201 protein-coding genes, 4 tRNA genes and 2 pseudogenes are annotated in these 220,645 nt (G+C 58.6%); 132 read left to right on the top strand and 75 right to left on the bottom strand.

Annotated features, from left to right (window positions below):
• From IOD40_RS09050 to IOD40_RS09015, 8 genes are all read left to right on the top strand, one after another.
• A partial coding sequence (locus tag IOD40_RS09050; RefSeq protein WP_198476195.1) for a hypothetical protein occupies positions 1 to 268 on the top strand: 268 nt, incomplete at its 5' end.
• A gap of 472 nt (positions 269 to 740) precedes the next feature.
• Positions 741 to 1,316: a hypothetical protein gene (locus IOD40_RS09045; RefSeq protein ID WP_198476194.1), complete on the top strand. Its 576-nt coding sequence runs from the start codon at positions 741 to 743 to the stop codon at positions 1,314 to 1,316.
• Positions 1,300 to 1,893, top strand: a complete 594-nt coding sequence (locus tag IOD40_RS09040; protein WP_198476193.1) for a hypothetical protein — start codon at positions 1,300 to 1,302, stop codon at positions 1,891 to 1,893. Before IOD40_RS09045 ends, IOD40_RS09040 begins: the two co-directional genes overlap by 17 nt.
• Before the next feature lie 177 nt (positions 1,894 to 2,070).
• Positions 2,071 to 2,241, top strand: a complete 171-nt coding sequence (locus IOD40_RS09035) for a hypothetical protein (protein ID WP_198476192.1) — start codon at positions 2,071 to 2,073, stop codon at positions 2,239 to 2,241.
• 6 nt (positions 2,242 to 2,247) lie between these two features.
• Positions 2,248 to 2,523, top strand: coding sequence for a phage tail assembly protein (locus IOD40_RS09030; protein WP_198476191.1), 276 nt, complete (start codon positions 2,248 to 2,250; stop codon positions 2,521 to 2,523).
• A gap of 141 nt (positions 2,524 to 2,664) precedes the next feature.
• A complete protein-coding gene (locus tag IOD40_RS09025) occupies positions 2,665 to 4,899 on the top strand; it encodes a phage tail tape measure protein (protein ID WP_198476190.1) in 2,235 nt (744 codons plus the stop codon).
• A gap of 12 nt (positions 4,900 to 4,911) precedes the next feature.
• Positions 4,912 to 6,075 carry a phage late control D family protein gene (locus tag IOD40_RS09020; RefSeq protein ID WP_198476189.1) on the top strand — a complete coding sequence of 388 codons (1,164 nt, stop codon included), beginning with the start codon at positions 4,912 to 4,914 and terminating at the stop codon, positions 6,073 to 6,075.
• Positions 6,076 to 6,581: 506 nt separating this feature from the next.
• A complete protein-coding gene (locus IOD40_RS09015) occupies positions 6,582 to 6,950 on the top strand; it encodes a hypothetical protein (protein ID WP_198476188.1) in 369 nt (122 codons plus the stop codon).
• 387 nt (positions 6,951 to 7,337) lie between these two features.
• On the opposite strand, the gene IOD40_RS09010 is transcribed toward IOD40_RS09015, so the two are convergent.
• Together IOD40_RS09010 and IOD40_RS09005 are read right to left on the bottom strand one after the other, a co-directional pair.
• A complete protein-coding gene (locus tag IOD40_RS09010) occupies positions 7,338 to 7,790 on the bottom strand; it encodes a hypothetical protein (protein ID WP_198476187.1) in 453 nt (150 codons plus the stop codon).
• 10 nt (positions 7,791 to 7,800) lie between these two features.
• Positions 7,801 to 8,379, bottom strand: coding sequence for a hypothetical protein (locus IOD40_RS09005; protein WP_198476186.1), 579 nt, complete (start codon positions 8,377 to 8,379; stop codon positions 7,801 to 7,803).
• 195 nt (positions 8,380 to 8,574) lie between these two features.
• Between IOD40_RS09005 and IOD40_RS09000 the strand changes: the two genes are divergently transcribed.
• The 6 genes from IOD40_RS09000 (at position 8,575) to IOD40_RS08975 (ending at position 11,204) form a co-directional block, all read left to right on the top strand.
• Positions 8,575 to 8,994, top strand: coding sequence for a hypothetical protein (locus IOD40_RS09000; RefSeq protein WP_198476185.1), 420 nt, complete (start codon positions 8,575 to 8,577; stop codon positions 8,992 to 8,994).
• 54 nt (positions 8,995 to 9,048) lie between these two features.
• Positions 9,049 to 9,423 carry a hypothetical protein gene (locus IOD40_RS08995; protein ID WP_198476184.1) on the top strand — a complete coding sequence of 125 codons (375 nt, stop codon included), beginning with the start codon at positions 9,049 to 9,051 and terminating at the stop codon, positions 9,421 to 9,423.
• Positions 9,420 to 9,695 carry a hypothetical protein gene (locus IOD40_RS08990; protein ID WP_198476183.1) on the top strand — a complete coding sequence of 92 codons (276 nt, stop codon included), beginning with the start codon at positions 9,420 to 9,422 and terminating at the stop codon, positions 9,693 to 9,695. The genes IOD40_RS08995 and IOD40_RS08990 overlap by 4 nt, the downstream gene beginning before the upstream one ends.
• A 7-nt stretch (positions 9,696 to 9,702) precedes the next feature.
• A tRNA-OTHER gene (locus IOD40_RS08985) sits at positions 9,703 to 9,780 on the top strand.
• A 117-nt stretch (positions 9,781 to 9,897) separates the two neighbouring features.
• Entirely contained in the window at positions 9,898 to 10,275 is a 378-nt protein-coding gene (locus tag IOD40_RS08980; protein WP_198476182.1) for an excisionase, read from the top strand.
• A 335-nt stretch (positions 10,276 to 10,610) separates the two neighbouring features.
• Positions 10,611 to 11,204 (top strand): site-specific integrase, encoded by a 594-nt coding sequence (locus IOD40_RS08975; RefSeq protein WP_233713906.1) that lies wholly within the window; start codon positions 10,611 to 10,613, stop codon positions 11,202 to 11,204.
• A gap of 65 nt (positions 11,205 to 11,269) precedes the next feature.
• Here the strand turns inward: IOD40_RS08975 and IOD40_RS08970 are convergent.
• The 5 genes from IOD40_RS08970 to betI form a co-directional block, all read right to left on the bottom strand.
• Positions 11,270 to 11,346, bottom strand: a tRNA-Pro gene (locus IOD40_RS08970).
• Between the two features lie 71 nt (positions 11,347 to 11,417).
• Positions 11,418 to 12,881 (bottom strand): betaine-aldehyde dehydrogenase, encoded by a 1,464-nt coding sequence (gene betB / locus IOD40_RS08965; protein ID WP_198476181.1) that lies wholly within the window; start codon positions 12,879 to 12,881, stop codon positions 11,418 to 11,420.
• A 60-nt stretch (positions 12,882 to 12,941) separates the two neighbouring features.
• The gene (gene betA / locus IOD40_RS08960) at positions 12,942 to 14,594 is read right to left on the bottom strand and encodes a choline dehydrogenase (RefSeq protein WP_198476221.1); all 1,653 of its coding nucleotides are present in this window, start codon (positions 14,592 to 14,594) and stop codon (positions 12,942 to 12,944) included.
• The gene (gene betC / locus IOD40_RS08955; protein WP_198476222.1) at positions 14,594 to 16,117 is read right to left on the bottom strand and encodes a choline-sulfatase; all 1,524 of its coding nucleotides are present in this window, start codon (positions 16,115 to 16,117) and stop codon (positions 14,594 to 14,596) included. Before betC ends, betA begins: the two co-directional genes overlap by 1 nt.
• Positions 16,118 to 16,119: 2 nt before the next feature.
• A complete protein-coding gene (gene betI, locus IOD40_RS08950) occupies positions 16,120 to 16,707 on the bottom strand; it encodes a transcriptional regulator BetI (protein ID WP_198476180.1) in 588 nt (195 codons plus the stop codon).
• A 174-nt stretch (positions 16,708 to 16,881) separates the two neighbouring features.
• On the opposite strand from betI, the gene IOD40_RS08945 reads away from it, so the two are divergent.
• Complete coding sequence (locus IOD40_RS08945; protein WP_198476179.1) at positions 16,882 to 18,048, top strand: acetyl-CoA acetyltransferase; 1,167 nt, start codon at positions 16,882 to 16,884, stop codon at positions 18,046 to 18,048.
• Complete coding sequence (locus IOD40_RS08940) at positions 18,045 to 18,788, top strand: SDR family NAD(P)-dependent oxidoreductase (protein ID WP_198476178.1); 744 nt, start codon at positions 18,045 to 18,047, stop codon at positions 18,786 to 18,788. Before IOD40_RS08945 ends, IOD40_RS08940 begins: the two co-directional genes overlap by 4 nt.
• An 8-nt stretch (positions 18,789 to 18,796) precedes the next feature.
• Here IOD40_RS08940 and IOD40_RS08935 read toward each other — a convergent pair whose 3' ends face one another.
• Entirely contained in the window at positions 18,797 to 19,600 is an 804-nt protein-coding gene (locus IOD40_RS08935; protein WP_198476177.1) for a DUF3750 domain-containing protein, read from the bottom strand.
• Positions 19,601 to 19,614: 14 nt separating this feature from the next.
• Here IOD40_RS08935 and IOD40_RS08930 point away from each other — a divergent pair, with 14 nt between their 5' ends.
• Positions 19,615 to 20,619: an asparaginase gene (locus IOD40_RS08930; protein WP_198476176.1), complete on the top strand. Its 1,005-nt coding sequence runs from the start codon at positions 19,615 to 19,617 to the stop codon at positions 20,617 to 20,619.
• Between the two features lie 10 nt (positions 20,620 to 20,629).
• Here the strand turns inward: IOD40_RS08930 and IOD40_RS08925 are convergent, their stop codons facing one another.
• Positions 20,630 to 22,057, bottom strand: coding sequence for a methylmalonyl-CoA mutase family protein (locus IOD40_RS08925; protein ID WP_198476175.1), 1,428 nt, complete (start codon positions 22,055 to 22,057; stop codon positions 20,630 to 20,632).
• Positions 22,058 to 22,279: 222 nt separating this feature from the next.
• Between IOD40_RS08925 and IOD40_RS08920 the strand changes: the two genes are divergently transcribed.
• On the top strand, positions 22,280 to 23,854 hold the full coding sequence (locus IOD40_RS08920; RefSeq protein ID WP_198476174.1) for a helicase HerA-like C-terminal domain-containing protein: 1,575 nt from the start codon (positions 22,280 to 22,282) through the stop codon (positions 23,852 to 23,854).
• A 67-nt stretch (positions 23,855 to 23,921) separates the two neighbouring features.
• Here the strand turns inward: IOD40_RS08920 and IOD40_RS08915 are convergent, their stop codons facing one another.
• Together IOD40_RS08915 and IOD40_RS08910 are read right to left on the bottom strand one after the other, a co-directional pair.
• Positions 23,922 to 24,497: a L,D-transpeptidase gene (locus IOD40_RS08915; RefSeq protein WP_325099693.1), complete on the bottom strand. Its 576-nt coding sequence runs from the start codon at positions 24,495 to 24,497 to the stop codon at positions 23,922 to 23,924.
• A 314-nt stretch (positions 24,498 to 24,811) separates the two neighbouring features.
• Positions 24,812 to 25,474 (bottom strand): haloacid dehalogenase type II, encoded by a 663-nt coding sequence (locus tag IOD40_RS08910; RefSeq protein ID WP_198476173.1) that lies wholly within the window; start codon positions 25,472 to 25,474, stop codon positions 24,812 to 24,814.
• Between the two features lie 139 nt (positions 25,475 to 25,613).
• Between IOD40_RS08910 and IOD40_RS08905 the strand changes: the two genes are divergently transcribed.
• The 4 genes from IOD40_RS08905 to IOD40_RS08890 all read left to right on the top strand — a co-directional run bounded on the left by IOD40_RS08905 (position 25,614) and on the right by IOD40_RS08890 (position 28,739).
• A complete protein-coding gene (locus tag IOD40_RS08905) occupies positions 25,614 to 26,489 on the top strand; it encodes a branched-chain amino acid aminotransferase (protein WP_198476172.1) in 876 nt (291 codons plus the stop codon).
• 108 nt (positions 26,490 to 26,597) lie between these two features.
• The gene (locus IOD40_RS08900) at positions 26,598 to 27,200 is read left to right on the top strand and encodes a superoxide dismutase (protein ID WP_198476171.1); all 603 of its coding nucleotides are present in this window, start codon (positions 26,598 to 26,600) and stop codon (positions 27,198 to 27,200) included.
• A 172-nt stretch (positions 27,201 to 27,372) separates the two neighbouring features.
• Positions 27,373 to 27,804 carry a c-type cytochrome gene (locus IOD40_RS08895; protein ID WP_198476170.1) on the top strand — a complete coding sequence of 144 codons (432 nt, stop codon included), beginning with the start codon at positions 27,373 to 27,375 and terminating at the stop codon, positions 27,802 to 27,804.
• 11 nt (positions 27,805 to 27,815) lie between these two features.
• Complete coding sequence (locus IOD40_RS08890) at positions 27,816 to 28,739, top strand: cytochrome c (RefSeq protein ID WP_198476169.1); 924 nt, start codon at positions 27,816 to 27,818, stop codon at positions 28,737 to 28,739.
• Between the two features lie 60 nt (positions 28,740 to 28,799).
• Here IOD40_RS08890 and IOD40_RS08885 read toward each other — a convergent pair whose 3' ends face one another.
• Positions 28,800 to 30,902 (bottom strand): S9 family peptidase, encoded by a 2,103-nt coding sequence (locus IOD40_RS08885; RefSeq protein ID WP_198476168.1) that lies wholly within the window; start codon positions 30,900 to 30,902, stop codon positions 28,800 to 28,802.
• A gap of 348 nt (positions 30,903 to 31,250) precedes the next feature.
• On the opposite strand from IOD40_RS08885, the gene IOD40_RS08880 reads away from it, so the two are divergent.
• From IOD40_RS08880 to IOD40_RS08870, 3 genes are all read left to right on the top strand, one after another.
• The gene (locus IOD40_RS08880; RefSeq protein ID WP_198476167.1) at positions 31,251 to 31,670 is read left to right on the top strand and encodes a MucR family transcriptional regulator; all 420 of its coding nucleotides are present in this window, start codon (positions 31,251 to 31,253) and stop codon (positions 31,668 to 31,670) included.
• 705 nt (positions 31,671 to 32,375) lie between these two features.
• Positions 32,376 to 32,723: a helix-turn-helix domain-containing protein gene (locus IOD40_RS08875; RefSeq protein WP_198476166.1), complete on the top strand. Its 348-nt coding sequence runs from the start codon at positions 32,376 to 32,378 to the stop codon at positions 32,721 to 32,723.
• Complete coding sequence (locus tag IOD40_RS08870) at positions 32,720 to 33,529, top strand: DUF6456 domain-containing protein (RefSeq protein WP_198476165.1); 810 nt, start codon at positions 32,720 to 32,722, stop codon at positions 33,527 to 33,529. Before IOD40_RS08875 ends, IOD40_RS08870 begins: the two co-directional genes overlap by 4 nt.
• 9 nt (positions 33,530 to 33,538) lie before the next feature.
• Here IOD40_RS08870 and IOD40_RS08865 read toward each other — a convergent pair whose 3' ends face one another.
• Together IOD40_RS08865 and IOD40_RS08860 are read right to left on the bottom strand one after the other, a co-directional pair.
• A complete protein-coding gene (locus IOD40_RS08865) occupies positions 33,539 to 33,970 on the bottom strand; it encodes a SufE family protein (RefSeq protein WP_198476164.1) in 432 nt (143 codons plus the stop codon).
• 52 nt (positions 33,971 to 34,022) lie between these two features.
• Positions 34,023 to 34,355, bottom strand: a complete 333-nt coding sequence (locus tag IOD40_RS08860; RefSeq protein ID WP_198476163.1) for a DUF5330 domain-containing protein — start codon at positions 34,353 to 34,355, stop codon at positions 34,023 to 34,025.
• A 436-nt stretch (positions 34,356 to 34,791) separates the two neighbouring features.
• Here IOD40_RS08860 and IOD40_RS08855 point away from each other — a divergent pair, with 436 nt between their 5' ends.
• From IOD40_RS08855 to IOD40_RS08845, 3 genes are read left to right on the top strand one after another with little or no spacing between them, the layout of a single operon-like run.
• Positions 34,792 to 36,531: a sensor histidine kinase gene (locus tag IOD40_RS08855; RefSeq protein ID WP_198476162.1), complete on the top strand. Its 1,740-nt coding sequence runs from the start codon at positions 34,792 to 34,794 to the stop codon at positions 36,529 to 36,531.
• Positions 36,503 to 37,351, top strand: coding sequence for a peptidoglycan-binding domain-containing protein (locus IOD40_RS08850; RefSeq protein ID WP_198476161.1), 849 nt, complete (start codon positions 36,503 to 36,505; stop codon positions 37,349 to 37,351). The genes IOD40_RS08855 and IOD40_RS08850 overlap by 29 nt, the downstream gene beginning before the upstream one ends.
• Positions 37,352 to 37,364: 13 nt before the next feature.
• The gene (locus tag IOD40_RS08845; RefSeq protein ID WP_198476160.1) at positions 37,365 to 37,712 is read left to right on the top strand and encodes a DUF1491 family protein; all 348 of its coding nucleotides are present in this window, start codon (positions 37,365 to 37,367) and stop codon (positions 37,710 to 37,712) included.
• Here the strand turns inward: IOD40_RS08845 and IOD40_RS08840 are convergent.
• From IOD40_RS08840 to IOD40_RS08825, 4 genes are all read right to left on the bottom strand, one after another.
• A complete protein-coding gene (locus tag IOD40_RS08840; protein WP_198476159.1) occupies positions 37,699 to 38,334 on the bottom strand; it encodes a DUF2336 domain-containing protein in 636 nt (211 codons plus the stop codon). The two genes, IOD40_RS08845 and IOD40_RS08840, sit on opposite strands and share 14 nt — an antisense overlap.
• Positions 38,335 to 38,943: 609 nt before the next feature.
• Positions 38,944 to 39,483 carry a DUF1254 domain-containing protein gene (locus IOD40_RS08835; RefSeq protein WP_198476158.1) on the bottom strand — a complete coding sequence of 180 codons (540 nt, stop codon included), beginning with the start codon at positions 39,481 to 39,483 and terminating at the stop codon, positions 38,944 to 38,946.
• On the bottom strand, positions 39,476 to 40,057 hold the full coding sequence (locus tag IOD40_RS08830) for a DUF1214 domain-containing protein (protein WP_198476157.1): 582 nt from the start codon (positions 40,055 to 40,057) through the stop codon (positions 39,476 to 39,478). Before IOD40_RS08830 ends, IOD40_RS08835 begins: the two co-directional genes overlap by 8 nt.
• Before the next feature lie 107 nt (positions 40,058 to 40,164).
• Entirely contained in the window at positions 40,165 to 42,306 is a 2,142-nt protein-coding gene (locus tag IOD40_RS08825) for a transglycosylase domain-containing protein (protein ID WP_198476156.1), read from the bottom strand.
• 238 nt (positions 42,307 to 42,544) lie between these two features.
• Here IOD40_RS08825 and IOD40_RS20035 point away from each other — a divergent pair, with 238 nt between their 5' ends.
• From IOD40_RS20035 to IOD40_RS08685, 29 genes and pseudogenes are all read left to right on the top strand, one after another.
• A complete protein-coding gene (locus IOD40_RS20035) occupies positions 42,545 to 43,066 on the top strand; it encodes a hypothetical protein (protein WP_233713905.1) in 522 nt (173 codons plus the stop codon).
• Positions 42,993 to 44,288, top strand: coding sequence for a DNA-packaging protein (locus tag IOD40_RS08820; RefSeq protein WP_233713904.1), 1,296 nt, complete (start codon positions 42,993 to 42,995; stop codon positions 44,286 to 44,288). The genes IOD40_RS20035 and IOD40_RS08820 overlap by 74 nt, the downstream gene beginning before the upstream one ends.
• 12 nt (positions 44,289 to 44,300) lie before the next feature.
• Positions 44,301 to 45,455 carry a phage portal protein gene (locus IOD40_RS08815; RefSeq protein ID WP_198476219.1) on the top strand — a complete coding sequence of 385 codons (1,155 nt, stop codon included), beginning with the start codon at positions 44,301 to 44,303 and terminating at the stop codon, positions 45,453 to 45,455.
• An 11-nt stretch (positions 45,456 to 45,466) separates the two neighbouring features.
• Complete coding sequence (locus IOD40_RS08810) at positions 45,467 to 45,790, top strand: DUF6107 family protein (protein WP_198476154.1); 324 nt, start codon at positions 45,467 to 45,469, stop codon at positions 45,788 to 45,790.
• Positions 45,783 to 46,457: pseudogene (locus IOD40_RS08805) on the top strand (HK97 family phage prohead protease). Before IOD40_RS08810 ends, IOD40_RS08805 begins: the two are co-directional and overlap by 8 nt.
• A gap of 1 nt (position 46,458) precedes the next feature.
• On the top strand, positions 46,459 to 47,718 hold the full coding sequence (locus tag IOD40_RS08800) for a phage major capsid protein (protein WP_198476153.1): 1,260 nt from the start codon (positions 46,459 to 46,461) through the stop codon (positions 47,716 to 47,718).
• Positions 47,719 to 47,808: 90 nt separating this feature from the next.
• The gene (locus IOD40_RS08795; protein WP_198476152.1) at positions 47,809 to 48,378 is read left to right on the top strand and encodes a head-tail connector protein; all 570 of its coding nucleotides are present in this window, start codon (positions 47,809 to 47,811) and stop codon (positions 48,376 to 48,378) included.
• Positions 48,379 to 48,714, top strand: a complete 336-nt coding sequence (locus IOD40_RS08790; RefSeq protein WP_198476151.1) for a phage head closure protein — start codon at positions 48,379 to 48,381, stop codon at positions 48,712 to 48,714.
• A 150-nt stretch (positions 48,715 to 48,864) separates the two neighbouring features.
• Positions 48,865 to 49,275 carry a DUF3168 domain-containing protein gene (locus IOD40_RS08785; RefSeq protein WP_198476150.1) on the top strand — a complete coding sequence of 137 codons (411 nt, stop codon included), beginning with the start codon at positions 48,865 to 48,867 and terminating at the stop codon, positions 49,273 to 49,275.
• A 45-nt stretch (positions 49,276 to 49,320) separates the two neighbouring features.
• A complete protein-coding gene (locus IOD40_RS08780) occupies positions 49,321 to 49,731 on the top strand; it encodes a phage major tail protein, TP901-1 family (RefSeq protein WP_198476149.1) in 411 nt (136 codons plus the stop codon).
• Entirely contained in the window at positions 49,728 to 50,066 is a 339-nt protein-coding gene (locus IOD40_RS08775) for a gene transfer agent family protein (protein WP_198476148.1), read from the top strand. Before IOD40_RS08780 ends, IOD40_RS08775 begins: the two co-directional genes overlap by 4 nt.
• Positions 50,063 to 50,278: a rcc01693 family protein gene (locus IOD40_RS08770; protein ID WP_198476218.1), complete on the top strand. Its 216-nt coding sequence runs from the start codon at positions 50,063 to 50,065 to the stop codon at positions 50,276 to 50,278. The genes IOD40_RS08775 and IOD40_RS08770 overlap by 4 nt, the downstream gene beginning before the upstream one ends.
• 66 nt (positions 50,279 to 50,344) lie before the next feature.
• Positions 50,345 to 50,851 (top strand): phage tail tape measure protein, encoded by a 507-nt coding sequence (locus tag IOD40_RS08765; protein WP_198476217.1) that lies wholly within the window; start codon positions 50,345 to 50,347, stop codon positions 50,849 to 50,851.
• A gap of 21 nt (positions 50,852 to 50,872) precedes the next feature.
• Complete coding sequence (locus tag IOD40_RS08760; RefSeq protein WP_198476147.1) at positions 50,873 to 51,514, top strand: DUF2460 domain-containing protein; 642 nt, start codon at positions 50,873 to 50,875, stop codon at positions 51,512 to 51,514.
• On the top strand, positions 51,511 to 52,398 hold the full coding sequence (locus IOD40_RS08755) for a DUF2163 domain-containing protein (RefSeq protein WP_198476146.1): 888 nt from the start codon (positions 51,511 to 51,513) through the stop codon (positions 52,396 to 52,398). Before IOD40_RS08760 ends, IOD40_RS08755 begins: the two co-directional genes overlap by 4 nt.
• A complete protein-coding gene (locus IOD40_RS08750) occupies positions 52,395 to 52,835 on the top strand; it encodes an NlpC/P60 family protein (protein WP_198476145.1) in 441 nt (146 codons plus the stop codon). The genes IOD40_RS08755 and IOD40_RS08750 overlap by 4 nt, the downstream gene beginning before the upstream one ends.
• 12 nt (positions 52,836 to 52,847) lie before the next feature.
• Entirely contained in the window at positions 52,848 to 56,747 is a 3,900-nt protein-coding gene (locus IOD40_RS08745) for a baseplate multidomain protein megatron (RefSeq protein WP_198476144.1), read from the top strand.
• 19 nt (positions 56,748 to 56,766) lie between these two features.
• Positions 56,767 to 56,973: a hypothetical protein gene (locus IOD40_RS08740; RefSeq protein ID WP_198476143.1), complete on the top strand. Its 207-nt coding sequence runs from the start codon at positions 56,767 to 56,769 to the stop codon at positions 56,971 to 56,973.
• Positions 56,974 to 57,026: 53 nt separating this feature from the next.
• A complete protein-coding gene (locus IOD40_RS08735; protein ID WP_198476142.1) occupies positions 57,027 to 57,311 on the top strand; it encodes a hypothetical protein in 285 nt (94 codons plus the stop codon).
• A 59-nt stretch (positions 57,312 to 57,370) separates the two neighbouring features.
• Positions 57,371 to 58,036 (top strand): response regulator transcription factor, encoded by a 666-nt coding sequence (locus IOD40_RS08730; protein ID WP_198476141.1) that lies wholly within the window; start codon positions 57,371 to 57,373, stop codon positions 58,034 to 58,036.
• A gap of 26 nt (positions 58,037 to 58,062) precedes the next feature.
• On the top strand, positions 58,063 to 59,475 hold the full coding sequence (locus IOD40_RS08725) for an ATP-binding protein (protein WP_407649124.1): 1,413 nt from the start codon (positions 58,063 to 58,065) through the stop codon (positions 59,473 to 59,475).
• A gap of 592 nt (positions 59,476 to 60,067) precedes the next feature.
• Positions 60,068 to 61,144 (top strand): c-type cytochrome biogenesis protein CcmI, encoded by a 1,077-nt coding sequence (gene ccmI / locus IOD40_RS08720; RefSeq protein ID WP_198476140.1) that lies wholly within the window; start codon positions 60,068 to 60,070, stop codon positions 61,142 to 61,144.
• Between the two features lie 9 nt (positions 61,145 to 61,153).
• A complete protein-coding gene (gene ccmE / locus IOD40_RS08715) occupies positions 61,154 to 61,612 on the top strand; it encodes a cytochrome c maturation protein CcmE (RefSeq protein WP_198476215.1) in 459 nt (152 codons plus the stop codon).
• Positions 61,612 to 63,600 carry a heme lyase CcmF/NrfE family subunit gene (locus IOD40_RS08710; protein WP_198476214.1) on the top strand — a complete coding sequence of 663 codons (1,989 nt, stop codon included), beginning with the start codon at positions 61,612 to 61,614 and terminating at the stop codon, positions 63,598 to 63,600. Before ccmE ends, IOD40_RS08710 begins: the two co-directional genes overlap by 1 nt.
• Positions 63,597 to 64,067, top strand: coding sequence for a cytochrome c-type biogenesis protein (locus IOD40_RS08705; protein WP_198476139.1), 471 nt, complete (start codon positions 63,597 to 63,599; stop codon positions 64,065 to 64,067). The genes IOD40_RS08710 and IOD40_RS08705 overlap by 4 nt, the downstream gene beginning before the upstream one ends.
• Before the next feature lie 105 nt (positions 64,068 to 64,172).
• The gene (locus IOD40_RS08700; protein ID WP_198476138.1) at positions 64,173 to 65,693 is read left to right on the top strand and encodes a Do family serine endopeptidase; all 1,521 of its coding nucleotides are present in this window, start codon (positions 64,173 to 64,175) and stop codon (positions 65,691 to 65,693) included.
• 73 nt (positions 65,694 to 65,766) lie between these two features.
• Complete coding sequence (locus IOD40_RS08695; RefSeq protein ID WP_198476137.1) at positions 65,767 to 66,441, top strand: response regulator transcription factor; 675 nt, start codon at positions 65,767 to 65,769, stop codon at positions 66,439 to 66,441.
• A 2-nt stretch (positions 66,442 to 66,443) separates the two neighbouring features.
• Positions 66,444 to 67,886, top strand: a complete 1,443-nt coding sequence (locus IOD40_RS08690) for a sensor histidine kinase (protein ID WP_198476136.1) — start codon at positions 66,444 to 66,446, stop codon at positions 67,884 to 67,886.
• Complete coding sequence (locus IOD40_RS08685) at positions 67,873 to 70,824, top strand: bifunctional [glutamine synthetase] adenylyltransferase/[glutamine synthetase]-adenylyl-L-tyrosine phosphorylase (RefSeq protein ID WP_198476135.1); 2,952 nt, start codon at positions 67,873 to 67,875, stop codon at positions 70,822 to 70,824. Before IOD40_RS08690 ends, IOD40_RS08685 begins: the two co-directional genes overlap by 14 nt.
• 11 nt (positions 70,825 to 70,835) lie before the next feature.
• Here IOD40_RS08685 and IOD40_RS08680 read toward each other — a convergent pair whose 3' ends face one another.
• A complete protein-coding gene (locus IOD40_RS08680) occupies positions 70,836 to 73,175 on the bottom strand; it encodes a PAS domain-containing sensor histidine kinase (protein ID WP_198476134.1) in 2,340 nt (779 codons plus the stop codon).
• A gap of 144 nt (positions 73,176 to 73,319) precedes the next feature.
• On the bottom strand, positions 73,320 to 75,965 hold the full coding sequence (gene pepN, locus IOD40_RS08675) for an aminopeptidase N (RefSeq protein ID WP_198476133.1): 2,646 nt from the start codon (positions 75,963 to 75,965) through the stop codon (positions 73,320 to 73,322).
• 149 nt (positions 75,966 to 76,114) lie between these two features.
• Between pepN and IOD40_RS08670 the strand changes: the two genes are divergently transcribed.
• On the top strand, positions 76,115 to 78,388 hold the full coding sequence (locus tag IOD40_RS08670) for a xanthine dehydrogenase family protein molybdopterin-binding subunit (RefSeq protein ID WP_198476132.1): 2,274 nt from the start codon (positions 76,115 to 76,117) through the stop codon (positions 78,386 to 78,388).
• A gap of 11 nt (positions 78,389 to 78,399) precedes the next feature.
• A complete protein-coding gene (locus IOD40_RS08665) occupies positions 78,400 to 79,347 on the top strand; it encodes a DMT family transporter (protein WP_198476131.1) in 948 nt (315 codons plus the stop codon).
• Here the strand turns inward: IOD40_RS08665 and IOD40_RS08660 are convergent, their stop codons facing one another.
• The gene (locus IOD40_RS08660) at positions 79,348 to 80,199 is read right to left on the bottom strand and encodes a uracil-DNA glycosylase (RefSeq protein WP_198476130.1); all 852 of its coding nucleotides are present in this window, start codon (positions 80,197 to 80,199) and stop codon (positions 79,348 to 79,350) included.
• A gap of 195 nt (positions 80,200 to 80,394) precedes the next feature.
• Here IOD40_RS08660 and IOD40_RS08655 point away from each other — a divergent pair, with 195 nt between their 5' ends.
• Entirely contained in the window at positions 80,395 to 82,074 is a 1,680-nt protein-coding gene (locus IOD40_RS08655; RefSeq protein WP_198476129.1) for an electron transfer flavoprotein-ubiquinone oxidoreductase, read from the top strand.
• A gap of 35 nt (positions 82,075 to 82,109) precedes the next feature.
• Here the strand turns inward: IOD40_RS08655 and IOD40_RS08650 are convergent, their stop codons facing one another.
• The 7 genes from IOD40_RS08650 to IOD40_RS08620 form a co-directional block, all read right to left on the bottom strand.
• Positions 82,110 to 83,099 (bottom strand): endonuclease/exonuclease/phosphatase family protein, encoded by a 990-nt coding sequence (locus IOD40_RS08650; RefSeq protein ID WP_198476128.1) that lies wholly within the window; start codon positions 83,097 to 83,099, stop codon positions 82,110 to 82,112.
• Positions 83,100 to 83,110: 11 nt separating this feature from the next.
• Positions 83,111 to 84,613, bottom strand: coding sequence for an AMP nucleosidase (locus IOD40_RS08645; protein ID WP_198476127.1), 1,503 nt, complete (start codon positions 84,611 to 84,613; stop codon positions 83,111 to 83,113).
• 80 nt (positions 84,614 to 84,693) lie between these two features.
• Positions 84,694 to 85,077: a DUF6481 family protein gene (locus tag IOD40_RS08640; protein ID WP_198476126.1), complete on the bottom strand. Its 384-nt coding sequence runs from the start codon at positions 85,075 to 85,077 to the stop codon at positions 84,694 to 84,696.
• Between the two features lie 171 nt (positions 85,078 to 85,248).
• Positions 85,249 to 85,734 carry a Kazal-type serine protease inhibitor domain-containing protein gene (locus tag IOD40_RS08635; RefSeq protein WP_198476125.1) on the bottom strand — a complete coding sequence of 162 codons (486 nt, stop codon included), beginning with the start codon at positions 85,732 to 85,734 and terminating at the stop codon, positions 85,249 to 85,251.
• Positions 85,735 to 85,815: 81 nt separating this feature from the next.
• Positions 85,816 to 87,054, bottom strand: a complete 1,239-nt coding sequence (locus tag IOD40_RS08630; RefSeq protein WP_210336833.1) for a lytic murein transglycosylase — start codon at positions 87,052 to 87,054, stop codon at positions 85,816 to 85,818.
• Positions 87,055 to 87,079: 25 nt separating this feature from the next.
• The gene (gene recR / locus IOD40_RS08625; RefSeq protein ID WP_198476124.1) at positions 87,080 to 87,685 is read right to left on the bottom strand and encodes a recombination mediator RecR; all 606 of its coding nucleotides are present in this window, start codon (positions 87,683 to 87,685) and stop codon (positions 87,080 to 87,082) included.
• A gap of 79 nt (positions 87,686 to 87,764) precedes the next feature.
• Positions 87,765 to 87,932, bottom strand: a complete 168-nt coding sequence (locus IOD40_RS08620) for a hypothetical protein (RefSeq protein ID WP_198476123.1) — start codon at positions 87,930 to 87,932, stop codon at positions 87,765 to 87,767.
• 166 nt (positions 87,933 to 88,098) lie between these two features.
• Between IOD40_RS08620 and IOD40_RS08615 the strand changes: the two genes are divergently transcribed.
• Both IOD40_RS08615 and IOD40_RS08610 read left to right on the top strand, forming a co-directional pair.
• Positions 88,099 to 88,800 (top strand): glutathione S-transferase family protein, encoded by a 702-nt coding sequence (locus IOD40_RS08615; RefSeq protein ID WP_198476122.1) that lies wholly within the window; start codon positions 88,099 to 88,101, stop codon positions 88,798 to 88,800.
• Between the two features lie 428 nt (positions 88,801 to 89,228).
• On the top strand, positions 89,229 to 89,486 hold the full coding sequence (locus IOD40_RS08610; protein ID WP_198476121.1) for an SEL1-like repeat protein: 258 nt from the start codon (positions 89,229 to 89,231) through the stop codon (positions 89,484 to 89,486).
• A gap of 76 nt (positions 89,487 to 89,562) precedes the next feature.
• Here IOD40_RS08610 and IOD40_RS08605 read toward each other — a convergent pair whose 3' ends face one another.
• Positions 89,563 to 91,497: an acetyl/propionyl/methylcrotonyl-CoA carboxylase subunit alpha gene (locus tag IOD40_RS08605; RefSeq protein ID WP_198476120.1), complete on the bottom strand. Its 1,935-nt coding sequence runs from the start codon at positions 91,495 to 91,497 to the stop codon at positions 89,563 to 89,565.
• 118 nt (positions 91,498 to 91,615) lie between these two features.
• On the opposite strand from IOD40_RS08605, the gene IOD40_RS08600 reads away from it, so the two are divergent.
• A complete protein-coding gene (locus IOD40_RS08600) occupies positions 91,616 to 92,218 on the top strand; it encodes a DUF922 domain-containing Zn-dependent protease (RefSeq protein WP_198476119.1) in 603 nt (200 codons plus the stop codon).
• Positions 92,219 to 92,331: 113 nt separating this feature from the next.
• Here IOD40_RS08600 and IOD40_RS08595 read toward each other — a convergent pair whose 3' ends face one another.
• Positions 92,332 to 93,534 (bottom strand): BaiN/RdsA family NAD(P)/FAD-dependent oxidoreductase, encoded by a 1,203-nt coding sequence (locus IOD40_RS08595; RefSeq protein WP_198476212.1) that lies wholly within the window; start codon positions 93,532 to 93,534, stop codon positions 92,332 to 92,334.
• A 374-nt stretch (positions 93,535 to 93,908) separates the two neighbouring features.
• On the opposite strand from IOD40_RS08595, the gene minC reads away from it, so the two are divergent.
• Genes minC through IOD40_RS08575 form a run of 4 tightly spaced genes read left to right on the top strand, consistent with a single transcriptional unit; the run spans position 93,909 to position 96,024 of the window.
• Positions 93,909 to 94,664: a septum site-determining protein MinC gene (minC, locus tag IOD40_RS08590; protein ID WP_198476118.1), complete on the top strand. Its 756-nt coding sequence runs from the start codon at positions 93,909 to 93,911 to the stop codon at positions 94,662 to 94,664.
• 31 nt (positions 94,665 to 94,695) lie between these two features.
• Complete coding sequence (minD, locus tag IOD40_RS08585; RefSeq protein WP_198476117.1) at positions 94,696 to 95,514, top strand: septum site-determining protein MinD; 819 nt, start codon at positions 94,696 to 94,698, stop codon at positions 95,512 to 95,514.
• The gene (minE, locus tag IOD40_RS08580) at positions 95,511 to 95,780 is read left to right on the top strand and encodes a cell division topological specificity factor MinE (protein ID WP_198476116.1); all 270 of its coding nucleotides are present in this window, start codon (positions 95,511 to 95,513) and stop codon (positions 95,778 to 95,780) included. Before minD ends, minE begins: the two co-directional genes overlap by 4 nt.
• 43 nt (positions 95,781 to 95,823) lie before the next feature.
• Positions 95,824 to 96,024, top strand: coding sequence for a hypothetical protein (locus tag IOD40_RS08575; protein ID WP_198476115.1), 201 nt, complete (start codon positions 95,824 to 95,826; stop codon positions 96,022 to 96,024).
• Between the two features lie 57 nt (positions 96,025 to 96,081).
• Here the strand turns inward: IOD40_RS08575 and IOD40_RS08570 are convergent, their stop codons facing one another.
• From IOD40_RS08570 to IOD40_RS08545, 6 genes and pseudogenes are all read right to left on the bottom strand, one after another.
• The gene (locus IOD40_RS08570; RefSeq protein WP_198476211.1) at positions 96,082 to 97,689 is read right to left on the bottom strand and encodes a carboxyl transferase domain-containing protein; all 1,608 of its coding nucleotides are present in this window, start codon (positions 97,687 to 97,689) and stop codon (positions 96,082 to 96,084) included.
• Between the two features lie 56 nt (positions 97,690 to 97,745).
• Entirely contained in the window at positions 97,746 to 98,909 is a 1,164-nt protein-coding gene (locus IOD40_RS08565) for an isovaleryl-CoA dehydrogenase (RefSeq protein ID WP_198476114.1), read from the bottom strand.
• Positions 98,875 to 99,520, bottom strand: a pseudogene (locus IOD40_RS08560) (TetR/AcrR family transcriptional regulator). The gene IOD40_RS08565 and the pseudogene IOD40_RS08560 overlap by 35 nt, the downstream one beginning before the upstream one ends.
• Positions 99,521 to 99,581: 61 nt before the next feature.
• Positions 99,582 to 100,694: a pyridoxal phosphate-dependent aminotransferase gene (locus IOD40_RS08555; RefSeq protein ID WP_198476113.1), complete on the bottom strand. Its 1,113-nt coding sequence runs from the start codon at positions 100,692 to 100,694 to the stop codon at positions 99,582 to 99,584.
• A 14-nt stretch (positions 100,695 to 100,708) separates the two neighbouring features.
• A complete protein-coding gene (locus tag IOD40_RS08550) occupies positions 100,709 to 101,875 on the bottom strand; it encodes a serine hydrolase domain-containing protein (protein ID WP_198476112.1) in 1,167 nt (388 codons plus the stop codon).
• Positions 101,876 to 102,036: 161 nt separating this feature from the next.
• Positions 102,037 to 103,071 carry a porin gene (locus tag IOD40_RS08545; RefSeq protein WP_198476111.1) on the bottom strand — a complete coding sequence of 345 codons (1,035 nt, stop codon included), beginning with the start codon at positions 103,069 to 103,071 and terminating at the stop codon, positions 102,037 to 102,039.
• 335 nt (positions 103,072 to 103,406) lie between these two features.
• Here IOD40_RS08545 and ku (IOD40_RS08540) point away from each other — a divergent pair, with 335 nt between their 5' ends.
• Complete coding sequence (gene ku, locus IOD40_RS08540; RefSeq protein WP_198476210.1) at positions 103,407 to 104,222, top strand: non-homologous end joining protein Ku; 816 nt, start codon at positions 103,407 to 103,409, stop codon at positions 104,220 to 104,222.
• Positions 104,223 to 104,224: 2 nt separating this feature from the next.
• On the opposite strand, the gene ligD is transcribed toward ku (IOD40_RS08540), so the two are convergent.
• Positions 104,225 to 106,720: a DNA ligase D gene (gene ligD, locus IOD40_RS08535; protein ID WP_198476110.1), complete on the bottom strand. Its 2,496-nt coding sequence runs from the start codon at positions 106,718 to 106,720 to the stop codon at positions 104,225 to 104,227.
• A gap of 3 nt (positions 106,721 to 106,723) precedes the next feature.
• Complete coding sequence (ku, locus tag IOD40_RS08530; RefSeq protein ID WP_198476109.1) at positions 106,724 to 107,566, bottom strand: non-homologous end joining protein Ku; 843 nt, start codon at positions 107,564 to 107,566, stop codon at positions 106,724 to 106,726.
• Positions 107,567 to 107,747: 181 nt separating this feature from the next.
• On the opposite strand from ku (IOD40_RS08530), the gene glpD reads away from it, so the two are divergent.
• From glpD to IOD40_RS08495, 7 genes are all read left to right on the top strand, one after another.
• Positions 107,748 to 109,271 (top strand): glycerol-3-phosphate dehydrogenase, encoded by a 1,524-nt coding sequence (gene glpD, locus IOD40_RS08525; protein ID WP_407649128.1) that lies wholly within the window; start codon positions 107,748 to 107,750, stop codon positions 109,269 to 109,271.
• Positions 109,272 to 109,306: 35 nt separating this feature from the next.
• Entirely contained in the window at positions 109,307 to 110,389 is a 1,083-nt protein-coding gene (locus tag IOD40_RS08520) for an ABC transporter ATP-binding protein (RefSeq protein ID WP_198476107.1), read from the top strand.
• Positions 110,390 to 110,399: 10 nt separating this feature from the next.
• A complete protein-coding gene (locus IOD40_RS08515) occupies positions 110,400 to 111,488 on the top strand; it encodes an ABC transporter ATP-binding protein (RefSeq protein WP_198476106.1) in 1,089 nt (362 codons plus the stop codon).
• On the top strand, positions 111,485 to 112,351 hold the full coding sequence (locus IOD40_RS08510) for a carbohydrate ABC transporter permease (RefSeq protein ID WP_198476105.1): 867 nt from the start codon (positions 111,485 to 111,487) through the stop codon (positions 112,349 to 112,351). The genes IOD40_RS08515 and IOD40_RS08510 overlap by 4 nt, the downstream gene beginning before the upstream one ends.
• 94 nt (positions 112,352 to 112,445) lie before the next feature.
• Positions 112,446 to 113,264 carry a carbohydrate ABC transporter permease gene (locus IOD40_RS08505; protein WP_407649127.1) on the top strand — a complete coding sequence of 273 codons (819 nt, stop codon included), beginning with the start codon at positions 112,446 to 112,448 and terminating at the stop codon, positions 113,262 to 113,264.
• Between the two features lie 178 nt (positions 113,265 to 113,442).
• Complete coding sequence (locus IOD40_RS08500) at positions 113,443 to 113,724, top strand: DUF2160 domain-containing protein (protein ID WP_198476103.1); 282 nt, start codon at positions 113,443 to 113,445, stop codon at positions 113,722 to 113,724.
• Positions 113,725 to 113,795: 71 nt separating this feature from the next.
• The gene (locus tag IOD40_RS08495; protein ID WP_198476102.1) at positions 113,796 to 115,517 is read left to right on the top strand and encodes an ABC transporter substrate-binding protein; all 1,722 of its coding nucleotides are present in this window, start codon (positions 113,796 to 113,798) and stop codon (positions 115,515 to 115,517) included.
• Between the two features lie 48 nt (positions 115,518 to 115,565).
• On the opposite strand, the gene IOD40_RS08490 is transcribed toward IOD40_RS08495, so the two are convergent.
• Together IOD40_RS08490 and IOD40_RS08485 are read right to left on the bottom strand one after the other, a co-directional pair.
• Positions 115,566 to 116,636 carry a DNA topoisomerase IB gene (locus IOD40_RS08490; RefSeq protein WP_198476209.1) on the bottom strand — a complete coding sequence of 357 codons (1,071 nt, stop codon included), beginning with the start codon at positions 116,634 to 116,636 and terminating at the stop codon, positions 115,566 to 115,568.
• A 1-nt stretch (position 116,637) separates the two neighbouring features.
• Positions 116,638 to 117,624: an SDR family oxidoreductase gene (locus IOD40_RS08485; RefSeq protein ID WP_198476101.1), complete on the bottom strand. Its 987-nt coding sequence runs from the start codon at positions 117,622 to 117,624 to the stop codon at positions 116,638 to 116,640.
• A 324-nt stretch (positions 117,625 to 117,948) separates the two neighbouring features.
• Here IOD40_RS08485 and IOD40_RS08480 point away from each other — a divergent pair, with 324 nt between their 5' ends.
• The 3 genes from IOD40_RS08480 to IOD40_RS08470 are packed head-to-tail and all read left to right on the top strand — an operon-like array spanning position 117,949 to position 121,422.
• Positions 117,949 to 119,688: a hypothetical protein gene (locus tag IOD40_RS08480; protein ID WP_198476100.1), complete on the top strand. Its 1,740-nt coding sequence runs from the start codon at positions 117,949 to 117,951 to the stop codon at positions 119,686 to 119,688.
• 3 nt (positions 119,689 to 119,691) lie between these two features.
• Positions 119,692 to 120,603 carry a glycosyltransferase family 2 protein gene (locus tag IOD40_RS08475; protein WP_233713903.1) on the top strand — a complete coding sequence of 304 codons (912 nt, stop codon included), beginning with the start codon at positions 119,692 to 119,694 and terminating at the stop codon, positions 120,601 to 120,603.
• The gene (locus tag IOD40_RS08470) at positions 120,604 to 121,422 is read left to right on the top strand and encodes a glycosyltransferase family 2 protein (RefSeq protein ID WP_198476099.1); all 819 of its coding nucleotides are present in this window, start codon (positions 120,604 to 120,606) and stop codon (positions 121,420 to 121,422) included.
• Between the two features lie 101 nt (positions 121,423 to 121,523).
• Here the strand turns inward: IOD40_RS08470 and rfbB are convergent, their stop codons facing one another.
• From rfbB to rfbC, 4 genes are read right to left on the bottom strand one after another with little or no spacing between them, the layout of a single operon-like run.
• Positions 121,524 to 122,588, bottom strand: a complete 1,065-nt coding sequence (gene rfbB / locus IOD40_RS08465) for a dTDP-glucose 4,6-dehydratase (protein ID WP_198476098.1) — start codon at positions 122,586 to 122,588, stop codon at positions 121,524 to 121,526.
• Positions 122,589 to 122,629: 41 nt separating this feature from the next.
• Positions 122,630 to 123,511 carry a glucose-1-phosphate thymidylyltransferase RfbA gene (rfbA, locus tag IOD40_RS08460; protein ID WP_198476097.1) on the bottom strand — a complete coding sequence of 294 codons (882 nt, stop codon included), beginning with the start codon at positions 123,509 to 123,511 and terminating at the stop codon, positions 122,630 to 122,632.
• Positions 123,508 to 124,407 (bottom strand): dTDP-4-dehydrorhamnose reductase, encoded by a 900-nt coding sequence (rfbD, locus tag IOD40_RS08455; protein ID WP_198476096.1) that lies wholly within the window; start codon positions 124,405 to 124,407, stop codon positions 123,508 to 123,510. Before rfbD ends, rfbA begins: the two co-directional genes overlap by 4 nt.
• A 6-nt stretch (positions 124,408 to 124,413) precedes the next feature.
• The gene (gene rfbC, locus IOD40_RS08450) at positions 124,414 to 124,986 is read right to left on the bottom strand and encodes a dTDP-4-dehydrorhamnose 3,5-epimerase (RefSeq protein ID WP_198476095.1); all 573 of its coding nucleotides are present in this window, start codon (positions 124,984 to 124,986) and stop codon (positions 124,414 to 124,416) included.
• Positions 124,987 to 125,425: 439 nt separating this feature from the next.
• Here rfbC and IOD40_RS08445 point away from each other — a divergent pair, with 439 nt between their 5' ends.
• The 11 genes from IOD40_RS08445 to IOD40_RS08395 all read left to right on the top strand — a co-directional run bounded on the left by IOD40_RS08445 (position 125,426) and on the right by IOD40_RS08395 (position 140,800).
• Positions 125,426 to 127,144: a type I secretion system permease/ATPase gene (locus tag IOD40_RS08445; protein ID WP_198476094.1), complete on the top strand. Its 1,719-nt coding sequence runs from the start codon at positions 125,426 to 125,428 to the stop codon at positions 127,142 to 127,144.
• Positions 127,145 to 127,164: 20 nt separating this feature from the next.
• A complete protein-coding gene (locus IOD40_RS08440) occupies positions 127,165 to 128,466 on the top strand; it encodes an HlyD family type I secretion periplasmic adaptor subunit (RefSeq protein ID WP_198476093.1) in 1,302 nt (433 codons plus the stop codon).
• A gap of 219 nt (positions 128,467 to 128,685) precedes the next feature.
• A complete protein-coding gene (locus IOD40_RS08435; protein ID WP_198476092.1) occupies positions 128,686 to 129,552 on the top strand; it encodes an ABC transporter permease in 867 nt (288 codons plus the stop codon).
• Positions 129,542 to 130,876 (top strand): ABC transporter ATP-binding protein, encoded by a 1,335-nt coding sequence (locus IOD40_RS08430; protein ID WP_210336832.1) that lies wholly within the window; start codon positions 129,542 to 129,544, stop codon positions 130,874 to 130,876. The genes IOD40_RS08435 and IOD40_RS08430 overlap by 11 nt, the downstream gene beginning before the upstream one ends.
• Positions 130,877 to 130,971: 95 nt before the next feature.
• Positions 130,972 to 135,063 carry a rhamnan synthesis F family protein gene (locus IOD40_RS08425; RefSeq protein WP_198476091.1) on the top strand — a complete coding sequence of 1,364 codons (4,092 nt, stop codon included), beginning with the start codon at positions 130,972 to 130,974 and terminating at the stop codon, positions 135,061 to 135,063.
• 63 nt (positions 135,064 to 135,126) lie between these two features.
• Positions 135,127 to 136,539: a phosphohexomutase domain-containing protein gene (locus IOD40_RS08420; RefSeq protein ID WP_325099689.1), complete on the top strand. Its 1,413-nt coding sequence runs from the start codon at positions 135,127 to 135,129 to the stop codon at positions 136,537 to 136,539.
• A gap of 102 nt (positions 136,540 to 136,641) precedes the next feature.
• On the top strand, positions 136,642 to 138,063 hold the full coding sequence (locus IOD40_RS08415) for a mannose-1-phosphate guanylyltransferase/mannose-6-phosphate isomerase (protein ID WP_198476090.1): 1,422 nt from the start codon (positions 136,642 to 136,644) through the stop codon (positions 138,061 to 138,063).
• A gap of 97 nt (positions 138,064 to 138,160) precedes the next feature.
• Complete coding sequence (locus tag IOD40_RS08410) at positions 138,161 to 138,691, top strand: sigma-70 family RNA polymerase sigma factor (RefSeq protein ID WP_198476089.1); 531 nt, start codon at positions 138,161 to 138,163, stop codon at positions 138,689 to 138,691.
• Positions 138,681 to 139,454, top strand: coding sequence for an anti-sigma factor family protein (locus tag IOD40_RS08405; protein ID WP_198476088.1), 774 nt, complete (start codon positions 138,681 to 138,683; stop codon positions 139,452 to 139,454). Before IOD40_RS08410 ends, IOD40_RS08405 begins: the two co-directional genes overlap by 11 nt.
• A gap of 22 nt (positions 139,455 to 139,476) precedes the next feature.
• The gene (locus IOD40_RS08400; protein ID WP_198476087.1) at positions 139,477 to 140,196 is read left to right on the top strand and encodes a Bax inhibitor-1/YccA family protein; all 720 of its coding nucleotides are present in this window, start codon (positions 139,477 to 139,479) and stop codon (positions 140,194 to 140,196) included.
• Between the two features lie 22 nt (positions 140,197 to 140,218).
• Entirely contained in the window at positions 140,219 to 140,800 is a 582-nt protein-coding gene (locus IOD40_RS08395; protein ID WP_198476086.1) for a DUF2076 domain-containing protein, read from the top strand.
• Positions 140,801 to 141,219: 419 nt separating this feature from the next.
• Here the strand turns inward: IOD40_RS08395 and IOD40_RS08390 are convergent, their stop codons facing one another.
• The 12 genes from IOD40_RS08390 to IOD40_RS08335 form a co-directional block, all read right to left on the bottom strand.
• Positions 141,220 to 142,194, bottom strand: a complete 975-nt coding sequence (locus tag IOD40_RS08390; protein ID WP_233713902.1) for an HrgA protein — start codon at positions 142,192 to 142,194, stop codon at positions 141,220 to 141,222.
• A gap of 150 nt (positions 142,195 to 142,344) precedes the next feature.
• Entirely contained in the window at positions 142,345 to 146,163 is a 3,819-nt protein-coding gene (locus tag IOD40_RS08385) for a vitamin B12-dependent ribonucleotide reductase (protein ID WP_198476085.1), read from the bottom strand.
• Between the two features lie 650 nt (positions 146,164 to 146,813).
• Entirely contained in the window at positions 146,814 to 148,373 is a 1,560-nt protein-coding gene (locus tag IOD40_RS08380) for an inorganic phosphate transporter (protein WP_198476084.1), read from the bottom strand.
• A gap of 98 nt (positions 148,374 to 148,471) precedes the next feature.
• Positions 148,472 to 148,966 (bottom strand): NUDIX hydrolase, encoded by a 495-nt coding sequence (locus IOD40_RS08375; RefSeq protein ID WP_198476083.1) that lies wholly within the window; start codon positions 148,964 to 148,966, stop codon positions 148,472 to 148,474.
• Positions 148,967 to 149,116: 150 nt separating this feature from the next.
• The gene (gene gpt, locus IOD40_RS08370) at positions 149,117 to 149,614 is read right to left on the bottom strand and encodes a xanthine phosphoribosyltransferase (RefSeq protein ID WP_198476082.1); all 498 of its coding nucleotides are present in this window, start codon (positions 149,612 to 149,614) and stop codon (positions 149,117 to 149,119) included.
• Between the two features lie 133 nt (positions 149,615 to 149,747).
• Positions 149,748 to 150,587 (bottom strand): universal stress protein, encoded by an 840-nt coding sequence (locus IOD40_RS08365; protein ID WP_198476081.1) that lies wholly within the window; start codon positions 150,585 to 150,587, stop codon positions 149,748 to 149,750.
• Between the two features lie 129 nt (positions 150,588 to 150,716).
• Positions 150,717 to 151,460 (bottom strand): competence/damage-inducible protein A, encoded by a 744-nt coding sequence (locus tag IOD40_RS08360; protein WP_198476080.1) that lies wholly within the window; start codon positions 151,458 to 151,460, stop codon positions 150,717 to 150,719.
• A gap of 64 nt (positions 151,461 to 151,524) precedes the next feature.
• Positions 151,525 to 152,010, bottom strand: a complete 486-nt coding sequence (locus tag IOD40_RS08355) for a hypothetical protein (protein ID WP_198476079.1) — start codon at positions 152,008 to 152,010, stop codon at positions 151,525 to 151,527.
• Between the two features lie 90 nt (positions 152,011 to 152,100).
• On the bottom strand, positions 152,101 to 152,349 hold the full coding sequence (locus tag IOD40_RS08350; protein WP_198476078.1) for a hypothetical protein: 249 nt from the start codon (positions 152,347 to 152,349) through the stop codon (positions 152,101 to 152,103).
• A 141-nt stretch (positions 152,350 to 152,490) separates the two neighbouring features.
• Positions 152,491 to 152,910, bottom strand: a complete 420-nt coding sequence (locus IOD40_RS08345) for a hypothetical protein (RefSeq protein WP_198476224.1) — start codon at positions 152,908 to 152,910, stop codon at positions 152,491 to 152,493.
• Between the two features lie 58 nt (positions 152,911 to 152,968).
• The gene (locus tag IOD40_RS08340) at positions 152,969 to 154,576 is read right to left on the bottom strand and encodes an FAD/NAD(P)-binding protein (protein WP_233713901.1); all 1,608 of its coding nucleotides are present in this window, start codon (positions 154,574 to 154,576) and stop codon (positions 152,969 to 152,971) included.
• An 85-nt stretch (positions 154,577 to 154,661) separates the two neighbouring features.
• Positions 154,662 to 154,751: transfer RNA gene (locus IOD40_RS08335), tRNA-Ser, on the bottom strand.
• A gap of 241 nt (positions 154,752 to 154,992) precedes the next feature.
• Here IOD40_RS08335 and IOD40_RS08330 point away from each other — a divergent pair.
• Both IOD40_RS08330 and IOD40_RS08325 read left to right on the top strand, forming a co-directional pair.
• Positions 154,993 to 155,079, top strand: a tRNA-Leu gene (locus IOD40_RS08330).
• Positions 155,080 to 155,410: 331 nt separating this feature from the next.
• A complete protein-coding gene (locus IOD40_RS08325; protein ID WP_233713900.1) occupies positions 155,411 to 156,415 on the top strand; it encodes a Tim44 domain-containing protein in 1,005 nt (334 codons plus the stop codon).
• Positions 156,416 to 156,512: 97 nt separating this feature from the next.
• On the opposite strand, the gene IOD40_RS08320 is transcribed toward IOD40_RS08325, so the two are convergent.
• Positions 156,513 to 157,685: an alpha/beta hydrolase gene (locus tag IOD40_RS08320; RefSeq protein ID WP_198476077.1), complete on the bottom strand. Its 1,173-nt coding sequence runs from the start codon at positions 157,683 to 157,685 to the stop codon at positions 156,513 to 156,515.
• Positions 157,686 to 157,811: 126 nt separating this feature from the next.
• On the opposite strand from IOD40_RS08320, the gene ilvA reads away from it, so the two are divergent.
• The 3 genes from ilvA to IOD40_RS08305 all read left to right on the top strand — a co-directional run bounded on the left by ilvA (position 157,812) and on the right by IOD40_RS08305 (position 162,118).
• The gene (ilvA, locus tag IOD40_RS08315; protein WP_198476076.1) at positions 157,812 to 159,068 is read left to right on the top strand and encodes a threonine ammonia-lyase IlvA; all 1,257 of its coding nucleotides are present in this window, start codon (positions 157,812 to 157,814) and stop codon (positions 159,066 to 159,068) included.
• A 334-nt stretch (positions 159,069 to 159,402) separates the two neighbouring features.
• Positions 159,403 to 160,812 (top strand): DEAD/DEAH box helicase, encoded by a 1,410-nt coding sequence (locus tag IOD40_RS08310; RefSeq protein WP_198476075.1) that lies wholly within the window; start codon positions 159,403 to 159,405, stop codon positions 160,810 to 160,812.
• Positions 160,813 to 160,915: 103 nt separating this feature from the next.
• Positions 160,916 to 162,118 carry an MFS transporter gene (locus tag IOD40_RS08305; RefSeq protein ID WP_198476074.1) on the top strand — a complete coding sequence of 401 codons (1,203 nt, stop codon included), beginning with the start codon at positions 160,916 to 160,918 and terminating at the stop codon, positions 162,116 to 162,118.
• Here the strand turns inward: IOD40_RS08305 and IOD40_RS08300 are convergent.
• Positions 162,108 to 162,923: an SDR family NAD(P)-dependent oxidoreductase gene (locus IOD40_RS08300; RefSeq protein ID WP_198476073.1), complete on the bottom strand. Its 816-nt coding sequence runs from the start codon at positions 162,921 to 162,923 to the stop codon at positions 162,108 to 162,110. The genes IOD40_RS08305 and IOD40_RS08300 overlap by 11 nt on opposite strands.
• A 150-nt stretch (positions 162,924 to 163,073) precedes the next feature.
• Between IOD40_RS08300 and IOD40_RS08295 the strand changes: the two genes are divergently transcribed.
• The 5 genes from IOD40_RS08295 to IOD40_RS08275 all read left to right on the top strand — a co-directional run bounded on the left by IOD40_RS08295 (position 163,074) and on the right by IOD40_RS08275 (position 167,006).
• Positions 163,074 to 164,108 carry a cysteine synthase A gene (locus IOD40_RS08295; RefSeq protein ID WP_198476072.1) on the top strand — a complete coding sequence of 345 codons (1,035 nt, stop codon included), beginning with the start codon at positions 163,074 to 163,076 and terminating at the stop codon, positions 164,106 to 164,108.
• Positions 164,108 to 164,851 carry an alanyl-tRNA editing protein gene (locus tag IOD40_RS08290; protein WP_198476071.1) on the top strand — a complete coding sequence of 248 codons (744 nt, stop codon included), beginning with the start codon at positions 164,108 to 164,110 and terminating at the stop codon, positions 164,849 to 164,851. Before IOD40_RS08295 ends, IOD40_RS08290 begins: the two co-directional genes overlap by 1 nt.
• A 92-nt stretch (positions 164,852 to 164,943) precedes the next feature.
• Entirely contained in the window at positions 164,944 to 165,795 is an 852-nt protein-coding gene (sseA, locus tag IOD40_RS08285; protein WP_198476070.1) for a 3-mercaptopyruvate sulfurtransferase, read from the top strand.
• Positions 165,796 to 166,338, top strand: a complete 543-nt coding sequence (locus IOD40_RS08280) for a GNAT family N-acetyltransferase (RefSeq protein WP_198476069.1) — start codon at positions 165,796 to 165,798, stop codon at positions 166,336 to 166,338.
• 110 nt (positions 166,339 to 166,448) lie between these two features.
• Positions 166,449 to 167,006, top strand: coding sequence for an OmpA family protein (locus IOD40_RS08275; RefSeq protein ID WP_198476068.1), 558 nt, complete (start codon positions 166,449 to 166,451; stop codon positions 167,004 to 167,006).
• 59 nt (positions 167,007 to 167,065) lie between these two features.
• Here the strand turns inward: IOD40_RS08275 and IOD40_RS08270 are convergent, their stop codons facing one another.
• The gene (locus IOD40_RS08270) at positions 167,066 to 168,319 is read right to left on the bottom strand and encodes an SAM-dependent methyltransferase (protein WP_198476067.1); all 1,254 of its coding nucleotides are present in this window, start codon (positions 168,317 to 168,319) and stop codon (positions 167,066 to 167,068) included.
• A gap of 157 nt (positions 168,320 to 168,476) precedes the next feature.
• Between IOD40_RS08270 and IOD40_RS08265 the strand changes: the two genes are divergently transcribed.
• Entirely contained in the window at positions 168,477 to 169,424 is a 948-nt protein-coding gene (locus tag IOD40_RS08265; protein WP_198476066.1) for a nicotinate-nucleotide--dimethylbenzimidazole phosphoribosyltransferase, read from the top strand.
• Positions 169,425 to 169,431: 7 nt separating this feature from the next.
• On the opposite strand, the gene IOD40_RS08260 is transcribed toward IOD40_RS08265, so the two are convergent.
• Positions 169,432 to 170,973 (bottom strand): sensor histidine kinase, encoded by a 1,542-nt coding sequence (locus IOD40_RS08260; protein ID WP_198476065.1) that lies wholly within the window; start codon positions 170,971 to 170,973, stop codon positions 169,432 to 169,434.
• A 153-nt stretch (positions 170,974 to 171,126) separates the two neighbouring features.
• Between IOD40_RS08260 and IOD40_RS08255 the strand changes: the two genes are divergently transcribed.
• The 4 genes from IOD40_RS08255 (at position 171,127) to IOD40_RS08240 (ending at position 174,370) form a co-directional block, all read left to right on the top strand.
• Positions 171,127 to 171,738, top strand: coding sequence for a glutathione S-transferase (locus IOD40_RS08255; protein WP_198476064.1), 612 nt, complete (start codon positions 171,127 to 171,129; stop codon positions 171,736 to 171,738).
• Positions 171,735 to 172,370, top strand: a complete 636-nt coding sequence (locus IOD40_RS08250) for a uracil-DNA glycosylase family protein (RefSeq protein WP_198476063.1) — start codon at positions 171,735 to 171,737, stop codon at positions 172,368 to 172,370. The genes IOD40_RS08255 and IOD40_RS08250 overlap by 4 nt, the downstream gene beginning before the upstream one ends.
• A gap of 99 nt (positions 172,371 to 172,469) precedes the next feature.
• The gene (locus IOD40_RS08245) at positions 172,470 to 172,961 is read left to right on the top strand and encodes an Lrp/AsnC family transcriptional regulator (protein WP_198476062.1); all 492 of its coding nucleotides are present in this window, start codon (positions 172,470 to 172,472) and stop codon (positions 172,959 to 172,961) included.
• 368 nt (positions 172,962 to 173,329) lie between these two features.
• Positions 173,330 to 174,370, top strand: a complete 1,041-nt coding sequence (locus IOD40_RS08240) for a glutamine synthetase beta-grasp domain-containing protein (protein ID WP_198476061.1) — start codon at positions 173,330 to 173,332, stop codon at positions 174,368 to 174,370.
• A gap of 175 nt (positions 174,371 to 174,545) precedes the next feature.
• Here the strand turns inward: IOD40_RS08240 and glnA are convergent, their stop codons facing one another.
• Positions 174,546 to 175,955, bottom strand: a complete 1,410-nt coding sequence (gene glnA / locus IOD40_RS08235) for a type I glutamate--ammonia ligase (RefSeq protein ID WP_198476060.1) — start codon at positions 175,953 to 175,955, stop codon at positions 174,546 to 174,548.
• Between the two features lie 43 nt (positions 175,956 to 175,998).
• Positions 175,999 to 176,337 carry a P-II family nitrogen regulator gene (locus IOD40_RS08230; protein WP_198476059.1) on the bottom strand — a complete coding sequence of 113 codons (339 nt, stop codon included), beginning with the start codon at positions 176,335 to 176,337 and terminating at the stop codon, positions 175,999 to 176,001.
• Positions 176,338 to 176,568: 231 nt separating this feature from the next.
• Here IOD40_RS08230 and IOD40_RS08225 point away from each other — a divergent pair, with 231 nt between their 5' ends.
• The gene (locus IOD40_RS08225; protein ID WP_198476058.1) at positions 176,569 to 178,071 is read left to right on the top strand and encodes an NAD(P)H-hydrate dehydratase; all 1,503 of its coding nucleotides are present in this window, start codon (positions 176,569 to 176,571) and stop codon (positions 178,069 to 178,071) included.
• On the opposite strand, the gene IOD40_RS08220 is transcribed toward IOD40_RS08225, so the two are convergent.
• A complete protein-coding gene (locus IOD40_RS08220; RefSeq protein ID WP_198476057.1) occupies positions 178,048 to 178,848 on the bottom strand; it encodes a DUF72 domain-containing protein in 801 nt (266 codons plus the stop codon). The two genes, IOD40_RS08225 and IOD40_RS08220, sit on opposite strands and share 24 nt — an antisense overlap.
• A gap of 10 nt (positions 178,849 to 178,858) precedes the next feature.
• A complete protein-coding gene (gene uvrA / locus IOD40_RS08215) occupies positions 178,859 to 181,783 on the bottom strand; it encodes an excinuclease ABC subunit UvrA (RefSeq protein WP_198476056.1) in 2,925 nt (974 codons plus the stop codon).
• 804 nt (positions 181,784 to 182,587) lie between these two features.
• Between uvrA and ssb the strand changes: the two genes are divergently transcribed.
• Positions 182,588 to 183,103: a single-stranded DNA-binding protein gene (gene ssb, locus IOD40_RS08210; protein WP_198476055.1), complete on the top strand. Its 516-nt coding sequence runs from the start codon at positions 182,588 to 182,590 to the stop codon at positions 183,101 to 183,103.
• A 106-nt stretch (positions 183,104 to 183,209) separates the two neighbouring features.
• On the opposite strand, the gene IOD40_RS08205 is transcribed toward ssb, so the two are convergent.
• The 8 genes from IOD40_RS08205 to IOD40_RS08170 all read right to left on the bottom strand — a co-directional run bounded on the left by IOD40_RS08205 (position 183,210) and on the right by IOD40_RS08170 (position 193,781).
• On the bottom strand, positions 183,210 to 184,235 hold the full coding sequence (locus tag IOD40_RS08205; RefSeq protein ID WP_198476054.1) for a glycosyltransferase family 2 protein: 1,026 nt from the start codon (positions 184,233 to 184,235) through the stop codon (positions 183,210 to 183,212).
• Positions 184,236 to 184,239: 4 nt separating this feature from the next.
• Positions 184,240 to 185,673 carry a lipopolysaccharide biosynthesis protein gene (locus IOD40_RS08200; RefSeq protein WP_210336831.1) on the bottom strand — a complete coding sequence of 478 codons (1,434 nt, stop codon included), beginning with the start codon at positions 185,671 to 185,673 and terminating at the stop codon, positions 184,240 to 184,242.
• A gap of 53 nt (positions 185,674 to 185,726) precedes the next feature.
• Complete coding sequence (locus IOD40_RS08195) at positions 185,727 to 186,977, bottom strand: glycosyltransferase (protein WP_198476052.1); 1,251 nt, start codon at positions 186,975 to 186,977, stop codon at positions 185,727 to 185,729.
• A 186-nt stretch (positions 186,978 to 187,163) separates the two neighbouring features.
• Positions 187,164 to 188,663, bottom strand: coding sequence for a tripartite tricarboxylate transporter permease (locus IOD40_RS08190; RefSeq protein WP_198476051.1), 1,500 nt, complete (start codon positions 188,661 to 188,663; stop codon positions 187,164 to 187,166).
• Positions 188,664 to 188,672: 9 nt separating this feature from the next.
• Positions 188,673 to 189,143, bottom strand: a complete 471-nt coding sequence (locus IOD40_RS08185; RefSeq protein WP_198476050.1) for a tripartite tricarboxylate transporter TctB family protein — start codon at positions 189,141 to 189,143, stop codon at positions 188,673 to 188,675.
• 56 nt (positions 189,144 to 189,199) lie between these two features.
• On the bottom strand, positions 189,200 to 190,168 hold the full coding sequence (locus IOD40_RS08180) for a Bug family tripartite tricarboxylate transporter substrate binding protein (RefSeq protein ID WP_198476049.1): 969 nt from the start codon (positions 190,166 to 190,168) through the stop codon (positions 189,200 to 189,202).
• A gap of 30 nt (positions 190,169 to 190,198) precedes the next feature.
• On the bottom strand, positions 190,199 to 192,817 hold the full coding sequence (gene acnA, locus IOD40_RS08175) for an aconitate hydratase AcnA (RefSeq protein WP_198476048.1): 2,619 nt from the start codon (positions 192,815 to 192,817) through the stop codon (positions 190,199 to 190,201).
• Positions 192,818 to 192,878: 61 nt separating this feature from the next.
• Positions 192,879 to 193,781 carry a GntR family transcriptional regulator gene (locus IOD40_RS08170; protein ID WP_198476047.1) on the bottom strand — a complete coding sequence of 301 codons (903 nt, stop codon included), beginning with the start codon at positions 193,779 to 193,781 and terminating at the stop codon, positions 192,879 to 192,881.
• A gap of 168 nt (positions 193,782 to 193,949) precedes the next feature.
• Between IOD40_RS08170 and IOD40_RS08165 the strand changes: the two genes are divergently transcribed.
• The gene (locus IOD40_RS08165; protein WP_198476046.1) at positions 193,950 to 194,495 is read left to right on the top strand and encodes a GyrI-like domain-containing protein; all 546 of its coding nucleotides are present in this window, start codon (positions 193,950 to 193,952) and stop codon (positions 194,493 to 194,495) included.
• Positions 194,496 to 194,503: 8 nt separating this feature from the next.
• On the opposite strand, the gene IOD40_RS08160 is transcribed toward IOD40_RS08165, so the two are convergent.
• Complete coding sequence (locus tag IOD40_RS08160) at positions 194,504 to 194,980, bottom strand: methyltransferase family protein (RefSeq protein ID WP_198476045.1); 477 nt, start codon at positions 194,978 to 194,980, stop codon at positions 194,504 to 194,506.
• On the bottom strand, positions 194,973 to 195,953 hold the full coding sequence (locus IOD40_RS08155) for a heparan-alpha-glucosaminide N-acetyltransferase (protein WP_325099686.1): 981 nt from the start codon (positions 195,951 to 195,953) through the stop codon (positions 194,973 to 194,975). The genes IOD40_RS08160 and IOD40_RS08155 overlap by 8 nt, the downstream gene beginning before the upstream one ends.
• Before the next feature lie 85 nt (positions 195,954 to 196,038).
• Here IOD40_RS08155 and IOD40_RS08150 point away from each other — a divergent pair, with 85 nt between their 5' ends.
• Positions 196,039 to 196,866 (top strand): aldo/keto reductase, encoded by an 828-nt coding sequence (locus IOD40_RS08150; protein ID WP_198476201.1) that lies wholly within the window; start codon positions 196,039 to 196,041, stop codon positions 196,864 to 196,866.
• Positions 196,867 to 196,879: 13 nt separating this feature from the next.
• On the opposite strand, the gene pncB is transcribed toward IOD40_RS08150, so the two are convergent.
• Positions 196,880 to 198,184, bottom strand: coding sequence for a nicotinate phosphoribosyltransferase (gene pncB, locus IOD40_RS08145; RefSeq protein WP_198476044.1), 1,305 nt, complete (start codon positions 198,182 to 198,184; stop codon positions 196,880 to 196,882).
• Between pncB and IOD40_RS08140 the strand changes: the two genes are divergently transcribed.
• The 24 genes from IOD40_RS08140 to IOD40_RS08025 all read left to right on the top strand — a co-directional run bounded on the left by IOD40_RS08140 (position 198,183) and on the right by IOD40_RS08025 (position 220,594).
• Positions 198,183 to 198,902, top strand: a complete 720-nt coding sequence (locus IOD40_RS08140) for a TadE/TadG family type IV pilus assembly protein (protein ID WP_198476043.1) — start codon at positions 198,183 to 198,185, stop codon at positions 198,900 to 198,902. The two genes, pncB and IOD40_RS08140, sit on opposite strands and share 2 nt — an antisense overlap.
• A 35-nt stretch (positions 198,903 to 198,937) precedes the next feature.
• Positions 198,938 to 199,648, top strand: a complete 711-nt coding sequence (locus IOD40_RS08135) for a hypothetical protein (protein ID WP_210336830.1) — start codon at positions 198,938 to 198,940, stop codon at positions 199,646 to 199,648.
• 77 nt (positions 199,649 to 199,725) lie between these two features.
• The gene (locus tag IOD40_RS08130; protein WP_198476041.1) at positions 199,726 to 200,778 is read left to right on the top strand and encodes an aldo/keto reductase; all 1,053 of its coding nucleotides are present in this window, start codon (positions 199,726 to 199,728) and stop codon (positions 200,776 to 200,778) included.
• Between the two features lie 206 nt (positions 200,779 to 200,984).
• Positions 200,985 to 201,371, top strand: coding sequence for a tyrosine phosphatase family protein (locus IOD40_RS08125; protein WP_325099684.1), 387 nt, complete (start codon positions 200,985 to 200,987; stop codon positions 201,369 to 201,371).
• A gap of 210 nt (positions 201,372 to 201,581) precedes the next feature.
• Entirely contained in the window at positions 201,582 to 201,947 is a 366-nt protein-coding gene (locus IOD40_RS08120) for an NADH-quinone oxidoreductase subunit A (protein WP_198476039.1), read from the top strand.
• Positions 201,938 to 202,519 (top strand): NuoB/complex I 20 kDa subunit family protein, encoded by a 582-nt coding sequence (locus IOD40_RS08115; RefSeq protein ID WP_198476038.1) that lies wholly within the window; start codon positions 201,938 to 201,940, stop codon positions 202,517 to 202,519. Before IOD40_RS08120 ends, IOD40_RS08115 begins: the two co-directional genes overlap by 10 nt.
• A 9-nt stretch (positions 202,520 to 202,528) precedes the next feature.
• Positions 202,529 to 203,134: an NADH-quinone oxidoreductase subunit C gene (locus tag IOD40_RS08110; protein ID WP_198476037.1), complete on the top strand. Its 606-nt coding sequence runs from the start codon at positions 202,529 to 202,531 to the stop codon at positions 203,132 to 203,134.
• Positions 203,135 to 203,142: 8 nt separating this feature from the next.
• Positions 203,143 to 204,333, top strand: a complete 1,191-nt coding sequence (locus tag IOD40_RS08105; protein WP_198476036.1) for an NADH-quinone oxidoreductase subunit D — start codon at positions 203,143 to 203,145, stop codon at positions 204,331 to 204,333.
• Positions 204,334 to 205,542, top strand: a complete 1,209-nt coding sequence (locus IOD40_RS08100) for an NADH-quinone oxidoreductase subunit E (RefSeq protein ID WP_198476035.1) — start codon at positions 204,334 to 204,336, stop codon at positions 205,540 to 205,542.
• 10 nt (positions 205,543 to 205,552) lie between these two features.
• Entirely contained in the window at positions 205,553 to 206,857 is a 1,305-nt protein-coding gene (gene nuoF / locus IOD40_RS08095; RefSeq protein ID WP_198476034.1) for an NADH-quinone oxidoreductase subunit NuoF, read from the top strand.
• Between the two features lie 62 nt (positions 206,858 to 206,919).
• A complete protein-coding gene (locus tag IOD40_RS08090) occupies positions 206,920 to 207,369 on the top strand; it encodes a hypothetical protein (protein ID WP_198476033.1) in 450 nt (149 codons plus the stop codon).
• A gap of 114 nt (positions 207,370 to 207,483) precedes the next feature.
• Positions 207,484 to 209,565 (top strand): NADH-quinone oxidoreductase subunit NuoG, encoded by a 2,082-nt coding sequence (gene nuoG / locus IOD40_RS08085; RefSeq protein WP_198476032.1) that lies wholly within the window; start codon positions 207,484 to 207,486, stop codon positions 209,563 to 209,565.
• A 9-nt stretch (positions 209,566 to 209,574) separates the two neighbouring features.
• Complete coding sequence (gene nuoH / locus IOD40_RS08080; protein ID WP_198476031.1) at positions 209,575 to 210,624, top strand: NADH-quinone oxidoreductase subunit NuoH; 1,050 nt, start codon at positions 209,575 to 209,577, stop codon at positions 210,622 to 210,624.
• Positions 210,621 to 210,812 (top strand): hypothetical protein, encoded by a 192-nt coding sequence (locus IOD40_RS08075; RefSeq protein WP_198476030.1) that lies wholly within the window; start codon positions 210,621 to 210,623, stop codon positions 210,810 to 210,812. The genes nuoH and IOD40_RS08075 overlap by 4 nt, the downstream gene beginning before the upstream one ends.
• A 1-nt stretch (position 210,813) precedes the next feature.
• Complete coding sequence (gene nuoI / locus IOD40_RS08070) at positions 210,814 to 211,305, top strand: NADH-quinone oxidoreductase subunit NuoI (protein ID WP_198476029.1); 492 nt, start codon at positions 210,814 to 210,816, stop codon at positions 211,303 to 211,305.
• 130 nt (positions 211,306 to 211,435) lie between these two features.
• A complete protein-coding gene (locus IOD40_RS08065; protein WP_198476028.1) occupies positions 211,436 to 212,056 on the top strand; it encodes an NADH-quinone oxidoreductase subunit J in 621 nt (206 codons plus the stop codon).
• A gap of 4 nt (positions 212,057 to 212,060) precedes the next feature.
• On the top strand, positions 212,061 to 212,369 hold the full coding sequence (nuoK, locus tag IOD40_RS08060) for an NADH-quinone oxidoreductase subunit NuoK (protein ID WP_198476027.1): 309 nt from the start codon (positions 212,061 to 212,063) through the stop codon (positions 212,367 to 212,369).
• 7 nt (positions 212,370 to 212,376) lie between these two features.
• Positions 212,377 to 214,359: an NADH-quinone oxidoreductase subunit L gene (gene nuoL / locus IOD40_RS08055; RefSeq protein ID WP_198476026.1), complete on the top strand. Its 1,983-nt coding sequence runs from the start codon at positions 212,377 to 212,379 to the stop codon at positions 214,357 to 214,359.
• Positions 214,359 to 215,867, top strand: a complete 1,509-nt coding sequence (locus tag IOD40_RS08050; RefSeq protein ID WP_198476025.1) for an NADH-quinone oxidoreductase subunit M — start codon at positions 214,359 to 214,361, stop codon at positions 215,865 to 215,867. Before nuoL ends, IOD40_RS08050 begins: the two co-directional genes overlap by 1 nt.
• A 9-nt stretch (positions 215,868 to 215,876) precedes the next feature.
• Positions 215,877 to 217,313, top strand: a complete 1,437-nt coding sequence (gene nuoN / locus IOD40_RS08045) for an NADH-quinone oxidoreductase subunit NuoN (RefSeq protein ID WP_198476024.1) — start codon at positions 215,877 to 215,879, stop codon at positions 217,311 to 217,313.
• Between the two features lie 4 nt (positions 217,314 to 217,317).
• On the top strand, positions 217,318 to 218,148 hold the full coding sequence (locus IOD40_RS08040) for a biotin--[acetyl-CoA-carboxylase] ligase (RefSeq protein ID WP_198476023.1): 831 nt from the start codon (positions 217,318 to 217,320) through the stop codon (positions 218,146 to 218,148).
• 17 nt (positions 218,149 to 218,165) lie between these two features.
• Positions 218,166 to 219,833 (top strand): ribonuclease J, encoded by a 1,668-nt coding sequence (locus tag IOD40_RS08035; protein ID WP_198476022.1) that lies wholly within the window; start codon positions 218,166 to 218,168, stop codon positions 219,831 to 219,833.
• Positions 219,834 to 219,909: 76 nt separating this feature from the next.
• Positions 219,910 to 220,314 carry a methylmalonyl-CoA epimerase gene (mce, locus tag IOD40_RS08030; RefSeq protein WP_198476200.1) on the top strand — a complete coding sequence of 135 codons (405 nt, stop codon included), beginning with the start codon at positions 219,910 to 219,912 and terminating at the stop codon, positions 220,312 to 220,314.
• A 10-nt stretch (positions 220,315 to 220,324) separates the two neighbouring features.
• Positions 220,325 to 220,594 carry a DUF1467 family protein gene (locus IOD40_RS08025; RefSeq protein ID WP_198476021.1) on the top strand — a complete coding sequence of 90 codons (270 nt, stop codon included), beginning with the start codon at positions 220,325 to 220,327 and terminating at the stop codon, positions 220,592 to 220,594.
• Positions 220,595 to 220,645 lie beyond the last annotated feature (51 nt).

Genomic DNA, 220,645 nt, shown 5'->3' with positions numbered 1-220,645 from the left:
CCTGATCAACGTCCGATTCCCAGTTCCGCTGGCGGCGAAAATCGGACGCATTCTCACATGGCGCATTCCGCCCGACCACGCGACCATCAGCGGCACGCCCGAAGAACTCGCCATGCTCGCTCCCGAATCGGGCAGCGGCATCATGCAGGATCGGATGGCATGGCGGATACCAGGGTCGACGCGGTCGACCATCTCTATCCCTGTTGGCTCTATTTGGGCCGACGTGACCGAGAAGGCGACCCACCTTCGCCACGCGCGGTCCCACTGACCGCCCCTCCGATGGGTCCCAATCAGCATCCCCTACCTAGAGCGGGTTTAGGCGGCGGCGGGATTTCTGGCTGTGCAAGAAAATTCATGGGCGATTTCCTTCCGCGGAAAACGCCACACCCCTTGGATTGTTTACTATTGGTGAACAATGAAAAGGAAATCGTCAACAAATCAACAGTTGCACCCCCCTTCGTTGCCGAACGGCAACCCCCTTGAACCCTTGCTGCGCAAGGCATGGGAGGTGACGTCAACGGGTTGCCCAGCTTTTAGACCCACTATCTAGGCGAAGTCCGGGCCCTCCCACCCGCATGAGGGGTAGAGGGGCCGAGAAGTACCTTGACCGGGGGGGGCATAACAAAGGAGAAGCAATGACACCAGCATCGCCGCCCAGCGCGGCCACTAAACTAGTTCGCCGTCAATGTTGTCGAAGCGGAACCTACAGCTTCATCGAGCCACCAAACATTGAGCGGTCGATGTCGGCAAAATTCGGTCGCGAGCCATTGCCTGTAATTGAGGAACTGGACGAACCGCCGCCCGACGAGCGCACCGCCTGGCATGAGGCTGGCCACGCCGTGATAGGCCATGCACTCGGTTTTGCTATCGATATGGTGACCGTACGTGAGCCGGCGCGCGTTGTTTACTCTCCTAGCTACAACGCTTCCGCTCTCCACGAGATCGCCCGCAGCCACGCAGGTTCGGTCGGGGAGATGGCCCGACTCCGATGCTGGTCGAGTGGATGGCCGGAAGACGCAGACGAATATCTAGAACGTGTTCACGCTTTTCAATTTGGCGGCTGCGATGGCTGCCAGCAGGCCTTTGCCGCTTGGGCTGCGGTCGGCATCAATTCACCTATAGAAGAAGCCAGGAAAATATTGCGCGAAGGACAAGCCCTCGCGCTTCGTCTTGGCCAGTCGCGGCCTGTCTGGCTGGCCATTCGTGCGCTCGCAGCTGAGTTGATGCGCGAACACACGCTCAGCGGTAAACGCGCGCATTCGATCGCCGAACCTTTCGTAAAATTTGGAGAATTCAAGAATGTTGAAGCGCATTAAAAAGCTCCTCCTGACCGGCCATCTACCTACCATTGAGCAAATCGACCAGACCACCGCTTCGATCGACGTTCCTTCCCTCGAGGCCGCGCTTGCCGCTGCGCAAGAAAAGCGAGCGGCGCTCTTACTCGACGGCACGACTGACCAAATCCTCGCAGCAGAACGCGAGATCGATGAAGCGCGGATTGCACTGGAGCGCGCGCAGGTCGCTCTTGCGGAGTTAGATCGCCGGCGATCTGAAGCAGAAATTCGGGACCGAGAGGATGCGTTTCTCGCCCGCCGTGACGCCTGCGAAGCACGACGTGTCGCGCTGATTGAACGGTTGAACGGTGAGGTCGCGAAGGCGGCCCAGGCGGTCGAAGAGGCGTTTGAAGAAATGGCCGCGGTGGAAGCTGAAATTACAGAAATATCGCAGGCAGTTAGCAAAGAAGTCCTTGAAGGCAACCGCATCGAAACCGCGACAATTCCTGAAACGTTCCAGACGTGGTTGAGTGAGAATGAAGATTATCCAGGCTGGATGCGCTCTCATATTGAGCGGGTCATCCACCATAACCGGCGACATCTCCGGTTCTGGGAATAGTTACCGCCTGACACCACACCACAATCATTGCAGCCCGCCGCGTGCGGGTTTTTTTCATGGAGAAAACATGACATTTGTTCACGCCGCATTTTATGCGGCTGGTTTCACCGTGCGCATGCTCTGGCTTTGCGTCCTTCCGGTCATTGGCATTGCGGCCCTTTTGGGGGTGACGCTCGCATGACCCCGCTCACAATTTTCCAGCAGGCGGCGTCAATCATGGCGCCGACGACCGCAATGTGTGAGCGCGCGGAGTCGATTGTCGCGGCGCTCACACCTCCTGCCGCACTGACTGACTTCAACCGCCGCGTCGCCGAGATGGCTGACGCGCTGACATCCAAGAAGGATTGAACCCTTATGACCACTATCAAGCTTTCAAAGCCCGTAGAACACGCCGGCACGACCTACAGTGAGATCAGCGTTCGCGAGCCTGAAATGGGCGACTTCATGGCTGCGGACTTGGTTACTGGCGACCAGACAAAAGAAGCCGCAATATATGCTTCCATTGCGGGAATTCCGCTCCCGGCGATGAAGAAGTTGCGACCGCTGGACTACAAGGCCATCGTCGTTGCTGCGGATAAACTGGCGGGAAACGCCCTAGCGCCGGAGAGTGGCGACACCTCGCCGGCGTAATCGCCCACACTTTCTCGACCCCGATTTCTGAAGTGAAGCGCATGCACCCGGACGAGGCGCTGCGATGGTTTCATGAGGCGGTCGAGATCATCAAACTGACTCGGGGGGGCTGACGGCTCCCCATTTTTCTTGGGAGGGCGCATGGCGACCCTACAGTCACAACTCGTACTGTCTTTACGGGATCAGGTGTCGGGCCGTCTTGGCGCGATGTCAAAGCAACTCGGTATGTTCCAAAACCGGATGGGAGCCATGGTGCTCCCATTCCGCGGGATGATCGGGCAATTGGCGTTGCTGGGCGGCGGCTATCTTGGTGCAACGGCTGGGCTCAGCAGTACAATAGGTGCTGCCATCAAGTTCGAAGCGGCATTCAAGGACATAGTCAAGGTCGTCGATGCTAGCGATGAGCAGTTCGAAAACATGGCACGGACCATCAAGAAGATGTCCACTGAGTTGCCACTGACTGCTGTCGAAATTTCGCAGTTGTTCGCGGCAGCGGGCGAATCAGGGGTCGCTTTGGAGGAACTGAAATCCTTCTCCGAAATGGCTGCGCGCGTCGGCATCGCCTTCGATATGTCAGCGGGTGAGGCTGGCGATAGCCTTGCGAAATTGAAAGCGCAGCTGGGCCTCAGTGTTGAAGAGACTGGGCTGATGGCAGACGCCATCAACCATCTCAGCAACAGCATGGCTGCGAGAGCCCCGCAGATCACGCAGTACATGCTCCGCGTCGGCAAGTTCGCAGAGATGGGCGGCTTCCATCGCGACCAGGTTGCGGGCATCGGTGCCGCGATGATCGCGTCTGGTGCGCAGGCCGAGACCGCCGGCACCGCGATGATGAACGTCGTCAGAAAAATGACGACTGGTGATTTTGCGAAGAAGGACCAGCGAGAAGCGGCTGCGGCACTGGGGCTGCATTTGCCCACGCTCGCAAAGCAGATGAAAAAGGACGCCCCGAAGGCCCTTAAAACGGTCCTGAAGGCGATTGCGAAAGCTCCAGAGGAAAAGCAGATTGCGCTGCTGTCCAAGTTCTTTGGCGATGAAGCCCGCGCCTTTGCACCCTTGGTTGGCAACCTCGATCTGCTCGACAAGGCGCTCGATAGCGTTGCCGACCGCACGAAATACGCCGGATCAGCCTTCAGGGAATTCGTCGCACGAGCCGACACGGTCGAGAACGCGCTGAAGCTCCTGCGGAACCGTATTGCCTATCAGTTCGAGGGCATCGGCGCGAGGTGGCTACCAAGCATCAAGGAAGCCACGAGCGCGATCGGCGAAGTGTTGGATTCGCTCGGCGACCGCGTTTCGATCTTCGACAAGTTGGAGGTCGGCGCCAAAGGCTTCATGCAGGGCCTTGGCTACGACGGCTCCATCAAGAGTATGATTGCCGATCTTGGCGATCTGCTGTTTGGCAAGGTTGACCCGTCCGAAGGTGCTGATCGGCTCGGTCAGCTTTTCGTCAAGATGGAGCGATGGGGCAAGACGGTTCGCGAGTTCAACGATGCGGTCCGGGATAGTTCCGTTGCGCAGTTCCTAGGCGAGATTGCAGGGCAAGGGTTCAAACTATTTCTCGCGGCGGCAGGTTTTACAATGCTCGCCGGCGCACTGAGGAAGGTCGCGAAGGCGATGCTACTCCTATCAGGGGCGTCCGCTGCAATTGCCATCATCAAATCCCTCGCTGGCATCGGCGGGGCGATGCTAAAAATGCCCAGCCTGCCTGGCGGGGGTAAGGCGGGTAAGACTGGCAGCAATGCTCCAACCGGCAAAGGTGGGGCACCCGGCACGGGTGGTGTATTCGCGCTCTTACGACAGTTCGCAGCCCGTATTCCGCATCTTCTCGTAGCAGGTGGCACTGCCTACGGAGCGCATCGTTTCGTCAAGGAGACGACGCGGGACAACGCAGCCGGAGATGCGCAATCGGCAACTCATCGTCGTGCGGAGCGCGACAGCATGTCGGCATACGACCGCCAGCGTTCGGAAATCGAAGACATGCACGAGGACCGCAGAGGGGCGAAAGCCTTGCGGACCGGACAGGCGCAGCCGGCTGTAGGCTTCTGGAATGCGCCTGCGGGACAAGCGCTTAAAGGCGTTTGGGATAGCATAAAGGCGTGGGAATCAGGACTGGCAGACCGAACTGGTCTCAAGGTGAACACAGGACAGCCCGAAGACCTGCGCTCGGATCTCCATTCGCTTCGCGATGCCATCCACCAACCGTCCGGCACTCAAAAAGTTGAGGTGGTGAACCAACAGCCGCCAAACATCCATCTTGGCGGCATCACAGTCTACGCGACCACGAATGCGTCACCTCAGGACATCGCTACAGCGACCGCAGCGCGAGTTAGCGCAGCCCTAGAGTCGCAGTTCAGCAACGCGCACCTCGCTTAAAAAGGAAACAACATGCACCCAATCGTTGAAATGACGGTTGATGGTCAGCCAGTGGCCGGCGCGTTCTATGAGCGGCTGGTCAGCTTGACTGTCACCGATAAGGAGGGCGTGTCTTCTGACACGTTCTCGGCAGAGTTGAATGACGGCCCGCCTGACTTTCTGGCGTTGCCGCGCACTGGTGCCAGTGTCGAAATCCGGCTTGGCTACCGCGAGACTGGTGTTTCGTCGGTCGGCACCTTCACCGTCGATAAGGTGGATGCCAAGTGCCTGCCTTACGGCCTGACGATCTCCGGCAAAGCCGCCGACCTGCGCAACAGCAAGCTCAAGGAAACCCAAGAGCGGCATTGGGACAACAAAACATTAGGCGACATCGTCAAAGAAATCGCCGGTGACGTTGGCCTATCCGCGGTTGTCGATAGTGAAGTCGGATCTCACTTCTATGAGTGGATCGCACAGCAGGACGAGCCGCCAATCCAATTCTTGGAGCGGATGGCGAGCCGTCACGACGCGCTTTTCTCCATCAAGAACGGCAAGCTGATCTTCGCAAAAAAGCATGCAGGGAAGTCAGCCAGCGGTGCTTCGACGGGGGCTGTTGTTGTGACGCCTGACCGCATCATCCAGGGCACCTGCCAGTTCGAAGCTGCCGACCGGAGCAAATACAAGAAGGTGGTGGCCTACTACCATGATCGAGAGAAGGGCGAGCGTGTCGAGGTTGAGGCGGATGCAGATAGCGAGGGTGAGGCCGTCTTGCGGCTCACGGATCCACTGACAGATGAGGCTGAGGCAAAGAAGGCCGCCGAGTCGAAGGCGAATGATCTGGAGCGCGGCAAGGGTTCGGCATCCGTAACAGTCGTCGGCGACACTGGCATCATCGCTGGTGCGCCATTGTTGTTCGAAGGCGTGCGGCCTGGCCTCGATGGTGTTCCGTACGTCATCGACAGCGTGGAGCACAGCTACAGCAAGACGACTGGGTTCACGACCCACATTTCCGCCAAGCTGTACGACGGTAAGTCCGCGAGTAAGGGCAAAAACAAGGGCAGCGCTAGTGATCCTGCCTCCGGCGACGCTAGTGGTGCTAACGCTGACAAGAAGGCGCCCGACGCACCGGCTGGCACGCCGGCCACACCCAAAGAGTGGATCGGCAATCGTCGCACGTGGATGATCGACCACTCGTAGTGCAACTGCGTCGGAACAATCACAGACATTCAGTGTTCGAAGGCCGTTGGTAGTGCCCCCTCATCGCTGCTGACAGCGTCACCTGACGGGCGGCTCTGCCTTATGGGCAGGGCCGCTTCTGTTAGTGAACTACTTTTAATCTACCCACTAACGTCGAACTCAACCGCATGACCTTGCTTGACAGCATTGGTTGCAGCGATACGGATAAGTTCTTCATCGCACCATCCGCATTCTGGTATTCTAGCTCGAATGGATCGGAGCGCTTGGTGCATCGATACTGGCCGAAACCTCGCATGGGACCGCGCGTAGGCTTGAGCGGCTAGCTCCACAGCGCGCGTTTGGGAATGGGAAATAGGCATTTTAGGCCTCCTTTCCTGACAGGCAGCATCCCGCGCCTTAAAGGGATGACGCTACGGAAGTCTCGCACTGATTAGGGACAATTGCGAGTCGATTTGTCGAAATGGCCTACAGGTCACTCTTCCTTTTCAGGAACCGAAAGGATGAAAATGATCGAAGAAAAGAGACGGCCAACGCCGTTTGATCCCAATGAAGAAATTTGGATCAAGAACATGCAGATCGTGAATCACGTGCGCTCGGACGGCTGGCAAATTCACGCCATCTTTAACACGGAGCGGTGGGGCGGCTGGCCGTGCCAGCTGACCTCCCACGTGGATGGCGGCGGATACATCGTGAAGGCCATGTGGTGCCCGAACGAACGCGGCATCTGCTCCTTCACCGATCTTAACGAACAAATCACAGAAGCGGCTGCTTCAGCTTATGATGATGCCATGATCGAGGTATTCGGCGAGGATTGGTTCAAGATCGAGGACGGCAGGACCCGCGTTATGGAGTGGAAGAGCCGGAAGGCCGAGTAGGGAGTGGCGGGCGCAAAGCCGATACTATCGGATCGATGTCATGGGCCCCTATAGTCCGATGTAGCGACTGGACCGCCGCAAGAACCCTTTCCTGTTCGGTTCTATCCTCAGATGCGCTGTCCAAAAAAGCCAAGCTCAGATCGAGCGCAGTGTCGATAGCAGTCCTTGCTTCCGTAGAACTGGCTCGAAGAAGGCGCTTAATTTTATCGGCACTTTCTTTGACGGTCGAGATCGGTTCAAAACCAGCACGAAGCGTCCCGTCTATTGCATTGCGCCAATAAGCCAAGTGTAATTCGATATCGTGATCTTTTATCATCTGGTCCCCTTCCATGTTCCCCGCGCCGATGATCGCAGGGATGGTAGGGGAGTCAATCTCTCGCCGCCGTTCTACGCATCCACCAGCATCAGCACCTGCCAGCCCGCAGGCGTGATCCGCATCCATCGCGGACCCGTCTCGTCGCCCTGCCATTCAGCCCAGCCTCGAATGCCGAGGCGGCGGCATACGTCGACCATATGCCCCGGCATGTCGTTGTAACCACGAGGCCCGCCCGCCAGGAACCGTAGCGCGGCGATCTGCGGCTGGGTCAAGCGCAGGACAGGCTTCTTGGAGAAGTAGCCGTTGGCTCGGACCTGCTCGCCGAGTTCAGTCAGCATGACGGCAAGCTTTCGGCGCCGGGGATTTGTGCGCACGATGCCGAGCTTGTCGAGTTCCTGCCAAACCACGACCTCGCGATACTCCATGTCGTCCAGCAGTACGCCGTTCTCGGCCCCGTCGAGTCGGTCGACGAGCGAGATCTGGCTGGGCGTCAGTTTGTATATGAGGATGGGCTTGGCGGGCATGGGTGGTGCTTTAGCCAGGCTTCGATTTATCTGCCACAAGCTCGCCGACGTGCCCAATTGTAACCTGCGAAAACCGGGCAATGAACTGCAGATCAGCGAACGGCCGAGGCGTTGGATCGCGGCGACCTACCTCACGATAGTCCAATGTGTCGGAACGATCGCCGACCTTCCACTCAATGCGTGCAACCGGGCGTGGACCATAGATTGATACATCGACCGACCCATGTTCAGGATTTGCGTAGGAGTCTCTATCTGCGGGCAGCGCCTCCAAAAGCGCAGCCAGGGCATCCCCGAATGTTCTGCCCCGGATGACATCCCTGCCGTCGTCATCGAACACCATCGGGTCACGGGCTTTAAGCTCCGCATATTCCTGGACGGTCTTCACGCTGTCCTTCACGTTGCGGCTGCCCGCGACAGCAATCAGCAGATTGGCCGCGTCCTGATAGGTGACCTGCGCAGCAGCGCGCCCTCTACCTCCCACGGTTCTTAGGCCGGCGACGGATAGATTGCGGTCATGCTGAACTACTGTCCCTTCTGGGACGCCGGTCAGCTCCGCAACTTTTGCGACTAGTTCCTTAGGTGTGGCCATTGGTAGCTCTGATCGTTCGTACTGCTTGCGATTATGCAGTCACGGTTAGCGCCGTTCGAAAGACTGCCTCTGTCGTATAGGTCATATTTTCTTTTGCGTAAAACGCAAATGAAGGTTGACACTAAGAAAAGTGCGCCTATATTCCGTATTGTGCAAAACGCAATTGAATGCACCGCCAACAAGAGGAGACCCAAAATGACCGATATCGACAGCATGAAAGAGGACGACTACATCGCGGGGCTAGCGCTTGTTTACGCCATTGCCCAGACACAGAGTTTGCCTCTTTCGACTGAGGAGCACTACAGAATGATGCGCATGTGCTCACTCGCGCGAAGCACATTCGAGCCTGCCGACCTTGCCGGGGTTGTGGCGCAGGTAGAGTATCACACCAGTCTGGCCGTAGACATGAACTTTCCGGAAGGGGAGGATGCGACGGCTGAGGACGAGATATACGAGAATGACTATGAGTGCGAGGCGGTTCTGATCCGCTCCCGTCGGGCGGCGTATATCAAGGACGCAGTTGCCAAATTCACGAAACCCGGCATCAAGAAGCGCGCATCATCCAAGGACATCACCGATGCTGCGATCACACGGGCCAGAGTAGCTCAGCAATAACAACCGGCGCGCACAATCCGCCGACCACCATTCATCAGATTGAGGAGAGCCCCCATGACCGCAGCATCGCTTGCGGCAGCCGCCGAAGGTTTGCCTAGATTGACGGACGTGCAGAAGATCAACCGCGCCGTTGGAGGGATTTATGAACTGATCAATCGCCACGGACTTCCAGACGCCTCTTGCGACGTTCTGATGGATGCTGTGACGCGGCTAGAAGACGAGTTGATTGAAGCACCAATCGTCGACCCTGAAGACATTTCGGAAAAGTTCCGTTTCTTTGCCGACAAGATCGACCGGGCGTGCGGTGGTGTCGACTACGACGAGCGAGATTGTCTCGGAGTCTTCATCCAGCAGCTTGAGGCATTCCGTCGCGCAGAGGCCCGCCAGCATATCGGTTGCGACTGCCCGGTCTGGGGAGCAGCGGCATGACCATCCAAGCAATGGCCGCACAGCGGCAGGCAATCTACGAGCTTTTCGATACCGATATTACGGACGATGACGGCGACGTGGCGACGATGGAACTAGCCCGTCTCAATCGAGCCATCCTTGTGACACCGGCTGCATGTGCCGAGGACGTCACTACAAAGATGCGCGTATGGGGCGACATCATGCAGGATTACGGCGACGGGATCGTCGACGGGCAGGCCGAGCTATGGGCCAGCCTTACGGCTGACGTCGCGTCCTTTGCGAAAGCCGCCTAACGAATACGGGGCTGTATCGGTCCGGTCTTCTAAGCCGGAAACCGTAACTGGACAGATGTGCGTTCGAGCCGCACCAGCCTCACCAAATCAAACCGGCCACTACCAGCGCTTAACAAGCGATGGCCGCAGTAGCGCCGAGGCGCTCACCTGCTCGCCGTTGTCTCCTCTCCGGCGGGCGGGTTCTCTTACAACGGGAGGAACAATGAAAGCAGATAATGACAATATTGACCCACATGCACCGCTTCGCCTGAAGGATGCTGTAGCTATTGCCTTCCCTTATGGTGGCATGTCTGTTTCGGGATTACGTCGCGAAGCCTTCCGTGGTCGTCTGGTTATGATGCGGATTGCGGGGAAAGACTTCACTACCCTAGCGTACATAGAGGAGATGAAATCGCGATGTCTCGTGCTAGAAAGCCTGCCCGCCTCTGGTTGCGGCCAGCCAGTAAAGACAGAGAAGCGGTCTGGATCATCCTCGACGGTGGAAAGCAATTCGGCACTGGCTGCAGCGAACATGATCGTGGAGCGGCTGAGCAAAAGCTCGCGGAGCACATCGCCAAGCGCTTCCTTGAGAAGCCACTAGAGAAGCATAGGCCCGCATCAGAAGTCAGCGTGGCCGAGGTGATAGCTCACTATCTCCTCGTGAAGGAGGACGTAGCCAGAAGGCCAAAAGAACTGGCGGCGCGAGCTAAACAGCTGCTGGCGTTTTGGGGCGACAAGACCCTGGACGACATAACAACGCGAACCTGCACAGAGTATGTGAGGGAACGCGGTGCACAATTCGCGGCACGCCGTGAGTTGGAAGATTTGCGTGCTGCCTGTCGAATGGCGATCGCGGATAACATTACCAGGCACGCCGTAACCGTGACGCTACCACCCAAGCCAAAAGGCCGAACGAAGCATCTAGAGCGTGATGCTATGGCCAAGTTGATTTGGGCAGCTTACCGCAAGAAGGAGGTCCAACGGGGCGTGCCAACGAAGAAGAAGGCGACGCTTCACGTTGCCCGCTTTCTTATTGCGGCGCTGTACACCGGAAGTCGATCTAGCCGAATTTGGCAAGCGTCTTTCGTAAAGGAGAAAGACAGGCCGTTCATTGATCTAGAGAACGGTGTCTTCTACCGCCTTCCAGAGATCGAAAAGGAGGCTGCCAATAAGAAATCGCCACCGATCCGCTTGCCGGATCGGCTTCTAGCTCACATGAGGCGCTGGCATCGAAATGGCGCGAGGTACGTGGTCGAATATCAGGGCAGGGCGGCTGACCCCAAGAAGGCTTTTCGCAAGCTTGCTAACGATGTTCTAGGCGATGAGGCAACCGAGGTTGTACGCCACACGATGAGGCACACGGCAGCGACATGGCTGATGCAGGGTGGTGTCGATCCTTGGGAGGCTTCCGGTTACCTCGGTATGACCAGGGAGATGCTGGAAAAGACGTATGGCCATCACCATCCGAACTTTCAACGCCAGGTGGGAGCTGCGTTTACATCAGGAAAGGCAGGGCGAAATCAGCCATGATGCTCAATCATTGCCGTATTCGTTGCCGTAGATTTCGGGAGGCGCTGCTAAGCCTTTGTTTTTACTGGTCGGAGTGGCAGGATTTGAACCTGCGACCCCCTCGTCCCGAACGAGGTGCGCTACCAGGCTGCGCTACACTCCGTGGCCAGTGGCCGGGCTTATAGCGCCCCCCTTCGTGCGCTGCAAGCCCGGCCGGAAGAGTTTTTGCAATTTTTAGTAAGGGCTCTCCACATCGCCGGTTTCAACGTAAACCGACTTGATCTGGGAGTAGTGATCGAGTGCCGCCAGGGAATTTTCGCGGCCGATGCCAGATTGCTTGAAGCCGCCGAAGGGAAGCTCTGCCGGAGCAAGATTGTAATGGTTGATCCAGCAGCTGCCCGCCTTGATATCGGCAATCACGCGGTGGGCACGCGGCAGATCACGTGTAAACACGCCAGCGGAGAGGCCGAATTCGGTGTCGTTTGCGCGCTCGATTACTTCGTCTTCTTTGGAGAAGGTCAGTACGCTCATGACCGGGCCGAATATTTCTTCACGCGCGATCCGCATGTCATCTTTGACACCCGTAAAGATTGTCGGCTCGACGAAGAAGCCGTTTTCGAAGCCTTGGAGGCGTGGGATGCCGCCGCCGTGGTGAAGGGTCGCGCCTTCGGCCTTGCCGATCTCGATGTAGCCGGTGACCTTCTCATGCTGCGCCTTGTTGATGAGGGGGCCCATCTGCGTCTGCGGATCGAGCGGATCGCCGATTCGGATCTTCGCGGTGCGAGCGGTGAGGCGCTCGATGAAACGCTCATAGATGCCGTTCTGGACAAAGACGCGGGTTCCGTTCGAGCAGACCTGGCCGGTCGAGTAGAAATTCGCGAGCATGGCGCCGCCAACTGCGTTCTCGACATCCGCGTCGTCGAAGATGATCAGCGGCGACTTGCCTCCGAGCTCCATCGTCGCGTGCTTCATCAGGGAGCCGGCTATGCCAAGCACCTTGCGGCCGGTGGGCACGGAGCCAGTCAGAGAGACCTTGGCGACCGTCGGATGGCTGATGAGCGCGCCGCCGACATCGCCGTACCCTTGCACGACGTTGAACAAGCCATTCGGCAGGCCGGCCTCAATGTACAGTTCGGCTAGGGCCAGCGCGGTAAGGGGAGTGTTCTCCGACGGCTTAAACACCATGGCATTGCCCATGGCGAGGGCAGGGGCTGATTTCCACGCTGCGCCCTGGATCGGGTAGTTCCATGCGCCGATGCCAACGCAGACGCCCAGTGGTTCACGACGCGTATAGGCAAACGGCCCGCCAAAATCGACGTAATGGCCGTGGTGGCCAGCGACCACGCCGCCGAGAAACTCCAATGCCTCGGCTGCGGAAGCAGGGTCGGCGACGGTGGTCTCCTGGATGGGCTTGCCGGTGTCGAGCGTCTCGAGGTGGGAAATTTCCTCATTGCGCTCGCGCAGGAGGTCAGCAGCGCGTCGCAAGATGCGGCCACGATCTGCAGGGCGCATGCGGGCCCATTCGAGTTGTGCCTCTGCGGCGGCGGAGATGGCCTGTTCGATGATATGCGGCGTCGCGGCGTGGAGACGGGCGATCACCTCGCCTGTAGCCGGATAGATGACGTCAAGCGGCGTGCCCTGATCATCCTCAACGTAGCGGCCATTAATGTAATGCGATGCTTTGGGCTGGGCGCGCATGAACGTGTTCCTCTTCAATTGGCTGATCCTAGCCGAAAATGAGATGCAAGGTGCGAAGCATCATCGATCAGACTCGCGCCAGCGCGGATTGATCCATGGCTCCTGATTTGACGGGGCGAGGGGCTGGATGCCGAGGATGTGGTCGGAAGCCTTCTCTCCCACCATGATCGACGGCGCGTTCAGGTTGCCGTTGGTGACACGCGGGAAGATCGACGAGTCCGCGACCCTCAGCCCGTCAACGCCGATGACGCGGCATTCCGGATCGACAACTGCGTGCGGATCATCGGCGCGGCCCATGCGGCAGGTGCCGCACGGGTGGTACGCGCTCTCGGCGTGATCGCGAATGAAGCCATCAAGCTGCTCGTCACTCTGAATATGGGCGCCAGGCGAGATTTCACGGCCGCGGTAAAGGTCGAATGCCTGCTGCCCGAAGATCTCGCGCGTGAGGCGGATGCAATGGCGAAAGTCTGCCCAATCGTCAGGATGGGACATATAATTGAAGCGGATGGCCGGCGTTTCCCACGGATCCGAAGATCGAAGCGCGACGTTACCGCGCGATTTCGATCGCATGGGCCCCACATGAGCCTGGAAGCCATGTGCCTCGGCGGCAGACTTGCCATCATATCGGATTGCAACCGGGATGAAGTGGTACTGGATATCCGGATAGTCGACGCCGGCTGCCGAGCGTAGGAACGCCGCAGCTTCAAAGTGATTGGTGGCGCCTAGCCCTGTCTTGAAGAACAGCCACTCAGCACCGATCAGAGCCTTGGAGAACAGGTTGAGCTTGGAATAGAGCGTGATCGGCTGGAGCGATTCCTGCTGGATGTAGAGCTCCATATGATCCTGGAGATTCTGGCCAACGCCCGGTCGGTCGGCAATGACATCGATCCCGTGCTCTCGCAGGTGCGCGGCTGGCCCGATGCCTGACAGCATCAGCAATTTCGGCGAATTGACCGTTGACGCCGCGATGATCACCTCGCGGTTTGCACGAACGGTCTCGACGCCGCGGCGGTTTTCGATCTCGACTCCCGTCGCGCGACCATTCTCGATCACGATCTTTCTGGCGAAGCCGTTAACCACGCGCACATTCTTGCGCCTGAGAGCCGGACGCAGATAGGCATTGGCGACGGACCAGCGCCGTCCCTGGTGGATGGTCTGCTCCATTGGGCCGAAGCCTTCCTGCTTGGAGCCGTTATAGTCTTTGGTCGTCTCGAAACCTGCCTGGCGACCGGCTTCGACAAATGCCTTGTAGAGCGGGTTCTTCCGGGGGCCTCGCTGGACATGAAGAGGTCCGCTGGTTCCACGCCAGCCAGCCTCGCCCCCATCCGAGTTTTCCATGCGCTTGAAGTAGGGCAATACGTCCGCATAGGACCAGCCGTTCGCGCCCTGATCGGCCCAATGGTCAAAGTCGTGAGCGTGGCCGCGCACATAGACCATGCCGTTGATAGACGAAGAGCCGCCGATCACCTTGCCACGGGGGGTAGCAAGTACCCGCCCGCCAAGATGTGGTTCGGGCTCAGTCTTGTAGCCCCAATCATAGCGGCGCATGTTCATGGGGTAGGACAGGGCCGCAGGCATCTGGATGAACGGTCCAAAATCGGTTCCGCCATATTCGATGACGATGACCGAGTGCTTGCCATCCTCAGACAGCCGATAGGCCATTGCAGCCCCGGCAGAGCCGGAGCCGACAATCACGAAGTCAGCCTGTAACATCATTCACCTCTCGGAAACCGTTGGTGCTCTTCGAGGACGTTGAGGTCCATGTGGTTGCGCATGTAGCGTTCGGACGCCTTCTGAAGCGGCTGATAGTCCCAGGGGTAATATGCGCCGTTTCGCAGGGACTGGTAGATCGCGAGGCGGCGTGCCTGGCTCTCGCGAACAGCCTGGTCGAATGCATCCAGATCCCAGCGGGCTGCGACCATTCCCTGGAATTCTGCCAGCAGTTGGGAGTGCGCCGGATCAGAGGCGAGGTTTGTCTTCTCAAGCGGGTCTGCTTTAAGATCGAACAGCTGTGCGGGATCCACCGGGCAGTATATGAATTTGAACCGTCCGGATCTGATCGCGACCATCGGGGCTATGGAACCCTCGGCTGCGTATTCCATGTAGACGGGAGTAGGGCGCTCACCGCCCCCGATGACGGGCTTGAGGCTTTCCCCGTCTGACCATGCGCGAATGGAGCCCAAATCGATATCCGCGAGATCACAAAGTGTGGCGGCGATATCCAGGTTGGAGGTCGGAGCAGAGTGCGAGACGCCTTCGATACCAGGGCCGGCTATCATCAAGGGTACTCGCGATGAGCCCTCGAGGAAGTTCATCTTGAACCAGAGCCCGCGCTCCCCGAGCATGTCGCCGTGATCCGAGCAGAAGACGATGAATGTGTTGTCGATCATGCGCGTCCGTTCAAGGACGTCGATCAGCGAACCTACGTGGTCATCGATGTAGGAAATATTGGCGAAGTAACCGCGCCGGGAACGACGAATGTTCTCATCGCTCAGAGAGAACGAACCATAATCGCTGGCGTCATACAGACGTTGTGAATGGGGATCTTGATCCTCATACGGGATGAAGCCGACCTCCGGATCGAGATGCGCGCAGTCTTCGTAGAGGTCCCAATAGCGGCGACGGGCGACGTAAGGGTCGTGAGGGTGGGTGAACGAAACAGTCAGGCACCATGGCTGGCGGCTGTCGTCCTGCGACTGGCGGGACAGCTGGTAGAGCTTCTGTACAGCGTGGTGTGCGACTTCATCGTCGTATTCCAGCTGGTTGGTAATCTCCGCTACACCTGCGCCCGTAACGGAACCGAGGTTGTGGTACCACCAGTCAATGCGCTGGCCGGGCTTCGTCCAATCCGGCGTCCATCCGAAATCAGCAGGATAGATGTCGGTCGTCAGGCGCTCCTCAAATCCGTGGAGTTGATCCGGGCCTATGAAGTGCATCTTGCCGGACAGGCAGGTGTAATAGCCAGCTGCGCGCAGATGATGGGAAAAGGTCGGTACGGAGGAAGGGAACTCGGCCGCATTGTCATAGACCTGCGTACGCGAAGGCAGCATCCCGCTCATGAAAGATGCGCGGGCCGGGGCACAAAGCGGTGATGCCGTGTAGTTGCTATTGAAGCGTGCTGAACGGGCAGCGAGCCTCTTGAGGTGAGGGGTGTGCAGAAATTCTGCGGGACCATCCGGAAACAGCGTTCCATTGAGCTGGTCCACCATGATGATGAGTATGTTCGGCTTCACGATCCCTAATTCCTCCTCCGGGATAGTTTGTGATCCAGATAGTCTTCGACGAGCGCGATGGCGTTTACGGCGTCTGGTGCGGCGCTGCGGAGTGCGCAGCGGATGTAAAGACCATCGATAAGAGCAGCGACGCCTTCAGCGGTCTGTCGCGCCTCTTCGGCGATGAGAAGTTGGCACAGGGCGTCCATCAAGTTCGAATGCAGGCGGCGGGCATAAATCCGCAGTAGCCGGCGCATCGGTTCGGATCGTTGCGCCTCGACGTAAAACGCCAGCCAGGCTGCAATAGTCCCGGCGCTGAACTGATTATGGGCGAAGTTGACGGCAATAAGGGCCGTAAGACGCGCTCGTGGCTCAGTCACTCCGTGCAAGGCCGCAGCTACATCCCGCCCCAGTTCGCGCAGAATATGGCGCATGGTCTCCTGAAGAAGCTCATCCTTTGCGCCGAAATAGTGATGGGCAAGCGCGGCTGATACGCCTGCTCTCCCGGCTATTTCAGACATCGTGACGTCCAGGGAGCCGCGCTCCCCGATCGCGGCAATCGCTGCATCAATCAGCGCCTTGCGGCGCACCGGCTCCATTCCAACCTTGGGCATCGATAACTCCTAAGCAGCCGAAGGTTATTATTGATTGATTGATCAATCAATAAAGATTCCGCATCTCCGCCGATCGGCTTTACCCCGAGAAAAGAACGGTTCATTGTCTCCCGCGATATTGCAGAATGACGCTTATGGCCGCTGTGTTATGCTGCGCTTTCGGGAGTGAGATCTATGGCAGCAAGTATTGTTGGCTGGGCACATTCGCCCTTTGGAAAGCTTGAGGGCGAGACGGTTGAAAGCCTGATTGTTCAGGTGGCGCGCGAAGCGCTTGAGCACACGGGCATCGGTGCCGACGACGTCGATGAGATTGTCCTGGGGCACTTCAATGGTGGCTTTTCGGCTCAGGACTTCACTGCAAGCCTGGTGCTTCAAGCTGATGAACGTCTTCGCTTCAAGCCTGCGACACGGGTCGAGAATGCGTGCGCGACCGGGTCCGCTGCGGTCCGCCAAGGCATCCGCGCGATCGAGTCCGGCGCAGCCCGCATCGTGCTTGTCGTTGGCGTCGAACAGATGACGACCACTCCCGGGCCAGAGATCGGTCGGAATTTGCTGAAAGCGTCCTATCTGCCAGAAGATGCTGACACGCCATCAGGCTTTGCCGGGGTGTTCGGCAAGATCGCCGCTGCCTATTTCCAGCGCCACGGCGATCAATCGGATGCGCTCGCCTACATCGCAGCAAAGAACCACAAGAACGGCGTCGAGAACCCGTATGCGCAGATGCGTCGCGATTTTGGCTTCGATTTCTGTCGTAACGAGAGCGACAAGAACCCTTATGTAGCAGGGCCATTGAAGCGCACCGACTGCTCGTTGGTTTCAGACGGAGCTGCGGCGCTTGTTCTGGCCAACGAGGAGACGGCGCTGCAGATGCGACGCGCCGTGGCTTTTAGAGCCAACCAGCATGTGCAGGATTTCCTGCCGATGTCGAAACGCGACATCCTGCTTTTTGAAGGCTGTTCGGAAGCCTGGGCTCGGTCGCTCAAGCAGGCGGGCGTGAACCTTAAAGACCTGTCCTTTGTGGAGACGCATGACTGCTTCACCATCGCCGAGCTCATCGAGTACGAGGCGATGGGGCTGGCGAAGCCGGGCCAAGGTGCGAAAGTTGCTCTTGAAGGGCTGACACAGAAGGATGGGATTTTGCCGGTTAATCCCTCTGGCGGGTTGAAAGCCAAGGGTCATCCAATCGGGGCTACCGGGGTCTCCATGCATGCGCTATCGGCCATGCAGCTAAAAGGCGAAGCCGGTGGCATTCAGATAAAGGACGCGACGCTCGGAGGTATATTCAATATGGGCGGCGCGGCAGTGGCAAATTACGTCTCTATTCTCGAACGAGTGAAATGAAGCCTTCAGCAATTGTGACGGGTGGTGCGTCAGGCATCGGGCTGGCAACGGTGGAATGGCTTCTTGATGATGGCTGGCCGGTCGCGGTGATCGACGTTAACGGCGAGGCGCTGGCTTTGGCCGAGGATATGCTCGCCGGTGAGAATGCAATCTTCATCACTGCGGACGTGACCGATGAAGAGTTGATCGCGGAAGCTTTCGATCAGGTTGCGGATGCGCTGGGGCCGATTGGCGGGTTGGTTAACTGCGCTGGCGTCGCTCATGTGGCCCCGTGCCTGGAGACAAGCGCAGAAGCCTTGCGGGAAATGCTCGACGTTCATGTGGTCGGTTCATACATCACGTCCCGCGCGGCAGTGGAGCGCATGGGCGAGACCCTGTCGATCGTCAATTTAGGCTCGGTGTCGGGGATGCGAGGCAACGAAGGGCGGATGGCTTTCGGTGCGTCAAAAGCGGGCGTGGCGCTGATGACCCAAGTCATGGCGGTGGAACTTGCCCATATGGACGTGCGGGTAAATTGCGTCGCACCCGGTGTCATCGAGACACCGCTCTCAGCAAGAACGCATGACGATGGAGTGCGAAGCGTTTGGTTGCAGCACGTGCCGCAACGACGTCATGGTGAGCCAGACGAAGTCGCTGCGGCGATTGCGTTTCTTCTCTCGCCGGAGGCCGCGTACATTACGGGCCAGACGTTGGCCGTCGATGGTGGGTTTTCGGCAAGTGGATTTCGGGCGCTTACATAGACGCGCCTTTATGTAGAATTGTCGAAGCCGATGCGGCCGAGCGCGGGTATCTTTAGCGCAGGCCGCATCAGATCTACCCCAGCAACGGCACCCATGAAGTGAATTTCGATCCCGCTGCGCTGTCCAATGGCGAAGCCGAAGAGGCCGCGGATCGTGAAATGCAGATCCCGCCAATCGCTCGCCACTCGCAGGGAGACCGGCCCTTCAGCGAAATCACGTCCGGCAGCATTTGGCGGAAGCACCGTTCCCAGCGCCGGAACCTCGTTCAGGACATGCGCGACAAAGGTGTTGGAGTTCGGACCAGGCCAGATCTTGTAGGCACCGCGTTCGGAAAATGGGTAGGAGGCGATGGCGGGATCGATTTGCGGGATGAGCCGTTCAGCATCCTTACCGATGACAGCGCGCACGATCATAGGCGGGTTGGAGTACCAATAGGCGTCCGCGGGATAGCCGTTGGTGCGAATAGGGCTGCCCCAGCCGACCTTGTCGTAGCGCTCATAAGTGGTGGCGTTCGGTCTCTTGATCACGATCCAGCTGTGAACCGCTAGAGCACCCTTCATCCCACCGGTGCGCGCGGCCATAATGTAGATTGCCGCGTCGGGAGAGGCGGAAGCGGGAGCCAGCGTGCCGCTCGAACCCCAATTGGCTGAACTCCAGGAGGAGGGGCGATCCGACAGCGCCCACCATGCCGCTGTCGCAGCAACTGGCACGACGAAGACGATAAGGGTAAACAGGAACAAACCTCTGAGGAGCCTGAGGGGGCGCAGACGCTTGGTTGCAGTCTCTGGCGGGGAAAGAGGAAGTGAACTCATGTCTGAGCGAGATAATGGCAAATCCGGTTCTAGTTGAAGTCACGCGCGGTAACATAGTCGAGAGCACGCATCGCGGCTCAGTAATTGTCGCGGATGCCGACGGGCGTTCTGTGCTCGAGATCGGCGATGTCGACCGGATCATCTTTCCGCGCTCGGCGGTGAAAGCAATTCAGGCACTTCCTTTTGTTGAGTCGGGCGCAGCCGATGCTTTCGGATTTGGTCAGCGCGAGATCGCCTTCACGGGAGCCTCGCATTCCGGCGAGCCCAAGCACGCCACTCTGGCTGCCGAGATGCTGGATCGGGCAGGACTGTCACCGGGCGCACTGGAGTGCGGTGCTCATTGGCCGATGGGGCAGCAGGCCGCGCTGGATCTTGCGCGACAGGGCAAGGTGCCCATGGCTTTGCACAACAATTGTTCTGGGAAGCACGCGGGTTTCCTGTGCACCTGCCAGCATTTGCGGATCGACTACAAGGGCTACGTGAGCGCGGGTCACCCTCTCCAGGAAATGGTGCGCGACACGATGGAATCGGTAACGGGCGCGCCTCATTCCATTGAAAGCTGTGGCATCGACGGCTGCTCGATCCCGACCTATTCGGTCCAACAGCGCAAGCTCGCGCAAGGGTTTGCACGGATGGCGACCGGCGTCGGCCTTGGTCCGAAACGCGCTGAAGCGGCAAAGGGGGTCCTCGAGGCGTGCATGGCCGAGCCCTATTATGTCGCGGGTACGGGTATGCTGGACACCAAGCTGATGGAGGCTGCCGCCGGGCGCATCATGATCAAGATGGGCGCCGAGTCTGTTTATTGCGGAGCGATACCGGAGCTCGGTCTCGGCATTGCGATCAAGTGCGACGATGGCACTGTCCGCGCTTCGGAAGTGATGGTGGCCGCTGTTCTTGCCAAGCTGATGGCAGATGACGCTGAACTGGCCGGCAAGATGACTGAGTTCGCCAATCCGGTAATGCGGAACTGGAACGGTATCGAAGTGGGCAGGCTCAGGCCAACGCAAGCGCTGGCCTGAGGCAACAAAATCAGGGCTGCGGCAGGAGTTCATCCAGACGAATCGGAGCGAGGCGATCGCAGCGTGCGACACCTTCCGAGACTGCCGGGCGCGGTGTGGCTTCAAGTATGGCGGGGGCCGGCTCGTCCTTGCTCGGGTCAATCGTGGTGCCGATGATGGAGAAGCTGCCCTTGCGTAGCGCCAGCATGCGCTGCTCTCTTGCCTGGAACACACGCTGCTGTACGAACCCCGCAGCAAGGCTCGTCAGGAGGCCACCCTCTTCCTGAATGCGGCGGAACTCTTCCCATCCAGCATCGCACAGCGATGCGACAAGGATGTCGAGATCCTCTGTGGACGCAGCCGGGTCTGCAAGCGAAGACAGGTGGGTCTCGTCAGCGATGACAAGTTGGAGGTCGCGCGCAACCCGGCGTGCATGCGAATCCGGCAAGCCGTGCGGCAGCGTGTGCGGCAGAACAGAGACAGTATCAGCACCGCTGCCTGCTGCGGCGGACGCGGCCAGAGTAGCGCGCACGATGTTGGTCTCGACCGAGCGGGAAGACATCATCCGGTAGGATGTTTCCGCATGGATCTTGGGTGCCATCTGCGGAATGTTGCAGATTTCCTGCACCTTTGCCCACAGGCGGCGTAGCGCCTTGATCTTGGCGACTGAAATGAACTGGTCATGGTCGACGCTGAGCGAAAAGCCGATGTGAGGCGCGGCATAAACGAGTGGCTGGCGCGCCTCGATGAACATTCGCAGATAGGAAACGGCAGCAGAAAGCATCACGCCGAGTTCCTGTGCCTCGCTGCCGCCAGCATTATGAATGACGCGCCCGTCTGCCTCGAGTAGGACGGCGGGGATACCCAGGCCGAAGAAGTGGCCGAGAGACGGCGGCATCGACGCTTGCAAGGCAGCAACCGACATTCGAAGATGTCCGCTGCCCGCGAACAGGGCTGCCGGATCAATGCCGAACGAGACGCTTAGCCGGGCGGGATCAACGCGCTTGCGCTTCGCGAGCTCGATCAGCCAGTCGACCGACGCGCGGCTTGCCGGGTGCATATCGATCCGAAGGTGAATGCGGTTTAACTGGATATTATGCAGGACCGCCGCGAGCGATTCCGGACGGGCGGGCAGGCCATAGCCGAAGGCATTTGGTGCACCCTCGAAGACAATTGCCAGACCGGCCGCGCCGCCAGCGAGATCTTCCTGAGCCTGATGATTGGCGCGCCGTGGATCCACATCATCGATGCGCTGCAGGATCGTCCAGCCAGCCGCAGCGTGTCCCTCCATGCCAGAGCCGGCTACGTCGAGACGCGGTTGCTGAAAACGCAGATCCGCGCTGCGTGGAGGCTGGGGTGCGTCAGGTCGATACTGGATTCCAGCCTGTCGCACGATCTCCAACCAATCCGACCGGTTCATCGGCGGGAAACTACCTGCGCTGATGATCGCCGCTTCCATCTGCCCATTCCTTCCGCATTTCCCTTTACTTTAGGGAGGGTAACCCGTTCCCGCAATGCGCCAATGTTCAGGCGCGACCTTCGTGTCCAGTCTCAGACATTTCCGCCCGGCCTGTGATCATTCAGCCACGCGATCCTCGACATATCTTCATTGGCAGCAAGTAAAGCGCTGGATATACGGGAAGGAGGCCCTGAGCCGGTTTGGTACGCACGGAGACACCTGATGTGGCAAGATGAGCAGAAAAGCATTTTCCTTGGCGGTAGCCGGCACAATGATGACAGCTACCAGAAAGCGGAAGAGCTTCTGCTGCGATATGCAAATCGGCACGGCATCATCACCGGAGCGACCGGAACCGGCAAAACCGTGACATTGCAGATCCTTGCTGAAGGCTTCTCGAACGCCGGCGTTCCAGTGTTCTGTGCGGACATCAAGGGGGATTTGGCCGGCCTTTCCCAGATGGGCGTCTCGCAGGATTTTCTGCACAAGCGCGCCGCCGCGATCAAGCTTGAACCATATGAGTTCGGCGAATTCCCGGTCATCTTCTGGGACCTATTCGGGGAGCAGGGCCACCCCATCCGCACCACCATTTCCGAGATGGGCCCGCTGCTTCTGTCAAGGTTGATGAACCTTTCGGAAGCGCAGGAAGGCGTCATGAACATCGCTTTCCGTCTTGCAGACGAAGAGGGAATGCTCCTTCTCGACATGAAGGATCTGCAGGCCATGCTGGCCAATATGGCTGAACGTGCGCAAGAGATCGGGGCGCGCTACGGCAACGTCTCGCGCCAGTCGGTCGGTGCGATCCAGCGCCAGCTCCTGGTTCTCGAGCAACAGGGCGGCAATTATTTCTTCGGCGAACCGGCCCTGACAATTGCAGATCTGATGCGCACGACACGCGACGGACGCGGTGCGATCAACGTGCTTGCCGCCGACAAGCTCATGAATAATCCAAGGCTCTATTCGACCTTCCTGATGTGGCTGTTGTCGGAATTGTTTGAGGAACTGCCAGAGGTCGGTGACCCGGACAAGCCGAAGCTGGTCTTCTTCTTCGACGAGGCGCACCTCCTATTCAATGACGCGCCACGGGCTTTTGTTGAGCGTATCGAACAGGTTGTACGGTTGATCCGGTCAAAGGGCGTCGGCGTCTACTTTGTCACCCAAAATCCGCTCGACGTTCCTGAAACTGTCCTGGCGCAGCTTGGGAACCGTATCCAGCATGCACTGCGAGCATACACGCCGCGCGAGCAGAAGGCGGTGAGAACGGCTGCCGACACATTCCGCCCCAATCCAGAGTTCGATTGCGCCACTGCCATCACCCAGCTCGGGACGGGTGAGGCGCTTGTTTCGGTGCTGGAAGAAAAGGGCATTCCGTCGATGGTGCAGCGAACGCTGATCCGGCCGCCGGCGGCCCGGATTGGGCCGATCTCGCCGGAAGAGCGGCGCAGGGTGATGGAGCTCAGCCCGGTGCACGGGCTTTACGATCAGGCGATTGACCGCGAGTCTGCTTACGAGATTCTGCAGAAGCGGGCGGAGCAGGCAGCGCAGGCGAAGGAAGAAGATGATCGTCGCGCCGAACAGGAGCGCCTGCGGAATGATGATCGCGGCGGGGGCGGCGGTGGGTGGACGCTGCCCGATTTTGGTGGAGGGCGGAGCCAGCCGCAGCGAGAACGCCGCACGCGCAGCACCGGGAACCGCCAGACGGTGGCAGAGGCTGCAATCAAGTCCGTGGTTCGGACGGTGGGCTCAACGCTCGGTCGCGAACTGGTTCGTGGCATCCTCGGCAGCTTGCGCAAGCGGTAGGCTTTAAAGAAAACGCCGCGCCAACGATGGTCAGCGCGGCGTTTTCTAATTCATGTTCACCCGCGGGTCAGGTGATCCTCAGGCCCGATGTCACGATGATCGGCGACTTCGGTGCTACGCGCTCATAGAGATCGATGGCATCCTGATTGATCAGGCGTACGCAGCCTGAAGAGACTGACTTCCCGATCGTCCACCACTCCGGCGAACCGTGCAGGCGGTACAAAGTATCTTTGCCATTCTGGTAGATGTAGAGCGCGCGCGCGCCGAGCGGGTTGCTGATGCCTGGCTCCATTCCACCCAGCCATTGCTTGGTCACCGGATCATAGGTGGTCGCGTACTTCTTCAGGTTCGGCTGCCGCTCGATCATCTCTGCCGGCGGATGCCATTTAGGCCAGGGCTGCTTCCACTCGATCACGCCTTCGCCTGACCACTCGAAACCTTGACGCCCAAGGCCAACGCCGTAGCGCATCGCACGGCGCCCCGGTAGGACGAGGTGGAGAAAGTGGCTGCCCGTGTCGACGATTACGGTACCCGGCCGCTCTCCAGACGGATCTGCAACCACCTGACGGTGGAAGCGCTTGTCGATCTTCTCGAACGGAACTGCCGGAATCTGGTGTCCGCCATCCTTAACTGCGGCGTACATCAAAGCAGGAGGTGGCAGTTCGGGGAGCGGAGTCCGGACCGGTTCCGGCCTGAGCTCACGCGAAGTGGTGGTTGTTTCTGAACAGGCAGCGAGCGCGGTGGCAGCGAGTGATACAGAGGCTGCCGTAAGAAGGGAACGCCGGGAAATCATGGGGGTCTTGAGCTCGGACACGTCGGTTCCAATCCAAAGTTGTAGCGGCTGTATAGGGACACTGCCGCGCGTCAAGCAATGGCGAAGTGGACGCCCGCGACGCTTAGCTGCAAGTGATTCAGCGGATGTTGTTCTTTAGCCACGCACCCCGGTGCGGCCAAGGGCTAAAGGGCCGCGAGAAGCCCCTCCAGAGACAGTAAAATCAGTTCCGGTGGATGGTCCGGATACTCATCCGGCTGGGACGATCGATTGAGCCAGACGGTGCGGAAGCCGAAATTCTGCGCGCCAGCAATGTCCCAGCGATTCGAGGACTGGAAGGAGACGGCGTTGGGATAGAGGCGCCAACGCGTGGCTACGATATCGTAGACATCAGGAACGGGCTTGAAGCGCCGGATTTCATCGACGGAGAAGATCTCATCGATGATGCTGTCCAATGCAGACGACCTGACCGCGGCCTCCAGCATGGCCGGAGATCCGTTCGAGAGGATGGCTATGCGGCCGCCCGCCGATTTGATCTCGCGCAGCACACGGGGAACCTCGGGATAGCAGTCGAGCTGCCAGTAGGCGTCGAGAAGCTGCTGCTTCATCCTGGGGTCGGCCGAAGGAACAAGCTTGAAGGCGGTGTCGAGCGCATCCTGGGTCAGTTGCCAGAAATCCCGGTAGCTCCCCATGAGAGTGCGTATCCAGGAATACTCCAATTGTTTGGCTCGCCAGATTTCGGACAGACGTTGCCCCTCCGAGCCTAGTTCAGCCGCGTGGCGGCGAACGGCAGCATGGACATCGAAGAGGGTTCCATAGGCGTCGAATACGTAAGCTGAGTGTTGCATGGCTGCGGGAGACTTGAACGCACCATTGCTGCGGGGTCAAGCAAAAGGCGGCAACGGGTTTGATAAAGCTCCGGGCTGTCGGTTGACGTAACCGACCAAACGCCTTTCGATGGACGCTACAGGCAAAAGGAGATCTGCGATGAACCTTGCAAGTGCAGCCGAGAGCAGGACGTGGAGCTTTATCGACGGCGATTGGTACGAGGGGAACGTTCCGGTTGTCGGACCTCGCAGCCACGTGATGTGGCTCGGCTCCAGTGTGTTTGACGGAGCACGCTGGTTCGAGGCAGTGGCTCCGGACCTCGATCGTCACTGCGCCAGGGTCAATGCTTCGGCCGTCGCGCTGGGGCTCAAGCCAACGCACTGCGTGGAAGAAATCGTTGAACTAACGCTGGACGGGCTGAGAAAGTTTGACGGCAGGACAGCGGTCTATATCCGACCGATGTATTGGGCTGAGTACGGCGGGTACATGGGGGTGCCGGCTGATCCACAATCTACACGCTTCTGCCTGTGCCTCTATGAATCGCCGATGCTGCCGGTTTCGGGCTTCTCCGTCACTGTGTCGCCTTTCCGTCGCCCCACGATCGAGACGATGCCGACAAACGCGAAGGCCGGCTGCCTCTATCCTAATAATGCGCGTGCGATTATGGAGGCGAGAGCGCGTGGCTTTGACAACGCGCTGGTCCTCGACATGCTGGGGAATGTCGCGGAAACGGCCGCATCGAACGTGTTCATGGTCAAGGACGGCGTTGTGATGACGCCCGTGGCGAACGGAACCTTTCTGTCTGGCATCACCCGCTCGCGAACAATCTCGCTTCTTTCCGAGGCCGGATACAAGATTGAGGAAAAAACGCTGACCGTGAAGGACTTCATGGACGCGGACGAGATATTCTCGACAGGTAACCACTCCAAGGTTGTTCCCATCGTGAAAATTGAAGACCGGGAACTGCAAGCTGGCCCCGTCGCGAAGAGGGCGCGGGAGCTCTATTGGCAGTGGGCCCATTCGACAGCGACGTAAAGAGAAGCTAAACAATCGCTGGTTATCACGCGCCGGGGGTTGTGAAGCTCCGGTCGGCGCCTATGTAGAAATCACGCCCAACCCGTTTTTAGTGAGGGAGATATTGTCATGGCCTTTGAACTTCCGGAACTGCCGTACGATTACGAGGCTCTCCAGCCGTTCATGTCGAAGGAGACTCTCGAGTACCACCACGACAAGCACCACAAGGCTTATGTCGACAACGGTAACAAGCTCGCTGCAGAAGCTGGCATGGACAATTTGTCGCTTGAGGAAGTTGTGAAGCAGTCGTTCGGCAAGAACGCTGGCCTCTTCAACAACGCTGCTCAGCACTACAACCACGTCCACTTCTGGAAGTGGATGAAGAAGGACGGCGGCGGCAAGAGCCTGCCGGGCGCGTTGCAGAAGGCAATCGATTCCGACCTCGGCGGCTACGACAAGTTCCGCGCCGACTTCATCAACGCCGGCACGACGCAGTTCGGCTCGGGCTGGGCATGGCTGTCGGTCAAGGACGGCAAGCTTGAGATTTCGAAGACCCCGAACGGCGAAAACCCGCTGGTTCATGGCGCATCGCCGATCCTCGGCGTCGACGTCTGGGAGCACTCCTACTACATCGACTACCGCAACGCGCGCCCGAAGTACCTTGAGGCATTCGTCGACAGCCTGATCAACTGGGACTACGTCCTGGAGATGTACGAGGCCGCGGCGAAATAATTCATCCGTTTGTGGATGTGGAAAGCCCTGGTTCGCCGGGGCTTTCTTTTGCCTGAATCTTCACACAAGCGTGAGGAACGACGGGCCGGATGTGACTTTTCCCATCGAGCGAATTCGTCAATATCGCGTGGCAATTCTGCTTTTGGCCGTCGCAGTTTATCGGAGTTATTTCATGAGACTTTTCATTTTCGCCACTGCCGCACTGACCGCCCTAACCATGGGGGCGCATGCGGACCCGTTGGCGGATCGCAAAGCTAACATGAAGGAGCGCGGATCGCTCCTGCGGGTTCTCGGCCCGGTCGCGCAGGGCCGCGCCGATTTCGAAACGGCCACAGTGCTCGATGCGTTGGAGAAGCTGAACGCCAATGCGCAGGCTGCTATCGATGTGGACGCGCTTTATCCTGAAGGAACCGAGAGCGGCGATACCAAGGTCAAGGCGACGGTCTGGAGCGACCGCGATGGCTTCAAGAAAGCCAATGACGACTATACTGCTAAGGTCGCAGCGGCCGTAGAAGCTCAGCCTCAGGATCTCGAATCATTCAAGGCCGCTTTTGCGCCGATTGCCGCAAGCTGCGGCGGGTGCCACGAGGTTTATCGTAACTAAGGCGGCCACCCATGTCTGTTCTAGCTAGAATATCCGGTGGCGTTCTGCTCGTCGCAGCGATTGGCGGGGCAGCTGCCTGGTATCTGGCAGCACCGTCGCGGCTGGATGCTGCGACGGTTGCCTCGTTGGGCAATGGGGATGCTACCCGGGGGGAGCAGGTCTTCTGGGCAAGCGGCTGCGCATCCTGTCACGCGGCTCCGGGTGCCGACGCAGATGCCGCTCTGTCTCTCGGAGGGGGCGAGCGGTTCGTCACTGAGTTCGGCGTGTTCGTCGCGCCGAACATCTCGCAGCATCCGACTGACGGCATCGGCAGCTGGAGTGCCGAGGATCTTGCGAATGCAGTGATGCGCGGGGTGTCTCCCTCGGGCCAGCACTATTATCCGGCTTTCCCGTACGCATCCTACGCGCGGATGAAGCCGCAAGACGTTGCGGATCTATACGCGTTCATGAAGACGCTGCCTGAGGTAGAGGGGAAAGCACCTTCCAATGAGCTGAGTTTCCCGTTCAACCAGCGCTGGGCGCTGGGATTCTGGAAGATGCTTTACCTCGATGATGCGCCGCGCGTGGAACTGGCAAATGCGAGCGACGAAGTGTTGCGCGGACGCTATCTGGTCGAGGGTCCCGGTCATTGTGGCGAGTGCCATACTCCTCGCGGCGCGCTGGGCGGTATGGACAGCTCCAAATGGCTGGCTGGGGCAAAGGCCGCTGAAGGTGAGGGGAATGTTCCCAACATCACGACCGGCGAAGGCGGAATAGGTGACTGGTCGAAAATTGAGATCGTCGATCTTCTTGAAACCGGCTTTACCCCTGAGTTTGACTCGGTAGGCGGTTCGATGGCGCCAGTCATTCGCAACATGGCCAAGCTCTCACCAGAGGATCGCGAGGCGATCGCGGCCTACCTCATGGCGATACCTGGCCATGCGAGCGCGAACTAACCGTCAGAGCTAAAACCGAAAAAGCACAAAGGCCCGGAGCAGGTGCTCCGGGCCTTTGTTTCATGCGTTGCCCACGACCTTGAGCGCAAATGCGTAGGTGAAGGCAATCTCTTCCAGCCTGGAGAAGCGTCCTGAAGCGCCAGCATGGCCAGCGTCCATGTTGATCTTGAACAGGACCGGGTTGTCGTCCGTTTTCAGTTCGCGCAGTCGCGCGACCCACTTTGCCGGCTCCCAATAGGTGACGCGGGGGTCGGTCAGGCCAGCGACCGCAAGGATTGGTGGGTATGCCTGCGCCTTCACCTTGTCATAAGGCGAGTATGCCGCGATTGTCTGGTAATCATCAAAGGACGCAATCGGGTTGCCCCACTCTGGCCATTCAGGCGGGGTCAGGGGAAGCGTGGCATCGAGCATCGTTGTCAGGACGTCAACAAATGGCACCTCAGCAATAATACCGGCGAACGCTTCGGGAGCCATGTTTGCGACCGCACCCATGAGCATGCCGCCAGCTGATCCGCCCTGGGCGACGATGCGGTCGGGAGAGGTAAAGCCCTTTGCCACAAGGTGATGCGCCGCGGAGATGAAATCGTGGAAGGTATTTTCCTTCTTCTCGCGCTTGCCTTCCTCATACCAGGCATAGCCCTTGTCCTTGCCGCCGCGAATATGTGCGATGGCGTAGACAAAACCGCGATCAACAAGCGACAGGCAGTTGGTGTTGAACGAGGCCGGGATCGTGATGCCATACGAGCCATAGCCGTAAAGAAGGCAGGGGGCTGAGCCGTCGAGCGGAGTGTCCTTGCGATAAAGAAGCGAAACGGGAACCTGCTCGCCGTCATGTGCCGGCGCCATGATCCGCCGCGTTACATAGTTAGAAGCGTCGTGACCGGACGGCACTTCCTGCGTCTTCAGAAGCTCCCGCTCGCGCGTGCGCATGTCGTAATCGAACACCTGGGCCGGGGTCGTCATTGACGAGTAGGAGAACCGGATGACATCCGTATCGTACTCGTAGGATCCGGACAGGCCGAGCGAGTATGCTTCCTCGTCAAAGGCCACGATGTGCTCACTTCCGGTTGAGCGCTCGCGAACGACAAGACGGGGCAGGCCATCCTTGCGCTCCAGACGGACCAGCCAGTCGCGAAAACCGATGATGGAAAGGATAAGCCGCCCGGGTTCGTGCCCCACAAGCTCGGTCCAATTTTCTTCACGGGGATCCGAGGCAGGTGCGGTCATGATGCGAAAATCTTTCGCGCCACCCGAATTGGTGAGGATGAAGAAAATGTCTCCGCCTTCTTCGAGGTCATATTGAATGCCGACTTCACGCGGCTTCACGACCTTTGGTGCGGCAAAGGGAACGTTGGCGGGGATCAAACGATACTCGGAGGTTTCGTGATCTCCGATCGAAATCATGATCCAGTCGCCAAGCCTTGTGCCGCCGACATCCATGAAGAACCCCGGGTCCTGCTCTTCATAGATCAGCCGGTCTTCCGACTGGGCTGTGCCGAGGCGGTGGTGGAAAATCTGCGACGGACGGTGATTCTCATCAAGGCGGGTATAGAAGAAGCCAGTGTTAGAAGCGTCCCATTCGCCAGAGCCGCCAGTATTCTCGATCAGATCGTCCAGATCCCGCGCCCCAGCAATGCCGCGAACCTTCAGCGTGTAGAACTCCGAACCCTTGTCATCATAGCCCCACAAGAGGCGCTGGTGATCGCTTGAGTGATCGACACTGCCAATCCGGAAATATGCATGCCCTTCAGCCTCTGCATCGCCATCGATCAGGACCGTTGGATCCGATCCATCCCGAGCAACCCTGAAATAGCGCGGGTGCTGTCCGCCGGTGACGTAGGATGTGCCGTACGCATATAGACCATCCTTCATAGGGACACTGGAGTCATCCTCTTTGATGCGGCCTTTCATCTCAAGGTACAGGACACTCTGTAGTTCAGCGGTGTCACTCATCAATAATTTTTGATACGCGTTCTCCGCGTCGAGATGCCGCCGGATTTCGGGATCCAGCTTTTCAGGAGCGGTGAAGACTTCCTGCCAGTTATCAGCCCGCAGCCATGCGTATTCATCTGGCCTCGAGATGTCGTGCGCGACATGCGCATAATCCCTACGGTGCGGCAAAGGGGCCTCTATTCGTGGGAAACGAGCTGAATTATTGGGCATTCTGGCTTCCTAAGGTTGGTCGTACAGCGAATATCGATTCAACCAATAGCCGCACAAGGGCGAAAGATCGTCCTCTGAGTCATTCACGTAAATGTCGGATAGCGGGGTCACTTGTCTAAAAGCGCTCGTCCTTCGTAAGCCTTAGTAAGTGGGCGCGGAATATACTGAATTTCAACTTCCAAGACGAGGAAATTAAGAACAGTGAATTGACTTACTTTCTACGTAGTACCATTTATGCGCTGACGTTGCGAATCGGAAGGTGAGGGATAACCCACCCATTACAACGTCTTTCGCCCGGCCCGTTGGGCCGAGAGCGGAATTCGCAATACTTGAAATTTTGGGGCCAAAATGGAAACCAACGAGACAGCCGCCAGAAATGGCGAAATGCTCATCGAACTCACCGCAGACGTCGTGTCTGCATATGTCAGCAACAATCCTGTACCGGTTGGCGAGCTGTCAAATCTGATTGCTGACGTCTATGCTGCCTTGGGCCGCGTTGACGGTGCCGCAGAGCAAGCACCTGCCGATAAGCAGAAGCCGGCGGTGAACCCGAAGAAATCGATCACCGACGACTATTTGATCTGTCTCGAGGACGGCAAGAAGTTCAAGTCGCTGAAGCGTCACCTGATGACGCATTACGGCCTGACGCCTGACCAGTATCGCGAGAAGTGGGGCCTGGACCCGAGCTACCCGATGGTCGCGCCGAACTACGCCCGCGCGCGCTCGGAGCTTGCGAAGAAGATGGGCCTCGGTCGCAAGGCGAGGTAAGTTTCTGCCGGATTTTCCGGTCGACCAAGAGCGGTAGTCGAGAGGCTGCCGCTCTTTTAGTTTCTGCGCTTGCGTCGCGCAGTACATCCAGTGCCTGCTTCAATGATATGTGACGGTTGAGATCATAGGCCCAGTGGCGGCGAACTCCCCTGAGGCGCTCACGTTCAATCATGCGTTCGAGACGAAGGAGCAGGCGGCGCCGCTCCGACGGTTCAGCCTCAAGTGCCGTCTTCATGTCGATGCCTGCGCATAAAGACAACGCAACCAGCTGGCGTGCATATGCGTGCTCGTGCTGTTTGCGTTGCCGAAAGCTGCGGATGTCCATCTCCAGCGAGTGCATGAGAAATCCTCTTGGTTCTTTGAAGAGGATGTTTGCGCCCGTTGCGCCGAGAGTGGATAAGTTCCTGCCGCAACGGTTTCGCTGTCCCAGATTCTCCAACCAAAACAAGGCTCAAAAACATCATCGGCGATATTTGTTCCGGTTTTGTTCACACATCTCGCGCAATCGCCTATAAGAATGCATTCCTAGTCTACGGGGTGCTGAAAGTGCGATCGACGACAGCGAGACAGGCAAGGGCAATTGAGGGCGAACGCTGCCCCAGTTGCCAGTGTTCAGTTCACCAGACCGGGCATGGCATAGAGCGGAGATCACGACCGGCACGAACGCTGTCGGTACCAGATGCGCGGGCCTGTGGATTGAGCAAGATGCCCCGGGAGGAACGGGTCTTTTCAATCTGCGATGCAGTCATCGACATTATTGCCGCGCTGTTCAGCATCAGCAGCAAGGAATTACGCAACCCCAGTCGCTCCACCGCGGATATTGCGCGCGTGCGTCAAATCGCGATGTACGTCGCGCATGTGACGCTCGCTCTGAGCATGCGGGACGTTGGTGCGGGGTTCGGCCGGGACAGGACAACGGTGCTCTATGCCTGTCATCAGATCGAAGACATGCGCGATGATCTGGAGTTTGACCGGATCGTGCAGACTGCAGAACGGGTGATCTCTGCCGCATTCGGAATTTCAGACGAGGATGCAAACGAGGCCGGAAGATGATCGACAAGAAGCGGCAGAAGCGCGTCCTGTCTTTCCTTGCCAAAGGCGCGGCAAATGTAAGGGCAGGGGCATCGAACGGACGCATCCTGCTGGATGCCGGAGATAGAGGGGTGATCGGGGAAGAGGCGGAAGTCGTCTCTTCGATGGCGAAGGAGGAGCTGCTGGCAATTAAAGGCGGCGTCGCCTGCCTCACGGATGTTGGCAAAAAGGCTGTTCGCCGACTGGAAATGCCAGGTGACGCTGCGCATGCCGCTCAGCATCAGGAACGCGAATTCGTAACGCGGGTGACCAAGCTCGGCACAGAGAGGGGCATCAGCAATGAGGGCGAATCGCCATTGGCATTGCTGTGGCGGCGTCGTGATCGCAGCGGCCGGCGTTTCCTGGACGAGCGGGAGTATTGCGCAGGCGAGAGGCTGCGAATGGACTACACCTACGGCCAGATCATGCCGCGGCTTGGAATCAATTGGAGTTCGCTCGGCGGCGCGGTCGGGAAGTCCGGATGGGGTGAAAACGGAAGCGAGGACCTTTCAACCAGCGCTCTTGCCGCACGGCAACGTGTCGAACTTGCGTTGTCGGAAGTTGGTCCTGAGTTTTCTGGTATCCTTGTTGACGTCTGTTGCTTCCTGAAAGGACTTGAGACTGTCGAAAGGGAAAGGAACTGGCCCGTTCGCTCAACAAAGGTGATGCTGAAGTCGGCATTATCAGCCCTGGCTCGCCATTATGAGCCAGAAGCAAGGGCCAGAGATGCTGGAGGGCAAATTCTGCACTGGGGTACGACGGACTATCGCCCCAGTGTCAGCAGATAGACCGGGCGGTCAGGAGACGGCTTCGGCGAGGGCTGCTTCGGCCTCCCGCCGGATACGCTGGATCATCGAGCGGAGACCATTGGCACGTTGAGGCGTCAAATGCTCGTCCAAGCCGAGTGTACGCAGCGTCCCTTCTGCGTCGGCCTTCAAGATAGCGGACGCGCGCTGGCCCGAGTAAAGCGCAAGCACGATGGCCACGAGACCACGAACAATGTGGGCGTCGGAATCGCCGAGGAAGGTGAGTACCGGATCAGCACCTTGGCCGCGTGTGGTGTGCAGCCAGACTTGGCTGACGCAGCCCGGAACCTTGTGTTTGTCATCGCGCGCTTCTTCAGGGTAGGGTGCAAGGTCCCCGCCAAGCTCGATGACATAACGATAGCGCTCCTCCCAATCATCAAGGAAGGAGAAATCGTCGCGGATGGAGTCAATAGCACTGGTCATGACCGCGATATAGTGCTCCCAAGCGCCTGCGTCACCCCATAAGGCGGGGTACCTACTCGGATGACACGCCTGAACCAGGTTGTTGAGGGATTGATCCCGTCACCAACGGCTCTGCAGTGGTCTCGTCCTCATCATCAACCAGTGCATTGGAGACGATCCGCACGGCTTCTTGAGCGCGTACGCCGATGACGTGCATTGCGGCCCGGCCCGTCTCGCATACATCCGGACGGCGCTCGCATAAGCCCGCCATGTCCGCAACAAGGCCACGTGCAGCCAGAAATGTCTCTACCGCACCTACCGAAGGCTCGCCATTTGATCCGTTGCCGAAAGGAATCAACAACAGGACGAGCGAGAGCCAGAACGCGGATCTGATGATGAAACCCATGACTTACCTCGACGCCGCCAAAGCGTGATCCCGGACTACTACACTCCCAATGCACGACGAACCAGAACGGCCGCTTGCGAGGTTGACGGGTTTTTGAGTCAACATTGATTCAAATTTTAGAAAATCGGCAGATACGGCATTTCGGCAAGCCGGGTGCTTTATGATGCAGGAAAAGGTCTTCCGTCGTAGGTTCTTGATCACCAAGGATTTTTCCCGTCGTTCTACCTGGAGTGGCGGTCCAGCCCGTCGGTATCTGCGCCATTACCCTCTGTTTACCATGCCGCAAGTTCATGACCCGAAAATGAGGCTACGGGGCGCATTTGGGCTATTTCCGACCCCTTCAGGCGGCCGCGCTTATTCTTTCCTTAAACCGCTGATGCGAGGTTCCAGTCAAAGAGTTCGATCCGCCTAGCGGACGTTGTACGGGTGCGTTGAGTTGAGTTCAGAAGCAACCAGATCAGGTCGCTGGTTCGAGGGGTTGCAGGCAGGCTGCGAACGCCTGCTTCATCCGAAAGCCGACGACGGGAAGAAGGCAGAACATTGCCGGCTTCTCGCTGTTCTGCTGGCGGGGCCTTTTGTCGTCGCGCCATTGCTGACCCAGGCTGTCGCTTCATCGTTTGGTCTGCTCACGGCAGTGTCGGCGCTCTGCGTTGCGGTCGGCTTGACCTGGTTTTGCGCGCTTCTTCTTTCTATTCGGGGACGTCTGGTTGAAGCCGGCAGCATTGCGCTGTTGATCGGAACGCTGGTTCTGGCTGTCGCAGTCGGGTTTGCGGGCGGACTGGCCACCCCCGCTGCTATGCTTGCTGTAGCTCTTCCGGTTGAAGCGTATTGGGTCACGCGCTCGCGCAATGCGGGCTATCTCGGCGGTCTTGCTGCAATCGCGGCTGTCCTTGGCGCTTCGTGGTTGACGAATGAAGCATCGGCGGGAGCACAGATCTGGCTTTGGCTTTCGCCCGCCCTCTACGCTGCAACAATCGCGTTGCGGACGATGGCGAGCGCTGAGGGCGAGGCTGCAACCGAGCACGCTGCAGACATGCTGCCGGAAGCTTGCTTTGACGCGGTTGTCGTCCGTCTGGCGAAAAACGGCGAGGCGGTGAATGCCTCTGCAAAGGCCGCGGATCTGTTCGAGCTTGATCCGGACCTGCTTCTGGGCACGGGTCTTTTCGACCGCATCCACGTCGCTGACCGTGTTGGCTTCATGTGTGCTGTGGCTGCGGCACGCGACAGCGGCGAAGCTTCGCGCTGCACGGCCCGCGTCCGCATGCCATCGGTGACCGGCGGTGTGTATTACCGGGCGTTTGAGATCGAGATTGTTCGTCCGCACGAGTACACGGAAACGGTGAGCGTTTTGATCCGCGACGGAACCGAAAACGCCGTTCTGCGGGAAGAACTGGATCAGGCGCGGGAGAAGGCAGGCACGATAGAAGTTGCCAAGAGCCGTTTCCTTGCTGCCGTCAGCCACGAATTGCGTACGCCGCTCAACGCGATCATTGGCTTCTCGGACATGCTCTTGCATCCGCAGATCTCGGGCGAGATGAGCACGAAGCAGTCGGAGCAGGTCGCGCTTATCCGCGAGGCAGGCAACCATCTTCTTTCGGTCGTCAACGCGATCCTCGACGTGTCGAAGATTGAGTCGGGCTCGTACGAGATCGTTGTCGAGCCGTTCGACCTGCGTCCGACCGCTCAGCTTTGCTGCGCCATGCTGAACCCGCAGGCGCAGGACAAGGGCGTCAACCTTTCGGTGAAGATTCCGGATAACCTCGGCTCGGTTATGGGCGATCAGCGCGCGGTGCAACAGATTCTGATCAATCTGGTGTCGAACGCGATCAAGTTCACACCGGAAGGCGGCAACGTCAGCGTCACGGCGGTCTCGACTGAAGAACTGGTTCGGATTTTCGTCAACGACACCGGAATCGGCATCTCAGCCGAGGATCTTTCCAGCCTCGGCCAGCCTTTCCGGCAAGTTCAGAATGACTATACAAGGCAGTTTCAGGGGACAGGTCTGGGCCTTTCCCTTGTAAAGGGCCTGGTGAAGCTGCATGGCGGCACAATGAGCATCGAGAGTGCTCCTGGACTGGGCACGACGGTGATGGTTGGGCTTCCCGCTGCAGGCGGGGAGACCCTGGAAGGCAAGACAGGGGATTGTGATGGCAACGCGCTCCGCAAAACCGCGTAGCGGGCGACGTCCGGCGGACTATTTCGAGGATGAGGAAACAGGTGGCGTTGGCAGCTTCCTGATACGCCATCGCTTTGCCTTGGGTGGACTGACGGCGTTTGCGGTTGCCTTCTCCTATGTGACAGCCAACGCGATTTGGTACCAGCCGCATGCGCATGGTGGCGCGTTCTTTGCCACACGTCCGTTATCACCCGATGCGCAGCAGCCGTTGCGGCCGGAGACCATTATCCGTCTTGAGCGGCCCTCGGCCTCGCGACAGGAACCATCTCAAGCCGTACATGAAGCTGCCCGGCTTCCAGATGCGGTGCCGCTACCACCGCAGGCGCCCGACGCTGCACCACACGAGGCAGTTGCCCGTGCCGGCGATCCCGTGGTCGAGGAGGTCCAGCGCATACTCAGCGGGCTCAACCTTTACTCCGGGACGGTAGACGGTCTGACGGGACCGCAGACGCGGGCAGCAATCGAGAATTATCGGCGTATTGTCGGGCTCGGCGGTGGGGCCGAAATCGATGACCAGTTGCTGACCCAGCTGGGAGCCGCGCCGAGAGCAACGATTTCGGCACCACCACTACCCGCAGGTTCACCCGGCACCGATCTCATCGAAACATCCTCTGCCTCGCCGCGTAGCGACGTGATAGTCAGACGGATCCAGGCCGGGCTGAAAGCCTTCGGAAATGACGGCATCGAGGAAGACGGCGTGGTGGGCGCGCGCACGCGCTCCGCTATCCTCGAATTCCAGTCACTTTTCGGCCTTCCGCAGACCGGCGAACCCGATGAAGCGCTCTACACAAAAATGCGCGACATCGGCCTGACGGATTGAGTCGGGCGGGGCTGTGAGAGTAACCACCGATCTATGGGTCTCGGCGCTGACGCGCCGCGCATTCTCAAGCGGCGGCTATGCTGCGATTGTGCGACGTGGGGCGACCGAGGCAGGCGCTGTCATGATCCTCGTTCGGGATCGGCTCGGTGACACGACGCTCTACACTCCGGCACCGCAGTCAAACTATGAAGAGGAAAAGCCGCAGGACAGGCTGTTTTCCGAAAGCGTCAAATCGCCTGATCCGGACGAGATTGATAGACGGCTCGAACGAGAGGTTCGCTTCGATCCCGACGTCTGGATTGTGGAATTGGAGGTGGATCAGGCTACCTTCAACGATCTGGTGATCGTCAAGACGCCTTGAGCTCCGGCTTCTCGCCGCCAGCCCTGACCGCTCGATCGAGCTTACGCCATTCATTGATGATGCGCTCTGCCATCGAGCCGCGGATCTGTACGTAAGTGTGTATAAAATCCGAAATTGCTGAGGCGGTGACGAGGCCTTGTGGGCGGACGCATTTCCAGATCAGGAAGGCCTGTTCTTCGCTAAGCGACAGTACGCTCAGTGCTGCCAGAAGATGGGCGCGTTCATTGGCTTCAACGATGTGACGCGTATGGAACGAGCTGATCTGCAGCAACTCGGACAGCGCCTGATAGAATTCATGTGCCCGTCCGCTTAACGCAGCGGCTTTCAGGGTCTCGTATGGCGCTGGCTGTTCAAGGATGGGCTCAGCAGCCGTCTCGTCGTCGCTCACGGCAGGCTGCATCATGGCACGCAGGCGATTGCGGGTCTCTTCTGCCTTGTCAGGAGAGCTTTGCTCAAGGGTGCTGATCGAAGCGACCAGTTTTGCGATACGCTCGTCCAGGTCTTTTCGAGCGCCAATTGCACGCGCATGAGGCAGGCCGTGGCGGCCGATGAGGGCTACGAGGTCGATATCTGTCAGGACCGGTGAGCGCATGAGCACCGGAGCGGAAATCTCTACAGGCATGCCGGCGAGCCGCCTGATCAGCCGGGGCGGGGCGTAGGGAAGATCAGAGAGCGCTGCCGATACATAGCGAAGGCATTCGTCTGATACGCAATCCAGGAGAGGATCTGAGAGGTCATCGAGCTGGATGATTTCGCGGCGCGTGGGCCGAGGAATGGAGCAGAAGGCGCTGACCGCAGACCTCAGTAGACGTTCGGGTCGTCCGGCTGCGCGATAGGAACTGGGCAGGGAAGAACTCGAAGGGTTCACGAGGACAGGCCAATACGCAAAACAACTGACACAACCCGACTGGCCGACATAGCCAATCCGGTTCGATCAAATTACGCCATATGTGTTAGCGGTGCGTTAACTGTCTTCTGCGCGATATTGAATTTGGAGGCGTGGCGTCTGCTCCTGTGAAACTTCAGTGAGAGCATTGCAATGGCTACCATTCTTCAGTTTGACAGACGATTGCGTAACCGTCGAAAGGCTTCTCCCCCACAGGAGGGAGCGATGATCGTTATATTTCCGGGCGTGCGTTACGAGCGCTGGTCACAGCCCGAAGAGACCCCGCCGATCAAGCGGCGCCGCGGACAAAAGCGCAAAAGCCTGAACTCGAACTAATCCAAGCGGCTATTTAGACAAGCATTTCATGCTTTGCAGAAACGCTGACACGGTCGGGTGCCAGCTTTCGTCCGGTGCAAAAGCACGTACCACGACAATGCCTTCACCCACATCAGCTTCAATAAAGACAGAGCGGTCCATCTCAGGGGGAAGAGCGTTACGAATTGCGATCATCTGGTCGCTCGTGGCGATGACAAAGTCAGGATGCCCGCTTGAAGAGGAGCGGTCGTTCAGGCTGAACACATTCTGGCCTGTACGGTCGTGGACCGAGATGGACCAGTAGGGGACTTTGCCTTCACCTGTCAGATGGACGATGCCTTCATTCAGGTCAAAGCGGCACGCGCTCGCGAGGAAAAGCGGGTCGATCGTCTCGATCAACGGCGGTCCGGCCGCCTGATCAAGACGGGTCATCGTGTAATAATTACTGCGCTGGGACAGGCTGGACCAGGCATCTCGGACTGAAAATGCCGGCACCATCAGCAGGATCGCGATGTGGACGATCGCGGCACCGATGACACCTACAATGACCGCATGGAACAGCTTACCCATCACATGCCTCGCGCACGATCCGAGGCAGGACTACTTCGCCGATGCGCGAAGACGATGAGATTGCGGTGTCGTAAAGCGACAGAACGAGGAGAAACTCTCCCGTTTTCACGGGGAGCCAATTTCCAGGCTGCGGGTGAGCCGAGACGCGTGTGATGATTGTCTGATCTTCCTGGCGAAGCACCGCGTAGGAGTGGAGCGCCGCAGCTCGGTTTCCAGGCATGTCGATGACACGACCATCCTCATCGCGCGCATAAAGGGTCCAGAAGCGAGCCGGCGGCGTGGGGCCCTCAAGTCGGTAGCTGCAAGCCCCACTTAGGGGAAAGCCATTCGAGTCGCGCTTGGCCGTGAAGGTTAACCCTTCGCCTCGTCCAAGCAGCAAGTCTGCGGTCCGGGAGAAACGCGCTTTAGAATATGGGTCGGCATCTGGAGTGCCACGGGTAGGGAAGGCGGTCCAGTCGCCAACCTCAATGGTGTCAAATTCGAAGTCGGAGTCCAACGCCAGCCAGACGCTGCCAGCACCACCGCCAAGCGCAATCACAAGAGCCAGTGCTGTCAGGAAAAGCGACTTCAGCATTAACGGATCGACGGCTCGCGTCTTCTTGGAGGTTGGACAGGCTTGGGCTCAAGCGGTCGCCATCCGGGGCTAAAATGTCAAGGTGTTCTGGAGGCAAAGCCTGCTTTTCACAATGATGAAAGGGTTTCAGGGCCCTGGGGAACCGAAAGCGGAACGGCATCGCGAAAGGCATCGGACAGCTCGAAAAGAACCTTCGTCGTCCGCGCGGAAAGCACTGACGGGCGGTCGGGTTCTACGCTGCCATTCTCCTCTGACGAAGCGACGGCTTGATCCGGCGGGTCATCCAAGAACGGCTTTTCTATGCCTGGTATCGGCTTTAGCTCGATGCCCTGATGCGCGTAGGACATCAGCCGCTGCCAGACCATCGCCGGCACAGAGCCGCCCGTCATGTTCAGGGTCGGAGAATAGTCGTCATTGCCCAGCCAGACCGCGGCTGTGTAGTTGCCGGTATAACCAACATACCATGCGTCGCGATAGGCTTGGGCAGTGCCCGTCTTGCCAGCCGAGCGGATGCCGGGAAGGGCAGCGCGGCGTGCGGTGCCGGTCTCCGGGATCTGCACCATGATCGAGTTCATCGCGGCCACAGCTTCCTCGGTAACTGTCCGGCGGGGCGGTGCAGCATCGCGCTTCTGGTCGTAGATCACCTTGCCGGAGTGGGTGACGAGCTGGGTGATGGCGTGCCGGACACCTGTGAAGCCGCCTGACGCCAAGGTCAGGTAACCGGTTGCCTGATCCATTACCGTCATTCCGGAGGTACCAAGGACCATAGTGCGGTGGCCGTTGAGCTCGCTTTCGACACCCATGTCCTTCACTTTTTGCATGATGACAGGGATGGTCAGATGATCCTTCGCAAGGCGAACGGGTACCGTGTTGAATGAGCGGATGAGGGAGGTAGAAAGGGGGACACGACCAGCGTAGCCGCGGCTGTAGTTTCGCGGCGACCACCCGGCCCATGTGATAGGGGCATCCGGTACAACCGATTGCGGCGTGAAGCCCGCTTCCATAGCTGCGGTGAAGACGTAGGGCTTGAACGCAGAGCCAGTCTGGCGAAGCGCCTTCGTCGCACGGTTGAACTGGCTGCGGGCATAGTCGCTGCCGCCAACCAGGGCTCTTACTGCGCCGGTGTTCTCAATCGCCACAATTGCTCCTTCGGAAAAGCGATAAGACTTTCCATGTTGGCGCAGATGGAATTCCAGAGATTCCTCAGCCGCCTTTTGGACGCCCATGTCGATCGTCGTTCTCGCGACCAGTGAGCGTGGGCTGTCTTTGGGCGCAACGCGCTTGACCTCCTCGAAAGCCCAGTCGAGGAAATAATCGGGGCTGTCGCGTCCTGCCCTGTCGACGGCCGTAGCGGGGTGCAGTCGTGCATGCAGGACCTGCCCCTCGGTCATGAAGCCCGAATCGACCATGTTGGACAAGACGACGTTCGCCCGACCGCGGGCCGCAGGCAGATTGATGTGGGGGGCGTAATTGCCGGGTGCCTTGAACAAGCCGGCAATCATCGCCGACTCAGCCAAGTTCAGTTCCTTGATATTTTTGTTGAAGTAAAAGTCAGCAGCGGCCGCGATGCCGAAAGTGCCGCCGCCGAGATAGGCGCGATCCAGGTAAAGCTGCAGGATTTCCTTCTTGCTGAGGTTCCACTCCAGCCAAAGTGCGAGATACGCTTCCTTTATCTTGCGCTCCATGGAGCGCTCATTGGTCAGGAACAGGTTCTTCGCCAATTGCTGCGTGAGCGTGGAGCCACCCTGCACAACCGAATTGGCGCGGACGTTCTCGGTTAGCGCGCGAGCAAGACCTATAAAGTCGATGCCGAAATGGTCGAAAAAGCGCCGGTCCTCGGTCGCAAGGACAGCTTTGATAAGATGATCAGGAAGTTCGTCCACCGGCACGGAGTCGCGTTGGATGATGCCGCGCTGGCCAATCTCGTTTCCGTGACGATCAAGAAAGGTGACAGCAAAATCGCCCTGGCTGCGCCAGTCCTTCTGAGTTTCCTCGAAAGCGGGAAGGGCGAGCGCGAGCATCAGGATCGCGCCGACCGTGCCGATGGTGAAGGCTTCGCTTCCCAATTCGAAGAAACCGCGCTTCCAGCCGGCAACGCGGAAGCGACGGAAGAAGATAGTGACGTTTTCCCAAGTTTCGCGCGCCTTGAATCCGGCTTCATAGAGCGAGGAATCCAGCCAAGCGTCGAATGCGAGCAGCTTGTTGGCCAATCGCGAGGCAGGCTTTTTATCCTTTCGAGGATTTTTCATCCAATTCACGCCCACGCAACGCATCCAAGGAGATAGAGCCAGAAGGCAGAATTCATCCGAGGATCAACCACCGATTGTTGTTGCTCATTTCCGGGCGGTCGGCAAGCGCGACGAGACTACTGTCAGAAAATGTGAGAATATATAGGAATATATTCTTGACACCGTAACGGTGCTTCGATAGGCTTCATGCAAGGTCGGAAAATTGCGTCCAGAGCGACGCATCACAGCGATGAGTTCGTTGGTCGACCAGATCTCCAGAAATTCGGGAGGGTGCATGACCGACGGGGCAGAAGCCGTGTGGGCGGCTCGGCGTGCCTTGATGGAGGGCGCCCCGTTAACTTTCGAACGGCTTGCGCAGGCCTGTCGGCTCAATGCCTCTGCCCTGGAGCGCACGGCCCGCAGGGGCGGATGGAAAGTCTCAGGGGTAGCCCAAGGGCTCAGCCGCGGCGAACGCATCGGTCGATTGAAGGACCGGCTGCTGGAAAAGGCGGAGCGTATTCAGCTCGATCCTGATGAGGACCAACCCGGAGCGGACAAGGCGGTATCAGAGCTTTCGAGCAGCGTTAGCACCCTACTCAAAATATTCGAGACGACGCGTGACGAAGACGAAGCGCGCGAAAGGCAGATATCAAGCGATGCCAACATCGCCGATTTACTCGACAAGCTCGATCGAAAGATTGTTGAGCTTGCCAGGCATCTCGCAGAGAGAATGGCTGGAGAGGGCGTTTTCCCAGGAGGAGATAGCGATCATCTCACGTGAGTGGGTCGGCACCGCCCGCGGCAAACAATATCGGCCGGGGGCGGAGAAGACTAACTGGCTGGTGATGGGCGGTCGCGGATCCGGCAAGACCCGGTTGGGTGCAGAATGGGTGAATGGGCTGGCGCGTGGCTTCTCGCCATTCACCCGGAAACTTCGATATCTCCGAATTGCATTGGTTGCCGAAACGCTCGGGGACGTGCGTGAAGTCATGGTGGATGGCCCGTCCGGGATAGCAGCGATCTCTCGCAATGGCCGCCCCAGATATGAACCAACCCGCCGGCGGCTGTTGTGGGATAGCGGAGCGGTGGCGCAGGCTTTTTCTTCCGAGGACCCCGAAAGCCTTCGCGGGCCGCAATTCGACGCTGCCTGGTGCGATGAGGTGGCGAAGTGGAAGAATGCCGTTGAGTGCTTCGACATGCTGCAATTCGGGCTGCGTCTAGGCGAGCAGCCAAGGCAGATTGTAACCACGACGCCCAAGCCGGTGCCGCTGGTGAAGCGTTTGCTGTCCGATCCGAGCTTTTATTTCACGCGTATGCCGACGCGTGAGAATGAGGCGAATTTGGCAGCGGGCTTCATAGCAGCGATCGAGGCTCAGTATGCCGGCTCGCGGCTTGGGAGGCAGGAACTCGATGGAGAGCTCATCGAGGATCGGCAAGACGCGCTGTGGACCCGTCAAGGACTTGAAGCAGCCTGGGGAGCGCCGCTCGGACCGTTGCGGAGAATTGTTGTCGCGATAGATCCCCCAGCCTCATCACGCAAGAGCTCTGACGCATGCGGCATCATCGTTGCCGCAATCGACAGCGAGGGAACTGGCGTTGTGCTGGAGGATGCGACGATGCAGGCAGCACGCCCGCAGGATTGGGCGGCACGCAGTGTCGCCCTTTTCCATGAGCACCAGGCTGACACCATTGTCGCCGAGATCAATCAGGGTGGCGAGATGGTTACCGCGGTGTTGCGCACCGTCGATCCAAACGTGCCGGTGAAGGAGGTGCGGGCAAGCCGAGGAAAGTGGGTGCGGGCAGAGCCTGTAGCCGCGCTTTATGCGCAAAAACGTGTCGTTCATCCCAGCCGATTTCGCGAACTGGAGGACGAGATGTGCGATTTCGGGCCAGACGGTCTTTCCGGTGGTCGTTCACCTGATCGGGTGGATGCGCTGGTCTGGGCGCTGAGCGAATTGATGCTGGGCAGCGCTGGCGCCCCGCGTGTGCGAAACCTTAGCTAACGGATTTCAATGATGGGTTGGAACTGGCCGTGGGCTCGACAGAACGTCGAGCGCAAGGGGGGCAGTCTTCATGGATTTGTCGCTCTTCATGCACAGGGAGAAGCCGCCTGGACACGGCGCGATTATGCGACGCTGGCACGCGAAGGCTTCATGCGAAATCCAACGGTACATCGCTGCGTACGGCTGATCGCCGAGGCAGCCGCGTCGGTACCGTGGCTCCTTTATGAGGAAAAAAGCGAGTTGGTCGACCATCCGCTGCTCGACCTCTTGATGCGCCCCAATGCGAGAGCCACTGGCGCGAGCTTTCTTGAGATCCTGTACGGACATCTCCTGATGTCGGGCAATGCCTATGTTGAGCTGGTCGAGGCGGCAAATACCCGCGAGCTGCATCTGCTTCGTCCGGATCAGGTCATGGTCGTCACAGACGCAGATGGCTGGCCGACTGCACTTGAGCAGAGGCAGCAGGAGCGACGGCGGCGCATACCGATGGACGGCGAGGAGGGCGCGCTCGCGATGCATCTTCGCCTCTTCCATCCGCTGGATGATCTTTATGGGTTTCCGCCATTGCAGGCAGCACTCATGGCGCTCGACATCCACAATGCGGCAGTACGCTGGAACAAGGCATTGCTGGACAATTCTGCCCGCCCGTCCGGAGCTCTCGTCTACGCCCCCAAGGAGGGAGGCAATCTGACGGAGGAGCAATATGAGCGCCTCAAGGGCGAACTTGAGGACGGTTATGCGGGTGCAGCCCGCGCCGGACGGCCCATGCTGCTCGAGGGAGGACTGGAATGGAAGGCCATGGGGCTAACCCCCAAGGACATGGATTTCGTCGAGGCCAAGAATGGTGCCAGTCGCGAGATTGCTCTCGCCTTTGGCGTTCCGCCCATGATCCTCGGAATTCCGGGCGACAACACCTACGCCAATTATCAGGAAGCCAACCGCGCTTTCTATCGGATGACGGTATTGCCCCTTGTCTCCAAGACAGCGGCTGAACTTTCTGCATTCCTTGGGCCGAAGTTCGGCGAGGGACTGCGCCTGTCCTTTGACCATGACCAAATCGATGGCCTCGCGGTCGAGCGCGAGGCGCTCTGGTCCCGGATCGGGGCCGCAGACTTCCTGACCGACGAAGAGAAACGGGAAGCGGTGGGCTACGGCCCGCGCAACTAAGGACACTCAACATGTCAGACACATTCTGGCTCTGGTCGGCCAGAGCCGGCGGCGCGGCTGCGGGATCGGCGATCTCGCTGGCCTATCTGCTGCCGCACAGCCGTCGAGAAGCTGCGGTGCGGCTAGGTATCGGCGTCGCCAGCGGCCTCGTCTTCGGCGGCACCGTTGGCCTCAAGATCGCTGCGGAACTCGGAATTGCAGAAAAACTAGGTCCTTACGAACTGGTCTTGATGGGGTCGGCGGCGGCAAGCCTGTGCGCCTGGTGGACGCTCGGCCTGCTGGTTCGCTTCTTCCGCGCAAAAGGCGCCATAAGCAAGGAAACCGGCGATGAATGAGACCCTTCGCTATGAAAAGAAGGTCGCGGATGCGCAGGTCGGGCTGGACAGAGATGGCACATTTTCCGGTTATGCGAGCCTTTTCGAGCGACCCGATCTTGCACGCGACGTGGTCGAAAAGGGGGCGTTCGCACGTTCGCTGATGAAGCGTGGAACAGGTGGCGTGCGGATGCTGTTTCAGCATGATCCGAACGAGCCGATCGGTACTTGGATCGATATCCGCGAAGATGAGCGAGGATTGTTCGTTCGCGGCCGCCTGGCGAAAGGAGTGGGCCGCGCGCGGGAAGTGCGCGAACTCATGCGAGGCGGGGCTCTTGATGGGCTCTCTATCGGTTTTCGAACCGTGCGGTCGAGAAAAGATGCCCAAAAAGGTGTCCGCCGGATTCTTTAGGCCGATCTTTGGGAAATCTCGATCGTGACGTTTCCGATGCTGCCGGAGGCGCGGGTCGAAAACGTCAAACTTGCGGCGGGACGGTTGCCGTCGGTCCGCGAGTTCGAGCGTTGGCTGACGCGGGATGCGAAGCTGACACGAGGCGAGGCGCGCGCGGTGGTTACGCGCGGCTTCGCTTCCCTGGTGCGTGAGCGGGATGCCACGCCGCAGATACACGCAGCCCTTGCCGAGCGTATCCGCAAGGCGACACGCATCATCTCACAAAAGGAAAGCTGACATGACCAATCTGGGCCCAGTTGCGCCAGAGATGAAATCCGGCTCGGCTGATCTTGCCGCGCTGGCTGATGGCTTTGACGAGTTCATGGCGACCTTCGCTGCGTTTCGGGACGAAAATGACCAGCGTCTGCGAGACATCGAGCAGCGCAAAAGCGCGGATGTGGTCACGACGGAAAAAGTCGACCGGATCTCGGAAGCGCTCGATCGACAAAAGCGCGCTATCGACGAGTTTGTCCTGAAACGGGCTCGACCGGCCCTGGGGCGCGATGGCCAAAAAGGTGTCGCGGATCTGGAGCATAAGGAAGCCTTCGAAAGCTACATGCGCTCCGGCGAGGAGCAAAAGCTTCGAACGATCGAAACAAAGGACATGTCCTACGGTTCGAACGTGGATGGCGGCTACGTTGTCCCGCAAACGATCGAAGCGGAGATCGGCCGACGTCTGGCGGAAATTTCGCCTATCCGAGCGATCGCATCTGTTCGACAAGTATCAGGTCCCACGTTGCGCAAGCCATTCACAGTGACAGGACCTGTGGCTAGCTGGGCCGCGGAAACAGGATCGCGGACGAAAACGGACTCTCCGGTCCTCGACCAACTCCAGTTCCCGACGGCAGAACTTTATGCCATGCCTGCAGCAACCCCATCACTGCTTGAGGACGCGGTGGTCGATCTCGACCAGTGGATTGTGAGCGAGGTTGAAACCGCGTTCGCCGAGAAGGAGGGGGATGCTTTCATCAACGGAAGCGGGACCAATCAGCCGAAGGGATTTCTGGCCTACGACCAGGAGGATGACAGCACGCGCAGCTGGGGCGAAATTGGCACTCTCGACACCGGAGAGGATGGCGCATTTGCGGCGACGAGCCCGGCGGACAAGCTGCTCGATCTCATCTACGCTCTCAAGGCGGGATACCGGCAAAATGCGCACTGGGTGATGAACCGCAAAACCCAGGCGATGATCCGCAAGATGAAGGATTCCGAGGGCAATTACCTTTGGCAGCCGCCCACATCGGCGGGAGCACGAGCAATGCTGCTTGGCTTCCCTCTGGTAGAGGCAGAAGACATGCCAGACGTTGCCGCTGGTGCCACCCCCATCGCTTTCGGTGACTTCAAACGCGGCTACCTCATCGTTGACCGCGCTGGAGTGCGGGTGCTTCGTGACCCGTATTCCGCAAAGCCTTACGTCCTCTTCTACACGACGAAGAGGGTTGGCGGAGGTATCCAGGATTTCGACGCCATCAAGCTGCTGAAGTTCGGCTCCGAGTAAGACGAAAATCTGGGCGCTTGCCTGAGATTTCGTCGACGGCCCCGGTCCCCTTGCCGGGGCCGTTTTCTTTTCAGCTGACATGAGGTGCTCATGGTCCTCTTTCGAACGATAGCGCCGGAAGCCGAGCCGGTGTCGTTGGCAGAAGCCAAGCAGACATTGCGAGTAAGCCACGACAGCGAGGATGCTTTGATCGCGTCACTGATCAGCGCCGCGCGAGAAGAGGTGGAGGCGGCCTGCGGTCTGGCACTTCTCGATCAAAGCTGGCGGCTTACGCTCGACGTGCTGCCCCCGCTGGGAAGAGTTTTGCTGCGCCGGCACCCCGTGCGCGAGATCGTGTCAGTTACGGCATTCGGCGAGGATGGCGAGGGTGAAACGCTTGATCCGGCCACCTATCGGCTCATGGCTCAGTCGCGTCCGGCCGCACTTTATTTCACCACGCAGGCCGACCGGGCCAAGACCGGAAATGGTTATGAAATAGACTTCAAGGCGGGCTTCGGCGAGGCTGGAGCTGACGTGCCGGATCTTCTCAAGCGTGCGATCCTTTTGCTGACGGCGCATTGGTATGAATTCCGCGCGCATCTAGCGCCGAGGAGCCAGCCGCATTCATTTCCTGCCGGATATGAAAGGCTGATTGCGCCATGGCGCTCAAGGAGATTGTAGATGCGCACGGAGTTCATAGACCCAGGCGCATTTCGCCATGAGGTTGCCATGGAAGCCGCAAGTATCGTTTCGGACGGTGGCGGAGGGCGCAGCGAGATCTGGTCGGAGGTGGCAACCTTCTTCGCGCTTATAGAACCAGTGACTGCCAGAAGCCGCTTTGGAGGCGATCAGACGCTTGAAACGCTGAGCCATCGCGTGACGATACGATACCGCGCGGATGTCACGAGTGGGCTCCGGTTGAAACATGGTCGCCGGATACTGGAAATCCTGACTGTGCACGATCCTGATGAAACGGCCCGCTATCTAGTCTGTCATACCCGAGAGATCGGCCGATGAAGGTCTCTGTCAAAGTGACATTGGAGGGTCTTATCCGTGCGCTACGATCCCACATGCACCAGTTGGCGGATAGTGCCGAGACGATCTACGTTGGTAGGAAGGCGGATCCGGACTTTTCGGACCGAAGACCAAGGGCGGGGAAAGCGCTAAATGATGTCGGCGACCTTTGAGCTGCAAAAGGCGATATTCGCCACGCTGAAAGCTTCGGCGCCGCTGGCAGAGATGCTCGGGGAGGTGCGACTTTACGATCACGCGCCGGCGAACGTGGTTTTTCCCTATTTCACCTTTGGCCGAACCACGGGCTTTGACTGGAGCACCAGCACGGAAGATGGCTCTGAGCATCTCTTCACCGTACACGCCTGGTCCAAAGAAAAGGGCAAGAAACAGACCCTCCTGATGCTCGAACACGTCAAAGCTGCGCTACACGACACGGAACTAGCTTTGGATGGGTTTCGTCTCGTTAACCTGCGACGTGAATTCGAGGAAGTACGCTACATAGATGATCTAGCGATCTATCACGGGATCCTGCGCTTCAGAGCGGTGACCGAGCCCACTGACTGACCTTCAAGGTCACCCACCAAATCGAGAGACGGAAGGAGAACCCCTGTGGCGGCACAGAAGGGCAAGGATCTTCTATTGAAACTCGCCGACGGCGGCAGCTTTGTCACCGTTGCGGGGCTGCGCAGCAAGCGGTTGGCGTTCAATAGCGAGACAGTCGATATCACGGATGCCGATTCTGCCGGGAGGTGGCGAGAGCTGCTTGGGGGCGCAGGTGTCCAGCGTGCATCGCTCAGCGCTTCCGGAATTTTCAAGGACGCCGCGTCGGACGAGGCTATGCGCAGCCGCTTTTTCGGCGGGACGATCTCGTCGTGGCAGCTGCTGATCCCCGGTTTCGGTACGGTCGCAGGGCCGTTCCAGATTACGGCGCTTGAATATACCGGCACCCACGATGGTGAGGTGAGCTTCGACGTTGCGCTGGAGTCCGCCGGGGCGATTACCTTTGAGGCTCTGCCATGAGCGCTAACCGGAGGCGCGGAGAGATCTCCGCGGTGATCAACGGACGCGAGTGCACACTTTGCCTGACCCTCGGGTCACTCGCTGAACTGGAGCACGCATTCTCAGCAAGTGATCTCACTGCGCTCGCCGAACGGTTTTCGAGTGGCCGGCTTTCAGCGCGCGACCTGATGGAAGTCATTGCTGCCGGATTGCGCGGGGCGGGAACCGAGGTGGAAGCAACCGATGTCGGTTCAATGGCGATCGAGGGCGGCGTGACGGGTGCGGCTGCAATCGTAGCGGAACTGCTGAAGGTAACTTTCGGCGCTGCCGAAGCGAGTACGACGCCGCGCACCTGAGTGCCGCGACAGGAAACGCGCACCAGTTCCCCTGGGATGCGATCATCGCGCTGGGACTGGGCCTGTTGCGGCTGCCTCCACGCGCTTTCTGGGCGATGACGCCAAAGGAATTGTCTCATGCACTGCGGTTTATCGGAGGCAATAGTTTTCCTCCGACACGATCGGCAATGGCCGAACTGATGCGCATCTTTCCCGATGACCAAGGAGCATGAAGCATGACGGAACGGGAACGGCTCCAAATCAGCATCGAAGCAGACACGTAGCCATTTGCTGACGCGATCGGCAATCTGAGCAAGCTCTCGGAAAGCTTCGGCCGTCAGCTGTCTGGCGCGCTCAAGGATGCGGTACTGAGCGGGAAATCCCTCGACGATACGCTGCGCCGGATCGGTCTCAACCTGGCCGGGATGGCATTAAGCCAAGGGCTACAGCCGCTGACCAACCTCGCATCCGGGTTGTTCTCATCCATGTTCGGGGGTTTAGGAAAGGTGCTGCCCTTCGCGAATGGCGGTGTGGTTCCGTTTGCCAGCGGCGGAATTGTCTCTGCGCCGACCTATTTCCCGATGGGGAAGACGACCGGCCTTATGGGGGAAGCGGGTCCGGAGGCAATATTACCGCTGGCGCGGGGAGCCGATGGAAGGCTGGGTGTAGCGGGCCCCGGCTCGGGCGGGGCCGTCAACATCGTCTTTAACGTCACGACGCCGGATGTGTCCTCCTTCCGCAAGTCAGAAGCGCAGGTCACCGGCATGCTTGCGCGGGCCGTGACCAGAGGCACCCGTACCCTTTGACGGATCGTGCGCGGAGGAACCATGCAAAGCTTTCACGAAGTCCGCTTTCCGATCGATATATCCTTTGGCGCGACCGGAGGGCCGGAGCGGCGCACTGAGATCGTGGCGCTGACGTCAGGTCGCGAAAAACGAAACCTGCGACATGCACATTCGCGGCGTCGGTTTGATGCGGGAACGGGCGTTCGGTCAATGACTGAACTTTATGAGATCGTCGAGTTCTTTGAAGCGAGGCGTGGCCCGTTCCACGGCTTCCGTTTTCGCGATCCTTTCGACATGAAATCTTGCTCGCCTGAGGCACAACCGACGGCTCTCGACCAGTTGCTCGGCATAGGTGATGGTGAGAAGTCGCGATTTCAGCTCATCAAGTGGTACGGCGAAGGTGACGACGCTTATGCGAGGCCGATCCGCAAGCCGGTTGACGAGAGCGTTCTGATCTCGGTGGGGGGCGTGGCTTCGGAACCCGAGAGCTTCCAAGTCGATATCGAGTCTGGCGTTGTCACTTTTGTCGACGGTTCGACCCCCGGCGTCGGCCAAGAGGTCCGTGCCGGTTACGAGTTCGACGTGCCCGCACGGTTCGATACCGAGCGCATCGAGATCAACCTGACGGCCTTCAATGCCGGGCAGATCCCATCCATCCCCATAGTGGAGCTGATCTTGCCATGAGCGATTACCCTCCGGAACTTCGGGCACATCTGGAACAGGTCTGTACCACCTTGTGTCATTGCTGGCTGATGACTTGCCGGGATGGAAAGACCCTCGGGTTTACGGATTACGACCGCCCGCTCGAAATTGAGGGTCAACAATTTCAACCGCAATCGGGGTTTACCCAGTCGGAGGTCCGCACGTCGCTGGGGATGGCAGTTGATACGGCCGAAGTTGAGGGCGCGCTGTCGTCGGATGTTCTCACAGACGCGGACATCCTGTCAGGCACTTATGACGGGGCACGGATCGACACCCTCCTGGTCAACTGGACGGACGCACGGCAGTTCGTGAGGCTCAGAACGGCAACGATAGGAAGGATCGAACGCAGGGACGGCCAGTTCGTCGCCGAACTCGAGAGCCTTATGACCAGCCTCGACAAGCCAAACGGACGCATCCTGCGCCGCCAATGCGATGCGCAGCTCGGTGACGCACGTTGCAAAGTCGCGACGGACGACCCGATGCTGAAAGGCAGCGGGATCGTCGAGGCAGTCATCGGATCTGGCACATTCGAGGTTCGCGGCCTTGATGGCTTTCCCGCCGGGTGGTTCAGCTATGGCGAGATCAGCTGGACCAGCGGAGGTGTCACCGGTCGAAAGGCTTTCGTGGAAGCGGATACTGCAAGAGCAGGAAAGCGTGTGTTCACCCTTTCTGCGGCCGGCTCGCAGCCAGTGGTAGGCACCACCTTTGTCATCATAGCCGGTTGCGACAAGAGCTTTCAGGCGTGTCGGGAAAAGTTCGGAAATGGTCTGAACTTTCGCGGGTTCCCGCACTTGCCGGGAAATGATGCGGCCTATCGATATGTCTCCGACGAAATGCTCCATGACGGCGGGGCGCTGGTTGAATGACTGGCGATATCCGCGGCGCTGTAATGACCGAGGCGCTCACATGGGTCGGCACGCCTTACCGGCATCAGGCATCGAGCAAAGGCATAGGATGCGATTGTCTGGGCTTGGTCCGCGGGGTTTGGCGAAGTCTGTACGGTACGGAGCCAGAAGAGCCAGGGCCGTACTCTCCTGACTGGGCCGAAGTCGGGTCCAAGGACCGCATGCTTGATGCCGCGAGGCGTCACGCAGTTGAAAAGAATATCTCTGAGGCTCTCCCCAGTGACCTTCTCATATTTCGCTGGCGGGCTCACCACGCGGCCAAGCACGTCGGCATCCTCATCAACTCGGACGGTTTTCTTCATGCCTATGAAGGGCATGCCGTGATGATTTCGCCACTCATCCCTCAGTGGCGGCGCCGCATAGCTGGTGTCTTCGCTTTCCCTGAAAAGACTACCTGATCGGGTCATTCCATGGCGACAATCGTCTTACAGGCAGCCGGGGCGTTCCTTGGCGGCATCTTTGGTCCTATTGGCAGCGCGATAGGGTCCGCAGCAGGCGCCATGGCAGGTTACGCCATCGACCAGACATTGCTGCAGGGACACCGGCGGATCGAAGGCCCGCGTCTCGGCGCACCGAAGCCGTTCCTGGCAGAGGAGGGACAGCCTATCCCGCGCGTATACGGCACCATGCGTATCGGCGGGAATTTGATCTGGGCCACCCGGTTCCACGAGACCAAGACCGTCGAACGCCAAGGGGCAAAAGCAGGCCCCAAGGTCACCACGACAACCTACGCCTATTCCGGAAATTTTGCTTTCGCCTTATGCGAGGGGCCAATCGCGGGAGTGCGCCGGATCTGGGCAGACGGGCGTGAACTGGATCTGGAGGAGATCAATCTCCGGATCTACACGGGCTTCGAAGATCAGCAGGCGGATCCGCTTATCGATGCGAAGCAGGTTCACGGCACACCAGCGTATCGAGGTACCGCCTATGCCGTGTTCGACCATTTCGCGCTGGGTGACTTCGGCAACCGCATTCCTCAGTTTCAGTTCGAGGTCCTGAGGCCGGTAGGCGAGTTGCATCGTCACATACGTTCGGTAGCCCTCCTGCCAGGAGCGACGGAGTACGGCCTGGATCCGGAGCAAGTCACGTTCACTCCCAGCCCTGGGGTGACCATACACGTCAACCGCAACGTCCTGCATGGCTCGTCTGATCTGCTGGCGTCACTGGATGAATTACAGGCGCTGTGTCCGAACCTTGAGGAAGTGGCTGTTGTCGTTTCTTGGTTTGGAGACGATCTGCGTGCGGCGCAATGCCAGATCCGTCCGATGGTCACGCAAAACGCCTCGCTTGAGTTCTCCGAAGAATGGCGGGTTTCCGGAGTGGTGCGCGAGGAAGCGCAGACCGTCAGCTATGTGGAGGGGGTTGCCGCCTATGGCGGGACGCCTTCCGACCTTTCCGTCGTGCGGTGCATCCAGGAGATCAGGCGACGAGGCTTGCGGGTCGCGCTCTATCCATTCCTGATGATGGATGTGCCGCCATCTAACGGCTTGCCTGATCCATATGGCGAAGACGAGCAATCGGCGTTTCCATGGCGGGGCCGCATCAGTTGTTTTCCAGCTCCAAATGCTCCGGGATCGCCGGACAAGAGCTCAGCTATCCGCACGGATGTCAGCTCCTATTGCGGCAGCGCCAACTCAGCCAGTTTTGCGCTCGATGAAAGCGGAGTGACTTATCTCGGCGATCCTGAGGATTGGGGATATCGCAGGCTGGTACTTCACTATGCATGGTTGGCGTCGCAAGCGGGAGGGGTGGACACCTTCCTGATTGGATCGGAATTGAGGGGCCTGACCAGCTTGCGCGATGGGAGCAGCCACTTCCCGTTTGTCGAAGCCCTTTGTCAGTTGGCATCAGAAGTCCGGAGCATCCTCGGTAGCGAGACGAAAATAACCTACGGCGCAGACTGGTCGGAATATTTCGGGCATCAACCCGCGGATGGATCCGGTGACGTTTTCTTCCATCTTGATGAATTGTGGGCGCATCCCGCCATCGACGCTGTCGGCATCGACAATTACATGCCGCTCGCCGATTGGCGTGACGAGGACATCGATGGAAGAAATCCTGATGGCTTCCTGCTGCCCTATGACATCAATGGATTACGCAGCCAGATTTGTGCCGGCGAAGGCTTTGACTGGTTCTATGCCAGCTCCGAAGCCCGCCAAATACGCTCGCGAACCCCGATCACCGATGGGGCTTACGGCAAGCCATGGGTGTTCCGCTACAAGGATCTGGTTTCCTGGTGGGAGAACGAGCACTTCAACCGAATCGGCGGCGTCGAGATGGCCGAACCGACTGCATGGCGGCCGCAGTCGAAGCCGATATGGTTTACGGAGATCGGCTGTCCTGCGGTCGACAAAGGACCGAACCAGCCCAACGTGTTTCCAGACAGTAAGTCGTCTGAAAATGCGGTGCCGTATTTTTCGTCGGGGGCACGGGCAGATGATGCGCCTGCACGGTTTCTGGCGGCACATTTCCAGCATTGGGATCCAGCCAGTGCATATTTCGATGAAGCGAATAATCCCGTTTCGACCATCTATGGCGGGCGAATGCTCGATATCAGCCGTAGCTGCGTTTGGGCGTGGGACGCTCGGCCCTTTCCGGCGTTTCCGCTGCACACCAAGATCTGGGCCGACGGAGAGAACTGGAGTGCGGGCCATTGGCTGAATGGACGCCTTTGTGGCGTCAGAAGGTCGGACCTTATTTCAGCGATCCTGTCGGATCACAGCCTTCCAGCGGCCGAAACCAGAGACGTGGCTGGTAGCCTCAACGGCTATCTGACCGACGCGCCGGACACCGCGCGAGCGGCACTGGAGCCGTTAGCGCAGCTCTTTGGCATTTTCGCAGCCGAGCGCGACGGAACACTTCATTTCTCCGCGGAAAATCTCGCACGCTCGATCCTGACTATCGACGACATCGTTTTGGATGAGGAGATCACCTTCGAACGCAGCCGCACGCAATTGCGGGACCTGCCGGAGGCGGCGGAAGTGACGTTCGTCGATTCATTTTCCGAGTACCAGACGGCTGTAGCTCGCGTGGTTCGACCGGGGGCCCATGCCGCTGAAATAGAGCGATTGTCCCTTCCCGGAAGCATCCATCGTGAAGGTGCCGAAACGCAAATTCGTGAGTGGCTTGAGCGACGGCACGTTGCGCGGGACACGATCGGGTTTGCACTGCCAGCGGATGCTCTTGGCATCGAAGTCGGTGCTGTTATCAGCCTTTCCAGCGACAGTGCTGGTTATGACTATCTGGTTACCGAAGTAGAACAGGGGCTGAGTCGCAAGCTCGCCGCAAGACGCATATCCCGACGTGCAGCGACTGCGAAACCTGCTGAGTTGGGCGAGCCTTCGTTCAGGCCTCCTGTGATTGCGGGAGCACCGCACGTTGTGATGCTGGATTTGCCATTGATGCCCGGCAGCAATGGCGTCGAAAACAGTTACCGGATTGCGGCGTTTGCCGAGCCGTGGCGGCGGCAGGCAGTTTATGCGTCGCCGGAGCAAACCGGCTTCGAATTGACTGCAGTGATAGAGTCACGAGGGACTATCGGTTCTCTCGTGGAGCCGCTGACCCCCGGTCCGGAAGGCAGAGTGGATCTTTCCGGTCGGGCCAACGTCAGGCTCTTCGGAGGTGAACTGGCCAGCGCAAGCACGGTCAGCCTTCTAAATGGTGCGAACCTAGCAGCGATCGGGTCCCCCGATGGCGGATGGGAGTTGCTGCAATTTTCCCACGCCCAGGAAGTTGAAGCCAATGTCTGGCAGTTGAGCAGCTTATTGCGTGCACAGCTTGGCACCAACGATGTGATGATGCGCGGTCATCCCGCCGGAGCTACTTTCGTTCTTGTCAACGGCAGCGTCGTCAGCTCGGGTTTACCTGCCGCTCTTAGCGGGCTTTCGTTGAACTGGCGGGTCGGTCCCGCGGGCCTGGCGTTCGGAACGCGAAAGTTTCATCAGGCGCAGGCTACGGGTGGGGTGCGAGCACGCCTTCCGTTCTCTCCGGTCCATCTTAGAGCAAAGCGGCAATCCAACGGGGATGTTCTCTTCAGCTGGGTTAGGCGAGGGCGGATCGATGCGGATAGCTGGATTGGCGAGGACATTCCGCTCGGCGAGGAGTTCGAAAAATACCGGATCGAGTTCACTGACATGGGAGACAATATTCGGCGTGTGGCCGAGACATCGTCTCCATCATGGACGTACTCAAACGGAATGCAGTTGGAAGATTTTCCGCTTCAGCCAAGCGAGATCAAAGTCACGGTTCGCCAGATCAGCGCGACCGTAGGTGCAGGTGTGGCGGCGCGTTGCAGCACGATCCTTCCATAAAAAACTCAGGGAGTTGCACATGGATAGTTTGAAGCCGTGGTATTTGTCGCGGACTGTTTGGGCTTCGTTGGTGGCGATTACCGCCTCACTCGCGGGGCTTTTAGGCTTCCCGATCGAGGATGGCGAGACGGATGCACTGGTCGATGGATTTGTGCAGGCCGTCGTCGCGCTGGCCTCCCTGTTTGCGCTGTTCGGACGGCTGGTCGCGAGGGCCAGGATCGGCTAGCGTTGTGTGGATTGTTCATTAAGCGTTCAGCCAAGTTGCGATAGAAGCGAGGCATGAAAACGTTCCGCTCCCTTTCTCACGTCATCGCCGCCGGGGTAGTGGCATTTGCTTTGACGGTGCCCCACGTGCCCGCTCAGGCGTCGGATGCGACCTACGTGGTGGCGCAGGCAGATTGCCATGGGATCGGCCAGCGTTACGCTGCGCAGATGGGCGGACAATTGGCACGAGCAACGCCGGACGTGAGAGGCGGACAGCAAGTCTGCGTTATCGTCGTTCTGGTGCCTGCAAAGGATGGCCAGCGGCCACGTCGGGAAGAAATCGTTGTTCCCGCAGGCTAAGCTGCCAGCCTCACTCAGGAACTGATGATAATCAGCAAAGGCAATTGATAGGGGCCGCAATGCGCATACTCGTGGTCGAGGACGACAAGGATCTCAATCGTCAGGTTGCCGACGCTCTCGTGGATGCCGGATACGTCGTGGATCGTGCATTCGATGGAGAAGAGGGGCATTTTCTCGGCGATACCGAACCCTATGACGCGGTCGTTCTCGACATAGGCCTCCCACAGATGGACGGGATCAGTGTTCTCGAACGCTGGCGTAGAGACGGCCGAAAGATGCCGGTGCTGATCCTGACTGCGCGAGATCGCTGGAGTGACAAGGTTGCCGGTATTGACGCTGGTGCTGATGATTACGTCACCAAGCCCTTTCATATCGAGGAGGTTCTTGCGCGCGTTCGCGCTCTGATCCGTCGCGCGGCTGGCCATGCGTCATCGGAATTGATCTGCGGTCCTTTGCGCCTTGACACAAAGTCGTCCAAGGCTGACGTCAACGGCGTGCCGCTGAAGCTCACTTCACACGAGTTTCGACTGCTGGCCTACCTGATGCATCACATGGACCACGTCGTGTCGCGCACGGAGCTGGTGGAACATTTATACGATCAGGATTTCGACCGCGACTCCAACACGATTGAGGTGTTCGTAGGCCGGCTGCGTAAAAAGATGGGCGTCGACCTGATCGAGACGGTGCGTGGGCTTGGCTATCGAATGCGGGAGAGTGCGGAGTGATCTGTCTCTCCGGTACCAAGTTATAAGTGGACCATCCGGTCTTGTCCCTTGGCCTGTCCACCCTCAAAAAGCCATTTCGCTACCTCGCTTTTCGCGTCGTCGCCTTCTCGACATTGTGGGCAGTGCTGGCGCTTGTTGTTATCGCGACAATCATCTCCGCCCTCTTCAGGCAGGCCAGCGAGCGCGGCTTTGAGAGCCTTCTGACAGCGCATCTGTTCAATCTGATCAGCTCGGTTGGCGTCGATGAAAGTGGGCGTCTTTCGGGAGCTCCAAATCTCGGCGATTTGCGTTTCACCATCCCGCAATCGGGTTGGTACTGGGCAGTCGAGCCTGTTTCAGATGACGTCAACGGACGTCTGATGTCGCTCTCGCTGTTGGGGAATCTTCCTTCGCCGTCGACGGATGAGATTCCTTTCAACAGCGAATTTCAGCGCAGCTACATGGCGAACGGACTTGCTGGAGAAACAATTGAGGTTTTCGAGAGCGAGTTCGTTCTAGCTGGGGACAGCAGCATCGCGCGCTTCAGGGTTATGGGAAACCGATCTGAGCTCGAAGCGGACATCGCGGCGTTCGAGCGTCAGCTATACATCGCGCTGACGGTGTTCGGACTGGGCATGATCGCAATTAATGCTATCGCCATCCTGGCGGGGCTGACGCCGCTTCGGCGCGTTCGCGAGGCCCTTGCGGAAATCAGGGGAGGGGCCGCTCAGCGATTGGACGGGGCCTTCCCTGCCGAGATAGCTCCTCTGGCCGACGAGACCAACGCTCTCATCGAAAACAACCGGCGTATCGTTGAGCGATCACGTACACAGGTCGGGAATCTCGCGCATTCGCTCAAAACACCGCTTGCTGTTCTAACCAACGAGGCACGGGCGATTGGCGGCAGGAAAGGTGATCTGATTGCGGAGCAGGCGGGAGCCATGCAGCAACAGGTCGAACATTATCTTCAGCGCGCGCGTATGGCTGCGCAGCGAGACACCATTGTTTTCAGGACACCGGTCCAGCAGGTGTTGGAGCGCATGGTCAGGGTGATCGCCAAGCTCAATCCCCGCGTAGATCTCTCGTTGCAGATGCCGGATCAGGAGATCACGTTTGCCGGGGAGCAAGAAGATCTGGAGGAAATTGCCGGCAATTTGCTTGAAAATGCCATGAAGTGGGCGCGTGAACAGGTATCCGTGACTGTTCATGGGGATGCGACAGATGACGCGCGTCGATCGTTCACGCTGTTCGTGGACGATGATGGACCGGGAATTGCCGAAGAAGATCGACGCGATGCCCTCGTACGTGGGCGCCGGCTGGACGAAACCAAGCCCGGCACAGGCCTTGGACTTTCAATCGTCGCCGACCTTGTAAAGGAGTATGGGGGTGACATCGCACTATCCAGATCCCCACTCGGAGGATTGCGTGCGGCGGTTACTCTCAAGAGAGCCCAACAATGACGTGCGTTGCCGTTTTGCCATGGATGCGCCAAACTCTCGCTTAAGAAGCATCGGTCAGGCGGGGAAGGGCATGACCGATCAGAAAGGCATTTGAGAATGAACCATTCAATTGCGGCGGTGGTTCTCGTTGCGCTGCTCTCGGCCTGCTCGACCGTTACAGGGCCTGCAGCAGGATTGACCGAGAGAGCTTTCGCCGGAAGCACGAGACCGGTTTCTAACGCGATTGTTGAAGCTATGGCCGGCGGTTTGGTGTCACGAACTCCGGGAGTGCAGCTTGACTGGAGCGAGCGCCGTCGCGCGCTGGAAGCTGAATATCGGGCACTTGAATATATGGGCGTGGGCGAGCCGGTGATATGGGGGCGCTCGGGTCAAAGCCGCGGCGAGGTTGTTGCAGGATCCCCATATCGAGTCGGCTCCCAGGACTGCCGCCAGTACAAACATACCGTTTACTCAGGCGCTTTGACCCGTACGAGCCGGGGCACTGCTTGCCGGAACTCAGACGGAAGCTGGACCCTTCTAGCCTGACAGAATCGCCAAAAAGCCGCACTGGGCCGTCATTGGCATTGAGGAAATCAACGGCTATCTGACGGCCATGGCTTTCTGGATTATCGCAGCACTTTTGACTTTCGCTGGGTGCCTCGCCGTGCTGTTGCCGGTTGTTGGCAATCGCAGCGCTGTCACACGAGACGCAGATCATGATCTTTCGGTCTATCAGGACCAGCTTTCGGAGCTCGATCGCGATCTCGACCGAGGAACAATTGATGAGCGCGAGGCAGCTGAGGCCCGCGCTGAAATAGGTCGCAGGATCTTAAAGCTCTCGGCTGAAGAGCAGCGCTCCGTCTCCGCCGGACGTTTTGGTAAAGTGGCAGCGACTATCGCAGTACTTCTCGTGCCGTTAGCGAGTTGGGGCGTCTATTCTATGACTGGCTCGCCGGAACTGTCAGGGCAGCCTTTACAGGCCCGACTTTCTAAAAATCCGGCTGAAAGCACGATAGACGAACTTGTTGCCCGGGCTGAAGCGCATCTTGCTGCAAACCCGCAGGATGGTCGCGGTTGGGAAGTTCTGGCACCGATTTATTATCGCGTGGGCCGTTTTTCGGAATCGGTTACCGCATGGCGCAACGCCATCACTCTAAACGGGCAGGATGCCGATCGGGAGCTGGGTCTCGCGGATTCTCTTACAGCCGCTTCTGGCGGCGTTATCATTGCTGATGCGCGTGAGGCGTATGAACGAGCGCTGGAACTCGATCCTGCCAATCTAAAGGCGCAATTTGCGCTGGCGGCGGCGCTGAGCCAGGAAGGGCGTGACGATGACGCGGCAGTTGCGTTGCGGACAATGCTGGAGCAGTTGCCGAACGATTCGCCTTGGCAGGACGTCGTGCGCCGGGCGCTCGCTACGATTTCGGGCGATGACAGCAATTTGATCGCGGGTGATGATCAGTCGGCGATGATCGAGAATATGGTCGCGGGACTGGATCAAAGGCTGCGTGAACAACCGCAGGATCCGGCCGGGTGGCAAAGGCTCGTGCACTCCTACACTGTTCTCGGTCGTATTGCTGACGCCAGTGATGCTCTTGCGCGTGGCATTGATGCACTTGGGGCTGACAGTGAAGCCGGCAAAGAGTTGGCAGCCTTCGCCGCCGAACGAGGCGTGGGCGTTAAGGAATAGAAGATGGCAATGACGCGAAAGCAGAAGAGGCTCTCCATCATCGGGGGAGCGATGCTTTTTCTAGGTCTGGCATCAGGCCTGACACTCTATGCGTTGGGGCAAAAGACCTCCTATTTCTACATGCCGGTTGATTTGAAAGCAGCAGCGCCGGACCCGGGCCAGCGGATCCGCCTCGGCGGACTGGTTGAGAAAGGCTCCATCGTGCGCGGTGACAATACCGAGATCCATTTCTCGGTGACCGATCAGGCGCATTCCGTGACAGTCGCGTATAATGGCATCCTTCCCGATCTCTTCCGCGAAGAGCAAGGCGTGGTGACCGAGGGTGTTTTGCGTAGCGACGGGATCTTCGTGGCGGATAGCGTCCTGGCCAAGCACGACGAAACATACATGCCGCCGGAAGTGGCAGATCGCCTCAAGGAAACCGGCATGTGGCAGCATGCTGACGGCACGGACGAGGCCGCACAGTGATTATTGAACTCGGACATTTCGCGCTGGTGCTGGCATTCGCGCTGGCGTTGGTCCAGTTCGTCTTGCCCCTGATGGGAACGAGGCTCGGCGATCCGCGGCTAATGGCAGTAGCGAACCCAGTGACATTGGTGGGGTTCGCGCTGGTAGCGGTTTCGTTTGCAGCGCTGACGTCCGCCTACATCCAATCCGACTTTTCGGTTGTGAATGTCTGGGAGAACTCCCATTCGGCCAAGCCGATGCTTTACAAGGTGACCGGCGTCTGGGGAAACCATGAGGGCTCGATGCTGCTCTGGGTGCTGATCCTCAGCCTGTTTGGTGCGATGGTCGCTCTCTTCGGTCGCAATCTGCCGGATACGTTGCGTTCCAACGTCCTTTCGATCCAAGGGTTGGTCGGCGCAGCATTTTTGCTCTTCATCCTGGTGACTTCAAACCCGTTTACACGGCTGTCGCCAGCGCCGCTTGAAGGACGCGACCTTAATCCCGTCCTCCAGGATATCGGTCTCGCGATCCATCCGCCGCTGCTCTATCTCGGATATGTCGGGTTCTCAGTCTGCTTCTCATTCGCAGTCGCTGCGCTCATCGAAGGGCGGATCGATGCTGCGTGGGCTCGTTGGGTTCGCCCGTGGACACTTGCAGCCTGGCTGTTCCTGACTGGTGGCATCGCGATGGGCTCATATTGGGCCTATTACGAACTTGGCTGGGGTGGCTGGTGGTTCTGGGATCCGGTCGAGAATGCGTCGTTCCTTCCGTGGCTTTCGGGCACAGCTTTGCTCCATTCCGCGATTGTGATGGAGAAGCGGTCCGCGCTCAAGATCTGGACGCTGCTGCTTGCAATTCTGACCTTCTCGCTTTCGCTGCTCGGAACATTCCTGGTGCGTTCCGGCGTCCTGACGTCCGTTCATGCTTTTGCTACCGATCCGTCGCGCGGTGTCTTCATCTTGATGCTGCTGATCCTGTTCATAGGTGGATCGCTGGCGCTGTTTGCTCTGCGGGCTTCATCTCTGACCCAGGGCGGGTTGTTCCATCCGGTTTCACGGGAAGGATCGCTCGTCCTGAACAATCTTTTCCTGACCACCGCCACCGCTACGGTTCTTCTGGGCACGCTCTACCCACTTCTGGTGGAAGCGGTGACGGGAGAGAAGATCTCCGTCGGCGCACCCTTCTTCAACCTGACCTTCATCCCGCTGATCGTCCCGCTATTGATTGCGGTTCCCTTCGGCCCGCTGCTGGCGTGGAAGCGCGGTGACGTATACGCCGTCTCTCAGCGCCTGTTTGCCGCCTTCGGGGGCGCGCTTCTGGTCGCTTTGCTCGGCTATTTCCTGATCGACGGAACGGGAGTACTGGCTGCCTTCGGCATGGGGCTTGCTGCTTGGCTGATGCTCGGTGCCCTGACCGACCTCGCACTCAAGGCCGGCATTGGTAATGTCAGTCTCTCTGTTGCCTGGCGCCGTTTCCGCGGACTGCCGCGCTCCGTCTTTGGCACCGCGCTGGCCCATTTCGGCCTCGGCGTTACCGTTCTTGGAATTGCGGCGGTCACGTCGCTCGACATTGAACGGGTGATGGTGATGCGGCCAGGCGATACGATGTCTGTTGCCGGCTACACGCTGAAGTTCGATACCATCGCACCGCAACGGGGACCCAACTTCACGGAAGACCGCGCACACTTCACCTATATGGACGCGGCAGCACGGGTTCAGGGTGAGATCATCTCGTCCAAGCGCCTCTACACCGCTAGGCAGATGCCAACCACGGAAGCTGGCATTTCAACGATCTGGTTCAGCCAGCTTTATGTTTCTATCGGCGATGCGACGAGTGATGGTGGCATTGTCGTTCGGGTGTGGTGGAAGCCGATGGTGCTTTTGATCTGGCTTGGCGGCGTAGTGATGATGGGTGGCGGCGTGGTTTCTCTGCTGGATCGCCGCCTACGGGTTGGTGCGCCAGCTCGCCGGAAGGAGAAGGCCGCACCTGCCGGAGTTGCGGCACGATGAAGAAGCTGGCAGCAATTTCAGCTCTATGGTTGGCGCTTGCTGTGCCAGCACTCGCCGTCCAACCGTCGGAGATCCTCGCTGATCCCGCACTGGAGCAGCGCGCGAGAAACTTGTCTGCCGGGCTTCGGTGCATGGTCTGTCAGAACCAGTCGATCGATGATTCGGACGCGGAGCTTGCTCGCGATTTGCGCGTTCTCGTGCGCGAACGGCTGGTCGCCGGCGAGACCGATGAGGAAGTGCTTGATTACGTGGTGTCGAGATACGGCGAATTCGTGCTGCTGAAGCCGCGTTTCAGCATTCAGAATGCTGCTCTCTGGGGAGCGCCGGTAGCGTTGCTTCTTCTTGGTGGCGTCTTCCTTTTCTCACGGGCCGGTCGCCCGCAGAAGGCGAATTCCTTACGCCTCTCCGAAGAAGAGGAGCAGCGCCTCAAGGAGATCCTCGGAAGAGCGGATAAGGATCCTTCCTGAAGATTACAAAAGTTTCATGCTCTGGAAATGGCGCCGTAAGGTTCACGCGCCTATCTCTGTGATCAACGATGCAAATGCATCAACGAACTCACCAGGGACAAAGAGATGAACCAGAACAAGACTGTTTCGAAGATGCGCGGTCGTTGGCTCACGGCGGCAGCGTCGGTAGCGCTCGCCAGCGTGATCGGCTTCGGCGCGGTGACGTCCGGGTCACTGCCTTCCTATGCCGACGCGGTCAGGGTTGAGGGTGTTCAGAGCGTTGGCTTTGCGGACGTGGTCGAGAAGGTCACGCCTGCCGTGGTCAGCGTCAGGGTTCAGGCCAAGGTCAACCCGGCAAGCGAGCGTGGCAACAACTTCTCATTCGGAATGCCGGGCTTTGAAGATCTACCCCGTGATCATCCCCTTTACCGCTTTTTCCGCGAGTTCCGTGGTGACCGAGATTTCCGTGGTGATCGCCCGCGTGAACGTCGCGAGCGCGAGCGTGCGCGGCCTGTTGCCCAAGGCTCGGGCTTCTTCATTTCCGGTGACGGCTATCTTGTGACCAACAACCATGTGGTCGAAGGCGGTTCTGAGTTTGTTATCGTGACGCAGGATGGCGATGAGTTCGACGCCAAGCTCGTTGGCACAGATCCACGTACCGATCTCGCCGTGCTGAAAGTCGATGCTGACGAGGAATTCACCTACGTAGCTTTTGCTGACGATTCAAAGGTTCGCGTTGGCGATTGGGTCGTCGCGGTCGGTAACCCGTTTGGTCTCGGTGGCACGGTGACTGCAGGTATCGTGTCAGCTCGTGGTCGCGACATCGGCGCCACGCTTTACGATGACTTCATCCAGATTGATGCTGCAGTGAACCGTGGCAATTCGGGTGGTCCTGCCTTCAACCTCAACGGTGAGGTGGTGGGCGTGAACACGGCCATCTTCTCTCCGTCCGGCGGCAATGTCGGTATCGCGTTCGCAATTCCGGCCTCAACGGCAAATCAGGTCGTGACCAATCTGATGGAGAACGGTGCCGTTATGCGTGGCTGGCTGGGCGTTCAAATCCAGCCTATTACAGACGAGATCGCCGAATCGATTGGCCTTGAGAATGCGAAAGGCGCGCTTGTTACCGATGCACAGGCGGATGGTCCCGGCCGGGAAGCCGGCATTAAGGCAGGCGACGTCGTAACAGCGGTGAACGACCGTGCGGTTTCAAGCCCGCGTGAACTTGCTCGCACCATCGGCGGTTTCGCACCTGGCGAGCAGGTCGAGGTGACTTTGTGGCGCGCGGGCAAGGAAGAAAAACTCCAGGTCAAGCTTGGAGAGTTGCCGAACCAGACTGCGAAGGCGACCACCTCGTCGGATGACAGCTCGACGGCGGCGACGGCGCTGGAGGACCTCGGCATCACCGTTACTCCGGCTGAAGACGGCAAAGGCGTCGTGGTGACCGCAGTTGAACCAGATAGCCCCGCTGGCGAACGCGATATCCGCGCTGGCGATGTGATCGTTGCTATCAACTCGAACCTTGTGACGAGTGGTGACGATATCGGCAAGGCTGTCGAGGATGCATCAAAGGCGGGCCGCAAGGCGGTTCTGCTTCAGGTCAACCGTAACGACAGCAACCACTTCGTACCGCTGCCGATCAGCTGATCTGTTAACCGAAACTCAGGCGACGGTCTCCTCGAGGCCGTCGCCTTTTCCTGTTTTCGCGTATAGTCCCGCTATGAAGATTCTCTTGATCGAAGATGACCGCGAAGCTGCGGAGTACCTGCAGAAAGCGCTGAGCGAAGCCGGGCACAACGCGCATGTCGCCCATGACGGGGACACAGGATATCAGCTTGCGCTTGAGGGCAGCTATGATGTTCTCGTTGTCGATCGGATGCTGCCCCAACGGGATGGGCTGTCGGTCATCTCAGGGCTGCGCGCAAGGGACATCAAAACCCCGGTCCTCATCCTGTCAGCGCTGGGCGAGGTGGATGATCGCGTGACCGGTCTTCGCGCCGGAGGCGATGATTATCTGACGAAGCCATACGCATTCACGGAACTTCTCGCGCGTGTTGAAGTGCTCGAACGGCGAGGCAGTCCACGAGAAGTGGAAACCGTATATCGCGTTGGCGACCTAGAGTTGGATCGCTTGTCACATACGGTGAAGCGGGCGGGGAACGAGATACCGCTGCAGCCACGCGAATTCCGCCTTCTGGAATATCTGATGCGCCACGCGGGCCAAGTCGTCACGCGCACGATGCTGCTCGAGAATGTGTGGGACTATCACTTCGACCCACAGACCAATGTGATCGACGTCCACGTCTCGCGGCTGCGCTCCAAGATCGAGAAGGGGTATGAGACCCCGGTGCTGCACACCGTCAGGGGCGCCGGTTACATGCTCAAGGCGGGCTGATCATGCTGCCCGCAGTTCTCCGCACCACGGCCGCCCGGCTGACGGCCATGTTCATGGTCCTGTTCGCTCTCTGCGCCGGAGTGCTCGTCTTCTACATGTCGACTTTGTCAGTCAGCATGCTGACAGCTCAGACCCAAGAGACGATCGCGGAGGAAATGCAAAGCCTCGCGCGCGCCTACCAGCGGGGGAGCCTCCCAGCTCTGGTGCGTTTTGTCGAAACGAGGTCCCGCCAGCCTGGAGCCAATCTCTATCTTCTTGCGGACGTCAATGGCCGCATTCTGTCTGGCAACGTCGACAGCATCGAGCCAGGGGTTCTTGAGGCAGATGGCTGGACTCCGCGCCCCTTCGCTTACCGCCGGTACGGTGACCGTGGATCCGCCGTAAGCCCTCCACCAGTAGAGGGGGCGGAAATCCAAGCCACCGGGCATCAGGCGGTTGCGCTGGTGCTTCGCCTTCCCAACCAGATGATCCTCCTGGTAGGACGCGATCTTGGCGAACCACAGATCGTTCGCGACATCGTCAATCGCTCCCTCATTCTCGCTTTTGGCATGATGGGCATCGGGGCTGCGGTCATCTGGTTTTTCGTTGGACGCCGTGCCTTGCGCCGGATTGATACTGTCTCCGAAGCCAGCAGGCGTATCATGGGCGGCGATCTGACCGGCCGCTTGCCGGTAAACGGTTCCGGAGACGAATTCGACCGCCTGTCGGAAAACCTGAATGTGATGTTGGCGCGTATCGCTCGGCTGAATGACGGCTTGAAACAGGTCTCGGACAACATTGCGCATGATTTGAAGACACCGCTGACGCGGCTGCGAAATCGCGCTGAAGTCGCGCTGGCGGGCGATCTGGAGGAAAAGGACTACCGTGAGGCGCTGGAGGCGACGATCAGCGAGTCGGACCAGTTGATCCGTACTTTCAATGCGATTTTGATGATCTCGCGACTGGAAGCTGGATATTCTTCTGAGCAGACTGTTCCGGTGGACCTCGCGCGGACTGTCGCTGACGTTGTCGAGCTTTACGAACCGGTCGCAGAGGAGCTGGGCGTCCTTATCGAGGCATCGGTCCAGGGGGATGCAACGATCACCGCCAATCGCGAGCTGGTAGCGCAGGCGCTGTCCAATATCGTTGACAACGCCATCAAATATTCCGCCGGCTCCGGCGAAGCGCCGCGCGTGCTGGTCAGCCTGCGTCGAAGCGATGACGGTGTCGCGGTCGAGGTCGCAGATAACGGGCCCGGTATCCCTGAGGATGATCATGATCGGGCCACAGAGCGCTTCGTTCGACTTGAGCGTAGTCGCTCCCAGCCCGGCTCGGGGTTGGGTCTCAGTCTCGCCAAGGCGGTGATGGAATTTCATCGCGGACGACTTGAATTATCCGGTCGAAACCCCGGACTATCAGTCAAGATGATTTTCCGAGAGGATTCGCGGATCAATGAGCAACGGTGACGACGGCGAGATCTGGTTCGGAGCACCCGCAAGTTCCCTCACACCTCTAGATGCTGATATTGCTGCCCAAGAGATCGCTGATCTCGCCGAGCGTGCACGTGAAGCTGGGTTCGTTCAGACCGCGAATTTGCTTGAGGGATCATCGCCATTAGCGAATTTCCTCGCTGCTGCCTTCAACCTGTCACCTTTCCTGCGCGACTGCGCGCGTCGTTGGCCCGGTTCGCTCGAAAGGCTCTATTCGGTGCGGCTGGACGATCGGCTTACCGAACTGAACATCCTCATCCGCGGGCTCGGCATCCTGGAGGGGCAGACCGAGACGGGGCTCATGAAGGCGTTGCGCGAGGCCAAGGGCGAAGCACATTTTCTGATCGCCCTTGCAGAACTCGCTGCCGTCGCGGACGCCGAGATTACTGTCAAACGGCTCAGCGACCTTGCGGACGCGTGCGTAAACGCGGCGATAGATTTCCTGCTTTTGGATGCGCATCGATCTGGAAAGCTGAACGTTGCCGATCCAGCCAAGCCAGCCGATAAGTCTGGCTGGATCATCCTCGGCATGGGAAAGCTGGGCGCGCGCGAACTCAACTTTTCCTCCGACATTGATCTCATCGTCTTCTTTGATCCAGCCGCTCCGGCGATCCCGGACCCTTATGAGTCAACGGAGACCTTCGTTCGCCTTACGCGCCGCCTGGTTCGCATCCTTCAGGACAGGACCGAGCACGGCTACGTGTTCCGCACGGATCTGCGCTTGCGCCCCGATCCCGGTTCAACGCCGCTCGCCATCCCGGTCGAGGCAGCGCTGATCTATTATGAAGGGCGCGGTCAGAACTGGGAGCGTGCCGCAATCATCAAGGCACGACCCGTCGCAGGTGACATCGGAGCCGGAAAGGCGTTCCTCAAAGAGCTGACGCCTTACGTATGGCGCAAGTACATGGACTACGCAGCCATCGCTGACGTCCACTCCATCAAGCGCCAGATTCATGCCCACAAGGGTCACGGGGAAGTGGCGGTCAAAGGGCACAACGTCAAGCTTGGCCGCGGTGGCATCCGAGAGATCGAGTTTTTCGTCCAGACGCAGCAGCTCATCGCCGGTGGCCGGTTCCCCGAACTGAGAGGGCGTGAAACTGTGCCGATGCTGAAGGTACTGGCTCAGCGTGGGTGGATTACACCGGAAGCCTGCAATGCTTTGGCGACCCAGTACTGGTTCCTTCGCGATGTTGAGCATGCCATCCAGATGGTGGCCGACGAACAAACCCACAATCTTCCGGAAGACGACGCCGGGCTCGAACGGATTGCGCGTATGGTGGGTTTTGTTGGTGCAGAAGAGTTTTCGACTGCCTTCCGCAAGTCATTGCATCTGGTTGAGAGCCATTACGCTGCACTGTTCGAAACTGCGCCGCAACTGACACGCGGCGTGGGGAACCTCGTCTTTACCGGTGACGTCGATGATCCCTCGACACTCCAGACGCTGTCGGAACTGGGTTTTTCGAGGCCGAGCGACATCTGCCGTGTCATCCGCACCTGGCACTTCGGGCGCTACCGCGCGACCCAGTCTTCCGACGCGCGTGAACGCCTGACCGAGTTGACCCCCGCACTTCTGGAAACGTTTGGCCGCACAAAGCGTGCAGACGAAGCCATTCTGCGCTTTGATGAGTTCCTCTCGGGCCTTCCAGCGGGGATACAGCTCTTTTCATTGCTGCAGTCCAACCCGGCCTTGCTTGATCTTCTGGCGACGATCATGGGCGCCGCGCCACGACTTGCGGCCATCATCACGCGTCGTGCGCATGTGTTCGATGGGCTGCTTGACCCTGCAATCTTGTCAGAACTTCCAAACAAGGCCTATCTGGCAATCCGGCTTGAGGCCTTTCTGCAAGGCGCAGAACTGCATGAAGAAAAACTCGACCGTCTGAGGATATTCGCTGCCGAGCAACAATTTCTGATCGGTGTTCGCCTCATGAAGGGGGCGATTGATGCGGAGCGGGCGGGGAAGGCCTTTTCCGATCTGGCGGACCTGACCATTGGTGCTGCGCTTGAGGCAGTCGAGGCGGAGTTTGCAGCCCGCCATGGCCGCGTGCCTGGGGGCGAAGTCGCGATACTTGGGATGGGAAAACTCGGTAGCCGCGAACTGACTGCAGGCTCGGATGTCGATCTCATCCTTCTCTATCGTCACGATCCAGATGCCGAGGAATCGGATGGTGAGAAGCCGCTCGCACCGTCCCATTATTACAGTCGCCTTACACAGCGCTTGATTGCAGCGGTTTCGGCACCGACGGCGGAGGGGGTGCTGTACGAACTCGACCTGCGCCTTCGCCCATCGGGGAACAAGGGGCCCGTCGCAACTCATATTGACGCGTTCCGCAAATACCAACGCTCCGAAGCGTGGACTTGGGAGCATATGGCGCTGACGCGCGGGCGTGCAATTGCTGGTGACGAAGCGCTGCGCCGCGTTGTCGATGAGGAGGTTGCACAGATCATTGCGTTACCGCGCGACGAGCAGGCAATCTTCAAGGATGCGCGGGAAATGCGGGACACCATCGCCCGTGAAAAGCCGGCCCGCAACATCTGGGATCTGAAGCTTATCGAGGGGGGGCAGATCGACCTCGAATTCATCGCTCAGTGTGCTCGGCTTACAGGGCACATTGAACCCGGCGAATGGCCGCCAACTTCTACCGGAGATGCACTCAGCAGGTTGACGGCAGGGCTCTGTACTCCGCAGACGCGAGATGATCTCGTTCGCGCTTATGAGCTCTATCTGGCGCTGACCCAGATGGTCAGGCTTTGCCTGACCGGGCCGTTGGATCCAGACGACGTGCCACCGGGCCTTGCCGATCTTCTTCTTCGAAGCACCGACCTGCCAAGTCTTGGCGTCCTCGAAGCTCACATCAGGGAGACGGCAGAGAAGGTGAAAACCGCCTTTGATGAACTTCTCGGCCGGAGCTGATCAGGAACTGATCAAGCCGCTTTCTTGGCGACAGTTTTTTTGTTCCTGATGGGGATGCGGACCGAAACGATTGTGCCAACATTCTCGGTGGAGCGGATCTTCAACGCGCCCCCGTGAAGCTCAGCCAGCGATCGCGAGATTGCAAGGCCAAGGCCGGAACCGGTGTGGTTCTTCGAGAATTGGTTCTGGACCTGCTCGAACGGACGACCGAGCTTTTTGAGTGCATCCTTTGGAATGCCGCATCCGGTGTCCTCTATGCTCAGCATGATCGCGCCGGATACCTTTCGGGCTCGCATGGTGATCTTGCCACCCACGCCAGTGAACTTAACGGCATTCGACAGCAGATTGATGACGATCTGCTTGATGGCGCGCCTGTCAGCGTGAAGCATGAGACCTTCGCTGATCTGCGTGGTCAGCATGATCGATTTCTCCGCTGCCTGCAGAGAGACGACGCGCACAGTCTCAAGAATGAGCGGGTGGAGGTCGATGCGCTCGCGCTCGATCGAGAATTGCCCCGCCTCGATCTTCGACATGTCGAGAATGTCGTTGATCACCCCCAGCAGGTAGAGCCCAGATGAGTGGATGTCGGCGACGTACTCTTCGTACTTCTCTGATCCGAGCGGCCCGAAATAAGCTTGCTGCATCATTTCAGAGAAGCCGATAATCGCGTTGAGTGGCGTGCGCAGCTCATGGCTCATATTGGCGAGGAATTCCGATTTCGCGCGGTTGGCAGCTTCGGCCCGCTCGGTTTCCTTCATGTATTTGCGGTTCAGTTCAACGAGCTCTGCCGTTCGCTCGCCTTCGGCGCGTCTGGCTAACGAAAGATCATGGATCGTCGCCATGAGACGCCGCTCGCTGTCAGTCAGCTTTTCCTGATGCTGCTTGAGTTGGGTGATGTCGGCACCGATGGAGACCATGCCACCGTCGCGGGTGCGAAGTTCGTTGACCTGCAGCCATCTGCCATCCGCCAGCTGCCGCTCATAGGTCGCGCCGCTGTTAGGACCATTCGGGCTGGCGAGGCGCCGCTCATGCGCGCGCGCCATCATTTTCTGCTCGATCCTCTCGCGAGGCGTTCCGGGAATGACGTCCTGATCGCTGAGCCCGTAATCCTGCTTGTACTTGGAGTTGCACATCACCAGGCAGTCGAAGGCATCCCAGAGGACGAAAGATTCCGATATGCTCTCGATCGCGGTACGCAACCGAAGGTCAGCGGTTTCGGATCGTTGCGCCAGACGGCGCTGTTCGGAAATATCAACCGCGATACCGATGAGGTGCATTTCCGGTGCCTCAGGATCGTTCACCTGCGCCTTGGCACGGATCCACATCCACTGGCCGTCCGCATGGCGCATCCGGAATACCTGATCGATCTGGTCGATCTCGCCAGCGACAATGCGGTTGGCGAGGCCGAAAAGATTAACGTCATCCGGATGAATGATCTCGGCCACGACGCCGAAGGAAAGCATGGCCTCGGTGGGCTCGTAACCCAACATCTCATACATGGAACGCGACCAATACATCTTGCCGCGGACCATGTCCCAGTCCCACAGGCCGCAGCGGCCGCGCACAAGTGCGAGGTCGACGCGCTCATGCGCTTCGAGATAGAGCCGGTCAGCTGCCTGGGCGCGGGCTGCCTGGCCGAAATAGGCGTAGAGGACGATCAGCAGGACGAGAGCCGTGATCGCATAAAGGGTTACATTAAGCGTCGCTGTACGCCGCCAGTCTGCAAAGACATCGGCCTGCGAGATCAGGGCGACCGTTGCCCATTTGCGGTCGGCGCTGATCCCCATGGCCGCGAACCATGGCTGCCCGTCGACGTGAACTTGCATCACCCCGGCACGGATGCCAAACAGGAAGAGCGGCTGCCCGCCATGGATGATGCGGTCGAGTGGCTTGCCGATCCAAGGTGTGCCGGAAGGCGAGGCTGCCCGCACGGAGAACGTGGCGTCGGTGATCAGGAGCACATGACTGGTGCTTAACGCGCCCTGGGCCGCGATCTCCTCAATAACCGGTTGGGTATCAGGAGTGCTATCGGCAGCGCGTAGCTGAGCCAACTCCATCGAGCGGGTCATCTGCGCGGCGGCAAGGGTGAGCGTTCCGTTGGCCAGGCGTTCAACGTCGTCGCGCTGAGCGAGAAGGGCAAGGCAGCGGGTTCCCGCGACCATGATGAGAAAGGCGATGATCAGGACCGGGACGACACGGCGCAGATATGGCTCGAGCGCCAAGAGGCGCTGATAGACAGGGGCTGCAAGTATGCGCGCACGACCGGACATCGTCCGGCTCGCCGTCTGAGCGGCTGAGTGACGCGCATGATACTCCCCATCGGGCGCGCTCCACGCGTCCGCGTTTGCCATTATAATGGCTCCCCGTTTTTACCTGATGACCCGGCAACGCCGCACATCCGAATCGTCCCTAAAGAATCAGACGCGATTCCTTGTGTCCAGTGGGCCCGAGACAAAAAGTTACGATTCGTTAACCATAAGGCGACGAGGCGCGGCTCAGGCCAAAGTGCGTTCGATGATATCGCGCAGATCGGTGGAAACGTTCTTGCTGGTGGCGATGATCGTGAGTGCTTCGCGTGCCGCTTCCCGTCGAACCGGCTCCAGCGAGCGCCAGGAACGCATCGCTGTGGCCAGGCGTGCTGCCAACTGCGGATTGCCCTTGTCGATTTGGAGGATCGTTTCCGCAAAGAAGCGATATCCGGAACCATCCTCCTGGTGGAAACCTGTCTGGTTCATCGAGGAGTAGGAGCCGATCAGCGCGCGCACCCGGTTCGGGTTGGACAGTGAAAATCCCTTGTGCTGGGTCAGCGCCTTCACCCGATCAACAGCAGCTGTGCCGGGAATGGTCGCCTGGATCTGGTACCATTTGTCCATGACCAGCGGATCGGAACCAAACTTCCTCTCGAAATCCGCAAGCGCGTCAGCGGACCGCTGATCCTCGGCAAAACGGTGGGCAAGGATGGCAAGCGCCGCTGACTTGTCGGTCATGTTGCTGGCCGTCCGGTATTGGGTGGCAGCGCGATCGGCATTCCCGTCAGCAACCGACAGATAGTCGAGAAGCGTGTTGCGCAGCGCGCGCTGTCCGGCGCTGTCGGCATCCGGCCTGAAAGGCCCTTCCAAATTCATGGCGTCAAAGATTTCGGCAAAGCCCTCTGCATTCGAAGCCGCGATGGCCTTCAGAAGGGCTTCGCGCGCTATATGGATTGCAGCGGGATCGATGTTGGCGCCGATGTCCCTTGCGATGTCAGCTTCGCTCGGAAGGGTAAGCGCCAGGGCGCGAAAGGCAGGCTCAAGCGCCGTGTCGGCAGCGATTTCGCCAGCCGCGCGGATGAGCCCTTCATCAAAGACAGGTGTCTTCTGTCCACGAACAGCACGGAAGGCCTGCACCAGAGCTTCGGTGAACAGGAGGCTGAGTGCCTGCCAGCGGCCAAACAGGTCGCTGTCCTTGCGGGCAAGGAACAACAGATCTTCGGCGCTCTGCTCCATGGCAATGGTGACCGGTGCAGAAAAGCCGCGATTGATCGACAGCACAGGGCGAGACGCGATGCCGTGAAAATGCACCGTATGTTTGCGTTTCTTGATGTGAATGACGCCATTCGCCACCGTCGCTCCGTCTGTCGCGGACGGCTTTATATCGCCGCCGTCGGGACCGATCAGACCAAACGCCAACGGTATGTGCATCGGGCGCTTGCGGGTTTCGGAAGGTGTCGGTGGAACGGATTGCTCGATATCCAGCGTGAATGTCTGCTTCGCAGGATCATAGGAAGCCGAAATTGCGACATTGGGCGTGCCTGCCTGATGATACCACAGCGAGAACTGCGACAGGTCCGTGCCCGAGACTTCCTCGAAAACCTTGATGAAGTCTTCGATTGTCGCTGCGTCTCCGTCGTGCCTCTGAATGTAGAGATCCATTCCCTCCCGAAACTTGTCCGGGCCGAGAATGGTGCGGATCATCCGCACGACTTCAGAGCCTTTCTCGTAAACGGTCGACGTATAGAAGTTGTTGATCTCGCGGTAGCGACGCGGGCGGACGGGATGTGCCAGCGGACCCTGATCCTCCGGAAACTGGTGCGCGCGCAGGGTTCGGACCTCCGCGATACGCTTCACTGCCCGCGAACGCTGATCGGCAGAGAACTCGTGATCGCGGAAAACGGTCAACCCTTCCTTGAGGCAGAGCTGGAACCAGTCGCGGCAGGTGATGCGGTTTCCGGTCCAGTTGTGAAAATATTCGTGGGCGATGATCGCTTCGATGTTCGCGAAATCAGCGTCGGTGGCGGTGGTTTCGTCTGCGAGGACATATTTGTCGTTGAAGATGTTGAGGCCTTTGTTCTCCATCGCCCCCATGTTGAAATCGCTGACTGCAACGATGTTGAAGACGTCGAGATCATATTCGAGGCCGTACACCTCCTCGTCCCACTTCATCGAACGCTTCAGAGCGTCCATCGCGTAGGTGGCACGGCTTTCCTTGCCATGCTCAACGTAAATGCCGAGGTCGACCTTGTGACCGGAGGACGTGACAAACTCGTCGCGCAGCATGCCGAGATCGCCGGCGACAAGCGCGAACAGATAGGATGGCTTGGGGAACGGGTCGTGCCAGACGGCATAGTGCTTGCCGCCGTCCAGCTTGCCGCTTTCGATCATGTTGCCGTTGGCAAGAAGGACGGGAGCTGTCTGCTCCGGAGCTTCCACCCGCACTGTGTAGATGGACAGAACGTCTGGACGATCAAGGAAGTAGGTTATGCGACGAAAGCCCTCGGGCTCGCATTGGGTGCAGTACACTCCGCTCGAGAGGTAAAGCCCCATCAGCGTGCTATTGCTTGACGGATCCAACCTGGTGACAATGCGCAGCGTGAACTTAGCCTTAGAGGGCGGTTCGTGGAGGGTCAGCTTCTGAGGCGTAGCTTCAAACGCGGCCTCGGGAAGGCTCTCGCCATCAATCTCGACGCTTACGCATTCGAGTTCATCGCCATCAAGCACAAGTGGGGTTCCGGCGGGCGTGCTGGCGCGGCGCTGAATGTCCAGCTCTGCCGTGACGACGGTTTCATGCGGCGAGAGGATGAAATCGAGCCTCGTATGCGAAATGATGTAGTCCGTCGGACGGTAGTCTTCGATCCGAAAAACCTGGCCTGTATCCTGACGCATAGGCTGAACTTCCTGTCGTACCGCAGCTTTCGTTAAGCCGCATCAATTCCCACATGTCGGTCTTTACATGATCTGGTCCCTCGGCAAAACTGAGGCAAAGTGTATACAATTGTGCCGGGTGGGAGAATCGGCCCGGTGGGAGGAAGAACATGACCGTTATTACGCCGAAGTTCGGAGTGGGAGCCTCTGTGCTGCGTCTGGAAGACACGGCATTCATCACGGGCAGGGGGCGTTACACCGATGATCTGACCCGCGAGGGGATGCTGCACGGCTATGTTCTGCGGTCACCCGTTGCCAAGGGTACCTTCACGATAAACTCGACTGAGGCCGCACGAGAGGCGGAAGGTGTGCATCTCGTGCTGACCGGTGCGGACGTTGCTCATCTTGGCGACATCAAGTCGACGCTGATGATGCCGCAACCCGACGGAACCAAAGCACCTACCCGTGACATTCCGATCCTTTGCCGGGACCGTGTCGAGCATGTGGGTGACGCTGTTGCATTCATCGTCGCCGAGACGCGCGCGCAGGCTCAGGACGCCGCGGAACTGATTGAGATCGACTTTGAAGCCGAAGAGGCCATTGCTGATACGGCCACCTCGACCGACAGGGCATTCGAATACAAGCTGGGAGACGAAGAGCGCACCAATGCTGCGTTCGAAAAGGCAGATCACGTTACTTCGATCCGGTTTACCAATAACCGCCTTGTGTCCAACTACATGGAGCCACGCGCTGCGATTGGCGAGTGGTTGGCAGACGAAGAGCGATTTGTTCTGACGACAGGTTCACAGGGCGTCTTTTCGATGAGACGCATACTGGCGGAACAGGTCTTCAATCTGCCGCAGGAAAAATTCCGCGTCGTCACCCCGGATGTAGGGGGCGGCTTTGGTCCCAAGGCGTGCACATATCGCGAATATCCGCTGGTGCTTGAGGCTGCTCGCCAATTGGGCCGCCCGGTGAAGTGGACGGGCGACCGGACCGAACATTTCCTGGTTGATGCGCATGGTCGCGATAATGTCGCCGAGGCGGAGATGGCAATGGACAGCGAGGGTCGCTTCCTCGGCCTTCGCGTGAAGCTGATTGCCAACCTTGGTGCCTATGCGCACCAGGTGGGGCCGCTCATCCCCTTCGTCGGGGCGACCATGTCGACAGGCGTTTACGACATCCAGGCGCTCGATGTTTCGATCCTTGGTGTTTACACCAACACGGTGCCGCTGGATGCCTATCGTGGCGCTGGCCGCCCCGAGGCTGCCTACCTGATTGAGAAGCTCGTTGATGCCTGCGCACGCGAGATGAAGTTGACGCCGCACGAGATCCGTCGCCGCAATTTCATCAAGCCTGAACAGTTCCCGTACCACACTCAGACCGGACGCCTGTACGATGTCGGCGAGTTTGCGGGACATATGGAAAAGGCGATGGAACGAGCCGGGTGGGACAGCTTTGAAGAGCGCCTCAACGAAGCAAGATCCCGCGGCAAAATTCGCGGTATCGGCATGGCGACTTACGTCGAGGCTTGCTCCTTCGCAGGCTCTGAGGCGGTTCATGTGCGGCTTGAAGACGATGGCTCGGTCACGCTTGACGTTGGCACACAATCAAACGGGCAAGGCCATGCCACGGCGTACGCGCAGTTTGTCGCTGATACGCTTGGTCTTGAAATAGATCGCATCAAGGTGATCCAGGGCGACAGCGACAGGCTGCCGAAGGGCGGCGGAACCGGCGGCTCCCGCTCGATCCCGCTGGGCGGTGTGTCGGCGGCCAAAGCGGGTGAGAACCTCGCGGAAAAGATCCGCAAGATCGCGGCTGATGAGCTCGAGGCGTCGGCGGGTGACATTGAACTCGTCAGCGGCGAGGCGCGGATCGTCGGCACAGACCGCCGCATCGACTTCTCAGCCATCGCCAAGGCGGCGAAGGCCCCTGACGACCTTAAGGGCTTCGGTGAATTCTTTCAGGACGAGGCAACCTATCCGAACGGAACCCACATCTGCGAGGTTGAGATCGATCCTGAGACCGGCAAGATCGACGTGGTCGGATATGTCAGCGTGGATGATTTCGGCATCACGGTGAACCCGATCCTTCTTGCTGGCCAGGTGCATGGTGGCATCGCGCAGGGCATTGGACAGGCACTGCTGGAAGACACGGTCTATGGCGAGGATGGTCAGCTCATCACTGCGACCTTCATGGACTATTGCATGCCGCGCGCTGACGATTTCCCTCACTTCGACTTTTCGACCCGCCATGTTCCATCCACGACCAATGAGATGGGCATCAAGGGGGCGGGAGAAGCGGGGACGATCGGAGCGGCACCGGCGGTGATGAACGCGGTGACAGATGCTCTTCACAGAGCATACGGAATATCCCATATCGAGATGCCTGCGGTGCCGAATCGCGTCTGGACTGCGATCCAGGAGGCCACTGCGCGGAATTGAGGGGGAACCGATTGCCGGATCTGAATGCGATAAACGCGGAAAACCCTCTCCGTGGCATTCTTTTGAAGATCGCATCGGTCGCCGTTTTTGTCATGATGAGCGGCCTCATCAAAGTGGCCGGCGACGTTCCCGCCGGTCAGATTGTCTTCTACCGTTCGTTCTTTGCCATACCGCCAGTTCTTCTGATCCTGTGGTGGCAGGGGAATTTGGCCGGCTCATTCCGGACCAAAAATCCGGTGGGCCACATCACGCGCGGCCTCGTGGGGGTCGCGTCCATGACTCTCGGATTTTTCGCGCTCACGCGGCTGCCCCTTCCGGATGCGGTGACGTTGAACTACGCACAACCTTTGTTTGTGGTCGTGTTCAGCGCGATGTTCATGGGCGAGACCATACGCATCTATCGCTGGGCCGCGGTTGTCGTGGGACTGTGCGGCGTCATCGTTGTGTCCTGGCCCAAGCTGACGCTGTTTTCCGGAGAAGCGGTAATGGACTCCCGGCAAACCATCGGCGTTTTTGCAGCTTTTGCTGCAGCGGCGATGTCCGCGACGGCGATGCTGCTGGTTCGCAGGCTCGTTCACACAGAGCGAACTTCAACGATTGTGGTCTGGTTTTCCGCGAGCGCTTCTGTGGTTGCGCTTTGCACCTATCCGCTGGGCTGGCTTAGTTTGTCACCGTACCAGATCGCCGCCTTGATCGGTGCCGGCATTTGCGGCGGTGTCGCACAGATGATGATGACGGAGGCTTATCGCTTTGCCGAAGCGTCCGTGGTGGCACCGTTCGAGTACACATCGCTGATGCTGGCGATCATCTTTGCCTATCTGGTGTTCGGGGAACTGCCGACGATCTATACCCTGGTAGGCGGCGCCATCGTGATTGGCTCTGGAATATTCATTGTGCTGCGCGAGCGTCAGCTCGGGCTTCAACGGGCGAAGGTTCGCAAGGTTCTGCCGCCGCAATAATTATTCGTTTGCTCCGGCCTTTAACTCATCCAGCTTGTTGGCCACGTCCAGAAGGTCGCGCCAGGCGAGCTTCTTGTGCGCCGGATTGCGCAGAAGATATGCGGGATGGAGTGTCGGCATGGCAGGGATGTCGATGCCGGACGCGGTCTTGTGCACCTTCCAATTGCCCCTCAGGCGCAAGATACCTTCATTCGCGTTGAGGAGAACCTTGGCCGAGGGGCCGCCAAGCGCGATAAGGATTTTCGGACGGGCAAGTTCGATCTGTCGCTCGATGAAGGGGCGGCAGATCTCTGTCTCGAGGGGGGTGGGGTTGCGGTTCCCTGGAGGACGCCAAGGAACGACGTTGGCGATGTAGGCATTGGTGGTTCGCGATGCGCCAATTGCGGCAAGCATTGCGTCCAACAAGCGGCCAGATTTTCCAGCGAAGGGAAGACCCTCAATGTCCTCGTCGCGACCAGGCGCTTCACCGACCAGCATGATATCCGGCTGCGGATTTCCGTCTGCGAAAACGAGGCTCTTTGCAGTAAGCTTCAGATTGCAGCCGTCGAAGCTTGCGAGCAGATTGCGCAACTCTTCAAGAGATTGAGCGCTGGCAGCGAGTTCGCGTGCACGGGCAACCTGTTCTTCATCCGGGAGAACAGGTGCGGATGTGGTGCGAGCGGCTGCTGCAGTCGGGGTTGCGTTTGAAGCTGGCTTTGTGAAAGCTGCAACCGCAGCGCTTCGAGCCGCCGCCTGCTCTGCGAAGCGGTCAACGGCCTCTTCCAGCAACGGTTCATCGACGCCCGCTTCGGCGTAGAAGCGCAACAGGTCGGCGAGATCGGGGAGGGGCTCAGTCGGGTCTGCAGTAAGCATGCCCCATTGTCGCCTGCGGCACGGTTTCCTTCAAGCACCTGCGAATACTTCTCCGCTCTTATGATGGGCACCGCAAAAGCCGGCTTGGAAGAACACCTTGCGATAGATCCAGTAATATCGAGTGTTTCCCGCGGGGAAGCTATAGGCTATGAGCGCTACACAGGTTGCCGACGGGCATACGCAAGGGAGCGATTGATGAGCGAGATCGAACGGGAGAGCATGGAATTCGACGTTGTGATTGTGGGGGCAGGACCGGCTGGTCTGTCTGCTGCGATCCGACTGAAGCAGTTGAATCCCGATCTGTCTGTCGTCGTGCTTGAAAAGGGCGGCGAAGTTGGCGCTCACATTCTCTCGGGTGCGGTCGTCGACCCGATCGGTATTGATCGTCTGCTGCCAGAGTGGCGCGAGGAGAGCGATCACCCCTTCAAGACGCCCGTCACGGCTGACCACTTCATGCTACTCGGGCCGGCAGGATCGCTGCGACTGCCGAATTTCCTGATGCCGCCGCTGATGAACAATCACGGCAATTACATCGTCTCGCTGGGCAATGTCTGCCGCTGGCTGGCGGGCCATGCCGAGGCGCTGGGCGTTGAAATCTATCCGGGATTTGCAGCAGCCGACCTCATGTATAACGAGGAGGGCGCGGTTACCGGTGTGATCACCGGCGACATGGGCGTGGAGCGCGACGGCTCACAAGGCCCAAATTTCGCCCCCGGGATGGCGCTGCTCGGCAAATATGTGCTGATCGGTGAAGGCGTACGGGGCTCGCTCGCCAAGCAGCTTATCCACCGCTACGGGCTTGCAGAAGAACGCGAGCCGCAGAAGTACGGCATCGGCCTCAAGGAGCTCTGGCAGGTCAAACCGGAAAATCACAAGCAGGGCCTGGTGCAGCACTCGTTTGGCTGGCCACTTGGTGGTGAGACCGGTGGCGGCTCGTTTCTCTATCATCTTGAAGACAACATGGTTGCGGTCGGCTTCGTCGTCCACCTCAACTACAAGAACCCGTATCTCTCGCCTTTCGAGGAATTCCAGCGCTTCAAGACGCATCCCGCGATTTCGCCAACCTTCGAAGGCGCAAAGCGCATCTCCTACGGTGCACGCGCGATCACTGAGGGTGGCTACCAGTCGGTGCCGAAGCTGACTTTCCCGGGCGGCGCGCTGATCGGTTGCTCGGCTGGTCTCGTCAACGTGCCGCGCATCAAGGGTTCGCACAACGCAGTGCTGTCGGGCATGCTCGCGGCGGAGCATGTGGCAGAAGCGATTGCGGCTGGGCGCGCCTATGATGAGCTTGCGGGCTACGAGGAAGCCTGGCGCGGCAGCGATATCGGCAAGGATCTGAAGAAGGTCCGCAACGTGAAGCCGCTCTGGTCGAAGTTCGGCCTGTGGCTTGGGGTGGGGCTTGGCGGCCTCGACATGTGGCTGAATTCCCTGCTGGGCTTCTCGCCATTCGGCACGATGAAGCACGGCAAGACGGACGCTGAATCGCTTGAGCCGGCATCGAAGCACAAGAAGATCGATTATCCGAAGCCAGATGGCGTTCTGACCTTCGATCGTCTGTCGTCCGTATTCTTGTCGAACACCAACCATGAAGAGGATCAGCCGATCCACCTTCAGGTCAAGGATATGGAACTGCAGAAGCGTTCGGAGCACGACGTCTTTGCTGGTCCCTCGACCCGCTACTGCCCGGCGGGCGTTTATGAGTGGGTCGATGCTGACGGCAATGCGGCGGCGGACAAGATCGGTATTGACGTTCGTTTCGTGATCAACGCGCAGAACTGCGTCCACTGCAAGACGTGTGACATCAAGGACCCGAACCAGAACATCAACTGGGTCCCGCCACAGGGCGGCGAGGGGCCTGTCTACCCGAACATGTAGGGGAGGTTAGCGGCAAAGCCGAAGCCTTCCTCCGTCTAGCGATTTACGAAAGCCTGCAGGATCTCGGCGGGCTTTTCTTCTGGGAGCAGGGAGAACTCGAAAAGCAGGGGAAGGTGATCTGAGTTACCGCCATACGTGCTTTCGAGTTTTCGCGGAATGACCGCGCCTTTCGTCATCACATGGTCGATCGGCAGCCCGATGGAGCTACGCATCCAGTCCGGCGCGAATTCGTGCAGGTAGGTGGAGCCGGCTCCGCGCAGGATCGTGGATCCCGCAGCACCTGCCAGGGCGCGGGCGGAATAGCTCCAGGGGGCTGAATTGAGATCACCTGCAATGATCGCGGTTGGGCCTACATCATTCATGAGCGGTAGGATCCGTGGCAGTTGGTGCTGCTGATGGAAGGGCCACGGCCATCCAAGGTGGACAGCAAGAATGTCTACGGACTGGCCGGAGAAATCGTAGCGCAGATGCGCGACGTCACCCTTGGCTGCGCATTTCGGGTGGAATCCCTGCGCGAATGGACGGCGTGACAGAACAGCGGTGCCACCTACGTCGCGCGGCTTGGGGCAGAACATCGAATAGGGATACGTGTGCTCCAACAGGGAGAGCTTTTCGTGCCATGCCCGCGTGACTTCGTTAAGCGTGACGATGTCCGGCTTGAGTTCTCCAATCAGGGAGAGCACCGCTTCAGGCTGCTGGTTCCGATAGTAAACATTCAGGTGGAGCAGCCGGTACACGGGCCCCGATTGATTGCTGCTGACACCTGAGGGCGTAGCAGCCGCGCCTTCCCAAAGCGTTGTGCCCAGTGACAGTCCGCCCAGCGCGATGGCGAACAATGCCTCCATCCGAAAGCGCATGAGCAGCAGGATCGGAACAAGGAAAAGCATCAAGACCGCAAGATGCACACGGAAGTGAGAAAACGAGTCCAGCGCCAGGTGGATGCGTCCCAGATAGCCGAAGCTGAGTGCTGCGGCGATAGCGGTCAGGACGGCAAGCACGATCAGCCGTAGCGCGGTCGATTTCATATGGCGGTGCTCTAGAGAAATGCGGTTTCGGAAAAACTGCGGAGCTTTCGGGAATGAAGTCGCTCGGATGGCATTTGCCCGAGTTTCTCCAATGCACGCAGACCAATTGTCAGATGTTGCGCGACCTGCCGCTTGTAGAACTCGGTCGCCATTCCTGGCAGCTTCAACTCGCCATGCAGCGGCTTGTCGGACACGCATAACAGGGTGCCATAGGGCACGCGGAAGCGGAACCCGTTTGCCGCGATCGTCGCCGACTCCATATCAAGCGCGATGGCTCTCGACTGGGAAAGCCGCTGAACGGGGCCGCGCTGATCGCGCAATTCCCAGTTGCGGTTGTCGATCGTCGCGACGGTCCCCGTGCGCATGATGCGCTTGAGGTCATAACCGGAGAGGCCAGTAACCTCTGCGACCGCTTCCTCCAGCGCGACCTGCACCTCGGCCAGCGCCGGGATTGGCACCCAGACCGGCAGATCGTCATCCAGAACGTGGTCTTCACGGACATAGGCGTGTGCCAGAACATAGTCGCCAAGCGCCTGGCTGGTACGAAGCCCCGCACAATGGCCGAGCATCAGCCAGACATGTGGACGCAGGACCGCAATGTGGTCGGTGATTGTCTTGGCGTTAGATGGACCCACGCCGATATTCACCATGGTAATCCCGTTGTTGCCGGGCTTTTTGAGGTGATAGGCCGGCATCTGCGGCATGCGGATGGGGGTCGCGCCCCCCTCGGGATGGCTTGAGCCAGCCGGCGTGATGATGTTGCCCGGTTCGACGAACGCTTCGTAGCCACCGCCACCATCAGCCATCAGGTTGCGCGCAACGGAGCAGAACTCGTCGATGTAGAACTGGTAATTGGTAAAGAGAACGAAGTTCTGGAAGTGGTTTGGTGTGGTCGCCGTATAGTGGGCCAGCCGGTGCAGCGAATAGTCAATGCGCTGGGCCGTGAAAGGCCCGAGGGGTAGCGGCTCCCCCGGGACGGGCTCATAGGTCCCGTTCGAGATGTGATCGTCGGTGGTGTTGAGATCCGGCACGTCAAACAGATCGCGCAACGGCCGCTGGATAACCTCTGCAATGTCGCCATCGACATAGGTGCCTTCGAGAAAGGCAAAGTGCAGAGGGATTGGCGTTTCGGAGTCACCAATGGTGATCGGAACGCCATGATTGCGCATCAGCAGACCAAGCTGTTCGATGAGATAATTCTCGAACAGATCGGGCCGCGTGATCGTGGTGGAATATTCACCTGGACCCGCGACGTGGCCATAGGCCAGGCGCGAATCTATATGCGCGTAGGAGGAAGTCGTCATCCGCACTTCCGGGTAATATGCCCGGAAACGCCGGTGCTGATCATCTCCGGACGCAAGCGAATTGAAGGAGTCGCGCAGGAAAGCGGTGCGGTTTTCGTAGAGCGTCTTAAGCTGGCGAACCGCTTCCACCGGGTCGGTAAAACTGCGACGGGAGAATGCGTCCGGTGTCGAGACGACGGGTATAGGGTCAGGGTAAATTCGCTTTTCCATGGCCCATTATATGTCGTTCGACATGGTTTTCGAGTGTCAACGCTCTCTAATACTTCGAGCGCCGGAGCGACAGGCGTGAATTACCTGCCGGCTCGTGCCTTGCGGGCCGCGTAGCGCGCATCGCGCTTGGCCTTGCGCTCGGCTTCATCTGCAAGGAGCTTTGCAACCAGGTCCTGTTCGGAGTTGGCGCGGGCTTCGGCGTCTGCGCGGGCTTCTGCTTCTGCCGCGGCGGCACGTTCTGCCTTCTCGCGAGCTTCCTGCTCAGCTTTCTCCTGCTTCAGGCGCTTACGCTCTGCTTCGCGTTGTGCACGAGCTTCGGCAATCGCCTGACGCTCTGCCTTGCGAGCCTGTACTTCCGGGTCATCTTCGCTCGGACGCGACTTGAACCGCTCAAGAAGGGCCTTCTTTGCTTCATCGGCAGCCTGCCGACGTTCGTTGAAACCCTTTTCTTTATAAATTGCCAATTTGAACCTGCTTTGGTGGGTAGATTACTGATCGCGCCTTAATGGTGGTCCCTTGCGGCCAATTCAAGGTGTGAAACGCCTTTTGGCCGAGAAAACGGTGCGAATTGGACCAAACACGGGCGACGGACCGAAACGATGCGCTGGTTTCGGCCCGAAGTTCACGATCTGCCTTTAAAAGCGAGTCGGTCGTCCCGCTGGGCGGCACTCGCCATCACGGACGATCCGGAAGCCTTCAGCCTGTGCCGAACATGCATTGCCGAACGTCCGTTGCTGGCGGCCGCGCTCTGCACAGACCGGACGGTAATCCATGGTGCAGGCCTGCTGAGGACGACCGGCACCCGGCCGGCCACCAGGGCGGTTCCAGTCGCTGCCCGGGCGTTCGGGGCGCGATGGCCGTTCAGCGCGACATTCGCCGTCGTTCAGGATGCGATAGCCATCCGCCCGCGCCATGCAGGCGTTTCCGAAGCTGCGGCGCTCTCCGCCGCGTTGCGCGCATACCGGAGCGTATTCGCGAGTGCAGGCCATCTGCGGCGGGGCAGGGCGCGGGGGAAGAGGGCGGTAGCCAGGGCCGTCGTCAACGGCGACAGTGCAGGCCGCGAGGAGGGTGGTGGATACCGCTATCCCGGCTGCCAATTTCGCGATCGAAAACAGGTTCATGTATTCCTCCTCGTGGACGATCTGCGTTTTCTCCCCATCGATCAGGGAAGCGGAAGAAAATTGCAAGTCGCAGCGTGATTTTCAGCCTTTGACAAGCGATGAGACGATGGACCGGTCGGGAAAGCAGGTTGCCGGCATTCCCGCCTTTTCCTGCCATTCGCCAATTGAGCGTCGGGTGCGGAAGCCAGGCAAGCCGTCGGCGCCGCCAACGTCATAGCCGAGCTTTTCCAGCGCCCTTTGCATGGCTGCGACATCCGATCGATAGAGACCGCCGACCTTGCCCCACTCGGTAGCAAAGCGTCTGTCGCCGTAGGAGATCCGATCCGCTGCATGTCCGACGAACAGCGCGTAATTGTCCGAGAAATTATACTCTTTGAGAACGTAGAAATTTGGCGTGACGATAAAGGCGGGGCCCGAACGCCCGGCAGGCATCAGCAGGTAGCCTTCCTGTCGCGCTTCATGCTCGGGAAATGGTCTTCCGCTCACACGGGTCACGCCTTTTGCTGCCCAGTCCGAGATTTTCAGGCCTCGGTCAGGGCCTTCCAGCGCGCAGGACAGGTTCGCAGGCACATTGACCTCGAAGCCCCAGTCCCGTCCCTTCACCCAGCCCCTCTGAGCCAGATAATTGGCGATTGATGCGAGTGTGTCGGCTGCGGAGCCCCAGATGTCGGCGCGCCCATCGCCATCGCCGTCGACAGCGTATTGGAGATAGGAGGTCGGCATGAATTGGGGCTGGCCGAGGGCACCGGCCCAGGAAGACTTCATGGCGGAAATGGATGTATGGCGATTCTCGATCATCTCGAGCGCAGCCAGAACCTCGCTGCGGAACATCTCTTTGCGCGTGGCGAGAAATGCCTTTGTGCCCAGCACCTCGAAGGCATTGTAGGGAATTTTCGCATTGCCGAAGCCGGATTCGCGGCCCCAGATCGCCAGCAATATCCCTCGCGGAACGCCGTAACGCTGCTCGATCCGGTCGAGCGCGGCCTTGAGCTGACCCGCTCTCGCACGTCCGCCGGACGTCACACCCGAAACGGTTTTTTCCGCGAAATACGCGGCGGGAGAACCGAATTCCGCCTGATGCTGTTGTTTCGGGGTTTCCGGCTTTTGCCCCGGCAATACGAGGTCAGGCAGCTTGAGGTTGGGCGTTACACCCTTGAAAGCGGCATTGAAGGTTTCAGCAGAAACGCCGCGGGCTTTAGCTTGAGGCCACAGATCGTTCTGGAGCCAGGACTGAAACTGGGCGTTGATGCTGGATTGGGCGTAGGCAGGTGCTGATGCACCGATGATGCAGGAAAGGATGAGGGCGAGATGTCGCTTCAAGGCATCGTCCTCCGAAGTTTGATGCTCAGAACACCGTACGTGATTTGAGCGCCGCTGTGAGCGTCCCTTCGTCGAGATAGTCGAGTTCGCCACCAACTGGGACGCCGTGGGCAAGTCGTGTCACCTTGACCTCGAGGCCTGAAAGCTGGTCGGTGATGTAGTGCGCTGTCGTCTGTCCCTCGACCGTCGCGTTCACAGCAAGGATGACTTCAGAAATGCCGCCTTCCGCCACACGCGAGACCAGAGAAGTAATGTTGAGATCTTCCGGGCGAATACCATCCAGCGGGGACAAGGTGCCGCCAAGGACGTGGTAGCGCACGTTAAGTGCCGCAGCGCGTTCTAGTGCCCAAAGGTCTGAAACGTCTTCAACAACGATGAGGGTTGCCGGATCGCGGCGCGGATCCGTGCAGATCGTGCAGGGATCGCTTGTGTCCACGTTGCCGCAGCAGGAGCACACCCGCACCTTGGCTACAGCCTCACCCATCGCCAGAGCGAGCGGAGAAAGGAGCTGGTCCTTCTTCTTGATCAGATGCAGCGCTGCTCTGCGCGCCGAACGAGGGCCAAGCCCCGGCACCTTGGCCAGAAGCTGGATCAGACGTTCGATTTCGGGACCGGCGATTCTTTTCGACATGCGATGCGTTTAGCGAGGAATGCGCAAGATGGGTAGCATTACCATGCGTTCAAGCCTCACCCATCCTGACAACAAATCGTCACTTCGCGAATGGCAGAGCGCAGGTTACCGGATTGGTGATATCGCATGCGCTCATCAAACCGCGCTGGACGGTGCCGAGGCGGCTCTTCTCAGCGACGAGCACGGACAGGCCCATGCCGAACAGCATGATCATCAGGCACACGATGGTGAAGCGGCGAGCGAGCATGGGACATCTCCTTCTTTGTGGCGAGAAGATGCCCAATTGTGGCTGAACCGGCGCTGAGAGTGCCGTTCATCTGCGGTTCAAGGATCTTAACAAACCCTTTAGACCAATTGGCTGGCAGCTGTTGTCCGCCTGTGCTTTGCTCCGGCTTTAAGTTCGGAGAGTTTTGATGACGACACAAACATCGCCCATCCAGCTTCACTACTGGCCGACACCCAATGGCTGGAAGATCACGATCATGCTTGAGGAACTCGGCGTTCCCTATGAAGTGAAATACGTGAACATCGGCAAGGGCGAGCAGTTCGAGCCAGACTTCCTGGAAATCGCGCCCAATAACCGGATGCCGGCGATAGTGGACCCGGAAGGCCCCGGAGGTGAACCGATTTCGGTCTTTGAGTCCGGAGCAATCCTGCAATATCTTGGCCGGAAGTTCGGACGCTTCTATCCGACCGACGAACGTCAGCGCGTCGAGGTGGACCAGTGGTTGTTCTGGCAGATGGGCGGACTCGGGCCGATGGCCGGGCAGGCACATCATTTCCGCCAATATGCGCCGGAGCAGGTTCCCTACGCGATCAAGCGTTACACTGACGAGTGCAACCGCCTATACGGCGTCATGAACCGTCGCCTTGCTGAGCGCGAATTTCTTGCGGGTGAGTACTCGATCGCGGACATGGCCTGCGTAGGCTGGATCCGTCCTTATCAAAACCAGGGCCAGGATCTGAACGACTTTCCCAATCTCAAGCGCTGGTTCGAGACATTGTCCGCCCGCCCCGCTGTCGAGAAAGGCTGGTCAGTCGGGCAAGAATTCCGAAACAACCTCGGCGATGACAAAGAGGCGCAGAAGATCCTCTTCGGTCAGCGCGCACAATAAGCGGTTGAGGCGCATCGAAAAGTGCGCCTCTTTCGCGAGCGCCGCAGCTCATTGGCGCTTCCAATCCTGCGTCCTGCAGAAGATCGCTGCCTGGAAGCGCCATCCGTAGACGTCAGATGTCCCGACAAAAGGCACGCTTGGGCGAAAAATCTTGCCGAGCTTCTCGCCGCGTTCGATTTTCGTGGTTAGCAGAGTGTTGCTTTTTAGTGGCGAAATTTTCTGAGCATTTTCATCAAATCGCGCAGAATTCCTGCGTTCCTATCCTTAACGAATTACGAGGTTTACCTCTTGTTTTGATTTCGTTTTCCGCTCGTTAAGCAACCCGTTTAACGGCGGATTCAAGGCTCCGGTTCATCCTCAAAGCATCAAAGACAACGGCGAAAACGCCGGAACTTACAGGCTCTCAGGATCACACAGGGGACTTGAAAATGGCTCGTTACGAAGTGATGCAGGCAGATATCGGCTCCACCGCTCAGTCGGATGTCCTGTTCGAATTGGGCATGATGTATGCGACGGGTCGCGACTGCGACGTTGACCTGGTTGCGGCCCACAAATGGTTCAACATTGCCGCCATCAAGGGGTCGGATCGTGCCGCTGCAATGCGGGCCGAACTCGCGGCAACCATGTCGAAGCTCGACATCGCCAAGGCGCTGCGTGAAGCGCGTGAATGGATGACCATCCACTAAAAGAACGATCGCCTTCTCGGGCGTCATCGGAAAAGCCGCGACTGGCAAGATGTCAGCGCGGCTTTTATTTTTGCTGCTACTCGCGGAAGCGCACGAGGACTGTGCCTTCCGTTACCTGGCTGCCCTGTTCGGTAATCTCTTCGATTACCCCATCATGCGGAGCGGTGATCGTGTGTTCCATCTTCATCGCCTCCAGCATCAAGAGCGATTGTCCTTTGATTACTGTGTCGCCAGCTGCGGCTCTGACGATCTTCACAAGTCCCGGCATCGGAGCGCGGAGTGCATCGCCGCCTGCAGCGTGTGCCTCGGCCTGCTCGAACGGGTCTGGAACCACGAAATTATGAGTCGATGGCCCCGCGAAAACGGTTACATGGCCCGGCCACCGGACAGCTTCTCCCGACCCAGCATCTTGCGCGATCGTCGTCGTCATCGGGCCGACCGCCACGCGGGCGCTGCCATTTCGATTAACTGAGACACGCGCGGCGACCTCTTCTTCGCCGAATAAAAGCTGGACCGACCTCTCAATCGGGTGAAAGTGCGCATAGCCGCCCAACGCGTCCCAAGGATCCTGACCGGAAGGGGTGACCGCGATCCTGTTTGCTCCAACGGCGGCCAAAGCGACATCACGAAAGTTTGGCAAAGCCATTTTCGTCAGTTCCGCATGTTTGCGCTCGATCATGCCGGTATCCACTTCGCCAGCCGCGAAGTCGCTATCGCCGGCCAATGCAGCGAGGAAAGCCGTATTGACGACCGAGCCTGCGATGCGGGTGTGTGTGAGCGCTTTGTAGAGGCGGGAAAGCGCCTGTTCCCGGTCGTGTCCGTGGCAGACGAGCTTGGCGATCATCGGGTCATAGAATGGCGAGATGGCATCGCCCGGTCGGACGCCAGTCTCAACACGCACGCCGGGACCTTGGGGAAATTCAAGGTGATGGAGGGTGCCGATCGCCGGAAGAAAACCTTTCGCCGCGTCTTCCGCGTAAAGTCTCGCCTCGAAAGCGTGTCCGTCGAGCGGGATCTCTTCCTGGCGCAAGGGCAGGGGTTGGCCGGATGCAATCCGAAATTGCCATTCGACCAGATCGACGCCGGTTATCATCTCCGTGACGGGATGCTCGACCTGCAATCTGGTGTTCATTTCCATGAACCAGAAGCGATCCGGTCGAAGGCCCTCGCTGGCATCGACAATGAATTCGATGGTTCCAGCGCCGGTGTAGGCGATTGCCCTCGCTGCCGTCACGGCGGCCTCTGTCATCGCCGCCCGCATCTCGTCGCTCATGCCGGGCGCAGGCGCTTCTTCAATGACTTTCTGGTGACGGCGCTGGGCGGAGCAATCGCGCTCGTACAGGTGGACGACATTGCCATGCATGTCTCCGAAGACCTGAACTTCTATGTGGCGCGGCTTTTCAATGTACTTTTCGACCAGGACACGCTCATCGCCGAATGCAGCCTTGGCCTCGCGCTTGGCCGCGGCCAGCGCTTCGTGAAAGGCATCCGGATCATCGACCCGGCGCATGCCCCTGCCTCCGCCGCCAGCCCGCGCCTTGATGAGGACGGGATATCCGATCTCTCGTGCTTTGGTCGCGAGGACCACCAGTTCCTGTGCCTCTCCATGATAGCCCGGCACGACCGGGACGCCTGCCCTGTCCATCAGGCGCTTGGCGGCATCTTTGAGCCCCATAGCTCGAATGGCTCTGGATGAGGGGCCGATGAAAATCAGGCCGGACGCCTCGACAGCTTCAACGAATTCCGGATTTTCAGACAGAAAGCCATATCCGGGATGGATCGCCTGCGCGCCGGAATCGAGCGCGGCTTGGATGATGCGATTACCGACAAGGTAGCTATCGCTTACGGGGGAGCCGCCGATGTGATGGGCCTCATCCGCCATCTCCACATGCAGCGCATGTGCATCTGCATCCGAGTAGACGGCGACAGTCGCGATGCCCATCCTTCGCGTCGTTCTAATGATGCGGCAAGCGATTTCACCGCGATTGGCGATCAGGATCTTGTCGAACATCGCGTGCTCCATTTGCCCCGGAGCAGAGTAGGGAAGCGATTAACGCTCGTCCAGCGTGGCTGAAGCTTGTATTTGCGGAAAAATGCGGCCCATCTTGTACGCAATATTTGGAGGCCAGATGCTCAACCCGTTTCGAGTCTTGATCTATTCCGCCTGCCTTTCGGCAGCGACTACCGCCGCGCATGCCGACTGGAGGCCGCAGGAGCGTATCGAGCACTATCAGGTGCGTGGAACAACCGGGATTGAGCTCTACCAATCGATTGGCGCGAATGGCCCGCGCATCGGAGCAGGTAATGTCATTGCTTATACGGACTTCAGGCTGCTCTGGTCCCGAGATTATCGACCTCAGCCGGATGGCTCGTGCAAGCTGGTCACGGCGCGGCCAAACCTCACCATTACCTACCGCCTGCCCAAGGCGAGCGGGAGCATGCCTGCGGCGACAAAGGAATTGTGGGACCGCTTCATCAAGGGCGTTACAGTGCACGAAAGGGTGCATGGCGACATCATCGTCGATATGGTCCGTGAGATCGAGAAGGTATCCGTCGGCCTCAGCGCGCCAAATGATCCCGACTGCAAGAAAGTGCGGGCGGCGCTTCAAGCAAAGCTTGGCCCGATATCCGAGCGTCAGCGTGCTCGCAGTCGCGACTTCGACCGGGTCGAGATGAGTAATGGCGGCAACGTCCATCGGCTGGTGCTGGACCTGGTCAACGGCGACGGCTGACTTGAACGTAATGCCTCGATGACTTCTGTGAGCATTAAACGGTAGGCATTGAACCGCTCTACCGCTTCTGCAAGGCCAGAGAGGCTGGCAAAAGACGCGCTCGGCAGGTGCCGCTAGGCTGAGTGTTCGGCGATCGCCTTGCCTGCCGCCCATCCAGACGACCATGCCCACTGGAAATTGTACCCGCCCAGCCAGCCTGTCACGTCTACGACCTCCCCAATGAAGAACAGGCCGGGTACGTTTCGCGCTTCCATGGACTTCGAGTTCAGGTCGCTAGTCTCGACACCACCGAGAGTAACTTCGGCAGTGCGATAGCCTTCCGAGCCGATTGGAAGGACTTCCCAACCCTGAATGGTCGCGGCGACATCGGCGAGTTTCTTGTCGCTTGCATCGGCGAGATTGCCTTTCCATCCATGGGCCTGCGTCAGATAGGCCGCCAGCCGCTTGGGCAGCAAATCCGCGATTGCGGTGGCAATTTGCTGGCGCGGGTTCTGACGTTTGGCGTTCATCAGCTGCCCCGCGACGTCGTCCCTCGGCAGGAACGCAACGCGGATCGGCTGCTTCTCGCGCCAGTAGGACGAAATCTGCAAGATGGCGGGGCCGGAAAGGCCGCGATGCGTGAAGAGGACGGCTTCCTCAAAAGATGTCTTGCCGCAGGAAACGCGTGCGTCGGCGGCGACGCCTGCCATTTCCCTGAAATGCGGAAGAATGTCTTCGCCGAAAGTGAGCGGTACGAGCCCGGCCCGTGTTTCCGTGACCTTTAGGCCGAACTGTTCCGCTATTTGATACCCAAGCCCGGATGCGCCCATCTTGGGAATCGACTTGCCGCCGCAAGCCACAACAAAATTGGTGCATTGGATGCGCGCGCTTCCGTCACCACCCAGCGCGACGGTGAACCCGCTCTCATTTTTCGTGACAGTCTCAAGGGTCGTGCGCAGTCTCAGCTCGCAGCCGTTCTGCTCCATCTCTCGCGCGAGCATCTCGATAATGTCCTTGGCGGAGTTGTCGCAGAAGAGCTGCCCAAGCGTTTTCTCGTGCCAGGCGATCCGGTGCCTGTCCACCATTGCGATGAAGTCGTGTTGCGTGAAGCGGCTGATGGCCGACTTTGCGAAATGGGGATTTGCCGACAGGAAGTTCTTGGCAGTGGTCCCAAGGTTGGTGAAGTTGCAGCGCCCACCGCCAGAAATGCGGATCTTTTCTCCTGGTGCCTTTGCGTGGTCGACGACGAGAACGCGTCCTCCCTTGGAGGCAGCGTGGATCGCGCACATCATTCCTGCAGCACCCGCCCCAAGAATGACTGTATCGAAGGTTTGAATATGCGCCATGCGTTGCCACTCACCGATTCGCTCTTCGTGCTGTCCGGCTCTTGTATCGGGCACGAGGCGCTGGGCCATAGCAGGACATCAGGGAGCTAGAAAGTGCTGCGCGTCTTAACACGCCGTCCGGTTCCGCACCGCTCTTGCCGATCATCGGCGCAAGCCTCGGGCAATGAGGAGGTGGTAACATTTAATTTCAATACTCGCTGCGAGGTCAAGTGGATGAAATCGTTAAATAAATACGCCACGCGCCCAGATGCCGCGAAGATGAAAAAGAGGCCGAATTGGGTATGTTGGCGTAGCGGAAGAGGTGCCAATTTAACCTTTTGTTAACCAATTTCTCGATACACCGAACAAACCGAAAATTTACCAAGATGAACGACGTGTTAACTCAACCTAGGCCTATCCGCCTCAAGGGGCGCTCTTTCCTTGCCCTCGCGCTGACGCCTGATCTTCCGTTCGAAGACTGGCTGGTCAGGCTGGATGATCTGGCGGCGCGCTCGGCCGGGTTCTTCTTGCGCCGCCCCGTCGTTCTCGACGTCACGGACCTCGCGATCGATCGTGAGCAGCTGCGTGAGCTGGTCAATCAGCTGAGCTCCCGCAATGTCCGGGTGATGGGTGTGGAGGGTGCGCGGCCTTCGATGCTGGCGCCGGATCTCCCGCCGGCCATGACTGATGGCCGGCCGGCAGGGGATATCGAGCCGCCTGCGGCCGCTTCTAAGGAAGAAGCTGTCGTCGCGCTGAAGGGCAAGGAAGACGCGGACACGGTCGTGCCGGTGGAGTTGCCATCGGTAAAGGCTGCTCCCTCGCTCATGGTTTCCGAGCCGGTTCGCTCTGGTCAGTCGATTTTCTATCCGGACGGGGACGTCACGATCGTCGGCTCTGTTGCTTCCGGCGCCGAGATCATCGCCGGCGGATCGATCCACGTTTACGGCACACTGCGCGGACGCGCGCTGGCCGGCACAATGGGGCACTCCAGTGCGCGCATTTTCTGCCGCAAGCTGGAGGCCGAGCTCATCGCCATCGATGGCTACTACAAAACAGCCGAGGACCTTGAGCAGGACCTGCACGGGCAGTCAGTGCAAATCTGGCTGGAAGGCGAGACAATCAGGACTGACACACTTGGCTGAGCAGCAGGCAGCCCAACAACAGGAGAGTTTTATGGGCAAGGTAATCGTTGTTACTTCGGGCAAAGGCGGCGTTGGCAAGACGACGTCGTCTGCTGCGCTCGGCGCCGCACTCGCACAGGGTGGCGAGAAGGTTGTCGTCGTGGATTTTGACGTTGGTCTGCGGAACCTTGACCTTGTCATGGGCGCAGAGCGCCGGGTGGTGTACGATATCGTCAACGTCATTCAGGGCGACGCCAAGCTCACCCAGGCGCTGATCCGCGACAAGCGTCTTGAGACGCTCTACCTGTTGCCCGCCTCACAAACTCGCGACAAGGACAATCTGACTCCGGAAGGCGTCGAGAAGGTCATCGCCGCGCTCAAGAAGAGCTTCGACTGGGTCATCTGCGACAGTCCTGCTGGCATTGAGCGTGGTGCAACGCTGGCCATGCGCCATGCCGACGTTGCCATCGTCGTCACCAACCCGGAAGTCTCCTCGGTCCGTGACTCTGACCGTATTATCGGCCTGCTGGATTCCAAAACTCTCAAGGCAGAAACTGGCGAGCGCATGGATAAGCACCTGTTGCTGACCCGCTACGATCCAGTTCGGGCGCAGCGCGGCGACATGCTTAAAGTCGATGATGTCCTTGAGATACTTTCGATCCCGCTTCTGGGCATCATCCCCGAGAGCATGGATGTTCTTCGCGCCTCGAACGTCGGTGCGCCGGTGACCATCGCTGACGGCAACAGCGCGCCGTCCAAGGCATATTTCGACGCCGCGCGCAGGCTCAAGGGCGAGACCCTGGAAGTTACAGTGCCCAGCAACGAGAAGCGGGGCTTCTTCGGCAAGATCTTCGGAAGGAAAGCGGCATGAACCTGTTCCGCATATTCTCCCGTCCACCCTCATCGGCACCCGCAGCCCGCGAAAGGCTACAGGTCCTGCTGGCGCATGAGCGCGCAGCCGTCGGCGGCGATTCCGATCTGGTTGCGAAGCTGCGGGATGAGATTCTCCGCGTGATCCAGAAGCACATGAAGATTGACCAGGAAAAGGTCAGTGTGACGATGGAGCGTGGCGACCAGATGTCGACCCTGGCGGTCGATATCGAGATTCCGTTCAAGGGCAGCAAAAAGGCAGCCTGATCCGGAATTCACTGAAACACCTGCAGTCAAGGAAGGGATTACCATGACCCGACTCGCACTTCTCGAACGGCTGAAGGAAGTCCAGCAGCTGCCCCGCTACCAGGGGCGCGACATTACGACGATCAGCGCGGTGCTGAACAATCAGGCACTATTGCGACATGTCGAACAGTGCGAGGAAGCTGCCGGTGTTGCGCCAAACGCTGGCGCGTCCACCGCAGCAGTTCATGCTCACGGCAACGCCTGACCACAGCGGAAAATCCAAGTGCCCATCGCGAGACGGGCACTTGTTTCGTTCGGATCGCTACATGCGGAACACGCCGAACCTTGTGTCCTCCACGGGCGCATTAAGCGCCGCAGACAGGCTAAGCGCCAGAACATCCCGTGTTTTTGCCGGGTCGATGATGCCATCATCCCACAGTCGCGCGGATGAGTAGAGCGGATGCCCCTCGCGCTCGTATTTTTCGAGGATCGGTGCGCGAAATTTGGCTTCCTCTTCGGCTGACCAGCTGCCGCCACGCCGCTCGATCCCTTCGCGCCTCACCAAGGCCAGCACAGTAGCCGCCTGTTCCCCGCCCATCACCGAGATGCGCGCGTTCGGCCACATCCACAGGAAGCGTGGTGAATAAGCACGCCCGCACATGCCGTAATTGCCGGCCCCAAACGAACCGCCGATGATGACTGTCACCTTCGGAACCTGCGCGGTCGCGACTGCCGTGACGAGTTTTGCACCGTCCTTGGCGATGCCACCGGCCTCGTATTTGCGGCCGACCATGAACCCGGTGATGTTCTGCAAGAAGATCAGCGGGATTTTTCGCTGGCAGCATAGCTCGATGAAGTGAGCGCCTTTGAGTGCGCTCTCCGAAAAAAGCACTCCATTGTTGCCGATGATCCCGACGGGTATTCCATAAAGATGCGCAAAGCCGGTGACGAGCGTCGTGCCATAGTTCTGCTTGAACTCGTCGAACTCCGAACCGTCCACCAGCCGGGCGATAACCTCGCGTACATCATACGGCTTTCGAAGATCTGTTGGAACGACGCCGTAAATTTCGGACGGATCATAAAACGGAGCTTTGGGAGGGAGCAGTTTGGTTGCGATTGTCTTTTCGCGGTTCAGATTGCGTACGATCCGCCGGACGATCTCGAGCGCATGTCGATCGTCTACCGCATAATGATCGGCGACGCCGGATTCGCGCGTGTGCAGATCGGCACCACCAAGCGCCTCGGCGGTGACTTCTTCGCCGGTTGCCGCTTTTACAAGTGGCGGGCCGCCCAGGAAGATCGTCGCCTGATTCTTCACCATGATCGTTTCGTCGGACATTGCGGGCACATACGCGCCTCCGGCGGTACAAGATCCCATCACGCAGGCAATCTGCGGAATTCCCGCTGCCGACATGTTGGCCTGATTGTAAAAGATTCGGCCGAAATGTTCGCGGTCGGGAAAAACCTCATCCTGGTTCGGCAGATTCGCGCCGCCTGAATCTACCAGGTAAATGCAGGGCAGCTTGTTCTGCATGGCGATTTCCTGCGCCCGCAGATGCTTTTTGACCGTGACCGGGTAGTAGGTCCCGCCTTTGACGGTGGCGTCGTTGATGACGATCACGCATTCGACGCCTTCGACGCGCCCAATTCCAGCAATCAGTCCTGCCGACCGGATCTGGTCATCGTACATACCCCACGCTGCGAACTGGCCGATCTCGAGAAACGGTGAGCCCACGTCGATCAATTGTGCAAGTCGCTCGCGAGGAAGGAGCTTTCCGCGCGCAACGTGCCGCTCGCGTGCCTCGTCCGTCCCGCCACGTTCGACGATCATGGCCTTCTCTGCAATGTCAGCAACAAGCGCCTTCATCGCCTCGGCATTTGCCTTGAACGCATCTGAAGAGGTGGACAGCTGCGAGTGAAATTTCGGCATCATATCCTCTCGAAGTTGCGTCGAGTGTGGCCTCTAAAGAAGTGTTGGGGAAGGGGTCAAACGGCTTCGGCCATCATCTCCCGGCCGATAAGCCAGCGCCGGATCTCGCTGGTGCCTGCGCCAATCTCGTAGAGTTTGGCGTCCCGTAGCAATCGTCCGGTCGGGTATTCGTTGATGTAGCCATTGCCGCCGAGAAGCTGGATTGCGTCGAGTGCGATCTGTGTAGCCTTCTCTGCGGCGTAGAGGATGCACCCGGCGGCGTCCTTGCGGGTCGTTTCCTTCCGGTCGCAGGCGGACGCGACGGCATAGACATAAGCACGGCAGGCGTTCATCGTGGTGTACATGTCGGCAAGCTTACCCTGTACCAGCTGAAATGCACCGATTGGCTGCCCGAATTGCTGGCGTTCCTGAGCGTAAGGGACAGCAGCGTCCAGTGCAGCGGCCATGATCCCGAGTGGCCCTCCGGAAAGCACTACGCGCTCATAATCCAGTCCTGACATGAGGACCTCAACTCCACGTCCTTCCTCGTGCAGGACATTCTCAAACGGGACCTCCACGTCCTGGAAAACCAGCTCACCGGTGTTGGAGCCGCGCATCCCGAGCTTGTCGAGTTTCTGTGCTACGGAAAATCCCGGCATGGATTTCCCGATGATGAAGGCGGTGATCCCGCGCGAACTGTTTTCTGGATCCGTCTTTGCATAGACCACCATGGTCTGAGCATCTGGCCCGTTGGTGATCCACATTTTCGATCCGTTGAGGACGAAGCGATCGTTCTTCTTGTCGGCACGCAAGCGCATGGAGACGACGTCGGAACCGGAGCCAGCTTCAGACATGGCAAGCGCACCGACGGCATGCCCGGTGCACAGCTCGGGAAGATACCTTTCTTTCTGTGCTTCCGTGCCCCACCGGTTAATCTGGTTGACGCATAGGTTGGAGTGAGCGCCGTAAGAAAGCCCCACGGAGGCAGAGGCTCGCGAAATCTCCTCCATCGCGACGACGTGGGCGAGATAGCCCATTCCGGTCCCGCCATAATGAGGATCCGCCGTCATGCCGAGAAGACCAAGTTCTCCCATCTCAGGCCAAAGAGCAGGGGGGAATTCGTTTTCGGCGTCTATTCTGGCGGCTTGTGGTGCGATCCGCTCTTGCGCAAAGCGGCGAACGACGTCGCGCAGGGCGTCGACATCGTCACCCAGCCCGAAGTTCATGACGTGGTCGTACATCGGCTAGCTCCCTCGCCTCCCCGACGCCAAGCAGGCGTAGGGTCATCCGGTGATAAGTAGCAGTCACTTCTTCCACGGAAAGACGCTCGTTCGGCCGAAACCAAACGATGACACCGGTGATCATCTGAATGATCGCCATCGCCGTCAGTTTAACGTCTTCGACAATGAACGTGCCTTCGGCGCTTCCGTCTCGCAAGATCGGGCGCAACTGCTTTTCATTGGCATTGCGCACCTTGAGGATCGCGCTCAAGCGTTCCGGAGACAGGGAACGAAGCTTCCATGTTGCTTATATGAGTGGAGTGGCGTCGCGCGATGTGGAATTCAATGTGATTCGCTAAGAACGCAGTCAGGCGGCGGGCCGGGGCTCCACTTGCAATCGGCGTTTGGGTCGACCTCGCCGAAAGTTCTTCCAGATGCTCCCTCAACAAGGAGAAGAGCAGATCCTCTTTGGTCGGAAAGTAGCGGTAGAGCGCGGCAACCTGAACGCCGACCTCTGCCGCTAGCTGGCGCATGGACATGGCGTCAAACCCATGCCGAGCAATCAAGGCAGCAGCTGCCTCTCGGATCAGCCTCTGGGTACGCTTGCCACTGGACCCGACCGTTCGCGCCATTCTGTCCTCCACGGACAAAATGGAACGAACGTTCAATTAAGCGCAAGCAAAAAGTCAGGCGCTAAGCTTCAGATGCCGCTGCAAGCGCAGCTGGCAACTCAGCCTCGAAGACATCAAGTTCTTCGGCTGGGCCGACACTGATGCGGATGCATCGATCCTGGATCGGCGACATGGGCTTTCTGGCAAAAACATCGCGTGCGATGAGCTCTTTCATCACCTGCATCGCGAAGGCGCCATCCCGGCCGCAATCAATCGCAACGAAGTTCGTTGCAGAGGGGAGCACGCTGAGGCCGTTATCCGCAGCAATGCGACCAATCCTTTCGCGTGCTTCCGCCACCTGCTCGATGATGCCGCTCAGATAGTCCTGATCCTCAAGCGCCGCATGCGCAGCCGCCATCGCCAGGCGGTTCATGCCGAAATGGTTGCGGATTTTGTCAAAGGCGTTGATGAGGCCTTCTTCGCCAATTGCATAGCCAACGCGCATGCCTGCGAGGCCGTAGGCCTTCGAGAAAGTGCGCATACGAATGACGTTGGGGCGGCTGACATCAATAGCGGGCACGGACGAAGCGGGCGCAGTTTCACAATAGGCTTCGTCGAGCACCAGGAGAGTGGTCTCGGGCAGCGCTTCGATCATCTGGTTGATCGCGTTCGCTTCCCACCAGGTACCCATCGGGTTGTCCGGGTTGGCAAGATAAACCAGAGGAGCGTTCTCACGGCGTACCGCGTCGAGCAGGCTCTGGATGTCCTCCTTGTCGTTCACGTAGGGAACCGTGACCAACCGCCCGCCAAAACCTGCAACATGATAGTTGAAAGTGGGGTAGGCGCCGAGGGAAGTGACCACGGGAACGCCTTCTGACACGATCAGGCGCACCACCAGTCCAAGGAGGCCGTCTATACCGCTGTCGATGACGATATTGTTCGTTCCTACACCGAGGTGCTGAGCCAGAGCGCCCTTCAGTTCGTGATGTTCAGGATCGGCGTATTTCCAGGCGTCACCGGCCGCGGCACGAATGGCGTCCTTCACTCTGGGCGAGGGACCGAAGCCGTTTTCATTCGCGCCAAGACGTGCACGGAAATTGCGGCCTCGTGCTCTTTCCTGTGCTTCCGGACCAACAAATGGAACGGAAGCGGGGAGGGATTGAACGAGAGGCGTGAAAGGTGGGCGAGCCGTCATAACGAACCTGCAGGCTAAAATGATCTCGCGATTTGCGAGAGGGAGTGAATTTCCAGAGCGGTTTCGTCGTCATCGCTGGGAGCGGGACGCGAAGACGTCTTGGCGATTATGGCGCGGTTTGTCGGATCGACCCACAGCCACTGTCCATGGATGCCCACCGCGGCGAAACTTCGGCGACCATCACCGACGTCATACCAGCATGAGCGGTATCGTCCATTCTCGAACATGTCCATGAAGTTGCCATCGACCCAGGCCTGACGATCCCCATTGTTGCGAAGATCTTGGACCCAGTCTTCCGGTACGACCTGCTCACCTTGGGAGTTGCGTCCAAAATCGAGGACGAGCTGTCCCATGCGAGCAAGATCGCGCGTCGTCATGCTGATACCGCCAGCGGCGCGTGCCGTTCCAACGCGGTCAACCGTAACATTGGCTGCGCCCTTCGCGCCCATCGGATGCCACAGGCGATCAGCAAGGTATTGGTGCAGACGGACTCCAGTTGCACGCTCGATGACCAGCCCAAGAAGATCCGTGTTGGGCGAGGCATAGTAGAAGCGTTTGCCGTGGTCGTTCTTGGGAGTTCCGACACTGGCAAGGAACTCTTCCATCGTCTCGGGCGTGATCTCCGGGCGCTCTGGGTTCCATAGCATGGCCCTGCGGTAGCGGTCGAATGCGCCGCCATCATCGAGATACTCCTCGTCGAAATCGATGTCGGCAGTCATGTCGAGGAGATCGCGCACGCGCGCGCTGGCATAGCCGGAGCCCTGCATCGAAGGCACATAGGCGGGGATCAGTGCCTCAGGGTCAAGTTTGCCGTCAGCAACCGCGATCCCGGCAAGAAGCCCGGTCACCGATTTCGAGATCGAGAAGACAAGATGTGGTCGCGAGGCGTCAGCGCCTTCTTCAAGCCATTCGGCGATGACTTCACCGTCGCGCATCACGACAAGATGGTCGGTGTGAGACCGGCGCATATGGTCAAGCGCCGAAATGGCGGTCCCGTCCGGATCGGAGAGCTGAATGTCATTGAGCTTTCCTTCAGCAGCCGGCGGCTGGCTCTCTCCCTTGCCATAGGAGATCATGGCGACCGGCACGAATTCGGCGACATGTTGGAAGCTGTAACGGCTGGCTGGATTGACCCGCCAGTTCGAGAGGTTGATCTGCGCGCGTGCTGGAATCTCGGTCATGGTCCTCATCATCCCCAATCCAGCTAGTGATAGGCGAGGGAGTAGAAGGGAAGTCAAGTGGCAACAAGGGATGACCGAATACGGCACCGGGCCTCAATTTCGCACGCAGCAAAAAACCCGGCAGTCTCCTGCCGGGTTTTTCGAACGATGTAAGAGATCGATTAGAAATTACGCTGGAAGCGCAGGAGACCCATGGTGTTACGGGTAACCGACTCGTAAGCGATTTCCGGGGTGATGGTCAGGCCATTAACCGGGGTCCAAGCAACGTTAGCTGCTGCGGTCCACTCTTCGGTGTCGAAGTACTGGACATGACCGTTCAGGCTGACCTTGTCGGTCAGACCAGCGCTCAGGCCAGCAAGAACAGACCACTCAGCCTGGTTGGCGACCGAAGCAAACCAGGCGTCGTACAGGTCGTACATGCCGGTGCGGGAGTCATCAGCATACATGAAGTGAAGGCTTGCGGAGATGCTCGGGGTGAAGTTCACACCAACGCCAGCACGTGCAGCGAACTGCTCTGCATCGGTGTCATAGGCAACCGCACCAGCGATCCAGCCCCAGTTCTGATCGAACTTGACGCCAGCTTCGATGCCCGGATCGAACTGCGAGGTGTTGTTGTTCTCAACAGCTGCCACCACGAAGCCCAGGCCGTTGCCCGCGTCGTAGGAAAGGCGAACCTGTGCGCGGTTACCACCGCTGTAGGTGCCTTCGTGAAGGGTCGGGCCAGCCCAGTAGCCGAGGAACTCGTAGAACGGAGTGTCGGTCCTACCAACAAGGAAGCTGGTGGTGCCATTGTCGAGCGAGATGTAGACATGCTCGAGATTGGTGTTCTGGCCAGGGCCGCTAGCAAACCACTCGCCATTGCTGGCCCAGTCGAAATTGACCTGAGCGAAGCTGGTCAGGGTTCCCCACTCAGTCGCGTTCTTGGCGGTGAACTGAGGAGCAAAGCGAGCAAGCTTGCCAAAGCGGTAATCTGCACCGCGCTCCTTCTGGTATTCCATCTGATAGCGGAGGTAGCCGCCGATCTTCAGGCAGGTCTCGGTGCCCGGAATGTAGAAATAACCCGTGCCATAGGTGTCGCAGATGCGAACATATTCCATTGGCTCCGGCTCAGCGATAATGATAGCGTCGGCAGCGTGTGCGCCGGAAACAGCTACGACCGCAGCAGCAGAGCTGACGAGAAGCCCCTTGATGTTCATATGAGTCTCTCCACACGTTTAAATTTAGACGCCTGTCGATCAGGCTGAAATCTTGTGGACCGAGAGGTCCCCCTGTCCTGACGATAGGTGTGGAAGATTTGATTGCCGGATGCAACGGATTTGGAACTTCGAATTCGCCGCTTTGCGCTCGGTCAGTAGGAACTGTGTCCAAAATGCTACGTTTTGATGTCAGCCAACCGTCAGGAGCGACATTTCTGGCGTATCTGAAGCATTTACCGGCGGTTAATAAGTGTTGATAAGTCATTAATTCCTCATTCGAGGAACTGAAGATGGCGCAGCCCGTTCATTACCGGATTAACCGGGATCCTGATCATATGGCGCCGCGAAGCTTCTGGAAGGGGTATCTACGCCTCTCTCTCGTAACCTGTCGAGTTGCCATGGCTCCGGCGACAACGACACGAGAGAAGGTGTCTTTTCGCACCATCAATCGCGCTACAGGAAACCCGATCGAAAGCAGATATGTTGACGATACAACCCGCAAGCCGGTGAAAGACCAGGATTTGCGCAAAGGGTATCCGCTTTCTGAAGACAATTTCATTATCCTTGAAGATGAGGAGCTTGAGGCCGTCGCCCTGGAGAGCACACGGACGATCGATATCGACATGTTCGTGCCGCGCGACGACATTGCCTGGATCTACCTCGACACCGCGCACTACCTGACCCCCGACGACAAGATTGCTGAAGAGGCCTTCTCGGTGATTCGTGACGCCATGGCCGCAAGCGACATGGTGGGCATCGCGCGGCTCATCCTTTATCGACGCGAGCGGGCCGTTATGCTCGAGCCGAGAGGGAAGGGCATAGTCGTCTGGACCCTCCGATACGGCGATGAAGTGCGCGATGCGGAGGATTATTTTTCGGATATCGATAGCGCAAAGCCTGACGCGAAGGCGCTCAAGCTTATTGGCACGCTGATCGAGGAACGGAAGCGCGAATGGGATCCTACCCTCGTACAAGATCCCGTACAGAAAAGCCTCAAATCACTCATTGCCGCGAAAAAGCGGAAGCAGAGCAAGGCCGCGCCTAAGAAAACGAAAGAAACCGCGCCGCAGACAGCGACCAACGTCGTCTCGATCATGGACGCGCTCCGCAAAAGCATCGAAGCTGAAAAGAAGAGCGGCAAGACAAAGTAGGGTTACTTTTCGCGGCGGGAGCCTTTTCGCGCGGTCTGCAATGGGACCTCCGATTTGCGGAAGTCTGCCCAAGGATCACTCCTTAAGTTGGCCACCCTTGCGACTGCATTTGTCACGGTAAAATGTGAGGACTTGATCGACGGCGAAACCTCGTCCCATTCGAGTGGCATCGACACGGTAGCGCCATCTCGTGCGCGGCTGGAATAGGGCGCGATCGCGGTGGCACCACGCGAGTTCCGCAAATAGTCGACGAATATCTTGCCCTTGCGTTTAGCTTTGCTCGACTTGGCGATGAAGCGATCGGGTGTATCGCTCTCCATGCCATCAGCGATCGATCGGGCGAAGTCTTTCATTTCGTCCCACCCGGCCCTGGGCGTCAGGGGGGCGACGATGTGCAAGCCCTTGCCCCCGGTTGTCTTGATGAACGCGTTTAGCCCGGCTGCCTCGAGCCGCTGCCTCACCTCATGCGCGGCTTCGATCATGACATCCCATGTGACAGCTTCATCAGGATCGAGATCCATCACGATCTGGTCAGGCTTTTCCAGTGCCGTTAGAGTTGCCTGCCAGGTGTGGATCTCCAAGGCACCGCCTTGGACCAGACCGGTCAGTCCATCCAGGCTGTCGATCGCTATTAATGTGTTGTCGTCGCTGTCATCCTGCGGATCGAACGCTTTCAGAATTTCCCCGCTCATTCCTCTCCAGCCATGCTTTTGAAAGAAACACTGCTGAGCGGTGCCGCCAGGACAGCGAAGCAAGGCGAGCGGACGCGTAACAAGATGCGGGCTCATGAACCGCCACACCTCGGCGTAATAGGCGGCAAGACCCTCCTTGGTGACGCCGACGTCTTTCCAATAGACGCGGTCCGGATGGGTCAGCGAAACTCTTGATTTCGCTCGCGCGGAAGACGAGCCCGGCTGTGTGATTTCTCCTTCAAGGACGACCTCCGTCGCTGGCTTGTCTTCGCGGATTCCACGAAAGGCGGCGTGTCGCAAATTGCCATCTGCGGTCCAGGCGCGGAACTCTACTTCCGCCACCAGTTCCGGCTTGACGAAGATCACGCCCCTACGCGCGGTTGCGTCGAGCTTGTCCTTGAAAGGAGATTCTCGTTGCTCCAGCTTTGAGAGCTGCTTGAACAGGTCCTCTGCAACGGTGCGACTGAACCCGGTGCCGACACGGCCAACATGACGCAAATTACCATCATCGAAAACGCCCAGAACGAGGGAGCCGATGGCTTTTTGCGAAGTGGAGGAGGGCACGTAACCAGCGACCACCATCTCCTGACGCTTTGCGCATTTGGACTTGATCCAGTCCTTGTTTCGTCCTGACTGATACTTGGCGTTCGCTCGTTTGGAGATGACGCCTTCTAGGCTCAGCCTGCAGGCGTGACGCAGGATCATCTCGCCGTCTTCTTCAAAGTGTTCGCTGTAGCGCAGACAGGAGGGTGCTCCTTTTAACAGCGCTTCCAGTTCCGCCTTGCGCTCCAGCAATGGCACGCCTTGCAAGTCCCTCCCGTCGCGATGCAGGAGGTCGAAAGCAAAGAAGATGAACCGGTCGCTGCGGCCTTCGCTGAGATCGGCCTGCAGCGCTGAGAAGTCCGACGCACCACCGGCACCCTCCACAACGAGTTCGCCGTCGAGGATGACTTGTTCGCAGGGCAGGGCAGCAAGCGAATGTGGAACTTCCTTGCCAAACTTGTCAGTCCAGTCGAGGCCGCTTCTGGTCAACAATTTGACGGTGCCGTTATCGATCCGCGCCTGGAGCCGATAGCCGTCGAACTTGATCTCGTGGATCCAGCCCTTGCCCGATGGTGCCTGAGGCTTGAGGGTTGCCAGCTGCGGCGAAACGAAATCCGGCAGCGCTGCCTGCTGCCCCTTCGTTTCGGGAGCTGACTTCTTCGCGATCTTGCCTGTCTTGGATGACCAGCCGGGTGCTTCGTTTTCGACATCCGCGATTGTGCGACCGGTGATTATTGATTCTGGCCGCTCTTCGAGAATGTCGCCATCTTCTTCTCCACGCGCGAACTCGTCATCAGCCTTGATAAGCAGCCAGTTGTCGCGCTTCTCGCGAGCCCTGCGCGGCATTCGCACAAGGTGCCAACGACCATTGAGCTTCTCGCCCTGAAGTTCGAACTCCAGATGCCCCTTGGCCATGCCCTTTTTCATGTCGAAAACGGGTGACCATGTTCCTCGATCCCAGACGATGACGGTGCCGCCGCCATACTCACCTTTCGGGATTGTCCCCTCGAAGGTGCCATATTCGAGCGGGTGGTCTTCGACATGCACCGCCAGGCGCTTTTCGGAAGGAACGAAGCTTGGGCCGCGTGTAACCGCCCAGCTGACGAGGACGCCGTCCATCTCCAGTCGTAAATCGTAATGTAGCCTGCGGGCATCGTGCTTCTGCATGACGAAGCTGTTGCCCTTGGCCCGCTTGGCAGGTTTGCCCTTCGGCTCGGGAGTCTTCTTGAAGTCCCGTTTCTGCTGATAGGTTTCGAGCGCCATGACTTAGCTTGCCTTGCGCTTCTTCTCGCCAGTTGTCTTCGCGGCAGACTTGCCGGCTTTTGCTGCCGGCTTGGCAAGTTTCGCGCTTTCACGCAGCGCCGCCATCAGATCGATGACCTTGCCTTCCGGCTCCTTCTTCGCAAGCTTGATCTCGCGACCTTCAGCCTTGGCCTTTACCAGTTCTGCAAGGGCCGCATCGTAGCGGTCATCAAAGGTTGAAGGATCGAATTCACTCTTCTTTGTTGTGATGATGTGCTTGGCAAGATCCAGCATCTCGCCTTTGATCTTAAGATCCGGCAGGTCTTCAAAGGCCTTTTCCGCAGGCAGAACCTCGTAGTCGAAGTTCAGGGTGTTCGCGAGTAATCCTCGGCCGCGGGGACGGATCATCACGGTTCGCACCCGACGGAACAAGACGGCACGTGCAATAGCGGCGACCTTCTTCGCACGCAGGCCCTCACGTATCAGGACGAATGCTTCCTCGGACTCATCATCGGCAGGCGTCAGGAAGTACGGCTTGTCGAAATAGGCCGTGTCGACGTCCGAGCAGGGGATGAAATCCTCAATGGAGAGCGTTTTGTCTCCCTGCGGCGTGGCGGATGCGATCTCCTCGGGCTCGAGGATGATGTAATTGTTCTTCGCGGTTTCGTATCCTTTCACCTGGTCTTCGCGCGGCACGGGTTTACCAGTCTGCTCATCTACATATTCCCGGCGAACCCGATTGCCGGTCTTCTTGTTGACCATGTGAAACGAAACACGCTCGGAAGTTGTGGCCGCTGAATAAAGCGCGACGGCACATGAGAGCTCATCGATGCTGAGGTGCCCTTTCCAGATCGCGCGCGGCGCCATTCTGAACTCCCTTGCTGTTGCCCCAATGAACTCGCGGCTGCGAGCAAGGTTCCTCCAAGTGTTGCGCGGGAGTTGGCTGGATTCGGATATTTTCGTTTGACATTCGCCTGTATTCGTTTCCAATGTGCAGACGAAAGAAATGACAGCAAGTTTGCTGCATTGCGAAACTTCGGAGGGCAGCGTGGACGGCCAGGTCATCCACGACATCTTCGTGATAGGTGGCGGCATTAACGGCTGCGGTGTCGCTCGTGACGCTGCCGGTCGCGGCTACTCTGTCTTTCTGGCCGAGATGAACGATCTGGCCAGTGGTACGTCCTCCGGATCGACGAAGCTCATCCATGGTGGGCTACGCTATCTGGAATATTACGAGTTCCGTCTCGTCCGCGAAGCTCTTAAAGAGCGTGAAGTTATCTGGAAGAACGCGCCGCACATTGTCTGGCCGATGCGCTTTGTTCTGCCTGTGGCCGATGGGATCCGCCCGCCATGGCTCGTGAGACTAGGGCTGTTTCTTTACGATTACATCGGCGGCAGAAAGCTGCTTCCGGCTACGCGGACGCTCGACATGCGCCGCGATCCATCCGGCAAGCCCTTGAAGGGCCTTTTCAAGAAGGCGTTCGAGTACTCCGATTGCTGGGTGAATGACGCGCGTCTGGTCGTGCTTAACGCACGCGACGCCGTTAAGCGTGGCGCGATCGTGCGCACCCGCACAAAAGTCGTCTCGGCGGAGCGCCGCGGCGGACTCTGGCACCTGACCATGGAAGATATGCGCACCGGCGTTCGCTCGCAGGCACGTGCGCGCCTCCTCGTCAACGCCAGTGGCCCCTGGATCGACGAGGTTCTTTCCTCAGCGGTTGGTCAGAACGATGCCCACAATGTGCGCCTGGTACAGGGCAGCCACATCGTCATTCGCAAGAAGTTCGACGATCCGCGCGCCTATTTCTTCCAGAATCGCGATGGGCGGATCATTTTCGCGATCCCCTATGAGACGGATTACACGCTGATCGGCACGACTGATCGCGACTACAGCGGCGATCCGGCCAAGATCCATATCAGCGAGGAAGAGACGGACTACCTCTGCCACGCAGCCAGCGAGTACTTCGCCCAACCGGTGCGCCGCGAAGACATCGTCTGGACCTATTCGGCGGTCCGTCCGCTTTACGACGATGGCGCCTCCAAGGCACAGGAAGCAACACGAGACTATGTGCTGCGGCCCGATGCGCCAGAAGGTATGGCACCCCGCATCGATGCTTTTGGCGGAAAGATCACGACCTATCGTCGCCTCGCGGAGCATGCGCTTGAAAAGATCGAAGGTTTCCTTGGTAAGCGAGGGGACCCGTGGACCGCAAACGGACCGCTTCCTGGCGGCGACTTCCCTCACGATGGATATCACGAGCAGGTTCGGCGACTTCGCGAGGACTACCCTTTCGTGAGGCCGGTTCATGCTGCGCGTCTGGTCCGCTTGTATGGAACGGACGCCCGCATCATACTTGGAAGCGCAAGGTCTCTTGAAGATTTGGGAAGGTTGTTCGGATCTGATCTTTATCAGGCGGAAATTGACTTCCTAGTCGAACATGAGTGGGCGACAACAGCTGAAGACGTTCTTTGGAGGCGAACCAAGATGGGACTTCGCTTGACCGTTGAGGAGGCGTCGATTCTGGATGAATACATGCAAGGGGTGGAGAGGATACGTAGCGCAGCAGGGTAACGCCGCGAGACGCAGCACCCTTTGGGAGGAGGAGCATGCTGGAACTTCGGAATGTGACGAAGAAGGTTGGCGCTGCGGAGCATATCCGCGATGTCTCGCTGGCGCTTCACCATGGCACGCTGAACGTGCTGCTGGGGCCGACGCTCTCCGGCAAGACATCGTTGATGCGGCTGCTTGCCGGTCTTGACCAGCCGACGTCCGGCAAAGTCTTTTTTGATGGCAAGGATGTCACCGGCATTGCGGTTCAGAAGCGCAATGTCGCGATGGTCTACCAGCAATTCATCAACTATCCGACGCTCACGGTCTACGAGAACATTGCCTCTCCGCTCCGCGTTGCGGGCATGGATCGGCAGACGATCAAGCAAGAGGTCATGCGCGCAGCTGAACTCTTGCGCCTCACCCCATACCTGGATCGCATGCCGCTTCAATTGTCCGGTGGGCAGCAGCAGCGTACGGCGCTTGCGCGCGCCATTGTGAAGAAGGCGGGACTTGTTCTTCTCGACGAGCCGCTAGCAAATCTTGACTACAAGCTTCGTGAAGAACTTCGGGCGGAACTTCCCAGGATTTTCGCCGAATCCGGAGCGATTTTCGTTTACGCGACCACGGAGCCATCTGAGGCGCTGCTTCTGGGGGGCAACACCGCGACCCTTTCGGAAGGGCGTGTGACGCAGTTCGGGCCAACTGTCGACGTATTCCGTCGCCCTGACGACCTCGTCACCGCAAGAACTTTTGCCGATCCGCCGTTGAACACCATCGAGCTTATCAAGCGTGGCAGCGGCTTCGAGTTAGATGGTGGGGTGCTCCTCCCGGCGCCGGCCGGCCTCTCCGGCGTTGAAGACGGCACGTATACAGTCGCCTTTCAGCCCCACCATCTTTCCCTGGACGCTGCCTCGCCGACCGCAGTTGCGATCAACGCGACGGTAGCGATTACGGAGATCACCGGCTCGGAAAGCTATGTCCATCTGCATTTCGCCAATGCCGCGTGGGTCATGCTTGCTCCGGGAATCCATCGCCTGGAGCCGGACGAGCGGGTTACCGTTTTCATCGACCCACGTCACCTGATGGTGTTCGATCAATCCGGCCGGGCGGTACGTCCGCCCCATGATCTGGCAGCGTGAGGAGACGGCCATGGCACGCATAGAGCTCGACCATATCCGCCACGCCTACGGAGAACGGCCCAAGAGCGAAGCTGATTACGCGCTGAAGGAAGTTCATCATACTTTCGTGGATGGAAGCGCCTACGCTCTTCTCGGCCCGTCCGGTTGTGGAAAGACGACGCTTCTCAATATCATTTCCGGCCTGCTGCGCGCGTCGGAAGGCCGGCTTCGTTTCAACGGCGTGGACGTCACTGAGCTTTCGACGCAGGAGCGGAACATCGCTCAGGTATTCCAGTTCCCGGTCGTCTACGACACGATGACCGTGTACGACAATCTGGCCTTTCCGTTGCGAAACCGGGGAGTTGCCGAGTCTGAGGTGGACCGCAAAGTTCGCGAAACGCTGGAAATAATCGATCTCGCCTCATTGGCAGATCGGCGGGCAGCAGGTCTCGGTGCTGATCAGAAGCAGAAAATCTCGTTGGGCCGTGGCCTCGTCCGTTCTGACGTCAACGCGATATTATTTGATGAGCCCCTTACGGTCATCGACCCGCAGATGAAGTGGGTTCTACGCTCGCAGCTCAAGCAACTGCACCGCCGATACGGCTTCACCATGGTCTATGTCACCCACGACCAGACCGAGGCGCTGACCTTCGCGGAGAAAGTCGTCGTCATGTACGATGGCCAGATCGTCCAGATCGGCACTCCAGATGAGCTTTTCGAGCGGCCGAGCCACACCTTCGTCGGCTACTTCATCGGATCGCCAGGCATGAACGTGCTGCCTGTGGGAGTTGAGGGCTCACGTGCCAGGCTCGGCAATCAGATCATTGAGCTACCAAGTGCACCGACGGCAGCCCGCCAGGATTTCGAACTCGGCATCCGTCCCGAATTTGTAAGGCTCGGGCGCGAAGGCATGCCGGTACGGATCGAAAAGATCGAGGATACCGGGCGGCGCAAGATTGTTCGTGCTGAGCTTGAGGGGCGCGAGATCGCGCTGATCGCGGCCGAGGAGGAAGAAATACCCGCTGAGCCACATGTCACGTTCGCACCAGAGGGTATCAACCTCTACGCGGATTCCTGGCGGGTCGACCTTGGTGACGGGGCGGGGAGGCCGGTTCGATGAACAAGACATGGAATAACAAAGCCTGGTTCCTTGTCCTGCCGGTGATGCTGCTGGTGATGTTCTCGGCGGTGATCCCGCTAATGACCGTCGTCAACTATTCGGTGCAGGACACGTTCGGCAACAACGTCTTCTTCTGGGCTGGCACCGAGTGGTTCGAGCAGATGCTCAACTCGCGCCGCTTCTGGGACGCGATGGGCCGCAATCTTGCCTTCTCCTTCATCGTGCTCGCGATCCAGATCCCGCTCGGCGTGTTCATCGCGCTCAACATGCCGCGCAAGGGCTGGGGCGTGCCCGTCTGCCTCGTCCTGATGGCGCTGCCGCTCCTTATTCCTTGGAACGTTGTCGGCACGATCTGGCAGGTATTCGGCCGTATCGACATTGGTCTTCTCGGTCACACGCTGGCGGCGCTCGGCATCGACTACAACTATGTGCGCGATCCGGTTGACGCGTGGATCACGGTCGTCCTGATGGATGTCTGGCACTGGACGAGCCTTGTCGTGCTGCTCTGCTACGCTGGTCTCGTCTCGATCCCCGACGCCTACTATCAGGCCGCGCGTATCGATGGCGCGTCGCGCTGGGCGATCTTCCGCTACATCCAGCTGCCAAAGATGAAGCGTGTCCTGACTATCGCGATCCTGCTGCGCTTCATGGACTCCTTCATGATCTACACCGAGCCCTTCGTCGTCACCGGCGGTGGCCCGGGCAACTCGACCACCTTCCTGTCGATCGACCTCGTCAAGATGGCCGTCGGTCAGTTCGACCTTGGTCCGGCAGCTGCGATGTCGATCATCTACTTCCTCATCATCCTCCTCATGTCGTGGGTCTTCTACACGGTCATGACCAACTATGATTCGGAGCGCTGAGATGGCCGGCGCAAAGGACACGACCATGACGCTTCGTGATGGGGCAGCCACTACACCTGCAGCGCGCGAAGGGCAGGGCACAATCGACCGGACCATGCGCCGGCGCGGCGCGGAGTCCCGCTTCTGGTGGCTTGTGCCGACGATCTACATCATCTTCCTGATGCTGCCGATCTACTGGCTCATTAACATGAGCTTCAAGACGAATATCGAGATCACTGGCACCTTCTCGCTGTGGCCACAGAACCCGACATTGCGAAACTATATGGTGATCTTCACCGACGCCTCCTGGTATTCGGGCTACATCAACTCGATCCTCTACGTCGCGATCAACACGGTTCTTTCTGTCGCCGTGGCGCTGCCGGCAGCCTATGCCTTCTCGCGCTATCGCTTCCTTGGCGACAAGCACCTGTTCTTCTGGCTGCTGACCAACCGCATGGCACCGCCAGCCGTCTTCGCGCTGCCCTTCTTCCAGCTCTACTCGGCGTTCGGACTCATCGACACACACATTGCAGTCGCACTGGCGCACTGCCTGTTCAACGTGCCGCTGGCTGTCTGGATCCTGGAAGGCTTCATGTCAGGGGTGCCGAAGGAGATAGACGAAACGGCCTACATCGACGGCTACTCGTTTCCGCGTTTCTTCGTGAAGATCTTCATGCCGCTGATCGCATCCGGCATCGGTGTTGCCGCCTTCTTCTGCTTCATGTTCTCGTGGGTGGAACTTCTGCTGGCGCGCACGCTGACGACGACTGCCGCAAAGCCTATCGCTGCAACGATGACGCGAACCGTTTCTGCCTCTGGCCTTGACTGGGGGGTACTTGCGGCAGCCGGCGTGCTGACGCTGATCCCCGGTGCGCTCGTGATCTACTTCGTTCGCAACTACATCGCCAAGGGCTTCGCCCTGGGGAGGGTGTGATGCGCGCTGTCGTTACACGAATAGCAGCCCCTCATCGGCCCTTCGGGCACATTCTCCCCATCAACGGGGAAAAGAAAGGCGCGGCAATCATTCAGCCTTGCTCGCCCCATTCACGGGAAGAGGATGCCGGCAGGCAGGAGAGGGGCTCTGCTCCCCGATCAACGATAGGAGCACACCCATGACCCTTACATGGATGGCCTGGACGTGGCCAACGGCGGTGTTTTTCGCGACGATCTTCCTGCTACTCGCCGCCATGTGTGTCTGGGAATATGTCTCGCCGGGCGGCAATCCGCGCTTTGGCATCCTGCGCTTTGAAACGACGCGCGGTGATCGCCTCTTCGTGTCGCTGCTTGGCAGCGCCTTCATTCATCTCGCCTGGCTGGGTCTTGTCGGACCCAACCTCTGGTGGGCCCTTGCCCTGTCGGTCGTCTACGCGATTGGCGTGTTTCGATACGTCTAGGGAGAAGAAATGGGCCACGCATAGCGCTGGCCCGCAATTGCAACATGGTTGCATCAATGGGAGGAAGTGAAATGCGAAGACATTTGCTTGCGTCAACCACTGCGGTGGCGCTTCTCTTCGGAATGGCGAGCGCGCATGCCGACATGGAGGCAGCCAAAGCGTTCCTCGACGCTGAAATCGGCGACATGTCGTCTCTCGACCGCGCCGCTCAGGAAGCCGAGATGGAGTGGTTCATCAAGGCAGCCGAGCCGTTCAAGGGCATGGACATCAAGGTCGTGTCTGAAACGATCACGACGCACGAATATGAAGCGCGTGTGCTCGCCAAGGCGTTCAGCGACATCACCGGCATCAAGATCACTCACGACCTGATCGGCGAAGGTGACGTCGTCGAAAAGCTGCAAACGCAAATGCAGTCGGGCGAAAACATCTATGACGCCTACATCAACGACTCCGACCTGATCGGAACGCACTGGCGGTACCAGCAAGTGCGAAACCTGACTGACTGGATGGAGAACGAAGGCAAGGACGCCACCAACCCTAATCTCGATATCGATGACTTCATCGGCAAGTCCTTTACGACCGCTCCGGATGGCAAGCTTTATCAGCTTCCCACCCAGCAGTTCGCGAACCTTTACTGGTTCCGGTACGATTGGTTCAACGACGAGAAGAACAAGGCCGAATTTAAGGAGAAGTACGGCTACGATCTCGGTGTGCCGGTCAACTGGTCGGCGTACGAAGACATCGCCGAATTCTTCACCGGCCGCGAACTCGACGGCAAGAAGGTCTTCGGCCACATGGACTACGGCAAGAAGGACCCGTCGCTCGGTTGGCGCTTCACCGACGCCTGGCTTTCCATGGCCGGCAATGGTGACAAGGGCATCCCTAACGGCCTTCCGGTTGATGAGTGGGGCATCAAGGTCGACGAGAATTCGCGTCCAGTCGGCTCATGTGTGGCACGTGGTGGCGACACCAACGGCCCGGCGGCTGTCTATGCAATCGAGAAGTATCTCGAATGGATGGAAAAATACGCACCGCCGGCAGCTCAAGGCATGAACTTCTCCGAATCCGGACCGGTCCCGGCGCAGGGTGAAGTTGCCCAGCAGATGTTCACCTATACCGGTTTCACCGCCGACTTCGTCAAGGACGGCCTGCCGATCGTCAATGAAGACGGCACGCCGAAGTGGCGCTTTGCTCCGTCGCCGCATGGTGTCTACTGGAAGGACGGCATGAAGCTCGGCTATCAGGACGCAGGTTCCTGGACGCTGATGAAGTCGACGCCGGAAGACCGCGCCAAGGCTGCATGGCTCTACGCCCAGTTCGTGACCTCGAAGACTGTTGACGTGAAGAAGAGCCATGTTGGCCTCACCTTCATCCGTCAGTCGACGCTCGATCACGCAAGCTTCAGCGAGCGTGCTCCGAAGCTTGGCGGTCTCGTCGAGTTCTACCGCTCGCCGGCCCGTCTGCAGTGGTCGCCGACCGGCACGAACGTGCCTGACTATCCGAAGCTGGCTCAGCTCTGGTGGCAGGCAATCGGCGATGCGTCGTCGGGTGCCAAGACCGCACAGGAAGCCATGGACTCGCTCTGCGCAGAGCAGGAGCAGGTCATGGCTCGTCTCGAGCGCGCTGGCGTTCAGGGCGACATCGGTCCGAAGCTCGCCGAAGAACACGATCTCGAATACTGGAACAAGGATGCCGTTGCGAAGGGTAACATCGCACCGCAGCTGAAGATCGAGAACGAGAAGGAAAAGCCGGAAACCGTCAACTACGACGAACTGGTGAAGAGCTGGCAGTAATCACTTCGAACCTTCATGGCCTGGCGGGAGAGAAATCTCCCGCCTTTTTTATGCGTCTACAAGTTCCCTTGGCGTCTGGACCATTTGCCGGTCCAGCCAGCGCAGAAAGAGCGACTCCTCATCATCGAGGCCCTTGAGCGGTTTGCGAGCGCGTCTGCGAATATCACCAATTTCCTGTTGAAGCCGTCCTTCCAGCCAACCGTCGATGATGAGCGGGTGAATGTAGCAGCGGCGGCAAACTGCGCGCGTGTTGCGTATCCTTGCAGCGACCTTGTCGATTAGCGCGTTGAGTTCAACTGCCTGCGCGCGCTTCGTGTCGGGCAGTGGCACTTCGGCAAACTCCCCCCCGGCCATTACCGAGGCGCCCCAGGTTCGAAAGTGCTTCGCGGTAAACTCGTCTCCAATAGCCTCTCGGATATAAGCATTGACATTTTGCGAACGGATTTCGCGGCGGGCGCCGTCTTCGTCCAGATATTGAAATAGATGCTGGCCCGGCACGTCCTGTACCGCGCGAACGATCCGCGCAATCCGGCGGTCCTGCAGCTTCAGCTTCCATTCCTGACCGGACTTGCCACGGAATGAGAACCGAAGATTTGAGCCTTCGACCTGGACATGACGATCGTGAAGGGTGGTGAGGCCGAAGCTTTTGTTTTCGCGCCGGTATGCATCGTTGCCTATGCGGATCATGGTTTTGTCGAGGAGCCAGATGACCGACGCGATTACTTTCTCGCGTGGGAGACCGCGAAGCGAAAGATCTGCTTCAACGCGATCACGCAGGCTCGGAAGTGCGTGGGCAAAAGCGGCGAGGCTGGAGAATTTCGCCTCGTCGCGGCACGCCGTCCAGGCGGCATGATAGCGATATTGCTTGCGACCGCGCTGGTCGCGGCCGGTCGCCTGGATATGTCCTGAAGCATCCGCGCAAATCCAGACGTCGGTCCATGCCGGAGGGATTGCCAAGGCACGTATTCTCGCAAGGTCTTCCTTGTTGTAAACTTTTTCACCGCCGTATCTGACGTAGGAGAATCCCTTGCCGGCGCGCCGACGCTTGATACCTACTTCGCCGTCATTGACGTAAACGAGCTCGGCGCGCTCTGCCGAAGCCAGCCATGGTTCGCGCAGGTCAGTATCCTCCGACTATCGGCAAGATTTCGCCTGTGATGTAGCTCGAGCATTGCGGCGAGGCGAAGAACACATAGGCGGGTGCAATCTCCTCGGGCTGCGCGGGCCGTCCCATCGGCGTTTGCGAGCCGAACTTTGCCACTTCTTCAGGTGGGCGCTCCGATGGATTAAGCGGAGTCCAGACAGGGCCGGGCGCGACAGCGTTTACACGGATCCCTTTCGGTATGAGGTTGGATGACAGCGCCTTTGTAAACGCGTGGATGCCGCCCTTCGTCATCGAATAGTCGATCAACCCGCCGCTGCCCTCAATTCCGGTGACCGAGCCGGTATTGATGATAGCGGAGCCGGGCTGCATATGCCGGACTGCCTCTCGCGTCATGAAGAAGTAGCCGTACAGGTTGGTCTTGACCGTGGTGTCGAAGTGTTCCGTCGTAATGCTCTCAATGTCCTCCGCGTGATACTGGAATGCAGCGTTGTTAACGAGGATGTCTAGGCCACCAAATTCCGCGACGATCTTTTCAACTGCGTCACGACAAAAATCTTCGCTGGTCACGTCGCCCGGCAGAAGCAGGCATCTTCCACCCTCGTCTGCAATCGCAAGCCGTGTCTCTTCCGCATCCTCGCTTTCACTGAGATAGGCGATCGCCACATCTGCGCCCTCGCGTGCGAAGAGGACCGCCACCGCCCGACCGATTCCCGAATCGCCACCGGTTATGAGTGCTACCTTGCCCTCAAGTTTCCCTGAACCCCGCCAAAACGGGGCGTCATACATTGGCGCGGGTTCGAGAGATGCCTCGTCTCCAGGTTTGGGCTGGTGCTGTTCAGGAAATGGCGGCACTGGATATTGGCGGGCTCCAGCTTGCATGGAAATCGGTTCACTGCTGTCGCTGTTACTACTTTCCTGATCCTGCTGATCAATCTGCTGCTGAATGCGGTGCTGCTTTTCGAGTTCTTCAGAAATGTCGGCCGCGTGCTTGTTCTCGTTCATGTCCGGCTCCGATTGATCCGTTCCGAAGGCCGAACCGTTCAGGGCGGGGCAACGTTCCATCAAAGCCACGAATTGATCGAGCGCGCGTGGCCGGCCGATCAAAATCGCAATCGGTTCGTTCTGAAATTCTAGTGCCTGCGAAGTAAGGTTGTGAAGACACCGCTCGGATTGTGTACAGTTGATACTGTTGTTGAGGTTTCAGTGGTCCATCCGGCATACAAAATGGTTGTTGCTTCGAGTAAAAAAGTGCACAACGTGCAGTGGTTCACAATGATGTTCGGAGCGCGTGGCCCAGGGTCGCGCTAAAATTTGACGAGTGTCTGCATGGGCAAGGTCCTGGCATTTCCATCGGCGCGGTTCGCAAAAAGGGGCAGCTATGCTGGCCACGATTCCGCGCATGGACATCAGGTAGGGTCTACCGCGACTGGCAATGTGGTCGTCTCCACGTTCAATCATGACGCGCATAGACAGGGCGATTGGTCGAACCAGGAAATTGCAGACCTTTACCGTGTCGAAAGTCTGCTCATTCAGGCCAGCATCAGCATCACATCCGCGCGTGGCCTAGCCGAAGACGGGGCTCCCTGGTTCGTTTTTCTCCGAGATGATGGCGAAGTCTTCGTCCATCTCGCGCGCATTGATGGTCGCTATATTCTCGACAGCCCTGGACTGCCGGAAATTCTGGAGGGCTCTGATTTTGCGGAGCTGATCCGCAAGTTCGTGAGCAGCGTGGCAGCAAAGGGCACACCCGCGACCGGGAATGTGATTTCACTGCGGCCGCGGATGCTGCACGACCAGACGATCCGTCTTCATCCGGCTGTGATGCTGGGAGCGCTGATCTGGTCCCTGTACGTTGCATCAGATGATTTCGTCGGAATGGCCCACGCAATGGAGGAGGCCGAAGGCCGCACCGATCCGTTCTCGGCTCTCGATGCATCCACATCCGCTCTGGTTCTTTCGCCGGAACTGGCGGTGAGCCAGTTGGATGCGGCGCTTGATGAGCAAGCTCATTCCTATGGCGCCGGAGAGTTCACTGCGCCGACCACGACCGATTCTGCGAAGGCGGGCGTGTCGTCCGACGCACGCGGAGGAGCGACTTCGACAAGCGGAACCGTTGCCTGGGCGCAAAGCCTTGCCGCCAGCCTTGCTGCGATCGCCATCGGTTATGGGTTCGTCCACATCTCGGATGTTCCAGAAACAACTGAGGCAGGCTGGGATTTTCTCGCGCTGGCGAATGTCAGCGAAACGGACGGCGGAGTTCAATACGTCGAGGGAGAGGGCACTCCGACGGATGCGTACGACGGAGCATCCTCGGTGGCATCGGACGGGCTTGTTGCCGACGTCGCCCAGCATCTTCAGAACTCCGACCTGAAAGTCGACGTTCCATTCTTGCTGGATGGTCTTGCTGCAGAGGCGCATTTGGCCGGTCAGCAAGCGGACATCGCGGATGAAGCCAATTCGGATGCGAAGGTGGCAGACGACGCTGCTCCGGTGAAGATGGCTAAGGGAGGATCCAAGGGCGCTGATGCGCAGCCTGCGGCAGCGCCAACGCCGGACCCGGCACCAGCTGCGCAAACTGCTGCGGTCGAAGTGGCCCGTGCCAGTGAATCGCAGATTTTGCTCGCGATGGTCGATGGCTTCGTCGGAGGGCTTGCGGAGCACAAATATGGTGACCTGATGGTCTCCACATCGCTGGATCAACGCGAACTGCAAGTGCTGCTAGACCGGTTCCAGGACGGCCAGAAGGATGGCGATGCTGCCAGCGGCTCGGTTATTGACGATCCTGAGACACCGGTCGCTGCCGTCGTTGAGCCGGTACGCCCGGTTGGAAATCAGATTTCCTATCTGGAGTATGATGACCGGGCAAAAGACTTCGTAGCCAAGTTCATCGAGCGTGCGGGCAAAATTGAACTGGTCCAGTTCGACGCGCATATCGTCCTCGTAGACATGACTGCGATAGACGAGGCAACGGATGTGACGTATACGCTGCGTTGGGTGACCGAGGATGGCAGCGTGATTTCCACCATCGGGCATCTGCAGTATTTTCTGGATTACGGCATCGCCTGACACATGAAATTGCCCGAAATGCCGCAGGACGCAGTCAAGGTCTGCGGCGTGATCGTAACCTATCAGCCATGTTCTGAAAGGTTGGCGGAACTGGTGCGCGCGGTTCGTCCTCAACTGACAGCGCTGCTCATCGTCGACAATGGGTCCGATTTCGACTTCACGGATCTGCGTGCGTTGCACCAATGCGAAGTCATTGAGCTTGGCGATAATCTCGGCATCGCCAAGGCCCAAAATGACGGGATCATGCGTGCCCGCACTTTGGGAGCGGATTACGTTCTCCTGCTTGATCAGGACAGCATTCCGGCGCCGGATATGGTCGCCACGCTCGTTCGGGCGCACGTAGATCTCGCCAGTTCGGAGCAACAAATCGCGGCGGTGGGACCCTCTTATGTGGATCCACGCCAAGGCGAGGCCGCCGTATTCGTTGATCTTGACGGACTGAAGCTTCGCAGGCGCGAGCGGAAGGCGGAAGACAAGGTAGCCGAAGCAGATTTCCTGATTGCTTCCGGATGCCTGATCGCGATGTCGACGCTCGACCGCGTCGGTTTGATGGTTGAGGAACTCTTCATCGACTACGTCGATGTAGAATGGGGGCTACGGGCACGTAGCGATGGCTATCTCTCGTTCGGCGTGTACGCTGCAAAGATGGAACATGCTCTTGGCGATGAATGGATCAGCTTCCGGAACAGGCGGGTGCCGCTGCGTAGTCCGCTCCGCCACTACTATCACATTCGCAACGCGGTTTGGCTGAGCCGCCAAAGCTGGATCTCATCCTCGTGGCGGATTGTCCTTCTGGTCCGCTCTTTGAAGCAACTGATCTTCTTCTTCGCCTTCGCGCCACGTCGCTTCGAGCATTTGCGCATGATGGCGTTAGGATTATGGCATGGCGTTCGCGGGCGAATGGGCAGGATCTAGATGGCGGATGATGTCATCAAATCCCGAAAGAGCCTGACGGTCTCGATCGTAACCTATCGGTCGAATTGCGAAGAGTTCCGGCGCACTCTCTCCACGCTGCGGGAAGCGGTGGCGGCGTATTCTTCCGAGAAGGTCCGCATCTTCATCATCGACAACTCTCCCCGCAATGAAGTTGCCGAAATCGCCGGCAGCGAGTTGGGTGGCTCGTCGGTGCAGATCTTGCACGGGCATGGGAATATTGGCTTTGGCCGGGCACACAATCTCATCCTCGATCAGATCGGCGACTATCATCTGATCCTGAACCCAGACATCGAGATGAGCGCTGATGCATTATTTGCCGCACACGATTTTCTGGAATGCAATCCAGATTGCGGATTGGTGACGCCTCAGGCGCACTGGCCGGATGGGGAGCGACAATATTTGTGCAAGCGCTACCCGGCGCTGTTCGACCTCATCCTGCGTGGTTTCGCGTCCCGGAGCGTCACCAAACATTTCGATCACCGGCTCGCCCGATACGAGATGCGCGCGGAGACGCAGGGTCAGATCTATTGGGAGCCACCAATCGTCAGTGGCTGCTTCATGTTCTTTCGCGGAAATGTTCTGCGGGAGCTTGGAGGCTTCGATCCAGGATACTTCCTCTATTTCGAAGATTTTGACTTGTCGTTGCGTGCGGGCAAGAAAACCAGCGTCGCATATCTGCCCGCGGTGAAGATCGTGCATGCCGGTGGGCACGCGGGCAAGAAGGGCTGGTGGCACATTCGCCAGTTCGCGCGTTCCGCCGTGCGTTTTTACAGGACGCACGGCGTGAAACTGCTCTGACGAGTCTGGAGCAATACCCCCGAAGCGTGAACCGGTTTCGGGAGGCATGCGGGTAAAATAAGAACGGTGTGGGAGCGCGATCCGAACGATCGCGACACGCTTTAGTCCTCGTCGGTCGTTTCTAGGGTTCCGAGGCGCTGGCCGCTGTAGACACCATCCCGTAGCGGACGCCACCACCACTCGTTTTCCAGATACCACTGCACGGTCTTTTCGATGCCGGTGTCGAAATTCTCTTCGGCACGCCAGTCCAACTCCGTTTCGAGCTTGGTCGCGTCGATGGCATAGCGTGCGTCGTGGCCCGGGCGATCCGTAACGTATTGGATCAGTTGCTCGTGCGGCGTGCCATCTGGCCTCAACTGATCGAGAATCTGGCAAATGCGTTTGACGACATCAACGTTGCGCCGCTCATTGCGCCCGCCGACATTGTATTTCTCGCCGACGCGCCCGCGCGAGGCGATGAGATGGAGCGCCTTTGCGTGGTCATCAACATAGAGCCAGTCGCGCACATTCGCCCCCGTGCCGTAAATGGGCAGAGGCTTCCTATCCAGAGCGTTGAGGATAATGAGAGGGATCAACTTCTCCGGGAAATGGTATGGGCCATAATTGTTGGAGCAGTTCGAGATGACGACCGGAAGCCCGTAGGTGCGCTGCCAGGCAGTTGCGAGATGGTCGCTGGCAGCCTTCGAGGCAGAATAAGGCGAGGACGGGTCGTAAGGCGTGACCTCTTCGAACAAGCCGTCATCACCGAGCGAGCCATAGACTTCGTCGGTTGAGACATGGAGGAAGCGGAACGCGTCCTTCTGCTCCGAGGGAAGCGCAGACCAGTAACGTCGCGCCGCTTCCAGCAGGGTGAATGTGCCTATGACGTTTGTCTCGATAAAGTCGGCGGCGCCGGTGATCGAACGGTCAACATGGCTTTCAGCTGCCAGGTGCATCACGCGGTCTGGACGGAAGCTTTCGAACGCTTCATTCATCGCTGCGGCGTCGCAGATGTCGGCCTGCAGGAACCGATGGTTCGAGGCGCTCTCAACCGCCCGCAGCGAATTGAGATTTCCAGCGTAGGTCAGCTTGTCGACGGTCAGAACCTCAGCGCCGACGTCGGTGACAAGGTAACGGACCAGTGCGGATCCGATGAACCCGGCTCCTCCGGTGACGAGAATACGCATTTAGGCTCCCTGGGATTGGTATATGGGTAACTAAGGCAGGATCATTGCTGTGGCAGGTGCGTCTCAGCCAGTTTCAGCAGATATTTGCCGTAGGCGGTCTTGGAATAATAATTGCCATATTCAACGAGCGTGTCTTGCGAGATCCAGCCGTGAAGATAGGCGATTTCCTCAATGCAGGCGATGTGCGTGCCCTGGCGGTGCTGGATGGTCCGCACGAATTCGCTGGCCTCCAGCAGACTGTCATGGGTGCCCGTATCCAGCCAGGCGTAACCGCGAGACATCCGCTCGACGAAGAGATTGCCTTGTTCCATGTAGATGCGGTTCAGATCGGTGATTTCGTACTCGCCGCGCTTTGAAGGCTTCAGACCTCGAGCGAACTCAACGACCTGATTGTCGTAGAAGTAGAGACCAGTCACCGCGAAGCGCGACTTTGGTTCGGCCGGCTTCTCTTCAAGGCTTAGAGCGCGCCCGGCGGCATCAAGCTCGACGACACCATACCGCTCGGGATCATCAACTTCATAGGCGAACACCGTCGCGCCGTCGGTGCGGCTGCTGGCCTTCTGCATGAGGCCGCTCAGTCCGGCGCCAAAGAAGATATTGTCGCCAAGCACGAGTGCCACGGGATCCGACCCGATAAAGTCGGCACCAATCGTGAATGCCTGGGCAAGGCCGTCGGGGCTTGGCTGCTCGGCAAAGGAGATGCTGAGGCCCCACTTGCTGCCATCGCCAAAAAGACGCTTGTAGTTGTCGAGGTACTCCGGCGACGAGATGATCAAAATCTCGCGGATTTTAGCCAGCATCAGAACCGATAGCGGATAGTAGATCATCGGCTTGTCGTAGATCGGGATGAGCTGCTTGTTGACAGCAAGCGTCGCAGGATGAAGCCTTGTGCCCGAACCTCCCGCCAGAATTATTCCCTTCATCCGTGGCTCCCTGCTGAATTCGTCTCACGTAACCTGGCCAGCGTGTCAGCCAATGCCTCACGCCAGTGCCTCGGCTTGATACCATAGTCGTCCTGCAAACGCGCGGTCGAAAGGACCGAATTGGTAGGGCGGCGTGCTGGGGTTGGATACTCGCTGGTCTCGATAGGATGAACAACGGGAACCGCCGCGCCATGCTGGTGGTGCTGGCGAAAGATCTCACTGGCAAAGTTGAACCAGGTAGTCGGCCCATCATTTACGAAATGATAGGTGCCGCAAGGGGCATCTGGGTCATCAAGCTGGCGTAGTGCGATTGTCGCCAATGTCGCGGCGATATCTGCAGCGGATGTCGGGCACCCTTTTTGATCGTTCACGACCCGCAGCTCAGAGCGGTCTGAAAGGCGCAGCATTGTCTTCACGAAGTTGCCGCCATGGGGCGAAAACACCCACGCGGTTCGCAAGATTACGTGACGAGGGTTGCCCGTCCTGACTGCCAACTCCCCCGCGGCCTTGGATGCACCATAGACGTTGATCGGGCAGATGGGATCATCGACCTCGTATGCGGCGTTTTTGCTGCCATCGAATACGTAATCGGTCGAGACATGAATAAGGGGGATGCCACGTTCGCGTGTGGCGTCCGCTAGCGCGGCAGGCCCAACAGCGTTGATGGAAAACGCCGATGAGCTTTCTGTTTCCGCCTTGTCGACTGCGGTATAGGCGGCCGGATTGATCACAGCCGCGATTTCTCGCTCGCCGACATAGGCTCTGATCGAGGCTGGATCAGCCAGGTTCAGCTCGTCGCGGCCTGGAAAGAGTGGCGTGACATCTTCCGGCCAGTCGATAGCTGCCAGCTCGGTGCCCACTTGTCCGGTGCCGCCGGTGATCAGGATCTGACGCATCTCCTGTTACACCTCGATCAGACGCATCGGGGTGCCGTCACAGGAAAAGGGGCTTTCGAACTCGGCCAGTCGCGGTTGCCGCTGATCCTTGTCGCTGAGTACAGGTTCGACGCCGTCGGGCAGGTTCCAATTGACGCCGATGTCCTCGTCATTCCACAACAGCCCGGCGTCATTGGCGGGCGCGTAAGGCGCTGAAACCTTGTAGACGACTTCCGTATTGGGCTCCAACGTCACGAAGCCATGCGCAAACCCGGCTGGAACAAAGAGCTGGTCGCCATTCTCTGCTGACAATATCGCGCCGACCCACTGGCCATTAGTTGGCGATCCAGCCCGGATGTCGACCGCCACATCGAAGATGCTGCCCCGTACGCAGCGCACGAGCTTGGCTTGCGCGAAGGGCGGGGTTTGAAAATGAAGCCCCCGGATAGTGCCGACGGGAGCAGACATGGAGTGGTTGTCCTGAACGAAGCGGCAGCTGATGCCGATCTCAGCAAAACGCTCTTCATTATAGACCTCGGTAAACCAACCGCGGCTGTCGCCGAAGCGCTTGGGATGAACCAGATAGACGTTACCGTTCATGGTCGGCTTCCACTCCTCGATTGGCACGGAGCTGTTGAAAACTGCTCCGGCATCGTTCTCATATGATGGCCCGATTTGCTGGAGTGCAAACCAGACTTTGGGCGATGTGGTGCTAGCCGATTTAGGCGATGTTTTGAACCGAGATTCCCCACCATGCGCATTAGGGGCTGTATGAGGCATGGAAAACTGCGGCGGCGGCGGTTCCATCCCTCGCAGATTTCGATGCTTCTCCGAGTTTGGCAAGAGAAGGTCTAGCAGAAGCTGGGAAGCGAAAAGATTTAGCGAGGTCTAATATGTGCGATTAGGAGGCGTCGGAATTCGATTCCAGTGCTTCACTATACTTAGAGTGCAGTTATTGCATTTATTGCCATGGGGGGCTACCTACATTAGCGATCGGGGTAAGCAGATTCAGAGCGCTTGGGAAAATTGAGATAGGTTCATGCAAAAAAGGACTCCTCTTCATGAAGCCTATGACAGGTTCCGTGCGGTCGTAATAACTACTTTTGTTTTTAGTTTCGCGATCAACCTGCTTCTGTTCGCTGCGCCACTATACATGCTACAGATCTATGATCGTGTGCTGGGGACCCGTAACGAATACACCTTGGTGATGATCTCTCTCATCACACTCTTTTTGATGATGGTGTACGGTATCCTGGAATACGTGCGGTCGCGAATGCTTGTCCGCGCAGGCATGCAGTTCGACGAGGTGCTCTCGCGGAGTCTTTTCAGTCGAGCTGTGAGGCTGCGCATCTCGAACCCCAACGGCGGTGCCGAGCAGATCCTGTCCGACGGCAACAAGGTTCGTGAATTCCTGACCGGCTCTGGCATTCTGGCGTTCTTCGACGCCCCATGGGTGCCGATCTTCATCATCGTCTGTTTCCTGTTCCATCCCTGGTTGGGCTACCTCGCCCTGTTTGGTGCGGTCGTCATTTTCGCGCTCGCCCTGATCAACGAGTACTCGACCCGTACCCAGCTTAAGGCCGCAAATAATGCGGCCCAGGGTGCAAGCCAGTTCGCCGGTACCGTTCTGCAGAACGCTGAAGTCATTCGCTCTATGGGAATGGAAAAGGCGCTGGGTGAACGCTGGAAGGAGCGTCACGGCGAGATGCTGGATGCTCAGGCAGACGCGAGCGACAAGGCTGGCACAATCCTCACCTTCCAGAAGTTTTTCCGGATGGTCATCCAGTCGGCCATTCTAGGGCTAGGTGCCTACCTCGCTCTGCACCAGGAGATTAGTCCCGGTATCATGATTGCCGCGTCGATCATGATGGGCCGGGCACTTCAGCCGGTCGAGCAGGGTGTCGCGCAGTGGAAGCAGTTTGTAACTGCACGTCAGGCGCATGATCGCTTGAAGCGCCTCTTCGAGATGATCCCGGGCGATGAAGAGCGCACCGAATTGCCGGTTCCTATCGGCCATCTCCAGGTGGAAAATCTGACGTCGGTTCTTCCCGGCACTCGCACACCGTTCCTGAAGAATATCAACTTCGTCCTCGAGCCAGGGAAGACCCTGTCAGTCATCGGCCCCTCTGGTTCAGGAAAGTCGAGCCTGATCCGTCACCTTGTCGGCGTTTGGCCGGCAGTGAACGGAACCGTCAGAATCGATGGCGCCGAAATCGCCCATTGGGATGCAGAGCAGATCGGTCGTTATGTAGGTTATCTGCCGCAGGAAGTTCGACTGTTTGCGGGTACCATCGCGGAAAACATTTCGCGCTTCCAGTCGGGTGAGTCCGAGGATGTGGTGAAGGCCGCCATGATGGCAGGTGTTCATGACATGGTCCTGCGGTTGCCGGGCGGATACGAGACCCAGGTTGGCGACAATGGTGCGCAGCTTTCCGGCGGCCAGCGACAGCGTATCGGTCTGGCCCGCGCCATCTACAGCATGCCGAAGCTGGTGATCCTCGATGAGCCAAACTCGAACCTCGACAGCGAGGGTGAAACGGCGCTATTCGAGGCCATCAAGGCGATGAAGGCTGCAGGTATCACGATCGTACTTGTCACCCACAAGACGAACCTCCTCGCAATCAGCGATCAGGTGTTGATCATGCGTGACGGCATTATGCAGGCGTTCACGACGCCGCAGGAGCTGTTCAAACCCACCACAGCAAATGTACAGCGCGTAGGCCAGCAGCAAGTGCAGCCGGCTGCGCAGAGTGCCTGAACCAGCGACGGATCACTGACGTGAAGCAGAAGAAGAATCGGACGAATCCGAAGCCGTTCATAATTGCGGGATACTCGGTGATCGCGCTGACATTCGGCGTTGTCGGTGTGTGGGCGGCCACCGCGAAGCTGGATCGTGCCGTCATCGCGCCCGGCCTGATCGATGTTGCGACGAACCGCAAGGAGATCCAGCATCTCGAAGGCGGGATCATCGATGAGATCAACGTTCAGGAAGGGCAGGAGGTCAAGGCGGGGGAAGTTCTCGTCCGTCTGAATGACGTACAGGCCCAGGCCAATTTGCAGGTTCTGACGATCCGTCAGTATATCGCTGAAGCGACTGCAGCGCGGCTGCAGGCCGAGCGGCGGATGGATGACGATTTCCATCTCTCAGACTATCTGCTGCAAGACCCTTCGCCAGAGGTCCAGCTCGCGGTTGCCGACCAGCGGGAGATATTCAACGACCGCAAGTCGATCCTGTCCTCGCAGATAAGCATCCTGACCAGCCGTATCGAACAGCTTGAGCGTGAGATGGAGGGGCTGGAGGGGCAAAAGGTGGCATTTGCCAGGCGTGCGGACATCCTCTCCGAGCGGCTCGAGCGTCTGCGTCCGGCCGTAAAAAGGGGTGCCGTGCAGACAAACCTTTTCTCGACCTATGAGGAAGAGTTTGTCGAGGTGCAGCAAAACGTTGCCCGCATGGATACGGAAATCGCCAAGGTTGAAAAGTCGATTGGCGAGACGGAATTCCAGATTCTGCAGGCCCAGCAGCAGTACAAGGAGCGTGCCAGCACCGAGTACAAGGAGATCAGCGGTCAGCTGCAAGAGCTGATCGAACAGCGCAAGGTTGCGGCCAACGTCCTCGAGCGCACGCGTATCGTCGCGCCGGTGGACGGCTATGTTCAGAACATACGGTTTCACACCACCGGCGGCGTGATTCGTCCTGGAGAGATCATGATGCAGGTGGTGCCGGCTGATGATCAGATGGTCATCAATGCCCAAGTCGCACCAATCGACATCGACAGTGTTCGTGAAGGCCTCAAGGCTGAGGTGAAATTCTCCGCGTTCCCGGGCCGGTTCATGCCTATCGTTATTGGAGAAGTGGCGACTGTTTCGCGCGCGAGCATCACGCCGCCCGATGGGCGTACCCCGCCTTATTTCCTTGCGCGCATCAACGTGAGCAAGGGAATGGTCCCAGACGATATCGAGGAGCGTTTGAGTGCCGGCATGCCGGCGGAAGTGATGATTTCAACGGGAGAGCGGACGGTAATCGACTACCTCGTCTCTCCGCTGACTGATGCCATGCGACGCAGCATGCGCGAGGAATGATAAGCTGACTGGATGAGGCACGGCCGAATTTCTATCACTCAAGCCCCGGCACCTTTGCCGGGGCATTCGTTTGCGGCGCGTTAGAAAAAGTGTGCGATGCAGCATGATCACCGGCTGCGCAGGGCTGGACCTTCGATTGACCTGCACTTACCTCGTCCATAATAAGATCACACCTTGCCGCTCTAAGGGTGCACGCATCGGCAAAATCAAGGACGGATAATGGAAAGTAAGACGCCACGAGTTCTGCGCCAGGCGAATGCGGAAGGCGGCTGGGCAGGGGTGACACCCCACGCGATGTTGTCGACCATCTGGACCCATCGACGTGTCATTCTGCGCATGGCCGGTCGCGAGCTGGAGAGCAGGTTCAAGGGTTCGCGCCTCGGGTTTTTGTGGGTGGTCCTGCAGCCCCTGCTGATGCTGGGCGTCTACACTTTCGCCTTCGGCGTCGTCTTCCAGGCCAGATGGGGGCAGGAATCGAGCGGCTCACCTTGGGAGTATGCGCTCTTTCTCTTTACCGGGCTTCTGATCTTCAATGTGTTTGCGGAAGTCGTAAGCAGGGCGCCGTCATTGATGCTGGAGAACACCAGCTACATCAAGAACATGGTGTTCCCGATTGAAATCCTGCCAGTCGTCAGTCTGTTGGTCGCGCTGTTTAACTTTGCTGTTGGGGCAGTCGTCCTGATGATCCTCTTTGTCGTACAACGGGGATTGCCACCATTAACCGTCGTACTTTTCTGGATTCCGTTGGTGCCGCTGAGCCTGTTCTCGTTAGGCTTGGCATGGTTTTTCTCGGCGCTCGGCGTATATCTGCGCGACTTGCGGCAATTGATAGCGATCATCATTCCGGCGTTGATGTTCTTGAGTCCTCTTTTCTATCCAATCTCCATTTTGCCGGAGACAATCCGCCCATACATTATGCTCAATCCGCTGGCAGCGATCATCGAGACGATGCGGGAGCTGGTCTTTTACGGGCGGCTGCCGGATCCAGCCCTGTACCTGATCGGACTGGCGGGCAGCGCCGTCATCGCCTGGATGGGGTTCATCTGGTTCATGAAGACCCGCAAGGGGTTTGCAGATGTCATCTGAAGTCGTGATCAAAGCAGAGGGCCTCGGGAAGGCCTATACAATTTTCAAGCGTCCTGAAGATCGGCTGAAGCAGATGCTCAGCTTCGGTCGCAAGAAATATTACGATCATTACTGGGCCCTGCAGGATGTGAATCTTGAAGTCCGCAAGGGCCAGGCAGTGGCTTTCATCGGCCACAATGGCGCCGGGAAATCGACCTTCCTCAAGCTCCTGTGTGGCACTGTGGCGCCGACCAGCGGCACGATCAGCGTTGCGGGCCGTATCGGTGCCTTGCTTGAGCTTGGAGCAGGGTTCAATCCGGAGTTCACCGGACGAGAAAATCTGCGCCTCGCTGCCTCCGTCCTGGGGTTTTCGGAGGCCGAGATCCGACAGAAGGAACCGGAGATCATCGACTTTGCCGAAATCGGTGACTTTCTCGATCAGCCTGTCCGGCTTTATTCCAGCGGCATGTATGCGCGCCTCGCTTTCGCGGTGATGGCGCATGTGGATCCCGATATCCTGATCGTCGACGAAATCCTTTCAGTTGGCGACGCCGCGTTCCAGCAAAAGTGCATGCGTTTCGTCCGGAAATTCCGTGAACATGGAACGTTGCTGTTCGTGTCGCACGATTCTGCAGCAGTGCTAAATCTGTGTGAACACGCCGTCTGGATGGATGCAGGCACGGTCCGCATGGCCGGTGCGGCGAAAGATGTGTGTCTCGCTTACCAGGCCTCGATCGAGGAAGGTAAGGTCAATTCCAACGCATTTCACATCGGCGGAAGCCGGCGGCGAATTGAGACATCGGAACCCGTTGAGGACAAGACCGAAGAGCTTTTGCGCGAAACCGGTTCGGCACCCAAGGTCAAGATTTTCTCGTTCGATCCCGATGCACCATCCTACGGACATGGCGGGGCTACGATCCAGCACGTCGCTTTCCTGGATAGCAACGGGGAGCCCCTGACCTTGCTTACCGCAGGTGACGAGGTGACGCTTCAGGTGGATCTGGTGGCGAACAAGGATCTGGTCAGCCCCATTATCGGGTTTTATGTGAAGGACCGCTTGGGACAGAACTTGTTCGGCAATAACACCTTCGCGACCTACGCGGAAAATTCGCCGCGCGCGCCCAAGGGGGCGGCCTTGACCGCATCATTCCGTTTCCGTCTACCATTCATGCCGAATGGCGATTATTCGGTTACGGCAGCAGTTGCTGAAGGGACGCAACATGATCACGTCCAACACCACTGGATCGATGATGCGTTGATCTTCAAGGTCGTGAACGAGATTGAAATTCAGGGGCTCCTGGGCGTCCCCATGTCTTCTATCGAATTGTCAGTGGAAGCTGTGTAACGGCGCTCCATTGGTTATGTTGACCGCAGCAAGCGTGGTTGAGACTATTTTTTGACGGAGACCTTTGCGGCACGCGAAGGTTTGGAGTTCTACGTATGGCGCATGCAAAATCATCCTTCCTGCTCGAGAAGATCAATCTCGGAGAGGAGCTTGACTGGGAGCCCGCCCGCCTGATGGTCCCCGGTCCCTGGGCAGGCCACATTCCGTTCGCGCACTGGCTCATGAAGGCTGCGCAGCCAAAGGTGCTTGTCGAACTCGGCACCCATACCGGCAATTCCTTCAGCGCATTCTGCAACTCAATTAAACAGCACAAGCTGGACACCCGCGCCTATGCCGTAGACACTTGGCAAGGTGACGAGCACGCCGGATATTACGGCAATGAGATCTATGAGGAGTTGCGGGAGTATGTCGGTGGCAACTTCGGTCCGTTCGCTACTCTGATCCGTTCCACTTTCGATGAAGCTCTCTCTCAGTTTTCACCGGGAACGGTCGATGTTCTACATATCGACGGTATGCACACATATGAGGCCGTGAGGCACGACTTTGAGACTTGGGCGGATAGGCTGTCCGCTCGGGGAATCGCGATTTTCCATGATACCAATGTCCATGAAAGGGGCTTTGGTGTCTGGAAGCTTTGGGATGAAATCTGCGAAGATTATCCGTCCTTCGAGTTCAAGCATTCGAATGGGTTGGGTGTTCTGGGTGTTGGCCAAGAACTGCCAGAAGCGGTCCAGGCATTTTTCGACGCTGGCAAGCAAAAAGGCCCGCGCGATCAGGTTCGGACGGCATTTGCTGTGCGTGGACGTCGCTTCGAACTCAGTACCGAACTCGAAGCAGTGCAAGGCGCTCTTGGCGAGGCTCACAGAGCTATTGAGGATGCACGCGAACATATACAGCAATTGAATGCTGACAAGGACGAGCTCGAAACGGCAATAACCTCGCTCCATGGTGCGCTGGGTAGCGTGGAGGCCACTCTCTCGGACACCAAGAGGCACAACACCGAGTTATCAAAGACAATTCATGATCTTCACAACTCTACTTCGTGGCGTCTCACGAGGCCGTTGCGTCTGGCAAGCAAGGCTTACAGCCGTTATCTGCGCCGCTATGTGCACGCAATTGCGCGGCGAGCACGTGGTGGTGTGGTTGGGGCGGCCGGAGGGGAGCCCGCACTTCATGATGTAGGGCTGCGCGACGCAGTACGTTCGATGATGTCTAGCCGTCTTGACGCGTTTCTGAATTCTGAAACGCGGATGCGCCTCCCAAGCTCGACGACACCGGACGTTACGATCATTCTGATCCTCTATAACCAGGCAGAGATGACCTATGCATGTCTCGCGGCCATCAAGGAGTGCCTCGAGGACAGCGACGTCAAGATCGAGACGATCCTGTTCGATAACGGTTCCTCGGATCAGACGCACGCTTTGCTTGAGCGCGTGGATGGTGCAACAATCATCCGAAATCCTGAGAATCTGCACTTCTTGCGAGGCGTGAACGCGGCGAGCCAAGGGGCGAAAGGCCGTCATATTCTGCTTCTCAACAACGATGCTCAGCTTACGTCTGGCTCATTGGAAAGTGCTGTCAGAACGCTCGATAACGATCCGTCAATTGGAGCGGTAGGAGCGCGCATCATTCTGCCTGACGGCCGTTTGCAGGAAGCCGGCTCAATCATTTGGGCGGATGGAACTTGCCTTGGCTATGGGCGAGGGCGAAAGCCGGACGATGACGAGGTTATGTTTCAGCGGGATGTCGACTATTGCTCTGGCGCATTCCTTCTGACGCCACGCAGCTTGTTCGAGCGTCTCGGCCGTCTCGATGAGGTTTACGCACCCGCTTATTACGAAGAGACGGACTACTGCGTTCGCGTGTGGAAAGAAAATTTGAGGGTTGTCTACAACCCGAAAGTGACGATTCACCACTTCGAGTTCGCAAGTTCAAGCAAGGTCTCAGAAGCGTTGCAGCTTCAGCAACGAAATCTGGAGACCTTCCGCGCCCGACATTCGGATTGGCTTGCCCTGCAACACCAACCCGATCCGTCGAACGTCGTCCTGGCACGCTTTCATGCGCCGAGCGCTCCGCGCGTGCTTTTCCTGGAAGATCGTGTTCCGAAGCCGTGGCTGGGCGCCGGACTGCCAAGAGCGCAGGATATTGTCGCCGCGCTTAGCAGCGCGGGAGCACAGGTGACCATATTCCCTATGCTGAAAGAGGCAGAGAATTGGCGCGAGATCTGGAAAACACAGCCGATCAACGTCGAAGTAGTTCTGCCTTTAGTCCGCGAGCAAGACCTAGCTGAGTTCCTTCGGAGCCGTCGCAACTATTATGATGCAATCTTCGTATCTCGGCCGCACAACATGGCTGATCTTCAGGTAGTTCTTTCCAAGGAGCCAGAACTCCGGGGTCGAGCCAGTCTGATCTATGATGCCGAAGCGTTGTTCGCCAATCGGGAAATCCTGAAAAAGGAGCTTCATGGCGCGCCGCTATCGAAACAAGCCCAGGAAAAGCTTGTTCAGGACGAACTGGCGCTGACGAAGGGCAGCGACCTCATTCTTTCGGTAACCGACGCGGAAAGGAAGATCATGGAGCGAAACGGCATGAGCAATGTTGCCGTTTTGGGCCATCAAGTACATCCGGACCTGACCGTAGCATCGTTTGAGAAGCGCAAGGATATTGTCTTTCTTGGCGCTATTCATGGAGACAATTCGCCAAACGCGGATTCGATTCGCTGGTTCGCTTCAGAAGTTTTGCCGGCATTACGCGATCTTCTGAAGATGCCGGATCTTCGTTTGCAGGTTGTAGGCGTGGTAAAAAACGCGCCGTCGTTGATGGAACTTGACGGTAACATGATCGATCTTCTGGGGCGGATCGACAATCTGAAGTCATTCTTCGAGAATACACGTCTGGTGGTGGTTCCAACGCGCTTTGCTGCGGGCATCCCTCACAAGGCCCACCATGTTGCCTCGCTTGGTGTGCCAATGGTGGCTACCAAACTCATTGCCGAGCAATTGGGTTGGGAATCGGGTCGCGATATTTTGGCTAGCTCGGAGCCCGCTCAGTTTGCGCGTCATTGCCGCGCTCTCTATACCGAACCGTCCTTGTGGGAAACCCTCCGTTCCAATGCGGTAGAAAGGATCAGCGAGGAATGCTCATCGGAAGCGTTTTCCTCGACGATCCAACTTGTCGTAGATCTTGCGAATAAAACCGCTGCGGCGGCGAGGGTGCAGAGCGCAGGAAGCAATGTTGGAACTATAGCCGGAGGAGCCTCGCGTTCTCAGGTCGTTTCGGCGACTGCAATGGACACTGCCTTAGCGGTGCCCTTCACTTATCGATCGCAGCTGGACGAAAGCCACCGTGCGATAGCCGCGGTGTTTCACATCTTCTACGATGAGGTTGCGGAAGAGATTCTGCGCTACTCGCACAATTTGCCGGCCGGAACTGACATTTTTATCTCCACCGATAGCGAAGCAAAGGCTGACCGCATCACCTCTGTCTTCTCTGCGTACAGTGGCGGCATTGTCACAGTGCGTATCGCGCCCAACAGGGGAAGGGACATCGCGCCGAAGCTGATCAGTTTCCGCGATGTCTATGACAAATATGAACTAGTGCTGCATCTTCATTCGAAGAAGTCGGTGCACAACAGCAAGCTCGGTCCTTGGCGCGGTTACCTTTACGAGACGCTTCTAGGGACTTCCGAGCAGGTGCAAAATATTCTTGAGGTGTTCGACCGCTCACCGGATGTTGGAATGATTTTCCCACAGCACTTCGAGTACATTCGCCAGTGGGTCTCGTGGGATAATAATTTCACGCAGTGCCGCGCGTTGGCTGATCGCCTCGGGTATCAGCTCAATGATGGCCAGCCGCTCGATTTCCCTTCAGGGTCGATGTTTTGGGCGCGTTCGGCCGCTTTGCGCCCGCTCCTCGACTTAAACCTGTCGTTTGAGGATTTCCCAGCGGAGGGAGGTCAGGAGGACAGTACCTTGGCCCATGCCGTAGAACGTCTGTACGCGATTATCTGCGAAATTTCCGGGCATGGTTGGGTGAAGGTCGCAAGAACAGATCTACTGAAGAACCGTGCGGGTGTGGTCAGAATTAATGATCCGCAGGATCTCGATGACTTTCTTACAACGAAATCGGTGAGATTAACCGCAATTTCCAAGGTTTCGGCCATATCTGGCGAGATGGCTGATGCGTAACAAGATCAAAGGGCGGCGGGGGATTGTCTGCCGCCACGTTAGTGTGAGAAAACGGTCCCACACGTGCAAAGCAGTCTGAAATTTGGAACGAGCGGTCTTCGCGGGCTGGCGGAGGAGCTAAATGGTGAGGAAGCGCGGCGGTATACGTCGGCTTTTCTCAGCTATCTGGCAACGCTCGGTGAAACGGTTTCGGAATTGTATCTCGCACGCGATTTTCGCGACAGCAGTGCGGGTATTCTTCGTGATTGCGCCGCAGCCGCCAGCGCGTTGGGCATAGAGGCGGTGGACTGTGGCGCTGTGCCGACACCTGCTCTTGCGTTGCACGCCATGGCGGCCGGCGCGCCCAGCATAATGGTGACGGGAAGCCATATCCCGGAAGACCGGAACGGCCTGAAATTTTATCTGAAGTCGGGCGAGATCTCCAAACAGGATGAGGCCGGTATTCTGGGTGAGCTACAGCCGTCTGAGGCCGGTAACTACGACGCACCGATCCGTGATGAGGAAGCCGAAGCGCGCGCAAGATATCTGTCGCGCTATGAAATGCTGTTGAGGCCCGGCGCATTGGCGGGCCTGCGGATCGGCGTTTTCGAGCACTCGACGGTGGCGCGCGATATTCTCGGCGACCTGTTGCGAGCCTGCGGAGCTGAAACTGTCGCCTTGGGGCGCGCAGATAGATTTGTGGCTGTGGACACGGAGGCGTTCACGGATGCGGTCTTTCAGCCGATGGGCGAATGGCTTCAGGACTATCGGCTGGCAGCCATTGTTTCCGCAGATGGCGACGGTGACCGTCCGCTGCTGATGGATGACAAAGGGCGGTTTGTTCGGGGCGACGTTCTAGGTCTGCTCGCCGCCGAATTTCTCGGTGCGGACACCGTCGTCACACCGGTGACCTCCAACACTGCGATCGAAGCGACCGGCTACTTCCCGCAAACCGTGCGTACCCGCGTTGGCTCGCCCTATGTAATCGAGGGCATGATTGAGGCGATTGCGGCCGGAGCTGTCACAACGGTCGGCTTTGAGGCGAATGGCGGGACGCTGCTCGGTAATGCGATCGAACTGAACGGGGTTCAGATTGATCCGTTGATGACCCGTGATGCCTGCCTGCCGTTGCTCGCGACTCTCGGTCTGGCGCAAAGCAAGCAGAAGCGGCTCTCGGATCTCGTCGACTCACTTCCGCTGCGGACCGCTTTGAGCGGCCGGCTTGCCGATGTTCCGTTCGAAGCAAGTGCCCGGCTGCTGGGAGAACTCCGAGATCCATCTTATGCTGCCAAATATTTCGCTGATCGGGGCAAGATTGTCCGCACGGCTGACATTGATGGTCTGCAATTCTGGCTCCATACGGATCTCCTGATACACATTCGCCCGTCTGGAAATGCGCCGGAGCTTCGCTGCTACGTAGAGGCGGTGAATGCGCCTGATGCAGAGCAAGCGCTGGAGTGGGCCTTGAACGCAGCCAAGCGCGCTTTGGCCGCGTGAAAGTTCTCTGGCGATCTTGTTAACACCGGATTGTCACGTTAGGCCTTCTGGAAACCATTGAAGTTTCTTCCGCGTTCTCGCGGCCGCACTATTGAGGTTCTCATGACCAAGCTCGTTGTTCCGGTTGTGCTGGCAGGAGGGCAGGGGACGCGTCTTTGGCCGATGTCGCGATCGGCGCGTCCGAAGCAATTTCTGGACCTCGTGGGCGAAGGGTCGCTGTTCCAGCAGACATTGAAGCGGGCGCAGAACAAGCAATATAGCGCGCCGATAATCCTCACCAATGCTGACTATCGCTTTATCGTAGCCGAGCAAGCGCAGGAAATTGGCGTCACGCCAAAGGCGATCATGCTTGAGCCTCTGGCGCGGAACACGGCACTGGCAATTGCGGTCGCCGCTCTTGCCGCGGTCGCGGATGATGAGGAGGCAGTGCTGCACGTGCTTGCCTCGGATCATGCCATCGATGCGAGTGAAGAGTATTATCAGGCGGTCGCGACGGCCGCCCAGGCAGCGGCTGACGCGCGTCTTGTCGCGTTTGGTATCGAGCCCACTCGCCCCGAAACCGGCTATGGCTACATCGCCGTAGGCGCACCCATCGGTGAGGGCGTCAATGTCATTGATCGCTTCATTGAAAAGCCGGACCTGTCGCGGGCGCAAACCCTGCTCGAACAGGGTGGAAATGTCTGGAATTCCGGCATGTTCATGTTGTCGGCTCGCACCTATCTTGACGAATGTGAACGACTGGCGCCCGACACCTTCGCCGCCGCACGAGACGCAATTGAGCAGGCAATTCGAGATCTTGATTTCGTCCGTCTGGATGAAGCGGCGTTCGAAGCGGCACCGAACATCTCCGTCGACTACGCGATTTTCGAGAAGACCAACCGGGCGGCCGTCCTGCCCGTCCGCTTTCCCTGGTCCGACCTTGGATCCTGGGACGCAGTGTGGAAGGCTCACCAGCCGGATGCGGACGGCAATGTTGCAGTCGGCGATGCGCTGTTCTCGAACGTGCGAAATTCGATGGTCGTCAGTGATGGTGCGCACGTGGTTGTCGATGGCGTGGACGACATTGCCGTCATTGCGAGCACAGATGCGATCTATGTCGGCCGGCTGAGCGCAGCTCAGGGAGTGGGCTCGATCGTCAAGACCCTCAAGGCCGATGAGGCAACGCGCGGTCTGACCGAAATACACAAGACCGCATATCGCCCCTGGGGCGGCTATACGTCCGTTCTTTCCGGGGAGCGCTTCCAGGTGAAGCGGCTGTTCGTGAAGCCGGGCAAGAAGCTTTCGTTGCAAAAGCATCATCACCGCTCGGAGCATTGGGTTGTCGTTCAGGGCACCGGCGAGGTGACCGTTGATGGAAAGGTACAAATCCTTTCCGAAAATGAGTCCATCTATCTCCCGCTGGGCTGCACCCACCGACTGGCAAATCCGGGCAAGATCGTTCTTGAACTGATCGAAGTGCAGACGGGATCTTATCTCGGTGAGGACGACATTATCCGCATCGAAGATGAGTTCGGGCGCAAGTGATCTAGTGGCAGGCTGGTGCGGCGCTGAAGTCGTACGCCTGGAAAAAATTTTTCCGTGATCTCGGGAATAAGTCCGCGTCTTCCTACGTATACGTGGCATGAAGAGAACTCAGGCCCGTTTCGATGTGGTTGGTCAGCTCGGCGCGCTGCGGCGCTACGCGCGATCGCTGACACGCGACAGCAGCGACGCCGAAGATCTTGTGCAAGACGCGCTGCTGCGAGCTTGCGAGAACCGATCGTCGTTCGAGGCCGGGCGAGAAGTGCGTCCTTGGCTGCTGTCGATCTTGCACAATGTGTTCGTCGACAAGACCCGCCGCAGCAAGTCTGAAAGCTTGCGCATCAAGGGGCTGGCCGAGATGTCACCCAAGCAGCTTGATGCGCCACAGGATCACTCCGTGCGACTGGCGCAAATCCGCGCCGCGTTCATGAAGTTGCCCGAAGAACAACGCACTGCGCTCCATCTCGTGACAATTGAAGGCCTTTCTTATCAGGAAGCGGCGGACACGCTGGCCATTCCGGTGGGAACGCTGATGTCGCGCATCTCGAGGGGGCGTGAAGCCCTGCGGTCGTTCGAACAGGGCCGCGACCAAACCTCACTCAAGCTGGTAGGAGGACGCGATGTTTCCTGAGCGTGACCCTGTCACCGAACATGATCTGAACGCTTATGTCGACGATCAGCTTTCACCAGCGCTCCGCGTGGATGTAGCGGCCTGGTTGGCCGGCCATCCGGAGGAAGCTGCACGCGTGATGGCGGATTTGCGCGCGCGTGACGAGCTTCGGCTTGCACTGGCGCTTCCGAACGCAAGTGGCAACCCGACGACCACTGCGATTGCTCGGAAGCTGGAACGTGGCCTTGGCATGGGACGCCTTTATGCCAGGCTTCAGCAGGCGGCATCGATTGCCATACTGGTCGGCATTGGCTGGGCCGCAAATGAGGTTGTCGGACCGCTGGGTGTCACCCAGTCGGTCGCGTCCGCGCCGCCGCCGGCCTATGTCGAGGACGCAAGACGGGCTCACCGTACGGCGGTCATCCGTTCGGGAATGACGTCGCAGCCAGAGACGACCGTGTACGATCCCGTTGAAATTCGTGCGATGACAGCGATCATCATGCCAACGTTGCCGAAGGATTGGCGCGTGACGGATGTTCAGCTGTTTCCATCCCAATTCGGGCCGAGCGTCGAGCTTTCTGCCGAGGCGGAAGATCTTGGTCACGTCTCGCTGTTCGCGGTCCGTCCCGGCACGTTCGATGTCATAAAGCCGACGGCAGCGCCGGGCGAAGATGCGTCGGCGGTTTTCTTCCAAATCGGCGAAGTCGCTTATGCCGTTGTCGCAGCAGGCGATGCCAAGGCGCTTGATCAGGCTGCGGAGCGCCTGGCCGACACACTTTACTGATCTGCACACTGAGGAGTTCAGAATGAACAATCCGCAATTTAGCTTTGGCGCCGGGATTGCCCGACAGCAATCTCAAGCGCTTTTTGATGAGGGCCTGCGCCAGCACATGCTGCGCGTCTATAACTACATGGCACTTGGCCTGGTGCTCACGGGTGTGGTCGCATTCGTGGTTGGGTCGACCCCGGCCCTTTATGTGCCGATCTTCTCGTCACCCCTGAAATGGGTGGTGATGCTGGCTCCCCTGGCATTCGTTTTCTTCTTCTCGTTCCGCATCAACTCCATGACGGCTGCGGGCGCACAGGGAATGTTCTGGGCGTTCTGCGCCGTGATGGGGCTTTCGCTCGCTTCCGTGTTCCTGGTTTTCACCGGGACCTCGATTGCCAGAACCTTTTTTATCGCTGCAACGATGTTCGGCGCCATGAGCCTCTACGGCTATACGACCAAGGCGGACCTGACGAAGTTTTCATCTTTCCTGATCATGGGCTTGTTCGGCGTGATCATCGCTTCGCTGGTCAACCTGTTCATGCAGTCGTCGGCGATGCAGTTCGCGATCTCGGTCATCGGCATCTTTGTGTTCCTCGGCCTGACGGCTTGGGACACGCAGACGATCAAGGAGCAGTACGCCGAGAATTTTGACGCCGAGTCACAGCAGAAGCTGGCCGTGTCTGGCGCTCTCTCGCTCTATCTGAATTTCGTCAACATCTTCCAGCTTCTGCTCAACTTCACCGGCGAGCGTGAATAGAATTAGCATTAGAGGACTGATAATGGACCGCAACGACCAACAGGCAATTGAACAGCTTTTCGGCAAACTGGCTGCCGTGGAGCGCCAGATGCCACAGCGCGACGCTGGCGCAGAAGCTTTCATTCGCGACCAGATCTCCGCGCAGCCGGGCGCGCCCTACTACATGGCGCAAACCATCGTCATGCAGGAGCAGGCGCTGCAGGCGGCACAGGCACGTCTGGAAGAACTGGAGGCACAAGCGGCTGAGCGGAAGCAATCGGGTGGCCTGTTTGGCAGCCTCTTCGGCAGCAGTGCGCCGGCTCCTCGCCGCTCGGGCGCTGTTCCAAGCATCAATCGTGACGCTGCTGGCCAGGGGGCTGCGATCCCGCCGCAGCCTGCGCGTGGCGGCGGCTTCCTTGCTGGTGCAGCCCAGACAGCGATGGGTGTCGCAGGCGGCGTCCTCCTCGGCAACGCCATTGCCGGCATGCTGGGCTCCGGCACCGGCGAAGCTCAGGCGGCAGAGGCTGGAGCTGAAGAGGCCGGCACCGAGGACATGACCGCAGACGATGTCGGCTTCGATGACGGCGGCTTTGACGACGGCGGCTTCGGCGACATGGATTTCTGATCCAGATATCAAGTTCCCTACGCGGCCGACGCACGGCCGCGTAAATTTGTCAGACTGCTTCAGATAGCGGTGGTGGGTTTCGCCGGTGGCAAGCGTGCAGCGAGCTGAGGGGGATACTATCTGTGAGGTCTCCGGAACCCGTCAGACTTAGGGCCGATCCTGACGGGCCGGGGCTTGTTGAGCACGTTGTGCCGGAACCACTGACGTTCAGTTTCCGCGTCCGATGGCTCTTTGGTTCGTTTCTTTCGCTGAAACGCGAGGGCGCGGGGTCCCATTTTGGCAATCTGCCAGCTCACCCTCCGTCTTTGGACGTGTGTAGAACCGCGTCTTGGAAAAGGTGAATTCTTGGAGTGTCATAGGGCTCTAGATGGAGTGTCTCCGTCGATCATCACAGAGACATCGGGTTAGGAATCAAGCAGTTAGAGGTCTCCGGTTTGGAAGAATTGCCGGACACGCTTCATGAAAGCGGATAAATCCCTGTTCTCCCGGGACAGTCGACTGCACTTTGCCCACTCGAGGTCGTGCCGCTCTCTGGCTGGTATCAGTATCTGGCTTTCGGCCGGGTTGGCGGCATCCAGTTTGATCAGGCCGATACCGTGCATCGCATACCGGATCCGAAGCTCCTTCAGAGTGTCGGCACCCTCTATCTCCGCGGCAACGAGGTATCCGAGATTTGCCCAAGAAGAGTTCGATACCGCCTGGAAGTATGTTTCTCTTGCGTTGGACCTGTTGATTAAAATCTTGACTTCGAATGACCACAGCCGGAGCCGCTTGTCCCTACTTTCTCTGATTGCAGCTACGACTTCCGGGTCCAACCCGTCAGTAAGGTTCTCTATCCCCACGACATCGGGAAAGAGCCATTTATTCCCACCTGGCCCACGCGAGTTCGAGGACTTCCGTTCGTCGATCCGATATCCATGGACACCCTGTTCGGCGAACATGAATTCGATCAGCATCGGATAAAGATCGTGTTCCCGAATTTTGGGTTCATCAGAACCCGGAAGTAACGCTTCCCCTTCCAGTTCGGCCTCTTCTACCTCGTCCTCTTCTGACTTCGAGGTCCAATAGTATAGTCGCGGCTTGATGCCTTCGGCCGTCCGAAATTCCGGATGCATCTTCTGCCATTGTGGGCGGCAGGATCCTATCTCCGCGACCAATTGGTTCAGGAGGTCAGTTTGATTCTTTAGGGACGCGCTTGCATGCAGTTTGGCAGCCGCTTCTTCTGGATATTTTTCACATATCCATGTTGCGATTTCGCGCGCCTTCAGCTTCTCGCCTGGTCGCGATGACAGCGCCTCAATAACTCGCTTTCGAAGTTTAAGAGCCATGACATCCCCCAGTTCGATAGCTTCGCAGGAATGAGGAACCGTTTGTAGCCGCGTTTCATCGTCCAAGGGCTACAAAACCTTCTGTCTGTAAAAAAAAACGGCCCGGATTGGGGCCGTTTTTTGAGGTGATCCGACTTCCTGCGTCAGATGAGCAGTCTGTCTTGACGCTGAGCGAGATGCAGTGACGCGTCAGGCAGGTTATTATCGGCGTGCTGATCAGCTGCAGCCGCTGGTGGCGCCGCAGGTGTCGCACTTTTCGCAGGTGCCGTTGCGGACCATGGTGAAGTTCTGGCACTCCGAGCATGAATTGCCGGTGTAGCCCTGCATCATGGACTGCTGGCGGCGTTCAGCGGCGATTGCCTTTGCGTCTGCTGCTTCCTTGGCGGCTGCATCGGTGAACAGCGCCGCCGTTCCTTCAGCGATAGCCTCGTCTGCAGCAATCTCCTCAGCGAGATCCTTCGCACGCTCTTCATATTCGCGCTTGAAGGCGGTGGCACCGTCGATCTGCTCCGAAGTGATCGGCTTCAGGGCGGTGACGGTCGCACCGGTGCCAATGGAGCGGACGTTGGAAGCCGATGTGCTGGTCGGCGTCGTGCGCGCAGGGGTCGCTGCGGCGTTGCCGGCAAAGCCCTTCGGCTCGTTGCCCGGCGTCGCACCGGACACGATCTTCAGCGGTGACGCCCCACGCATCAGACCCTTGGAGAAGGGGCTCGCCTTGCCTTCGTTGATACCCTTGCCGAGTGCGGTATTAGAAAAATCCGACAGATCGACATGCGCAAGGTCATTACGCGCCAGGTAGGACACAGCCAGTTCGCGGAAGACGTAGTCGAGGATCGACGTCGCGTTCTTGATCGCGTCATTGCCGATGACCATGCCGGCCGGCTCGAACTTGGTGAAGGTGAACGCCTCCACATATTCTTCCAGCGGCACGCCATATTGCAGGCCAAGCGAGATCGCGATGGCAAAATTGTTCATCATCGCGCGGAAGGCAGCACCTTCCTTGTGCATGTCGATGAAGATCTCGCCGAGGCGACCATCGTCGAATTCGCCGGTGCGCAAATAGACTTTGTGACCACCGATGACGGCCTTCTGGGTATAGCCCTTGCGGCGGTTCGGCAGTTTTTCGCGTAGCGAACGAACCTCGCGTTCGACGATCTTCTCGATGATCTTTTCCGTGACCGCGACCGCCTTGGCAGCTGCCGGCGCAGCTGCGACCTGCTCGATCACTTCTTCTGCCTCATCCTCATCGTCCGAGATCAGCGAAGCATTAAGCGGCTGCGAGAGCTTGGAGCCATCGCGGTAGAGCGCATTGGCCTTCAGGCCGAGCTTCCACGAGAGCATGTAGGCGTTCTTGCAGTCCTCGACGGTCGCCTCGTTCGGCATGTTGATCGTCTTGGAGATCGCACCGGAAATGAACGGCTGTGCCGCAGCCATCATGCGGATGTGGCTCTCCACTGACAGATAGCGCTTGCCGATCTTGCCGCACGGATTCGCGCAGTCGAACACCGGCAGGTCCTCTTCCTTAAGGTGCGGTGCGCCTTCGAGGGTCATTGCGCCGCAAACGTGGATGTTCGCTGCTTCAATGTCCTTTTTGGAAAAACCGAGTGCCGGAAGGATTTCGAACGAGAAATCGTTCAGCTGCTCGTCGGTAAAGCCATAGGTGTCCTTCAGCCAGTCGGCGCCGAGCGTCCACTGGTTGAAGACGAACTTGATGTCGAATGCAGAGCCGAGAGCTGCGTTTAGCGCTTCGATCTTCTCGTCAGTGAAACCCTTGGCCTTGAGCGAGCCGGGGTTGATGCCCGGTGCCTGGTTCAGGTTGCCGTGGCCGACTGCGTAAGCTTCGATCTCGGCGATCTGGGCTTCCGCGTAACCGAGCGTGCGCAGGGCTTCCGGGACCGCTCGGTTGATGATCTTGAAGTAGCCGCCGCCGGCGAGCTTCTTGAACTTCACCAGAGCGAAGTCAGGCTCGATGCCGGTCGTATCGCAGTCCATGACGAGACCGATTGTGCCGGTCGGCGCGATAACGGTGGCCTGCGCGTTGCGGTAGCCGTATTCGGCGCCAAGGTCGATTGCCTTGTCCCAGGCTGCACGGGCACGTTCGACCAATTCCCTCTGCCGAATGTGCTCTTCTTCCAGCGGAACCGGAGCCACTGCCAGCTTCTCATAGCCATCTGTCTCGCCATAGGCGGCGCGGCGATGGTTGCGCATGACGCGCAGCATGTGCGGTGCATTGGCCGGATATTCGGGGAAGGCACCGAGTTCTGCAGCCATCTCGGCGGAGGTGGCATAGGCAACGCCGGTCATGATGGCGGTGAGTGCGCCGCACAGGCTCCGGCCTTCGTCGGAATCGTAGGGAATACCCGAGGTCATCAACAGGCCGCCAATGTTGGCGAAGCCGAGGCCGAGCGTGCGGTACTCGTAGGAAAGCTTGGCAATCTTCCACGACGGGAACTGCGCCATCATCACCGAGATCTCGAGGACAACGGTCCACAGACGTACGGTGTGCTCATAGGCGTCAACGTCAATCGTGCCGTCCGCATTGCGGTAGGTCAGCAGGTTGATCGAGGCGAGGTTGCACGCCGTGTCATCGAGGAACATGTATTCCGAGCACGGGTTCGACGCGCGGATCGGACCGGCTGACGGGCAGGTGTGCCAGTCATTCATCGTCGTGTTGAAGTGTAGGCCAGGATCAGCCGATGCCCAGGCCGCGTAGCCGATCTTCTCCCAAAGATCGCGTGCCTTGAGGGTCTTGAGGACCTTGCCGTCGCGGCGGCCGGTGAGATGCCAGTCGCCATCCACTTCGACAGCGCGCAGGAAGTCGTCCTTCACCGAAACCGAGTTGTTCGAATTCTGACCGGAGACGGTCAGATACGCTTCCGAATCCCAGTCAGTATCGTAGGTCTTGAACTCAAGGCTGGTGTAGCCCTGCTTGGCGAACTGGATGACGCGCTTGACGTAATTTTCCGGAACCGAGTTCTTCTTCGCAGCGCGAACTTCGCGCTTCAGTGCCGGATTCTTGGCGGGGTCATAGCAATCGTCATTATTGCCTTCGCAATTGACGCAGGCCTTCATGATGGCTGCGAGGTGCTGCTTGACGATCTTGGAGCCGGTGACGAGCGCAGCAACCTTCTGCTCTTCGTTCACCTTCCAGTCGATGTAGGCTTCGATATCGGGATGGTCGGCGTCGACGACGACCATCTTGGCAGCGCGGCGGGTGGTGCCGCCCGACTTGATCGCGCCCGCTGCACGGTCGCCGATCTTGAGGAAGCTCATCAGGCCCGACGACTTCCCGCCGCCCGACAACTTTTCGCCTTCGCCACGAAGATGCGAGAAGTTCGAGCCGGTGCCCGAGCCATACTTGAACAGACGTGCTTCACGCACCCACAGGTCCATGATGCCGCCCTCGTTGACGAGGTCGTCGGCAACCGACTGGATGAAGCAGGCATGCGGCTGCGGATGTTCGTAAGCCGACGATGACTTGGTCAGCTTGCCGGTGAACGGGTCGACGTAATAGTGGCCCTGGCCAGGACCATCGATGCCATAGGCCCAGTGCAGGCCGGTGTTGAACCACTGCGGCGAGTTCGGCGCGACGCGCTGGGTCGCGAGCATGTAGGCGAGCTCGTCACGGAAGGCGAGGGCGTCTTCTTCGCTGTTGAAGTAACCGCCCTTCCAGCCCCAATAGGTCCACGTGCCCGCGAGGCGATCAAAGACCTGACGCGCATCGGTCTCGGAGCCATACTGTTTGTCTTCGGGTAGTTCCGCCAATGCCTCTTCGTCGGCTACCGAACGCCAGAGGAACGAAGGGGCGTCGTTCTCCTCGACCTTCTTCAGGCGAGCTGGAACACCGGCCTTTCGGAAATATTTCTGGGCCAGAATGTCAGCAGCGACCTGGCTGAACTGCGCCGGCACGTCGATGTCAGCGAGGCGGAAGACGATGGACCCGTCTGGGTTCTTGATCTCGCTCGTCGCCTTGCGGAATTCGATCTCCGCATATGCCGACTGGCCTTCCTTGGTGAAGCGACGTTCGATGCGCATCTTCTTAGTCCCTTTGGTCCCTAAATATAGTGTCCCGTAGCGTCATGTGCATCAGCCTCGCCTGACGCTCCTGACACCAGCTCGCCGTTTCGCCGCCACCTCGTTAGGGCGACTCATTCCTACCCGCGAGAACCGGTTGGTCGCGTCCGGCTCCAATCAGCCTCTCGCGCGTCTCGTCCCAAGCGGGCCCAAAATTTAAACGCCTTACTGGGTTCTCAGTGTCGCCTTGGCGACTACCTCGTAACCACACTATCTAGTGAGTCTGCGTAGCGCAAACACTAAATCTATGTGGTTGACGAATAATTAACTCCGTTCTCCGGCCAACCATTCCGCAGCAAAAGGCCGCGCCAAGAACGCTAGTTTCTGGCATCGGGTACTCGAAGGTACGTACTCAAATGTGGAAAAACGGACAGAGCGGTCACGATCCGGCCACGTCCGCAAATGGGACGCGGAAGCCATAAAAGGTGACTCGATACTCATCGTCAAGCAGTCGTTTGAGCCTCAAGCCCGGACCCAACATCTTGTGTGCGTCGGTGTGGATAACGGGGAGAAGGCACGCAGACGCGTTGCAAATAGAAAGCGCCCGGAAAGCCGGGGCTTTGTCCGCAACACACAGAGAGAAGGGGGCTCTTCGCCCCCTCAGAAAACTCTTATGGCAGCGTGTTGAGGGCGAGGAAGACCAGCGCCGCCAGACCTGCGGACGCCGGAACAGTTGTCACCCATGCAGTTGCAATTGTTGTCACATGAGCGCGGCGGACGAGCTTGCGTCGGGCAATCTCTTCGCGGGAAACCGGGACAACAGGCTCATCCACTTCATCCGCATGAACTGCGGCTGCATCATTACCGTTGCCGTTCGCTCGTGCTGCGCGGCCCCTTGCAACCTTACGCTCAAGATATCGGCGGCGGCGGCTCGAATTAGCGGTGTACCATTCGCGGAAGAATCCGACACCGAACACGGCACCTACGGCAATGTGTGTCGAACTAACCGGCAAGCCAAACCACGAAGCGACGATGACTGTAATGGCAGCCGACAAGGCAACGCAAAATGCGCGGATCGGGTTCAGTTTTGTAATCTGCTCGCCAACCATGCGGATCAGCTTTGGTCCGAACAGCACCAGACCAAGCGAAATGCCGAAAGCGCCGATCACCATGACCCAGAGGGGAATGGAGACGACGCTGTCGACTGATGTCGTCTGCGAGGCATGAACGATTGCCGCGAGCGGGCCAACTGCGTTGGCGACATCATTTGCTCCGTGAGCAAAGGAAAGCAGCGCTGCTGAGATGATCAGCGGCATATTGAACAGCTTGCGCAGTGACTGGTTGCGGTTCTCCATTCCGATCGACTGACGCATTACGGAAAGGCGCGAGAAGTACCATGCGGCAGCGAAAGTCCCGACCCCGATCAACGCGATCTGAAGGCCGGTAAGATTGATGACGCGCTTCAGGCCCTTCGTTGCGAGATAAGCGGCAAACGAGCCGGCCATGATGGCGATCAGAACCGGCACCCAACGGCGAGCGGCAATGATCTTTTCGTCCTGATAAATGATGGTCGTCTTGATGAAGAAGAGAAACAGCGCAGCGACCATGCCGCCCAGAAGCGGAGATACCACCCAGCTCAGGGCGATGTTGCCGATCATTGGCCAGTTGATGGTGAAAAAGCCGGCGGCAACGATGCCAGCGCCGACCACGCCACCAACGACGGCGTGGCTCGTCGAAACCGGCGCGCCGATCCAGGTTGCCAGGTTGACCCAGAGAGCGGAGGACAACAAGGCGGCAAGCATCAGGCGAATGAATATGTCGCCTGTAGGAAGTGCTGCAGGGTCGACAATACCGCTCGAGATGGTGCTGATCACATCGCCGCCAGCAATCAGCGCGCCCGCGCTCTCGAATGTTGCGGCAATGGCCAGCGCGCCGCCCATGGTCAACGCCTTGGCGCCCACCGCCGGACCGACGTTGTTCGCGACGTCATTGGCGCCGATATTCAGCGCCATATAACCGCCGACAGCCGCTGCAACGATGACGATGATGGCCCTTGGTTCTCCGATTACGAAGAACGATGCCACGATAGCTGACAGGGCGAGGAACAGGAGGCCGAGACCAGGTGCCACCAATCCCCTTGAGACAAAGGATGTGGCTTCCCCCACATGCACGAACTTGTCGAGATCTTTGTCGAGGGTTTCTTTTCGCGCTTCTGCGGCGTTCAAGGTCATCGAGCTTCCCATCATTTATGCTGCAGCTTTCGTTGGCAGCGGCATCCGCTTAGAAAAGCAGCATCCTGATAGCAAGCCGACTTTCCAAATCAGCGTGCTTACGCGGCAGTTTGTCGTGGATTGCCCGAGAATGAACTGATGAGTTCGCCAAGGTCCGGCTCATCAACAAGCCGTGCAGCATCCTTGGGAGCAAACCAACGCCGTTGCCGCTTCTTCCTCTCAGGCCACTTGTCTGCGATGTCGTCTACCTCGAGGGGGTAAACCGCGACCTCGCAGCGCCACTCCATTCCAGTGGGTAGCTTCTTTTGGTAGTAGTATTTTCCAAGAGGGGCGGAAGAAATGTCACCGCGAATGCCGGCTTCCTCCATCGCTTCGCGCGTGGCAGCCTCGAATGGCTGTTCGTCGTCTTCGGGCCAGCCTTTCGGCAGCACCCAGCGTCCGGTGCCTCGGCTTGTGACGAGAAGGACTTCGATCTCACCCTTGTTGTTACGCCGCCATGGCAGCGCGGCGACCTGCACACGTCGCGGCATCCCGCCGAAAAGAAGCCGAACACGCTCCTTCAACTGCATGCGTCCGCAATGGGTGAAAACCATGATCTCCTCAACCGAATAAGTTTGCCGACTTACAATATTGGCAATCCGTATCTGTAATTAAAGGGGAAAATGCGTCAAAATGTCATTTTCTGCGTGCGCGCCGAGGCTTGCTGCGGTTGGTGCAAGCCTCGCGCAAGTTTGGGCGGCAGCTTAGCCTGCTGTGCTGTCCGCGATCGGCTTCTGGTATGTAAATCCCATATCCCACGGGAAGTAGATCCAGGTGTCCTGCGAAACCTCGGTGACGAAGGTGTCGATCATCGGACGGCCCTTCGGCTTGGCGTAAATCGCCGCGAAATGCGCCTTGGGCATCATGGCCCGTACAATCGCCGCCGTCTTGCCCGTGTCGGTCAGATCGTCGACGATCAAGACGCCTTCACCGTCATTGGTGAGTAGCTCTGGACTGATTTCCTTGAGGATGCGCAGTTCACCCTGGTCTGTGTAGTCGTGATAGGAAGCTACGCAGACTGTTTCGATCAGCCGTATACCAAGCTCGCGGGAGATGACCGCTGCTGGTACCAATCCGCCGCGCGTGATGCAGACGATCGCACGCCATTTGACGTTGACACCGGCCAGGCGCCAGGCAAGCGCGCGTGCATCACGATGGAATTGGTCCCAAGAGACCGGGAAAGCCTTTTCAGGAAGGGACATTAACTGCACTCCGGTTGGCGCATATTCAGGAATGCAGCCGGAATTAGCCGGAACACATGCATCTTGGCAAGGTGCAAGGCCCCCCTGCGTCATCGCAACGGTCCAGAACCGTCTTTAGAGCTGTGTATATCTTCTACCGCGCCATTAACGTCGCCACCGGCATCGAACGCATCACAGTGCGAGTGGTGCCGCCGAAGAAAATTTCCTTCAACCAGGACTGACTGTATGCGCCCATGACAAGGAGCTCAGCTTTGCTTGACGCGATCTGGCGTTCAATCGCGGCACCAACGCCGAGTTCTCCCGAGCTTGCAGGCGAGAAAGTGACTTTGGCTCCGTGGCGCGCCAGTGCGGCGGCAATGTCGACACCCGCCAATGCACCGTCTTCCTGGCCTGTATCAACCGCATCAAGCGTCAGGATTTCCGTCTCGTCAGCTTCGCGGATGAAGGGGAGGGCATCAAAGACTGCCCGGGCCGCTTGTTGCGTGCCGTTCCAGGCGATCAGCACCTTACGGAAGCGGGTGTCCACCGGCGTAGCAAACGGCACGATCAGGACCGGACGGCCGCTGTCGAACAGAAGCGCTTCAACATTCGCACGGCTCCCGCCGCTCGCGTCGGGGTTTACTTGTTGGACGATGACCAGGTCGCAGGCACGAGCGACGATGAGCGCGCCAACGGCACTGTCGCCGGAAACGCTTTCGAGGGCATGCCACTCAAAGGAGAGACCTTCTCGCTGCGCGCGCGTCTCAAATATCGTCTTGAGTTCCTCACTGTGCTGCTGGTTGGTCTTCGAGCTGATGGCCATGAAGTTCGTGTCTGGGAACCCCATTGGTGAGACGTAAGGTATCGGGATAGCCTCGGAGTGCACCGCAATCACATGTGACGAGAAACGTGATCCCAGCGGCAAGGCGCAGTCGAGGACGCGTTCTGCGTCCGTCTTGTCCTGCAATACAGCAAGTATGGTCTTGTAGCTCATGTCAGCCTCCGGATCCGGCACGGTTTTCGGGCATTCCAAGGCAACAGTCAGCGCCGCCTCGCGGCTACGCTTTGACCGAAGTCAACTGAGCATCATAAACCTGACCCAAGGTCATTCAAGCGCAGCTTGTCACGCGGTTGCGGCGGCCAGGCCGTCCACCATGCTCTGCACTTCTCGCGTCGCTGCATCCAGCACTTCTGGGGAACGCGCCCTGATAACCAGTTCGGTCCAGAAGCTGCCGTCAAGGTACTTTGGGTAGGAGCCGATGATTGTGTCCGGGTGCGCTTTCTGGATCTCGGTAAGTGGACCGCCGATGAGGCCTTCTCCAAAGGGGCAGTGGACTGTCTCTGACAGAAGCTTTTGGCCGGTTCGTAGCGTGGGCACGACATTGTCCAGCATGGTCTGGAATATCGAAGGCACCCCGGCCATGACGTGAACGTTGTCGATCCTGAAGCCAGGAGCGACGGATACAGGGTTGTCGATGTGCTCGGCGCCTCTCGGCATTCGCGCCATCCGCTTGCGCGATTCCGTGAATTCGACCCCGCGCTGGGCATAATGCGCACCAAGCAGTGCGAATGCCTTCTCATCGTATTCGCAAGGCACGCCGAAAGCTTTGGCTATGGAATCGGCTGTTATGTCATCATGGGTGGGGCCGATGCCGCCTGTCGTGAAGACGTAAGTGTAGCGCTGGCGAAGAGCGTTGACTGCTTCAACTATGTCAGCCTCATCGTCCGAGACAATACGCACTTCCTTGAGGTCGATGCCGATCGCCGTCATCACATCTGCCAGATGACCGATGTTCCGGTCCTTGGTCCGGCCGGAAAGGATCTCGTCACCTATTACGATCATGGCGGCGGTGATGATTTCAGTCATGGCATGCCTCGCAGAGATAGCTGAGCAATATCCGCCCCGGCACAGAGCAGCAATGGTTCATCGCCTACAATCTGAATGTCCAGAACAGGCAGGCAAGACACGCGGCAAGAAAGGCGACGAAGAACAGGGTTCGCAGCAGGATGTTCCTGCGGAGTTCGTTCATGAACAGATGCGACGCCACGACGCCTGCCGCAAAAATAAACTGCCAGTCAACGAGGACCCACAGGGCACCATTTTTGCCGAAGGCAAAGCGGGCAAGCTGGACGCCCACGATGGTGGCAAAGAGGACCAGTGTTGTCGAAAACACCGGTACCGCGCCGTTGGCCATGATGAAGCCTGCGGCACGCAGCGGGAGGAGCATCATGAGCGCCGCGCAGAAAGCGTAGAGCGCGGCGAGGGGTATGAAGGTCGCTGCGCTGGCGAGAATATCCAACCGCGCCACCCCCAGCGCACCGAATGGATAGCCCTTGATTTCCACCGCAATGCTGAACGCCGCCAATATGGTGGTCAGCACGAATATCAGGGCGAAAGCGGCCAAAGTACGGTTCATGCGCAGGTTCCCGGAACGAATCGGTTTACCCGCGCATAAGACAACCCTGATGCTTAAATATTCTGAACTGGGAGCTCAGAGCGCAGGAGTTCAGCGAATGAGATAGAGGACGGAAGCCACGCCGAAGAGGCAGGCTCCAGCCAGCAACCACCTGAACGCGCTGGGCTTGTTGTAGATCATTGCGTAGCCCGCAACCCATGCGCAAGTCGAGCTGCCCAGCGCAAACAGAACTCCGGTCCGTTGCCCATAAACGAGATTAGCCGCCATCAAACCGCCGATGGTGAGCGCACCGAAAACGACGATGATGAAAATCGCGGATTTCTCGAAATCGTCTGTCATATGGGTCTCCTGAAAAGTTCGCGCCGTAGACGCCAAACGCCGGCACAATACCGGGCATCGGTCCCGCATTCCACCCGTCGTTTATGACTTTTGCGGCGCTGCGGCACCGTTGCCACAGGAGATCATCCAACAGATCAGGCCTTACGCATCGTGGTCATGGCGCCCTGTTTCCCGGCCTCCGCCACCTGGAGGTTGCTGCGAGGCCGGCGGATTTACACCTTCCGACTGTCGCGTCTTGGATTCGACTTCCTCAGGCGTCTCACTGTTGCCGATGCCTTCAGGCGGTTTGTTGCCCGCCGCGTCCTGGGAAAACTCCTCGTGACCGGCATATTGCGTGTCTTTCGGAGCTTTTTCGGCCTGCGCCCGATTTCGAGCGGCCAATGCGTCTGCAGCGTTATCCGCCTCAGCGCTGCTCAGTGTCTCGCCAGCTGCATCAGGCTGCGTTTCAGGGGCATCAATTGCCGGCAGATATCCAGCGGGCCGGGTTTCTTCCGGGCCCTCCCAGCGAGGGGATTGATCTGTTGTGCCGGGCTGACCGTCTCGGGGAGAATTGGGGGACATGGTAAGCCTCCTGTTTCTGTTTTTCGTCAACAATGTCGGCGGCCCAATTGTTCCCGAATCACGCCATCGCGAGACGGCGACGTTTGCGACGCGACTGCTGGCGAACCGCGTGCCCCATCGCTGCGCCGATTTCTGCACACGCGGTAATGCCCTGCACAAACGGACGATCATGCATCAGGAAAGGCAGCGCGCCGAGACTGATCAACCCCTCTAACTCCGGTGGATCGACTAGGCTGTAGTCGTCGCCTACCTCCGGTATCTCGCTGCCCGTTCTAACCAGCATGTTTCGCAAGGTAGGGAAGGGGATGTCTTTTGAGCCCAGCGATTGTTGCCCACGCGCATCGATGAAGACGTGGAAGCGGTAGGTTTCATCACCTGCACAGATCACGGTCTCATCCGCAAGCACGTCCATTTCATAATCAGAGCCGATCCCGGCGACCTGCAACAGGCCAGCGTCCCGGAGTGCCAGAAGACGACGGATGGATTCGGGTGGCACAGCGGCGTAATTATCCACGAAGACCTTCTTCAGGCCCCGGTCGAAACGTTCCCGGTCCCCTTCATCAAGCTCTGGATAAAGTTCCTCGAACTCTTCGTGCATGCGAAGGATAGCGTAGCGCCAGGCAACCGTGACTTTCGCTTCTCGGTTCCGCTCAACCTCAAGAAGATTTTGGCTGGCCCATTTGAACGGATCGCTGGCAAGGCGCGCTGCAAAGTACGCATCGCAAAAGCCGTCCGCATCCAGCTCGCTTAGCTTCATCTTGCGCACCCAGGCAGGGTCACTCAGCTTCAGTTCCGTTACAAAGAGCTCGAAAGCTCTGTCGAGAAGCCCTTCTTCCCCTGTACTGACTTCGCGTTTCAGCGCGTCGCCGGTACACACCTGCAACGGCTGGTAGGGGATCGGACAGTAGAAATCCGCTTCCGGAAGAACCCCGGAGCGGGACAGAAGCGCGATCTGCAGCGCGGTGTCGGGATCTTTGGGCGAATATGACAGGGAGCCGTCAGCCTCTTGCTCAAATCGGCCGTGCTGGCAGGCGACGGCCATGGCAGCATCGATCGCACTCAACGAGGTACCCATTATTCCAACACTCGAAGCTGGAATGTCCGCGTCGATCAAGCCTGACCATGGACTGGGGTAGTAGTGGTCCGTCGGATCATCATCGATCGGAAACATGTGCCCGGTTGCCAGGATCACCCGGTCGAATTCTTCCTTCAGTGGCCCGACGGTTGTTGCAAGCCTCGCTCTTGCGCCTCGCGGGACAACGTCCTCGATCTCGGTACCTTCATGGATGAAGACCGAGTGCCCGTTCGCTTCAGCTCGTGCGACAAGAGACACAAACTGCGCGCGGTAATATTCGCCGAGCAGCATGCGAGGGGTAAAGGTTCGCACGTCAAATGTTTCAGGCTCTACGCCATAACTGCGTAATATCGCCCGCGGCAGGGTCGACAGCCAGTCGAAATAGGATTGCTCGAGTGACGGGATTTCGATGCTGGCGATGTTGGCCAGCATGCGCCGGTCGTTGGCATCAGATGTGTATGGCATGCCAATGCCAGCGCGATCGCCCTTCTCGAATATATAGATCGAGAGCGGCTCAGCGGACTGGATCAGCTTCTGAAACGTATAAAGGCCGGTGGGCCCAGAGCCTACGATCGCGACACGCATAGTCATCGGTCCCTCAAATACCGTGATTGCGTGCTATGAACGTAGATGAAGATGACCCGGTTCCATCTGGAGGGCGCCGGATAGGCTGGAATGGCAGAAGGGGTGGGATTCGAACCCACGGAGAGCTCACACCCTCGCCGGTTTTCAAGACCGGTGCCTTAAACCACTCGGCCACCCTTCCACTGTCGGTGCGCAGAAGCTGCTTCACCTGAGCGCGGAGGCCAGAGCCAGCCACGCATCAATGATCCCGGCTTTACAGCGCCTCGCCTCTCCACGTCAACCTGTTCTATCGCCAGAAATGAATAGAACCTCGATCCGTGGCCTGAAGGTGCTGCGCGTTTCCACAAAGCGATCTGGTAATGTGCCGGTTGCGTGTAATTACCGTTGACCTTCATCGACAAACACATGAGAAACGACACCGTGCGGACGTGGCGGAATTGGTATACGCAGCAGACTTAAAATCTGCCGCCTTTTTAGGCTTACGGGTTCGATTCCCGTCGTCCGCACCACTGATTAAATGGTCGAAATCACGAATTGTAAGCCGATCTCAGGCGCACGAAATTCTGCCGGCTGGCTGCTTTAGTACGCTCGATTGGCCAACAGAAATATCTCGGATTTCGCGCCTGACGGTGCCCGTCCGGATTGTTTTGCCTTTCTCAGCGCCCAAGTAGCCTATTCTGTGTCATCCCCGGGGGGGATCCTTGCAACAGGTGTGTGTTGTTGCCATATCCGAGGCGCGGACCGAGACCCTTGGCGAAGTTAGAAGCGTCGCGATGTCGGACCGTTCGTGAAACTGCCTGATTCTTTCCTTCACTCAGGCATTTGGAGAAGACGATCGACATGATGCGCTTCGGACGCTTTCGCTTTCTTGCCCTTTTGTCGGCGGCCCTTGTCGCCATGACGCTTGTTTCAGTCGACTTTGCCGAGGCGCGGCGCGGCGGCAGTTTCGGCAGCCGCGGTCTGCGCACGCAGCAGGCTGTTCCGCCCACACGTACCGCGCCGAACCAGACCGCCCCCGTTGAGCGCAGCATGACGCCAACAACCCAGAACTCGGCAACGCGCCAGCAGACATCTGCACAGCAGCAGCGCCCTGGCCTGTTTAACGGAATGGGTGGAGGCCTCATGCGCGGGCTTCTGCTCGGCGGACTGTTTGGCATGTTGCTCGGCTACGGCTTTGGCGGGATGGCCGGTGCTCTTGGCTTTCTTCTCCAGTTGCTTGTGCTTGGGGGCCTGATCTGGTTGGCGATGGCATTCTTCCGCTCGCGCAAGCAGCCGGCACTGGCTGGCAATACACCCTTGAACCGCGGCGCTCCGGCCCATGATTTCGGACGTACAGGCCAGCGCGAAGCGGCACCTCAGCCTGCTGCGACGAGTGCGTCCGGCTTCACTCTCCCGCGCGTCGGCGGCAGCCCGGCTGCTTCCGCTGCGCTCATGAGCGATATTACGCTTGACCAGAGCGACCTCGACATGTTCGAGCGCCGGCTCGGAGAAGTGCAACGCGCTCTTGCCGATGAAGATCACGCGGCACTGCGCCGCCTCTCGACTCCCGAGATGGTCTCGTATTTTTCGGAGGAGCTTGCTGACAACGCCAAGCGCGGCGTTCGCAATGAGGTTTCGGGCGTGCATCTGCTGGAGGCCGACGTCGCGGAAGCCTGGAACGAAGGCGAGAACGACTACGCGACGGCTGCCTTCCGCTATGAGGCGATTGATGTCCTGCGTGACCGTGCAACCGGTGCGCTTGCCGGCGGTATCGAACAGCCAACAGAGACCGTTGAACTCTGGACCTTCGTTCGTCGTAAGGGCGAAGAATGGAAGCTGTCCGCAATTCAGCAGGCCGACGCTTAAGAGCTGTCCTTTCTAGTTAGATCTCATCGAGCGCCGTCTCCTGGCGCTCGATAGCCGGGCCAGACTCCAATCGCCAGCCGCGCGGGTACGTCCGAGTTCAGCCGCCACCACCAACGGCGATGTTGATGACTTCGAATGGAGTCGTAATGACGATCTCGGCCGCGGAACCAAGCGTTCTTCCCACTCCTTGCGTCAGCTTTCCGATGTTCTGAGCGATCTGGTCGCTGTTGGCACCAAAATCGTCGCCGGCATTCAGGCGGTCGCCAAGAAGCTGAATCAACAGCGGGTTGTCGGCAAATCGGGCATGGTTGAGGCTGTCGCCACTCGAAAGCTGCGAGACATCGACCGCGATGACCCCTAGTTCCGCGAGCGACTGGTCGCCATCATAATCGCCGACACGCGGCTTGCTGCCTGCGATGATGGAAGACAGGAGGAGCGCCCGGTCGTCGCGCGAAATCAGCACGATAAATGGGCGCTCAGGCTTGCCGATGCGGCGCAGCTGGCTCTTGAACACGTCGACGTCGATGTCCGGAGACGCCAAAACAACGTCGCCAAGACCAAGTGACGATTGCTTTTCGCCAGAGATCGCCAACTGACGCAAAGCCTCCATCGTCACCCAATTGCCCATCGAGTGGGCGACGATGTCGATGCGGGTAGCGCCTGCTTCACGCAGATGTCTCAGCGTCCGCTCGAGCCCGTCGCGTGCGACCGTCGCGGAATTGTTGTCGTAGATGTAGTCTACGGTTCGGCCCGTCGAAGCCCAGGAGAAGAGGACCGGCGTTCCCTTGTAGCCCGAATCGTGAATGATCTGGGCCATCCGATAGATCGAGCCATCAAACGGGGTCCGGTAACCGTGGATAAAGACCAGCGCCCGCCCGTCTGTTTTTTTCAGCCTTTCCTTCAGCACTTTGTTGAACTCCGTGCCGTCGCGGTAAACGGCCACCTCACGCGCAGCAAAATGGAGTGATGCATCGCGCTCTCCCCCGGCTCTCGGCTGCTCGAGGGCTCCAGACTTGTGAACGGCGGGGATTGTTATGTTGACGCGGGCATAGGACAGATCTTCGGCGCGCGTGCCGTCGAACACTTCTGCGGCGTTCTCAGCTTTGCCGCGTGACGTTGCGATCAGTATCGAATGTTCCGCAGCTATCGCGTTTGCCTCGGCCGGAACGGCATCATACAGGCTGTGGGAGCGGGCGGCGCATCCTGCGAGACCCAGAGACAATGTGATGACCATCAGGACGCGGAACGTCAGGCCGTATTCATGGGACATGCTGTAGTTCCGTGAAATGGTGACAGGTAGCTCAGCAGGCGATATTCAGTCGCCATCAATAAGCAGAGAGATCATTTGCACAAGGCACCGGCGCCAAATGGATGCAGTGGTCGACACGAGGTAGCCATGTCCTTCTTTGAAACGAGCGTCGGCGAGGCAGGTGCCGCCATGAGGGAGCTGTTCCCCGAGACACCGCTCCAGGAGAATATGTACCTGTCGCGAAAATTCGGTGCGCGGGTCTTTCTCAAGCGGGAAGATTTGACACCCGTTCGCTCCTACAAAATCCGCGGTGCATTCAATTTTTTCCGCAAGCGGGTAGGGGACGGAGCAGGTGCAGAATTGTTCGTCTGCGCTTCGGCAGGCAATCACGCGCAAGGCTTTGCCTTCGTGTGCCGTCACCTGCAGAAGAAGGGTGTCGTCTTCATGCCGGTCACTACGCCGCAGCAAAAGATCGACAAGACCAGGATGTTCGGCGGCGGGCAGGTCGAGATCCGGTTGGTGGGTGACTTTTTCGACGATTGTTACGCCGCGGCCAAGGCGTTTGCGGCTGAATCAGGTGGGGTCATGGTCCCGCCATTTGATGACAAGGACATCATCGAAGGCCAGGCAACGATTGGACAGGAGATGCTGGCGCAACTGCCAGACGGCGTGACGCCCGATATCATTATCATGCCGGTGGGCGGTGGCGGTCTCTCGGCGGGCGTCACCAAGTACCTGTCCGTCAAGGGCATCGAGTCTCGCGTAATGTTCGCAGAGCCCGAGGGCGCGGGCAGCCTGCGCAAGAGCCTGGAAGCCGGGAAAGTCATCAAACTGCCAGCGGTCGACAATTTCGTGGACGGTGCCGCAGTGGCGGAAATCGGCGCCGAGAACTTCGCGCAACTCAACAAGTTCTCGGCGGATGACGTGAAGCTCATACCGGAAAACCGCCTCTGCGCGACGATGATCGAGATGCTGAATGTCGAGGGAATCGTGCTTGAGCCGGCAGGGGCGTTGTCGATTGACGCCTTAAAGGAGATTCCAGAGCAGGAGCTGCGGGGAAAGACGGTTGTGGCTGTCGTGTCTGGAGGTAATTTCGACTTCGAGCGACTTCCCGACATCAAGGAGCGGGCGCTGCGTTTTGAAGGACTGAAGAAGTACTTCATGTTCCGTTTCCCCCAACGCCCCGGTGCGTTGCGCGACTTCCTGAACATGCTGGGACCCGGCGACGACATTACGCGCTTTGAGTATCTGAAGAAGTCGGCACGGAACTTCGGCTCGGTGCTCATTGGCATCGAAACAAAGGACCCGACGCAGTTCGAGACTATGCGAAAACGCTTTGATGAAGCTGGCTGGACTTATCGCGACATCACAGATGATCCGATGATGGCGGAGTTCATCATCTAAGAAGCATCCATTTATTGCATCGCACAAGAATTGGTTTGCATTTCTCCGCAAACTGCACCATATGCGCTTTCACGAGGCGCATGGGCCGGGTGATCCGGCTTTCCTGAGGGACTGGTTGCGCATCTGTCTGACGGGGCATTGCTCGACAGTCAGACGAGTCCCGCGGCAATCGGCCGTGGGCACGGCAGCGCAGCCGAGCGAACCGAATGGTTCGTCGCCTTGTCGTCCAATATATATTCCGACCGTGGCAGGTTGCGCCGCGTCGGCAGTTGTTTGCAGCAAGCCGATAAAAGGTTTCTGCACGAAAGTGATAAATTTGAAGAACGATACCGCTATGCCTGCCGCTGAAGCGACAGACGGTTTTGCCGCGCTGGGAATTGACGGCGCGCTCCTCAAGGCCACCGTTGCCGCAGGATATGCCGCCCCCAAACCGATCCAGGTCCAGGCAATTCCGGCGCAGCTGGAAGGTCGCGACATTCTTGGAATAGCGCAGACGGGTTCGGGCAAGACGGCTGCATTCAGCTTGCCGATCCTGGCCAAAATCGTTGGTCTTGGCACGAAGCGCTCGCCGCGCACTGCACGAGCTCTGATCCTGGCACCGACCCGCGAGTTGGCTGTTCAGATCGAGGAAACGATCCGCAAGCTTTCAAAGGGCCTGCATATCTCCACCGCCCTGGTGCTTGGTGGCGTATCGCGCGGCTCGCAGGTCAAGAAGATGCTCCCGGGTGTCGATGTCCTGATCGCTACGCCTGGCCGTCTGACAGATCTGGTGCGCGAGCGTGAGATCAGCCTCGTCGAGACCCGCTGGCTGGTTCTCGATGAAGCCGACCGGATGCTGGATATGGGCTTCATCAACGATGTTCGCCGCATTTCGCGTGCGATCCACAAGGATCGTCAGACCGCGTTGTTCTCAGCGACCATGCCGTCCGAGATCGAGAAGCTTTCGGGCGAGCTGCTCAAGAACCCGGTCCGGGTAGAGGTTGCGCCTCAGGGCACCACAGCTGGTGAGATCAAGCAGAGCGTCATTCTTGCCCGCACCAAGCAGAAGCGCGTGATCCTGTCCCGCATGCTGGCCGATGAGACGATGAAGTCGGTCATCGTGTTCGCTCGCACCAAGCACGGCGCAGACCGTGTCGCACGCGATCTTGAGCGCGATGGTTTCGAGGCCGCTGTAATCCATGGCAACAAGTCGCAAAATGCACGTCAGCGGGCGCTGAACGGTTTTCGTGACGGATCGGTCCGTATCCTCGTTGCAACAGATATTGCGGCTCGCGGTATCGACGTCCCCGGCATCACCCACGTCGTGAACTTTGATCTGCCGGATGAGGCGGAGAGCTACGTCCACCGTATTGGTCGGACGGGGCGCAACGGCGCAAACGGCATTGCAATCACCATGTGCGATCCGACTGAAAACTCGAAGCTGAAGCAGGTCGAGAAGATCATCCGCATGAAGCTGGATGTTGCCGAGTCATACCTCGACCAGCCTGATCCTGCGCCCCTTCCACGCGAGCAGCGCGCGGCAAAACCTGAGGGCGACAGCGACGAGGTTCGGCACCAGCGCAAGCGCAGCGCGCCATATCGCAATGGGCCGAAAGCCGGCAAGCCCAAGCGGTTTGGTGGTGGTCAGGGCAAGAATAACGGTGGCGCACATGCAGGTGAACGCTCTGCAAACGCGTCAGCAAATGCTGGTAAGCCGTTCCGGGCCCGTCGCGGCCCGCAGGGTGGCCGTCGGGCTGCTGCCTGACACATAATTGCAGCTGGGCCAGTTCGGCTGGCCCAGTTGCCTGCAGCCATTCGTTGCTTTACGCCTTCTCCCATTGTTTGCGGATCATTAGGGGGAGGCCGCGATGGCAGGTTTGGCGGCACTCGCGATAGGATATGTCCTCTCGCAGTTTTATCGCTCGTTTCTCGCCGTCCTTACACCTTCGCTCTCAGCCGAGATCGGCGCCACCAATGCCGATCTGGCCCTTGCCTCCGGTGCCTGGTTCCTGGCCTTCGCGCTGTCTCAGTTCGTGGTGGGGGTCTGCCTTGATCGGTATGGCCCAAAACGTACTGCGGCCAGTTTTATCGGTCTGGCCGGCGGCGGCGGCGCACTTCTGTTTTCATGCGCGACGTCGCCATGGATGGTCACGCTCGCAATGGTGATGATCGGGATGGGCTGCTCGCCTGTCTTGATGGCCTCAGTCTACATCTTTGCGCGCAGTTTCTCGCCCAAGCATATGGCGGTGTTGATCTCGTCGTTTGTAGGGTTTGGATCGCTGGGCAATGTCGTCGGCGCGTCGCCGCTTGCGGCCGCTGCCGACGCGTGGGGCTGGCGCTCGGTCATGTTTGGCCTCGGGTTGCTGACGATCGCTGTTGCCGTCGCAATCATGGCACTCGTCCGAGATCCCGGGCGGGAAGGAACCGCATCATCTGACAACGGATTTGCCGGGTATATCGATCTTCTCAAGATCCGCGCGCTGTGGCCGATCTTCCCGCTCATGGGCCTCAATTACGTGGCAGCCGCCGGCATCCGCGGCCTGTGGGCAGGCCCGTTCCTGTCCGAAGTCCACGGCGCTGATACCATTCTGATCGGACAGGTCACTCTCTACATGGCGCTGGCGATGGTCATTGGCAGCTTCGTCTACGGTCCCCTTGATACCTTGTTTGGAACCCGCAAGTGGGTGGCGTTCGTCGGGAACGGCATAGGCCTGGTTGCGCTGATCCTGATGGCGTTGCAGCCGATGGGGAATCTCTCGACCCTGACAATGCTTCTGGTCGTTATCGGAATAACGGGATCCGGCTTTGGTCTCCTGATGGCGCACGGACGGGCATTTATTCCGGCCCACCTCACCGGGCGAGGGGTTACGCTTCTCAACTTCTTCGCGATCGGTGTCGTGGGGATGGTGCAGTTCGCGTCAGGGGCCGTCTACACTGCGGCTGCAGACGCGAATGATCCGTCTGCAGCATATGCTGTCCTGTTCTGGTTCTACGCCGTCTTGCTTGGACTGGCGCTCTTCATATTCCTGTTTGCGCGCGATGCGCGTCCGGAAAAGAAGGCTAGCGCTTGACCTTTCGCCGATTGATCCGGTGGCGGTCCCAACCGGTCACTCGGCGGACGAGAGCGTGAACGAAGTTTTGCGGCAGGAAGCGCAACGCTTTCAGGGGCCAGACGAGCCTGCGAGGAAATGCAACTTCGAAGCTTCCCGAGCGCAGCCCGCGAGTGATTCGGCACGCTGCCTCGGCCACTGTCATCTTCATCGGCATGGGAATGCGATAGCGGGTGGTCAACGCGGTTTCGACGAAACCCGGATTGATGATCTGCAGGCGGATATTGAGGCGCTCAAAATCGTGGCGAAGCGCCTGGGCCATGTTGTTCAACGCGGCTTTTGATGCGCCATAGGCTGCAGCGGTGGGCAGGCCGACATAAGCCGTAACCGACCCTATGATCGCGATATGCCCGAAGCCCCGATCGCGCATCCGGTCGGCCAACGGGACGAGGCCATTCAAGACGCCGAAGACATTTACGGAAAAGGTGGTCGTGAAATTTAGCGTCTCAAGCCTTTCGCCCAATGTTGGCGAATAGATTCCTGCATTGAAGACTGCGAGGACAACTGGTCCGAGTTCGTCCTCGATCTGCCTGAGGTTGCTTTCCATCGCTGCTTCGTTCGTCACGTCGCAATAATAGGCCGTGACCTTTCCGGGTGAACCATTCGCGGCCGAAACGAGATCGGCAAGACCGTCCTGATCTCGGGCGGTAGCGGCGACGCTGAAACCCAGATCTGCAAGATGAAGGGCAAGCTGACGGCCGATTCCGGTACTAGCACCTGTGATCCAGGCGACCCCGTCCTCTGGTGCTGCCCTGTATAATGCCATATGCGTTGGAAAGCCGTTGAAGCGTTGCTGGGACGTTGATGATAGAAACTCAACTACGGAATAAGCTGCTTGCGGGGAAAATCCAACCTTGAAAGCGCGGACACACATTTCTAGTTTCGCGCCAACGCATGCAATTGGAAGGACGCGAATATGACTGCCTCAGTGATTGACGTTATCGGCAACACGCCGCTGATCCGCCTCAATCGCGCGTCCGAGGAAACCGGCTGTGAAATTCTTGGCAAGGCCGAGTTCTTGAATCCGGGCCAATCGGTCAAGGATCGCGCTGGTCTGTTCATCATTCGGGACGCAGAGGCGAAGGGGCTCTTGCGCCCGGGTGGCGTCATTGTTGAGGGGACTGCCGGGAATACCGGTATCGGCCTCACCCTTGTCGCCAAGGCTCTCGGCTACCGGACGGTGATCGTCATTCCCGAGACGCAGAGCGAAGAAAAAAAGGACGCTCTGCGCCTGATGGGAGCAGAGCTGATCGAGGTCCCGGCGGTTCCCTATCGAAACCCGAACAACTACGTGAAGCTGTCAGGCAGGCTGGCTGAACAGCTCGCAAAGTCTGAGCCCAATGGCGCGATCTGGGCCAATCAGTTCGACAATGTTGCCAATCGTGACGGACACGTCGCCACCACGGCACAGGAAATCTGGCAGCAGACCGGCGGCAAGATCGATGGTTTCGTTGCATCCGTCGGTAGCGGTGGAACGCTGGCTGGTATTGCTGCGGGTCTGCGCGAGAAGAGCAATGCCGTAAAAGTTGCACTTGCCGATCCGCGTGGTGCGGCTCTCTTCAGTTACTACACTGACGGTGAGCTCAAGTCCGAAGGCGACTCGATCACTGAGGGCATTGGCCAGGGCCGCATCACGGCCAACCTTGAAGGGTTCAAGCCTGACTTTGCCTATCAGGTGCCGGACGAGGAAGCGCTTCCGATTGTTTTCGATCTGATCGAGGAAGAGGGGCTCTGCGTCGGGGGATCTACCGGAATCAATATCGCTGGCGCGATCCGGCTCGCACGAGAGCTTGGCCCCGGCCACCGGATCGTCACGATCCTTGCAGACTATGGCACTCGCTATCAGTCGAAGCTCTTCAACCCGGCCTTCCTTCGTGGGCGGAACCTTCCGGTGCCGGCCTGGCTCGAAAAGAAGGTCGATATCGATGTTCCCTTCGAGCCGGTGCCTTGATGCCAGCTGTAACGAAAGCGCTGTTTCGCGAGGACGCTTATCTTAAGATCATGACCGCCAGGGTGGTGTCGATCACACCAACCGGCGGGATTGTGCTCGACCGGACCGTCTTTTACGCAACCTCAGGTGGCCAGCCTGGGGATACCGGACATCTGCGTCGTAACGATGGTACCCAGATCCAGATTACAGGCACAGTCACGGGCGAGAACAAGGACGACATTGTTCATCTTCCGGCGGATGGTGAGGCAGTTCTCTCGGTTGGCGACGAGGTTGTCGGTGAGATCGACTGGGATCGACGCCATAAACTGATGCGGATGCACACGGCTTGTCATCTGCTTACGGTGATCTGTCCCTTTCCGATCACCGGCGCGTCAGTGAGCGAGGATGATTCCCGGGTCGATTTTGACATTCCGGACGCCAGCTTCACGAAGGAAGACGTCAGTGCGCGGATGATGGAGCTCATTCGCGAGGATCATCCGATTTTCACGCGCTGGATTACCGATGAGGAACTGATCGCTAATCCGACATTGGTCAAATCCAAGAATGTGCGTCCCCCGGTGGGCAGCGGCCGGATCCGGCTCGTTGGTATCGGTGAGGAAGGCAAGATCGACACGCAGCCTTGTGGCGGCACACACGTTCGATCCACTGCCGAGGTCGGTGACATTCATATCGGCAAGATCGAGAAGAAGGGGCGCGAAAACCGCCGATTTCGTATTCGCTTCGGGATTGCGCCAGCATCCTGATCTGCATTGCCGGCGACCGCACCGATGCATAAGCTGCGGCGGAACGGTCTATATTGCGCGCAATTTCTCCTGATCAGGCAACGGAGCCTTTTATGAGTGAAACGAGCCCTTTCATCGTGTCTGCGGATTGGTTGCAGGAGCGCCTTGGAGCGCCGGCGCTGACGATCATCGACGGCTCCTGGTATCTGCCGGTGCATCAGCGCGACGGGCGCAGCGAATACAACGAAGCTCATATTCCAGGCGCACTATTCTTCGACCAGGACAAGATCGTCGATCCTGAGAGCCCGCTTCCACATACACTTCCCCGGCCCGGGCTGTTTGGTCAGTTCGCATGTTCCATGGGCATCGACGAGAAGGACACGATCGTTGTCTATGATGGGCCGGGAATGTTCTCAGCAGCGCGCGTTTGGTGGATGTTGCGGACTATGGGCGCAAAGGAGGTCTACATCCTCGATGGCGGCTTTGACCGCTGGAAAGAAGAGGGTCGCCCGGTAACGAGCGAGCCGACCAAGACCGCACCGGGTTTCTTCGAAGTTGAATTCGACGAAAGTCGGGTCGTATCGCTGGACGAAATGCGCGGGATCGTGGAGCGCGGTGACCGTCAGGTCGCGGATGCGCGTCCGGCCGGTCGCTTCACCGGAACTGAGCCTGAGCCGCGTGCCGGAATGCGTTCGGGTCATATGCCCGGAGCGAAGAATGTCCCCGCCACATCATTGTCACGCAATGGCTCATTGCTTCCAATCCCGGAGTTGAAGGAACGACTGGAGGCAGCGGGAATTGATCTGTCGCGGCCAGTGGTGACCTCGTGCGGCTCGGGAGTGACAGCGGCGGTGATATCTCTCGCACTCGCGTCGGTCGGACACACGGATAACGCACTTTACGACGGGTCCTGGTCAGAATGGGGCGGTAGAGAGGACACGCCTGTCGTGACGGGAAGTGACTAGATGACGAATGAATTCGGTGAGCGCGCCGGTCCGTTGCTCGCGCGCATCACACATCTGGAAATGCTGTCGCCGCCGGCGCATCGGGTCCAGATGCCGATGGGGCCGCGGCTTGCCGTCTTCCGCGTGCGCGACATGCCGCCATCCTTCTACCGCTATCTCTACCGGGAGATTGGAAAGGCGCATCACTGGATGTTGCGCCGTGAAGATCCGGATGAGCATCTCTCCGACATCATCAATGCGGAGACTGCGGAAATACATGTCCTCTACGTCGATGGCTGTCCCGCTGGGTTCTTCGAGCTAGATTTTTCGTCGCTCCCCAGTCAAACGGAGATCATTTATTTCGGCCTGACGCCGCACTATCAGGGGCGTGGCCTCTCGAAGTTTTTTCTCTCCGAGGCGATCTTCGCTGCTTGGTCGCACAATCCGGAGCGCTTGGTCATCCATACCAACACGCTCGACAGCCCGCGGGCGCTACAGCTTTATCAGCGGATGGGCTTCATCCCCTTCGCCTGGTCGCAGGAGGAGGTCGAGCCGTGGCTCTGATTCCCGTGTTTGTTAACGAAGCTGAACGCCAGACAACAAGCCGTTCAGTCTGACTTCAGCCGAATTACCCAATAGTCTCCTTCACAACATTTCGAAAGAAGGAGGCTCTCATGAAACGTCGTTTCGTCCTTGCAGGTCTCGTCGCCGCTCTTGCCATGCCGGGCGCTGCAATGGCTCAGTCCCGCGATATGCCTTCGGCAGACCATATCCTGCGCAAACTGGAAACACAGCCGCGCATGCGGATGTCGCCAGAGCGCCGCGTGACGATCAACGAATTCAAGCGTCGTCCAGATCTCCGCCGTGCCGCTCCTTCCATCGATATTCAGTCGATCAATTTCGCGACCGGATCGGCAACTATCCCGGCTTCGCAGTATCCCAAGGTCGAAGAGATTGGCATTGCTCTTCGCCGCATCCTCAACCGCAACCCGCGCGCACGCTTCCTGATCGAAGGTCATACGGACGCCGTTGGTTCATACGAGTCGAACCTTGCACTGTCAGAGCGCCGTGCGGCTTCCTTGCGCCGGGTTCTGTCGCGTGAATTCCGGGTGCCATCTCGGGCCATGGAGACGGTGGGCTACGGCGAAGAGTATCTCTTGGTGAACACGCAACGGGAAAACTGGCAGAACCGCCGCGTCACCATCCGCCGCATCGATCAGTTCCTGCGCTGATAAGGATGAACCGGAACAGGCCGGGGCGATTTGCGCCTCGGTCTGCACTGTTAGTGACGCTACCGCTTGTAGATTACCTGTCTCACATCGATGTATTCGGCTCGAAATCCCGCTTCGCAATAGTGAAGGTAAAACTCCCATAGCCGCTTGAAGCGGTCGTCAAAACCAAGCGGAACAATCCTCTCCCAAGCCGTCCAGAACCGTTCCCGCCATTCGGCAAGGGTGCGCGCATAATCCTGAGGAAAAATGCGTTCCCGGGCGAAAATCAGACCATGATCGGAACCCAATTGCCGAAGTATGGTCGGCGTTGGCAGCATCCCGCCCGGAAAAACGTACCGCTGAATGAAATCGGGGCGCACCCGATAGGCATCGAACACGGACTCCTTGATCGTGATGATCTGAAGTCCGGCAGTACCGTCAGCGTGGAGGCAGTCGCGGACCTTCGAGAAGAAAGTGGGCCAGTATTTCTCACCAACCGCTTCGAACATCTCGATTGACGCGATACGGTCATATTTTCCGGTTTCGTCCCGATAGTCCTGCAGCTTGATCTCGACCTTGTCCGCAAGGCCGGCATTGAAGATGCGCTGCCGGGCAAAGTCGTATTGCTCGCGGCTGATCGTCAGCCCGGTCACCTTGCAGCCGACCTCACGGGCGGCAAATTCGGCGAAGCCTCCCCAGCCGCAGCCGATCTCAAGCACATCATCGTCCGGCCCGATGCCGGTATCGCGTGCCAGCGCGCGATATTTGGCAAGCTGAGCACTTTCGAGGTCATTTGCCCCTTCCGCGTACAGGGCGGATGAATAGGTCATCGAATGGTCGAGCCACTGCCGATAAAACCCGTTGCCCAGGTCATAATGGGCACTGATGTTCCGCTTGGAACCGCTTTGAGTGTTCTGGTTTAGCCAGTGACGCACGCGCTGAAGTGCGGTTACCAGCCAGTTGGCACCGCCCGCCAGCTTTTCGCCAGCTTCCTCGTTGATCACGAAGAGTTCCAGCAACGTGGTGACGTCCGGGCTGTCCCAATCGCCATCCATATATGATTCAGCGACACCGATGGTGGCTGCGGAGAAGGCCCGCGCCGGCAATTTCCAGTTGCGCAGGATCAGTTCAGCGTGTGGTCCGGGACCGTTGCCGCCGACTTCCAGTACGAGACCCTCGGGTGTCGTGAGTGTCAGGGTTCCGTGCGGTAGCTTCATGATGACGCCCAGAACAAAGCGGGCGTGACGCGGCAGCGGGCGCACAACCTCCTCAAAATTCTCCTGCGTGAGTCTCAGCCCCTTGCCGGGGCGGTTCGTCTGCTTCCCATCAGGCATGACGTTCCCTCTCGCTGTGCAAGCCGTTTGTTCGGCTTCTTTTGGTGCAAGTTTTCCACGGCAGGGCAGGGAACATCAAGAGGGGGCCTTAACCGGCATTGTGCCAACGGCCATGAGGGGGTATTCCCTCGCTAACCCCTCAAAAACCGGAGCACACATGACCACCGGTCTTCCCTTCGACGACTACCGCAACCTGCTGAAAACAATGCTGGGCCCTGACGAAAGGGCACGTGAACGCGTCGCCGGCCGCAACCAGCAACTTTCCGCCCAAGGTCCGGCGCTCGGCCGTCTTGGCCGCGTGGCGGAATGGCTGGCAGCATGGACGGGACGCGACCCGCAGGTACTCCGTCCGCTCGTGGCGTTGTTTGCCGGTACGCACGGTATCGCCAAAGACGGCGTCGCAGCGACACAGGCCGGGGTCGAGCATGCTGCGGCTGGCGGCGCAGCGGTCAACCAGATCTGCGCTGCACATGATCTCGGTCTGAAGATCTTCGATCTCGCCTTGCACCTGCCGGTCGGCAACATCGCCGTTGAGCCTGCGCTTGATGAGCGCGGCTGCGCTGCGACGATGGCATTCGGCATGGAGGCGGTCGCGGGAGGGATTGATCTTGCCTGTGTGGCCGGCGTCGGTGCGGGGGGCAATGTCTCGGCAGCCGCGATCATGGCTGCACTTTACGGTGGCGAGCCGGCACAGTGGGCTTCGGATGAAGAGGGTGCTCAAATCGTGGCTGCGGCCCTTGCGCACCATGGCGCCAACCTCAAGGATCCGCTCGAGGCGCTCCGCCGCCTGGGTGGCCGCGAGATTGCTGCGATGGCTGGTGCCATACTCGCGGCTCGCATGGAAAAAATTCCAGTTGTCCTCGATGGCTATGCCAGCCTAGCCGCAGCTGCGGTCCTTAAGGCGATGGAGCCGACTGCGATCGATCATTGCATCCTCTCTCACATCTCCGTTGAACCCGGCATGGCACTTGCAGCGAAGAAGATGGGTCTCGTCCCGCTCCTTTATCTGCATCTGGGCGACGGCGAGGGGATGGCTGCAGCTCTTGCCGCGGACCTGATCAAGAACGCTGCGCTGATCCATTCGGGCATGGTGATCAGGGGCTGATTTCGCCTCAGGCTACTCGTCTGCGTGACGCTGTTGCCGGCTTCTGCTCTACTGGCAGCGCCGGCAATTCTTCCATCACGCGCTGAGGAGGGAAGATCGCGATAGCTTCGGTGCCTTCTCTAAGTTTGGAGCGAAGCTGAAAATCTCCGCCATGCAGCTTGATCAGGCCATGGACGATTGGCAAGCCAAGGCCGGTTCCTTGTTCGGCGCTCTTGATGGCGATTGTACCCTGTCCGAAAGCTGACAAGACGACGGGGATCTCGTCATCCGGAATTCCCGGCCCGTTGTCCTTCACGGAGACATATTGGCCGCCACCTGCGGTCCACCCCACACGAACAAGGACTTCGCTGCCGCTGGGCGCGAACTTGATCGCGTTTGAAAGCAGGTTGAGCGTGATCTGACGCAGTGAGCGTTCATCCGCAAAAAGCCGCGGCAGTGCTCGCTCGAAGTGTTGCGACAGCTTGATGTCCTTGTTGCGCGCCCGCAGTTCCATCAAGTGGCAGGATTCTTCCACGACAGCGTGAAGCGAGACTGGCTCCTCGGTCAACTGGTACCGCTCCGCCTCGATCCTCGACAGATCCAGGATCTCATTGATCAGGTGCAGCAGATGGCGTCCTGAATTGTTGATGTCGTGGGCATACTCGCGATAGGTGTCGTTCTCGAGCCGTCCAAGAACCTCATTCGCCATGACCTCGGAGAAGCCGAGGATGGCGTTAAGCGGGGTCCTGAGTTCATGGCTCATGGTCGCCAGAAAACGCGATTTTGCCAAATTGGCCTCTTCTGCACGGCGTCTCGCTTCGTCCGACATGGCATTGGCGGTTTCCAGCTCTGCGATCAGCGCATCTTTTTCGGAGCGGAAGGACAGGAGCATCAGCGATGATTGATGCAGCTGTCCGGCAACCGATGAGAAGAACGGCAGAGAGGTGATGAGCAGCGCGGCCATGATGATCTCGACGGGAATCCAGTCGGGCTTCAAGGCGAGGGAGATCGCGAAGACTCCAATCGGAATCGAGAAGGTCGTCACCAGTGCGCCAGACAGCGCCGATGAAATGATGGCGGTTGCGGCCACGGCCAACAGCAAAATGACAGCCTGCAGAACTGCAAACTGATCGACCGTGCATTCATGGCACTCCAGCCAGGCGAAATACGCCCATCCAATACCGCTGACCAGGTGCGCCAGCAGGAAGCCGCGTCGTGCCTGATCTGGCTTGAGTTCGCTGATGTCAGCCTCATCGACCTGGCGAGCAACAAGTGCCAGTCCCGCATAGCCACAGAGCGTTACCATGGCCCAGACGATGATGCTGGTGCCGAGACCAGCGAAGAGACCTCCCGCGAGGATACCAAGTACGAGGATTGGTATCGCGATGGTGCTGTTGGAAATTGCGCGGGCATGGAGCTTCAGCAATTCGCGGTCGTAAACCGGGTTGCCAGCCTGTTGGGAAAGCTTGTCGCGGGTTTTCTTGATGGCGCGCACGACGTCGCTGTTGCGGTGCACTCTTGTGCGGTCCACAATGTTCTTGTCAGCGATAGTTGAGCCCTGCAGCGCCATTGCTCGCGGACAGACTCCCCCCGAGAAATACCAGCCGCATCCTAATCTTGAATGATTAAGAAACTTCACTGGCAGGTAAGGGGAGCGGTTGATCGAGGCATTGGTTTATGCATCTCTCAGCCGGTCTTGAACTCACCGTGCAAGGAGGAAAAAATGAAGCTTTACGATGGAGGCAAAGCACCAAATCCTCGCCGGGTGCGGGTCTTTCTCGCCGAGAAAGGTATCGAAATTCCGCTTGTCACGGTGGATATGGGGCAAGGAGGCCATCGTGCCCCCGCTATAGCAGATCGAAACCCGATGCTTCGCCTGCCGGTACTTGAGTTGGACGATGGAACTATCCTCACCGAGTCAATCGCGATCTGTCGATACTTCGAAGAGCTTCATCCGGAACCTTCTCTATTCGGAAGAACCGCATTGGAGGTGGCCAGGATCGAGGAATGGCAGCGCCGGCTGGAGCTCGACTTTCTTTTACGGGTCGGCCACGCATTTCGTCATACGCACCCTGCAATGAAGGAGTGGGAGGCTCCGCAAGTCGCAGAATGGGGCGAAGCCAATCGCCCCAAGGTGCTCGAGTTTCTATCTCTGGTGGACCGCGAACTTGCCGGGCGCGAGTACATGGCTGGCGATCGCTACTCGATCGCAGACATTACCGGGATGATCGCGGTCGACTTCATGAAACCGGCGCGTATTCAGATGCCGGAGCAATTCGTTCACGTGAGGCGTTGGTACGACAACGTGTCGGCCCGTCCAAGTGCGAAGGCATGAACGAAAAGTCAGAGCTGACGCAACTTCTTGCCCAGATCCGCGCGTGTCGTATCTGCAGCGATGCGCCGTTTCTGGGGCCGCCGCTCCCGCATGAGCCACGACCTGTGGTGGTGGCTTCTTCGCGTTCCCCCATCCTGATCGCGGGCCAGGCTCCGGGGACGAGGGTGCATGCGAGCGGGATGCCATTTACGGATCGGTCAGGTGACCGCCTGCGCGAATGGCTCGGAGTGACTTACGAAGAATTCTACGAGCCCGATAATTTCGCAATCGTCCCAATGGGCTTCTGCTTTCCAGGACAGGATGCCCGAGGCAGCGATCTGCCACCACGTCGCGAATGCGCCATCACCTGGCGTGAGCGTTTGATGGAACTGATGCCGCAGGTCGAACTCATTCTGGTGATCGGACAATATGCGCAGGCATGGCATATGTCCGAGGACCGCAAGGGAAGTCTCGCCGAGACTGTCGCCAATTGGCGTGCCGTGTTTTCCCGCAACGAAAAGCCTCGCGTGCTTCCGCTGCCGCATCCCTCCTGGCGCAACACCGCATGGCTCAAACGTAACCCTTGGTTCTCGGAGGAATTGCTGCCTGTGCTGCGGGCTGAAATCTCCATGCGTCTTATCCGTCGTTCCTAGTCCGGATGTCCTCTCTTAGGGAGGTTTGGGAAGAAAAATTTTCTTGTCGAGGTATAAGATCGTCGCCACAATCGGATAAATATTCTAGCGGAGTCCCCAATGGATCGTCTCGACAGAAAGATTCTTCGCCTGCTGCAGGAAGATTCAACACTCGCGGTGGCCGATGTCGCCAAAAAAGTTGGCCTGTCAACGACGCCGTGCTGGCGCCGCATCCAGAAATTGGAGGAAGAAGGCGTTATTCAGCGCCGTGTGGCGATCCTCGACCCGGTGAAGGTGAACACGCGCGTGAACGTGTTTGTCTCGATCCGCACCAACACCCACAACATTGAGTGGCTGAAGCGTTTCTCGGAAGTTATCCAGGAGTTTCCTGAAGTCGTCGAGTTTTACCGCATGAGTGGCGACGTCGACTATCTGTTGCGAGTGGTTGTTCCGGACATCGCGGCCTACGACGCGTTCTACAAGCGCATGATCGCCAAGATCGAGATCAGGGATGTCTCATCCTCGTTCGCGATGGAGCAGATCAAATACACCACACAGCTGCCGCTGGACTATTTGGTGCTGGATAAGGAAAGCGGCGCCAACGCAGCTTGATGCGTCGCCATCCCTGACCTCCCGGTTCGACTTGCTCAGCCGGGAGGTTTTGCATTTATGAGCCAGGCTTGGGCTCGAGGCACGCTTGAATGGACATTTCTCGGAGCCTGCTGCTCTCTTTCATTGCATTGTTGGTAGCTGCCGAAAAAATATGCAGCCTGATTTTTTCATGAGCGTCTGCTCTTGGTGGTGATGCGGCATTGGCAATGGCCGACTACCCGGTAATCACCCCAAGTGGTTGTTTTCGAAGCTTTCTACATCTCGTTTCCAAACTGGCACGCCCATTGCATTTCTTCTTGTGATTGCGCTGCTCGCTAAATGCCGGGCCGGGCGCAGGCAGTTGAATAGGAGCAGGACGAGAGGCTCACATGACGAAGTACAAGCTCGAATATATCTGGCTCGATGGCTACACTCCGGTCCCTAATCTGCGGAGCAAGACCCAGATCAAGGAATTTGCCGAGTTCCCGACACTCGAGCAACTTCCCTATTGGGGGTTTGACGGCTCATCCACACTTCAGGCCGAAGGGCGCTCGTCCGATTGCGTGCTCAAGCCTGTCGCGCTTTTTCCAGATCCCGCACGCACCAATGGCGCACTGGTCATGTGCGAGGTCATGATGCCGGATGGTGTCACGCCGCACGTATCGAACAAGCGTGCGACGATCCTCGATGACGAGGATGCGTGGTTCGGCTTTGAGCAGGAATATTTCTTCTACAAGGATGGTCGCCCGCTAGGCTTTCCGGAGCACGGCTATCCGGCACCTCAGGGCCCTTACTACACGGGCGTTGGCTTCAAGAACGTTGGCGACATCGCTCGCCAGATCGTCGAGGAACATCTGGATCTGTGCCTTGCTGCAGGCATCAACCATGAAGGCATCAATGCTGAAGTGGCGAAGGGGCAGTGGGAGTTCCAGATCTTCGGAAAGGGTTCAAGAACTGCCGCTGACCAGATCTGGATTGCGCGCTACCTGCTGATGAGGCTGACAGAAAAGTACGGCATCGACATCGAGTGGCACTGCAAGCCGCTCGGCGATACCGACTGGAACGGCTCGGGCATGCACTGCAACTTCTCCACGAGATACATGCGCGAGGTGGGTGGTCGCGAATATTTCGAATCCCTGATGGCACAGTTCGAACGAAACCTGATGGACCATATCGCGGTCTATGGCCCCGACAACGACAAGCGCCTGACGGGCAAGCATGAAACGGCACCGTGGAACAAGTTTTCCTACGGTGTTGCTGACCGCGGCGCTTCGATCCGTGTCCCGCACTCCTTCGTCAACAATGGCTTTCGCGGCTACCTCGAAGACCGGCGCCCCAATTCGCAGGGCGATCCTTACCAGATCGCTTCGCAGGTTCTGAAGACGATTTCGGAAGTGCCTGTTGAAGCGATGAAGAAGGTTGCTGCCTAAGACGCTTAAAAATCCAGATAAAAGAGTAGGGGAACACTCTGACAGGCCCGGCAGCAATGTCGGGCCTGATAATTTGAAGGGAATGCGCTTCTACGCGGACGATCCACGCCCAAAAGAAAAAAACCGGTGGAGTTGTCTCTCCGCCGGTCTTTTTCAGTTCGAAACTACGGCCGGATCAGACCGAGTAGTACATGTCGAATTCGACTGGATGGGGAGTCATTTCGTAACGCATGACTTCAGCCATCTTCAGCTCGATGTAGGAGTCGATCTGGTCGTCATCAAAGACGCCACCGGCCTTGAGGAAGCCGCGGTCCTTGTCGAGGCTTTCCAAAGCTTCACGCAGCGAGGCGCAGACGGTCGGGATCTCCTTCAGCTCCTTGGCCGGCAGGTCGTAAAGATCCTTGTCCATCGCCTGGCCGGGATGGATTTTGTTCTTGATGCCATCGAGACCAGCCATAAGCAGCGCCGCGAACGCGAAATACGGGTTCGCAGTCGGGTCCGGGAAGCGCACTTCAAGACGCTTGGCCTTCGGGTTGGTGCCGAAGGGAATCCGGCAGGAGGCTGAACGGTTGCGCGCGGAATAGGCCAGCAGGACTGGAGCCTCATAACCCGGCACCAGGCGCTTGTAGGAGTTGGTCGACGGGTTGGTGAAGGCGTTCAGCGCCTTGGCATGCTTGATAACGCCGCCAATGAAGAACAGGCAGTTCTCCGAAAGGCCCGCATATTCGTTACCTGCGAAGGTCGGCTTGCCGTCCTTCCAGATCGAGATGTGGACGTGCATGCCCGAGCCATTATCGCCGAAAATCGGCTTCGGCATGAAGGTTGCGGTCTTGCCATAGGCGTTCGCGACCTGATGCACGGCGTATTTGTAGATCTGCATCTTGTCGGCGTTGCGGACCAGCGTGTCGAACTTGATGCCGAGCTCGTGCTGAGCGGCCGCCACTTCGTGGTGATGCTTTTCGACAACGACGCCCATCTCGGAGAGGACGCTCAGCATTTCGGAGCGCATATCCTGCAGGCTGTCGATCGGAGGAACCGGGAAGTAGCCACCCTTGACACGGGGGCGGTGTCCCATATTGCCGGTTTCGTAGTCAGTGTCGTCGTTGGACGGCAACTCACTGGAGTCGAGCTTGAAGCCGGTGTTGTAGGGGTCGGCCTTGTACTTGACATCATCAAAGACGAAGAACTCGGCTTCCGGGCCGATGAATACGGTGTCACCGATGCCCTCGGCACGCACGTAAGCTTCCGCCTTCTTGGCGACGCCGCGCGGATCTCGGTTATAGGCCTCGCCCGAAACCGGATCGAGGATGTCGCACATGATGACCATGGTCGACTGCGCGAAAAACGGATCCATATGCGCCGTCTCTGGGTCTGGCATCAGGACCATGTCGGACTCGTTGATGGCCTTCCAGCCGCCAATCGAAGAGCCGTCGAACATCACGCCATCGGCAAACATGTCTTCGTCGACAGCGATCACGTCCATGGTGACGTGCTGCATCTTGCCCTTCGGGTCAGTGAAGCGCAGATCGACAAACTTCACGTCGTTGTCCGCAATCTGTTTCATGATGTCTGCGGCTGTGGTCATTTCCAGGTTTCCTGTGCTCAGATTTCTTGGGGGGCGGCGCGCGTCAGATCGCGTCGGGGCCGACTTCGCCGGTACGGATGCGGACAACTTCTTCGATGTTGGAGACGAAAATCTTGCCGTCGCCAATGCGGCCGGTCTGAGCGGCCTTGCGGATGGCCTCGATGGCGGCCTCGACACTCTCGTCGGCGAGAACGACTTCAATCTTCACCTTGGGCAGGAAGTCGACGACATACTCAGCGCCGCGGTACAATTCGGTGTGGCCCTTCTGGCGGCCAAATCCCTTTGCCTCGGTGACGGTGATACCTTGAAGCCCGACTTCCTGAAGGGCTTCCTTCACCTCGTCGAGCTTGAAGGGCTTGATGATCGCCTCGATCTTTTTCATGCGTTGGTAGCCTCCAATAGGAAAAAGCGGGTGTCGAATCCTGCTCCGCCGGTATGAATGCAGGATCTATGCCAACTTGGTGAAAATTTTGCCCTACGTGGCAAAGGCTGCATATTCATCAGGAAGTGCACGATCATTGGCCCCGCCGCAAGGTTTCAGCTGCCACTAGCAGATGAGGCACTTTTGCAGGGGCTTAGCAGGTGATGAAATAGTAAGCAGGTTGCATATGCAATGAGCAATTCCCTGGTCCTGTTGACGCCTTCGCAAATGGCAGAAGCCGACCGTCTGACCATCAGTTCGGGTGCAGTGGACGGATATGGTCTGATGAAAAGGGCCGGGCAGACAATCGTGTCTGAGTTGCTGCGCCGTTACCCGCACTGCAATGGCTTCGACGTGCTCTGCGGCCCCGGCAATAATGGCGGCGACGGTTACGTCGTCGCTCGCTTGCTGGTGGAAATGGGCGTCATGGTGCGGCTGTTTGCACACGGATCGCCGCGGCCCGGGAGCGATGCCGAAAAGGCGGTACAAGATTGCCCGATAGGCGCTCAGTCGCTGTCGCAATTCTCCGTTCTGCAAGGACATGCAATTGTTGACGCGATTTACGGGGCAGGGCTGTCGCGTCCATTGGACGATGCCGTTTCGCGGGTGGCGAAGGAATGTCGGAACGCGGACGTCGCCGTGATCTCCGTCGATCTTCCGACGGGAGTGTCAGGCGCTGACGGGCAAGTGCTCGGCGACGCGTTTGCAGCGGATTTGACGATCACGTTTTTCCGCTTGAAGCCGGGACACTTGCTTGAGCCAGGTCGCGAGTTGTGTGGCGAAACGATCGTCGCGAATATTGGGATCCCGGATAGTGTTCTGGGCCCCATTGCTCCGCGAAACTGGATCAATCAGCCGCCCTTGTGGCGCGGGGATTTTCCGAAGCCCCGCCGCAACCAGCACAAATATTCGCGTGGACACGCGACAGTGTTCTCCGGCGGCGCTTTCTCAACCGGTGCGGCGCGGCTGGCAGCATTGGGGGCAGCCCGCGCCGGGGCGGGTGCAACGACCATTTACTCACCAGCAAGTGCAATCGCGGTCAATGCTGCGCAGCTTACTTCTATCATGCTCGCCAAGGTCGATACGGTTGATGATCTGGAAGAGGTAATTTCAGCTCGTGCGCCGGACGCTTTTGTTCTGGGGCCGGGTTTTGGTCTGCGACGTCCAATCCGCGAATTCGCAATATCCATCCTCCAGCGTGGGGGCGGTGGGACCCTGGTAATGGATGCCGACGCAATCACCGCGTTCCGGGACGAACCAGCGGCGCTGTTCACCGCGATAAAGGGGTCTGAACGAGCGGTCGTTCTCACACCGCACGAAGGAGAGTTCAGCCGGTTGTTCCCGGACCTCATTGGAAAGGTTCGGCTGGAAAGGGCGGGTGAGGCGGCCAGAGTATCGGGTGCCGTGATTGTCTTGAAAGGGCCAGACACAATTATCGCATCGCCGGATGGTCGTATCGCCATCAATGCCAACGGCAACCCGTGGCTCGCAACCGCAGGGTCCGGCGATGTCCTTGCAGGAGTGATTGCGGGACTTGCCGCGCAAAAAATGCCTCTGTGGGAGGCTACCTGTGCCGGCGTTTGGCTTCACGCCGAGGCAGCGACAAGATTTGGCCCGGGGCTGATCGCGGACGACCTGCCAGGCCTCCTGCCGCCCTTGCTTGCCGAGCTTCTAGAAGTCGACCAGCTTCTGTAATGCAATCGCGCCGTGCGGAGCGCGAATTTTTCCTTCATGAATGAAGTAGACGAAAACGTCCCTCGCCTTGGTCTGGGAGGGAGCGGTGGCCGTCACATATGGCAGGTCTTCAGGCAGGGCACCTTCGGCCCACTCCTTTACGCGCTCGCTCCACCGCTTCAAATCTGCATCGGTATAACAGTGCTCGTTGTCATCCTTGCCGCGCTGAAGGCGGGCATAGACGAAGTCACCGGTGAGGTCCGCGATTTCCGGGTAGCTATCGTGGTGCGCATAGACAATCGCCGCGCCGTACTTTCGCGCCAGGGCAACAAATTCAGGTGCCAGAAAGCTGTCATGACGAACCTCCAATGCGTGGCGGAGGGGAACACCGTCCTGCGCATCCGGCAGAAGCTCAAGAAAAGCCTCGAAGTCCTGAAGGTCGAATTTCTTCGTGTTCGCGAACTGCCAGACAATCGGTCCCAACTTTGGCCCAAGCTCGCTGATGCCGGAGTTCAGAAACTTCTGAACCGACTCAGCAGCTTCCGCCAGGACCTTGCGGTTGGTGGAATAACGGATTGCCTTCAAAGCGAAGACGAAATCGTCAGGTGTCTCCTTGGCCCATTTCGCATACGTCGCGGGTTTGAAGCTGGAGTAATAGGTGCCGTTGACTTCGATGGTCGTCACTTGTCGCGAGGCAAATTGTAGCTGGCGAGACTTGGGAAGGTCATTTGGATAGAACGACGCGTCCCAAGGCTCGAAAGTCCAGCCACCCATTCCGGCACGAATTTTCCCCGCCATGCTCGGCTCCCTATTCTGCGGCTTCCGGCCGTTTGATACCCGGGCGCCTCTCAAGAAGTTCCTTCAGGAACTTCCCGGTGTAGCTGCGCGGTTCCGCGACAATATCTTCGGGTGTCCCTGCTGCTACCAACTCGCCGCCACCATCGCCGCCATCTGGCCCCAGATCCAGCAGCCAGTCAGCGGTCTTGATGACCTCAAGATTGTGCTCAATAACCACCACCGTGTTGCCGTTCTCCACCAGTTCCTGAAGAAGTTCGAGCAGTTTGGCCACGTCGTGGAAATGAAGACCGGTTGTCGGTTCGTCCAGAATGTAGAGGGTCTTGCCGGTCGCTTTCCTTGACAATTCCTTTGCCAGCTTGATCCGCTGAGCCTCGCCACCCGACAGCGTCGTCGCCTGCTGGCCGATGCGGATGTAGCCGAGCCCCACCTTGTGCAAGGTTGCCAGCTTGTCTCGAACCGACGGGACCGCTGAGAAGAAGTCGACGCCTTCCTCTACGGTCATGTCGAGCACGTCGGCGATCGATTTACCCTTGAAGTGAACTTCGAGCGTCTCACGATTGTATCGTTTGCCCTGACAGACGTCGCATGTGACGTACACGTCGGGAAGGAAGTGCATCTCGATCTTTATGACACCATCGCCCTGGCAGGCTTCGCATCGACCGCCCTTGATGTTGAACGAGAAGCGGCCAGGTTGATAGCCACGCGCCTTGGCTTCCGGCAGTCCGGCAAACCAGTCACGAATATGCGTAAATGCTCCCGTGTAGGTGGCCGGGTTGGAGCGCGGCGTGCGTCCAATCGGGGACTGGTCGATGTCGATGACCTTGTCGATAAACTCGAGCCCTTCAATCCGATCGTGGTCAGCCGGTTGCTCACGTGAGCCCATGATGCGTCGTGACGCAGCCTTGAACAACGTTTCGATCAGGAAGGTCGACTTGCCGCCACCGGAAACACCGGTCACCGCGGTGAATGTGCCGAGTGGAATTTCGGCCGTCACGTTCTTGAGGTTGTTGCCACGCGCTCCAACAACCTTGATTGCCTTGCCCTTCTTCCCCTTGCGACGCTCGCTTGGGACGGCAATGCCCATGGCGCCGGACAGGTACTGACCGGTCAGCGAAGCGGGATTCGCCATGATTTCCGCCGGCGTTCCCTTGGCAACTACCTGGCCGCCATGCACGCCGGCTGCAGGGCCTATGTCGACCACATAGTCAGCCGTCAGCACCGCGTCCTCGTCATGCTCAACGACGATGACAGTGTTGCCGAGATCGCGCAGATGCTTCAGCGTTTCCAGAAGGCGCGCATTGTCGCGTTGATGCAGGCCGATTGAGGGCTCGTCGAGAACGTAAAGAACGCCTGTGAGTCCGGAGCCGATCTGTGAGGCAAGTCGGATGCGCTGGCTCTCACCGCCCGATAGTGTGCCTGAATTTCTCGACAGGGTCAGATAGTCCAGACCGACATCGTTCAAGAAACGCAGGCGCTCACGAATTTCCTTCAGAACGCGGACCGCAATCTCATTCTGCTTTTCCGACAGGAGGTTCGGCAGTTCATTGAACCATTCATCCGCATTGCGGATCGACATTTCCGTCACCTGGCCGATATGCAAGCCGCCGATCTTCACGGCCAAGGCTTCCGGCTTCAAGCGGTACCCTGCGCAGGCAGGGCAGGGAGATGCGGACATGAAGCGCTCGATTTCCTCACGCATCCAGGCCGATTCAGTCTCTTTCCAGCGCCGGTCGAGATTGGTGACGACGCCTTCGAAGGTCTTTGTCGTCTTGTAGGCGCGCGTGCCGTCGTCGTACGAAAATTCGATCTTCCGGTCGCCCGTGCCATGCAGGATGGCCTGCTTGGCCTCGTCGCTCAGCTCCCGCCAGCGATCTCCGACCTTGAAGCCATATGCACGGCCAAGCGCTTCAAGCGTTTGCAGATAATAGGGCGAGGATGATTTTGCCCACGGTGCGATGGCGCCCTCGCGCAGGGATACATGATCCTCAGGCACGATCAGGTGCGGGTCGATAGCACGTTGCGACCCCAGACCATCGCAGGTCGGACAAGCGCCAAACGGATTGTTGAAGGAGAAAAGCCTGGGCTCAATCTCCGGAATGGTGAAGCCCGACACCGGACAAGCGAATTTCTCGGAAAAGAGAATGTGCTCGTGGGTCTCATTCTTTGATTTGTTGACCGCATCCGCGCGGGTCATCTCGGCGGGAAGTGGCTTGTCCGCAAATTCTGCTACAGCAAGCCCATCTGCAAGCTTGAGCGCGGTCTCCAGCGAGTCTGCAAGACGAGAGGCGATATCGCCACGCACGACCAGCCGGTCGACGACAACGTCGATATCGTGCTTGTACTTCTTGTCGAGGGCCGGGACCTCGGCGATCTCATAGTAGACGCCGTCGACTTTTACCCGCTGAAAGCCCTTCTTCTGCAGCTCAGCAAACTCTTTGCGGTACTCGCCCTTGCGCCCGCGAACGATCGGAGCGCTGATGTAGAGGCGAGTGCCTTCCTCGAGTTCAAGAACCCGATCTACCATCTGGCTGACCGTCTGGCTTTCGATCGGCAACCCGGTCGCTGGGGAATAGGGGACACCTGCGCGCGCGAACAGCAAGCGCATGTAGTCATAAATCTCCGTCACCGTGCCGACAGTCGAGCGAGGGTTCTTCGAGGTCGTCTTCTGCTCGATCGAAATGGCTGGCGACAGGCCGTCGATCTGGTCAACGTCCGGCTTCTGCATCATCTCGAGAAACTGGCGCGCATAGGCCGACAAGCTCTCGACATAGCGACGCTGGCCTTCGGCATAAATGGTGTCGAACGCAAGCGACGATTTGCCGGAGCCGGACAGGCCGGTCATGACGATCAGGCTGTCACGCGGCAGGTCCAGATCAACGTTCTTGAGATTGTGCTCGCGCGCGCCGCGGATGGAGATGTATTTATGGTCAGCCATGAGCCGTCCGTCGCCCTGCCTATTGGTTGAGGCCGGTATACGGACCGGCCCAGCCTATATGGTGTTTGTGATGCTCCCCGTCGAGGCCGACGGATCCAGGCGGATAAAGCTTCTCGCGTGTTCCGCACACAAGGGCAAGTAAAAAGAACAGAGTGCGAACAAGCTGCTGACACCCATTTGGCAGGAGAAGGGGCGCTTCGGCCATCAGATCACGATTTGTTTCGACATCCAATTCCAGTGTTGACCTAACGGAACCTGCCGCTAGATTTCATAGGGCTGGTTGAGCTCGCTGATGCATTGCCCGCAAAGCCTCGGAGGCGCGAGGCACGCGTCTAAGCTCGGAGCGCGCTGGCACTGGACGAACTCGAACCCGGAGGTAGGCATGACCCCGCCTGACCAACGTACCGGGCTTCGCGCATCCGCGAAGCCGCAGTAGTTCGAAAACGCTACGGCGCTGGCTAGCTTGGGCGTTTAGGCTGCTGTTTCCGCTAAAAATCTGGCAGATGGTCGGATCATCGAGTTCAGCTCGAGACGCATCCGAAATCAATCCGGCGATCTTGTGCCGGTACAGGGAACAGAGGTTCCTATGGCCTCGCTTGGACCTTGAAGGGCCAGCGGGGCCCTTCAGTGACTGGCTTGCGAGAATGCGATTGTCACATTCGAAGAAATCCGATAGAAACAAAGAGTGAACAAACTTTACTGTGGACGAGAGGCCTACTTGCTGCAGCAGGCGGCGCGCCATTCGCCCACTTGTCGTAGAGTACCGCGAAATTTCTTTGTTTCGGACGAGCGCAGGAGAGTGTCGTGGCCGGCAGCGTCAATAAGGTCATTCTGGTAGGAAATCTGGGCGCCGATCCCGAGATCCGGCGGCTCAATTCAGGCGACCCAGTCGTCAATCTGCGCATCGCTACGTCCGAAAGCTGGCGTGACAAGATGAGCGGTGAGCGTCGTGAAAAGACGGAGTGGCACAACGTCGTCATCTTCAACGACAATCTTGCCAAAGTCGCTGAGCAGTACCTGAAGAAGGGTATGAAAGTCTATGTCGAGGGACAGCTTCAGACTCGCAAATGGCAGGACCAGCAGGGCCAGGACCGCTACACCACCGAGGTTGTGCTACAGAAGTTCCGCGGTGAGCTTCAGATGCTCGACCGGGGCGGCGAGAGCGGGGGCGGCCAGGTAGGTTACGATCGCGGTGGCGGTCAAACCAATCGCGGCGGTGGAGATTTCGGTTACTCCGGTGCCGGTGATGACCGCGGCGGCAGCGGCGGCGGTGGCGGCGGCGGTTATTCGCGCGACCTGGATGACGAGATCCCGTTCTAGGCCTCGCCGATCTATCAATGTTTTGAAGAACGCCAGCGGCCTTCACGCCGTTGGCGTTTTTGTTGTTTCATGGCTCCATGATTGGAGCGTGACAGGCTGACCCAAGCTACACTCCAGTGAGCCGCCATCGCCTCCAGCGCACCTTTTCACGCAATGTGCGGAGCGCTCGCCCGATCGTACCGTCCCAAGTGGCCGGCGCTTGGCACGGGCGCATTCCTGACATTTTCTCGAGTTCGAGCGAGATTCGTCGATATTCCGCGATAGTGGCGGCGGGCGTTTCGTTGTCTTCACGACGCGAAGCCAGCAAGATGCGCGTGTCCCTTGCCAAGGCGCTCAGCGCCAAATGTGAGTATCGCCGCGAAATCTCCGGCGAACTCTCCAGGAAGAGGCGGGTCGCATCCACGCGGGCACGAAGGTCAGAGAGGTGCAGATCTTTCGCTGAACGCATAATGCTCTGACAGTGGACGCGATAGAGCCCCTGCACGCAACCCCCGACATATCCGACGTTCCAGCGCGCGGCGAGCCGAAGCCACAGATGGTAATCTTCTGCCCAAGGGAGGCGTTCGTCATACGCTGTTCCGATCTCGAGGAGGGCGTCGCGCCGGATCATGATCTCGGGTTGGGTGATGACGTTATGTGCTCGTCTAAGTACGCGGCGAAGCCACTCATCACCTTGACGCAGTTTCCAGTATCCCGCTGCGCGGTCTTCAATCTGTGGCGGCTCCCCCTGGAAATCTGATGCATAGCCATACGCGAAACCGACATCCGGGTGTGAAAGAAGGAGAACGGCCGATCGCGCGAGGGAGCCTGGCGTCAGTAGATCATCAGCGTCGAGTTTGACGACGAACTCGCCCGTCGCTGACTGGATGGCTTCGTTTGCAGTCTTCAGATGTCCCAGATTTGTCGCATGCCTGATCAGGCGGACCCGGGTGTCGCGTTCGCAAATCTGCGCCACCACATGCGCGCTGTCGTCGGTTGAGGCGTCATCGACGACAGTAACGTCGACGTCCACATCTCGCTGAGCAAGCGCTGACTGGATGCTCGCTTCCACGTACCGCTCATAATTGTAGCAAGGGATGACGACTGAGACACGTGCACGTCGGCTTGGCCTCGAATGTGGCAAACGCAACATTGTGTTATCCATCCACAACCGCTGGAGCAGGGCGAAACTTGCCAAGGAACTGAAGTGCAAGACGCTTTCCTTCAGCAAGTGCCGAGGGAAACAAGAGATAGACGGCACCGAGCCAGCTGACACTTATGGAGAGCCCCGCAGCCAGGATCGCAACGATGCGACCCTGCTCATTGCCAAGAACATATGCCAGCGCTCCGATGGTTCCGGTGACCAATGCGAGGATCAGGGCTCGGCCAAATTGCTCCGCAAGATCACAGACCTTCAGCTGGATCTGCCTGCCAATCAGCGGCCATCGAGCAAGGGTTGCGAAGAGTGCCACGCAAACGAAGCCGAAGGTGACCGCGCCCAGGCCGTGCGGGGCCAGCATGAATGTCATTGCAACGGTCGCGGCATCTACTGCCAGTGCGTAGAAAAACCAGATTGCCGGCTTGCCAAGTCCGTAAAGGAGGCCGTGATCAAGTGACGCGCCGGTGGTCAAAATGCCGGCGATTGCCAGCGCTTGCGCCGGGATCACGCTCGCGCCCCACTGCTCCCCAAACACCATTGGGATCAGAGTGGGCGCACAAACCGCTATGAAAACCATCACCGGGATAACGAGGGCGTAGACCGCTGATTGAGCCAGTTCGTAGGCAGCGGAAATCTTCCTCGCGTCGACACGCAATTGCGAGAAGACGACGACCGACACTGGCGTGATCGCAGTTACAGTCAAATCCTGAGCCACAACAATCAGGCGTTGAGCCACATTGAGATAGCCAAGCCCGTTCAATCCGAGCGTGCTCGCCACAATGGTGTTCTCGGCCCATCCGCGGCCAAGGGCGACAAACTCGACCGCCACAACGTTGACGCCATAGATTGCCATGCGGCGGAATTCGGTGAAGCCAAAGGCCAATGACGGCAGCCATTTCGCTGCGCGCCATATCAGCAAGGTTGTGATGACCTGCGAAACCAGCGTTTGCGCGATAAGGGCCCATACGCCAAAGCCGTTGAGCGCGAGAATGATGGCGGCGATCTGGCTTACAGTCCCCGCGATCATGGCCTGCTGCGCTATCGCGTCAAAGCGCATGTTGCGCCGAAGGATAGCGTTTGGAACGGAGCCGATCGCGACAATGAAAACTGCGGGCGACAACGCCCACATGATCGGCACAACATGTTCGACGCCCAGAAGTAGTTGAAGTGGATAGCCGAGAAATCCAAGCGCAAGAGCCAGGATGAGGCCCGCGCTTAACGCGTACCAGAACGCGGTGCTGAAAAGCTCGGGCGAAGGGTCGTCGGTCTGGATCAGGTACGCCGAAAATCCGAGATCAGCGAGCAGATACAGGAAAGGGATAATGGACAGCGCGATTGCGACCAGACCGAAATCGGCTGGCTCAAGCAGGCGTGCCAGAATGACCACCGTCACCAGCCCCCCAATCCTGTTGAACCATTTCTGGGCGGTCATCCAAAGGACACTGCCGGCGGCTGTACCTGACAGCCCGCTGGTTTCCGAAGCCGTCACGAAGGGAAGCCTCTAAGTCTGCGTGAGGCGGTGCGAACCCACGGATACCTCGTCGCTGTGTGATATTTTGTCATTTCGCGAAAGAGTCGGGCTATGTTCACGAGGCCATCGCCCTTCGAGACCTTGGGGGCGGCGAGAACCTGACGATAGATCCATGCCAGGTATTCCGCTGCAGAAGTCAGGCTGTACTCGTCCACAACCAGCTTGCGTCCAAAGCGCCCCAGGAGATCGAGGTTCTCCTTTCGCGCTTCGAGCAGCTTCTTGAGCTGCGCCACGCAGTTTTTAACTGAAGCGCCGCCGTCGCCGATCCCATACCAACCTTGCGACAGGAAGAGCTCCGCCGAGTCTTCGTCCGCGACTTTCCAGAAGCCTTTCTCACCCTGGACGAGCAGCGGCTTGCCGACTGCCATCGCCCGCAGTGCTGAACTGCCCATCCCGACGACCAGATCGGCGGCGGCATAATAGGGAAGCGGATCATGTCTTGCGCCGAGGAGGTGAATGACTGTTCGACCAGCGCATTTGTTTACGTTTTCGGCCTCCTGATGAACCAGCTCACGCGCAGGGCCATCACCGATTATCGCAAGCTTGATACGAAAGCTGCGCGCCACCTCACCAGCCGCTTTGACGAGGGCAAGCAGGCCATCAAGCTTCAGTACCGCGTTCAGGCGGCTGACGACGACAATCAGTTTCTCGTCTGCGGCGGCATCACACTCTTTTCTCACCGCGGAAACTGTCGATGCGTCGACCGCGTCCGGCCGGAAGCGCTCCGTGTCGACCGGTGGCTCCAGAAGGTAGGCTTTCCGGCCTTCGCAAAGGGCCTGGGTCCACATCTCCTTGGTGCCGAACAGCGTTGGAACCTCCGGGGGCAGAAAGCACGGATAATCCATCGAGAGGATGGTCGATAGAAGAGGCAGCCGCCGGGTCCATGCCAGGGCTATCACAGCGTCAACAGTTGGAGCCCATTCATATGTGTGCACGAGGTCGATGGCTGCATGATCGACCAGTTTCGAAAGCTCCTGGATACGCGGAAGCGACGGCGCGTGCTCACGAAGAGTGCTGAGGTGAAGTTCAAGCCCGGTCTGACGCGCGCGTTCGGTCAGTTCACCATCAGGCGCGTATAAGATGACTTCGTAGCCGGGGAGCTTCGCCACGGCCACGGCCAGCTCCAAAGCGTTTATCTGACTTCCCCCGATCTCGAAATTATGCGGGGCAACCAGCACACGTACTGGCGAGGTCGGCTGCGGCATTTGAAGTTGAACCTCTGCGGCTGATGTCCCGCAGGATATCCGCGGCACCAACCTGGCGTCCATTCAGCCGAAAGGGGGACCCGCATCAGCCTCCATATGAGCCTGGTGTGTTGCTGCGGTAGGCGAAGAAAAGGCGCCGTCGCGTTGCAACGGCGCCTTGCTCTGTGAGGTTAGGCTTGGGCAGCTTTAGTCTTCGTCAGCCCCCATCCGCGACAGTCCCTTGAAGAGGTAGGGTACGATCAACGCGATGACTGCGATGCCTATCATCGTCGCCGAGCTCCAATGTTGGAACAGGATCATCGGGTCGCCCTGGCTGATCTGCAGCGAACGCCGCAATGCAAGTTCCGCGAGAGGTCCGAGGATCAGGCCGACAATCGCTGGAGCAATCGGATAATCATACCGCCGCATCAGGAAGCCCAATAAGCCAAAGCCTACCAGCAGCAGCAGCTCGACAACGGACGGGTTGGCAGCGATGGTGCCCATCGTCGCGAACACCAGAATTCCGGCGTAGAGCCAAGGCAGCGGGATGGCGAGTAGCTTCACCCACAGCCCGACGAGCGGGAGGTTGAGGACGAGCAGCATCACGTTGGCGATGAACAGGCTGGCGATCAGCGCCCAAACGAGGTCCGCATGCTGTGCAAACAGAAGCGGTCCCGGCTGGATGTTGTACTGCTGAAACCCGGCAAGCATCACAGCTGCCGTTGCCGATGTCGGCAGGCCGAGCGTCAGAAGCGGAATGAGCGTACCTGCAGCCGACGCATTATTTGCGGCTTCAGGACCTGCCACACCTTCAATGGCACCGTGCCCAAATTCCTCGGGCTTGGTAGCGAGCTTGCGCTCGATATTGTAGCTGAGGAAGGTCGGAACTTCCGCACCGCCAGCTGGCAGGGCCCCAATAGGGAACCCGATCGCTGTTCCACGCAGCCAAGGTTTCCAAGAGCGCTTCCAGTCCTCGCGGCTCATCCAGACCGATCCCTTGACGGGGATCGGCTTTTCCGGAGCGATCAGGTTGCGCGAGGCGACAAAGAGGCATTCGCCGAGCGCGAAGATGCCGACCGCGAGTGTCGTCACCTCGATACCGTCAAGCAGTTGAGGCACCCCGTAGGTCAAGCGAGCCTGACCGGTCAGCTGATCGATACCGATAAGGCCGAGCCACAGGCCAACGGCAAGGCTGGTCAAGCCGCGCAAAGGAGAAGCGCCGAACGTTGCCGAGACGGTCACGAAGGCAATCAGCATCAGGCCGAAATAGTCCCACGGACCAAAGCGGACGGCTACCTTGACCATATAGGGCGACAGGAATGCCAGGCCGATTGTGGCGACGAGTGCAGCGACGAAGGAGCCGATTGCGGCAGTGGCAAGCGCTGGACCACCGCGTCCCTGACGCGCCATCTGGTTACCTTCGACTGCGGTCACGACGGATGCAGCCTCACCAGGCGTGTTCAAAAGAATAGCGGTGGTGGAGCCGCCATACATGCCGCCATAGTAAATACCCGCGAACATGATCAGCGAGCCCGCAGGATCCATGCGGAAGGTGATCGGCAAAAGCAAGGCTACTGTCAGGGCTGGCCCGATGCCTGGCAATACGCCGACCGCAGTGCCGAGAAAGACGCCGATGGCAGCAAAAAGCAGGTTCATCGGCGTCAATGCGCCGCTGAAGCCATCAATGAGCAGGCTAAATACTTCCATAGCCGAGCCTCAGAATAGCCGCTCGAGCGGTCCCACAGGCAGGGACAGTGAAAGCAGCTTGTTGAAGAGAAGGAAGATCAGGAAGCCGATAACGACACCGATAGCGAAGTCAGCGATGAACCGCGTCCTGCCGAATGCCCGAGCAGTAAAGGCGAAGAGCAGCGCTGAGCCGAGCACAAAGCCCCCCCCCATGGCGATGCAGATAATCAGGCTTGCGAGCGCCAGGCCCACAAGGCCGACCGCCTTCCAATCAGCCGACGGCACATCGCCGTCCATCCGCTTCAATGCGACGGGCAGATGGCTAAAGCCAAGAATGGCAAGGATGCCCGCGACCAGATAGGACGTTGCATTCGGTCCGACGCCGTAGCCGGAGCGGATGTTCATGGTGCTTGCATCATACGCCGTGAGGATGGCTACGAGGATCAAGGCGATCCCAACCACCAGCGCGGGCTTGTTAGCGATTTTGGTCGATGTACTCATACCACCCTCGAAAGGCCGGGGCTGGTAGCCCCGGCGATCAAGTTGACGAACGGAGCTTACTTCGCGAGACCCAGGGAGGTCAGGACACCCCTTACACGCTCGGTCTCTTCAGTGAGGTACGAAGCAAATTCATCTCCGCTCATGTAGTAGTCACTCCAGCCGCGGGCGGCCAGAATTTCCTTCCACGCATCTGAAGTCACAACCTTTTCGATGGCTGCATCGATCGCAGCCTTCTGCTCAGGCGTGATATCCTTGCCAGCGAAGAGCGCGCGCCAGTTGACCAGCTCAACATCCACGCCCTGGGCCTTCAGTGGCTGTGCATCGATGCCCTCGATGGGCTCCGGATAGGAGATAGCCAGTGCGCGCAGGTCGCCAGACTCGATCTGAGCCTGCCATTCGCCATAACCGGAGATACCCGCAGTGACCTGGTTTCCGAGCATTGCTGCAAGCGCCTCGCCGCCGCCCGAATAGGCAACGTAGTTGACGGCTGCAGGATCAGCGCCTGCGGCCTGGGTGATCATCGCTGCGAGCATGTGATCAGCGCCACCTGCCGAGCCGCCCGCCCAGATGGTGCCACCGACGTTTTCCTTGATCTTGGCGAGAAGGTCATCGACCGTCTGGATGTCAGATGAGGCCGGGACGACAATCGCCAGCGGGTCACCGGTCAGACGTGCGATCGGTGTCACCTGGGTCAGATCGACCGGAGCACCGTTTGAGATGATCGCGCCGACGAGGGTGATTCCCGCGACGAAAAGCTGACGGGGGTCATTGCCTGCCGAGCTGACAAACTGTGCAAGGCCGACCGTGCCGCCTGCGCCCGGAACGTTAAGCACCTGCGCCGACGAAACCAGCTTCTCGCTGGTCAGAACCTGCTGCAGCGAACGGGCCGCAGCGTCCCAGCCGCCACCAGCGCCAGCTGGAGCAAGCAGGCTAACATCACCAAGAGAGTCCTGAGCTGAGGCAGACGACAGCCCCAATGTCAGCGCCACTCCGGTGATGGCGAATGCTTTCAACAAACCACGCATTTTCTAACCTCCCATGGGTTAATGGTGTTCTCAGTTGACCTTGTCGTGTGAGGTCGTTTGCCCCGACGCGGTACCCTCAAGGGTTCGCGTCAGGATCAGCGGCACGACGCCGCCAATTTCGAGTTGACGGAATTCGAGGTCGGTCTTGACCTCGGCAAAGGCAGTCAGGCGGACTATCTCCGCCCCGTCACGAAGTATTTTTACAGGAACCGACAAATCAGCGCGCAATTGCGACAGATCCGCATTGATCCGAACTCTGTCGCTGGGCCGCAGTCCAAGCGCCGTCGACTCTATCTCATCTTGTAACCGCAGCGGCAGGATTCCCATACCGATAAGGTTAGTACGGTGAATGCGTTCGAAGCTAGAGGCAAGAACTGCCCGTACTCCGAGAAGAGCCAGACCCTTTGCGGCCCAGTCGCGCGATGAACCTTGCCCATAGCGTTTGCCTGCAAAGACCACGCTGCTCTCTTCAGCCTCCGCGTATCGCTCGGCCGCGACGTAAAGCGGAACGATCTCGCCGCTCATCGCATCGACCGTAGATCCCGGAGGAATGTCCGCTCCGAGGTGGTTCACAACGCTTTTATTGGTGAACAGGCCGCGGATCATCGACTCGAAATTGCCACGCCGAGAAGAATGGACATTGAGATCGAGCGGATTTTCGCCGTTCGCGATCAGATATTTGCCCGTCTCGCTGCGCGCATCAATCGAACCCGCAGGTGAGATGTGGTCGGTCGTGATGTCGTCACCAAGAACCATCAGCGGCACGGCATCATAGCTTCCGAGCCTGCTCTGCGGTCCGCCGCGTGTAAACGGAGGACGACGCAGATAGGTGGAGGTCTCATCCCATGGAAAGCGCGCGCCGGCAGGGGCTTCCAGTTCTCGCCAGCGGCGGCTTGCGCTCGCCTTGGAAAATGCCTCGCGATAGTCGTCAGCGTCATGTGATTTATGAAACGCTTCATCGATCTCCGCGGATGACGGCCAGATATCTCGCAGATAGACCGGCTGGCCATCTTTGTCGGTGCCGATTTTTTCGGAAAGGATGTCGATCGCGCTGGTGCCTGCGATTGCATAGGCCACGACAAGAGGAGGTGAGGCGAGGAACCCCGCATCGAGCAGGGGATGCACCCGTCCCGGGAAATTGCGGTTGCCAGAAATGACCGCAGTTGCAGTCAATCCCTCGGCAATCGCTCGCTCCATCTCGGGTGACAGAGGCCCCGTATTGCCGATGCACGCCATGCAGCCGTAGCCGACTATGGCAAAGCCCATGGCCTCCAGATCATCAAGAAGGCCCGCGCGTTCCAGATAGCGCTCGGCGGCAGGAGACCCTGGAGAGAACGCCGTCTTCACCCAGGGAGCAGCCTTTAGGCCACGTGCTCTGGCTTTACGCGCGAGAAGCCCCGCCGCTAGCGTCAGACGGGGATCGGTCGTGTTTGTGCAACTGGTAATCGACGCGATTGCAACGCTGCCGTGACCGAGAGCGAACTGCGATGGCTGCTTGTTCTGAGAGATCTGGGCGATTGCTTCCGCTGCCTCGGAAGGGACGACACGATCATGCGGGCGGCGAGGGCCCGCAAGGCTGATGCTGATTGACGAGAGGTCAAGCTCGAGCACGCGGGTATAGGTGGGCGAAGCTGATGGATCATACCAAAGGCCGTTCAGCTGCGCATATTCCTCAACCAGCCTGACCAGATCGTCCGGCCGTCCTGTCATGCGCAGATACGCAAGGGTGTGGGAATCGATCGGGAAATACGCAGTCTGCGCGCCATATTCTGGCGCCATGTTTGCCACAACCGCCCGGTCGCCAACTGAAATAGACCCGATGCCGGGCCCGAAGAACTCGACGAACGCGCTGTCGAGCGCTTCCTTGCGCAGCATTTCGGTGATGCGCAGGGCAAGGTCAGTCGCGAGAACGCCTTCGGGCAGCGCACCAGTAAGGCGCACGCCGACAACATCGGGCAATTGCATGACGACAGGAAGGCCGAACATGACGCCCTCGGCCTCCAGGCCGCCGACGCCCCAACCGAGAACGCCAACGCCGTTGATCATCGGCGTGTGGCTGTCGGTGCCGATGAGCGTATCGGGATGAACCCATCCGCCGACAGCATCCTCGCGGACCACCACGGTCGCAAGCTGCTCCATGTTGATCGTATGCAGGATGCCGGTGCCGGGTGGATGCACGCGGAAGTTCGACAGGGCAGATTCAGCCCACTTGGTCAGGCGAAAGCGCTCAGCATTGCGCTCTGCTTCGCGCGCCATGTTGAACGCAGCTGCGTTGCTGTCGTTGTAGCGATCGATCGCGATGGAATGGTCAGTCGACACGTCGATCGGAAGGATCGGATTGAGGAGGTGCGGATCTCCACCGGCTTCTGCGACCGCGTCACGAAGTCCGGCAATATCGACCAGAGCAGGGCCGCAGGTGGTGTCGTGCATCAAAAGCCGGTTCGGGAGAAATTCGATCTCCGCTTCGCTGTGACCGGTTGCCAGCCAGTCCCTGAACAGGCGGACCACTTCTGGCCCAGGTCGGTTGCGCAGCAGGTTCTCCAGAAGAATCCGCAGGACAACAGGAAGACGCTCAAGACCGGGGAACGCGGTCTTGAGATCGACCGCGCGCCGTTTTTGAATTTCGACAATCGGGGGAAGCAAACCCATACCACCACCTTTCCAGTTGGTGCGCAGATTGCATATTTATGTGTCCAAATGCAATTTCAATTTACTGCACCGATCTCCCTTCGAGGAGAGGGCGAATGTCGTCCAGATTCTGGATCACGGTCGAGAGATGAACTTCGAGCTTTGCGGCAGCTTCTTCGTTCTCTCCGCGCTCAAGAAGATCAAGAATTTCAAGGTGTTCTCGAGCTTGCTGGAAGTAGCGGCCGCGGGAACCCATGGAGCGATAGGCCAGCAGACGGCGGATACTGTTGATCCGCTTCAAGGCATCGAGAAAGAACGGATTTCTCGATGCACCGACGATCGCTTCGTGAAAGTTCACACCGCGATCATAGAGTTCTTCGGCGGACATCGTCTCGATTCCACCGTTCAGAAGGTGCTCTTCGATACCTCGCAACCGCTGCACGACGGATGATTCGATGTGATAGCTGGGTTCAAGCAGCGCGCTCGGCTCAAGCGCCCTGCGCATCCGATAAGTTTGAACCAGAGCATCGGGCGACGTCAGCATTTCCGTGAAGGCATAGCCGTATCCCGATCGGGGCTCCAGCCAGCCTTCCTTGACGATACGGGTCAGCAGCGTCTGTACCTGTGCCTGGGTCAGTCCGTAGTTCTCGCGCAGCAACGTAGCGGAGACAGTCTGTGGCAGACGACCCTCTAGAACATCGTCTGCCAGCAGCGCATATGTCTTCTCGATCAGGTCGATTTCGATTTCCGCTGGCGCCATCTGGGCGGGCGACAGGTCATTCACAAACACCCCGCGATGTTTAACCTTGCGGGCAAGGCCTTGCTTCACGAGGAGGTTAAGCGCCTCGCTGGCGGGAAAGCGTGAAACTGCGTACTGATCAGCAATAATTTGCGCGACAAGATGTGTACCGGGGGCGAGGCGACCTTCGCGTATCTCATTCCCGATAGCGGCTGCAATGCGTGCTGCGAGGCCAGGTGTCTTCATTCAAAATCTCAAGGGCCTTGTGTGTTTCCCTTACGAGATATGTGGCGTCATGGGAAGTTTCGCCGCGTGTTGCGCGAAAGTCAGGCGAACTGACGTAGTGTCAACGTTGACGAAGCATGTGCGTCGACGCCATTTGGCGGATGAACTCAGGAGAACAGGTGGAAGATCATGTGCCAGCTTTGCGGTGAGGGAACATTTGCGGCTCACGCAATTGCGCTTTCCGAGAGGCCGCAGGAGATTCTCTGCGGACTGCGTTGGATCGGCACATACAAAGCAGCAGCGTTGGGAGAGACGGAACAGTTGCTGCGTAAGGTACAGGCGTTCTCAGATGTCCGGAAAGCAATGTGGAAGAGCCCGATCGTGGCACTCTCGCGCACCGTTGATGATGCAACATTCGAATATTTTGCTGGTATTTCCGTTGAACCAGCCGAAGCGATGCCCGCAGGTTTCGAGCTACAGCATATTCCCGAAATGACAGTCGCAAGTTCCTGGCACGGCCACGAGGATGGAGACGTGCTGGCTCATTACGGGCAGATACTCGATTGGCTGCGCGCAAACGGGCTGCGTCGTGATCGCACGAATTGTGACCATCGGGAGGAGTACCCGCATGATGTCAATCTGGACGCGCCGCCGGCCCTGAGGCTGATGCTGCCGGTGGAGAGCGTAAGTGACCAGATGCCGAAAGGCGGAGGATTTACAGCTTCTGCAGTTTGAGCGAGCGCTCAGACCCAGCGGCGAACCTTCTTCGCGTAATCTCGCCAGCGCTTTCCAAAGCGCGCCTCAAGATGCTTCTCCTCCCGCTCGATCGCCAGCTTCTGGGTCATGAAGGCTGCCACGAAAGCGAACAGGATGAACCATGTGATCCCGGTAATCAGACCGACGGCAATCATCAGCATCGTATTGCCGACATAGATTGGATTGCGGGTGATCGCGAAGGGGCCGCTCGTGACCAGATGGTCTGAAGCGCGATGGGGCATCACTGTCGTCTTGGCACGCCTGAAAGCGCGTATGGCCGCAACATCCATCGCAATGGCTCCGGCACCAATCAACCAGCCGAATGCGAACAGGATCTCGGAGAGCGGGCGAGTAATCCAGGGCAGGGGGTATAGCCAGTTGAGAACGACAGCTATTGCTGCGCTGGCGAGGTAGATCATTGGTGGCCAGGGCAGGCGGTTCGGTCTTGTCCGGATGTCATCCATCGTTCTCCCCCTTCGTCACATATTCGGCATCAACTGTGCAGGCAGCAACGATTTCCTGCAATCTTTCTGACGTCTCAGGGCGCACAGTGCCCATAACGACCTCTTCCATCCGCCCCTCATTCTCAAGTGTACCCATGACGCAGACGCAGTAAAAATCGCAGAACTCACCGCTTTCGATGTTCTGGCACTGCGCCTGACATGCGCGCATGAACTGCGTTTCAGCTGTTGGCTGCGGTGCAGGCGAGACCTGCGCGAACAGCCATATTGCACCGATGAGGACTGGCTGATGAATGAGGTAGACCGCCAAACTATGCCGTCCGGCAGCCTGGAAAGGCGTGGACCAGCTTCCAGGTCGCCACCTGGACAATTTTTCAAAGAGGCCCTGGTCGGCGGCGACCTTTGCGGCAGCGATGCCGAAGAGGACAGCACCAAACCACGGGAACAAGGGCACATAGTCATTCGAGCGCGGGTTGACGCTTGATAGTCCGATCCAAAGGAGTGCGGGATGGTCGAAGAACGTCGAGCGAAGGAAGTGCGGTGCGGACAGCACAAATAGCGCTAGCAGAACGGTGATCGCAACGGGTACCCGCACGAACGCAAGGCCAAGGATGCTGGCGAGGGCGATCTGGTGAAGTATCCCGAAAAAGATGAAGCCACCCGGAACTGCGAACCAGGTGATGAGAGATATTGCTGCGGCGGCTGCTGTGACCCTTGCGAGGCGGCGAAGGAAGGGCGGCAACCTGATCGACTTCGCGTGGCCAAGAAAAAGGCTGACGCCAACCAGAAACAGGAAGGATGAGGCAATGCAGCGCGCGAATATCTTCCAGCCGCCCTGGGCCGTCATCGCATGCGGCGCATAGCCGAAAAATTCCAGATCCCAGGCAAAATGGTAAATTGCCATTGCCGCGAGCGCCAGGCCACGGGCAAGATCGATCGCCTCGAGCCGGGGTTTGTCGATTGCGGAACGCTGCACTAGTTTCCTTTCCGAATCGGTCCCCATCCGCCGCTGAAGAGATAGCATGATCACCCGGGAACCGGCCAAGCAGAAGGACAAATGGATGCACCACGTTGACGCAAATGGCGCTTCGATACCAGCCCTGGGGATGGGTACATGGACCCTTGAAGGCGACGCATGTGCATCATTGGTAGCCGATGCCCTTGCACTGGGATATCGCCACGTGGACACCGCCGCCGCCTATAAGAATGAGGAAGCGGTAGGCGAGGGGCTCCGCGCTGCGCGGGTCGCTCGTGAGGATGTCTTCGTTACCACCAAGGTCTGGTGGACCGACCTAGCTGCGGATGATCTGCGGCGTTCCGCCGAAGACAGCTTGCGCCGCCTCGGGCTCGACCATGTTGACCTTCTCCTCATCCACTGGCCGAATCCCGAAATTTCGCTCCGGGAGTCGATTGAAGCGCTCAACAGGGTTCGAGCCGAGGGGCTCGCGCGCCACATAGGCGTTTCGAATTTCCCCACGGCGCTGCTGTCTGAAGCGCTGTCTCTGTCGGAAGCGCCGCTTGTGGCAAACCAGGTCGAAAATCATCCATATCTGGATCAGCGCAAGGTCTACGACGCGTGCCGCTCCGCTGGAATGGCAATGGTCTCCTACTGTCCGCTTTATCGTAGTGGCGGTTTGTTCGATGAGCCGGTTGTGCGAGCTGCTGCTGCGGCGCACGGCAAGACGCCGGGTCAGATAATATTGCGCTGGCACGTGCAGCAGAACGGGATGGTAGCCATTCCACGGACGACTAAGAAGGAGCGCCTCGCCGAAAATATCGACGTTTTCGATTTCGTGTTGAGCGGAGAGGAGATGCAACAGATCTCCGCCCTTCGTGGCAAGGCACCGCGCATCTGCGACTACGCGTTTTCGCCCAAATGGGACAATTGAGCACTCAGCCGGTCTAAACGAGGACCGGCTGTCTTACCCGGGATTCCTCGCCGAAGACCCTGAGGTATCGCTCGACCTCTTTCGGATCGCCCGTTGTCTTTTCCGGGTTGTCCGAAAGCTTGACTGCAGGTCGGCCATTGGCCTGCGTCACCTTACAGACCAGAGAGATCGATTTGAGGCGGTCATTGTGCGCCGGCGCGCAGTCCTTGAAGTCGTTCGTCAGGTTGGTGCCCCAGCCGAATGACATCCGCACCCGCCCTTTGAAGTGGAGGTAGGTCTTCTCGATCGTTGCCACGTCGAGGCCGTCGGAAAAGATCAGAAGCTTGTCTTTCGGATCTTGGCCCCGCTCTTTCCACCACTGAATGATCCGCTCACCGCCCTCAATCGGAGGTGCACTGTCGGGGCGATAGCCGGTCCAGTCGGCGACCCAGTCGGGCGCGTCGCGCAGGAAAGACGCCGTACCGAAAGTGTCCGGCAGCACGATCAGCAAATTGCCGCCATAATATTTCTGCCAGGCCTCAAGCACCCGGTAGGGTGAGGCGCGCAACTCTTCATCCGAGTTGGTGAGCGCAGCAAGGACCATAGGCAGTTCGTGTGCATTGGTTCCAAGCGCTTCAAGATCCGTATCCATGGCAAGCAGCACGTTTGAAGTTCCGGTGAATGCTGAGCCGATACCTTCTTTCAGAGCTTCAACACACCAGCGTTGCCAGAGAAAAGAGTGCCGGCGACGGGTGCCAAAATCCGAGATCCGCAGATCCGGATATTTCCTGAGCAGCTCGACCTTCTCCCAGACCTTCGCCTTGGCGCGGGCGTAGGTCACATCAAGCGCGAACCGACCCATAGACTTCAACGCAGCGCGTGAGCGCAATTCGTTGATGATTGCGAGCGCGGGAATTTCCCACATTGTGGTGTCGTGCCAGCGGCCATGGAAGTGTAGCTCGTACTGGCCGTCGCGCTTGAAGAGCTCGTATTCCGGCAGGCGGAAGTTTTCGAGCCAGGCGAGGAAATCAGGTTCGAAGATCTGTTTGCGACCGTAGAAAGTGTTGCCCGCGAGCCAGATCATCTCCTTGTTGGTAAAGCGAAGCGTACGGGCATGGTCCAGCTGTGCCCTTAGCTCCTCCTCATCGATTTCGTCGGCGATGCGGACCGACTTGGTCCGGTTGATCAACGAAAAGGTAGCGTCGACATCACGATAAACGCCCCAGATCATCTGCAGCATCAGCAGCTTGTAAAAGTCGGTGTCGAGCAGGCTGCGCACGATCGGGTCGAGCTTCCAGGTGTGATTGTACACCCTGCGGGCGATGTCGGTTCTGGTCATGGCAAATCTCATCGACGAACGCGTTCGCGTGAAGCTGCGCTCTAGGTCATCCCTCATCTTCCGCCACCTACCTGACGGCGCGAAGGTAGGGAACGGAACTTATGCAGGCTCGATTGTCAATTCCGTTACGGAAAAAGCAAACATTTCCGCCGGGATTCAGCAGAACTTTATACCCCTTTCCTACACGGCGATCACACAAATCCATCGGCTGGGGGCCAATATGAACATTTCACGTCTGAGCGGGCGGCTGGGAGCGCTTGTTCGCAGCTTCGCGCACGACCGGCGAGGCAATTACGCAATCATCGCAGCCATTACGAGCTTGCCGCTGCTGACGAGTGTGGCGGTCGCTATGGAATACGCCAACGCCTCGCGTATGCGTTCGGAGTTGCAGCAAAGACTTGACGCCGCCGTGCTCGCTGGTGCCAGTCACGGCAACGCCCAGATCGCCGAGGCGGAACGCTTTTTCCGGGCGACGTTCCAGGACAATTCAGAAAATCAGTCAGCCGATGGCGCTGGCAGCGTCATTAAAGCCGGTTTCTCTCTCGGCGAAGGGGTCCTTGACGGGTGGGCTAGTCGGCCGATGGAGCCGATGTTCGGCTTTGGCCGCTTGACCGAAGGCAAGGAGATTTCGGTCGTCTCTCAAGCGCGCTTTTTTGTCTCCGAAGCTGGGGCCCCTTGCATCCCGTGCTTGCCAACAAGACACAGGCGTTGCTGGTGAACTCAGGGGCAAAGATCGACGCCGAAAGATGTGAGGTGAACGTTCACTCCACCGAACATAACGCCATGATCATGAACGCGCAGTCGAGCCTAGACGTCTCCCGGACGTGTGTTGCGGGAAAGAGCATTCTTAATAATGGCGGACGAATTGGCGGGCTCGAGATCGGGTGCAGGCCGCCAGCCGATCCCTACGCGGGAAAAATTCCTGAGCCGACATTGCCAGCGAGTTGCACAACCTCAGGACCTAAAAGCCCTGGCACTCACACGCTGAAGAGCGGCATCCATTGCGACGTCACCTTCAACGGCACTGCAAACGTGACCTTCGAACCGGGGCTCCATATCGTCAGGGGCACCATGATCATCAATGCCGGGACGGTGAAGGCTGAAGGGGTGACCTTCTATTTCCCGAACACGCAATCGAGGATCCAGTTGAACGACAACATCACGATGAGCGCTTCGGCACCTGCCTCCGGGCCCTATCAGGGAATATTGATGTTCGAACGTACAAGCGATCCGTCGAACAATTCGCACAAGCAGCAATTCGTGTTCAATCGGATGGAGCTACAGCGACTGGAGGGCGCGATCTATCTGCCGAACCGCGACGTGACCTACAATGCCAAGTCGAACATCAATGGCCACAAGACTGCTCTGGTGGTCAACACGCTCATCATCAATCAGGCAGACTGGAAGCTGGACGGGCTCACATCTGCTGGGGCAGGGCAGCGGTCTGTCTATCTCTCGCGATGATGAGGATCTTGCCGCGACATTGACTTTCACCAGCACGCGGTTCAACCGTCGCTCCTCAATATCTTGGAGTATCAAACATGGAAAAGCGCAGGCTCGGGCGCACGGACATTTTCGTCTCGAAAATTTGCCTTGGGACGATGACCTTTGGCGAGCAGAATACTGAAGAAGAGGGGCACCAGCAGCTCGACTTCGCGATCGACCGCGGCGTCAACTTCATCGACACGGCCGAGCTCTACCCAATTCCACCCAAGCCGGAGACGCAGGGCCGTACCGAGCGCTACATCGGCAACTGGATGAAGGCGCGCGGAAATCGCGACAAGATCGTTCTCGCCACCAAAGTCGTCGGTCGCACCGCAAATGAGTGGTTTCGCGGAGGGCGTCCTTCGAAGCTTGTGCGTGCCGACATTCTGGATTCCATCGATAAGTCGCTGCAGCGACTGCAGACCGATCATGTGGACCTGTATCAGATCCACTTTCCGGACCGTCTGGTTCCCTGGGGATCGAACCCGAGCCGTGTTGCTGAATGGCCGGCAAAGCGCGCCGAAGACGAGACGCCGATTGCCGAGACGCTCGCTGTCTTCGACGAGATCGTGAAGGCAGGCAAGATCCGCCATCTCGGCCTCTCGAATGAAAGCTCCTGGGGAGTGATGAAGTTCATCGCTGAAGCGGAAAAAGGCGTCGGGCCCCGGCCGGTATCGCTCCAGAATGCGTATAATTTCGTCAATAGAACCTTGGAAGTGAACCTTGCCGAAGTCTGCGATCGCGAAGAGGTCGGGCTTCTCGCCTATTCTCCGCTTGCGCAGGGGTACCTGACGGGGAAATATGATGACGGCGCTCTCCCGGCGGGCTCTCGCAAGCAATTGTTCGATCGCCTTCAACGCTATGAAACCCCACGAGCGGCCGAGGCGATCAAAGCCTACAACCAACTCGCACGCCAGTTCGGAATGGAGCCGGCGCTGTTCGCCAATGCGTTTGTGACGAACCAGCCATTCGTCACGTCCAACATCATTGGCGCGACCAGCATGAACCATCTCGAGTTGGCGCTGTCGTCTGCTGACGTCAAATGGACGGAAGAGATGCAGGCGGCGATTGATGCGGAGCACCAACTGCGTGGCAACCCTTGCCCGTGATGTTAGGCTTGCCTATCTGAAGCTCAGGCGGCCGGCCTGAAGGCCGGTCGCTGAAAGGTCGTCCGATGATCTACGTTTGCTCGAGGACAAAAGTCGCAGAAACCATCTCGGCGGTCGGCGCAAGCCGATTGGTGACTTTGCTGACCCACCGGGCAGATTTTCAACGTCCGGATTCGATTGTTCCCGCGAATCACCTTTTCCTCGAAATGAACGATGTGCTGGCCGAGCAGCCGGGAATGATCGTTCCCGCACGCAGGCATGTGGAGGAACTGATTTCCTTCGTTGAGGAGTGGGACAGGACATCGCCGCTGGTCATTAACTGTTTCGCCGGGATAAGCCGCTCAACCGCAGCCGCCTACATATCGGTTGCGGCATTGTCGCCCATACGCTGCGAGGAAGAACTCGCCCAGACTTTGCGCCGCTCATCACCCTCGGCAACGCCGAATTTGCGTCTGATCCGCCACGCAGACGAGATTCTGGGACGAAACGGGCGAATGGTGGCTGCGATCGAGGCGATCGGACGTGGGGCCGACGCTTTTGAGGGTACGCCATTTTCCATCGCGGTTGGGGAGCGGGGTAACGTTAACTTGTAGGGCAAAAGCAGCGCCATGCCGTAACGGTAGCAGGGCGTTACGGGGCATTCTGGCGAATGTTGGGCTTGCTTCGTGGGTGCGCCTGCGCTAACGCTCGCCCCGCAATCACTCCTCGCTTCAAGAGGCTCCACCCGGAGTATCTGTAGCGGTTCCACCCTTGGGTTCGCAGCTGTAGTGTCGAGCCAAGTTGAGGTGCAAACGGAAAACAAGATGAGCGAACTTCTGAGTTCCTACCTTCCAATTGTAATCTTCATCGGCGTCGCGCTGCTGGTCGGTATTGCGCTCCTGGTGGCGCCGTTCCTGGTCGCGTACCGCAATCCCGATCCGGAGAAGCTGTCGGCCTACGAGTGCGGTTTCAACTCCTTCAGCGATGCGCGCATGAAGTTCGACATTCGCTTCTACCTGGTTGCGATCCTCTTCATCATCTTCGACCTGGAAGTGGTGTTCCTGTTCCCGTGGGCAGTGTCCTTTGGGCAGATCGGGTGGCTGGGTTTCTCATCGATGATGGTCTTCCTCGCAGTGCTGACCATCGGCTTTATCTATGAATGGAAGAAGGGAGCACTGGAATGGGATTGAACGACGCCTCCCAGACTTTGGTTGCCCCGAAGCCTAAGGGTCTCATCGATCCTAACACGGGCAAGCCGATCGGTTCTGATGATCCATTCTTCGGCGAGTTGAACAACGAGCTTTCGGACAAGGGTTTCCTTGTCACGTCCTCCGAAGCTCTCATTACCTGGGCGCGCACCGGTTCGCTCATGTACATGACCTTCGGTCTCGCTTGCTGCGCCGTCGAGATGATCCACTCGGCAATGCCGCGCTACGACAGCGAGCGCTTCGGTATTGCGCCGCGCGCGTCTCCGCGTCAGTCGGACGTTATGATCGTGGCGGGTACGCTGACGAACAAGATGGCGCCTGCGCTCCGCAAGGTTTATGACCAGATGCCGGAGCCGCGTTACGTGATCTCGATGGGCTCCTGCGCAAATGGCGGCGGCTATTACCACTATTCCTATTCGGTGGTTCGAGGCTGTGACCGCGTTGTTCCGGTGGACATCTATGTTCCTGGCTGCCCGCCCTCGGCGGAAGCGCTGCTGTACGGCATTCTTCTCCTTCAGAAGAAGATCCGCCGCACCGGCACGATTGAGCGGTAAGAAGCGACTATGAGTGAAGCCCTTTCCAGTCTTGGATCCTATGTGCGCGAACGTCTGGCCGACAAGGTCATCGATGTCTCGATCGCTTATGGAGAGCTGAACATTCACGTCGTGCGTGAAGCCATCGTTGAGGTGGTGAAGTTCCTTCGCGACGATGAGAACTGCCGTTTCGTCTCCTTCGTCGACGTTTCCGGTGCCGACTATCCGGCCCGCGAAGATCGCTTCGATGTCGTCTATCATCTGCTTTCGCCGTACAAGAACCTTCGCGTTCGTGTCCGCGTGCAGACCGATGAGGACACGCCTGTCCCGTCGATCACCTCGGTTTATGCAGGTGCCGACTGGTTTGAGCGCGAAGCATATGACCTTTACGGCATTCTTTTCTCGGGCCACCCCGAGCTTCGCCGCATCCTCACCGACTATGGCTTTGAGGGGCACCCGCTCCGCAAGGACTTCCCGCTTACCGGCTTCGTGGAGGTCCGGTACGACGACGAGATCAAGCGCGTGGTCTACGAGCCCGTGGAGCTCAAGCAGGAGTTCCGCAATTTTGACTTCCTGTCGCCATGGGAAGGCACGGATTACGTGCTGCCCGGCGATGAGAAAGCCAAGCCGAACTGAGGCGCGTTATGGCTGAGACATCCGTTCGTAATTTCAACATCAACTTTGGCCCGCAGCATCCAGCAGCGCACGGCGTTCTTCGCCTCGTTCTGGAGCTCGATGGTGAGGTTGTTGATCGTGCTGATCCGCATATCGGGTTGCTGCATCGCGGCACCGAGAAGTTGATGGAGCACAAGACATACCTGCAGGCTGTCCCATATCTGGACCGTCTGGACTATTGCGCGCCGATGAACCAGGAGCACGCTTTCTGCCTGGCAGTTGAGCGTCTGCTCGGTATTGAGGTGCCGAAGCGCGGCCAGCTGATCCGCGTGCTCTACAGCGAGATCGGCCGCATCATGTCGCACATCCTGAACGTGACGACGCAGGCCATGGATATTGGTGCTCTGACCCCGCCGCTGTGGGGCTTTGAAGAGCGCGAGAAGCTGATGGTGTTCTACGAGCGTGCTTCCGGCTCGCGCATGCACGCCGCATACTTCCGTCCTGGTGGCGTCCATCAGGATCTGCCCGAGAAGCTTATCCAAGATATTGGTGCGTGGATCGATCCGTTCCTGAAGACCATCGATGACCTCGATGCACTTCTGACCGAAAACCGTATCTTCAAACAACGTAACGCCGACATTGGCGTCGTCAAACTGGAAGATGCTTGGGCGCTCGGCTTCTCGGGTGTGATGGTTCGTGGTTCGGGTGCTGCGTGGGATCTGCGCAAGTCGCAGCCATACGAGTGCTACGACGAACTCGAATTCGACATCCCAATCGGCAAGAACGGCGACTGCTACGATCGCTATCTCATCCGTATGGAAGAGATGCGCCAGTCCGCCCGTATCATGCGCCAGTGCATCGACAGGCTGCTTGGCAGCGAGCGTGTCGGGCCGGTCTCCTCCGTGGACGGCAAGGTCGTCCCGCCGAAGCGGGGCGAGATGAAGCGTTCGATGGAAGCGCTGATCCACCACTTCAAGCTCTACACCGAGGGTTACCGCGTGCCGGCGGGCGAGGTCTATGCCGCCGTTGAAGCGCCTAAGGGCGAATTCGGCGTCTATCTGGTCTCGGACGGCACCAACAAGCCTTACCGCTGCAAGCTGCGTGCGCCGGGCTTTGCACATCTCCAGGCGATGGATTTCCTTTGCAAGGGTCACATGCTCGCCGACGTATCAGCCATCCTCGGCTCCCTCGACATCGTGTTTGGTGAGGTCGACCGCTAAATGTCCGTTCGCCGTCTCGCAGAGCAAGCCTTTCAGCCAGCCAGTTTCGCCTTCACCGAGGCGAATTTGGAGTGGGCGAAGCATACCATCAACAAGTACCCGGAAGGCCGTCAGCAGTCCGCCGTGATCCCGCTTCTCATGCGGGCTCAGGAGCAGGATGGCTGGGTGACCAAGGCGGCCATCGAATATGTCGCCGACATGCTTGACATGGCCTATATCCGCGTTCTGGAAGTTGCGACGTTCTACACGCAGTTTCAGATCGTTCCGGTGGGCAAGAAAGCTCATATCCAGGTTTGCGGAACCACGCCGTGCATGCTGCGCGGCTCTGAGGACCTGATGAACGTCTGCCGCTCCAAGATTCACCCGGAGCCGATGCATCTTAACGATGCCGGTACGCTTTCGTGGGAAGAGGTGGAGTGCCAGGGCGCATGCGTAAACGCGCCGATGGTCATGGTCTTCAAGGATACCTACGAGGATCTGACCCCGGAGCGCCTTGCGGAAATTATCGATGAATTCGAGGCGGGACGTGGTGACCAGGTCAAGACAGGTCCGCAGACCGATCGCGTCTTCTCTGCGCCTGCAACGGGGTTCACCAGCCTGACCGACGAGACGGTTGTTCTGAAGACGACCCGCGATGCGGAAGCACGTGCGAACGGTGCTTCTGCTGCGGGTGTCGAGGCTCCGTCAGAGGCAGCGCGTCCTCGTACAGATGCGATCGAAACCAATCCCGCTTTTGCGACGCCGTCTCCGGTTAAAGTGAGCCCGAGCACGGAAGCCGCAGCGAGTGTAGCGGCCCCCGCAGAGAATAAGGCTGAGGCCGACAAGTCTGTCGACGGTGAGCCGCGTGCGCATGCTGACAAGGTTGCAGAGCCGGCGTCGGCATACAAGGCGCCCGAACTGTCGCAGGAGACGGCAAAGCCATCGCTGGATGACGAAAATCGTCCAGCCGGCATTGAGCGCCCGGCGGAGGCCGATGATCTGAAGCTGATCTCCGGGATCGGCCCGAAGATCGAAGGTATTCTTCACGAGCTCGGCATCTTCACCTTCGCGCAGATCGCCGCGTGGACTGAGGCCGAGCGTCGTTGGGTCGACGGCTACCTGAACTTCAAGGGCCGTATCGATCGCGACGATTGGGTGAAGCAGGCATCCGCACTGGCAACAGGCGGCGAAGCGGAATACATCCGCGTCTTCGGCAAGAAGCCGCGTTAAGGAGGTCGGGATGCTTCACGATAAAGACCGCATCTTCACCAATATTTATGGCCATTTCGACAAGTCGCTGGCCGGCGCAATGCGTCGCGGCCATTGGGACAACACCAAAGCGCTCGTAGAAAAGGGCAGGGACTGGATCATCGATGAGATGAAGGCATCCGGTCTGCGTGGTCGCGGAGGCGCTGGCTTCCCGACAGGCCTCAAATGGTCGTTTATGCCTAAGCAGAGCGATGGCCGTCCGCACTACCTGGTCGTAAATGCTGACGAATCCGAGCCCGGCACATGTAAGGATCGCGACATTCTTCGGCACGATCCGCACACGCTGGTCGAGGGCTGCCTTCTCGCTGGTTTCGCGATGGGCGCTCACGCGGCCTACATCTATATCCGCGGTGAGTTCGTCCGTGAGCGCGAGGCGTTGCAGCGCGCGATTGACGAAGCTTACGACGCTGGTCTCCTCGGCAAGAATAACAAGTGCGGCTGGGATATGGACGTCTACGTCCACCACGGCGCGGGCGCTTACATCTGCGGTGAAGAAACTGCGCTGCTCGAGAGCCTCGAGGGCAAGAAGGGCCAGCCGCGCCTGAAGCCGCCGTTCCCTGCGAACGTCGGTCTCTATGGCTGCCCGACAACCGTCAACAACGTCGAGTCGATCGCAGTTGCTCCGACGATTCTGCGTCGTGGTGCGTCCTGGTTCTCCTCGATGGGGCGTCCAAACAACGTTGGCACCAAGCTGTTCATGCTCGTCGGTCACGTCAACACGCCGTGCACCGTCGAAGAAGAAATGGGCATCACCTTCCGTGAGCTCGTCGAAAAGCATGGTGGCGGTATCCGTGGCGGCTGGGATAATCTTCTCGCCGTGATCCCCGGTGGCGCTTCGTGCCCAGTGGTCAAGGCAGAAGACATCATCGATTGCCCGATGGATTTCGACGGTCTTCGTGAGCGCAAGTCGTCGTTCGGAACGGCTGCCGTGATCATCATGGACAAGTCGACCGATATCATCAAAGCGGTTGCTCGGCTGTCGTACTTCTTCAAGCACGAAAGCTGCGGCCAGTGCACACCGTGCCGTGAAGGCACGGGCTGGATGTGGCGCGTCATGGAGCGTCTCGTGCGTGGTGAAGCACACAAGCGCGAAATCGACATGCTGCTCGACGTGACCAAACAGGTGGAAGGCCACACGATCTGTGCTCTTGGGGACGCTGCGGCGTGGCCGATCCAAGGCCTGATCCGCAATTTCCGTCCTGAGATCGAGCGTCGGATTGACGAGTTTACCCGCAACTCCCATCGCGCCGAACCGGTGCTGGTTGCTGCGGAATAGGATCAGAAGAAAGTCTCACGCAGGGGCCGGATCGATCTGGCCCCAACGGAACGATGCCAAGAATGAAGCAGTATGGTGACATAGGCGGCGCCGGGATGCCTGGGAAAGCTAGGGAAGTCGCATCGTCGATTTGCCTGCAAGCGTCCCCGGACGGTGCAGCTTCTGTTGCCAGAACGATCATTTTCAACCGTGCAAGCCACCCATCTGGTGAGTGGCTAGGAGCATTTCCTGCTCCAGCGCGGCTGTCGCGTCGCTTCGTTGAAGCTGTGATCCCCGTCGCGGAAGGAATTGTTTCGCGGTTGAAGCTCTTCGATAAGGCATCGCCTGCGAAAGGCTCAATCCTTAACAAGGCGGCTGGCGCAAGGGATCTGAAGAAAATCAGCGGAATCGGGCCCAGGCTCGAGAAAGTGCTGAAGAAGCGCGGTGTTACGACCTATCGCAATATCGAGACGCTGGTATGCGGACGTGATTGCGACGTTGAGCGCCGGGTTTGGCCTGGCAGGCCGCATTGAACGTGACGATTGGAGCGGGCAAGCAACGGCCCTATCCGGTCGCAGGTAAAGAACTACTGGGGCAGCTTGCTGTCCCGCAGCAGGGTTTGCGGATATCCGCGGAGTTGAGGCAATATGGCTAAACTGAAGGTCGACGGCAAAGAGATCGAGGTACCCGATCACTACACGCTTCTTCAGGCGGCGGAAGAGGCAGGTGCAGAGGTGCCACGCTTCTGCTTCCACGAGCGGTTGTCGATCGCAGGCAACTGCCGCATGTGCCTGGTAGAGGTTAAGGGCGGCCCTCCGAAGCCGCAGGCATCATGCGCCATGAACGTGCGCGACCTGCGCCCGGGGCCGAATGGTGAACTGCCGGAAATGTTCACCAATTCGCCTATGGTCAAAAAGGCCCGCGAAGGTGTGATGGAGTTCCTGCTCATCAACCACCCGCTGGATTGCCCTATTTGCGACCAGGGTGGCGAGTGTGATCTTCAGGATCAGGCCATGGCTTTCGGTGTGGACGCTTCGCGTTACGCCGAGAACAAGCGCGCGGTTGAAGACAAGTATCTTGGGCCGTTGGTTAAGACGGTCATGACGCGCTGCATCCACTGCACGCGCTGTGTACGTTTCACCACCGAAGTTGCCGGTATTTCCGAGCTTGGTTTGATTGGTCGCGGCGAAGATGCCGAGATCACCACCTACCTCGAAAAGGCAATGACGTCCGAGTTGCAGGGTAACGTTATTGACCTTTGCCCGGTCGGTGCGCTGACCTCGAAGCCTTATGCGTTTCAGGCTCGTCCGTGGGAACTGAACAAGACCGAATCCATTGACGTGATGGACGCTGTCGGTTCGGCAATCCGCGTCGACACTCGTGGCCGCGAAGTGATGCGCATCATGCCGCGCATCAATGAGCAGGTGAACGAAGAGTGGATCTCGGACAAGACCCGCTTCATTTGGGACGGTCTGCGCTCGCAGCGGCTTGACCGGCCCTATGTGCGCCGTGATGGCCGCCTGCAGGCGGCAAGCTGGGCCGAGGCGTTCGGCGCGATCAATGACGCAGTTGCACGGACCTCTGGCGATAAGATCGGCGCGATCGCCGGTGACCTTGCTGCCGTCGAAGAAATGTACGCGCTGAAGCAGCTGATGACATCGCTCGGTTCGGCGAACTTCGATTGCCGCCAGGATGGCGCTGCACTGGATCCGGCAAACGGTCGCGCAAGCTACATCTTCAACCCGACCATTGAGGGGATCGAAGATGCAGACGCGATCCTGATTATCGGTTCCAACCCGCGCTTTGAGGCGTCGGTTCTGAATGCACGTATCCGCAAGCGTTGGCGCTCCGGCGTTCTCCCGATCGGAGTGATCGGCGAGGTGGGTGACCTGCGTTATGACTATGAAGCGCTCGGCAACGGCCCGGAGACTCTGGCGCAGCTGGCTTCAGGCTCGATCGGCTTCCTGCAGACGCTGAAGGACGCTCAACGTCCGCTGATCATCGTTGGGCAGGGCGCACTCGCGCGTGACGATGGTGCTGCTGTACTGTCACTCGCCGCGCGTGTTGCAGCTGACGTTGGTGCAGTGTCTGACGAGTGGAACGGCTTTGCTGTACTTCACACTGCAGCTGCCCGCGTTGGTGGTCTCGATCTCGGTTTTGTGCCGGGAGAGGGGGGCAAGGATGTTGCGGCCATGATGGGCGCGCTCGATGTTCTGTTCCTGCTCGGCGCTGACGAGTTCGACATGAAGCAGATCGGCTCTGCCTTCACGGTCTACATTGGCAGCCATGGTGATGCCGGTGCGCACCGCGCCGACGTTATTCTGCCAGGCGCGACGTATACCGAGAAGTCGGGTACATACGTGAACACCGAGGGCCGCGTTCAGCTGGCGAACCGTGCAGGCTTTGCACCGGGCGAGGCAAAGGAAGACTGGGCGATTCTTCGCGCGCTTTCCGATGTCCTCGGCAAGCGTCTGCCATTCGATTCGCTCACGCAGCTGCGCGCAAAGCTCTATGCCGACTACCCGCATTTTGCGGCAATCGACGAAATCGAAGCCGGAAATCCGGCCGATGTCTCGGCGCTGGCTGGTAAGGGCGGCTCGGTGATCAATGCGGCATTTGTTTCGCCGGTGACTGATTTCTATCTGACGAACCCGATTGCCCGGGCGTCCGCTGTCATGGCCGAGTGCTCGGCCCTGGCGCGTGATGGCTTCAGGCAGGCGGCGGAATAGGGCGGGGCAATGGATTCCTTCTTCGCATTATACGTGCTCCCGGCGCTGATCATTCTCGGCAAGTCAGTCTTGCTGATCGTGGTTCTGCTGATCCTGGTTGCATATCTTCTCTACGCCGACCGTAAGATCTGGGCGGCGGTGCAGCTTCGCCGTGGTCCCAACGTGGTTGGTCCGTGGGGTCTTCTGCAGGCATTTGCCGACTTGCTGAAGTTTGTCTTCAAAGAGCCGGTGATCCCCTCAGGCGCCAACAAGGCCGTGTTCCTTCTGGCGCCGTTTATCTCGGCAGTCCTCGCCATTGCGGCATGGGCCGTCATTCCGGTCAGTGAAGGCTGGGCCATCGCAACGATCAACGTCGGTATTCTCTACGTATTCGCCATCTCCTCGCTAGAGGTCTATGGGGTGATCATGGGCGGTTGGGCCTCGAACTCGAAGTACCCCTTCCTCGGCGCGCTTCGTTCGGCTGCGCAGATGGTTTCGTATGAAGTCTCGATCGGTTTCGTGATCGTAACCGTCCTGCTCTGTGTCGGCTCTCTGAGCCTGACCGATATTGTGCTGTCGCAACGGGACGGTCTTGGCACCCATCTTGGCCTGCCGAACACGTTCCTTGATTGGCACTGGCTCGGCCTGTTCCCGATGTTCATCATCTTCTTCATCTCGGCGCTCGCCGAGACGAACCGCCCGCCATTCGACCTGGTTGAAGCCGAGTCGGAGCTGGTTGCCGGTCACATGATCGAATATTCGTCGACGCCGTTCCTGCTGTTCTTCCTTGGTGAATACGTCGCCATCGTCCTGATGTGCGCGCTGACCACGATCCTGTTCCTCGGTGGCTGGCTGCCTCCGTTCGACTTCGCACCGTTTACGTGGGTGCCGGGCGTGATCTGGTTCGTGCTCAAGGTGTGCATGGTCTTCTTCATGTTCGCCATGGTGAAAGCATTCGTCCCGCGCTACCGCTATGACCAGTTGATGCGTCTGGGTTGGAAGGTCTTCCTGCCGATCTCGCTCTTCATGGTGGTCGCGACCGCGACATTCCTGAAGGTCATGGAGCTCACCGCGGCATGAGCGGCAGCGCCATAGGAGCTTTGCTCGGACTGATATTGGCGCTAATCGGCGCCGGTTTCCTCCACGCGCTTTCAAGGCGTGTGGAGTTGTCCGAAACAAAGCTCGTATTAAAGGTTTCGGGGGCTGCCCAGATTGTGGTGCTCCCGGTTTTGGGCTGGTTCGCCGGCTCGCTGTTTGGTGGAGAATAAGATGTCAGCGCTAGCCCAGGCTGCAAAGTCGCTGCTGCTCAAGGAGTTCGTCGGGGCATTTTTCCTGTCGATGCGCCAATTCTTTGCGCCCAAGCACACGATCAACTACCCGAACGAGAAGGGGCCGATCTCACCGCGCTTTCGTGGTGAACACGCGCTTCGTCGGTACCCGAATGGTGAAGAGCGCTGCATTGCTTGCAAGCTCTGCGAAGCCATCTGCCCGGCACAGGCGATCACGATCGAGGCCGGTCCGCGCCGTAACGACGGTACCCGCCGTACCGTGCGCTACGACATCGACATGGTGAAGTGCATCTATTGCGGCTTCTGCCAGGAAGCTTGCCCGGTGGATGCGATCGTCGAAGGCCCGAACTTCGAATTCTCCACAGAAACTCGTGAAGAGCTTTACTACGACAAGGAAAAGCTGCTCGCCAATGGCGATCGGTGGGAGCGCGAAATCGCGCGCAATATAGCTTTGGACGCACCCTACCGCTGAGTGGGGTGAAGTGGACGGCCGGTAACGGCTGTTCTAGTGAACACGCGCATCTGCTCGCGCTTCGGCGCGGGCGACGCGGAGCAGGGCGTTGCAAAATGCATAGTGCCTTTAACGGAACCCGGGGGAACCCATGCTGACAGGACTTGAGGCGATCTTCTTCTACGTTTTCGCCTTCATTGCGGTCGCGGCGGCCTTCATGGTCATCTCGTCGCGCAACCCGGTGCACTCTGTGCTGTTTTTGATTTTGACCTTTTTCAACGCCGCGGCCCTGTTCCTCCTGACAGGCGCTGAATTCCTGGCGATGATCCTGCTGGTTGTTTACGTCGGCGCAGTGGCAGTTCTCTTCCTCTTCGTCGTCATGATGCTCGACGTGGACTTTGCAGAGATGAAGCAGGGTGCGTTGCAGTACGCTCCGGTCGGTGCCCTGGTCGGGCTGATCCTTGCAGCGGAACTCATCATTGTTCTCGGCGGCTACACGTTTGCGCCCGAATTGGCTGGCTCGACCGCGCGTCCGACGCCGCCGATCGACCAGCGCCACAATACGGCTGCGCTGGGTGACATCATATATACGGACTACATCTTCTTCTTCCAGATTGCGGGCTTGATCCTCCTGGTCGCGATGATCGGCGCGATTGTCCTGACGCTGCGCCACAAGCCAAACGCCAAGCGCCAGAGCATTCCGGCTCAGGTCGCGCGCACGACGGCAACTGCAATCGAGATCAAGCAAGTGCAGTCGGGCAAGGGGCTCTGAGGCTATGGAAGTCGGTATCGCTCATTATCTCACCGTCTCGGCTGTACTTTTCACGATCGGCATCTTCGGCATCTTCCTCAATAGGAAGAACGTCATCGTGATCTTGATGTCGGTCGAGTTGATCCTGCTCGCGGTGAATATAAATTTCGTGGCCTTTTCGGCCGTCCTTGGCGACCTCGTCGGTCAGGTCTTCGCGCTGTTCATCTTGACGGTCGCGGCGGCCGAAGCTGCCATCGGTCTCGCTATTATCGTCGTCTTCTTCCGAAATCGTGGTTCGATTGCCGTCGAAGACGTCAACATGATGAAGGGCTGAGCGGGCAATGTATCACGCCATCGTCTTTCTTCCGCTTGCGGGCTTCCTGATCGCTGGCATTTTTGGTCGTGCGATCGGAGCCAAGGCATCGGAATTCGTCACTTCAGGCTTCCTGCTGGTTGCAGCATTGCTTTCCTGGGTTGCTTTTTTCCAGGTCGGCCTTGGCGATACCGCGGCGTTCAGCGTCCCGGTGCTACGCTTTATCGAGGTTGGCTCACTTGATGTGTCCTGGGCGTTCCGCATCGATACGCTCACGACGGTGATGCTGGTGGTCGTGAACTCGGTTTCGGCTTTGGTTCACGCCTACTCCATCGGCTACATGCACCACGATCCGCATCGGCCCCGCTTCTTCGCGTATCTGTCGCTGTTCACCTTCGCGATGTTGATGCTGGTGACGTCGGACAATCTCGTCCAGATGTTCTTCGGCTGGGAAGGCGTGGGTCTGGCTTCGTATCTGCTGATCGGCTTCTGGTTCAAGAAGCCGTCGGCGAACGCTGCTGCGATCAAGGCGTTCGTCGTCAACCGTGTAGGTGACTTTGGCTTCCTGCTCGGAATGTTCGGCGTCTACGTCATGTTCGGCTCGGTGAACTTCGACACCATCTTCGCCAACGCGGCTGCGATCGCACAAAATCCGGACACTTCTGGCGATACGATGTTCCAGTTCCTGGGCTGGTCGCTGACGCAGGCCGGTGCTCTGACTGCGATCTGTCTGCTCCTCTTCATGGGCGCAATGGGCAAGTCCGCACAGGTTCCGCTTCACACCTGGCTGCCCGACGCGATGGAAGGCCCGACCCCGGTGTCGGCTCTCATTCACGCCGCCACCATGGTCACGGCAGGCGTCTTCATGCTTGCGCGTCTGTCGCCGGTATTCGAACTGTCTGACACTGCTTTGTTGGTGGTAACGATCATCGGCGCGATCACCGCGTTCTTTGCGGCGACCGTCGGTCTCGTCCAGAACGACATCAAGCGCGTGATCGCATATTCGACCTGCTCGCAGCTCGGATACATGTTCGTCGCGCTCGGTCTGGGCTTCTACTCTGCAGCCGTTTTCCACCTCTTCACGCACGCGTTCTTCAAGGCACTTCTGTTCCTTGGCTCGGGCTCGGTCATTCACGCCGTGTCTGATGAGCAGGACATGCGAAAGATGGGTGGTCTGCGTAAGCTGATCCCGACGACCTACTGGATGATGATCATCGGTACGATCGCGCTGACAGGTGTCGGTCTCCCCGCAACCTACATCGGTACAGCAGGGTTCTTCTCCAAGGACGCGATCATTGAGGGTGCATTTGCATCTTCCAGCGCGGCTGCAACGTTCGCGTTTATTATGCTGGTCGTCGCCGCAATGTTCACGAGCTTCTACTCATGGCGTCTGATCTTCCTGACGTTCCACGGTCAGCCGCGTGCGTCGGAAGAAGTCATGCATCACGTGCATGAATCTCCGCCGGTAATGCTTGTACCGCTCTACCTCCTTGCGGTCGGCGCGCTCTTCTCGGGCTTTGTCTTCTACGGTTATTTCCTTGGCGACAATTACGACGGCTTCTGGCAGGGCGCACTCTTCACGCTCGAGGACAATCACATCCTGCACGACTACCACTCGGTGCCGTTCTGGGTGAAGGCTTCGCCGTTCGCTGCAATGATCCTGGGCTTCTTGCTGGCTTACCAGTTCTACATCCGCTCGCCGGAAACACCCAAGCGCCTCGCTGCGCAGCATTCTGGCCTGTACCAGTTCCTGCTGAACAAGTGGTATTTCGACGAGCTCTACGACTTCATCTTTGTTCGTCCTGCAAAGCGGCTCGGCCACTTCCTTTGGAAGAAGGGTGATGGCGTTGTCATCGACGGCTTCGGGCCAAATGGCATCGCCGCGCGCGTTGTCGATATCACCGACCGCGTCGTGAAAATGCAGACGGGCTATCTCTATCACTACGCATTCGCAATGCTCATCGGTGTCGCTGCCCTTGTCACCTGGATGATGCTGGGAGGCTCCCTCTGATGACCGGCTGGCCGCTCCTCTCGACCGTTACCTTTCTGCCTCTGGTAGGCGTGTTCCTGATCCTTCTGATCAGGGACGAGGGTACTGCTGCGCGCAGAAACATTCGTAATATCGCGCTGCTGACGACGGTTTTCACCTTCATCCTGTCGCTCTTTATCTGGACGGGCTTCGACAACTCATATGCCGGCTTCCAGTTCGTGGAGAAGGCACCGTGGCTCGACGCCGGTATCTCCTACCATATGGGTGTCGACGGCATTTCGATGCTGTTCGTCATCCTGACCACGTTCCTGATGCCGCTGTGCATCCTGGCATCGTGGGAGTCGGTGGAGAAGCGCGTCAAGGAGTACATGATCGCGTTCCTCATCCTGGAAACGATCATGATCGGCGTCTTCTGTGCGCTTGATCTCGTCCTCTTCTATGTATTCTTCGAGGCGAGCCTCGTACCGATGTTCATCATCATCGGTGTGTGGGGTGGTGCGCGCCGCGTCTATGCGTCGTTCAAGTTCTTTCTTTACACGCTGCTTGGCTCGTTGCTGATGCTGCTCGCGATGATGGCGATGTTCTGGAATGCCGGCACGACCGACATTCCGACGCTGCTCGCGCATGACTTCCCGGCCTCGATGCAGACCTGGCTCTGGCTGGCGTTCTTCGCTTCCTTCGCAGTGAAGATGCCGATGTGGCCGGTTCACACCTGGCTGCCTGACGCACACGTTGAAGCACCGACTGCTGGCTCTGTTATCCTTGCAGCAATCCTGCTGAAGATGGGTGGATACGGGTTCCTGCGCTTCTCGGTTCCGATGTTCCCGGATGCGTCCCTTTATTTCCAGCCGCTGGTTTTCGTCCTGTCGGTAATCGCTATCGTCTACACGTCGCTGGTTGCGCTGATGCAGGAGGACATCAAGAAGCTGATCGCTTATTCCTCCGTCGCGCATATGGGTTACGTGACGATGGGCATCTTCGCGATGAACGTGGAAGGTGTTCAGGGTGCGATCTTCCAGATGCTGTCGCACGGTCTGATTTCGGGCGCACTGTTCCTTTGCGTCGGCGTTGTCTACGACCGGATGCACACGCGTGACATTGATGCCTATGGCGGGCTCGTGAACAACATGCCGAAATATGCGGTCGTGTTCCTGATCCTGACGATGGCGAATGTCGGCCTGCCGGGTACGTCTGGCTTCGTTGGCGAATTCCTCACACTGGTTGGTGTGTTCAAGGTCAACACATGGGTTGCTCTCTTCGCGGCGACCGGTGTGATCCTGTCCGCCGCGTACGCTCTGTGGCTTTACCGTCGCGTGGTGTTCGGGGCGCTGACCAAGGAAAACCTCAAGGGCCTGCTGGACATGTCGACCCGGGAAAAGGTGATCATCTATCCGCTGGTGCTGCTGGTGATCTTCTTCGGTGTCTATCCGTCGCCCGTATTTGACGTGACGACCGCGTCTGTGGATGCACTCGTCAACAATGTAACCCTGTCGATCGAGGCCGCTCAGGCCGCGATGGCGAGCCGCTAAGGTAGTAAGATGACGGCAGAACTCTTTTCGAGCCTGAGCCTCGCTACGCCGGAACTGATCCTGGCCGTTGGCGCAATGGCGCTGCTCATGATCGGTGTCTTTTCCGGGGAGCGGGCGTTTTCGACAGTCACGGGTCTGGGCATCGCCCTGCTCCTGGCATCGGGTGCTTGGCTGGTCCTGTTCACTGGGGATGGGGTCGGCTTTGAAGGTGCGTTCGTCAACGATTCCTTCACGCGCTTCATGAAGGTGCTGACCCTGACCGGCTCACTGGTTGCGCTTGCCATGTCGGTGGGCTTTGCACGCCGTGAAGGATTTGACCGCTTCGAATTTCCGGTGCTGGTAATTCTGTCGACTGTCGGCATGCTGCTGATGGTCTCGGCCAATGACATGCTCACGCTTTTCATGGGGCTTGAGCTGCAGTCCTTCGCGCTCTACGTCGTTGCAGCAATGAGCCGCGAAAATGTTCGGGCGACCGAGGCTGGCCTCAAGTATTTCGTCTTGGGCGCTTTGTCGTCGGGCATGATGCTCTACGGTATCTCGCTGGTCTATGGCTTTACCGGTCATACCAACTTTACTGAGATTGCGACGGTTCTTGCCGGTTCAGAGCGTCAGCTTGGTCTTGTCTTCGGCCTGGTGTTCGTGCTCGCGGGTCTCGCGTTCAAGATTTCCGCCGTGCCATTCCACATGTGGACGCCGGACGTTTATGAAGGTGCTCCAACTCCGATTACGGCCTTCTTCGCCGCAGCTCCCAAGATGGCTGCAATGGCGTTGCTCATCCGTACCACGATGGGTGCGTTCGAGCCGATCACCACGGATTGGCGTCAAATCATTGTCTTCGTGGCGATCGCTTCGATGGTACTGGGATCCTTCGCGGCTATCGGCCAGCGCAACTTCAAGCGCCTGATGGCTTATTCCTCTATCGGCCACATGGGCTTTGCGCTTGTCGGTCTGTCAGCCGGTACGGAAGCAGGTATTCGCGGTGTCGCGATTTACATGCTGATCTATCTGGTGATGACGCTTGGAACCTTTGCGTTCATTCTCGGAATGCGTCGTGGCGGTCGCAACATTGAGCAGATCAATGATGTGGCAGGTCTGGCGTCCACCAACCCGGTCGTTGCTACCATCATGACCGTGATGATGTTCTCGCTCGCCGGTATTCCGCCGATGGCAGGCTTTTGGGCCAAGTGGTACGTGTTCCTGGCTGCGATCAATGCGGATCTCTATGCGCTTGCCGTGATCGGCATGCTCGCATCGGTCGTCGGCGCGTTCTACTACCTGCGGATCATCAAGATCATGTGGTTCGATGAGCCGGCTGGTGCACTCGACCCGCTGGCAGGTGATCTTCGGGTCGTCCTTGGAGCGTCGGGTGCTTTCGTTCTCTTCTATGTCCTGATCGGAGCACCGATCGGTCGCATGGCAGAGGCGGCAGCGAAGACGTTCTTCTGATCCTTTGTCAGGTTTTCGTATATCACCAATTGCCGAGGCGAACGGGTTTCGCCTCGAAGCATTTTCAGAGATCGGTTCCACGAATGCACTGGCGCTTGAGCGCGCCCGTGCGGGGGATCCGGGGCGGCTTTGGCTCGTTACCAAGCGACAGACGTCCGGGCGGGGTCGTCGCGGAAGGGCTTGGGAAACCCCGGATGGCAATCTTGCCGCGACGCTACTTCTGGTGCCCGATTTTGAGCTCAAACATGCTGCAACCCTGGGTTTTGTAGCGGGGTTAACGCTGTCGGATGCTCTCAAGGCCGTTTCTCCTGCTTCCCGGTTCCACGTGGGCGTTGACGGTGGGACGCCGTTGAACGGCGGTCGGTTTGCGCTCAAATGGCCTAATGACGTTCTGGCGGACGGAGCGAAGCTCGCAGGTATATTGCTGGAAACGACGCTGCTGCCCGACCAACGTTTCGCTATGGCTTTGGGGATCGGTGTGAATGTGGTGGCGTTTCCTGAGGGGTTGCCGTATCCGGCATCCTCGTTAAAGGATCTCAGTGTGGATTGTGATGCCGAAGCCCTGTTTCTGGCGATATCCGATGCGTGGATTGAAAACGAACGCTTATGGGACAATGGCCGTGGGCTGTCTCACATCAGACGGCGTTGGCTGGAGAGCGCAGCGGGCGTAGGGTCCGAAGTCGCGGTTCAGATTGAAGGCCGCGTTGTGCGCGGTATCTTTGAAACGATTGATGACGAATGTCGGTTCGTTATCCGGGAGCCGGATGGAGGCGTTATTACGGTCGCCGCCGGTGACGTACATTTTGGCGCGGTCGCATCGGCTGCATCTGCATGACATTGAAAGGTGCCGGGATGGCTGTAAAGAACGGCAACGAGCTCGTTTTCTGCCCGCTAGGTGGCGTAGGCGAAATTGGCATGAACTTTGCGCTTTACGGCTACGGGCCGGAGCGCGCTCGCAAATGGCTGATCGTTGACGTCGGCGTCACCTTCCCGGACGCTCAACTTCCAGGTGTCGATCTGGTGCTGCCGGATACGCGTTTCGTTGAGAGCCAGCTCGACAATGTCGTTGGCATCATCATCACCCACGCGCATGAAGACCATTATGGCGCGCTTCTGGATTTGTGGCCCCGCCTGAAGAAGCGGGTTTGGATGACGCCGTTCACCGCAGGGCTCCTGGAAGCCAAACGCCGCTATGAAGGTGGGACAGAGGTAGATGTCGAGATCTACCGCGCCGGTGAGCGCTTCGAGATCGGGCCCTTTGAGATTGAAGCCATCGCAGTCACCCACTCGATCCCTGAGCCGGTATCGCTCGCCATTCGGACTCCAGTTGGCACCGTCATTCATACGGGTGACTGGAAGATTGATCCGGCACCGACTATTGGGCCGGTCACGGACGAAGATCGCTTTCGTGCGATAGGCGACGAGGGTGTCGCGGCGCTGATCTGCGATTCCACCAACGCGTTGCGGGATGGAGAATCGCCATCCGAGCAAGCTGTGGGGCAGGGGCTGCGGGAAGTCATTGAGCGAGCATCGGGGCGTGTTGCCGTAACAACCTTCTCGTCAAATGTTGGTCGCATCCGCTCAATCGCTGAGGCGGCGCGTGATGCAGGGCGCCAGGTGTTGGTGCTTGGTTCGTCATTGAAGCGCGTGATCAATGTCGCGACAGAGCTGGGTTACCTTGAAGGCCTTCCCGAATTCGTTGAAGAACAGGATTACGCCTACATACCGCGTGAAAATCTGGTGATCCTTTGCACGGGCAGTCAGGGTGAGCCGCGCGCTGCACTCGCCAAACTTGCCCGTGACGAGATGAAAAATCTCGCACTGACGCCCGGCGACACGGTGGTCTACTCGTCGCGCGTGATCCCAGGAAACGAGAAGGCTATCCTTGAGATTAAGAACCAGCTCATCGAGCAGGGTATCAAGATCATTGAAGACGGAGATGCACTGGTACACGTCTCCGGGCATCCCCGACGGAACGAATTGAAGCGGATGTATGAATGGGTACGACCGCAGATCCTGGTTCCGGTTCACGGCGAGGCGGCTCATCTTGTCGCTCAGGGCGCTTTAGGGGCGATGTCAGGTATCCCTCACGTCGCCCAGATCCGAAACGGAGACATGATCCGTCTGGCGCCTGGACCGGCGGAGATCATCGATCAGGTTCCCTTCGGCCGGGTCTTTAAGGACGGCAAACTCATCGGTTCCGAAGAAGAAGTCGGTATCCGGGATCGCCGCAAGCTCAGTTATGTGGGCCATGTCGCCGTCAACGTGGTGCTGGATGATCGGTACGATCTCGCGGGCGATCCCGACCTGGTGGCGATCGGCGTCGCGAAGGCTAATCGCTCGGGTGAGCTGATGGAAGATGTGATGCTGAGCGCTGCTATCGGCGCGATCGAAAGCATTCCGCGCGCGCGGCGTAAAGATCTGGATCTCGTTGCAGAGGCGGCGCGCAGAGCGGTTCGGGGTGCGGCAAACGATGCCTGGGGCAAAAAGCCCATAGTTACCGTTTTTGTTACGCGCTAAAAGGCATAAGGTTTCAGCAACTTATGTCGCTGAGCGGAATCGTTCTGGCAACGTGATGAATCAGTGAGTGAAGATTGTGATTGGACGCCTGAACCACGTTGCACTGGCAGTTCCGGACCTTGCGGCCGCGGTGACGCTTTATCGGGATACCTTGGGGGCTGACGTCTCAGCTCCCCAGGCGCTGCCCGAGCATGGCGTTACTGTGGTGTTCATTGATGTCGGGAATACGAAGATCGAACTCCTCGAGCCGTTGGGCGAAGGGTCGACGATTCGTCCGTTTCTCGAAAAGAACCCTTCCGGGGGCATGCATCACGTCTGCTATGAGGTCGATGATATCATCGCCGCTCGTGACCGTCTGACGGCGTCAGGCGCGCGCGTACTGGGAGACGGCCAGCCCCGTATCGGTGCCCATGGTAAGCCCGTACTGTTCCTTCACCCGAAGGACTTCATGGGGGCCCTCATAGAGCTCGAACAGGTTTAGGGAGCAGCACATGAATTGGCTTTCCATTGCTGCGAGCTATTTCATTCTTTGGTGGGTCGTGCTGTTCGCGATGCTGCCCTTTGGGCTTCGCACTCAGGATGATGACGGGGAGGTGACACTCGGCACCGTCTCAAGTGCGCCTAAGGGTTCACACATGCGCGGAGCCTTTATCCGAACCACCATATCGACGACGCTGATATTCGCTGCCGGCTACTTTGCCGCAGTTTATTTCGACTTCTCGTTCAACGATATTCCTCGCATTGGTCCGTACGCCAAATAATCGGGCGCGTAGGGCAGCACGAGGCGCAGCCTTATTTCAGCAGCATTGTTG

Origin of the sequence: Aquamicrobium zhengzhouense (genome assembly GCF_016124105.1) — a bacterium.
GTDB lineage: Bacteria > Pseudomonadota > Alphaproteobacteria > Rhizobiales > Rhizobiaceae > Aerobium > Aerobium zhengzhouense.
Note: the sequence above shows the minus strand (reverse complement) of the source record. Positions and strands in the feature narration are given on the sequence as shown.

Coding starts and splice junctions, on each gene's coding strand:
- IOD40_RS08260 (WP_198476065.1), bottom strand. CDS start 170,973: ATGGCGCTGCAGGGCTCAACTATCGCTGACAAGAACATTGTGGACCGC.
- IOD40_RS08915 (WP_325099693.1), bottom strand. CDS start 24,497: ATGTACGCCGCAGTTAAGGATGGCGGACACCAGATTCCGGCAGTTCCG.
- IOD40_RS08740 (WP_198476143.1), top strand. CDS start 56,767: ATGGATAGTTTGAAGCCGTGGTATTTGTCGCGGACTGTTTGGGCTTCG.
- IOD40_RS08025 (WP_198476021.1), top strand. CDS start 220,325: ATGAATTGGCTTTCCATTGCTGCGAGCTATTTCATTCTTTGGTGGGTC.
- IOD40_RS08195 (WP_198476052.1), bottom strand. CDS start 186,977: ATGCCGCAGCCGACCTCGCCAGTACGTGTGCTGGTTGCCCCGCATAAT.
- IOD40_RS08270 (WP_198476067.1), bottom strand. CDS start 168,319: ATGCCTGATGGGAAGCAGACGAACCGCCCCGGCAAGGGGCTGAGACTC.
- IOD40_RS08415 (WP_198476090.1), top strand. CDS start 136,642: ATGACCAAGCTCGTTGTTCCGGTTGTGCTGGCAGGAGGGCAGGGGACG.
- IOD40_RS08980 (WP_198476182.1), top strand. CDS start 9,898: ATGAAAGCAGATAATGACAATATTGACCCACATGCACCGCTTCGCCTG.
- IOD40_RS08280 (WP_198476069.1), top strand. CDS start 165,796: ATGACGAATGAATTCGGTGAGCGCGCCGGTCCGTTGCTCGCGCGCATC.
- IOD40_RS08090 (WP_198476033.1), top strand. CDS start 206,920: ATGAAGCAGTATGGTGACATAGGCGGCGCCGGGATGCCTGGGAAAGCT.
- rfbC (WP_198476095.1), bottom strand. CDS start 124,986: ATGAACGGTAACGTCTATCTGGTTCATCCCAAGCGCTTCGGCGACAGC.
- IOD40_RS08865 (WP_198476164.1), bottom strand. CDS start 33,970: ATGACCAGTGCTATTGACTCCATCCGCGACGATTTCTCCTTCCTTGAT.
- IOD40_RS08295 (WP_198476072.1), top strand. CDS start 163,074: ATGACTGCCTCAGTGATTGACGTTATCGGCAACACGCCGCTGATCCGC.
- IOD40_RS08470 (WP_198476099.1), top strand. CDS start 120,604: ATGGCGGATGATGTCATCAAATCCCGAAAGAGCCTGACGGTCTCGATC.
- IOD40_RS09005 (WP_198476186.1), bottom strand. CDS start 8,379: ATGGCCACACCTAAGGAACTAGTCGCAAAAGTTGCGGAGCTGACCGGC.
- IOD40_RS08190 (WP_198476051.1), bottom strand. CDS start 188,663: ATGGAAGTATTTAGCCTGCTCATTGATGGCTTCAGCGGCGCATTGACG.
- IOD40_RS08775 (WP_198476148.1), top strand. CDS start 49,728: ATGAGCGCTAACCGGAGGCGCGGAGAGATCTCCGCGGTGATCAACGGA.
- IOD40_RS09020 (WP_198476189.1), top strand. CDS start 4,912: ATGCACCCAATCGTTGAAATGACGGTTGATGGTCAGCCAGTGGCCGGC.
- IOD40_RS08940 (WP_198476178.1), top strand. CDS start 18,045: ATGAAGCCTTCAGCAATTGTGACGGGTGGTGCGTCAGGCATCGGGCTG.
- IOD40_RS08445 (WP_198476094.1), top strand. CDS start 125,426: ATGCAAAAAAGGACTCCTCTTCATGAAGCCTATGACAGGTTCCGTGCG.
- IOD40_RS08815 (WP_198476219.1), top strand. CDS start 44,301: ATGGGTTGGAACTGGCCGTGGGCTCGACAGAACGTCGAGCGCAAGGGG.
- IOD40_RS08075 (WP_198476030.1), top strand. CDS start 210,621: ATGAGCGGCAGCGCCATAGGAGCTTTGCTCGGACTGATATTGGCGCTA.
- IOD40_RS08435 (WP_198476092.1), top strand. CDS start 128,686: ATGGAAAGTAAGACGCCACGAGTTCTGCGCCAGGCGAATGCGGAAGGC.
- IOD40_RS08650 (WP_198476128.1), bottom strand. CDS start 83,099: ATGAAATCGACCGCGCTACGGCTGATCGTGCTTGCCGTCCTGACCGCT.
- IOD40_RS08510 (WP_198476105.1), top strand. CDS start 111,485: ATGAACAAGACATGGAATAACAAAGCCTGGTTCCTTGTCCTGCCGGTG.
- IOD40_RS08325 (WP_233713900.1), top strand. CDS start 155,411: ATGATGCGCTTCGGACGCTTTCGCTTTCTTGCCCTTTTGTCGGCGGCC.
- IOD40_RS08240 (WP_198476061.1), top strand. CDS start 173,330: ATGACGAAGTACAAGCTCGAATATATCTGGCTCGATGGCTACACTCCG.
- IOD40_RS09015 (WP_198476188.1), top strand. CDS start 6,582: ATGATCGAAGAAAAGAGACGGCCAACGCCGTTTGATCCCAATGAAGAA.
- ku (WP_198476109.1), bottom strand. CDS start 107,566: ATGGCGCCGCGCGCGATCTGGAAAGGGCACCTCAGCATCGATGAGCTC.
- recR (WP_198476124.1), bottom strand. CDS start 87,685: ATGTCGAAAAGAATCGCCGGTCCCGAAATCGAACGTCTGATCCAGCTT.
- ccmI (WP_198476140.1), top strand. CDS start 60,068: ATGGCTTTCTGGATTATCGCAGCACTTTTGACTTTCGCTGGGTGCCTC.
- IOD40_RS08255 (WP_198476064.1), top strand. CDS start 171,127: ATGAAGCTTTACGATGGAGGCAAAGCACCAAATCCTCGCCGGGTGCGG.
- IOD40_RS08340 (WP_233713901.1), bottom strand. CDS start 154,576: ATGACTATGCGTGTCGCGATCGTAGGCTCTGGGCCCACCGGCCTTTAT.
- IOD40_RS08555 (WP_198476113.1), bottom strand. CDS start 100,694: ATGACGGCTCGCCCACCTTTCACGCCTCTCGTTCAATCCCTCCCCGCT.
- IOD40_RS08690 (WP_198476136.1), top strand. CDS start 66,444: ATGCTGCCCGCAGTTCTCCGCACCACGGCCGCCCGGCTGACGGCCATG.
- IOD40_RS08355 (WP_198476079.1), bottom strand. CDS start 152,010: ATGAACCGTACTTTGGCCGCTTTCGCCCTGATATTCGTGCTGACCACC.
- IOD40_RS08125 (WP_325099684.1), top strand. CDS start 200,985: ATGAACGATGTGCTGGCCGAGCAGCCGGGAATGATCGTTCCCGCACGC.
- IOD40_RS08850 (WP_198476161.1), top strand. CDS start 36,503: ATGGCAACGCGCTCCGCAAAACCGCGTAGCGGGCGACGTCCGGCGGAC.
- IOD40_RS08755 (WP_198476146.1), top strand. CDS start 51,511: ATGAGCGATTACCCTCCGGAACTTCGGGCACATCTGGAACAGGTCTGT.
- IOD40_RS08900 (WP_198476171.1), top strand. CDS start 26,598: ATGGCCTTTGAACTTCCGGAACTGCCGTACGATTACGAGGCTCTCCAG.
- IOD40_RS08250 (WP_198476063.1), top strand. CDS start 171,735: ATGAACGAAAAGTCAGAGCTGACGCAACTTCTTGCCCAGATCCGCGCG.
- IOD40_RS08380 (WP_198476084.1), bottom strand. CDS start 148,373: ATGACCTTGAACGCCGCAGAAGCGCGAAAAGAAACCCTCGACAAAGAT.
- IOD40_RS08290 (WP_198476071.1), top strand. CDS start 164,108: ATGCCAGCTGTAACGAAAGCGCTGTTTCGCGAGGACGCTTATCTTAAG.
- IOD40_RS08635 (WP_198476125.1), bottom strand. CDS start 85,734: ATGAACCTGTTTTCGATCGCGAAATTGGCAGCCGGGATAGCGGTATCC.
- IOD40_RS08565 (WP_198476114.1), bottom strand. CDS start 98,909: ATGTACGACCACGTCATGAACTTCGGGCTGGGTGACGATGTCGACGCC.
- IOD40_RS08035 (WP_198476022.1), top strand. CDS start 218,166: ATGGCTGTAAAGAACGGCAACGAGCTCGTTTTCTGCCCGCTAGGTGGC.
- IOD40_RS08150 (WP_198476201.1), top strand. CDS start 196,039: ATGCACCACGTTGACGCAAATGGCGCTTCGATACCAGCCCTGGGGATG.
- IOD40_RS08395 (WP_198476086.1), top strand. CDS start 140,219: ATGGACCGCAACGACCAACAGGCAATTGAACAGCTTTTCGGCAAACTG.
- rfbB (WP_198476098.1), bottom strand. CDS start 122,588: ATGCGTATTCTCGTCACCGGAGGAGCCGGGTTCATCGGATCCGCACTG.
- IOD40_RS08275 (WP_198476068.1), top strand. CDS start 166,449: ATGAAACGTCGTTTCGTCCTTGCAGGTCTCGTCGCCGCTCTTGCCATG.
- IOD40_RS08120 (WP_198476039.1), top strand. CDS start 201,582: ATGAGCGAACTTCTGAGTTCCTACCTTCCAATTGTAATCTTCATCGGC.
- IOD40_RS08685 (WP_198476135.1), top strand. CDS start 67,873: ATGAGCAACGGTGACGACGGCGAGATCTGGTTCGGAGCACCCGCAAGT.
- IOD40_RS09040 (WP_198476193.1), top strand. CDS start 1,300: ATGTTGAAGCGCATTAAAAAGCTCCTCCTGACCGGCCATCTACCTACC.
- IOD40_RS08660 (WP_198476130.1), bottom strand. CDS start 80,199: ATGCTTACTGCAGACCCGACTGAGCCCCTCCCCGATCTCGCCGACCTG.
- IOD40_RS08645 (WP_198476127.1), bottom strand. CDS start 84,613: ATGGAAAAGCGAATTTACCCTGACCCTATACCCGTCGTCTCGACACCG.
- IOD40_RS08220 (WP_198476057.1), bottom strand. CDS start 178,848: ATGGCGGGGAAAATTCGTGCCGGAATGGGTGGCTGGACTTTCGAGCCT.
- IOD40_RS08480 (WP_198476100.1), top strand. CDS start 117,949: ATGGGCAAGGTCCTGGCATTTCCATCGGCGCGGTTCGCAAAAAGGGGC.
- IOD40_RS08350 (WP_198476078.1), bottom strand. CDS start 152,349: ATGACAGACGATTTCGAGAAATCCGCGATTTTCATCATCGTCGTTTTC.
- IOD40_RS08605 (WP_198476120.1), bottom strand. CDS start 91,497: ATGTTCGACAAGATCCTGATCGCCAATCGCGGTGAAATCGCTTGCCGC.
- IOD40_RS08320 (WP_198476077.1), bottom strand. CDS start 157,685: ATGTCCCATGAATACGGCCTGACGTTCCGCGTCCTGATGGTCATCACA.
- IOD40_RS08265 (WP_198476066.1), top strand. CDS start 168,477: ATGACCACCGGTCTTCCCTTCGACGACTACCGCAACCTGCTGAAAACA.
- IOD40_RS08735 (WP_198476142.1), top strand. CDS start 57,027: ATGAAAACGTTCCGCTCCCTTTCTCACGTCATCGCCGCCGGGGTAGTG.
- nuoH (WP_198476031.1), top strand. CDS start 209,575: ATGGATTCCTTCTTCGCATTATACGTGCTCCCGGCGCTGATCATTCTC.
- IOD40_RS08405 (WP_198476088.1), top strand. CDS start 138,681: ATGTTTCCTGAGCGTGACCCTGTCACCGAACATGATCTGAACGCTTAT.
- IOD40_RS08860 (WP_198476163.1), bottom strand. CDS start 34,355: ATGGGTTTCATCATCAGATCCGCGTTCTGGCTCTCGCTCGTCCTGTTG.
- IOD40_RS08100 (WP_198476035.1), top strand. CDS start 204,334: ATGTCCGTTCGCCGTCTCGCAGAGCAAGCCTTTCAGCCAGCCAGTTTC.
- IOD40_RS08875 (WP_198476166.1), top strand. CDS start 32,376: ATGCCCCGGGAGGAACGGGTCTTTTCAATCTGCGATGCAGTCATCGAC.
- IOD40_RS08105 (WP_198476036.1), top strand. CDS start 203,143: ATGGCTGAGACATCCGTTCGTAATTTCAACATCAACTTTGGCCCGCAG.
- IOD40_RS08990 (WP_198476183.1), top strand. CDS start 9,420: ATGACCATCCAAGCAATGGCCGCACAGCGGCAGGCAATCTACGAGCTT.
- IOD40_RS09010 (WP_198476187.1), bottom strand. CDS start 7,790: ATGCCCGCCAAGCCCATCCTCATATACAAACTGACGCCCAGCCAGATC.
- IOD40_RS08575 (WP_198476115.1), top strand. CDS start 95,824: ATGACCCGACTCGCACTTCTCGAACGGCTGAAGGAAGTCCAGCAGCTG.
- IOD40_RS08200 (WP_210336831.1), bottom strand. CDS start 185,673: ATGACCGCCCAGAAATGGTTCAACAGGATTGGGGGGCTGGTGACGGTG.
- betB (WP_198476181.1), bottom strand. CDS start 12,881: ATGCGCGCCCAGCCCAAAGCATCGCATTACATTAATGGCCGCTACGTT.
- ku (WP_198476210.1), top strand. CDS start 103,407: ATGGCGCCGCGAAGCTTCTGGAAGGGGTATCTACGCCTCTCTCTCGTA.
- sseA (WP_198476070.1), top strand. CDS start 164,944: ATGAGTGAAACGAGCCCTTTCATCGTGTCTGCGGATTGGTTGCAGGAG.
- IOD40_RS08545 (WP_198476111.1), bottom strand. CDS start 103,071: ATGAACATCAAGGGGCTTCTCGTCAGCTCTGCTGCTGCGGTCGTAGCT.
- IOD40_RS08425 (WP_198476091.1), top strand. CDS start 130,972: ATGGCGCATGCAAAATCATCCTTCCTGCTCGAGAAGATCAATCTCGGA.
- IOD40_RS08920 (WP_198476174.1), top strand. CDS start 22,280: ATGTGGCAAGATGAGCAGAAAAGCATTTTCCTTGGCGGTAGCCGGCAC.
- IOD40_RS08945 (WP_198476179.1), top strand. CDS start 16,882: ATGGCAGCAAGTATTGTTGGCTGGGCACATTCGCCCTTTGGAAAGCTT.
- IOD40_RS08205 (WP_198476054.1), bottom strand. CDS start 184,235: ATGTTGCGTTTGCCACATTCGAGGCCAAGCCGACGTGCACGTGTCTCA.
- IOD40_RS08705 (WP_198476139.1), top strand. CDS start 63,597: ATGAAGAAGCTGGCAGCAATTTCAGCTCTATGGTTGGCGCTTGCTGTG.
- IOD40_RS08160 (WP_198476045.1), bottom strand. CDS start 194,980: ATGGATGACATCCGGACAAGACCGAACCGCCTGCCCTGGCCACCAATG.
- ligD (WP_198476110.1), bottom strand. CDS start 106,720: ATGGCGCTCGAAACCTATCAGCAGAAACGGGACTTCAAGAAGACTCCC.
- IOD40_RS08130 (WP_198476041.1), top strand. CDS start 199,726: ATGGAAAAGCGCAGGCTCGGGCGCACGGACATTTTCGTCTCGAAAATT.
- IOD40_RS08885 (WP_198476168.1), bottom strand. CDS start 30,902: ATGCCCAATAATTCAGCTCGTTTCCCACGAATAGAGGCCCCTTTGCCG.
- IOD40_RS08495 (WP_198476102.1), top strand. CDS start 113,796: ATGCGAAGACATTTGCTTGCGTCAACCACTGCGGTGGCGCTTCTCTTC.
- minD (WP_198476117.1), top strand. CDS start 94,696: ATGGGCAAGGTAATCGTTGTTACTTCGGGCAAAGGCGGCGTTGGCAAG.
- IOD40_RS08760 (WP_198476147.1), top strand. CDS start 50,873: ATGCAAAGCTTTCACGAAGTCCGCTTTCCGATCGATATATCCTTTGGC.
- IOD40_RS08500 (WP_198476103.1), top strand. CDS start 113,443: ATGACCCTTACATGGATGGCCTGGACGTGGCCAACGGCGGTGTTTTTC.
- acnA (WP_198476048.1), bottom strand. CDS start 192,817: ATGGGTTTGCTTCCCCCGATTGTCGAAATTCAAAAACGGCGCGCGGTC.
- IOD40_RS08925 (WP_198476175.1), bottom strand. CDS start 22,057: ATGGAAGCGGCGATCATCAGCGCAGGTAGTTTCCCGCCGATGAACCGG.
- IOD40_RS08110 (WP_198476037.1), top strand. CDS start 202,529: ATGAGTGAAGCCCTTTCCAGTCTTGGATCCTATGTGCGCGAACGTCTG.
- IOD40_RS08305 (WP_198476074.1), top strand. CDS start 160,916: ATGGCAGGTTTGGCGGCACTCGCGATAGGATATGTCCTCTCGCAGTTT.
- IOD40_RS08750 (WP_198476145.1), top strand. CDS start 52,395: ATGACTGGCGATATCCGCGGCGCTGTAATGACCGAGGCGCTCACATGG.
- IOD40_RS08745 (WP_198476144.1), top strand. CDS start 52,848: ATGGCGACAATCGTCTTACAGGCAGCCGGGGCGTTCCTTGGCGGCATC.
- nuoL (WP_198476026.1), top strand. CDS start 212,377: ATGTATCACGCCATCGTCTTTCTTCCGCTTGCGGGCTTCCTGATCGCT.
- ilvA (WP_198476076.1), top strand. CDS start 157,812: ATGTCCTTCTTTGAAACGAGCGTCGGCGAGGCAGGTGCCGCCATGAGG.
- IOD40_RS08790 (WP_198476151.1), top strand. CDS start 48,379: ATGCGCACGGAGTTCATAGACCCAGGCGCATTTCGCCATGAGGTTGCC.
- pepN (WP_198476133.1), bottom strand. CDS start 75,965: ATGCGTCAGGATACAGGCCAGGTTTTTCGGATCGAAGACTACCGTCCG.
- IOD40_RS08700 (WP_198476138.1), top strand. CDS start 64,173: ATGAACCAGAACAAGACTGTTTCGAAGATGCGCGGTCGTTGGCTCACG.
- IOD40_RS09025 (WP_198476190.1), top strand. CDS start 2,665: ATGGCGACCCTACAGTCACAACTCGTACTGTCTTTACGGGATCAGGTG.
- IOD40_RS09035 (WP_198476192.1), top strand. CDS start 2,071: ATGACCCCGCTCACAATTTTCCAGCAGGCGGCGTCAATCATGGCGCCG.
- IOD40_RS08400 (WP_198476087.1), top strand. CDS start 139,477: ATGAACAATCCGCAATTTAGCTTTGGCGCCGGGATTGCCCGACAGCAA.
- nuoN (WP_198476024.1), top strand. CDS start 215,877: ATGACGGCAGAACTCTTTTCGAGCCTGAGCCTCGCTACGCCGGAACTG.
- IOD40_RS08300 (WP_198476073.1), bottom strand. CDS start 162,923: ATGGCATTATACAGGGCAGCACCAGAGGACGGGGTCGCCTGGATCACA.
- IOD40_RS08230 (WP_198476059.1), bottom strand. CDS start 176,337: ATGAAAAAGATCGAGGCGATCATCAAGCCCTTCAAGCTCGACGAGGTG.
- IOD40_RS08835 (WP_198476158.1), bottom strand. CDS start 39,483: ATGGGTAAGCTGTTCCATGCGGTCATTGTAGGTGTCATCGGTGCCGCG.
- IOD40_RS08670 (WP_198476132.1), top strand. CDS start 76,115: ATGACCGTTATTACGCCGAAGTTCGGAGTGGGAGCCTCTGTGCTGCGT.
- IOD40_RS08895 (WP_198476170.1), top strand. CDS start 27,373: ATGAGACTTTTCATTTTCGCCACTGCCGCACTGACCGCCCTAACCATG.
- IOD40_RS09030 (WP_198476191.1), top strand. CDS start 2,248: ATGACCACTATCAAGCTTTCAAAGCCCGTAGAACACGCCGGCACGACC.
- nuoG (WP_198476032.1), top strand. CDS start 207,484: ATGGCTAAACTGAAGGTCGACGGCAAAGAGATCGAGGTACCCGATCAC.
- IOD40_RS08310 (WP_198476075.1), top strand. CDS start 159,403: ATGCCTGCCGCTGAAGCGACAGACGGTTTTGCCGCGCTGGGAATTGAC.
- IOD40_RS08870 (WP_198476165.1), top strand. CDS start 32,720: ATGATCGACAAGAAGCGGCAGAAGCGCGTCCTGTCTTTCCTTGCCAAA.
- IOD40_RS08880 (WP_198476167.1), top strand. CDS start 31,251: ATGGAAACCAACGAGACAGCCGCCAGAAATGGCGAAATGCTCATCGAA.
- IOD40_RS08185 (WP_198476050.1), bottom strand. CDS start 189,143: ATGAGTACATCGACCAAAATCGCTAACAAGCCCGCGCTGGTGGTTGGG.
- nuoK (WP_198476027.1), top strand. CDS start 212,061: ATGGAAGTCGGTATCGCTCATTATCTCACCGTCTCGGCTGTACTTTTC.
- IOD40_RS08365 (WP_198476081.1), bottom strand. CDS start 150,587: ATGAGCTACAAGACCATACTTGCTGTATTGCAGGACAAGACGGACGCA.
- IOD40_RS08570 (WP_198476211.1), bottom strand. CDS start 97,689: ATGCCGAAATTTCACTCGCAGCTGTCCACCTCTTCAGATGCGTTCAAG.
- IOD40_RS08840 (WP_198476159.1), bottom strand. CDS start 38,334: ATGCCTGTAGAGATTTCCGCTCCGGTGCTCATGCGCTCACCGGTCCTG.
- IOD40_RS08050 (WP_198476025.1), top strand. CDS start 214,359: ATGACCGGCTGGCCGCTCCTCTCGACCGTTACCTTTCTGCCTCTGGTA.
- rfbD (WP_198476096.1), bottom strand. CDS start 124,407: ATGCGTCAGATCCTGATCACCGGCGGCACCGGACAAGTGGGCACCGAG.
- IOD40_RS08995 (WP_198476184.1), top strand. CDS start 9,049: ATGACCGCAGCATCGCTTGCGGCAGCCGCCGAAGGTTTGCCTAGATTG.
- IOD40_RS08620 (WP_198476123.1), bottom strand. CDS start 87,932: ATGCTCGCTCGCCGCTTCACCATCGTGTGCCTGATGATCATGCTGTTC.
- IOD40_RS08410 (WP_198476089.1), top strand. CDS start 138,161: ATGAAGAGAACTCAGGCCCGTTTCGATGTGGTTGGTCAGCTCGGCGCG.
- IOD40_RS08930 (WP_198476176.1), top strand. CDS start 19,615: ATGGCAAATCCGGTTCTAGTTGAAGTCACGCGCGGTAACATAGTCGAG.
- IOD40_RS08610 (WP_198476121.1), top strand. CDS start 89,229: ATGGCTCGTTACGAAGTGATGCAGGCAGATATCGGCTCCACCGCTCAG.
- uvrA (WP_198476056.1), bottom strand. CDS start 181,783: ATGGCTGACCATAAATACATCTCCATCCGCGGCGCGCGCGAGCACAAT.
- IOD40_RS08180 (WP_198476049.1), bottom strand. CDS start 190,168: ATGCGTGGTTTGTTGAAAGCATTCGCCATCACCGGAGTGGCGCTGACA.
- IOD40_RS08730 (WP_198476141.1), top strand. CDS start 57,371: ATGCGCATACTCGTGGTCGAGGACGACAAGGATCTCAATCGTCAGGTT.
- IOD40_RS08345 (WP_198476224.1), bottom strand. CDS start 152,910: ATGTCCCCCAATTCTCCCCGAGACGGTCAGCCCGGCACAACAGATCAA.
- IOD40_RS08115 (WP_198476038.1), top strand. CDS start 201,938: ATGGGATTGAACGACGCCTCCCAGACTTTGGTTGCCCCGAAGCCTAAG.
- IOD40_RS08360 (WP_198476080.1), bottom strand. CDS start 151,460: ATGACTGAAATCATCACCGCCGCCATGATCGTAATAGGTGACGAGATC.
- IOD40_RS08825 (WP_198476156.1), bottom strand. CDS start 42,306: ATGAAAAATCCTCGAAAGGATAAAAAGCCTGCCTCGCGATTGGCCAAC.
- IOD40_RS08170 (WP_198476047.1), bottom strand. CDS start 193,781: ATGAAGACACCTGGCCTCGCAGCACGCATTGCAGCCGCTATCGGGAAT.
- IOD40_RS08065 (WP_198476028.1), top strand. CDS start 211,436: ATGCTGACAGGACTTGAGGCGATCTTCTTCTACGTTTTCGCCTTCATT.
- betA (WP_198476221.1), bottom strand. CDS start 14,594: ATGTTACAGGCTGACTTCGTGATTGTCGGCTCCGGCTCTGCCGGGGCT.
- IOD40_RS08225 (WP_198476058.1), top strand. CDS start 176,569: ATGAGCAATTCCCTGGTCCTGTTGACGCCTTCGCAAATGGCAGAAGCC.
- pncB (WP_198476044.1), bottom strand. CDS start 198,184: ATGACCAGAACCGACATCGCCCGCAGGGTGTACAATCACACCTGGAAG.
- IOD40_RS08975 (WP_233713906.1), top strand. CDS start 10,611: ATGGCCAAGTTGATTTGGGCAGCTTACCGCAAGAAGGAGGTCCAACGG.
- IOD40_RS08140 (WP_198476043.1), top strand. CDS start 198,183: ATGGCAAATCTCATCGACGAACGCGTTCGCGTGAAGCTGCGCTCTAGG.
- IOD40_RS08785 (WP_198476150.1), top strand. CDS start 48,865: ATGATGTCGGCGACCTTTGAGCTGCAAAAGGCGATATTCGCCACGCTG.
- IOD40_RS08810 (WP_198476154.1), top strand. CDS start 45,467: ATGTCAGACACATTCTGGCTCTGGTCGGCCAGAGCCGGCGGCGCGGCT.
- IOD40_RS08890 (WP_198476169.1), top strand. CDS start 27,816: ATGTCTGTTCTAGCTAGAATATCCGGTGGCGTTCTGCTCGTCGCAGCG.
- IOD40_RS08695 (WP_198476137.1), top strand. CDS start 65,767: ATGAAGATTCTCTTGATCGAAGATGACCGCGAAGCTGCGGAGTACCTG.
- ccmE (WP_198476215.1), top strand. CDS start 61,154: ATGACGCGAAAGCAGAAGAGGCTCTCCATCATCGGGGGAGCGATGCTT.
- IOD40_RS08600 (WP_198476119.1), top strand. CDS start 91,616: ATGCTCAACCCGTTTCGAGTCTTGATCTATTCCGCCTGCCTTTCGGCA.
- betI (WP_198476180.1), bottom strand. CDS start 16,707: ATGCCCAAGGTTGGAATGGAGCCGGTGCGCCGCAAGGCGCTGATTGAT.
- IOD40_RS08830 (WP_198476157.1), bottom strand. CDS start 40,057: ATGCTGAAGTCGCTTTTCCTGACAGCACTGGCTCTTGTGATTGCGCTT.
- IOD40_RS08385 (WP_198476085.1), bottom strand. CDS start 146,163: ATGCGCATCGAACGTCGCTTCACCAAGGAAGGCCAGTCGGCATATGCG.
- IOD40_RS08520 (WP_198476107.1), top strand. CDS start 109,307: ATGCTGGAACTTCGGAATGTGACGAAGAAGGTTGGCGCTGCGGAGCAT.
- IOD40_RS08475 (WP_233713903.1), top strand. CDS start 119,692: ATGAAATTGCCCGAAATGCCGCAGGACGCAGTCAAGGTCTGCGGCGTG.
- IOD40_RS08485 (WP_198476101.1), bottom strand. CDS start 117,624: ATGAACGAGAACAAGCACGCGGCCGACATTTCTGAAGAACTCGAAAAG.
- IOD40_RS08615 (WP_198476122.1), top strand. CDS start 88,099: ATGACGACACAAACATCGCCCATCCAGCTTCACTACTGGCCGACACCC.
- IOD40_RS08245 (WP_198476062.1), top strand. CDS start 172,470: ATGGATCGTCTCGACAGAAAGATTCTTCGCCTGCTGCAGGAAGATTCA.
- IOD40_RS08935 (WP_198476177.1), bottom strand. CDS start 19,600: ATGAGTTCACTTCCTCTTTCCCCGCCAGAGACTGCAACCAAGCGTCTG.
- IOD40_RS08375 (WP_198476083.1), bottom strand. CDS start 148,966: ATGGTTTTCACCCATTGCGGACGCATGCAGTTGAAGGAGCGTGTTCGG.
- nuoI (WP_198476029.1), top strand. CDS start 210,814: ATGTCAGCGCTAGCCCAGGCTGCAAAGTCGCTGCTGCTCAAGGAGTTC.
- IOD40_RS08505 (WP_407649127.1), top strand. CDS start 112,446: ATGCGCCGGCGCGGCGCGGAGTCCCGCTTCTGGTGGCTTGTGCCGACG.
- rfbA (WP_198476097.1), bottom strand. CDS start 123,511: ATGAAGGGAATAATTCTGGCGGGAGGTTCGGGCACAAGGCTTCATCCT.
- IOD40_RS08655 (WP_198476129.1), top strand. CDS start 80,395: ATGAGCGAGATCGAACGGGAGAGCATGGAATTCGACGTTGTGATTGTG.
- IOD40_RS08905 (WP_198476172.1), top strand. CDS start 25,614: ATGAACCTTGCAAGTGCAGCCGAGAGCAGGACGTGGAGCTTTATCGAC.
- IOD40_RS09000 (WP_198476185.1), top strand. CDS start 8,575: ATGACCGATATCGACAGCATGAAAGAGGACGACTACATCGCGGGGCTA.
- IOD40_RS08550 (WP_198476112.1), bottom strand. CDS start 101,875: ATGACCGAGATTCCAGCACGCGCGCAGATCAACCTCTCGAACTGGCGG.
- IOD40_RS08515 (WP_198476106.1), top strand. CDS start 110,400: ATGGCACGCATAGAGCTCGACCATATCCGCCACGCCTACGGAGAACGG.
- IOD40_RS08800 (WP_198476153.1), top strand. CDS start 46,459: ATGACCAATCTGGGCCCAGTTGCGCCAGAGATGAAATCCGGCTCGGCT.
- IOD40_RS08910 (WP_198476173.1), bottom strand. CDS start 25,474: ATGCAACACTCAGCTTACGTATTCGACGCCTATGGAACCCTCTTCGAT.
- IOD40_RS09045 (WP_198476194.1), top strand. CDS start 741: ATGTCGGCAAAATTCGGTCGCGAGCCATTGCCTGTAATTGAGGAACTG.
- nuoF (WP_198476034.1), top strand. CDS start 205,553: ATGCTTCACGATAAAGACCGCATCTTCACCAATATTTATGGCCATTTC.
- minC (WP_198476118.1), top strand. CDS start 93,909: ATGAACGACGTGTTAACTCAACCTAGGCCTATCCGCCTCAAGGGGCGC.
- IOD40_RS08165 (WP_198476046.1), top strand. CDS start 193,950: ATGTGCCAGCTTTGCGGTGAGGGAACATTTGCGGCTCACGCAATTGCG.
- IOD40_RS08795 (WP_198476152.1), top strand. CDS start 47,809: ATGGTCCTCTTTCGAACGATAGCGCCGGAAGCCGAGCCGGTGTCGTTG.
- IOD40_RS08430 (WP_210336832.1), top strand. CDS start 129,542: ATGTCATCTGAAGTCGTGATCAAAGCAGAGGGCCTCGGGAAGGCCTAT.
- IOD40_RS08680 (WP_198476134.1), bottom strand. CDS start 73,175: ATGGCAAACGCGGACGCGTGGAGCGCGCCCGATGGGGAGTATCATGCG.
- glnA (WP_198476060.1), bottom strand. CDS start 175,955: ATGACCACAGCCGCAGACATCATGAAACAGATTGCGGACAACGACGTG.
- gpt (WP_198476082.1), bottom strand. CDS start 149,614: ATGTCCCTTCCTGAAAAGGCTTTCCCGGTCTCTTGGGACCAATTCCAT.
- minE (WP_198476116.1), top strand. CDS start 95,511: ATGAACCTGTTCCGCATATTCTCCCGTCCACCCTCATCGGCACCCGCA.